200 protein-coding genes, 16 pseudogenes and 2 riboswitches (2 of these 218 running past the window's edge) are annotated in these 227,322 nt (G+C 71.2%); of the genes and pseudogenes, 113 read left to right on the forward strand and 103 right to left on the reverse strand.

Translation table 11 applies throughout. From position 1 onward, the window contains the following. The 8 genes from KHP12_RS41820 to KHP12_RS41855 form a co-directional block, all read left to right on the forward strand. A protein-coding gene (locus tag KHP12_RS41820) for a PIG-L deacetylase family protein (RefSeq protein WP_086880576.1) crosses the window boundary here: on the forward strand, positions 1–450 show its 3' portion. Its footprint begins 198 nt before the window's first position; only the last 450 of its 648 coding nucleotides appear in the window; the start codon falls outside the window, past its left edge; the stop codon is at positions 448–450. 3 nt (positions 451–453) lie between these two features. After that, a complete protein-coding gene (locus KHP12_RS41825; protein ID WP_086880547.1) occupies positions 454–1,479 on the forward strand; it encodes an NAD-dependent epimerase/dehydratase family protein in 1,026 nt (341 codons plus the stop codon). Further along, positions 1,467–2,750: a DUF4910 domain-containing protein gene (locus KHP12_RS41830; protein WP_211834376.1), complete on the forward strand. Its 1,284-nt coding sequence runs from the start codon at positions 1,467–1,469 to the stop codon at positions 2,748–2,750. The genes KHP12_RS41825 and KHP12_RS41830 overlap by 13 nt, the downstream gene beginning before the upstream one ends. Beyond that, positions 2,747–4,054 carry an MATE family efflux transporter gene (locus tag KHP12_RS41835; RefSeq protein WP_211834378.1) on the forward strand — a complete coding sequence of 436 codons (1,308 nt, stop codon included), beginning with the start codon at positions 2,747–2,749 and terminating at the stop codon, positions 4,052–4,054. Before KHP12_RS41830 ends, KHP12_RS41835 begins: the two co-directional genes overlap by 4 nt. Beyond that, positions 4,051–4,998, forward strand: a complete 948-nt coding sequence (locus KHP12_RS41840) for a glycosyltransferase family 2 protein (protein WP_086880550.1) — start codon at positions 4,051–4,053, stop codon at positions 4,996–4,998. Before KHP12_RS41835 ends, KHP12_RS41840 begins: the two co-directional genes overlap by 4 nt. Beyond that, positions 4,995–6,221, forward strand: a complete 1,227-nt coding sequence (locus tag KHP12_RS41845) for a polysaccharide pyruvyl transferase family protein (RefSeq protein WP_086880551.1) — start codon at positions 4,995–4,997, stop codon at positions 6,219–6,221. The genes KHP12_RS41840 and KHP12_RS41845 overlap by 4 nt, the downstream gene beginning before the upstream one ends. After that, positions 6,218–6,769, forward strand: a complete 552-nt coding sequence (locus KHP12_RS41850; RefSeq protein WP_211834380.1) for a dTDP-4-dehydrorhamnose 3,5-epimerase family protein — start codon at positions 6,218–6,220, stop codon at positions 6,767–6,769. Before KHP12_RS41845 ends, KHP12_RS41850 begins: the two co-directional genes overlap by 4 nt. A 91-nt stretch (positions 6,770–6,860) precedes the next feature. Next, positions 6,861–8,165: a glutamate-1-semialdehyde 2,1-aminomutase gene (locus KHP12_RS41855; protein ID WP_086880577.1), complete on the forward strand. Its 1,305-nt coding sequence runs from the start codon at positions 6,861–6,863 to the stop codon at positions 8,163–8,165. A gap of 23 nt (positions 8,166–8,188) precedes the next feature. Here the strand turns inward: KHP12_RS41855 and KHP12_RS41860 are convergent, their stop codons facing one another. Next, the gene (locus KHP12_RS41860; protein ID WP_372455266.1) at positions 8,189–8,896 is read right to left on the reverse strand and encodes a phosphatase PAP2 family protein; all 708 of its coding nucleotides are present in this window, start codon (positions 8,894–8,896) and stop codon (positions 8,189–8,191) included. Positions 8,897–9,047: 151 nt separating this feature from the next. Further along, a complete protein-coding gene (locus KHP12_RS41865) occupies positions 9,048–9,665 on the reverse strand; it encodes a TetR/AcrR family transcriptional regulator (protein WP_211834383.1) in 618 nt (205 codons plus the stop codon). 126 nt (positions 9,666–9,791) lie between these two features. On the opposite strand from KHP12_RS41865, the gene KHP12_RS41870 reads away from it, so the two are divergent. From KHP12_RS41870 to KHP12_RS41890, 5 genes are all read left to right on the forward strand, one after another. Beyond that, positions 9,792–10,787: a 4,5-dihydroxyphthalate decarboxylase gene (locus tag KHP12_RS41870; protein WP_086880554.1), complete on the forward strand. Its 996-nt coding sequence runs from the start codon at positions 9,792–9,794 to the stop codon at positions 10,785–10,787. 157 nt (positions 10,788–10,944) lie between these two features. Beyond that, positions 10,945–11,595, forward strand: a complete 651-nt coding sequence (locus KHP12_RS41875) for a hypothetical protein (RefSeq protein WP_086880555.1) — start codon at positions 10,945–10,947, stop codon at positions 11,593–11,595. 151 nt (positions 11,596–11,746) lie between these two features. Beyond that, positions 11,747–11,932, forward strand: coding sequence for a hypothetical protein (locus tag KHP12_RS41880; RefSeq protein WP_086880556.1), 186 nt, complete (start codon positions 11,747–11,749; stop codon positions 11,930–11,932). 154 nt (positions 11,933–12,086) lie between these two features. Further along, complete coding sequence (locus KHP12_RS41885) at positions 12,087–13,022, forward strand: endo-beta-N-acetylglucosaminidase H (protein WP_086880557.1); 936 nt, start codon at positions 12,087–12,089, stop codon at positions 13,020–13,022. Between the two features lie 78 nt (positions 13,023–13,100). Further along, positions 13,101–13,319: an EF-hand domain-containing protein gene (locus KHP12_RS41890; RefSeq protein ID WP_086880558.1), complete on the forward strand. Its 219-nt coding sequence runs from the start codon at positions 13,101–13,103 to the stop codon at positions 13,317–13,319. 65 nt (positions 13,320–13,384) lie between these two features. Here the strand turns inward: KHP12_RS41890 and KHP12_RS41895 are convergent, their stop codons facing one another. Next, positions 13,385–13,546, reverse strand: coding sequence for a hypothetical protein (locus tag KHP12_RS41895; RefSeq protein ID WP_167442407.1), 162 nt, complete (start codon positions 13,544–13,546; stop codon positions 13,385–13,387). Between the two features lie 14 nt (positions 13,547–13,560). Further along, positions 13,561–14,127 (reverse strand): hypothetical protein, encoded by a 567-nt coding sequence (locus KHP12_RS41900; RefSeq protein ID WP_086880559.1) that lies wholly within the window; start codon positions 14,125–14,127, stop codon positions 13,561–13,563. A gap of 301 nt (positions 14,128–14,428) precedes the next feature. On the opposite strand from KHP12_RS41900, the gene KHP12_RS41905 reads away from it, so the two are divergent. Beyond that, positions 14,429–17,278, forward strand: a complete 2,850-nt coding sequence (locus KHP12_RS41905; protein ID WP_211834385.1) for a tetratricopeptide repeat-containing protein — start codon at positions 14,429–14,431, stop codon at positions 17,276–17,278. On the opposite strand, the gene KHP12_RS41910 is transcribed toward KHP12_RS41905, so the two are convergent. Both KHP12_RS41910 and KHP12_RS41915 read right to left on the reverse strand, forming a co-directional pair. Continuing rightward, positions 17,208–17,945 (reverse strand): response regulator, encoded by a 738-nt coding sequence (locus tag KHP12_RS41910; RefSeq protein ID WP_086880561.1) that lies wholly within the window; start codon positions 17,943–17,945, stop codon positions 17,208–17,210. The two genes, KHP12_RS41905 and KHP12_RS41910, sit on opposite strands and share 71 nt — an antisense overlap. Then, complete coding sequence (locus KHP12_RS41915; protein ID WP_211834386.1) at positions 17,942–19,123, reverse strand: sensor histidine kinase; 1,182 nt, start codon at positions 19,121–19,123, stop codon at positions 17,942–17,944. The genes KHP12_RS41910 and KHP12_RS41915 overlap by 4 nt, the downstream gene beginning before the upstream one ends. A gap of 328 nt (positions 19,124–19,451) precedes the next feature. On the opposite strand from KHP12_RS41915, the gene KHP12_RS41920 reads away from it, so the two are divergent. From KHP12_RS41920 to KHP12_RS41945, 6 genes are all read left to right on the forward strand, one after another. After that, positions 19,452–21,077 carry a hypothetical protein gene (locus tag KHP12_RS41920; RefSeq protein ID WP_211834388.1) on the forward strand — a complete coding sequence of 542 codons (1,626 nt, stop codon included), beginning with the start codon at positions 19,452–19,454 and terminating at the stop codon, positions 21,075–21,077. After that, entirely contained in the window at positions 21,074–21,517 is a 444-nt protein-coding gene (locus tag KHP12_RS41925) for a hypothetical protein (protein ID WP_086880564.1), read from the forward strand. Before KHP12_RS41920 ends, KHP12_RS41925 begins: the two co-directional genes overlap by 4 nt. Before the next feature lie 77 nt (positions 21,518–21,594). Further along, positions 21,595–22,809 carry a hypothetical protein gene (locus tag KHP12_RS41930; protein WP_211834389.1) on the forward strand — a complete coding sequence of 405 codons (1,215 nt, stop codon included), beginning with the start codon at positions 21,595–21,597 and terminating at the stop codon, positions 22,807–22,809. A 57-nt stretch (positions 22,810–22,866) separates the two neighbouring features. After that, the gene (locus tag KHP12_RS41935) at positions 22,867–23,418 is read left to right on the forward strand and encodes a hypothetical protein (protein WP_208652895.1); all 552 of its coding nucleotides are present in this window, start codon (positions 22,867–22,869) and stop codon (positions 23,416–23,418) included. A gap of 584 nt (positions 23,419–24,002) precedes the next feature. After that, a complete protein-coding gene (locus tag KHP12_RS41940; protein ID WP_211834394.1) occupies positions 24,003–24,971 on the forward strand; it encodes a threonine ammonia-lyase in 969 nt (322 codons plus the stop codon). Between the two features lie 41 nt (positions 24,972–25,012). Next, a complete protein-coding gene (locus KHP12_RS41945) occupies positions 25,013–25,102 on the forward strand; it encodes a hypothetical protein (protein ID WP_372455329.1) in 90 nt (29 codons plus the stop codon). A gap of 9 nt (positions 25,103–25,111) precedes the next feature. Here KHP12_RS41945 and KHP12_RS41950 read toward each other — a convergent pair whose 3' ends face one another. Then, positions 25,112–26,278, reverse strand: a complete 1,167-nt coding sequence (locus tag KHP12_RS41950) for an acyl-CoA dehydrogenase family protein (protein ID WP_211834395.1) — start codon at positions 26,276–26,278, stop codon at positions 25,112–25,114. A gap of 103 nt (positions 26,279–26,381) precedes the next feature. Then, positions 26,382–27,221 carry an AraC family transcriptional regulator gene (locus tag KHP12_RS41955; protein ID WP_211834396.1) on the reverse strand — a complete coding sequence of 280 codons (840 nt, stop codon included), beginning with the start codon at positions 27,219–27,221 and terminating at the stop codon, positions 26,382–26,384. Positions 27,222–27,317: 96 nt separating this feature from the next. On the opposite strand from KHP12_RS41955, the gene KHP12_RS41960 reads away from it, so the two are divergent. Further along, entirely contained in the window at positions 27,318–28,118 is an 801-nt protein-coding gene (locus KHP12_RS41960) for a TSUP family transporter (protein ID WP_246643266.1), read from the forward strand. Here the strand turns inward: KHP12_RS41960 and KHP12_RS51815 are convergent. Together KHP12_RS51815 and KHP12_RS41970 are read right to left on the reverse strand one after the other, a co-directional pair. After that, positions 28,110–29,468, reverse strand: coding sequence for a sensor histidine kinase (locus KHP12_RS51815; protein WP_208652897.1), 1,359 nt, complete (start codon positions 29,466–29,468; stop codon positions 28,110–28,112). The two genes, KHP12_RS41960 and KHP12_RS51815, sit on opposite strands and share 9 nt — an antisense overlap. An 89-nt stretch (positions 29,469–29,557) precedes the next feature. Next, positions 29,558–30,241, reverse strand: coding sequence for a response regulator transcription factor (locus KHP12_RS41970; protein WP_086880571.1), 684 nt, complete (start codon positions 30,239–30,241; stop codon positions 29,558–29,560). An 880-nt stretch (positions 30,242–31,121) separates the two neighbouring features. Between KHP12_RS41970 and KHP12_RS41975 the strand changes: the two genes are divergently transcribed. The 3 genes from KHP12_RS41975 (at position 31,122) to KHP12_RS41980 (ending at position 33,053) form a co-directional block, all read left to right on the forward strand. Next, entirely contained in the window at positions 31,122–31,853 is a 732-nt protein-coding gene (locus KHP12_RS41975) for an ATP-binding cassette domain-containing protein (RefSeq protein WP_308036196.1), read from the forward strand. Next, positions 31,810–31,998: a S26 family signal peptidase gene (locus KHP12_RS51820; RefSeq protein WP_246643267.1), complete on the forward strand. Its 189-nt coding sequence runs from the start codon at positions 31,810–31,812 to the stop codon at positions 31,996–31,998. The genes KHP12_RS41975 and KHP12_RS51820 overlap by 44 nt, the downstream gene beginning before the upstream one ends. Positions 31,999–32,108: 110 nt before the next feature. Next, on the forward strand, positions 32,109–33,053 hold the full coding sequence (locus KHP12_RS41980) for a S66 family peptidase (RefSeq protein WP_308036197.1): 945 nt from the start codon (positions 32,109–32,111) through the stop codon (positions 33,051–33,053). A 25-nt stretch (positions 33,054–33,078) separates the two neighbouring features. On the opposite strand, the gene KHP12_RS41985 is transcribed toward KHP12_RS41980, so the two are convergent. Beyond that, positions 33,079–35,835 carry an ABC transporter ATP-binding protein/permease gene (locus KHP12_RS41985; protein WP_211834402.1) on the reverse strand — a complete coding sequence of 919 codons (2,757 nt, stop codon included), beginning with the start codon at positions 35,833–35,835 and terminating at the stop codon, positions 33,079–33,081. Between the two features lie 518 nt (positions 35,836–36,353). Between KHP12_RS41985 and KHP12_RS41990 the strand changes: the two genes are divergently transcribed. Both KHP12_RS41990 and KHP12_RS41995 read left to right on the forward strand, forming a co-directional pair. Then, on the forward strand, positions 36,354–37,295 hold the full coding sequence (locus KHP12_RS41990; protein ID WP_086884576.1) for a quinone oxidoreductase family protein: 942 nt from the start codon (positions 36,354–36,356) through the stop codon (positions 37,293–37,295). Between the two features lie 34 nt (positions 37,296–37,329). Continuing rightward, positions 37,330–37,938: a TetR/AcrR family transcriptional regulator gene (locus tag KHP12_RS41995; protein WP_086884575.1), complete on the forward strand. Its 609-nt coding sequence runs from the start codon at positions 37,330–37,332 to the stop codon at positions 37,936–37,938. Here KHP12_RS41995 and KHP12_RS42000 read toward each other — a convergent pair. Both KHP12_RS42000 and KHP12_RS42005 read right to left on the reverse strand, forming a co-directional pair. Further along, positions 37,920–38,768: a hypothetical protein gene (locus KHP12_RS42000; RefSeq protein WP_211834403.1), complete on the reverse strand. Its 849-nt coding sequence runs from the start codon at positions 38,766–38,768 to the stop codon at positions 37,920–37,922. The two genes, KHP12_RS41995 and KHP12_RS42000, sit on opposite strands and share 19 nt — an antisense overlap. Positions 38,769–38,920: 152 nt before the next feature. After that, positions 38,921–41,479, reverse strand: a complete 2,559-nt coding sequence (locus KHP12_RS42005; protein WP_246648861.1) for a CocE/NonD family hydrolase — start codon at positions 41,477–41,479, stop codon at positions 38,921–38,923. Between KHP12_RS42005 and KHP12_RS42010 the strand changes: the two genes are divergently transcribed. The 3 genes from KHP12_RS42010 to KHP12_RS42020 all read left to right on the forward strand — a co-directional run bounded on the left by KHP12_RS42010 (position 41,379) and on the right by KHP12_RS42020 (position 46,340). Further along, positions 41,379–41,945: a TetR/AcrR family transcriptional regulator gene (locus KHP12_RS42010; RefSeq protein WP_210609055.1), complete on the forward strand. Its 567-nt coding sequence runs from the start codon at positions 41,379–41,381 to the stop codon at positions 41,943–41,945. The genes KHP12_RS42005 and KHP12_RS42010 overlap by 101 nt on opposite strands. A gap of 88 nt (positions 41,946–42,033) precedes the next feature. After that, the gene (locus tag KHP12_RS42015) at positions 42,034–45,165 is read left to right on the forward strand and encodes a discoidin domain-containing protein (protein WP_210609054.1); all 3,132 of its coding nucleotides are present in this window, start codon (positions 42,034–42,036) and stop codon (positions 45,163–45,165) included. A gap of 821 nt (positions 45,166–45,986) precedes the next feature. Beyond that, positions 45,987–46,340, forward strand: coding sequence for a DUF4345 domain-containing protein (locus tag KHP12_RS42020; protein ID WP_086886291.1), 354 nt, complete (start codon positions 45,987–45,989; stop codon positions 46,338–46,340). Positions 46,341–46,364: 24 nt separating this feature from the next. On the opposite strand, the gene KHP12_RS42025 is transcribed toward KHP12_RS42020, so the two are convergent. The 3 genes from KHP12_RS42025 to KHP12_RS42035 form a co-directional block, all read right to left on the reverse strand. After that, the gene (locus KHP12_RS42025; RefSeq protein ID WP_086886290.1) at positions 46,365–47,780 is read right to left on the reverse strand and encodes an amidase; all 1,416 of its coding nucleotides are present in this window, start codon (positions 47,778–47,780) and stop codon (positions 46,365–46,367) included. 160 nt (positions 47,781–47,940) lie between these two features. Next, positions 47,941–48,687 carry a hypothetical protein gene (locus tag KHP12_RS42030; RefSeq protein ID WP_308017003.1) on the reverse strand — a complete coding sequence of 249 codons (747 nt, stop codon included), beginning with the start codon at positions 48,685–48,687 and terminating at the stop codon, positions 47,941–47,943. A gap of 299 nt (positions 48,688–48,986) precedes the next feature. Next, a complete protein-coding gene (locus tag KHP12_RS42035; RefSeq protein ID WP_211834408.1) occupies positions 48,987–50,291 on the reverse strand; it encodes an amidohydrolase family protein in 1,305 nt (434 codons plus the stop codon). A 94-nt stretch (positions 50,292–50,385) separates the two neighbouring features. Here KHP12_RS42035 and KHP12_RS42040 point away from each other — a divergent pair, with 94 nt between their 5' ends. Then, on the forward strand, positions 50,386–50,859 hold the full coding sequence (locus KHP12_RS42040) for a MarR family winged helix-turn-helix transcriptional regulator (RefSeq protein ID WP_086882819.1): 474 nt from the start codon (positions 50,386–50,388) through the stop codon (positions 50,857–50,859). 39 nt (positions 50,860–50,898) lie between these two features. Here KHP12_RS42040 and KHP12_RS42045 read toward each other — a convergent pair whose 3' ends face one another. Beyond that, positions 50,899–51,807: a LysR family transcriptional regulator gene (locus KHP12_RS42045; RefSeq protein ID WP_211834410.1), complete on the reverse strand. Its 909-nt coding sequence runs from the start codon at positions 51,805–51,807 to the stop codon at positions 50,899–50,901. Positions 51,808–51,915: 108 nt separating this feature from the next. Between KHP12_RS42045 and KHP12_RS42050 the strand changes: the two genes are divergently transcribed. After that, entirely contained in the window at positions 51,916–53,022 is a 1,107-nt protein-coding gene (locus tag KHP12_RS42050) for a YeiH family protein (RefSeq protein WP_086882821.1), read from the forward strand. Between the two features lie 44 nt (positions 53,023–53,066). Here the strand turns inward: KHP12_RS42050 and KHP12_RS42055 are convergent, their stop codons facing one another. Continuing rightward, positions 53,067–53,276, reverse strand: coding sequence for an alpha/beta hydrolase (locus KHP12_RS42055; RefSeq protein ID WP_211834412.1), 210 nt, complete (start codon positions 53,274–53,276; stop codon positions 53,067–53,069). A 32-nt stretch (positions 53,277–53,308) separates the two neighbouring features. On the opposite strand from KHP12_RS42055, the pseudogene KHP12_RS42060 reads away from it, so the two are divergent. After that, positions 53,309–54,242 (forward strand): annotated as a pseudogene (locus tag KHP12_RS42060) (AMP-binding protein); the annotation flags it as partial. A 114-nt stretch (positions 54,243–54,356) separates the two neighbouring features. Here KHP12_RS42060 and KHP12_RS42065 read toward each other — a convergent pair. Further along, a complete protein-coding gene (locus tag KHP12_RS42065) occupies positions 54,357–55,241 on the reverse strand; it encodes an NAD-dependent protein deacetylase (protein ID WP_086882822.1) in 885 nt (294 codons plus the stop codon). Positions 55,242–55,307: 66 nt separating this feature from the next. Here KHP12_RS42065 and KHP12_RS51825 point away from each other — a divergent pair, with 66 nt between their 5' ends. Then, on the forward strand, positions 55,308–55,898 hold the full coding sequence (locus tag KHP12_RS51825; RefSeq protein ID WP_246643268.1) for a nitrile hydratase subunit alpha: 591 nt from the start codon (positions 55,308–55,310) through the stop codon (positions 55,896–55,898). Between the two features lie 36 nt (positions 55,899–55,934). On the opposite strand, the gene KHP12_RS42080 is transcribed toward KHP12_RS51825, so the two are convergent. Genes KHP12_RS42080 through KHP12_RS42105 form a run of 6 tightly spaced genes read right to left on the reverse strand, consistent with a single transcriptional unit; the run spans position 55,935 to position 67,459 of the window. Next, positions 55,935–56,228 carry an acyl carrier protein gene (locus KHP12_RS42080; protein ID WP_211834414.1) on the reverse strand — a complete coding sequence of 98 codons (294 nt, stop codon included), beginning with the start codon at positions 56,226–56,228 and terminating at the stop codon, positions 55,935–55,937. Positions 56,229–56,274: 46 nt separating this feature from the next. After that, the gene (locus tag KHP12_RS42085) at positions 56,275–57,384 is read right to left on the reverse strand and encodes a Rieske 2Fe-2S domain-containing protein (protein WP_086882823.1); all 1,110 of its coding nucleotides are present in this window, start codon (positions 57,382–57,384) and stop codon (positions 56,275–56,277) included. A 4-nt stretch (positions 57,385–57,388) separates the two neighbouring features. Continuing rightward, entirely contained in the window at positions 57,389–58,867 is a 1,479-nt protein-coding gene (locus KHP12_RS42090; RefSeq protein ID WP_211834415.1) for a cytochrome P450, read from the reverse strand. Beyond that, the gene (locus KHP12_RS42095; protein WP_211834417.1) at positions 58,864–59,892 is read right to left on the reverse strand and encodes a 3-oxoacyl-[acyl-carrier-protein] synthase III C-terminal domain-containing protein; all 1,029 of its coding nucleotides are present in this window, start codon (positions 59,890–59,892) and stop codon (positions 58,864–58,866) included. Before KHP12_RS42095 ends, KHP12_RS42090 begins: the two co-directional genes overlap by 4 nt. A 35-nt stretch (positions 59,893–59,927) precedes the next feature. Then, positions 59,928–65,987: an SDR family oxidoreductase gene (locus KHP12_RS42100; protein ID WP_211834419.1), complete on the reverse strand. Its 6,060-nt coding sequence runs from the start codon at positions 65,985–65,987 to the stop codon at positions 59,928–59,930. Next, positions 65,984–67,459 (reverse strand): acyltransferase domain-containing protein, encoded by a 1,476-nt coding sequence (locus KHP12_RS42105; RefSeq protein ID WP_211834421.1) that lies wholly within the window; start codon positions 67,457–67,459, stop codon positions 65,984–65,986. The genes KHP12_RS42100 and KHP12_RS42105 overlap by 4 nt, the downstream gene beginning before the upstream one ends. A gap of 679 nt (positions 67,460–68,138) precedes the next feature. On the opposite strand from KHP12_RS42105, the gene KHP12_RS42110 reads away from it, so the two are divergent. From KHP12_RS42110 to KHP12_RS42135, 6 genes are all read left to right on the forward strand, one after another. Then, the gene (locus KHP12_RS42110; protein WP_246649269.1) at positions 68,139–69,305 is read left to right on the forward strand and encodes a M24 family metallopeptidase; all 1,167 of its coding nucleotides are present in this window, start codon (positions 68,139–68,141) and stop codon (positions 69,303–69,305) included. A 258-nt stretch (positions 69,306–69,563) separates the two neighbouring features. Further along, on the forward strand, positions 69,564–72,965 hold the full coding sequence (locus KHP12_RS42115) for a CARDB domain-containing protein (RefSeq protein ID WP_086881148.1): 3,402 nt from the start codon (positions 69,564–69,566) through the stop codon (positions 72,963–72,965). A 240-nt stretch (positions 72,966–73,205) separates the two neighbouring features. Further along, the gene (locus KHP12_RS42120; RefSeq protein WP_086881147.1) at positions 73,206–73,895 is read left to right on the forward strand and encodes a siderophore-interacting protein; all 690 of its coding nucleotides are present in this window, start codon (positions 73,206–73,208) and stop codon (positions 73,893–73,895) included. Between the two features lie 73 nt (positions 73,896–73,968). Then, the gene (locus KHP12_RS42125; protein ID WP_086881146.1) at positions 73,969–74,148 is read left to right on the forward strand and encodes a ribbon-helix-helix protein, CopG family; all 180 of its coding nucleotides are present in this window, start codon (positions 73,969–73,971) and stop codon (positions 74,146–74,148) included. 1 nt (position 74,149) lies between these two features. Continuing rightward, entirely contained in the window at positions 74,150–74,494 is a 345-nt protein-coding gene (locus tag KHP12_RS42130; RefSeq protein ID WP_086881145.1) for a VOC family protein, read from the forward strand. A gap of 34 nt (positions 74,495–74,528) precedes the next feature. Beyond that, on the forward strand, positions 74,529–75,383 hold the full coding sequence (locus KHP12_RS42135) for a class I SAM-dependent methyltransferase (protein WP_211834422.1): 855 nt from the start codon (positions 74,529–74,531) through the stop codon (positions 75,381–75,383). 56 nt (positions 75,384–75,439) lie between these two features. Here the strand turns inward: KHP12_RS42135 and KHP12_RS42140 are convergent, their stop codons facing one another. Beyond that, the gene (locus tag KHP12_RS42140; RefSeq protein ID WP_086881143.1) at positions 75,440–76,042 is read right to left on the reverse strand and encodes a TetR/AcrR family transcriptional regulator; all 603 of its coding nucleotides are present in this window, start codon (positions 76,040–76,042) and stop codon (positions 75,440–75,442) included. Positions 76,043–76,178: 136 nt separating this feature from the next. Between KHP12_RS42140 and KHP12_RS42145 the strand changes: the two genes are divergently transcribed. Next, positions 76,179–76,793 (forward strand): dihydrofolate reductase family protein, encoded by a 615-nt coding sequence (locus KHP12_RS42145; RefSeq protein WP_086881142.1) that lies wholly within the window; start codon positions 76,179–76,181, stop codon positions 76,791–76,793. A gap of 30 nt (positions 76,794–76,823) precedes the next feature. Here KHP12_RS42145 and KHP12_RS42150 read toward each other — a convergent pair. Beyond that, positions 76,824–77,291, reverse strand: a pseudogene (locus KHP12_RS42150) (MarR family transcriptional regulator); the annotation flags it as partial. Between KHP12_RS42150 and KHP12_RS42155 the strand changes: the two are divergent. Together KHP12_RS42155 and KHP12_RS42160 are read left to right on the forward strand one after the other, a co-directional pair. Continuing rightward, positions 77,292–77,591 (forward strand): annotated as a pseudogene (locus KHP12_RS42155) (DUF4097 family beta strand repeat-containing protein); the annotation flags it as partial. An 87-nt stretch (positions 77,592–77,678) separates the two neighbouring features. After that, complete coding sequence (locus KHP12_RS42160) at positions 77,679–78,872, forward strand: alginate lyase family protein (protein ID WP_086881141.1); 1,194 nt, start codon at positions 77,679–77,681, stop codon at positions 78,870–78,872. A gap of 24 nt (positions 78,873–78,896) precedes the next feature. Here the strand turns inward: KHP12_RS42160 and KHP12_RS42165 are convergent. Together KHP12_RS42165 and KHP12_RS52595 are read right to left on the reverse strand one after the other, a co-directional pair. Then, positions 78,897–79,004 (reverse strand): annotated as a pseudogene (locus KHP12_RS42165) (respiratory nitrate reductase subunit gamma); the annotation flags it as partial. A 79-nt stretch (positions 79,005–79,083) separates the two neighbouring features. Next, the gene (locus KHP12_RS52595) at positions 79,084–79,674 is read right to left on the reverse strand and encodes a TetR/AcrR family transcriptional regulator (RefSeq protein WP_086884586.1); all 591 of its coding nucleotides are present in this window, start codon (positions 79,672–79,674) and stop codon (positions 79,084–79,086) included. A gap of 38 nt (positions 79,675–79,712) precedes the next feature. Here KHP12_RS52595 and KHP12_RS42175 point away from each other — a divergent pair. Then, positions 79,713–80,538, forward strand: a pseudogene (locus KHP12_RS42175) (oxidoreductase). A 398-nt stretch (positions 80,539–80,936) separates the two neighbouring features. Continuing rightward, positions 80,937–81,461 carry an AAA family ATPase gene (locus KHP12_RS42180; RefSeq protein ID WP_208653176.1) on the forward strand — a complete coding sequence of 175 codons (525 nt, stop codon included), beginning with the start codon at positions 80,937–80,939 and terminating at the stop codon, positions 81,459–81,461. Between the two features lie 35 nt (positions 81,462–81,496). Here KHP12_RS42180 and KHP12_RS42185 read toward each other — a convergent pair whose 3' ends face one another. Genes KHP12_RS42185 through KHP12_RS42195 form a run of 3 tightly spaced genes read right to left on the reverse strand, consistent with a single transcriptional unit; the run spans position 81,497 to position 86,418 of the window. Continuing rightward, on the reverse strand, positions 81,497–81,943 hold the full coding sequence (locus tag KHP12_RS42185) for an RbsD/FucU family protein (RefSeq protein WP_086884584.1): 447 nt from the start codon (positions 81,941–81,943) through the stop codon (positions 81,497–81,499). A 6-nt stretch (positions 81,944–81,949) separates the two neighbouring features. Next, positions 81,950–84,787, reverse strand: coding sequence for a hypothetical protein (locus KHP12_RS42190; RefSeq protein WP_211834423.1), 2,838 nt, complete (start codon positions 84,785–84,787; stop codon positions 81,950–81,952). Positions 84,788–84,846: 59 nt separating this feature from the next. Next, on the reverse strand, positions 84,847–86,418 hold the full coding sequence (locus KHP12_RS42195) for a purine-cytosine permease family protein (RefSeq protein ID WP_086884582.1): 1,572 nt from the start codon (positions 86,416–86,418) through the stop codon (positions 84,847–84,849). Between the two features lie 399 nt (positions 86,419–86,817). On the opposite strand from KHP12_RS42195, the gene KHP12_RS42200 reads away from it, so the two are divergent. Then, a complete protein-coding gene (locus tag KHP12_RS42200; protein ID WP_086884581.1) occupies positions 86,818–87,789 on the forward strand; it encodes a LacI family DNA-binding transcriptional regulator in 972 nt (323 codons plus the stop codon). A gap of 80 nt (positions 87,790–87,869) precedes the next feature. On the opposite strand, the gene KHP12_RS42205 is transcribed toward KHP12_RS42200, so the two are convergent. Continuing rightward, on the reverse strand, positions 87,870–88,715 hold the full coding sequence (locus tag KHP12_RS42205; protein ID WP_086884589.1) for a geranyl diphosphate 2-C-methyltransferase: 846 nt from the start codon (positions 88,713–88,715) through the stop codon (positions 87,870–87,872). A gap of 68 nt (positions 88,716–88,783) precedes the next feature. Further along, positions 88,784–89,956, reverse strand: a complete 1,173-nt coding sequence (locus KHP12_RS42210; RefSeq protein ID WP_086884580.1) for a family 2 encapsulin nanocompartment cargo protein terpene cyclase — start codon at positions 89,954–89,956, stop codon at positions 88,784–88,786. 363 nt (positions 89,957–90,319) lie between these two features. On the opposite strand from KHP12_RS42210, the gene KHP12_RS42215 reads away from it, so the two are divergent. The 6 genes from KHP12_RS42215 to KHP12_RS42240 all read left to right on the forward strand — a co-directional run bounded on the left by KHP12_RS42215 (position 90,320) and on the right by KHP12_RS42240 (position 96,538). Then, positions 90,320–91,615, forward strand: coding sequence for a flavin-containing monooxygenase (locus KHP12_RS42215; RefSeq protein WP_086884579.1), 1,296 nt, complete (start codon positions 90,320–90,322; stop codon positions 91,613–91,615). Between the two features lie 17 nt (positions 91,616–91,632). After that, positions 91,633–92,115, forward strand: coding sequence for a RidA family protein (locus tag KHP12_RS42220; RefSeq protein WP_244203215.1), 483 nt, complete (start codon positions 91,633–91,635; stop codon positions 92,113–92,115). Continuing rightward, positions 92,112–92,786, forward strand: coding sequence for a DUF1028 domain-containing protein (locus KHP12_RS42225; RefSeq protein WP_086884578.1), 675 nt, complete (start codon positions 92,112–92,114; stop codon positions 92,784–92,786). The genes KHP12_RS42220 and KHP12_RS42225 overlap by 4 nt, the downstream gene beginning before the upstream one ends. A gap of 17 nt (positions 92,787–92,803) precedes the next feature. Continuing rightward, positions 92,804–93,955, forward strand: coding sequence for a M20 family metallopeptidase (locus KHP12_RS42230; RefSeq protein ID WP_086884588.1), 1,152 nt, complete (start codon positions 92,804–92,806; stop codon positions 93,953–93,955). A gap of 58 nt (positions 93,956–94,013) precedes the next feature. Continuing rightward, positions 94,014–95,375 carry an MFS transporter gene (locus KHP12_RS42235; protein WP_208653174.1) on the forward strand — a complete coding sequence of 454 codons (1,362 nt, stop codon included), beginning with the start codon at positions 94,014–94,016 and terminating at the stop codon, positions 95,373–95,375. 239 nt (positions 95,376–95,614) lie between these two features. Beyond that, positions 95,615–96,538 carry a LysR family transcriptional regulator gene (locus KHP12_RS42240; RefSeq protein WP_037946561.1) on the forward strand — a complete coding sequence of 308 codons (924 nt, stop codon included), beginning with the start codon at positions 95,615–95,617 and terminating at the stop codon, positions 96,536–96,538. A 13-nt stretch (positions 96,539–96,551) separates the two neighbouring features. Here the strand turns inward: KHP12_RS42240 and KHP12_RS42245 are convergent, their stop codons facing one another. Beyond that, a complete protein-coding gene (locus KHP12_RS42245) occupies positions 96,552–97,520 on the reverse strand; it encodes a PP2C family protein-serine/threonine phosphatase (protein ID WP_211834424.1) in 969 nt (322 codons plus the stop codon). Between the two features lie 237 nt (positions 97,521–97,757). Between KHP12_RS42245 and KHP12_RS42250 the strand changes: the two genes are divergently transcribed. Beyond that, positions 97,758–98,444, forward strand: coding sequence for a DUF899 domain-containing protein (locus tag KHP12_RS42250; protein WP_086885158.1), 687 nt, complete (start codon positions 97,758–97,760; stop codon positions 98,442–98,444). 12 nt (positions 98,445–98,456) lie between these two features. Here KHP12_RS42250 and KHP12_RS42255 read toward each other — a convergent pair whose 3' ends face one another. Continuing rightward, a complete protein-coding gene (locus tag KHP12_RS42255; protein WP_086885159.1) occupies positions 98,457–98,885 on the reverse strand; it encodes a MarR family winged helix-turn-helix transcriptional regulator in 429 nt (142 codons plus the stop codon). Positions 98,886–98,946: 61 nt separating this feature from the next. Between KHP12_RS42255 and KHP12_RS42260 the strand changes: the two genes are divergently transcribed. Then, entirely contained in the window at positions 98,947–99,753 is an 807-nt protein-coding gene (locus tag KHP12_RS42260; protein ID WP_211834425.1) for an alpha/beta fold hydrolase, read from the forward strand. A gap of 658 nt (positions 99,754–100,411) precedes the next feature. Here the strand turns inward: KHP12_RS42260 and KHP12_RS42270 are convergent. The 5 genes and pseudogenes from KHP12_RS42270 to KHP12_RS42290 all read right to left on the reverse strand — a co-directional run bounded on the left by KHP12_RS42270 (position 100,412) and on the right by KHP12_RS42290 (position 103,475). After that, complete coding sequence (locus tag KHP12_RS42270; protein ID WP_166483172.1) at positions 100,412–100,564, reverse strand: hypothetical protein; 153 nt, start codon at positions 100,562–100,564, stop codon at positions 100,412–100,414. A gap of 336 nt (positions 100,565–100,900) precedes the next feature. Beyond that, positions 100,901–101,335 (reverse strand): DUF6069 family protein, encoded by a 435-nt coding sequence (locus KHP12_RS42275; RefSeq protein ID WP_211834426.1) that lies wholly within the window; start codon positions 101,333–101,335, stop codon positions 100,901–100,903. A gap of 206 nt (positions 101,336–101,541) precedes the next feature. Beyond that, positions 101,542–102,081: pseudogene (locus tag KHP12_RS42280) on the reverse strand (IS30 family transposase); the annotation flags it as partial. Positions 102,082–102,101: 20 nt separating this feature from the next. Then, positions 102,102–102,203: pseudogene (locus KHP12_RS42285) on the reverse strand (transporter substrate-binding domain-containing protein); the annotation flags it as partial. A 33-nt stretch (positions 102,204–102,236) separates the two neighbouring features. Further along, on the reverse strand, positions 102,237–103,475 hold the full coding sequence (locus tag KHP12_RS42290; protein WP_086885162.1) for a PP2C family protein-serine/threonine phosphatase: 1,239 nt from the start codon (positions 103,473–103,475) through the stop codon (positions 102,237–102,239). Positions 103,476–103,822: 347 nt separating this feature from the next. Between KHP12_RS42290 and KHP12_RS42295 the strand changes: the two genes are divergently transcribed. The 9 genes from KHP12_RS42295 to KHP12_RS42335 all read left to right on the forward strand — a co-directional run bounded on the left by KHP12_RS42295 (position 103,823) and on the right by KHP12_RS42335 (position 111,768). After that, the gene (locus KHP12_RS42295; RefSeq protein ID WP_211834985.1) at positions 103,823–104,707 is read left to right on the forward strand and encodes a serine hydrolase; all 885 of its coding nucleotides are present in this window, start codon (positions 103,823–103,825) and stop codon (positions 104,705–104,707) included. Between the two features lie 180 nt (positions 104,708–104,887). Beyond that, the gene (locus KHP12_RS42300) at positions 104,888–105,637 is read left to right on the forward strand and encodes a dienelactone hydrolase family protein (protein WP_086885163.1); all 750 of its coding nucleotides are present in this window, start codon (positions 104,888–104,890) and stop codon (positions 105,635–105,637) included. Between the two features lie 92 nt (positions 105,638–105,729). Continuing rightward, positions 105,730–106,434 (forward strand): GntR family transcriptional regulator, encoded by a 705-nt coding sequence (locus KHP12_RS42305; protein ID WP_020873163.1) that lies wholly within the window; start codon positions 105,730–105,732, stop codon positions 106,432–106,434. Then, positions 106,431–107,234 (forward strand): LamB/YcsF family protein, encoded by an 804-nt coding sequence (locus KHP12_RS42310; protein ID WP_211834427.1) that lies wholly within the window; start codon positions 106,431–106,433, stop codon positions 107,232–107,234. The genes KHP12_RS42305 and KHP12_RS42310 overlap by 4 nt, the downstream gene beginning before the upstream one ends. Next, positions 107,231–107,944 (forward strand): 5-oxoprolinase subunit B family protein, encoded by a 714-nt coding sequence (locus KHP12_RS42315; RefSeq protein ID WP_211834429.1) that lies wholly within the window; start codon positions 107,231–107,233, stop codon positions 107,942–107,944. Before KHP12_RS42310 ends, KHP12_RS42315 begins: the two co-directional genes overlap by 4 nt. After that, complete coding sequence (locus tag KHP12_RS42320; RefSeq protein WP_211834431.1) at positions 107,941–108,879, forward strand: 5-oxoprolinase subunit C family protein; 939 nt, start codon at positions 107,941–107,943, stop codon at positions 108,877–108,879. Before KHP12_RS42315 ends, KHP12_RS42320 begins: the two co-directional genes overlap by 4 nt. Before the next feature lie 60 nt (positions 108,880–108,939). After that, positions 108,940–109,392, forward strand: coding sequence for a VOC family protein (locus tag KHP12_RS42325; protein ID WP_037946525.1), 453 nt, complete (start codon positions 108,940–108,942; stop codon positions 109,390–109,392). A gap of 220 nt (positions 109,393–109,612) precedes the next feature. After that, complete coding sequence (locus KHP12_RS42330) at positions 109,613–110,947, forward strand: MFS transporter (RefSeq protein ID WP_051572605.1); 1,335 nt, start codon at positions 109,613–109,615, stop codon at positions 110,945–110,947. Beyond that, the gene (locus tag KHP12_RS42335) at positions 110,944–111,768 is read left to right on the forward strand and encodes a putative hydro-lyase (RefSeq protein WP_086880314.1); all 825 of its coding nucleotides are present in this window, start codon (positions 110,944–110,946) and stop codon (positions 111,766–111,768) included. The genes KHP12_RS42330 and KHP12_RS42335 overlap by 4 nt, the downstream gene beginning before the upstream one ends. Before the next feature lie 61 nt (positions 111,769–111,829). Here KHP12_RS42335 and KHP12_RS42340 read toward each other — a convergent pair whose 3' ends face one another. Next, positions 111,830–113,242, reverse strand: coding sequence for an alpha/beta hydrolase (locus KHP12_RS42340; protein WP_211834433.1), 1,413 nt, complete (start codon positions 113,240–113,242; stop codon positions 111,830–111,832). Positions 113,243–113,498: 256 nt separating this feature from the next. On the opposite strand from KHP12_RS42340, the gene KHP12_RS42345 reads away from it, so the two are divergent. Both KHP12_RS42345 and KHP12_RS42350 read left to right on the forward strand, forming a co-directional pair. After that, on the forward strand, positions 113,499–114,404 hold the full coding sequence (locus KHP12_RS42345) for an AraC family transcriptional regulator (protein ID WP_086880316.1): 906 nt from the start codon (positions 113,499–113,501) through the stop codon (positions 114,402–114,404). Between the two features lie 155 nt (positions 114,405–114,559). Further along, a complete protein-coding gene (locus KHP12_RS42350; protein WP_086880317.1) occupies positions 114,560–115,309 on the forward strand; it encodes an SDR family oxidoreductase in 750 nt (249 codons plus the stop codon). Positions 115,310–115,445: 136 nt separating this feature from the next. Here the strand turns inward: KHP12_RS42350 and KHP12_RS42355 are convergent, their stop codons facing one another. The 3 genes from KHP12_RS42355 to KHP12_RS42365 form a co-directional block, all read right to left on the reverse strand. After that, positions 115,446–117,083, reverse strand: a complete 1,638-nt coding sequence (locus KHP12_RS42355; protein ID WP_086880318.1) for an alpha/beta hydrolase — start codon at positions 117,081–117,083, stop codon at positions 115,446–115,448. Between the two features lie 157 nt (positions 117,084–117,240). Further along, on the reverse strand, positions 117,241–118,695 hold the full coding sequence (locus tag KHP12_RS42360; RefSeq protein ID WP_211834434.1) for a glycoside hydrolase family 28 protein: 1,455 nt from the start codon (positions 118,693–118,695) through the stop codon (positions 117,241–117,243). Positions 118,696–118,717: 22 nt separating this feature from the next. Then, complete coding sequence (locus tag KHP12_RS42365) at positions 118,718–121,699, reverse strand: alpha-L-fucosidase (protein ID WP_211834436.1); 2,982 nt, start codon at positions 121,697–121,699, stop codon at positions 118,718–118,720. A 230-nt stretch (positions 121,700–121,929) separates the two neighbouring features. Between KHP12_RS42365 and KHP12_RS42370 the strand changes: the two genes are divergently transcribed. From KHP12_RS42370 to KHP12_RS42380, 3 genes are all read left to right on the forward strand, one after another. After that, positions 121,930–122,934: a LacI family DNA-binding transcriptional regulator gene (locus KHP12_RS42370; RefSeq protein WP_211834441.1), complete on the forward strand. Its 1,005-nt coding sequence runs from the start codon at positions 121,930–121,932 to the stop codon at positions 122,932–122,934. 91 nt (positions 122,935–123,025) lie between these two features. After that, positions 123,026–124,468 carry an MFS transporter gene (locus KHP12_RS42375; RefSeq protein ID WP_211834442.1) on the forward strand — a complete coding sequence of 481 codons (1,443 nt, stop codon included), beginning with the start codon at positions 123,026–123,028 and terminating at the stop codon, positions 124,466–124,468. Positions 124,469–124,479: 11 nt separating this feature from the next. Next, positions 124,480–124,929 (forward strand): MarR family winged helix-turn-helix transcriptional regulator, encoded by a 450-nt coding sequence (locus tag KHP12_RS42380; protein WP_244202587.1) that lies wholly within the window; start codon positions 124,480–124,482, stop codon positions 124,927–124,929. Between the two features lie 207 nt (positions 124,930–125,136). Here the strand turns inward: KHP12_RS42380 and KHP12_RS42385 are convergent. Next, a pseudogene (locus tag KHP12_RS42385) lies at positions 125,137–125,337 on the reverse strand (VOC family protein); the annotation flags it as partial. 174 nt (positions 125,338–125,511) lie between these two features. Between KHP12_RS42385 and KHP12_RS42390 the strand changes: the two are divergent. Both KHP12_RS42390 and KHP12_RS42395 read left to right on the forward strand, forming a co-directional pair. Then, positions 125,512–126,726, forward strand: a complete 1,215-nt coding sequence (locus KHP12_RS42390) for a helix-turn-helix domain-containing protein (RefSeq protein WP_086880324.1) — start codon at positions 125,512–125,514, stop codon at positions 126,724–126,726. Between the two features lie 122 nt (positions 126,727–126,848). Beyond that, positions 126,849–127,313, forward strand: coding sequence for an ATP-binding protein (locus tag KHP12_RS42395; RefSeq protein WP_372455267.1), 465 nt, complete (start codon positions 126,849–126,851; stop codon positions 127,311–127,313). Between the two features lie 197 nt (positions 127,314–127,510). On the opposite strand, the gene KHP12_RS42400 is transcribed toward KHP12_RS42395, so the two are convergent. The 3 genes from KHP12_RS42400 to KHP12_RS42410 form a co-directional block, all read right to left on the reverse strand. Further along, positions 127,511–128,188: a response regulator transcription factor gene (locus KHP12_RS42400; protein WP_211834444.1), complete on the reverse strand. Its 678-nt coding sequence runs from the start codon at positions 128,186–128,188 to the stop codon at positions 127,511–127,513. Beyond that, the gene (locus KHP12_RS42405; RefSeq protein WP_210609046.1) at positions 128,185–129,336 is read right to left on the reverse strand and encodes a sensor histidine kinase; all 1,152 of its coding nucleotides are present in this window, start codon (positions 129,334–129,336) and stop codon (positions 128,185–128,187) included. Before KHP12_RS42405 ends, KHP12_RS42400 begins: the two co-directional genes overlap by 4 nt. Before the next feature lie 131 nt (positions 129,337–129,467). After that, positions 129,468–130,121 carry a hypothetical protein gene (locus KHP12_RS42410; protein WP_086880457.1) on the reverse strand — a complete coding sequence of 218 codons (654 nt, stop codon included), beginning with the start codon at positions 130,119–130,121 and terminating at the stop codon, positions 129,468–129,470. A gap of 290 nt (positions 130,122–130,411) precedes the next feature. On the opposite strand from KHP12_RS42410, the gene KHP12_RS42415 reads away from it, so the two are divergent. Both KHP12_RS42415 and KHP12_RS42420 read left to right on the forward strand, forming a co-directional pair. Next, the gene (locus KHP12_RS42415) at positions 130,412–130,924 is read left to right on the forward strand and encodes a hypothetical protein (RefSeq protein WP_143677873.1); all 513 of its coding nucleotides are present in this window, start codon (positions 130,412–130,414) and stop codon (positions 130,922–130,924) included. 130 nt (positions 130,925–131,054) lie between these two features. Continuing rightward, positions 131,055–131,699: an AAA family ATPase gene (locus KHP12_RS42420; protein WP_244202603.1), complete on the forward strand. Its 645-nt coding sequence runs from the start codon at positions 131,055–131,057 to the stop codon at positions 131,697–131,699. A 33-nt stretch (positions 131,700–131,732) separates the two neighbouring features. Here KHP12_RS42420 and KHP12_RS42425 read toward each other — a convergent pair whose 3' ends face one another. From KHP12_RS42425 to KHP12_RS42435, 3 genes are all read right to left on the reverse strand, one after another. Continuing rightward, positions 131,733–132,425: a carbon-nitrogen hydrolase family protein gene (locus KHP12_RS42425; RefSeq protein ID WP_086880458.1), complete on the reverse strand. Its 693-nt coding sequence runs from the start codon at positions 132,423–132,425 to the stop codon at positions 131,733–131,735. A 143-nt stretch (positions 132,426–132,568) separates the two neighbouring features. Next, the gene (locus tag KHP12_RS42430) at positions 132,569–133,867 is read right to left on the reverse strand and encodes an MFS transporter (protein ID WP_086880454.1); all 1,299 of its coding nucleotides are present in this window, start codon (positions 133,865–133,867) and stop codon (positions 132,569–132,571) included. Positions 133,868–133,971: 104 nt separating this feature from the next. Continuing rightward, entirely contained in the window at positions 133,972–134,760 is a 789-nt protein-coding gene (locus KHP12_RS42435; protein ID WP_037946504.1) for a DeoR/GlpR family DNA-binding transcription regulator, read from the reverse strand. Between the two features lie 179 nt (positions 134,761–134,939). On the opposite strand from KHP12_RS42435, the gene KHP12_RS42440 reads away from it, so the two are divergent. Genes KHP12_RS42440 through KHP12_RS42460 form a run of 5 tightly spaced genes read left to right on the forward strand, consistent with a single transcriptional unit; the run spans position 134,940 to position 140,344 of the window. Continuing rightward, positions 134,940–135,608, forward strand: a complete 669-nt coding sequence (locus KHP12_RS42440) for an HAD family hydrolase (RefSeq protein WP_086880453.1) — start codon at positions 134,940–134,942, stop codon at positions 135,606–135,608. Positions 135,609–135,613: 5 nt separating this feature from the next. Continuing rightward, positions 135,614–136,684 carry a 2-hydroxyacid dehydrogenase gene (locus tag KHP12_RS42445; protein WP_037946502.1) on the forward strand — a complete coding sequence of 357 codons (1,071 nt, stop codon included), beginning with the start codon at positions 135,614–135,616 and terminating at the stop codon, positions 136,682–136,684. Next, complete coding sequence (locus tag KHP12_RS42450) at positions 136,681–138,141, forward strand: FGGY family carbohydrate kinase (protein ID WP_086880452.1); 1,461 nt, start codon at positions 136,681–136,683, stop codon at positions 138,139–138,141. Before KHP12_RS42445 ends, KHP12_RS42450 begins: the two co-directional genes overlap by 4 nt. Next, the gene (locus tag KHP12_RS42455; protein WP_210609044.1) at positions 138,138–139,883 is read left to right on the forward strand and encodes a dihydroxyacetone kinase family protein; all 1,746 of its coding nucleotides are present in this window, start codon (positions 138,138–138,140) and stop codon (positions 139,881–139,883) included. Before KHP12_RS42450 ends, KHP12_RS42455 begins: the two co-directional genes overlap by 4 nt. After that, positions 139,880–140,344 carry a ribose-5-phosphate isomerase gene (locus KHP12_RS42460; protein WP_138912138.1) on the forward strand — a complete coding sequence of 155 codons (465 nt, stop codon included), beginning with the start codon at positions 139,880–139,882 and terminating at the stop codon, positions 140,342–140,344. Before KHP12_RS42455 ends, KHP12_RS42460 begins: the two co-directional genes overlap by 4 nt. On the opposite strand, the gene KHP12_RS42465 is transcribed toward KHP12_RS42460, so the two are convergent. Next, complete coding sequence (locus tag KHP12_RS42465; protein WP_308017006.1) at positions 140,332–141,186, reverse strand: class I SAM-dependent methyltransferase; 855 nt, start codon at positions 141,184–141,186, stop codon at positions 140,332–140,334. The two genes, KHP12_RS42460 and KHP12_RS42465, sit on opposite strands and share 13 nt — an antisense overlap. Before the next feature lie 95 nt (positions 141,187–141,281). After that, positions 141,282–142,199 carry an alpha/beta hydrolase gene (locus tag KHP12_RS42470; protein ID WP_086881194.1) on the reverse strand — a complete coding sequence of 306 codons (918 nt, stop codon included), beginning with the start codon at positions 142,197–142,199 and terminating at the stop codon, positions 141,282–141,284. 174 nt (positions 142,200–142,373) lie between these two features. Between KHP12_RS42470 and KHP12_RS42475 the strand changes: the two genes are divergently transcribed. Next, the gene (locus KHP12_RS42475; protein WP_086881195.1) at positions 142,374–143,243 is read left to right on the forward strand and encodes an MmyB family transcriptional regulator; all 870 of its coding nucleotides are present in this window, start codon (positions 142,374–142,376) and stop codon (positions 143,241–143,243) included. Positions 143,244–143,285: 42 nt separating this feature from the next. Here KHP12_RS42475 and KHP12_RS42480 read toward each other — a convergent pair whose 3' ends face one another. The 3 genes from KHP12_RS42480 to KHP12_RS42490 are packed head-to-tail and all read right to left on the reverse strand — an operon-like array spanning position 143,286 to position 146,833. Beyond that, positions 143,286–144,914 (reverse strand): vWA domain-containing protein, encoded by a 1,629-nt coding sequence (locus KHP12_RS42480; RefSeq protein ID WP_211834446.1) that lies wholly within the window; start codon positions 144,912–144,914, stop codon positions 143,286–143,288. Beyond that, positions 144,911–146,197, reverse strand: a complete 1,287-nt coding sequence (locus KHP12_RS42485; protein ID WP_246643272.1) for an AAA family ATPase — start codon at positions 146,195–146,197, stop codon at positions 144,911–144,913. Before KHP12_RS42485 ends, KHP12_RS42480 begins: the two co-directional genes overlap by 4 nt. 9 nt (positions 146,198–146,206) lie before the next feature. Next, a complete protein-coding gene (locus KHP12_RS42490) occupies positions 146,207–146,833 on the reverse strand; it encodes a TetR/AcrR family transcriptional regulator (protein WP_086881197.1) in 627 nt (208 codons plus the stop codon). 70 nt (positions 146,834–146,903) lie between these two features. On the opposite strand from KHP12_RS42490, the gene KHP12_RS42495 reads away from it, so the two are divergent. Continuing rightward, positions 146,904–148,634 (forward strand): FAD-dependent monooxygenase, encoded by a 1,731-nt coding sequence (locus tag KHP12_RS42495; protein ID WP_211834448.1) that lies wholly within the window; start codon positions 146,904–146,906, stop codon positions 148,632–148,634. A gap of 15 nt (positions 148,635–148,649) precedes the next feature. Here the strand turns inward: KHP12_RS42495 and KHP12_RS42500 are convergent, their stop codons facing one another. From KHP12_RS42500 to KHP12_RS42515, 4 genes and pseudogenes are all read right to left on the reverse strand, one after another. Then, positions 148,650–149,645: an aldo/keto reductase gene (locus KHP12_RS42500; RefSeq protein ID WP_086881199.1), complete on the reverse strand. Its 996-nt coding sequence runs from the start codon at positions 149,643–149,645 to the stop codon at positions 148,650–148,652. A gap of 86 nt (positions 149,646–149,731) precedes the next feature. Continuing rightward, positions 149,732–150,754 (reverse strand): annotated as a pseudogene (locus KHP12_RS42505) (chitinase); the annotation flags it as partial. A gap of 255 nt (positions 150,755–151,009) precedes the next feature. Continuing rightward, positions 151,010–152,482, reverse strand: coding sequence for an FUSC family protein (locus KHP12_RS42510; RefSeq protein ID WP_211834450.1), 1,473 nt, complete (start codon positions 152,480–152,482; stop codon positions 151,010–151,012). Between the two features lie 79 nt (positions 152,483–152,561). Continuing rightward, positions 152,562–152,961, reverse strand: a pseudogene (locus KHP12_RS42515) (YbhB/YbcL family Raf kinase inhibitor-like protein). On the opposite strand from KHP12_RS42515, the pseudogene KHP12_RS42520 reads away from it, so the two are divergent. Continuing rightward, positions 152,926–153,323 (forward strand): annotated as a pseudogene (locus tag KHP12_RS42520) (GntR family transcriptional regulator); the annotation flags it as partial. The pseudogenes KHP12_RS42515 and KHP12_RS42520 sit on opposite strands and share 36 nt — an antisense overlap. A 43-nt stretch (positions 153,324–153,366) precedes the next feature. On the opposite strand, the gene KHP12_RS42525 reads toward KHP12_RS42520, so the two are convergent. From KHP12_RS42525 to KHP12_RS42535, 3 genes and pseudogenes are all read right to left on the reverse strand, one after another. After that, a complete protein-coding gene (locus KHP12_RS42525; protein WP_086886247.1) occupies positions 153,367–154,596 on the reverse strand; it encodes a glycoside hydrolase family protein in 1,230 nt (409 codons plus the stop codon). 148 nt (positions 154,597–154,744) lie between these two features. After that, positions 154,745–156,556 (reverse strand): pectate lyase-like domain-containing protein, encoded by a 1,812-nt coding sequence (locus KHP12_RS42530; protein WP_086886248.1) that lies wholly within the window; start codon positions 156,554–156,556, stop codon positions 154,745–154,747. Between the two features lie 14 nt (positions 156,557–156,570). After that, positions 156,571–157,440, reverse strand: a pseudogene (locus KHP12_RS42535) (chitinase); the annotation flags it as partial. A gap of 597 nt (positions 157,441–158,037) precedes the next feature. On the opposite strand from KHP12_RS42535, the gene KHP12_RS42540 reads away from it, so the two are divergent. The 3 genes from KHP12_RS42540 to KHP12_RS42550 all read left to right on the forward strand — a co-directional run bounded on the left by KHP12_RS42540 (position 158,038) and on the right by KHP12_RS42550 (position 161,872). Continuing rightward, positions 158,038–159,318 (forward strand): glycoside hydrolase family 16 protein, encoded by a 1,281-nt coding sequence (locus KHP12_RS42540; RefSeq protein WP_210609038.1) that lies wholly within the window; start codon positions 158,038–158,040, stop codon positions 159,316–159,318. Continuing rightward, complete coding sequence (locus tag KHP12_RS42545; RefSeq protein ID WP_210609036.1) at positions 159,315–160,700, forward strand: chitinase; 1,386 nt, start codon at positions 159,315–159,317, stop codon at positions 160,698–160,700. Before KHP12_RS42540 ends, KHP12_RS42545 begins: the two co-directional genes overlap by 4 nt. Positions 160,701–160,831: 131 nt before the next feature. Beyond that, positions 160,832–161,872 (forward strand): ATP-binding cassette domain-containing protein, encoded by a 1,041-nt coding sequence (locus KHP12_RS42550; protein ID WP_372455268.1) that lies wholly within the window; start codon positions 160,832–160,834, stop codon positions 161,870–161,872. 78 nt (positions 161,873–161,950) lie between these two features. Here KHP12_RS42550 and KHP12_RS42555 read toward each other — a convergent pair whose 3' ends face one another. The 4 genes from KHP12_RS42555 to KHP12_RS42570 form a co-directional block, all read right to left on the reverse strand. Then, entirely contained in the window at positions 161,951–162,670 is a 720-nt protein-coding gene (locus tag KHP12_RS42555; protein ID WP_086886251.1) for a GntR family transcriptional regulator, read from the reverse strand. 178 nt (positions 162,671–162,848) lie between these two features. Continuing rightward, positions 162,849–163,463, reverse strand: a complete 615-nt coding sequence (locus KHP12_RS42560; RefSeq protein ID WP_086886252.1) for a histidine phosphatase family protein — start codon at positions 163,461–163,463, stop codon at positions 162,849–162,851. Further along, positions 163,460–164,947 carry an FGGY-family carbohydrate kinase gene (locus KHP12_RS42565; RefSeq protein WP_086886253.1) on the reverse strand — a complete coding sequence of 496 codons (1,488 nt, stop codon included), beginning with the start codon at positions 164,945–164,947 and terminating at the stop codon, positions 163,460–163,462. Before KHP12_RS42565 ends, KHP12_RS42560 begins: the two co-directional genes overlap by 4 nt. Next, the gene (locus tag KHP12_RS42570) at positions 164,940–166,556 is read right to left on the reverse strand and encodes an FGGY-family carbohydrate kinase (protein WP_210609034.1); all 1,617 of its coding nucleotides are present in this window, start codon (positions 166,554–166,556) and stop codon (positions 164,940–164,942) included. Before KHP12_RS42570 ends, KHP12_RS42565 begins: the two co-directional genes overlap by 8 nt. Before the next feature lie 314 nt (positions 166,557–166,870). Between KHP12_RS42570 and KHP12_RS42575 the strand changes: the two genes are divergently transcribed. The 4 genes from KHP12_RS42575 (at position 166,871) to KHP12_RS42590 (ending at position 170,408) form a co-directional block, all read left to right on the forward strand. Continuing rightward, positions 166,871–167,647 (forward strand): DeoR/GlpR family DNA-binding transcription regulator, encoded by a 777-nt coding sequence (locus KHP12_RS42575; RefSeq protein WP_086880401.1) that lies wholly within the window; start codon positions 166,871–166,873, stop codon positions 167,645–167,647. A gap of 42 nt (positions 167,648–167,689) precedes the next feature. After that, entirely contained in the window at positions 167,690–168,136 is a 447-nt protein-coding gene (locus tag KHP12_RS42580) for a carbohydrate ABC transporter permease (RefSeq protein WP_245010407.1), read from the forward strand. Positions 168,137–168,178: 42 nt separating this feature from the next. Further along, positions 168,179–169,465 carry an alpha-L-fucosidase gene (locus KHP12_RS42585; RefSeq protein WP_086880400.1) on the forward strand — a complete coding sequence of 429 codons (1,287 nt, stop codon included), beginning with the start codon at positions 168,179–168,181 and terminating at the stop codon, positions 169,463–169,465. A 115-nt stretch (positions 169,466–169,580) separates the two neighbouring features. Beyond that, the gene (locus KHP12_RS42590) at positions 169,581–170,408 is read left to right on the forward strand and encodes an alpha/beta fold hydrolase (protein WP_086880399.1); all 828 of its coding nucleotides are present in this window, start codon (positions 169,581–169,583) and stop codon (positions 170,406–170,408) included. A 113-nt stretch (positions 170,409–170,521) separates the two neighbouring features. Here KHP12_RS42590 and KHP12_RS42595 read toward each other — a convergent pair whose 3' ends face one another. The 4 genes and pseudogenes from KHP12_RS42595 to KHP12_RS42605 all read right to left on the reverse strand — a co-directional run bounded on the left by KHP12_RS42595 (position 170,522) and on the right by KHP12_RS42605 (position 173,295). Then, entirely contained in the window at positions 170,522–171,469 is a 948-nt protein-coding gene (locus tag KHP12_RS42595) for a cobalamin-binding protein (protein WP_086880398.1), read from the reverse strand. 70 nt (positions 171,470–171,539) lie between these two features. Continuing rightward, on the reverse strand, positions 171,540–171,914 hold the full coding sequence (locus KHP12_RS53620) for a polysaccharide deacetylase family protein (RefSeq protein ID WP_372455269.1): 375 nt from the start codon (positions 171,912–171,914) through the stop codon (positions 171,540–171,542). Then, positions 171,883–172,577 (reverse strand): annotated as a pseudogene (locus KHP12_RS53625) (polysaccharide deacetylase family protein). The gene KHP12_RS53620 and the pseudogene KHP12_RS53625 overlap by 32 nt, the downstream one beginning before the upstream one ends. Next, positions 172,516–173,295: a polysaccharide deacetylase family protein gene (locus KHP12_RS42605; protein WP_244202595.1), complete on the reverse strand. Its 780-nt coding sequence runs from the start codon at positions 173,293–173,295 to the stop codon at positions 172,516–172,518. The pseudogene KHP12_RS53625 and the gene KHP12_RS42605 overlap by 62 nt, the downstream one beginning before the upstream one ends. Here KHP12_RS42605 and KHP12_RS42610 point away from each other — a divergent pair. The 3 genes from KHP12_RS42610 to KHP12_RS42620 all read left to right on the forward strand — a co-directional run bounded on the left by KHP12_RS42610 (position 173,260) and on the right by KHP12_RS42620 (position 175,158). Beyond that, the gene (locus tag KHP12_RS42610; protein ID WP_308036199.1) at positions 173,260–173,916 is read left to right on the forward strand and encodes a MurR/RpiR family transcriptional regulator; all 657 of its coding nucleotides are present in this window, start codon (positions 173,260–173,262) and stop codon (positions 173,914–173,916) included. The two genes, KHP12_RS42605 and KHP12_RS42610, sit on opposite strands and share 36 nt — an antisense overlap. 70 nt (positions 173,917–173,986) lie before the next feature. Further along, a riboswitch (cobalamin riboswitch) is annotated at positions 173,987–174,113 on the forward strand. 37 nt (positions 174,114–174,150) lie between these two features. After that, a complete protein-coding gene (locus KHP12_RS42615; RefSeq protein ID WP_037946463.1) occupies positions 174,151–174,372 on the forward strand; it encodes a CbtB domain-containing protein in 222 nt (73 codons plus the stop codon). A 24-nt stretch (positions 174,373–174,396) separates the two neighbouring features. Next, on the forward strand, positions 174,397–175,158 hold the full coding sequence (locus KHP12_RS42620) for a CbtA family protein (protein WP_086880394.1): 762 nt from the start codon (positions 174,397–174,399) through the stop codon (positions 175,156–175,158). Positions 175,159–175,272: 114 nt separating this feature from the next. Here the strand turns inward: KHP12_RS42620 and KHP12_RS42625 are convergent, their stop codons facing one another. After that, positions 175,273–175,923 carry a TetR/AcrR family transcriptional regulator gene (locus KHP12_RS42625; protein ID WP_167442391.1) on the reverse strand — a complete coding sequence of 217 codons (651 nt, stop codon included), beginning with the start codon at positions 175,921–175,923 and terminating at the stop codon, positions 175,273–175,275. A gap of 81 nt (positions 175,924–176,004) precedes the next feature. Here KHP12_RS42625 and KHP12_RS42630 point away from each other — a divergent pair, with 81 nt between their 5' ends. Beyond that, positions 176,005–177,528: an FAD-dependent monooxygenase gene (locus tag KHP12_RS42630; protein WP_308017007.1), complete on the forward strand. Its 1,524-nt coding sequence runs from the start codon at positions 176,005–176,007 to the stop codon at positions 177,526–177,528. 15 nt (positions 177,529–177,543) lie between these two features. Here KHP12_RS42630 and KHP12_RS42635 read toward each other — a convergent pair whose 3' ends face one another. The 7 genes and pseudogenes from KHP12_RS42635 to KHP12_RS42660 form a co-directional block, all read right to left on the reverse strand. Continuing rightward, positions 177,544–179,055, reverse strand: a complete 1,512-nt coding sequence (locus KHP12_RS42635; protein WP_211834987.1) for a sensor histidine kinase — start codon at positions 179,053–179,055, stop codon at positions 177,544–177,546. 11 nt (positions 179,056–179,066) lie between these two features. After that, on the reverse strand, positions 179,067–179,771 hold the full coding sequence (locus KHP12_RS42640; protein WP_086880392.1) for a response regulator transcription factor: 705 nt from the start codon (positions 179,769–179,771) through the stop codon (positions 179,067–179,069). A gap of 46 nt (positions 179,772–179,817) precedes the next feature. Continuing rightward, on the reverse strand, positions 179,818–180,075 hold the full coding sequence (locus tag KHP12_RS51840) for a hypothetical protein (protein WP_244202594.1): 258 nt from the start codon (positions 180,073–180,075) through the stop codon (positions 179,818–179,820). A 35-nt stretch (positions 180,076–180,110) separates the two neighbouring features. Then, positions 180,111–180,545, reverse strand: a complete 435-nt coding sequence (locus KHP12_RS51845) for a hypothetical protein (protein WP_244202593.1) — start codon at positions 180,543–180,545, stop codon at positions 180,111–180,113. A 47-nt stretch (positions 180,546–180,592) separates the two neighbouring features. Beyond that, positions 180,593–180,760: pseudogene (locus KHP12_RS42650) on the reverse strand (ATP-binding cassette domain-containing protein); the annotation flags it as partial. Beyond that, a complete protein-coding gene (locus KHP12_RS42655) occupies positions 180,760–182,241 on the reverse strand; it encodes an MFS transporter (protein WP_167442388.1) in 1,482 nt (493 codons plus the stop codon). The pseudogene KHP12_RS42650 and the gene KHP12_RS42655, both read right to left, overlap by 1 nt. Before the next feature lie 218 nt (positions 182,242–182,459). Then, entirely contained in the window at positions 182,460–183,344 is an 885-nt protein-coding gene (locus KHP12_RS42660) for an NAD(P)H-binding protein (protein WP_086880391.1), read from the reverse strand. Between the two features lie 118 nt (positions 183,345–183,462). Here KHP12_RS42660 and KHP12_RS42665 point away from each other — a divergent pair, with 118 nt between their 5' ends. After that, positions 183,463–184,146 carry a helix-turn-helix transcriptional regulator gene (locus KHP12_RS42665; RefSeq protein ID WP_244202597.1) on the forward strand — a complete coding sequence of 228 codons (684 nt, stop codon included), beginning with the start codon at positions 183,463–183,465 and terminating at the stop codon, positions 184,144–184,146. A 68-nt stretch (positions 184,147–184,214) separates the two neighbouring features. Further along, positions 184,215–185,228 carry a threonine ammonia-lyase gene (locus tag KHP12_RS42670; RefSeq protein WP_208652883.1) on the forward strand — a complete coding sequence of 338 codons (1,014 nt, stop codon included), beginning with the start codon at positions 184,215–184,217 and terminating at the stop codon, positions 185,226–185,228. A gap of 198 nt (positions 185,229–185,426) precedes the next feature. Here the strand turns inward: KHP12_RS42670 and KHP12_RS42675 are convergent, their stop codons facing one another. From KHP12_RS42675 to KHP12_RS42695, 5 genes are all read right to left on the reverse strand, one after another. Continuing rightward, the gene (locus KHP12_RS42675; protein ID WP_167442387.1) at positions 185,427–185,627 is read right to left on the reverse strand and encodes a hypothetical protein; all 201 of its coding nucleotides are present in this window, start codon (positions 185,625–185,627) and stop codon (positions 185,427–185,429) included. Between the two features lie 85 nt (positions 185,628–185,712). Then, on the reverse strand, positions 185,713–185,943 hold the full coding sequence (locus KHP12_RS42680; RefSeq protein ID WP_210609032.1) for a DUF5133 domain-containing protein: 231 nt from the start codon (positions 185,941–185,943) through the stop codon (positions 185,713–185,715). Between the two features lie 47 nt (positions 185,944–185,990). Next, the gene (locus tag KHP12_RS42685) at positions 185,991–186,812 is read right to left on the reverse strand and encodes a SigB/SigF/SigG family RNA polymerase sigma factor (RefSeq protein ID WP_210609031.1); all 822 of its coding nucleotides are present in this window, start codon (positions 186,810–186,812) and stop codon (positions 185,991–185,993) included. Positions 186,813–187,083: 271 nt separating this feature from the next. Beyond that, entirely contained in the window at positions 187,084–187,680 is a 597-nt protein-coding gene (locus tag KHP12_RS42690; RefSeq protein ID WP_086879791.1) for a TetR/AcrR family transcriptional regulator, read from the reverse strand. Positions 187,681–187,757: 77 nt separating this feature from the next. Beyond that, positions 187,758–188,609, reverse strand: a complete 852-nt coding sequence (locus tag KHP12_RS42695; RefSeq protein WP_211834458.1) for an oxidoreductase — start codon at positions 188,607–188,609, stop codon at positions 187,758–187,760. Positions 188,610–188,826: 217 nt separating this feature from the next. Between KHP12_RS42695 and KHP12_RS42700 the strand changes: the two genes are divergently transcribed. Next, positions 188,827–189,756: an NADP-dependent oxidoreductase gene (locus tag KHP12_RS42700; RefSeq protein WP_086879789.1), complete on the forward strand. Its 930-nt coding sequence runs from the start codon at positions 188,827–188,829 to the stop codon at positions 189,754–189,756. 199 nt (positions 189,757–189,955) lie between these two features. Here KHP12_RS42700 and KHP12_RS42705 read toward each other — a convergent pair whose 3' ends face one another. The 4 genes and pseudogenes from KHP12_RS42705 to KHP12_RS42720 form a co-directional block, all read right to left on the reverse strand. After that, on the reverse strand, positions 189,956–190,792 hold the full coding sequence (locus KHP12_RS42705) for an SDR family NAD(P)-dependent oxidoreductase (RefSeq protein WP_211834472.1): 837 nt from the start codon (positions 190,790–190,792) through the stop codon (positions 189,956–189,958). 68 nt (positions 190,793–190,860) lie between these two features. After that, positions 190,861–191,382, reverse strand: a complete 522-nt coding sequence (locus KHP12_RS42710; protein WP_086879787.1) for a flavin reductase family protein — start codon at positions 191,380–191,382, stop codon at positions 190,861–190,863. 142 nt (positions 191,383–191,524) lie between these two features. Beyond that, positions 191,525–193,114 (reverse strand): annotated as a pseudogene (locus tag KHP12_RS42715) (LLM class flavin-dependent oxidoreductase). Positions 193,115–193,210: 96 nt separating this feature from the next. Then, complete coding sequence (locus tag KHP12_RS42720; RefSeq protein WP_086879785.1) at positions 193,211–194,005, reverse strand: IclR family transcriptional regulator; 795 nt, start codon at positions 194,003–194,005, stop codon at positions 193,211–193,213. Between the two features lie 242 nt (positions 194,006–194,247). Here KHP12_RS42720 and KHP12_RS42725 point away from each other — a divergent pair, with 242 nt between their 5' ends. The 3 genes from KHP12_RS42725 to KHP12_RS42735 all read left to right on the forward strand — a co-directional run bounded on the left by KHP12_RS42725 (position 194,248) and on the right by KHP12_RS42735 (position 198,115). Next, a complete protein-coding gene (locus KHP12_RS42725) occupies positions 194,248–195,555 on the forward strand; it encodes a flavin monoamine oxidase family protein (protein ID WP_211834478.1) in 1,308 nt (435 codons plus the stop codon). Positions 195,556–195,861: 306 nt separating this feature from the next. Beyond that, positions 195,862–197,025 carry an LLM class flavin-dependent oxidoreductase gene (locus KHP12_RS42730; RefSeq protein ID WP_086879783.1) on the forward strand — a complete coding sequence of 388 codons (1,164 nt, stop codon included), beginning with the start codon at positions 195,862–195,864 and terminating at the stop codon, positions 197,023–197,025. A gap of 67 nt (positions 197,026–197,092) precedes the next feature. After that, positions 197,093–198,115, forward strand: a complete 1,023-nt coding sequence (locus KHP12_RS42735) for an LLM class flavin-dependent oxidoreductase (protein WP_086879782.1) — start codon at positions 197,093–197,095, stop codon at positions 198,113–198,115. A gap of 12 nt (positions 198,116–198,127) precedes the next feature. Here the strand turns inward: KHP12_RS42735 and KHP12_RS42740 are convergent, their stop codons facing one another. The 5 genes from KHP12_RS42740 to KHP12_RS42760 all read right to left on the reverse strand — a co-directional run bounded on the left by KHP12_RS42740 (position 198,128) and on the right by KHP12_RS42760 (position 203,019). Further along, positions 198,128–198,571 (reverse strand): FmdB family zinc ribbon protein, encoded by a 444-nt coding sequence (locus KHP12_RS42740; RefSeq protein WP_211834480.1) that lies wholly within the window; start codon positions 198,569–198,571, stop codon positions 198,128–198,130. A gap of 9 nt (positions 198,572–198,580) precedes the next feature. After that, positions 198,581–199,870 (reverse strand): hydroxyacid-oxoacid transhydrogenase, encoded by a 1,290-nt coding sequence (locus KHP12_RS42745; RefSeq protein ID WP_037946425.1) that lies wholly within the window; start codon positions 199,868–199,870, stop codon positions 198,581–198,583. Between the two features lie 78 nt (positions 199,871–199,948). Further along, positions 199,949–200,767 (reverse strand): N-acyl homoserine lactonase family protein, encoded by an 819-nt coding sequence (locus KHP12_RS42750; protein WP_086879779.1) that lies wholly within the window; start codon positions 200,765–200,767, stop codon positions 199,949–199,951. 57 nt (positions 200,768–200,824) lie between these two features. Next, positions 200,825–202,198 carry an MFS transporter gene (locus KHP12_RS42755; protein WP_211834482.1) on the reverse strand — a complete coding sequence of 458 codons (1,374 nt, stop codon included), beginning with the start codon at positions 202,196–202,198 and terminating at the stop codon, positions 200,825–200,827. A gap of 47 nt (positions 202,199–202,245) precedes the next feature. After that, the gene (locus KHP12_RS42760; protein WP_211834484.1) at positions 202,246–203,019 is read right to left on the reverse strand and encodes an SDR family oxidoreductase; all 774 of its coding nucleotides are present in this window, start codon (positions 203,017–203,019) and stop codon (positions 202,246–202,248) included. Positions 203,020–203,320: 301 nt separating this feature from the next. Here KHP12_RS42760 and KHP12_RS42765 point away from each other — a divergent pair, with 301 nt between their 5' ends. After that, a complete protein-coding gene (locus KHP12_RS42765; RefSeq protein WP_308289530.1) occupies positions 203,321–204,496 on the forward strand; it encodes an alpha-hydroxy acid oxidase in 1,176 nt (391 codons plus the stop codon). Positions 204,497–204,638: 142 nt separating this feature from the next. On the opposite strand, the gene KHP12_RS42770 is transcribed toward KHP12_RS42765, so the two are convergent. Continuing rightward, positions 204,639–206,075 (reverse strand): aldehyde dehydrogenase (NADP(+)), encoded by a 1,437-nt coding sequence (locus KHP12_RS42770; protein ID WP_211834488.1) that lies wholly within the window; start codon positions 206,073–206,075, stop codon positions 204,639–204,641. 178 nt (positions 206,076–206,253) lie between these two features. Between KHP12_RS42770 and KHP12_RS42775 the strand changes: the two genes are divergently transcribed. Next, positions 206,254–207,360 carry a zinc-binding dehydrogenase gene (locus KHP12_RS42775; RefSeq protein WP_211834491.1) on the forward strand — a complete coding sequence of 369 codons (1,107 nt, stop codon included), beginning with the start codon at positions 206,254–206,256 and terminating at the stop codon, positions 207,358–207,360. A gap of 43 nt (positions 207,361–207,403) precedes the next feature. Continuing rightward, entirely contained in the window at positions 207,404–208,252 is an 849-nt protein-coding gene (locus tag KHP12_RS42780) for a 2-keto-4-pentenoate hydratase (protein WP_211834492.1), read from the forward strand. Positions 208,253–208,309: 57 nt separating this feature from the next. Here KHP12_RS42780 and KHP12_RS42785 read toward each other — a convergent pair whose 3' ends face one another. Next, entirely contained in the window at positions 208,310–209,080 is a 771-nt protein-coding gene (locus KHP12_RS42785; RefSeq protein ID WP_211834493.1) for an NADPH-dependent F420 reductase, read from the reverse strand. 143 nt (positions 209,081–209,223) lie between these two features. On the opposite strand from KHP12_RS42785, the gene KHP12_RS42790 reads away from it, so the two are divergent. The 4 genes from KHP12_RS42790 to KHP12_RS51850 all read left to right on the forward strand — a co-directional run bounded on the left by KHP12_RS42790 (position 209,224) and on the right by KHP12_RS51850 (position 212,031). Beyond that, positions 209,224–209,865, forward strand: a complete 642-nt coding sequence (locus KHP12_RS42790) for a TetR/AcrR family transcriptional regulator (protein WP_037946718.1) — start codon at positions 209,224–209,226, stop codon at positions 209,863–209,865. 66 nt (positions 209,866–209,931) lie between these two features. After that, on the forward strand, positions 209,932–210,705 hold the full coding sequence (locus KHP12_RS53060; protein WP_037946714.1) for an IclR family transcriptional regulator: 774 nt from the start codon (positions 209,932–209,934) through the stop codon (positions 210,703–210,705). Between the two features lie 140 nt (positions 210,706–210,845). Continuing rightward, positions 210,846–211,640: an FHA domain-containing protein gene (locus KHP12_RS42800; RefSeq protein ID WP_086879771.1), complete on the forward strand. Its 795-nt coding sequence runs from the start codon at positions 210,846–210,848 to the stop codon at positions 211,638–211,640. A gap of 82 nt (positions 211,641–211,722) precedes the next feature. Continuing rightward, the gene (locus tag KHP12_RS51850) at positions 211,723–212,031 is read left to right on the forward strand and encodes a hypothetical protein (RefSeq protein ID WP_246648878.1); all 309 of its coding nucleotides are present in this window, start codon (positions 211,723–211,725) and stop codon (positions 212,029–212,031) included. A 187-nt stretch (positions 212,032–212,218) separates the two neighbouring features. Here KHP12_RS51850 and KHP12_RS51855 read toward each other — a convergent pair whose 3' ends face one another. The 3 genes and pseudogenes from KHP12_RS51855 to KHP12_RS42815 all read right to left on the reverse strand — a co-directional run bounded on the left by KHP12_RS51855 (position 212,219) and on the right by KHP12_RS42815 (position 213,993). Then, positions 212,219–212,968 (reverse strand): DUF305 domain-containing protein, encoded by a 750-nt coding sequence (locus tag KHP12_RS51855; RefSeq protein ID WP_086879770.1) that lies wholly within the window; start codon positions 212,966–212,968, stop codon positions 212,219–212,221. A 113-nt stretch (positions 212,969–213,081) separates the two neighbouring features. Further along, positions 213,082–213,438, reverse strand: a pseudogene (locus tag KHP12_RS42810) (DUF1996 domain-containing protein); the annotation flags it as partial. 15 nt (positions 213,439–213,453) lie between these two features. Next, the gene (locus tag KHP12_RS42815) at positions 213,454–213,993 is read right to left on the reverse strand and encodes a DUF2165 domain-containing protein (protein WP_244202519.1); all 540 of its coding nucleotides are present in this window, start codon (positions 213,991–213,993) and stop codon (positions 213,454–213,456) included. 189 nt (positions 213,994–214,182) lie between these two features. Here KHP12_RS42815 and KHP12_RS42820 point away from each other — a divergent pair, with 189 nt between their 5' ends. The 7 genes from KHP12_RS42820 (at position 214,183) to KHP12_RS42850 (ending at position 220,214) form a co-directional block, all read left to right on the forward strand. Beyond that, positions 214,183–214,656 (forward strand): carboxymuconolactone decarboxylase family protein, encoded by a 474-nt coding sequence (locus KHP12_RS42820; RefSeq protein WP_037946398.1) that lies wholly within the window; start codon positions 214,183–214,185, stop codon positions 214,654–214,656. A gap of 26 nt (positions 214,657–214,682) precedes the next feature. Further along, positions 214,683–215,606 carry an RNA polymerase sigma-70 factor gene (locus KHP12_RS42825; protein ID WP_086879768.1) on the forward strand — a complete coding sequence of 308 codons (924 nt, stop codon included), beginning with the start codon at positions 214,683–214,685 and terminating at the stop codon, positions 215,604–215,606. Between the two features lie 28 nt (positions 215,607–215,634). Next, positions 215,635–215,848, forward strand: a riboswitch (cobalamin riboswitch). A 60-nt stretch (positions 215,849–215,908) separates the two neighbouring features. After that, positions 215,909–216,949, forward strand: a complete 1,041-nt coding sequence (locus tag KHP12_RS42830; RefSeq protein ID WP_086879767.1) for an ABC transporter substrate-binding protein — start codon at positions 215,909–215,911, stop codon at positions 216,947–216,949. Positions 216,950–216,960: 11 nt separating this feature from the next. Further along, complete coding sequence (locus tag KHP12_RS42835; protein ID WP_086879798.1) at positions 216,961–217,974, forward strand: FecCD family ABC transporter permease; 1,014 nt, start codon at positions 216,961–216,963, stop codon at positions 217,972–217,974. Beyond that, positions 217,971–218,801, forward strand: coding sequence for an ABC transporter ATP-binding protein (locus KHP12_RS42840; protein WP_244202518.1), 831 nt, complete (start codon positions 217,971–217,973; stop codon positions 218,799–218,801). The genes KHP12_RS42835 and KHP12_RS42840 overlap by 4 nt, the downstream gene beginning before the upstream one ends. Beyond that, complete coding sequence (locus KHP12_RS53630; RefSeq protein ID WP_211834494.1) at positions 218,798–218,929, forward strand: CGNR zinc finger domain-containing protein; 132 nt, start codon at positions 218,798–218,800, stop codon at positions 218,927–218,929. Before KHP12_RS42840 ends, KHP12_RS53630 begins: the two co-directional genes overlap by 4 nt. Before the next feature lie 109 nt (positions 218,930–219,038). After that, positions 219,039–220,214 (forward strand): epoxide hydrolase family protein, encoded by a 1,176-nt coding sequence (locus KHP12_RS42850; protein ID WP_086879765.1) that lies wholly within the window; start codon positions 219,039–219,041, stop codon positions 220,212–220,214. A 28-nt stretch (positions 220,215–220,242) separates the two neighbouring features. Here KHP12_RS42850 and KHP12_RS42855 read toward each other — a convergent pair whose 3' ends face one another. The 4 genes from KHP12_RS42855 to KHP12_RS42870 are packed head-to-tail and all read right to left on the reverse strand — an operon-like array spanning position 220,243 to position 225,728. Then, positions 220,243–222,624, reverse strand: coding sequence for a bifunctional salicylyl-CoA 5-hydroxylase/oxidoreductase (locus KHP12_RS42855; protein WP_211834495.1), 2,382 nt, complete (start codon positions 222,622–222,624; stop codon positions 220,243–220,245). Positions 222,625–222,635: 11 nt separating this feature from the next. Next, positions 222,636–224,303: an AMP-binding protein gene (locus tag KHP12_RS42860; RefSeq protein ID WP_210609030.1), complete on the reverse strand. Its 1,668-nt coding sequence runs from the start codon at positions 224,301–224,303 to the stop codon at positions 222,636–222,638. A 40-nt stretch (positions 224,304–224,343) separates the two neighbouring features. After that, positions 224,344–225,246, reverse strand: coding sequence for an acyl-CoA thioesterase (locus KHP12_RS42865; protein WP_210609029.1), 903 nt, complete (start codon positions 225,244–225,246; stop codon positions 224,344–224,346). Further along, positions 225,243–225,728 (reverse strand): cupin domain-containing protein, encoded by a 486-nt coding sequence (locus KHP12_RS42870; protein ID WP_086883904.1) that lies wholly within the window; start codon positions 225,726–225,728, stop codon positions 225,243–225,245. The genes KHP12_RS42865 and KHP12_RS42870 overlap by 4 nt, the downstream gene beginning before the upstream one ends. A 124-nt stretch (positions 225,729–225,852) precedes the next feature. On the opposite strand from KHP12_RS42870, the gene KHP12_RS42875 reads away from it, so the two are divergent. The 3 genes from KHP12_RS42875 to KHP12_RS42885 form a co-directional block, all read left to right on the forward strand. Next, entirely contained in the window at positions 225,853–226,272 is a 420-nt protein-coding gene (locus KHP12_RS42875; RefSeq protein ID WP_086883903.1) for a RidA family protein, read from the forward strand. 62 nt (positions 226,273–226,334) lie between these two features. Continuing rightward, the gene (locus tag KHP12_RS42880; RefSeq protein ID WP_086883902.1) at positions 226,335–227,186 is read left to right on the forward strand and encodes a PaaX family transcriptional regulator; all 852 of its coding nucleotides are present in this window, start codon (positions 226,335–226,337) and stop codon (positions 227,184–227,186) included. Positions 227,187–227,301: 115 nt separating this feature from the next. After that, positions 227,302–227,322 carry the start of a heparin lyase I family protein gene (locus tag KHP12_RS42885; RefSeq protein WP_086883901.1) on the forward strand. Its footprint extends 774 nt past the window's final position, so the window shows 21 of its 795 coding nt (coding positions 1–21); the start codon lies at positions 227,302–227,304; its stop codon lies off the right edge, out of view.

Consider the following 227,322-nt stretch of genomic DNA (forward strand, 5'->3'; position numbering starts at 1 on the left):
CCGGCCGCCGACCTGCGGCTGACCGTGCACAAGCTCCCCGACGGCCGGCTGCCCGCGCACTGGGAGGAGGCCAAGGCCGCGGTCGAGGAACTGCGCGCGCGGACCGAGCCGGATCTGGTGCTGGCGCCGCGCACCGATGACGCGCACCAGGATCACCGCGGCCTGGCGAAGCTGATACCCACCGCCTTCCGCGACCACCTCGTGCTCGGCTACGAGATCGTCAAGTGGGACGGCGACCTCGGCCGCCTCGCGGCGTACCAGCCACTGTCGCCGGAGATCGCCGAACAGAAGGTGCGGCTGTTGCAGGAGCACTACCCCTCGCAGCGGCACCGGCCCTGGTACGACCGGGAGGCATTCCTCGGCCTCGCGCGGATCCGCGGCATCGAATGCCACGAGCGATACGCCGAGGCGTTCGCCGTCACCAAACTCACGCTCAACCTGGGGGGTTGAACCTTGCGCGTACTGCTGACCGGACACCAGGGCTATCTGGGAACCGTCATGGCCCCGGCCCTCGCCGCCGCCGGGCACGAGGTCGTCGGCCTCGACGCCGGCCTGTTCGCCGACTGTGTGCTGGGCCCGACGCCGGCGGATCCGCCGGGGCACCGGGTGGACCTGCGCGACGTCACGGCCGAACACGTGGCCGGGGCCGACGCCGTGATCCACCTGGCCGCGCTCTCCAACGACCCGCTGGGATCGCTGGCGCCGGAGCTCACCCACGACATCAACCACCACGCGTCCGTGCGGCTCGCCCGGCTGGCCCGCGACGCCGGGGTGCGGCGCTTCCTGTACGCGTCGACCTGCTCGGTCTACGGCGCCGCCGGCGGCGACGACCTGGTGGCCGAGGACGCCCCGCTGCGCCCGGTGACGCCGTACGCGGAGTCCAAGGTGCGGGTGGAGGACGACCTGCACGACATGGCCGACAGCGACTTCAGCCCGGTGTTCCTGCGCAACGCCACCGCCTTCGGCTACTCGCCCCGGCTGCGTGCCGACATCGTGCTGAACAACCTGGTGGGCCACGCGCTGCTGTCCGGCGAGGTGCTGGTGCTCTCCGACGGCACCCCCTGGCGCCCGCTGGTGCACGCCGTCGACATCGCACGGGCCTTCACGGCCGCGCTGACCGCGCCGCGGGAAGCGGTGCACGACCGGGCGTTCAACATCGGCAGCGAGATCAACAACGTCACGGTCGCCGAGATCGCCGGGCAGGTCGCCGAGGCGGTGTCCGGCGCGAAGGTGGTCATCACCGGCGAGAACGGTGCCGATCCGCGGTCGTACCGGGTGGACTTCTCCCGGTTCCGCACGGCGATACCCGGCTTCGACTGCGAGTGGACGGTGAAGCAGGGCGCGCTCGAACTCGCCGATGCCTACCGGGAACACGGGCTGACCCGGGAGGACTTCGAGCAGCGCTTCACCCGCCTCGCCGTGCTGCGCGCGGCGTCCGACGCCGGCACCGTCGACGACACGCTGCGGTGGCGCCGGTGACCGCGCACGGCGATGAGATGTACGCCTTGGTGGAGCGGCTGTACCCGCTCTGCCGGAGCATCACGGGCGACGGTGTGCGCGCCACCCTGGAGATCGTCGGCGAGTACATCCCGCTGAAGGTGCACGAGGTGCCGACCGGGACGCAGGTGCTCGACTGGACGGTCCCGCGGGAGTGGAACATCCGGGACGCGTACATCGCCGACGCCACCGGCCGCCGGGTCGTCGACTTCCGGGCGTCCAGCCTGCACGTGCTCGGCTACAGCGTGCCGGTGTCGGCGACCATGCCGCTGGCCGAGCTCCGCGCGCATCTGCACACCCTGCCGGACCACCCGGCCTGGGTGCCCTACCGCACCAGCTACTACCAGCCGGAATGGGGGTTCTGCCTGGCCCAGGAGACCCTGGACGCGCTGCCGGACGGCGAGTACGAGGTGTGCGTCGACTCCACACTCACCGATGGCCACCTCACCTACGCCGAGCACGTGGTCCCCGGGCAGGTCGCCGACGAGGTGATCGTCTCCTGCCACGTCTGCCACCCGTCGCTGGCCAACGACAACCTGGCCGGTATCGCCGTGGCGACGTTCCTGGCGCGGGCGCTGGCGGAGCGGACGCCGTACTACACCTACCGGTTCATCTTCGCGCCCGGCACCATCGGGGCGATCACCTGGCTGGCCCGCAACGCGGAACGGATCGACCGGGTCAAGCACGGGCTGGTGCTGGCCTGCGCCGGTGACCGGGGCCACCTCACGTACAAGCAGAGCAGGCGTGGCGACGCGGAGATCGACCGGGTGATGCGGCATGTGCTGGCCGCCTCCGAACGCCCGCACCGCGTCGCCGAGTTCACCCCGTACGGCTACGACGAGCGGCAGTTCTGCTCGCCCGGGTTCGATCTCGGCGTCGGCTCGCTCACCCGGACCCCGTACGCGGGCTACCCCGAGTACCACACCTCGGCGGACAACCTGGACTTCGTCTCCCCGGAGGCGATGGCGGACACGCTCGCCGTCTGCCGCGAGGCGTTCGCCGTCCTCGACCGCGACCGGCGGTACGTCAACCTCAGCCCCTACGGCGAACCACAGCTGGGCCGACGCGGGTTGTACGACTCGCTCGGCGGCCGCAGCGACGCCAAGCAGGCCCAGATGGCCATGCTCTGGGTGCTCAACTTCTCCGACGGCGAGCACAGTCTGCTGGACGTCGCCGAGCGGTCCGGGCTGCCGTTCGACACCGTCGCCGACGCGGCCGGCGCCCTGCACGGCGCCGGGCTGATCAAGGCATGACGCCGATGCCCACCGAGGGGGAGAAGACGACGACACCGGCGCCACCGGCCGGATCCGCCAAGCGGGCCCTCGTCGGCCGGCTGTCCTGGGGACTGGCCGACCAGGCGGCCTCCAGCATGTCCAACTTCGCGGTGGGCATCTACGTGGCCCGCTCGCTGGGCGTGACCGCGTTCGGCGTGTTCAGCCTGGCCTGGGTGACCTACGGCGTGGTGCTCAACATCTCCCGCGGGCTGGCCACCGATCCGCTCGTGGTGCGCTTCAGCGGCGTGCCGGAAGCGTCCTGGCGCGGGGCGGTGGCCCGGTCCTCGGGTACCGCACTCGGCGTGGGCGCGGCCATCGGCGCGGCGTGTCTGGTGGTCGGGCCGGCCCTCGGCGGCCGTGTGGGGCCCGCGTTCGTCTGCCTCGGCGTCATGCTGCCGGGGCTGCTGCTCCAGGACGCCTGGCGGTTCTCGTTCTTCGCCGCCGGCGCCGGGCGGAAGGCGTTTGTCAACGACGTCGTGTGGGGCGTCGCGCTCGTCCCGGCCATGGTCGTGGCGGCCCGGGTGGGCAGCGTGGCCGCTTTCGTACTCGCCTGGGGCGCGTCCGCCACGGTGGCGGCGGCGTACGGCTACCTCCAGTCCGGCATCCGGCCCCGGGTGACCGAGGCGCGCGGGTGGCTTCGCGAGCAGCGCGATCTCGGCTACCGGTACCTGGTCGAGAACACCTGCCTCAGCGGCGCGAGCCAGCTGCGGGCGTACGGGCTCGGCGCGATCGTCGGGGTCGGCGCGGTGGGCGCGGTGCGGGGCGCCGAGCTCCTGCTCGGCCCGTTCCTCGCCGTGCTGATGGGCCTTTCGCTGGTCACCGTCCCGGAGGCGGCACGGGTCCTGCGGCGGACCCCGCACCGCCTCGGCGCGTTCTGCCTCCTGCTGGGTGGCGGGCAGGCCGTCGGCGCGCTGATCTGGGGCGGGTCGCTGCTGCTGATGCCGGACCGGCTCGGCGAGTTGGTGCTCGGCGGTGTCTGGCACTCCGCCGCACAGCTCATCCTGCCGGTCGCCCTCGGCGTCGCGGGCGCAGGGCTCGGCACCGGCGCGGCGGCCGGCCTGCGCGCGCTCGGCGCCGCCCGGCACAGCCTGCGCTCCCAGCTGTTCGCCTCCGCCGCTTACGTCGGCGGCGGGCTCGGCGGGGCGGCCGTCGCCGGCACGGTCGGCTCGGCCTGGTGCGTCGCCGCCGCGACCGTCAGCGGCTCGGCCGTGTGGTGGCTGCACCTGCGGTCCGCCCTGCGCGAGCGCCACCACCACTCCATCCCCGAAGTGAGGACGCCATGACCGCCCACCCCAGGCTGAGCATCGGCCTGCCCGTGTACAACGGCGAGGAGTACCTGGCCGAGTCGCTCGACGCCCTGCTCGGCCAGACCTACGAGGACTTCGAGCTGGTCATCTCCGACAACGCCTCGACCGACGGGACCGAGGACATCTGCCGCAAGTACGCCGCGCAGGACGCGCGCGTCCGGTACCTCCGGCTGCCCCGGAACGTCGGCGCCACGCCGAACCACAACTACGTGTTCACCCAGTGCCGCGGCGAGCTGTTCAAGTGGGCCTCGCACGACGACCTCTACGCCCGCGATCTGCTGCGGGCCTGCGTCCAGGCGCTGGACGAGCGGCCGGACGTGATCCTCGCCCACGCCGACCAGGCGGTCATCGACGGCGACGGCCAGGTGAAGGTCCCGTACGAGTACACGCTCGCCACCGGCTCACCGAACCCGCCGGAGCGCTTCCGCAGCATGCTGTTCGAGCCCGGCGGTGACGACTTCTACGGGGTGATCCGGGCCGCCGCGCTGCGCCGGGTGAGGCCGATGGACAGCTACCACCACGCGGACCGCACGTTCGTCGCCGAGATCGCCCTGCACGGGCGCTTCCACCAGGTGCCGGAGCTGCTGTACTTCCGCCGCGACCACCCCACCCGCGCCGAGCGGGCGAACCCGAGCAAGCGCTCCCGGTGCGTCAACCTCGACCCGCGCCGGGCGGGCCCGCTGCACCCGACGCCCCGGCTGCTCGCCGAGTACGTCTGGGGCTTCGCCTCGGCGATCCGGCGGGCCCCGCTGTCCGCCCCCGACCGGCGCGCCTGCTACCGCCACCTGGCCGCATGGATGACCAGCCGGGTCCGGCCGGGCGCCGGTGAGCGGGTCGAGGACCGCGCCCCGGTCGACCCGGCCAAGCTGACCGTCTCCGTCGACGACCTCGTCGCCGGACGTGAGGGGCGGCGGCCATGAGGACGGCGACACGTGTGGGGGTGTTCGGCCTGCTCGGCTCCGGCAACCTCGGCAACGACGGGTCACTCGAGGCCGTCCTCGGGTACCTGCGCGCCGAGCACCCCGAGGCCGTCGTGGACGCCCTGTGCGGCGGACCCGAGGCCGTCACGGCCCGGTTCGGGATCCCCGCGACGCGGCTGCACTGGTACCGCGGGGAGTACCGGACCGCGTCCCGTGCGGGCTCGATCGCCGCGAAGGGCCTGGGCAAACTCGTCGATGTCTTCCGCACCGCCGCCTGGGTGCGTCGGCACGACGTGGTGATCGTGCCGGGCATGGGCGTCCTGGAGGCCACGCTGCCGCTGCGGCCGTGGGGCTTCCCGTACTCGCTGTTCCTGCTCTGCGCGAGCGGCCGGCTGCTGCGCACCCGGGTCGCGCTGGTCAGCGTCGGCGCCGCCGAGATCGGCAACCGGCCGACCCGGGCCCTGGTGCGCTGGTCGGCGCGGCTGGCCGCGTACCGGTCGTACCGGGACACCCAGTCCCGCGACGCGATGCGCGCGATGGGCGTGGACACCACGCGCGACGAGGTCTACCCGGACCTCGCGTTCTCCCTGCCGGCACCACAGGCGAGCACACCCACCGGCACGCCGGGTCCCGTCTGCCTCGGCGTCATGGACTTCCACGGCGGCAACGACGACCGCGCCCGGGCCGAGGAGATTTACCGGCGCTACCTCGACGGGACGATCCGGTTCGTCCGCACGCTCGTGGAGGAGGGCAGACCGGTCCGGCTCCTCACCGGCGACCAGTGCGATCTGTCGGTGGTCGCCGCGATCCTCGACGCGGTCGACTCACCGCTGGTCACCGCGGCCGAACCGGCCTCACTGGCCGACCTGATGAACGAGATGGCGGCCGCCGACACCGTGGTGGCCGTCCGCTACCACAACCTGATCTGCGCGCTGAAGACCGGAACGCCCGTGCTCGCCCTCTGCTACGCGGCGAAGAGCGGCGCCCTCATGGACCGGATGGGCCTCGGCGCGTACTGCCACCCGGCCCGTGAGGTCGACGCCGACCGGTTGCTCGAACAGTTCCGGGACCTGGAGAAGCACGCGGCGAAGCTACGGCAGACCCTCACCGAGCGGAACCGGGCAGCCGCACGGCAACTCGCCCATCAGTTCACCGCCTTGACCACGGCCCTGTTCCCGGCGGCCGACCACACCCATGCCCACGCCACGCGGGAGACTCCATGAAGGCGACCGAAGTCCCGGCGATCGCCGGCGCGTACCTGTTCGAGCCCACGCCGTACGCCGACGAGCGCGGCTTCTTCTGTCGCACCTTCGACGCCGACGTGGTCCGCTCGGTGGGCCTCGACCCGGACGCCTTCGTCCAGGACAGCCTGTCCCGCTCGGTCCGGGGCGTGCTGCGCGGGCTGCACCTGCGCTCCGGTTCCGGCGAGGCCAAGCTGGTGCGGTGCTCGTACGGGAGGATCTTCGACGTCGTCGTGGACCTGCGGCCGGACTCGCCGACCTACCTGGGACGGGCCTTCTTCGAACTCTCCGGCGAGACGCAGGCGACCCTGTACATCCCGGCGGGCTGCGCGCACGGCTTCCAGGCGCTGACCGAAACCGCCGACACCTCGTACCGGATCGACCGCCCGCACGATCCGGCCGAGGACGTGACGATCGCCTTCGACGACCCGGAGCTCGCCATTCCGTGGCCGCTGCCGGTCACATCGATGTCCCAGCGGGACCGGGAGGCGCCGAGCCTCGCCGAGGTCCTGAAGCACAAGGAAGGGTGAAACCGGCTTGGCCACCGAACACACCGAACGCACCGAACGCACCGAACGCACCGAACGCACCGAACGCGCCGGAGAGACCGCGGAGTTCCTCCTGCCCCGGTCGCGGCAGGCCAACGAGCGGCTGCATGCCATGATCCCCGGGGGCGCGCACACCTACGCCAAGGGCGACGACCAGTACCCCGAGAACCTGGCCCCGGTCATCAGCCACGGCCGCGGCGCCCACGTGTGGGACATCGACGGCAACCGCTACGTCGAGTACGGGTCCGGCCTGCGGTCGGTCAGCCTCGGCCACGCCCACCCGGGTGTGCTCGAGGCGGTGCGGCGGGAACTCGACCGCGGCAGCAACTTCGTCCGGCCCTCCATCGTGGAGGCCGAAGCCGCGGAACGCTTCCTGGCCACGGTGCCGACCGCCGAGATGGTGAAGTTCGCGAAGAACGGCTCCGACGCCACCACCGCCGCGGTGCGCCTCGCCCGCGCCGCCACCGGGCGTCCGCGGGTGGCCATCTGCGCCGACCACCCGTTCTTCTCCGTCGACGACTGGTTCATCGGCACCACGCCGATGTCCGCCGGTGTTCCGGCGGCGACCAACGAGCTCACCGTGGCCTTCCCTTACGGGGACCTGGCCGCCACGGAGGAGCTGCTCACTCAGTACCAGGACGAGGTCGCCTGCCTGATCCTCGAACCCGCCACCGTTGTCGAGCCGCCGCCCGGCTATCTCGCCGGGCTGCGCGAGCTGGCCGACCGGCACGGCTGCGTACTGATCTTCGACGAGATAATCACCGGCTTCCGCTGGTCCGAGGCGGGCGCCCAGGGTCTGTACGGCGTCGTCCCCGACCTCTCCACGTTCGGCAAGGCGCTGGGCAACGGATTCGCCGTCTCCGCGCTGGCCGGGCGCCGCGATCTGATGGAGCTGGGGGGCTTGCGTCACTCCGGCGACCGGGTGTTCCTGCTGTCCACCACGCACGGTGCGGAAACGCACTCGCTGGCCGCCGCGATGGCCGTGCAGACCACCTACGTCGAGGAGGGCGCCACCGCCCAACTGCACCTCCTCGGCGAGCGGTTGGCCGCCGGTGTTCGCGAGGCGGCGGCCGCCATGGGCGTCGGCGACCACATCGTCGTCCGGGGCCGGGCCAGCAACCTGGTCTTCGGCACCCTCGACGAGAACGGGCGGCCGTCGCAGCGGTACCGCACCCTGTTCCTGCGCCGGCTCCTCACGGGCGGGGTGCTGGCCCCGTCGTTCGTGGTGAGCAGCGCGCTCAGCGACGCCGACATCGATCACACCGTCGACGTGGTGGCCCAGGCATGTGCGGTGTACCGGAAGGCACTGGACGCAGCCGACCCCACCCCCTGGCTGGCCGGACGACCGGTGAAGCCCGTATTCCGCCGCTTGGCGTGACGTGACGACGTGACGACGTGACGTCAGCGACGCTCCCGCCGAGGGGCGTCGTCGGCCATCCGGTCGACCAGCCGGTCGGCCACCCGATCGACCAGCCACGCGGTCGCCGGAACCACCGCCAGCGCGGTGCACCAGCCGCCGAGGACGTCGGTCGGATAGTGCGCGCCCAAGGCTACCTGCCCCCATCCCATCGCGGCGCCGGCCACGAGCGCCGCGCCGAGCACGAGTGAGGTGCCGGCCGCCCTGCCGAGGCCGAACCGGCCGGTCGCGAGCAGCGCCGCGACGAGGGCGAGTCCGGTGAAGAAGGCGGTGTGCCCGCTCGGATAGGACAGGTTGCCGTCCCCGTGGATGGTGCGTCCCACCAGATGCTTGAGCAGCGTCGCCGTCCCCACGGTCATGGCGGCGGCGGCGACCACGAGCACCGCCGCGCGAGGACGCCGAAGCAGCAGGCAGCCCGCTACAGCGGCCACGATCAGCGTCGCCGCTCCGGCGGGTTCCCCCAAGAAGTCCATGGCCAGGGCGACGCGCCTCCAGGGCGGCCGCACACTGTCCGCCGTCGGGTCGACGATCCACCTGTCCACCCCGCCGGGCTCGCCGTGGCCCGCGTACAGGACTCCGAGCAGGCAGACCACCAGCGCGGCGAGGCCCGCGATCGGCCCGAGCCGCGCGCGCAGCGGCAGGGGCAGCACCGTGGGGCCGACTTCCAGGTCCGCTTCGGCCAGGCGATTCAACGCGAGCCCCCCCGTCGTGTCCGATCCACCCTCAAGCGACCGTAACCACCCCGCGGACACCCGCTCCTGGCCTGGCCAAGGGCATCAGGATCATCCTCTGCTCGTCATCCTACCGGGAGTTGGCCCGCGCCGATGGGGCCTACACCGCCCATCACAAGAGCAGCCCGGCACGCAGGTCGTCCGCGAGGCCGGCCGTGTCCGTGAGGCCGAAGGCCACGCGCTGGAGCAGGAATCCGTGCAGCAGCCCCATCACCACGCGGGCCCCGCGGTCCGGGTCCACGGCGGCGGGCACCGCGCCCGCCGCCCGGCCGCGGCGCAGCGCTTCGGCGATGCTGGCCCGGACCCTCTCGAAGCCCTCCGCGGCCGGGCCACGCACCTCGTCATTGCGCAGCACCTCCGACCACACCTGCACGACGCAGCGCAGCAGCTCGTCGACTGCGACCGTGTGCCCCGCCGCGTCCCGCACCGTCTCGCCGCTGATCGTGTCGAGCGCGGCGGCAACCAGTTCCGCGACGCCCGGGGCGTCGGTGCTGTCGGCCAGCCGCTCAACCGGTTCGAAGATCAGCCGGAACGCGTCGCCCGCGATAGCGAGGACGATCTCCTCCTTGCTCGTGAAGTAGCGGTAGGGCGCGCCGGCCGAGACGCCTGCCTCCGCGGCGATGTCCGGCATCGAGCTCTGGTGGAACCCGTCGCGGGAGAAGCAGCGGCGGGCCGCCGCGACGATCTCGGCGCGCTTGGCCTCGCGGCGCTCGGCTGTGATGCGCGGCATGGTGGCCCCTCTCACCGTGAATGAACATTTACCTTGACGGCTCGGCTGCTCCGGGACCACCATAAAAGTGAAAGGTCATTCACGGAAACGGGCCTCCCGGCGAACTCCCGGAGAGGAGATCCACTGATGGGCACGGATTCGCTGAGCATCGGCGTATACGCCTACGAGCACACCGAGGCACTGTTCGACGGCCGGGTCGCGGTCGACGGGGTGGACGCGGTGTTCGAGACGGCACCCCTCGTATCGGACATCTTCCGTCGCGCCGTTGAGGGCCACTACGACCTCGCCGAGTTCGGTCTCACCTACTTCCTGCGCACCTTCGACCTCGACGACGTGCCGTTCCTGGCGCTGCCGATCCTGCCCAACCGCAACTTCCGCCACTCGGCGATCTTCGTGAACACCGCCAGTGGGATCGAGAAGCCGCAGGACCTCGTCGGCAGGACGGTCGGCGAGTTCACGCTCTACGGCCACGACGCCGGGATCTGGCCCAAGGGCATCCTGGCTGACGAGTACGGCGTGACCCCCGACCAGTGCCGCTGGGTCATCGGCGGCACCAACCACCCCGTCCCCGCCTGCGACTGGATCCCGCAGCCCGTCCCGGACGGCGTCGACGTGCGCCACGCGGAGGACGGCCAGACCCTGGGTGCCATGCTCGAATCCGGCGAGATCGACGCACTGATCTCCATCGACGTGCCGCGGGCGGTGCTGGACGGCTCGCCGAAGGTCGCCCGCCTGTTCCCCGACTACGAGGCCGTCGAGCGCGACTACTACCGCCGCACCGGGATCTTCCCCCCGATGCACATCGTCGCGATCCGCAGGGACCTGGCACAGCGGCGGGGCCTCGCACGGGCCGTCTACGACGCCTTCACGGAAGCCAAGGAGCTCGCCGAGCGGAAGTACCTCGTCGGCGCCGCGAAGCAGCACATGGGCGTCATCACGCCCTGGTTCAGTGCGCTGTTCGAGGAGAACCGCCGGCTGCTCGGCGACGACTGGTGGCCCTACGGGATCGGCGCGAACCGCAAGGCCATCGACACGTTCCTGCGCTACCACCATGAGCAGGGCCTGTCCAAGCACCGGCTGACGTGCGAGGACATCTTCGTGCCGGAACTCCTCGACACCTGAGCCGAGCGGCAACGACGCTTCGGGTGTGCCGGTCCCGGAACGGGACGCGGGGCCCATGGAGATCCTCCTGGCCACCGGGCCTGACGGTGGATCAACGGGCCCTCGGTGGCGCATGATGGAGGTGGCCGTCCGGTCAGAAGCGAGGTGCCGCGTCCCGATGAAGCGCAAGACCAGAATCCTCCTGGCGGGCCTGGCATCCGTGGGCGCCGTCGCCGCCGCGGGCATGGCACACAACCGCCGGTCTGATCGCCGGGAACTCCTCCACGCCACGGTCTTCAGCGAGCCCGGCTACCGGGGCCGCAACCAGAGGCTGACCTGGAACGGCGGCAAGCGCGAGGTCGTCCCGCTCACCCGGGTACAGCTGCCGCGCATCGGCTCGATCAGGCTGGACCGGCTCGTGTACCACTTCCAGCCCGATGTGCGGCTACCGAACGTGTACTTCCTGTGGCACGCCCTCACCGAGCGCCCGGACAGCACGGACCCCGAGGGCGGCGTGGCCGGCTTCATCGCCATGCACCAGCTCGCCGGCATGTTCTCGGTGGGCTGGTGGGAGCCGGTCCGCGAGTCCGAGGCGCGGTCGGGGGTGCGGCTCTGGGCCGGACGCCCCCACTATCCGCTGCCCGCGCACGACGAGGGGGACCCGTCCGGCAAGACGGCTCACGGCAAGGCGGCTCTCGGCAAGGCGGCGGCTCCCGGTGCCCAGCCCTGGCACGACGTCCTGGCCAACACGCCCGACCTCGGCTCCTGGAGCACCCGCACCCGCTATCTCGAACTCGGCTACCACACCGGAAGCGGCCCCCGCGGCTGACCGGCCGCCTGTCCTGTGACGCGGTCCACGCAGACTGCGACCGCACCTGGCGCGAGACGGCCGAGGCTCAGAGCTGCGGTTCTCCTGGCCCATGCTGTCCGGGACATGTCCCGGACAGCGAATCCGTAGACGTCGGCACACGCCGGATCCCGTGTGCAACCAGAACTGGTCCACCAAGACGCCCGCGTCGGTGACACACTCACCCTCTCGGGGCAGAGGCGACAAGGCACTCGGCTGGATCGTCATCGAAGTGCCCAAAGCATCGAAGGTCGCCACGCTGCAATTCACCATGAACAGCGGCTTCGCCGACGAGACCGGCCAGTGGAAGATCAGCTGACCGTGCCGACCCTCCGTCACGCCACTGAGTGGGAGTCGTGAAGAGTTCGCGCGCGATCCTCGGCATTCGGGTACGGGAACGGAAAACTTGGAGGGCTCACTCGGCGCTTCGAACACGTCGGGCGCCGACCCATGCGAGGGGAGACCGGTCAACGATGTTCACTCTGGTGCGGAGCAGATTACGGACGGCCGCGTTCGCGCTCTCGGCGGTCGCGGCCCTCGCCTTCGCGGGGACCGCCGGGACCGCCGCGAGCGCCACGACCGGCGCGGCAGCGGCCCCCGCTCCCGCGAAACAGGGGCCGACCTCGGTGGCGTACGTCGAGGTGAACAACAACAGCATGCGGAACGTCGGCAAGTACACCCTCGCCAACGGCGGCGGCAACGTCTTCGACGTCGCCGTGATCTTCGCGGCGAACATCAACTACGACACGGGTACGAAGGCGGCGTATCTGCACTTCAACGAGAACGTGCAGCGCGTCCTCGACAACGCCGCCACGGAGATACGGCCGTTGCAGCAGAAGGGCATCAAGGTCGTCCTCTCGGTGCTCGGCAACCATCAGGGCGCGGGCTTCGCCAACTTCCCCTCCCAGCAGGCGGCTTCGGCGTTCGCGAAAACGTTGTCGGACACCGTGGCCAAGTACGGGCTCGACGGCATCGACTTCGACGACGAGTACGCGGAGTACGGCAACAACGGCACCGGCCAGCCCAACGACAGCTCGTTCGTGCACCTGGTGACGGCGCTGCGCGCGAACATGCCGAACAAGATCATCAGCCTCTACAACATCGGCCCGGCCGCGTCACGCCTCTCCTACGGCGGCGTCGACATCTCGTCCAAGTTCGACTACGCCTGGAACCCGTACTACGGCACCTGGCAGGTCCCCCGCGTGGCACTGCCCAAGTCGAAGCTGTCGCCGGCGGCCGTCGAGATCGGCCGGACCTCACAGAGCACGGCCGCCGGCCTCGCCCGCCGCACCGTCAGCGAGGGGTACGGCGTCTATCTGACGTACAACCTCGACGGCGCCAATCGCAGCGCCGATGTCTCCGCGTTCACCAGGGAACTGTACGGCAGCGACGCCGTCTACACGCCGTAAGGCGACCGCACCCCCGGGGTGCTTCGGGCGGACGGATAACCTGGGCCCGTCAGCGAAGATCGCAGAAGGGCGGAGCACATGGCGGACATCATGGAGACGGCGGCGCGGAAGGTCTTCGAGCGCTACGACCTGGACGGGGACGGCCTGGTCACCGCGGACGAATACCGGAAGGTCGTGGCGGAGCTGGAGGGCTCGGAGATCACCGAGTCGCAGGCCCAGGAGCTCATCGACTCGCTCGACACCAACGGCGATCGCCAGATGTCCTTCGAGGAGTTCTGGGCGGCCATGAATGCCTGACACCGAGGCATGAGACCCCGGGCGTCACGCGCCCGGGGTCTTCTGTCTCCGCGGGGCGACGGCGGTTACTCGTTCCGCGCCCGCCATTGTGCCGCTTTCGCGCTGGCCTCCTTGAACGTCAGCCCGGCGACCTGCGCCAGCGGCACATCCTTCAGTGGGCAGTCGGCGTAGTGGTCGGCCCTCTCGCTCGGAGCGGCGTCGCAGCCGGGGCACTGTCGAGGAGGCATGGTGTTCCCTGTCCCTATGTCGAGTCGTGGTTGTCGGCCTGCCATCTCCGAATCGCGTTGCCTATGTATGGCACCACCCAGACGAGCAGCACAACGACGACCGGGGCGGCCGTAGTGCCTGCGGCGAGCCACCGCCACGCGGGTGCCGCCGCATGAGCCGGCGGGGCCAGGGCAAGACTACTTCCCACCGCCAGGCACAGGAGCCCCGACAAGTAACAGAAGTCCGCTCTTCCGGCCAGCCTGATCCAACTGGCGTAGTGCGTCCGCTGGTCCTGAATCAGCTGCTCGTGCCGGTCGTCGGACATCTCGGAAAGCGGACCCCACCAGGCTTCGACATCGCTGCGCGAGTACAGATACTGGCGGGAGCGAACTCCCCATACCACCGCCATGACCATGAAGAGCGTGGTCAGGGCGAGTGCGAGCAGCGTGGGGTCCGGCCAGCGGAATGTGTCGCGGTCCGTGATGACGAGTCCCAGCAGCGTGATGCTTGCACCACCGAGGAGGGGCGCCGCGGTCGTGTACTGCCCCTCGCGCGCGGCCGACCAGTTCAGAGGCGCGGGCTTGCGCCATGAAGGTTCCACACTCCCCCCTCGAAGGAGGCGGTTCGAAGGAGGCGGTCGGCGGTCACGTATGCCGTCCCCGTCCCGATGAAATACCCGGACAAAGTACAGCGCGGCAGCTTGGGGTGGAATGCCTCGAACAGGCCAGAAGGAAGGTGCCGACACGGTTGCCTCGCGCCATGAGGAACGGCTGTCCAAAGGGGCTCGCGGAGCACGGCGGGAGCGCTCGAGGATTCTTCCAGTATGCGTATGGCCGCCCGGTGTTCACTTTTGGCTCAGGCGTGCCCGCGGGGGGCACGGGCCGAGGGGGGTTACACCGGATATGGCCACGCCCATCGTCACCGCACTGGCGGTCTATGAAGCGGGCAAGAAGGCGTACGAGGCATACCAGGGCATCGTCGCCTTCGTCAGCCACGGCAGCCACAGCCCCACTCCCGAAGAGGAGATCCTGGCCAGGCTGGAGGTGCTGCACCAGGATTTCGTCGCGCTGCAAGGGCGGTTCGATGAGGTGATGGAGGCCGTGAAACAGGCGGTCAGGGTCGAGCAGCAGGCGTATGTCCTGAATCTGCGGCGCGATCTGGAGGGATTGTGCGGGCGAGCCCGCACGGCCACGGACGAGCTCAACTCCTGGGCCGTGGGCGGGCGCAAGGACCCGCTGCTGCGGTCCAACGCGGACAACAACTCCCGGCTGGCGGCGAATACGCTGCTGGAGGGCGACTCCTACTTCTACCGCCCGGATCCGAACTCGCCGGACAGCGTATTCGATCACCGGCTGGCGTATATCGCCTACGTCTATGTACTCACCGTCCGGTTCGGCGTGATCGCCGGGCTCAATCCGCAGTACCGCGAGGACCGGCTGGCCCGCGAGGAACTGAGCCGGCACGCGGCGCGGCTGGACTGGGTGTTCCAGAACGCCGACCGGGCCATCGAACCGGATATCGGTGGCGGTCCTGACAACCGTGGAAGCTACTTCCTGGCCCACCAGTGCGTGGACCACATCAGCGGCTACGACACGGGGCACACCGAGGTCGGGTGGCGTCCGGGAGGCCAGGCCGAGTACGACGACGCCCGGGCCCGCTACTCCGATCAGCTGCGCGCCGATATGCGGGTCAGGACGGGGCTCGCCAAACTCATGGGCTTCCACGACACCGTGGCTTACTGGGCCAAGGACCCGCGCACACCAGGATGGTCCCCCTGGACCCCGGTGGAGGTGCCGGACAGCGTGGTGTCCTTGGCCGCGGCGTCGGACCGGCCGGGGCACACCGTGCTGGTGTGGCGGGACAAGGACAAGGCGCAGCTCCGCACCACCTCCTACGACGCCACCGCGGCCGCGCCGGCCTGGAAACCGTCGGTGGCCATCAGTGCGGAGAACACGGTGCGGGAGGAACCCACGCCGCGCGCCGTGGCCTCGGGGCCGGGACTCATCACCGTGGTGACGTGCGGCAAGGACGGCGGCGTCTACGCCACCCACACCGATCCCACCCGGCCGACCGGATGGCTGGACGCTCCGGTCAGGGTGAGCGGCGACACCACCGATGTCTGGTACGCCGAGGCCGCCGCGACACCGGGCTTCGTCGTCGTGGTGTGGCGGGACAACGGCACCGGCACGCTGATGGCCGCGTTCCAGGACGCCAGGGGAGCGTGGGGGCCACCACAGCCGGCGACCCCGGCGGGTGCCACCTCGCTGGGCTCGAACCTCACGGTGACCTGTCCGTCACCCGGGGCGGTGCTGGCGGTGTGGACCATGAACGACCGCACGCTGCACTGCGTCACCTACGATTCCCACGCGGCCCACCCCGTGTGGAGCGCACCCGCGCAGATCGCCGAATTCCCCGGGAACGACTTCGCGTCGTCCATCCACGCCATGGGCACCGGCGACGGAAAGGCCGATGTGGTCTGGCAGGGCGTGTTCGGGTCCATGTGGAACATCCACTACGACGGCGGCTGGAGCGCCCCGGCCGAGATCACCCCGCAGCGTCTCACCCATTGGGGCGTGCCCTATACGATCGTCCCGGCGGTGACCGGGGATCGGCGGGCCAACTGGTTCTGGCAGGGCCGGGACAACCGCGTTCAGACCATCTACCGGGATCCCCAGCAGCCGCAGTGGTCGGCGCCGCTGCGGCTCGGACAGCCCTGGTGGTCGTATTCCGAGGTCGCCGCGGTGTCGGTGGCGGAGGGAAGCGTATCGCTCTACCGGGTCGACTTCGGCAGCGAGATCGGCGAGGTGCCCGAGCTCCTGACGTGTTTCTACGACCCGGCCACGCCGACCGCGCCGGCCCGGATCGCGGATGCGCGAGCCCTGGTGGCGAGGGCCCAAACCCTGTGGAACTTGCCGGGCCCGGCGCGCGACGAGGCCAACGCCCGGGCGGCCGACGCGATCGCGGTCGCCCGCGAGGTCGTGGCCCTGGACCCCGGCTACCGTGCGATGCTCGCCCAATGGCTGGTGTTCCCGGCGGGTACGTATCTGATGGGCAGTGGCCGCTACGACGAGGCCATTGACCGTATGCGGGAGGCGCTCGGCCTCTATGACGAGCTGATTCATGAACAGCCCGGGTCGGATGAGCTTCTTTGGCGCAAGGCGTGGGCGCTGGTCAATGTGGCGCAGGCCCTGTGGGGCAAGCCCGATCACGCCCAGGGTGCACAGCGCGCCGTGGAGGCCACCGAGCTGCTCCGCCAACTCGCCACCACGAAACCCACCTACCGGACCGGGCTCGCACAGTGGCTGGTGTTTCCGGCGGGTACGTATCTGATGGGCAGTGGCCGCCACGATGAGGCCATCGAGCGCATGCGGGAGGCGCTCGGCCTCTACGACGAGCTGATTCACGAGCAGCCCGGGTCGGATGAGCTTCTCTGGTGGAAGGCGTGGGCGCTGGTCAATGTGGCGCAGGCCCTGTGGGGCAAGCCCGATCACGCCCAGGGTGCACAGCGCGCCGTGGAGGCCACCGACCTGCTCCGCCAACTCGCCACCGAGAACCCCGGGAGGTATCGCGGCGGACTGGGCGACTGGCTGATGTTTCCGACGATCCCCTACCTGCGGCAGTCCGGCCGAAGGGACCAGGCGCTCGCGCGGGCGAGGGAGGCCGTGGACATCTTCACCGCGCTCAACGCCACGGATCCCGCGGCCTATGGGCCGAAGCTGGCGGCGGCGAAGAAGCTCGTCGACGAGTGCTGAGCGGTAGAGGAGGAAGCGGTGCCACGAGTTGGTGGGCGGCCGCGTAAATGACGGCTTGAGTGCGATCGCGCAGACCCAGCTTCGCCAGGATCCGGGAGACGTGTGTCTTGACCGTCTCGTCACCGATGCCCAGGGCTCGTGCGATTTCCGTGTTGCTGTGCGCCTGGGCCACGAGTATCAGGACCTCGTGCTCCCGGGCCGTCAATCGCTCGAGCTCGGTGGAGGACGCGGGCGGCGCGATGCTGCCGGCGAAGCGGGAGATGAGACGGCGCGTGACCGAGGGATCGATGATGGCATCGCCTCTGTCGGCGATGCGGATGGCCGCGATCGTCTCCTCGGGAGGGACGCTCTTCAGGAGGAATCCGCTGACTCCCATGTGGAGGGCGCTGTAGACGTAGCTGTCGTCGTCATAGGTGGTGAGCACGATGACTTTCGTGGTGTTGCCCGGCCTGCCGAGGATGCGTTCCGCCGCGCGCAGTCCGTCCAGTCGCGGCATGCGGATGTCCAGGATGGCGACGTCGGGCGTCAGCCTGATGGTCTCTTCGACGGCTGCCTGGCCGTCGGCCACTTCCGCGACACAGCACAGGTCGTCCTGGGTGCTCAGGACCGCCTTCAGTCCCGAGCGGAACATGGCGTGATCGTCGGCCAGGAGAATACGCAGACTCATGTGCCGTCCATGGAGAAGGTGGCGGATATCTTCCAGTCGGCCTCGCCGGGTACGGGTCCGTACGAGACGAAGCCGTTGAACATCCCGACTCGGCTGCTGATGCCCTCGAGGCCCCGGTGTGGAGAATCCTCCACGAGCCGCTCGGAGGCGGCGATCGGGTTGACCGCGGTGACCGTGATGCGCGAAGTGCCGTAGCACAGGGTGATGTCCACGTGGCCGTCGCCGTGGCGCAGGGCGTTGGTCAGCATCTCCTGCACCACACGGTAGACGGCGATGTCCAAGGACCCCTCCAGTTCCTGTCGGGCGCCCTGGACGCTGACGTTCGTCTCCAGACCGGCGGCGGACACGGCCTGGATGAGCTGGTCGAGGTCGCGCAGCCCCGGTTGCCGTGCGCCTTCGGCGGGGCTGTCGTGCAGGAAGTCCAGCAGCCGGCGCAGGTCGAGGAGGGCCGCTCGGCTGGAGGTCTCCACCGCCGCGAGCGCCGTCGACACCGGTGACGCCTCCTTGGCCGCGAGTCCCAGCCGGGCGGCTCCGGCATGCACACCGATGGCGCTCACATGATGGGCGATGACGTCATGGAGGTCCCGGGCGATGGCACTGCGGTCCTCGGCGATGGCATTCGCGAGGTCTTGCCGGGCCATCTCCCGCTCCCGGACGGCCCGTTGTTCCAGTTCGGCGATGTGAGCGCCCCGGGCGGTGGTGTAGCGGCCGACCAGCCAGGCGAGGAGGGCCTCTTTCACCGCGCCCAGCAGAATGGAGCGCCATTCGGTGAGATCGGTCGTGCCGCCGAGTGTCCTGGCCCCGATGGATCCCGCGGCCAGGTAGAGGAGAGCCAGAACGGCCGGTCGGCCGTTCAGCCAGGCTCCGGCCCGATAGGCCGCGATGAGCATTCCGGCGTCGTTCGCGTCCGGCAGTGGACTGCCGTCGGGCAGTACCAGCGCACCGGCCACGGCCAGTGCCGCCTGGGCGAGGGCGACGACTCCCGAAAGCCGGGCCGAACTCGCGAGTGCCGCGTCCACCAGGGCGATCCCCACCAGCAGACACCAGTAGGACACGGGGGGATACACCTGCGAACCCTCGTAGGAGAAGCTGAGCGTATCCGCGAGCAGGCAGAAGCCCGCCACCATGAGGGATTGCCGGGTCAGGGACCCACTCGGGTCCCACGTCTGAGCGGACAAGGCCCCTCTCTCAGGATGTCGGCACGCCCGCACCGCGGGCATGCCGGAAGGCGGAATGTGCGGTCGGAACGCCACCTTGTACGGGGCCGGTCGCACCAGGCATGCACTTATGGTGCACGAGCGCCACCGAAAAGCCTTCCCGCGCCTGGGGGAGGCATTGTCCCCCGTGCGGGGGACATGATGTGCCCCGGGTGCGTGACGACACCACGTGGGGCCGGTTCTTAGTGTCTGCCGCGTGAACGACAACGCACCCCCCGTATCCGTTCGCGGCAGATGCGCCGGTCGGAATCGCCCTGGCATGTCATGCGCGGCGCGAGTGGTGACACGAGTGGCGGCAGCCGTGCTCTGTGTCCTGGGCCTGTCCGTCACCGTGGGATCCCCCGCACGGGCGGATTCCACGGCCGGCGGCGACCTACAGGTCGCGCAAACGCTCGGCGACCGCGACCTGACCTTCATCCTGCGGCGCGTCACCGGGCTGCCCGGCCCCCTGCATGTGGATGTGCTCACCCATCGGGGCACCGCCGCGGGGACCCTGCGCCTGGGCACCGTTCCCACGGGGGCGTCGGCGGATCGGGCGGAAGGTTCCTCGGCGGGGACCACCACCAGCAGCGCCCCGGTCGAGCTCGGCGGCGCGCCCGGGTCCTACAGCGCCGCCCTGGACATCGATCGAGCCGGGCCCTGGGAGCTCGTCGTCGATGACGGATCCCGCACGGCGCGGATTCCCTTCATGGTGCCGGGCCAGGTCACGTCTCCGCCGGAACTCGCCGTGTTCGGCGGTTTCGTCACCGCCGGTGTGCTCATGCTGGTGACCCTGTTCGTCGCCGTGCGGGCCCGGCGCGGGGGCTGGGTGCTGCTGCCGGCGGGAGGTGTCGTCGCCGCGCTCGCGGTGGCCGTGACCGCCGCGCTGCTGTCCACCTCCCTGCCTCTGCCGCCCGAGCCGGGCGGGCAGGTGGATGCCACGAACGACAACGTCAGCGATCCCTACTCGGTCGTCCGGCCGGTGACGAACGACTACTCCCGGCCGCCCGCCTCACTCGAGTTGGGTTCGTACACGGCCAGGGTGGCGGAACGGGGCACGCTCCGGTTGAGCGTGACCGACGGCTCCACCGGCCTGCCCGCGGACGATCTCGTCGTCCACGACGGTGCCCTGATGCATCTGCTGGTCATCGGGCCGGCCGGTGAGCTCTGGCATCTGCACCCCGTACGCACCGCGCCCGGCAGCTACGAGGTCCAGCTGCGGCTGCCCGCGGCCGGCCACTACGCCGTGTCCGCGGAGTTCGCCCGCCGCGGTGGCGGAGTCCAGCAGGTGCGCTCGGCAACCGGCCTGACCGTCGCCGACGGCCCCGCGCGCGGCGGCGGCGCCCCGGCCCCGCGCCCCGAACTCGCCCCGCGGGGGCCGGGAACGCGGACGATCGACGGTGTATCGGTGCGCCTGACGGTGCCCTCGCCCACGGCGGGAGAAGCGGCCACCCTGACCGCGCGCGTCGGCGACACACCGACGCTTCAGCCCTGGCTCGGCATGGTCGGCCACATGATCGTGGTCGGCCCGCTCGACAGGGCGGACGCGACCAGCCCCACCCGTATGGGACAGGCCGCCCAGGACGCGCCCGTCTGGGCTCACGGGCACTCCATGGGCGGCGACATGAGCGGCCGCTCCGCACCCGGAGGCCACTCCGCACCCGGAGGTGCCCCGGTCCATGACATGGCGGGCATGCGACACGGGACCCACGCCGACGGGGGAGAGGCGGAGGCGAGTTCGATGAGCGGGCTGATGCCCCTCAACGGCGACAGTCCCGCGGACGAGACCGTGGCCGCCTACGGGCCGGACGCCTCCTTCGTGTACACCTTCTCCCGCCCCGGCTACTACCGCGTGTGGATACAGGCCGAGCGCGACAGTGCCATCCTGACCATCCCCTACCTCCTGCACGTGTCCCCGGCGGGAGGAGCGAAGTGAGCGCCCGCACCGCCTCCCGCACCCCCATGGTCCGGTTTCTGTATGGAGTCGCCGCCGCGCTGCTGACGGTGTCCCTCGCCCTGGTGGCCATCGGTTTCCTTCCGTCCTGGACGGACGACGCGGTCTCGCTGACCGCGGGCAGCGCCACCGACGAAGTGACACTGACCGTGGCCCGGCCCCGCACCGGCGCCACGGACGTCGCTATCCGCCTGACCCCCCGCCGAGGAGGGCGAAGCGGACGTCCGCCCGCCATCACCCTTCAGGCCGTCATGCCCACGCACGGACACGCGACGCCCCCGGCACACGCCCGGGTTCACGGCCCGGGCAGCTACTCCACAGCCGTCCACGTGATGATGCCGGGGCGCTGGACCTTCCACGTCAGCGTCGACTACGGCACTCGGAGCGACCAGTTCGACTTTCCGCTGGCGATCTCCGGCTGACCAGCGGTCTCCGGCTGAACCACCGGCCACACAAACGCGAGCAACCGCTCTCGCACGGTCATGAGAAAGGCATTCCCGTGAGCACAGCGCTACCCGTCACCGGCAGTAGGGCGTCTCAGCCCTCCCTCGCCGTCAAAGTCTCCCGCAACGGCAGGACCGGCCCCGTCGCCGCCAACACCGTCCTGGCCGGGACCATGATGTCCCTGTTCGGCATCAGTTGGGACATCCAGTGGCATGTCGACGTCGGCCCGGACACGTTCTTCACGCTCTCCCACCTGATGCTGTACTCCGGCAGCGCCATCGCGGGCCTCGCCAGCCTGGCCATGGTCCTGATCGCGACGGCCGCCCAGCGGGCCGGCCAGTCCGTGGACCGGTTCCCCGGCGGCAAACCCGTGCGCGTCCTCGGCGGGGTCTTCCGGGCCCCGCTGGGCTATCTGATCAGCGGTACCGGGGCCGCCCTGTTCCTTCTCTTCGGGCTTCTGGACCTGTGGTGGCACTCGCTGTACGGCTTCGACGCCGTGCTGGACTCCCCGCCCCACATCGGGCTGCTCGTCTCGATCTCCTTCTCCATGGTGGGGAGCGTCATCGTCTTCGCGGCGGCGCGCGACACCCGGTGGGGCAGGGCGGGTGTGATCCTCAGCATCCCCGTGCTCATCGTCTTCAGCCCCATCACGACGAAGGCGTTCGGCGCACTGCCCCTGCCGGTGGACCCCGAGCTCGTCGGGACCATCCTGTTCTCCACCCTCCTGCTGATCCTGGGGACGCTCACCATCGGCCGGCGGACCACCGCACTGACGATCGCCGCGACCCTCGGCGCCCTGCAACTCGTCCTGTGGTGGTTCTCGCCCTGGGCAGCCCGGGTCTACGCCGACGCGACCGGTCTGCCGCTGCGTGACAACCTCGGCGACGATCCGCCCGAACTGCCCTCCGGGATCCCGGTGTTCATGCTCGTCGCGGCAGCGGCCGGCACAGCGCTGATGTGGCTGAGCAGGAGGCGGGGCTGGTCGGGCCGCATCGCGCCGCAGATCATGGGCGCCGGAGGCGGAGCCGTGATCGGCCTCTCCTTCCCCGTCCAGAGCGCCCTGTTCGGCGATTCCGGCCCGACCTCGGCCGAACTGCTGAAGATGACGGCCGCCGGTCTGGTGACGGGCGTCCTCGCGGGCTACCTCGCCGCCCGACTCGCGGTCCTGCTGCGCGACCACTCCACCGCATCGGTCACGAGCGCATCGGTCACGAACGCATCGGTCACGAACGCATCAGCCACGAACGCATCAGTCACGAAGGGCCGATGACCCATGCACTCCTCACGTTCACCACTCCTCCTCGCGGCGGCCCTCGCATCCGGGCGTGTGCGAGACCGCGTACGCCGACTGGTACTGGCCGCGGCCGCCGCATTCGCGCTGGTGACGGTGTCGACCGCACCGGCCGCGGCGTACGCCCCGGTCGGCGTCGTCCATACCGAGCGGGTACAGGCAGGGCCCTACACGGTCACCGTCGGGTTCTCCGAGTGGCCCCTGCGGGCCATGCAGTCACTCGACTTCACGTTCGCGCCGGCCGACGGCATCGCGGGAAAGTCGGGCAGGCTCACCATCGACGGGCCCGGCCTCGACGCCGAGGACCGGGAGACCCCGCTGAGCAGGCACCCCCGCAAACGGGATGTCTGGGGCCTGGACGTCCGGGCCCTGCCGGAGCCCGGCACCTGGAGCTTCACCTTCGACATCGACGGCCGAGCCGGCCACGGCCGCGGCACCCTGCGGAACGTCACCGTGCTCGACCAGCCGGGCCCGCCCCTGGCCATCAGCTGGACCGTCTGCGCCATCCCGCCCATCGGGATGCTCGCCTACCTCGCCGTGGGCTGGCGGCGCAACAAGCCCTCCGAGCGGGTGGCCGCACTCGTCTGAGCCGCGGTCGCCCGAAAAGCAGTGGAGCCGCACTCCGATGTGCCGTTAGCGTGCTCCCGCCCGCAGTCACCCGGTCAAGGACGTGCCGATGTACACCAAGTGAGACCCCCAAGCGCTGATCCGTCGCACGGCGCGCTGCTGCGCCGTGCTCCCTTTCGCTGCGGTCTTCTCACTGGAACCGGTGTATCTCCATGTCCATGAACTGGGCGTTCGTGCCCACCTGCCTGCCGATCGTTCTCCGCCGTTGCCACAGGTGCGCCTCCGGGCGCTTCCGGGTGAAGGGCGCCTTCCGCGTCGACGCGAGCGAGCGGCCGGCCTGGCAGTCGCCGTACGGTCCGCCGCCGCCCCGCGCCCACCGCGGCCGGTGGGCGCCCGTGCCGGTGCCGGCCAGGTCGCGGTCCGCTCTGCGGCGCGGATACCCGTGCGGCCGGGATCGCTGAGTCCTTCCGGCCCCGGGCCTGCCCGGCCGTATCCGATCCACCGGACAGGCCCTGGCCGGGGGCCTGCGCGAGTCGGCCCGAGCCGTGGGCCGACCTGCCGCGCGACTCAAGGGAACAGCGCCGACCGCGCTACGCTGCTGTGCCGTGCAGGAGACGCGTCTCGACACCACTCGGATCCGGGCAGCTCGCCGGGTAATCGACCCGATTTTCCTCGACACTCCGCTCTACCGCTGCGAGGCACTGGAGCCCCGCCTCGGGTGCGCGGTGAGCATCAAGCTCGAAACGGCCAACCCGGTACGCAGCTTCAAGGCCCGCGGCACCGAGGTCATCGCGAGCCTGCTCGCCGATCATGGCCCGCGGGCCGTGGTGTGCGCCAGTGCGGGCAATCTCGGCCAAGCCCTCGCCTGGTCCGGTCGCGGCCGGGGGCTCGACGTCACCGTCGTGGCGTCCCGCTTCGCGACGGTGGCCAAGCTTGATCGCATCCGCGCACTGGGCGCCAGGCTGGAACTGGTGGACGGCGACCACGAGCCGGCTCGTGAGCGGGCGGCGGCCATCGCCCGGTATGACGGCATCCGGCTTGTCGAAGACAGCCTGGACATCGAGACCTGCGAGGGCGCGGCGACCATCGGCCTGGAACTGGTGGACCCCGTACCGGCCTTCGACACCGTCCTGATCGCTCTCGGCGGCGGGGCACTGGCCACCGGCGTGGGCCATGTGATGAAGGCCTTGGCGCCCGAGGTCGAGGTGATCTGCGTCCAGCCGCTGGGCGCACCGGCGATGACACGCTCATGGCACCAACGGCGCGTCGTCACCACCGATTCGACCAACACCATCGCCGACGGCGTCGCCGGCCGGCGTCCCATCCCGGCCGTCCTGGACGACCTCCTCCTGGTCGCCGACGACGCCGTCCTGGTCCAGGAATCGTCGATCACCGCCGGTATGCGGATACTCCTCCACGACGCCGGCCTCGTCGTCGAACCATCGGCCGCGCTCGGCATCGCGGCGATCCTCGAAGACCGTGCCCGTTTCGCCGGCCGGCACGTGGTCACCATCGTGTGCGGCAGCAATGTCGACGCGGACGCCTATCACCGCTGGGTCGGTGCCGCTCCCTGACGGGGGGCAGTGGCCTGGGTCTGTCCATCGTGCGCACGCTGGTGGAAGCGCACGGCGGGACGGTGACGGTGAGGAGCACGGTGGGCGGGGGCTCGGAGTTCACGATCCGCCTGCCGCGTACCGCACGGTGACAACGATCCTCATGCGTCCAGACCTCCGCGCCTGACCAGCTGGCTCGCGATGACATCGCGCTGGATCTCGTTGGTGCCCTCGCCGACGATCATCAGCGGGGCGTCACGGAAGTAGCGCTCGACGTCGAACTCGGTCGAGTAGCCGTAACCGCCGTGGATGCGAACGGCGTTCAGGGCGATCTGCATCGCGGTCTCGGAGGCGAAGAGTTTCGCCATGCCGGCCTCCATGTCCACCCGGCGTCCGGCGTCCGCCTCCCGGGCCGCGTAGAGGGTCAGCTGGCGCGCCGCGGTCAGTGAGGTCGCCATGTCGGCGAGGTAGTTGCCGATGGACTGGTGCTGCCAGATCGGCTTGCCGAACGACTCGCGCTCCTGTGCGTAGGCGAGCGCGTCCTCGAGCGCCGCCCGGCCCACGCCGAGGGCGCGGGCGGCAACCTGGAGGCGGCCGGTCTCCAGGCCCTTCATCATGTGCGCGAAGCCCTTGCCCGCCACGCCTCCGAGCAGTGCGTCGGCGGGCGCGCGGTAGTCCTCGAAGGACAGCTCGCAGCTCTCCACGCCCTTGTAGCCGAGCTTGGGCAGGTCACGCGAGACGGTCAGCCCGGGGCCGTGCTCGACGAGCAGGATGGAGATGCCGGTGTGCGCGGGGCGCGCGTCCTGGTCGGTCTTGCACAGCAGGGCGATGAGCTGCGAGCGGCGGGAGTTGGTGATCCACGTCTTCGCGCCGTTCACCAGATAGCCGTCCGCGTCCCTCCGGGCGACGGTGCGCATCGCCTGGAGGTCGGAGCCGCCGCCCGGCTCGGTCAGCGCCATCGTCGACCGGATCTCTCCGGTGGCCATCCTCGGCAGATAACGCCGCTTCTGCTCCTCCGTGCCGAAGCGCAGCAGCAGCTTGGCGACGACCGTGTGCCCTCCCATCGCGCCCGCCAGGCTCATCCAGCCACGGGCCAGCTCTTCGGTGATCAGCACATAACAGGGGGTGGAGACCGGGGTACCGCCGTACTCCTCCGGGACGGCGAGTCCGAAGATTCCGAGCTGTTTCATCTGCTCGATAAGGGCTTCGGGGTAGGTGTTGGCGTGCTCCAGCTCCTGGACGACGGGCTTCACTTCCCTGTCGACGAAGTCGTGCACGGTGCTGACGATGAACCGCTCGTCCTCGGACAGGATGTCGAGTGTGCTCATGCTGGACGCTCCTCGTGGGGTGCCATGGATGCCGTTGCCGCCTCAGGCTCCTTCGTCGGCCCTGACGAACCGGGCAACCAGGAGGCCGAGTCCGGGCGCGTCGTCAGGCGCGTCCGGCGCGGCTGGGGCAACTGCCTTGGCTTCCGGCGGTACTGCCTTGGCCACCGGCGGTACTGCCTTGGCCTCCGGCGGTGAAGCGGGACGGCGGCAGGCCGAAGGCGCGGGTGAAGGCGGTGGTGAAGGCGGCGGGGGAGGCGTAGCCGAGGCGGCCGGCGGCCTCGGTGACGGAAGCGGTGCGCAGCAGCGGGACGGCCGCGAGCAGGCGGGCGCGGGCCCGCCAGGCGGCGGGGCTGTCCCCGGTCTCCGCGCGGAAGCGCCGGGTGAAGGCCCGTTCACTCCGGGCCGTCCGGTCGGCCCAGACCGCGTTGGTGATGCCGAGGTCCGGCGCGGCCAGATACTCCCGGCACAGTTCCGCCAGGTCGGTGGAGGGCGGCATCGCGACGTGGAAGGGGAGCGGGGTGCGCTCGGCGATCTCGTGCAGCAGAAGCGCCGCGATGCACCCCTCCCGCCCCGACAGGCTGTAGTCGGCCTCGAACTCGACGGCGCTCACGAGGAGTTCGCGCAGCAGCGGTGGTACGTCCACGACCGTGCAGGTGGCGGGCCACCAGGGAACGGCGTCCGGCTCGATGTACAGGCTCCGGGTGCTCACCCCCAGCATCCGGACCCGATGCTGAGTGGCGGCCGGAATCAGGACGGCACGCTCGGGCGGGACGGTCCACGTCCCGGCGCCGGTGTCGACGACCATGACCCCGGTGGCGCCGTAGAGGAACTGTGCCCGGCGATGCTCGTGCCAGTCCAGTACGTGTCCCGGCGGGTAGTCGGTGCCGATCGGCAGGACGACCCGATTGACGTGGTCGACGGCGTCCAGGGAGGCGTTTCTCACCCTGCCACCGTACTGGCCGAGACGCGAAGGAACTGTGCCGGTCTTCGCATGCGGGAAGGGTGGCGGCCCTGATGGGGTGGTCCCGTGGACGTTGCGATGTTGATCGGGATCGGGCTCCTCACCGGAGTGACGACGGTGCTGTTCGGGTTCGGCGGCGGGTTCGCCGCGGTCCCGGCGGTGGTGTGGGCGGACGCCGCGCTCGGCGCGGACGCGATGCGGGTGGCGACGGGCACCTCGGCCCTGGTGATGGTGGTGAACGCGGCGTTCGCCACGGCCGTCACACCCCGGCGCGTGCTCGGCGCCCTCCGCCGCAGCACGGGGCTGCTCCTCCTGCTGGCGGCCGGTGCTACGGCCGGTGCGCTCGCCACCCGCCTCGCCCCACCGGCGCTGGTCCTCTGGTCGTTCGTCGCGTATGTGGCCATCACCATCGTCGACCTGCTGCTGCGCCCCGGCTTCCTGCGCCCCCGCGCACCCATCGAGGAGCCGGCGGACGGACCGAGGCCGCTGCCGGCCGTACTCGGCGCCCCCATCGGCGCGGTCGCGGCCTTCCTCGGTGTCGGGGGCAGCGTCATGACCGTCCCCGCGATGAGGCGCGCCGGGCACACGATGCACGTGGCGAGCGCGCTGGCCAACCCTCTGACCTTGGCCATCGCGCTCCCGGCCACCGCGGTCTCGCTCGCCGGCACCGCGCTCCCGGCCTCCGCCGGTGCGCACGTCCACCTGGTGGGCCTCGTCGACCCCGGTGCCGCCGCAGCCCTGCTCGCCGGTGCCCTGCCGGTCATCGGAGTGCTGCGGCGACGCCCACCTCGCATCCCCGACCGGATCTACGCCTGGGCGTACGTGGGGCTGCTCACCGTCGTGGTGGCGGCGATGTCGCTGTCGGACGTCTCACGGTGACGGCGGTCCAGGGACCTCGGGTGTCACGGTGTGGGTGGGGAGGCATGCGGTCAGATGTGCGCCGTGGGTGCTCTCCGTGATGTGGAGGGTGCCCTGGTGGAGGGTGGTGATGTGATGGGCGAGGGCCAGGCCGAGACCGGCGCCGCCGCTGTCTTTGGCGCGGGCGTCGTCGAGGCGGGTGAAGCGTTCGAAGACGCGGGCATGGTGCTCCAGCGGGATGCCGGGGCCGTCATCGCAGACCTCGAGTATGGCTTGTTGCCGGTCGGGGTGATGGGTGAGGCGGACGGTGATGGTGCTGGTGGCGTGGCGCTCGGCGTTGTCGAGGAGGTTGCCCAGTACTCGTGCGAGCAGCACCCGGTGACCACGCACAAGGATGGGAGCGTGTGCGGAGGCATTGCTGAGGTGCAGGTTCACAGCAAGATCGGGTGGCGGGTGACGGCGAGCCACCTCTTCGCGGACGAGGCCTGTGAGGTCGACGTATTCGCGGGTGGCGGGGCGCATGTCGTGGGTGTGGGCGTCCAAGCGGGCCAGGAGGAGCAGGTCGGTGGTGAGGCGTTGCAATCGGAGGGTGTCGCCGAGTGCGTCGCGGACCGTGCGCGGCCAGTCGGTGGTGGCCGGTTGGGCGAGGGCGAGTTCGAGCTCGGTGCGGAGTGCGGCCAGAGGAGTGCGCAGTTCATGAGAGGCGTCAGCGACAAAGCGTTTCTGCTGCTCGACCGCCGTATACAGGCGGTCCAAGGTTTTGTTCAGCGTGCGGCCCAGTCGACTGATCTCGTTGTCCGCCCGGGGCAGGGGGACATGCCGGTCGAGGTGGTGCGTGCTGAGTTTGGCGAACTCGGCGCGGATGGCTTCCATCGGCAGCAGCACCCGCCCGGCCGCGTACCAGGCGCTCGCGCTCGCCACAGCGGTGATGAAAACGACCGCTCCTACCAGCGACCACACAACCATTCGCAGCCGCTCCTGCTCCCGCTGTAGTGGATTTTCCGCCAGCAGTACCCAGTTCGGTGCCCGGCCCAAAATCTCGGATTCATCGGCCACCGCGAACCAGTAGGCAGTGGCTCCGTTGAACGGCCACAACGACAGTGCGCCGCCTTTCGGCTCGGTCAGGAGCCCCTTCCAAGCCGGCGGCATCGAGTCCCAGCGGCAGATGTAGGCGCGACCCGGCACACTCGCCTCATCCCGCACCTCAAAAGGCTTGTTGCACGGTCTCAGCACGCGATCGAGATCGTAATTGTGGTGCGCGAGGGCCAGGTTTTCGGCTGAGAACCTGGTCTTCGGGGCAGCTTGGCGCAAGAGGCTTGTCCGTACCGCCACAGCGGCAACGGCCGCGATTCCGGTCAGAGGCACGGCCACCAGGAGAGCGACGAGCAGAGCGGCCCGGACCCGGATGGTAGACGGCCGCAGCGTTCTCCGGATGATACGGCGGGTTCTCCCGCGGGCGGTCATGCGGAAGCGGGACCGGCATCGAGACGGTAGCCGCACCCGCGCACTGTCTGAATGGTGTGCACGCCGAACGGAGTATCGATCTTGCGGCGCAGCGCACTGATGTAAACCTCGACGATGTTGATGTCGCCGTCGAAGTCGTTGTCCCAGACGTGTTCCAGGACCTCGGTCTTGGCGACTACCTCGCCACGGCGGCGGGCGAGGTACTCCAGTACCGAGAACTCCCTGGCCGTCAGTGCCAGCACCGCCTCCCCGCGGCGGCAGCGTCGTGCGGCCGGATCGATATGTAAGTCCCCGACCTCGAAAGCCGCCGGGCGTTCGCGCTGGCCACGACGGATCAGAGCCCTCAGCCGGGCGGTCAGCGCCACGAAGGAAAAGGGCTTGGTGACGTAGTCGTCCGCACCGGTGTCCAGCCCTTCAGCTTCGTCGTACTCACCGTCCTTCGCGGTGAGCATCAGCACCGGCGTCCACACATCCGCCTCGCGCAGCCGAGCGCACAGTCGGAAGCCGTTCAGCCCGGGCAGCATCACATCGACAACGGCGGCGTCATAGGCGTTCTCCATCGCCAGCTCCAGACCGCGAGGCCCCTCATAAGCCAAGTCGACCGCAAAGCCCTCACCGGTCAGCCCCCGTCTGAGTAAGCCGGCCAGACGTCGATCGTCTTCCACCACGAGAATCCGCATCCCCACAGCATCCCGCACTCTCGCTGAATCAGACCAGAAGGAACCTCAGCAACCTTCAGCCTCCCCCCAGGCCCACCATGGCAGCATCCCTTGGCAGCGGCCTGAGGACCGGCTGGTCCCTGAGCCGAATTGCTCGCAGTTCTCTTCGACAAGAACGACATGGCAATCACAAGCTGCGTACCAGGAACCAGCAGGGAGAAAACAGTGTTGAAACGTCTTGGCGCATTTGCCGGCAGCATGACATTGGGCGGGCTTCTGCTGCTGACCGCCGCCCCCAACTCTCAGGCAGCGGTGAGCGGGTGCTGGGCGGATAAGGCCGACAGCGCGACGGGGCAGGGAGGCTGCGACAACGTCACTGGAAGCAGTACCTGGCGGGTCGGTTGGATCTGTAGCGGTAACTACAGGTGGACGGAATGGGATAACTTCCCGGGATTCGTCACAGCCTCGTGCGCCAGCGGAACCTTGACCCACATCTGGGTCGACCGCAGGCAATGATATCTGCCCCGGCTTCAGGCCGTCTGCCCTGGAACACCGCCGCCCAACTGCCGCACAGTGCCTGCGCGAATCGCCAACAATCCTGCGCGGACCGACAATTCTCACCGGAACCGGGAGCGTGACATGCGAAAGCAGCTCGAGAAACTCGGAAGCAAACTCCTCGACCGCCTGGTACCGCAGCTGGAGGCCTCGGCAGCCAGCCAGGCGTGCGAAGACTGCTACCGCTGCGTGCGGGGGACCGGCTGTCCTGACGGCACGTATGGGCAGATCCGGCTCGAGTGCCACGACGGGACCACCGCCTGGCACTACGACAGCTGCGGCGTCCAGTGTCGAAGCGGCCAAGGAGGTGCGCCTTTACGGGATTGGCGCATTTCTGCAGGGAAGAATGCTCGCCGACCGACGCGCCACGAACTCCGCGAGACGGAACCTGGACCGGCGCGAGGCCCTCGTCCAGTCGGGCCTCGCCCTGTTCGCCGCGCTCGTCTCCGGTGGTGGTCTGATCTGGGCGGTCATCTCGGCCCGTTCGGGACACCTCTCGCTCGGTGACATCACGATCTTTATCGCGGCGGTGGCCGGAGTGCAGAGTTCCCTCGTCGCCGTCGCGGGACATCTGTCCAGTTCACACCATGCGCTGATGATGTTCGACCACTACCGTGCGGTGATCACTGCGGGAGCCGATCTGCCGGTGGCCGCCTCACCTCGACCGCTGCCCGCCCTACGGCGAGGAATCGAGTTCCGGGACGTGTGGTTCCGTTACTCCGAGGAACACCCCTGGGTCCTGGCGGGCGTCAACCTCTCGATTCCTCACGGGAAGGCGCTGGCCCTTGTCGGACTGAACGGTTCCGGAAAGTCCACCCTGGTCAAACTGATCTGCAGATTCTACGACCCCACCCGGGGTGCCATCCTCTGGGACGGCGTGGATCTGCGCGCGCGGCGGGCGGCTCGCCGCGGGGCGGGTGGTCGTGGTGGAGCGGATGGTGAAGAGGGAGCGGTGGACCCGGCGCCCTTTCCACCGGGACATCGGGCCGGCGCAAGGGGCGAAGCTGCGTTGGTTCATCAAGCGGATAGCCGCCATGCCCGGCGACCCGGTGCCGCAGGGGGGAGTGGCCCCTCATGAGCGGACGCCTGGAGGCACCGTTCCGTCCGGCAAGCTCGTCCTTCTCGGTGACAACCCCTCGGTGAGCTACGACTCGCGGCAAGCTGGGTACTTCCCGGCGGAGCGTGTGCTGGGCACCGTGCTGTTCAGAAGCCAACAGCCGTAACAAGCGGAATATCGTCGGCACGGTCCTTGTTGCTCGCCAGTATTGATCAACAAGGAGGAGACCCCATGCCTGCGGTCCTTCGGCCCCGCGCGCTACGTTCCGGCGACCTCGTGGTCGTCACCGCGCCCTCGGGCCAGCTCGAGCCGGGTGAGGAACCACTGCTCGCCCGCGGTGTGGCGATACTCGAGCGGATGGGTTTCCGCGTGCGGGTCAGCCCGATGGTCGACCCGGCGCGGAATCGCTGGTGGGCATCGGGCACTCCGGCGGAGCAGGCCGATGAACTCAATGCTTTGCTCCGGGACCCGGAGGTGCGGGCCATCGTCGCGCATACCGGTGGACAGGCGACCATCGGCTATCTCGATTTGATCGATCTGGACGCGATCCGGGCCGACCCGAAACCGATCCTCGGCTACAGCGATATCTCGCTGCTGCACATGGCGTTGTACGCCAAGACCGGCCTCGTCGGCTTCCACGCCGATATCGCCACCCACGGTTTCGGCGGCGATTGGTACACGCTGGGCGACGAGGCCCGTCGCTCCGAGCTCGTCGACCTCTACACCCGTGTGCTGACCAAGGCCGAGGCGCCGGGCGCGCTGCCGGCGAGGGGGGCTTGGGAAACCTGGCGGCCGGGCCGCGCGCAGGGACCACTGTTCGGCGGTTTGCTGAACCGCCTGGTCCTCCTCCAGGCGACACCGTTCGCGCCGGCCCCCGAACGGTTCGAGGGCGCCGTGTTGTTCTGGGAGGAGGTGCAGCGGCCGGTCTCGCGGATCTGGAACGACCTGCATACCCTGCGGCTGTCCGGTGTGCTGGACCGGATCGCGGGCATGGTGGTCGGCATCCCGACCGAGGTCACGCCCCACGAGGGTGGCGGAGCGCACGCAGGTCTACGCGACGTGGTACTCAATGTCCTGGCGCAGCGTGACATCCCGGTCCTCGCCCAGGTCGACTTCGGTCACACCTCGCCCAACCTGCCGCTGCCCATCGGCGTCCGCGCACACGTGGACGCGGACAACCGGAGGCTGTCCCTGCTCGAGTCGGCGGTCGCGGAAGGCTGAGTGAAGGATTTCCGGAGCCGACCACTCAGTCCCGCATGATCTCGGGCTCGTGCCGGCGCAGCAGGCGGGCCACCGCGAAGCCGCAGATCAGTCCGATCGCCAGGAGCACACCCAGGTCGATGCCCCACTGGGCGACGGTGTGGGCCCACAGCGGGTCGAGCTCGTCCGGCTTGTCGAGGTTCCAGGGCGGCATGGTGTGCGCGAGGTCGAGTGTGGTCCCGGCACCGGCGACCGCCCAGCGGGCGGGCATCAGCCAGCCGAGCTGTTCGATGCCCGGCGAGTCGAACAGCTTGAAGAGGACTCCGGTGAAGACGACCTGGACGACGGCGAACATCACGAGCAGCGGCATGGTCTTCTCCGGGGTCCTCACGAGCGCGGAGATGACCAGACCGAACAGCATGGTGGTGAAGCCCAGCGCACTGATGACCACGCAGACCTCGACCGCCGTGGGCATGAGCAGCCCCTGGGCGGGCAGTTGGCGGACGGAGAAGCCGATCGCGCAGATGACGACGCTCTGCATCGTGGTGATCAGACCGAGGACGATCACCTTTGACATCAGATACGCGGAGCGGGACAGACCCGTGGCTCTCTCCCGTTCGTAGATCACCCGTTCCTTGATCAATTCACGTACGGAGTTGGCCGCGCCGGAGAAGCACATGCCGACGACCAGCACCAGCAGAATGGTTCCGGACTCCTGGTTGTAGCGGAAACCGCTGTTGGGCGGTGGCGGGGCGAGGCCGTATTTCGCCGGAATCAGACAGCTCACTCCGCCCAGCACGGCGGGGAGCAGCAGCATCAGCGCCATGAAGCCCTTGTCGGAGGCGATGACCGACACATAGCGGCACATCAGCGTCCACAACTGGCCGATCCAGCCCTGTGGTTTGGACTGTAGAGCCCGTGCGGGCGGCTGTGTCGCGGGGGTGCCCGGCTGCTGCGGCGGTACGGCCGAGTCGATCTCCGCGATGCACCGGTCGTACTGCCGGGAGGCCCGCCAGCGCCCGCCCCAGTCGTCCTCGCGATGGTTCTCGAAGGCGGAGAAGACATCGGCCCAGCTCTCGTGACCGAAGTAGTCCAGGGCCTCGCCCGGGGGGCCGAAGTACGCCACGGAGCCGTCGGGCGCCATGACCAACACCCGGTCACACAAGGACAGTTCGGCGACCGAGTGCGTCACCACCAGCACGGTGCGGCCGTCGTCGGCGAGCTCCCGCAGCAGCTTCATCACATCACGGTCCAGGCCCGGGTCCAGACCGGAGGTGGGCTCGTCGAGGAAGAGCAGGGAGGGCTTGGTCAGCAGTTCCAGGGCCACGGACACCCGCTTGCGCTGACCGCCGGAGAGTGAGGCGACCTTCTTGGCCCGGTGGACGTCGAGTTTGAGCTCCTGTAGCACCTCGTCGATACGGGCCTTGCGCTCGGCCGCCTTGGTGTCACCGGGGAAGCGGAGCGTGGCGGCGTACTTCAGAGCGGTGTCGACGGTCAGTTCCTTGTGCAGGATGTCATCCTGCGGGACCAGGCCGATACGGCGGCGCAACTCGGCGAACTGGGCGTAGAGATCGCGGTGGTCGTAGAGCACCTGACCACGGTCGGCGGGCCGGTAGCCGGTGAGCGCGCGCAGCAGGGTGGACTTCCCGGAGCCCGACGGCCCGATCACCGCGACCAGCGACTTCTCGGGGACACCGAACGAGACGTCGTTCAGGATGGTCTTACCGCGCCCGACGGTCACCGTCAGGTTGCGGGCGGTGAAGGAGACCTCACCGGTGTCGACGAACTCCTCCAGCCGGTCTCCGGCGAGTCGGAAGGTGGAGTGGCCGACGCCGACGATGTCGTACGGGCCGATGACCTGGCGGTGTACGGGCTGCCCGTTGACATAGGTGCCGTTGTGACTGCCGAGGTCGACGATTTCGAAGCGGCCACCGGGCAGGGGCCGGAACTCGGCGTGGTGGCGGGAGACATACGGGCCCTCCACCACGAGTTCGTTCTCCGGCGCGCGACCGATACGCAGCCGTTGGCCCAGGTCGAGTCGGTGGACGCCCGAGGGGTCCCGGTCGATGAAAAGGGACGCGGCGGTCCCACGGGGGTCGGCCGCGGATCCTTCGGGCCGGTCGGTGTCCCGGGCGTCGCCCGTGTCCAGGGGAGTCCGGGGAGCCGCGGCACGGGTGAGGTCGGACGCGGCGGGGTGGGGGAGGGGCCGGAACAGGTCGTCGCCGTGGACTGCCGCCGCCCCCGCGGCGGCTCCCGGGGCCTCCCCCGCCCGGGGGCCGGGCACCACCGGGGGTGTGGCGGCGGCCGCCGCCGAGGTGCCCCGATCCGTGGCACCCCGCGCCTGGGGACGGGACTCGCCCTGGGGCAGCCCCGCGCGTATCCGAGGGTCGGCACGGGCCTGAGCGTCGGCACGGACCTGCGCGTCGGCACGGGCCTGGGCGTCAGCACGGGCCTGGGCGTCGGCACGGACCTGCGCGTCGGCACGCACATGAGCGTCACCCACCGCCGCCGGGGCTCCGGTGAAGTCCAGCCGCATGCCGGTGGAGACGTCTCCCAGCCGGATGATCGAACCGTGGCCGATCTCGATCCGCTGGATACGACGCCCTTCGGCGAACGTGCCGTTCGCGCTGCCGAGGTCCTCGATGACCCACGTCCCGCCGTCACAACGGATGATCAGGTGCCGCCGGGAGACCCGGCGGTCGATGAACGAGATGTCGGCCTGCTGGTCGCGCCCGATGGTGTAGCTCCGGGACGCGTCCAACGTCCAGGTGCGTCCATTGGCATGCAGTACAAGTTCCGGCACGTCTGCCCCAAGTCGGTCGTGTGCACCGAGGCCGTCTGCGTGAGCGCAGACGACGCCTCGGACGGTTCCTGCGGTTCCGGCGTGCGCCCGGACGTCCCGGGCGCGGATGAGCGTCATACGGTCTGCGGCGCGAGGTGATGAACCACCACCTGTCCATACGCCAACCGGCTCAGCGGCGGGCCGTGCGCCGGTTGGCGAGTGCCGGAACATCGACGGTCGGGCATCACAGCGGTGTGTCCTCGTGGAATCGGGGTCGGGGGCGGGGGCGGGGGCGGGGCCGGAAACCGGGTCGGTCAGCCGGTGTGCGGCCCGGACCGGGGCAGGTCGGCGCGTACGGTCATGGCCGGTATGGAAGAGGGCGCGGGACCCGCGGAGGTTGCGCGTCATGGTGCGGAGCTGGGGATTCCGCGGCCGGACGGCCGCCGGTGCTGGTGACGACGGCGTGAACGCCTTGAACGGATGCCCACACCCGCAGTATCGTTCCGATTCGGATCGGAACGTATTGAGAGGTGGCCACTATGCGAGCAGCGGTCGTGCAGCCGTCCGGGGCGCTTGACCTGATCGACGTGGAACAGCCGGCACCCGGGCCCGGCCAGGTACTCGTCGAGGCCGACGTGATCGGCGCGGGCTATGTCGACGTCATGCTCAGCCGAGGCGAGTACCGGGGCATTCCCGGCCCGGGCTCCGTGCCGGGGATGGAAGTCGTCGGCCGAGTACAGGCGGCCGGACCGGGTGCGCCCGGCGATCTGGTCGGTCGGCGGGTACTGGCCATGCCAGCCCTCGGCGGCTACGCCGAGCGAGTCGTCGTCGACGCGGACCGGGTCCTGTCGGTGCCGGAGGAGGCCGACGCCGCCGAGGCGGTCGCGCTGGGCGTGAACGCGCTCGTCGCCGAGATCGCGCTGCGCCGAGCGGGGACGGCGGCGGGCGAACACGTTCTCGTCCGCGGTGCGGGCGGCGGAATCGGTTCGCTGGCAACACAGATCGCATCCGCTCGTGGGGCCGAGGTCACCGCGGTCACCTCCTCGGCGGCCCGTGGCGAGCGTCTGCTGGAGTTGGGCGCCGCGCGGATCGTGGACCGGACCGCCTCCGCCGTCCCCGACCGGACCTACGACGTGATCGTGGACACGGTCGCGGGCCCGGACGCGGGCCGGTACCTGAAACTGCTACGCGACAACGGACGCTATGCGTTGTGCGGCGGTGTCGGTGGCGCTCCGGGCGAAGACCTTCTCTCCACGCTGCTGAGCGATTTCCACAAGTCGCCGACGCTGCTGGCGTTCAGTCTGAACTCGGTGACACCACAGGAGTTGCTCCGATCCTGGCAGGAGATCACGGCGCTGTGGACCGGGGGCCTGCTCTCACCCGTGCTCCACCAGCGTCTTGCGCTCACCGACGCCGAGCACGCCCTGGAGCTGCTGGAACGCGGAACGCCGTTCGGCAAGGTGGTGCTGGATCCTCGGTAAGGTGGGCGGATCACGGCGGCAGCAGGGAGGTGCGATGGCACGCCGACGCGACGAGCGCATCGACCGCTCCGTGCTGGCCGCGGTGTCCGAGCTGGTGCGGGAGGTCGGCTACTCGGCGCTGACCATGGAGGCCATCGCCGCCCGCGCGGGCACCACCAAGCCGGCCATCCGCCGCCGCTGGAAGAGCCGGCAGCACCTGATCGTCGCGGCCATGGCGCACGAACGGGTCGGCGTCGTGGAGATCGACACCGGCTGCCTGCACTGCGACATCGTCGGGCACCTGGAGGCGCTGCGCGTCGGCCTGGCCGATCCCGCCCTCAGCCGCGTGATCCCCGCACTGCTGGCCGACCTCGCCAACGATCCCCAGCTGCACGAGGAATTCCTCACCATCGTCTGGGAACCCCGCAGGAATGCCTGTGCGGTCTCTCTGCGCAGAGCGCGGGAACGCGGCGAGGTGCAGCAGCTCGATGTCGACCTCCTGCTGGACCTGTTCGCCGCACCCGTCGTCTTCCGGGCGTTGTTTCGCCATGCCGAGCTGGGGCCGGACTTCGCCGAACTCGTCACCCGTGCCGTGCTCGTCGGGGTGGGGGACTCCAGGACGTCCTACTGCACACGCCAAGCTGGTCAGGCGAGCTCGCGCTGAGGCCCCTGGAGATCGGTGAGAGTGGCGGTCGGCTCGTCCCGCGGGTGCTGGATGGTGCCACGCGGCAGACGCGGCCGGGCGAGCAGTTGCGGGTGGTCCCGGCCGTGTTCCAGTTCCACCGCCTCGTCGGCGTAGCGGAGTGCGGAGTCGTCGTCGGCGTTCCGGGCCGCCAGTGAGGCGGCCGCCGCCGGGGCGACGGGGCGGTAGTCCGAGTCCGGTGCGGCGCGGTCGCGGGCCTGTGCCACCAGGCCGGCGGTGCCGGTGACCCGCCCGTCGGCCGTCTCGACCGCGGCGAGCGCACTGGCCAGCAGCAGTTGGCGTTCGTCCGTACCGGTGTGGAGACGGTGCAGCGCATGCGTCAGGTGGGTGCGCTCCTTCGCCGGCGGTTCCAGCGTGGCGGAGGGGACCACGGCCTCACCGTGCAGTGGCAGGCACATCGCGGTCAGCCAGCTGACCAGCCGTTCGTACGCTTCGGTTTCCTCGTCCTCGGCGATGAGCCTGTCGTGTCCGAAGCAGCGTATGGACTCCAGGAGCCGGAAGCGGGTGGGGCCGCTGGTGTCGGTGAGCGCAGTGATGACGGATTTGGCTTCCAGGCCGATGAGGAGCCGCGGTATCGCGGTGGCCGGGGCGGGCAGGTCGGAGGCGATCGCCGCGGCGGCGTCCGGGCCGAAGTCGTCGGACAGCACCGACAGCCTGCGCAGCAGCGCCTGTTTTTGCGGGTTCAGCAGGGCGTAGCTCCACTCCAGGGAGGCGCGCAGGCTCTGGTGGCGGTCGTCGGCGAGCCGCCGGCCGTTGGTCAGCAGGGCGAGCCGGTCCTCGAGCCGGGTCACGATCTCCTACATGATGAACAGGATGGCCCCCGGGATCATCGGTTCCGACCGAAGCGGCGCCTACGTCACGGCCATCTACGACGCACTTCGGAACCACGCCTAGGTGTGTTGTCCCGGCACGTTGGTGAGGGGACAACACACCCAGGGCGGTGTCAACCTACGATCGGCAGCTGTACGTAGCCCAGGCGGGACGGTCCTGTGTGCACTCTGTTGACGGCCCCGTCGTGGTAGGCGGGGTCGTAGGCGTGGTGCATGCCGTGCGCGACGCCGTCGTAGGGTTGCACGTCGACGCGGATGCGCTGGCCTTTTCTGAGCAGCCCGGTGCTGGGGACCAACTCGATTTCGACCTCGACCTCCTCGTCCGGGACGAGCTCCGCGTAGTCGGCTTTGCGATGGGTGTGTTTGACGGTGTAGTTCGTGCTGCGTTCTTCGTCGATTTTCCGGTGTGAGGCTTTCAGCCAGCCCTTCATGAGCGGAATGGGACGATCGCCGAAGCCGCTCGTGGCGAACCCGGTGAAGTCGACTTCGTGGCCGCTCTCGTCGATGACCCGTACCGACACGTAGATGTCCATGTCGTGGCTGGTGGACGAGACCGTCAAGCCGACTTTTCCGTATCCGGCGAGGATCGCGTCGGCGGTCAGCGGAGGGCTGAGGAACGAGCTGCCGGTGGCGTGCGGATCGGACTGGGCCGATGCGGGATCGACACGCAAGGCCGCTCCGCGGGCAGGAGGAACCAGCGCGATCTCGGCCGGATATGCCGTCTGCGCCGAGGCGGTCGGTTCGGTCGTCTCCAGCCGGAGGAACTGTCGCTCTCCTGCCGGCTGGGCCGTCTGTGCGCGAGAGGCGTCGAGGTACCAGCGGCGGTACTCGGTGCGCGCGATGGGCCACTCGTTCTCGTGGAGGATGTGCGCGGCACCGTTGCCGGACCGGATCTCCAGGCGCACGGGCGGGACGTCCATGATCCCGTTGTCGACTCCCTTGAGCCAGTGGTCGAAGAAGGCTTTGTACGCGGCGACGGTCTCCTCGGCGTAGGACTTCTGGAACCAGTCGTCCCAGAGGTCGAGCTTCTTGTTCGCGGTCGGCGTGGCCAGATAGGCGTTGCTGCCGCCGAGCTGGTGGAAGTGAGCGGAGTGCGTCGTTGCGGCAACTGCCCAGAGGGGAACGGTGACGTCGGTCAGGTCGGGGCTCATGAAGACGTCGGCCCGTGGTCCGAAGACGGCGTCGGGGTCGGTGTCGCGGAAGGGGCTGTCCTTCAGGGTCTGGATGAAGTCCGCGATGTCGGGCGTTCCCACGACTGCGGGGTCGATCCCGTTCGCCTTCCAGACGGGCCAGAACTGCTCGTTGAAGATTCCGCCGTTGTAGGCGACCTCCTCGTAGAGGTCCACGTCGGTGCCGATGGCGATCATCGCTTTGAGGTGCTTGGGCTGGAGGCCGGCGGCCTGGTGCTGGCTCATCGCGAGGTATGACATGCCCCAGGTGCCGACGTTGCCGTTCGACCATGGTTGAACGCCGGCCCAGTCAATGCAGTCGCGAAGAGCCTCGGCTCCTGCGATCCCCCAGGGGGCGAGCCGTCCGGGGTTGTTGCCGGCGCCGGGCATGTCTGTCCGTACGACCGCGTATCCGTCGGGAACCCAGGACGCGGTGTTGACCGTTTCGTGATTCTCGAATGGCTGCCCGCCGGGATTGCCGCAGAAGTAGCCGTCCTCCATGAGCTCGTGCTCTTCGAGGTCGGCGGCGGTCGCGATGGAGTGGTGGTTGAACGCCTTGCCGTAGGGCCCCGAGCTGATGACGACCGGGTAGGTGCCTGGCCGGGCGGGCCGGAAGACGTCTGCGAGGACGTGCTCGCCGTTGTGCAGCGGGATCTTGACGTCGCGGAACCGCAGGATGCCCATCGCGTTGCGGCGCACCTCATTCCGGGCGTTCGCCGGCGTGCACAGAGTTCGCGGGCCGGTGTCCTCGAAGACTCCGGCTTCGTTCAGATCCCGCAGGATCTCGGCGATGACCGGGTCGTCGGTGAACGCCTGGACCTTGTCCGCGGCAGCGGTGCCCGTGAAGTCGGCGTCGTGCCGGAAATCGATGTGCCGGCGGCCGATGATGTCGTGGACCTCTGGGGCGATCTGTGTCCCGTGGTCCCGGATGTTCTTCCGGCCGAGGGTGAACACGAATCGGGCGATGTTCGTCAGTCCGGGGTCGCGCAGCTTGGCGACATCACCGTCCACACGGGCGACGATCTGCGCCAGGTTCACCCGGGGGCGGGCGGAGACGTTGCCGATGGGTGTCGCCCCGACGAGGAAAGCGACCCGTTCTCCCTCCTCGTACAGGAATTCACCCTCTGCTCCCGTGAGTCCCTGGTGAGTTGGGGTTTCGTAGATGAGACCGGTGATCGGGCCGGCCAGTAAACCTGTCTGCGTCATGGGCTCTTCCTCGGGCGTGCGGAACGGGAGCTGGAGGTAGGAGGCGTGGTCGCCGCCGGTGCACCGCGGCAACATATCAACAGTCGTTGATATCGCGTGCTCAGTGTACACTGCCGGCATGGCTGAGCGACTCGAAACACGGGAGCCGCCTGCGCGGCGCGGCCGAAGGCCCGGGCGGAACACGACCCGCCAGGCGGTGCTCGATGCCGCGCGTCGGCAGTTCGCCGCGGCCGGGTTCAAGGGCGCGACGATCCGCGCGATCGCCGCGGACGCCGGCGTCGACGCCGCACTCGTCATGCAGTTCTTCCGGTCGAAGGACGAGCTCTTCGGGGCGGTGATGTCGATCTCGCCCGAGGCGCTCTCCCGTATCGCGGGCGCGTTCAGCGGTCCTCTGGAATCGGTTGGTGAGCAGGCTGTCCGGGCGTATCTCGCCGTCTGGGAGGGCGATCAGCCCGACGCCGACGCGCTGCGGGCGATGCTGCGTGGCGCGGTCTCCAACGAGCAGGCGGGCGCACAGCTGCGGGAGTTCATCGAATCGCGACTGTCCGAAGGCGTCCGGCACTTCGGGTCGGACCCTCATGATGCCGAGCTCCGCGCTGCTCTCGCGTCCTCCATGCTGATCGGCATCACCGTCGGCCGGCAGATCGTGCGAGTCTCCGTGCTCGCCGAGGAAGACCGCGAGGCGATCGTCCGGCGCGTCGGTCCGGCTCTCCAGGCGCTGCTCGTACCTCCGCGGTCGCCGACGTGCTGTCCGAACGGCTGACGTCACGCCCGTTGACGCGCGTACCGGAGTGGCCGAAGAATGTGCGACACGCTCTGACAACGTTGTCCAGCCCCCGAGGTGTCGTTCCGTGTCGCACCCGTCCCTGCCCCTCGACCGCCGCCGCTTCCTGCATCTCGCCGGTCTCACGGGCGCGCTGGCCGCCCTGCCCCCGCTCACCGGAGCCGCGAGCGCCCACGCGGCGCGGGGCCGCACCGACACGCCGCCCGACGCCGTCGCGGCCACCTATCTGCGGGTGCTCCTGGACCACACCCGGTGGTCCGAGACGCAGTGGGACGAGGCCCAAGGGCACTACACCGCCAAGGACTTCGGGTTCGCCGTGGTGCTCGGCAACGCGGTCCTGCTCACCCACGGCACCTACGACGCGGCGCGCGCGGGCACCGACCGGGAGACCCTCGAGCGGCGCACGCTCGCCACCATCCGTCACTTCGCCGCGTCGAACCGGCTCACCGGCGGCGACGAGTGGGGCCGCACGCTCTTCTTCGACACCACCTTCCAGTCGTACTTCGTCCTCGCCGCCCGGCTGCTGTGGAAGGACCTCGACACCGCGACGCGGCGGAACGTCGAGACCATCGTCCGCGAACAGGCCGTCTACACCGCGTCGTTGGGCAGTGGCGACGACCCCGCCTCGGGCGACTGGACGCCGAACGGCCTGACCGGCGGACACGTCGGCGACACCAAGCTGGAGGAGATGGGCCTGTACGCGCAGACCCTCGCACCGGCGCTCGCGTGGGCCCACGACGACCCCCGCGCCGCCGACTGGGCCAGGTGGTACGGCATCTGGTCGCGCAACGAGGCGGGGCTGCCGCCCGCCGACCTCGCCAACCCCGCCCGCGTGGACGGCGCCGCCGTCTCGGAGAACACCGCCCGCAACCTGTACGACACCTTCATCGTCGAGAACCACGGCTCCTTCGGCCCGCACTACCAGGAGGAGCTGTGGCGCACCTCCGGCCGCAACGCCGCGCACTTCCTGGCCGCCGGACGCCCCCTCCCGCAGGTCCTCGCGCGGCAGCCGAACGCGCAGCCGCTGTGGCGCACGCTGCTGGGCGTCATGAGCGACGCGGGCGAACCGCTGATGCCGATGGTCAACGACCGCGAGCACCTCTACGGCAGGGACGTCATCCCGCTCGCCTTCCTCTCCCAGGTGATGCGCGACCGGGCCGCGGCGCGCGCGGAGCGGGAGCTGGCGTCCCGGCTGGAGGCGTACCAGCAGTACCCGCCCGAGCACCGGATGGCGAAGTTCTCGGGGGAGCCGAAGTACGAGCCGGAGGCGCGCGCCGAGATCGCGATCAGCTATCTGCTGCACGTGTGGGCGGCGGCGTCCGGGCGGCCCGTCGAGGCGCTGTCACGCGAGGAGTTGTTCGCACGGGCCTCCGGTGTCACGGACTTCGGGACCGGCCCCGGACTGGTGTCGCACCAGTCGCGGGCCGCGTGGGCCGGTGCCGTGACGAAGCCCGGGTTCGTGAAGTTCGCCTGGCAGCCGGGGCATGACGACTGGCTGTTCCGGCTCAGCGGTGCGACCCCGATGTTCCTGCCCGCCACCGCCGCGAAGGTCCAAAGCCGTACCGTGCGCGTGTACGAGTCCCCGCGCGACGGCTTCGACGGCAGTGCGACGCTCCTGCGCCTCGACGGCGGCTGGGCCGGGTTCGCGACCCTCCCGACGGGCTCGATCGTCTACGCGAGCGGCGGCACCGCCGACGCGGAGGGCCACCTCGAGGTGCACAACCTGACGATGCCCGGCATGCCGGGGCTCGACGGCGCGCGCACCTACCGCTTCGAGGAGGGCGAGGCGACCGTCCGCGCCCGCGACACCGCCACCGGCACACCCCCCGGACGGGTCGACGACCTCGGCTTCACCCCCACGACGGTGCGCCACGTCCGCATGCTCGGCGTGCGGCCCGACCCGGCCTACGGGTACTCCCTGTACGCCTTCGAGGTGCGCGACGGCGCCCAGGGCGCGGACCTCGCGCGCGGCGGGTCCGCCACCGCCTCGTCGGCCGACACCGGGAAGGGCGCGCCGCTCGCGGTCGACGGCGACGCGGCCACCCGCTGGGCGGTGTCGAGGGCCGACCGTCCGCGCGCCGACAGCTGGCTGGCCGTCGACCTCGGCGCCGAGCGCCGGATCGACCGGGTCACCCTGCGCTGGGAGTCGGCGGCCGGCCGCGCCTACCGCGTCCAGGGTTTCACGGACGGCCGGGACTGGAGGGACCTGGCGACCGGGCCGAGGCCGGCGGTGAACAGCCGTGGCGGCTGGCTCGACGTCGACGGCCGCGCCGGGCTCGTGGTGCGTGACGGCCGGAACCCGATCGGCGTCTACGACGACGAGATCGTCCTCGGCGACGGCCCGGCGGCACCGCTCCTCGTCGAGGGCTTCCCCGGCACGTCGGCCGGGAAGCTGCGCGCGCTCGCCCGGAGGGCCGCGCCCACGGCGGAGGCCACCGAGGTGCGCACGACGCTGACGGACGGGCATCTGACCCTGTTCAACCTCTCCGGCGAGTCCGTCAGGACGCGGATCACGATCCCGCGCACCGGCACGGACACCGTGGCCTTCGAGGGCACGCAGACGCTGACCGCCGACGGCACGTCCTTCGAGGCCACGCTGCCCGTCGCCACGGCGGTCGTGCTGCCCCCGCGCTTCACGCTCACCCCCCTCACGGGCCGGCGCCTGCCGCCGGGCCTGCGGGTCCAGGTCGTCGACGGCGCGACCGTGCGCCTGTCCGGGGCCTCCTGCACCCTGCGCGTCCGGGCCCAGGGGCACAGCGAGGTCGCCGTCGTCAGGGCGGACCGGACGATCACCGTCGTCCTGGCCGGGGCGGCCGCCCATCCGCACGACGACCTGGCCCTCGGCAGGACCGTCTTCCCCACGAGCCCGCTGCCGGAGGGCATGTCCGACCCCGCGGCGGCGGTGGACGGCGACGCCCACACGGCCTGGCAGCCGGGTCCGCGCGGCCGCATGGTCGTGGACCTCGGTGCGGCCCGCCCGGTCCGCCTGGTGGAGACCGAGTGGACGGCGGGGACGGCGCCGGGCGCGAAGGTCGGCTTCAGCACGGACGGCATCACCTACCGGGACGCCGGGACCCTCACCGGCCGGGGCCGCGTACGCCGGTTGACCGCCTCCGGCACGGCCCGCTATGTCAGCCTCGAGGTCGACGCGTCGGCGCGGGCGGCGGCGTCCCGCCTGCGGCGCCTGACGGTGCGCTGACCGCCTGCGCGGTGTCAGGCGGTCTTTCCCCTCCCCGCCCCTTCCCGAAACTGGGGCTCCGCCCCAGACCCCGGACCGGGGCTCTGCCCCTGGACCCTGGGGCCCGGACCGGGGCTCCGCCCCAGACCCCGAAACTGGGGCTCTGCCCCAGACCCCGGACCGGGGATCCGCCCCTGGACCCTGGGGCCTGGGGCGGGGCCCCACGCGGCGGGGCCCCCATACGGCGGGGCCCCACGCGGCGGGGCCCCCATACGGCGGAGCCCCCCACGCGGCGGAGCCGCATATCGTCAGGTGTCGGGAAGGGGAACAGCCCGGTGACGGCGGCAAGATCCGTCGGAGACTCCCTAGGCGGCCGCGCCGGGCTGTTGTGGCGGCCAGTCGGGTGCGGGTCCTCGGCGAACAGCGGGCGGAGGGCGCCGATGGCCGCCCCGATGCAGACGTCGCGCAGTTGGGCGCGGGTACAGGTCTCATGGGTGAGCCAGTCGACGCAGAGGGTCTGGACGAAGACCAGCCAGCTCTTCAGGACGCCGGACACGGCCTCGCGCGTGCTCTCGTCCGCGAGGGGGAGTACGGTCAGCAGCCGCGCGCGGAGCGCGTCCAGTTCGTTCGTCATGATCGTCTGGATCACGGGTCGCCCGCGAACACCCGGTTCGCGGTGAGGACGGCGTTGCGGTTCGCCACGAAGTAGTCGAGATGGACATCCATGCCCTGGTGAGCTGCTCCACCAGGGAGTCGGCGGGGGTCGAATCGCGTCTCGGCGAGCAGCCGGTCCGCCGCCTGCTGGTAGACGGCCGCGAAAAGGGCCTCCTTGCTGGTGAAGGCTGTACCTCGTGGCTCTCGGCAACGCGGCGATCCCCGGCGCCGGTTCCGCCGGCGCGACGGTCGACAGCTGGGGCCGGTTCATGGGGGCCGGCTTCGCCGGCTACGCGCTGGCCTGGATCTGGGCCGCGCGGCAGCGTCCGATCCCGGCCCGGCCGGTGCGGTGGCCGGCCGGGGTCTTCCTGCTGGGCGGTGTGGGCCGGCTGCTCTCGCTCGCCGTGCACGGCTGGCCGCAGTGGTTCCAGATCGCACTGACGGTGATCGAGCTCGGCCTGCCGCCGGTCTTCCTCTGGCTGGCCGACGCGGAGGAGCGGACCCCGCGCGGCGACGCGGCGGCCGTGCCCGCGGGTCGATGAAGGCCCGGATGGATCGGCGGCCGGTCAGCCGAGGTCGGGGTGGCGGTCCCGGACCGGGCTGATGTCCTCCAGGGCCGCGCCGACCCGCAGGAGCGTCGCCTCGTCGTACCAGCGGGAGACGAGCTGGATGCCGATCGGCAGTTTCCCGCCGGTGGCTCCGAAGGGGAGGGAGAGCGCGGGCAGACCGGTGAGATTGAACGGGACCGTCGCGCGCATGATGCCGCGTGCCGAGACGGTGACGTCGCCGACCTCGAATGTCTTCCGGGCGTGCGGCGGCGCGGGGATGGGGCACACGGGGCACAGCAGGACGTCGTAGTGCTCGAAGTACCCGGAGAACATCGAACTGAGCGCCTCGACCCGTTGCTGGGCGGCGACATAGTCGGTCAGCGTCACATCCGGCGTGGTCAGCGCGCGCCGGATGACGCCGTGCAGCTCGGACTCGCGGCCGGCGACGACCTGCCGGAAGTACGGCACGACCTCGGCGGTGAACAGCACCGCGCTCAGCGCGGTCGCGTCGAGGGTCTCCAGCTCGGGGAGTGGCGCCGGTTCGACCACGCAGCCCAGGCCGCGCAGGGCGTCGGACGCCGCGGTGACGGTGGCCGCCACCTCGCGATCCACCGGGCCGAAGGCGGGCTCGGTCGCCCAGCCCACCCGCAGCCCGGCCACGTCCCCCGGTCCTGGTGGGTCGGCGGGGTGCGGGTAGTGCCGCTGTACGTAACCGTCGACACCGTCGGGTCCCGCGAGGACCCTCAGCGCGGTCGTGATATCCCGCACGCTGCGGGCCATGGGGCCGACGTGCCAGTAGCGCCGGGGAACCTCGGGCCAGTGGCCGGTGGCCGGGATGCGGCCCCGGGTGGCTTTCAGCGCGACGATGCCGGTGTCGTGGGCCGGTCCCCGCACCGAGATGGCGACATCGCTGCCCAGCCCGAGCGGGGACATCCCGGCGGCGATCGCGGCTGATTCCCCACCACTTGATCCGCCGGGCGTCCGCTCGTGGTCCCAGGGGTTGAGTGACCTGCCGGTGATGACGTTGTCGGTCTCGGTCCAGTAGGAGAACTCGGGCAGGTTCGTCTTGGCCAGCGGAATTCCGCCCGCGGCCCGGAGTCTGGCCACCGCGGTCGCATCTGTGGCCGGGACATGATCCCGGAACAGGGCCGAGCCGCGTGCGGCGACCATCCCCGCCACGTCCAGCGAGTCCTTGACCGTGAACGGAACGCCGTGCAACGCGCCCAGAGCCGTGCCCGCCCGCACGGCCCGGTCGGCGGCGCGCGCCGCGTCGAGTGCCCGCTCGGCGGTCACCGTCACGGCGTTGATTTTCGGGTCGACCGCCTCGATACGGTCCAGGTGCGCCCGCACCACGTCCATGGCGGACACCTGTCGTCCCGCGATGAGCGCCGCCAGCTCGGTCGCGTCCCGGTAGTACAGCTCACGCTCGCCCAAGGCCGGCCCTTCCGCCGTCAATGAGATGCGGGGCGCATCTACATCCGCAGCGTACGCCGCGGGCCTGCCAGGACGAACCAACTGCCCAGGGCGGCCCGCGAGCGGGCGAAGAAGCGGGTACGACCGCCGCACGCGGCGATACCCGACGAGGAGGGACGGCTCAGCCGCGTATGGTCACGCCGTGGCGGGTGCGCAGCCGGTGCAGCTCCCACAGGGAGAGTCCGGTCACCGACAGCGGGCCGCCGAACAGGGAGCAGAGCTGTGCCCACAGCGGCCCGTTGGGCATGCCGCTCCCGGTCGCGTTGAAGACGGCGATGATCCAGACCATCACCACGGTGAGCACGGCCGGCAGCGCGGCGTGCACATAGGCGGTGTTGAAGGCGGAGCGGGCGACGTAGGCCGAGGCCAGGAAGAAGAACGGCAGGCCCCACAGCACCAGCACCAGCGCGGGGACGGCGGCCACGAAGAGCCATACCCCGTGCAACCCTTCCAGCATCCCGGGGTTGGCCGAGATCACCCACAACGTGGCGGCGAGGACGGCCACGGTCAGGACGTACCAGCCGACGGTCTTGGCCGGGACGCTGAGCCGGGAGCGCAGCAACCGCCGCCGCTGCGCGGGCGCGTAGCGGATGAAGAGGGCGATGACCACCGGTCCGGCGATGAGGAGCAGGACCGGGGTCACGATGAGTTGGGCGGCACTCTCGCCGGCCTGGTCCTCCAGGTCGCCGTCCGATCCGTACATGTAGTAGAGGGCGAGCGTCGCGAGGACGCCGAGCACCGTCCGGGTGATCTGGACGCGGTCGGCCACGGGGTCGTGGACGCGCCCGCCGCCGTCCTGGTCGAACAGTTTCCGCGCGGGCCGGTGCGCCAGGCGGAGCAGGGGGATGAGGAAGGAGAGGAAGGGCACTCGCCGGTACCAGCGCCGACCCGCGGGCGCCGGACGGTAGGGCCCGGGCGGCGGGGTCGGAGGCGGGGGCGGGGGCCCATAGAGGTTCGGTGTCGGCGGCGGCCCGTACGGACCCGGCGCGGGCGGCGGTCCCCAGCGGTTGCCTCCCTGCCCGGGGCCGTTCGGCAGACCCCATCCCCCCGTCGCCATCGCGGCTCCTCCCGCCCATGCGCGTCGACCGCGCGTTTTTCGCCAGTTGGCCGGGGAATTGTAGGTGACGAAGGCGAACACGGGAGCCCCCTCGTAGGACCCGAGGCCGATCAGCGCCTCGGCGCGCCCACGGTCGGCGCCCAGGACCCGTCGAGCGTCACGCCCGCGGCTTCGGCGACCCGGGCGCGGGACTCCAGCAGCCGGGTGCGCAGCGCCGGCAGGTCGACGTCGAGCAGCCGGCCGTTTCGCTTGACCGGCTCTCCGGCGATGAAGACGCTGTCCACCAGCCCGGGGTGACCGGCGGAGACGATCGTGCCGATGGGATCCGTGACCGGGAAGACCGTGAGGTCCTCGGCGTCGAGGAGGATGAAGTCGGCGTCCTTGCCGACACTGAGGCTGCCCGTCCTGGCGTCGAGTCCACAGGTGCGGGCGCCGTCCACCGTGGCGAATTCGACGAAGTCCCGCGCCGTGAGGCCGCCGTTCAGACCGCGCTGGACGGAGAACGCCGTGCGCAGGGTGGCGAACATGTCGCCGCCGGCGGACGGGCAGTCGTCGACGGACAGTGACGGGCGGATTCCGGCGGCCAGCATGCGGCCGGTCTCGGGCCAGCCGAAGCCCATCTTCAGCTCGACGTCCGGGCTGATCGTCACCGAGCAGCCCGCGTCGGCCATCATGGCCACCTGGTCGTCGGAGATGCCGTTGCCGTGTACGAAGGTCGTGCGGTCATCCAGCAGTCCGCGGTCACGCATGCCCGCGACGGGGCGCTCGCCGCTGGGCCAGCCCGTGGCGGCGTGTACGTGGACGCTCACCCGCAGCCCGAGTTCCCGCGCCAGTGCGACGTCGGCGGCGGTGGTGTCCATCGAGGTCAACTGCGGACCGCGCAGCCCCAACGCCATGCCGTCGTCAGGCAGTTGGGATCGCACGCGCTTGACCTCGGTGGCGATCGAGTCGTCGGCGAAGCCCGCGCCGTAGCAGAACACCGAGTGGCCGGGCGCGTCACGCAGCGCCTGGATCGCGGCGTCGGCGTTCTCCGGGCGGTCGGAGCAGTGGAACCAGTCGAGCATGGTCGTGACGCCCGAGCTCAGTGCCTCGATCCGGCCCAGCAGGTTGCCCAGGTACACGTCCTCCGGCCGGTAGTGCGGCCGGAGCGTGCCGTGCATGGCGGCGCCGTACTCGCGGAACGTCCAGTCGGCGCCGATACCGCGGAAGGCGGTCTGCCAGGTGTGCCGGTGGGTGTCGACGAAACCGGGCATCACGATCTTGCCGCGGGCGTCGACGACCTCCGAGTCGGCCGTGTCCACGTGGGCGGCGATCGCCGCTATCCGGCCGTCCTCGATGAGCAGGTCGCCCTGCGGGAGATCGCCGACGGCCGGGTCCATGCTGACCACCATGCCGCCGCGTACCAATGTCCTCATCGGGTGAGCTCCTCTCGCAGAGTTGACGCATCAACTCTAGGATCCGTGGAGTTGATGCGTCAACTGCGCGGTCACGCCGGGTAGGATTTCCGCCATGACGGAGAACCGCGACCTGGACCCCGAGGAGTGGGAGCTCTGGGGCGCTTGGACGCGTGCGCAGCGGCTGCTCGCCCAGGAGCTCGACCGCGCACTCCAACGTGACTTCGGCATCTCGAAGGCCGAGTTCAGCGTGTTGATGAGCTTGTGGCGCGCGGCCGGGCGCGAGCTGCGCGTCGGCGAGCTCTCCGAGTCGCTCGGCTGGGAGAAGAGCCGCGTCTCGCATCAGCTGACCCGCATGGAGAAGCGCGGTTTCGTGGCACGGACCGAAAGTGGCGCCTACGGCCGCCGTACGGGGACCAGGCTGACCGCCGAGGGGCGTAGCGCCGTGCAGAGTGCCATCACCGGGCACGCCGGCAACATCCGCCGCCACTTCTTCGACACGCTCACTCCGCAGCAGGCCGATGCCATCCGGGCATGGAGCGAGCAGACGATCGAGCGCATCGAATCGCACGGCGACGTCTCCGCCTGACAGCAGATGGCGCCGCTGCCGCGTCGGTCCCGCGGCGCCTCATGCCTGCTTTCCGCGGCGTCTCGTCACGGCCAGGAGTTCCGCCGCGGGGCCGACGGGGACGCGTCCCGAGGCCCAGACGGCTCGCAGGGCACGGCGCAGTTCGATCCCCTCGACCTCCACCGACACAAGGCGGCCATCGGCGAGGTCGGCGCCCACCGCGAGCTCACTGATCACTGCCGGGCCGGTTCCGGCGATCACGGCATTGCGTACGGCGGTCGCCGACCCCAGCTCCAGGAGGGGCAGCGGTTCGCCCACGCCGGCCTTGCGCAGAGCCTGGTCCAGGGTCTCGCGGGTGCCCGATCCGCGTTCGCGCAGCACCAGCGGCGCGGCCACGAGCTCGGCGACGCTCAGCGGGCGACGGCGGCGCGTCCAGGGGTGCCCCGGGGCGACCACCACGAGCAGCCGGTCGCGGGCGACCTGCCGGGCGGACAGCCCTGCCGGGGCCCGCGGTGACTCGACGAATCCCAGGTCCACCGCCCCGCTGCGGAGCAGATCGGGAACCTGTTCGCTGTTGGTCACCTGGAGACCGACGTACAACTCCGGCCGAGTGCGGCGCAGCTCGCCGATCCAGCCCGGCACCAGACACTCGGCCACCGTCATGCTGGCCGCCACCCTCAGCTCGGCGTCCCGCTTCGTACGCAGCGCCTCCGTGCCGGTCAGCAGCGCCTCCATCTCCTGGAGGACCCGCTGCGCCCAGCCCGCCACGGCCCGGCCCGCGTCGGTGAGCTGCGATCCCCGCCGCGTCCGGTCCACCAGCACCAGACCCAGCCTGCGCTCCAGCGCGGACAGCCGCTTGCTCGCCGACGGCTGCGTAAGACCGAGCCGCGCCGCCGCACCGCTCAAGCTCCCCACGTCTCCGACCAGGACGAGCAGCCGCAGTGATTCCGGATCCGGCAACTGGCTCATAGCTCCAGGGTATGGGCCGGACCCGGTCGGCGGTCATGCCTCTTGGCTATGACCTCCGCACGATCTCGGGGCTACAACCACGGTCCGGAGCGCAGCAGAGTCGAGGCCATGAGCGAAGATCTGGACCGTACGGTCCCCGCACGACCGGAGGCTGAGGCACGGCCGGAGACTGGGGCCCGGCCGGAGGCCGGACCGGCACGGGCGCCCCGGCCCGCCGTGGCCTCTCTCGTACCCGGTCTGGCCCTCGTCCTGGCTCTCGCGGTGGTGGGCACGGCGGTGGGGAAGGTGTTCCCGCTCGTCGGCGGCCCGGTGGCCGGGATCGTCCTCGGTGTGCTGCTGGCCGCCCTGAGGAGACCAGGAGCACGGTGGCGTCCCGGCATCGGTTTCGCGAGCAACCGGGTCCTACAGGCTTCGGTCGTCGTCCTGGGCTCGCAACTGTCGCCGGCCCAGATGGTCCAGGTGGGCGTCGGCTCGATTCCGGTGCTGATCGGCTCGTTGGTGGTCTGTCTGGCCGCCGCGTACGGCATCGGCCGGTGGCTCGGCATCGCCGGGGACCTGCGCACGCTGATCGGCGTGGGCACGGGTGTCTGCGGCGCGTCGGCGATCGCGGCGACCGCCCCGGTCATCGGCGCGGCCGGGGTGGAGGTGGCCTACGCGGTCTCCACCATCTTCCTGTTCAACATCGCCGCCGTGCTCACCTTCCCGCTGCTCGGCCACCTGCTGGGGATGAGCCAGCACAGCTTCGGCCTCTTCGCGGGGACGGCGGTCAACGACACGTCCTCGGTGGTCGCCGCGGCCACCAGCTACGGCCGGACCGCGGCGGACCACGCGGTCGTCGTCAAGCTCACCCGCAGCCTCATGATCATCCCCATCTGCGTGGGACTGGCCTGGCTGGTGAGACGCCGCGACCGGGCCGCGGCGGAGGCCACGGCCCGGCCCCGGCTCCGGGTGGTCAGGCTGGTGCCCGGGTTCCTGATCGGCTTCCTGCTGATGGCCACGGCGAACGGCCTGGGTTTCATCCCGGCCGCCGCCCACCACGGGCTCGGCGAGCTCTCGGTCTTCCTCATCACCGTCGCGCTCTCCGCGACGGGCCTGTCCACCGACCTCGCCGCACTGCGCCGCACCGGCCCCCGGCCGCTCGTCCTCGGCGCCTGCCTGTGGGTGGTGGTCTCGGCGACCAGCCTCGTTCTCCAATTCCTGACCGGCTCCTTGTGACGGGCGGGAGGGAGCCGGAGGGGAGCTACGTCATGCGCCAGACGTCAGAGGGTCTCATCGGGCGGGACTCGGCTGAGCTCGCGGATGAACTCCTCGGCCCGCGGCCACGCGCCGTAGCCCGCGGCCGGGTTGAGGTGTCCGACGGGGCCGAGGTCCACCAAGTGGCTGCCCCACACTCGTGCGATACCGGCGACGCTCTCGAAAGCGGCCAGGGGATCGTTCGTGCTCGCCGCGACGATGCTGGGGAACGGCAAGGGTGTCCGCGGGGTCGGCGTCCAGCCGTTCGGTGCTCCACATCGGGCCGGACGACGTACTGTTCGGCGGCCTGCCCATGTTCCACGCCTTCGGACAGACCTGCGCTCTCAACACCGCTGTCGCTGCCGGCGCCACGCTGACCCTGCTGCCGCGGTCGAGTCGGCCAAGGCGCTGGAGATCATGGACCGGGACGGGGTCACCGTCTTCCTGGGTGTCCCCACGATGTACACGGCCCTGTTGCACACCGCGATCCCCGACGGCTACGACCTCTCGCGGATACGCCTGGCCGTTTCCGGGGGTGCCTCGTTGCCGGTCGACGTGCTGCACGGCTTCGAACGGGACTTCGGCGCCACCGTGCTGGAGGGCTATGGCCTCTCGGAGACCTCGCCGGTCGCTTCGTTCAACCCTCCGGACCGGCCGCACAAGGCCGGTTCGATCGGTCTCCCCGTCCGCGGGGTCGAGTTCATGCCCGTCGCGGACGATGGCACCACCGCCGGGCGGGGCGAAGTCGGTGAGATCGCGATCCGCGGCGAAAACGTGATGAGGGGGTACTGGAACCGTCCGGACGCGACCGCGGAGGCCATCCGGGACGGGTGGTTCCACAGTGGCGATCTCGCCCGTGTTGACGAGGACGGCTACTACTTCATCGTCGACCGGAAGAAGGACCTCATCATCCGCGGTGGATACAACGTCTATCCACGCGAGATCGAGGAGGTGCTGTACGGGCACCCCGCCATCTCCGAGGCCGCCGCGTCGTCGGCGTGCCGCACGAGATCCACGGGGAGGAGGTGGCCGCCGTGGTAACGCTCCGGCATGGTGCACACACCACAGCTGACCAGATACGCGATTACGTCAAACAGCGGGTTGCCGCCTACAAGTACCCGCGGATCGTCACGGTCACGGACGGGCTCCCCAAGGGAGCAACCGGCAAGATCCTCAAACGGGAAATCGTCGTCAGGGAATAGGCGATAGGCAATAGGCAATAGGTGATAGGGAATCAGGACAGGATCATGCGCTCGTGGAGCCCGGCTTCGGAGACGTGCCGACGGATCCGCTCGTCGGCATCGCGTGCGATGTGGCTATTGACCGGGGGTGCCCAGCCGGTCGGCCAGGGCGGTGAGCGCCGTTCCCAGGGGGAGGGCGACCCGGGTGACGGCGTGCCGGTCGCCGCGGGTCGGGTCGAGGTTGACGATCAGCACCGGCTTTCCGGCCCGGGCCGCCTGGCGGACGAACCGGAGCCCGGACATCACCGTCAGTGAGGAGCCCAGGACCAGCAGCGATGACGCCTCGCGGACCAGCTCGCGGCAGTGTTCGACCCGCTTCGGCGGTACGGCCTCGCCGAAGAACACCACGTCCGGTTTGAGGATGCCGCCGCAGACCGTACAGGGCACCACGTGGAAGTCCCCGACCTGTTCGTCGGTGAGGTCGGCGTCACCGTCCGGGTTGATTCCGGCGGCCACCGGCTCGAAGCCCGCATTGGCCTCCTCCAGCCGCCGGGCGAGTTCGCGGCGTGGGCCGAAGGTGCCGCAGGAGAGGCAGACGACCCGGTCCAGGCTTCCGTGGAGTTCCACGACGCCCTCGCTGCCGGCCGCCTGGTGCAGACCGTCGACGTTCTGGGTGATCACGCCCGAGAGCAGGCCGTGCCGGGCGAACGCGGCCACGGCCCGGTGCCCGTCGTTGGGGCGGGCGCGGCGGAAGGTGCGCCAGCCGAGGTGGCTGCGGGCCCAGTACCGGCGCCGGGCCTGGGCACTGGCGGTGAAGTCCTGGTAGGTCATCGGGGTGTGCCGGCTCAGGCTTCCGTCCGCGCCCCGGTAGTCGGGGATGCCCGACTCCGTGGAGATGCCCGCCCCGCTGAGTACCAGTACACCGCCGGTGCTCAGGGCGTCGGCGACCGGTTCCAGGTCCGTACTGCCCGGCGGCAGGTCCTCGGCAGGGGTCCAGCTCAAAGTGGGGCGCATGCGCATGCCGCCAGAGTACGGAACGCGGCGGGGATGACACCTGGCGTATACGATTCGGGCACGTAGTCCATTATGTTCCCGGTCCCCAAGCCCGCGGTGCCCGACTACGCGCCGACCGCCGAGGGCTCGCTGCGTTCCGTGGCCACCGCCCCCGCGTTCGCCGTCGGCGAGCGGGTACGGGCCAAGGCCCTGTCGGTGTCCGGGCACACCCGGCTGCCGGGCTATGTACGGGGACACACCGGGACCGTCGAGATCGTCCAGCCCGCTTTCGTGCTGCCGGACACCAACGCCCACCAAGGAGCTCGGCTTCTCGGGGGCGCAGGCCACAACGTGGTGGTGTGCACCCTGGGTTCGTGCTACCCGTGGCCGGTGCTCGGCCTGCCGCCGAGCTGGTACAAGGACCCCGCCTACCGCGCACGCGTGGTGAAGGAGCCCCGCGCGGTGCTGTCCGAGATGGGACTCGAACTCGACGACGACGTGCGGATCACCGTCCACGACTCCACCAGTGAGGTGCGCTGGCGCCGTCGCCATGGCCGTCGGCCTGTACGAGACGGGCGCGTTCACCTGGCCGCGGACGAAGTGAGCGCACGCGCCCACGCCCTGGCGCGACGTTCCCCGGGCCACGACCACCGGGACGGCCACTCGAACGTTCACGAAGCGTGAGCCCCGGCGGCCGCCGACGCCGCCGCGGCGACCGGTTCACGCACCGGGGCCGCCGGGGGCGGGCTGCCGGAGGAGCCGTTCGACCAGCGCGGCCATCCGCCGCACGGTGCGGAAGTTCTCCATCCGCAGGTCGGCGCCGCGGATCTCGATGCCGTACGACTTCTCCAGATGCACCACCAGCTCCATGGCGAAGAGCGAGGACAGCCCGCCGGAACCGAAGACGTCCGCGTCGGCCGCCCAGGTCTTCCCCGTACGCTTCGTCAGGTACCCCAGCATTTCCCTCTGGACGGCGCCGGAGTCCGGCACCGGCTGGTCGGATGACGTGGTCATGCCTGTTCTCCCTCGTACTCGTGGACCAGGTCTCGCCGGCCGGTGGTCACTCCTCCGAGCGGCTCGCGCCGGCCCGGGGAGGTCGCGGTGGCACGAGATCGTCCGTGGGTTCGGTGTAGAACTGCTGCGCCCACTGCCGGTACCGGCCGATCGGACCGTCGCCCTTGGCGAGCTTCGGGTGCTCGACATGCTCCTGGTAGTGCCACATCAGCAGGTCCGCGCCGGTGTCGACGCTCGCCACCCGCTGGAGAACGGCGCTGAGCAGCCGGGCGACGGGCATGGCCGCCGCGCGCCCCACCGTCCCGGGCACGCCGGGGATCCCGTTCAGCTCCAGCTTCGTACCGAACCGGAGCTGGATGCGCCCCGGGCCGGTGGGGGTCGCGTGGAGCATCACATGGAGGGTGCCCGCGCCCCGGGGCAGGACCGTGCGCGCCGCGATGGTGGCCAGTCCGATCACCGTGAGCGTGTAGGACTGGCGGAACCCGCGCATCATGGTGCCGCGGGCGGTCGCGGTGACGGTGCTGGTCGGTTCCCCGGCCACCGGAGCGCCCTCGATGTCGAGACCTTTGAGACCGTGCAACGCCGGCAGATGACCCCAGTCGAAGGCGTTCTCGATGACGTCCTGCGGGTGACCGGCGATGTCGAAGGTGTCGTGGCTGTACGGTTGCCGGTCGTCCATGGGGAAGACCGGGACCTCCCACTGCGGGGGCAGGCCGAGCGCGTGCCACCACACATAGATCGAGCCGTTGGCCTCGCACACCGGGTACTGCGCCAGCGACGCCTTCGGCGGTGGTTTGTCGTAACCGGTGCGCACACAGGTGCCGGCCGGGTCGAACGCGAACCGGTGGAAGGGGCAGACGATGTCCTCGCCCTCGACCGAACCGCCGACCCCGAGATGCGCTCCCAGATGCGGGCACCGGGGCCGGACGGCCCGCAGCACGCCCTTGGCCGTGCGGTAGAGGACGACCTCCGTGCCCGCGAGCGGACGGGTGGTGACGGAGCCGGGGCGCACCTCGTCGGAGAAGGCCAGGCAGAACCATCCGTTCGGATAAGGGAGGGAAGGAGTGCGCAGGCTGTCGGCCGGGGCCGCGCTGGGCAGGCTGACCCTTCGGGCGTTGAGAAGCTGCTTCACCAGGGGCTTCAGGTGAGGCTTCACGGCATCACTCCTCGTGCTTCACCGGGCAGCCGCCGGCGCCCGGTGGCGTGGACGGGTGGGCGGGTGTGGAGGGCTGGGCGGGTGCGGACCGCGGCGTGGCCGCGTGCAGCCCGGCGTCGCCGGTGCCGCTCGTCCGCCGCTCACTGATCCGCAGGCGCAGCCCGCGCGAACTCAGGCTGGTCTCCACCTTGGGCTCGAACGGCTGGTCGCCGACGGGGGTCAGCTCCCAGCGGGCGACGATGGCGGTGAGGGCCAGGATGGCCTCGGTGAGGGCGAACTGGTCCCCGATGCACTTGCGCGCCCCGGCGCCGAACGGGATGTAGGCGGCTCGGTCGGGCTGACCGCCGAGCCAGCGGTCCGGGTCGAACCGGTCGGGCTCGGGGTAGAGGTCGGCCCTGCGGTGCAGCAGGTACGGGCTGAGCACGATGGTGCTGCCGCCCTTGAGCCGTACCCCGCCGAGCTCGGTGTCCTGCCGGACCGCGCGGGTCATCATCCAGGCGGGCGGATACAGCCGCAGCGTCTCGGTCACCACCCGGGCGGTCAGGTCGAGCGAGGGCAGGTGCGCGGGGTCGACCTTCCCGCCGGCCAGGACCTGATGGGTCTCGGCCCGGAGCCGGCGCTGGACGTCCGGGTTGGTGGCGAGCAGGTGCAGCGCCCAGGCCAGGGTGATGGCCGTGGTCTCCATCCCGCCGAGGAAGAACGTGAGGGCCTCGTCCGCCAGTTCGGTGTCGCTCAGTTGCTTCTGGCCGTCCTGGCTCTCCTCGTCGACCGCCGCGACCAGCGTGGAGAGCAGGTCGGCATGGTCGGTCGGATCGGCGCGCCGCTCGGCGATGATCTCCGCGATGGTGGCCGACAGCCGGTTACGGGCCTGGTCGTAGCGCCGCTTCCGCGGAGTCGGCACCCGGCGCAGCAGGGCCGGTGTCATCATCCGGCGGAAGAACGCGGTCACGATGGTGGAGGTGTCGGCAAGGGCCCGCCGCATGGTCTCGGCCGGCAGCGAGCCGCTGAACATCGTCTCCATGGTGGCGCGCGTCGTCAGCGTCATCATTTCCTGGGTGATGTCGAGGACGTCGCCGTCGCGCCAGGATCCCGCCTTCACCTCGGCCGCCCGGGCGAACACCGCCCCGTACCCGGCGAGCCGGGTGGGGTGGAACGACGGCTGGCACAGCCGCCGCTGCCGCCGGTGCAGGGGGTACGGGCAGGTGGACAGGCCGTCGCCGATGACCTCGCGGATCCGGTCGTAGATCGGGCCGCCCTTGTCGAAGACACGGTCGTTCAGGAACACCTGCCGGGTCAGGTCCGGATCGCAGATCATCATGGCGGTACTCGGGCCCAGCCGGACGCGGACCATCTCGCGGTAGTCGGACAGGGACATGATGAACGCCAGCGGATCGCGGAGCAGGGGCAGTGCGTGGCCCAGCAGTGGCAGGGCCCGCGGAGCCAGCGGCACCGACGCGGCGGTCGCCGTACTCGTGTCCGTCATGACCAACCTCCTTCTGTGTGGGAGCGACCGGCCGGTGCCATGGCGGCGGGATCGCGGGTGATCTCGAGCAGCGCGGTGGTCCAGCGGAAGCCGACCCCGAAACTCACCACGAGGACGCGGTCCCCGGTCCGCAGCGTGCCGGAGCGGAACGCCCGGTCGAGGGCGAGCAGGACGTCGGACGGGCCGGCGTGGCCGAGGTGGCGGCCGTAGGTCCAGCTGGTGTCGTCGGCGCGGAGGCCGAGTGGTGAGCCGCTGAGCAGCATGTCGAGCACGACCGACCCGATCGCGATGGGCACCACGTGCGCGATGTCCGCCGGTTTCACCGCGGCCTCGTCGAGGACGGCCTCGATGCAGCGGTGGGTGGCCCGCTGAAGGACGTCGATGTGGGGCATGAACCCGGTCTCCTCGACGGGGGACCGCCGGGCGACACCGGTGTGGCCCTCCCTGGTCCGGGTCTGCGCCTCCAGCCGCGACTCCGTGACATGGGCGGTCGCCACCAGGCGGGCGAAGCCCGTCCCCCGGGTGAGGACGGCGGCGGCGCCGGCGTCACCGGCCACGTAACCCAACTCCCGGGAATAGCCCCACCGTTCGTCCGGGAACCGGGCGCCGGTCGTGACCAGCGTGGCCTTCGCGTCCGGCCGGGCGGCGAGGTGGTCGGCCGCGGCGACGAGCGCGGCGGCCCCGCCGTCACTGGCGGCACCGACCTCGATCCCGGCGGTGTCCTTCCCCCCGAGCACCCGCATCAGATAGGCCGAGGGCGTGTAGTGGTCCGCGTCCTGGAAGCCTGCGTGCACGAGCAGACTCAAGTCGGCGCCGGCCACGTCCGCGTGGCGCAGTGCCTTGAGACCGGCCCGGGCCGCCATCTGTGTGGCCGTGTCGTCCTTCGAGACGGCGGCGGAGGTGAATCCGTTGAGCGCCATCATGGAGGGCCGCCCGGTGCCCGGCCCGCCCGTCGGCTCGTGCTCGGGCCTGATGGGGGGTATCCACGCGCCGGTCCCGGCGATCGTGATGTCCTGCCACAACACTGCTGTCTCCTCCGCTGTCACGAAAGGGGCGACTGTCACGAAAGGGGCGACTGGGGAACGCGGGCGCGGGGCCGGACCAGCTCTCCGCTGTGGTCCAAGGCGTGTGCGGTGACCCCGGTGATACGGGCCAGCACCTTGCCGTGACCGGTCACGGCGGTCAGGTCCCCGGTGGCGAAGTCGCAGTGCAGCCGGATGGCCGGGTGCTCCGCGCTGAGCAGGCAATCGTTGCCCGGCCCGCCGAGCTCGACCTCGTCGAGACCGGCCATCGGGCCGACCAGTGGCGGGTGGTCGCCGCGCGGTGGCAGCAGCAACAGGTGCACCATCGCGTCCAGCAGGATCGCCGGTACGGTCATCCCCGCCAGGGCCGGAGCCCAGGCGGCGTGGTCCAGACCGAACCTGGCGCTGTTCCCGTCCGGCCCACGGGCGTAATCGCTGGTCCCGGCGAACGGGCCGGTGAGCGAGATCGGCGGGTCGGGGGAGTAGACCGGCATCGCGAACTCGGGTTCGGGGTCGTGGGACGAGAAGTCGGGTGGTCCGGCGAGCACGGGATAGCGATCCGCCAGCACGACCGTCGTCTCGCACAGCAGGTCGTTGAAGCGCAGGACCTTGCCGTTCTTGCCGATCCGGTGCGCCGTCATCCGGACGGCCACCTCGGCGCCGTCCCGCTTCCGGCTGGTGACCCGGGCCTCCACCGCGACGGTGCGCCGCGGTCCGGCGAGCCTGACCGTGATCGACGTCCGGCAGACGAGACCGCGGAACCCGGTGACCACGAGGTCGGGGCAGAGGGTCGCGGCCGCGGCGGCCGCGGCTTCCAGGGTGAACGTGCCGGCCAGTGTGTACTCACCGTTGACGCGGTGGTGACGCATCCACCGCCCGTCCCGCTCGGCCAGGGTGTGCGGATCCCAGGTCTTGGTGAAGACGGCCCAGCTCTTGCCGCGGTGCAGGACACCGTCGAGCAGCGGACTGGTCAGCGACGGATCCGGCACGGCGGGCGGCGGCGCGTCCGGAGCGGGGATCCGCGGCTCGCCGGAGGAACCGTAGGTGCTGGTCCCGCCCGGGCCGTAGGTGCTGATCCCACGCCGGGCCAGCAGGACGCGTTCGTCGTCCCGGATGAAGAACGCCACCCCGGCGGCCGGTGGCCGGGTCACGGCGGAGAGGAACTGCGCGCATCCCTGCTCGGTGCTGATGTAGGCGTCCATCTGGTTGCGCTTGAGGGTCTCCCGCATGGTGACGCTGCTGGCGACGCCGACCTCCCGCCAGCCGCTCCAGAGGATCGCCAACTCCCGGTGACCGTCCGGTCCGTGCCGCTGGGCCCAGGCGCTCGCGTACGCGAGGTACTCGTTGACGGCGCAGTAGTCGATGTCACCGGGCGCGGGCGCGAGCGTCGCCAGGGTGCTGAAGTTGCACCAGATCCGGGGCGGACGCCCGGCCAGGGCCCGTTTGAGGTTGCGGTAGCCGGTCGCCTTGGTGGCCCGGACCGCCCGGAAATCGGTCAGCGTCTTGGCGTGCAGCGCACGCGACCGCAGGTCGAGGACGGTGTTGATGAGCAGGTCGATCTGTCCGTGCCGGTCGACGACCTCGTCGAGGACGGCGGTGGTGGCCTCGGCGTCGAGGATGTCGCACACGCGGTGGTGGACACGGTCCTGGCCGCACAGTTCGGTCAGCCGCCGCACGGTACGGCGTACCTCCAGGCGCGCCTGGGCCTTCTCGTAGGCGGCGCGCAGCTCGCCCACCGACGCGCCGGGGCGGCTGCGGTGTTCCGCGGCGATGAACTCGGCCTGCGGCGGCAGCGCGTCGTCGCCTTCCGGCAGCGGGGTGCGGCCGATGACGTACACATGCGGCCGGTCGCTGGTGCGGGCGATCGCGTGGAGGAGCTCGGGGGTGATGCCCCGGGCGCCGCCGAAGGCGACCACGACCGCGCCGGGCGGCAGCGAGGCGGCTTCCGCCGGGGGCGGTGGAGCGTGGTCGTCGGCGACGGCCAGGGTGAACCAGTCGCCCCCGCGGCAGGCCAGTGTGTGGGTCGGCACCTGGGCGGCGCCCGCCCGCGCCAGCTGGTCCAGGGCGGTCGCGGCGTCCGGCGCGTCGCTGAGCAGGGTCGCTCCGCCGCACTGCGGGACCTCGGCCCGGACGGAGCGGACGAGGCCGGTGAACAGCCCGCTCAGCGGGGGTGGCAGATCGTCCGGCACCGCGCCGAGCAGGAGCGCGCCGAGCGAACCGCCGGTGCGCAGCGCGGGCAGCGCCGCCTGGAGGGTGGTGAACGTGAGGTCCTGAAGGTCCTCCATCCGGGTGGCCTCGGCGTCGTCGCTCCCGTCGTCCTGGACCGGCAGCCGGGACAGGACCCGGATATGGCGCGGGATGAACGGCAATTCGGCCAGGGCGCCGGGCGCCTCATCGGGCGGGACGTGGGTGGCGGTTCCGAGGCCCGGCCGCGGTGCCCAGACGGCGATGTCCGGGCCGGTGGCGGCCGCGGCGAGATCCGGGGCGTCGGTGATGACGATGGTGCCCGGCGGGATCGACCGCGCGGCCGAGCCGTTCCGCGGCGGGGCCGTCGGGACGAATCGGAGGGTCTGGCGGCGGCCGGTGAAGTCCTCGGCGTGTTCCGGACCGGCCGCGTCGGGCGCGGTAGGTTCCGGCTCGGTGTGTGCGGCAGAGTCCGGCTCGGTGTGTGCGGCAGAGTCCGGCTCGGCGTGTGCGGCAGAGTCCGGTTCGGCGCGCGTGGTCCGGTCCGGTCCGGTGTGTGCGGCACCCCCCGGCCGGGTGAACCGGATCAGTGGTGATCCGGGGGCGGCGGGCGTCACGACGGTGTCCGCACCGGTGGAGACGGCCTTGAGGACCGCCAGCAGGGCGTCCAGCGACAGATAGGTGTGTCCGGCGTCGGCCAGTACGGGAAGGGCGTGCCCGGGCGTGGCCGGGCGTCGCGGATCGGTGGCCTCGACCGCGGTGGAGAGCGAACCCAGGACGGGCAGGTCGTGTTCCAGCGCGGTGGAGAGCCGGGTGACCGCCAGGACGGCGGCACCTTCCGCGATGGACCGGCCCTCCGGCACCAGTTCGTCGAGGTGGCGGTCCCAGCCGCTGATGGGCCGCTGGCACACCGCGCCGACGAGGGCGAGGTCGCAGGCGCGGTGCCGGAGTTGGCGCAGCGCCAGGTCGAGGGCGGTGTGCGCGGAGTCCCGGTGGGCGTAGACGCTGGTGCCCATACCCCGGAAGTCGTAGTAGTTGGCGGCCCGGCCCGACAGGATGCAGGAGACCGCCCCGGTGAAGTCGTCCTCGTTCAGATCGCCGGGGATCACCCCCTTGGCCTCCGCCATCCCCTTCGCGAGGTACTCCTTGAGCGTCTGCGCCCGCACCCGGTCGGGCAGGATGTCGAACGTGGTGGCGCACTCGCCGGCGTGCACCCGCAGCGCGGCCCGGGTGTTGTGCGTGGTCGGCAGCGTCGCTCCCACGACCACCGCCGTGGTGGGCCGAAGGCTGACGCCCGGCTCACCGAGCCGGTCCAGCAGCGGGCCGAGGGCCTGGAGCATCATCAGGTGGGCGGGGTCCATATGCCGCATGGTCAGCGGCGGGATGCGCACCTCACGCGGGGACGGCAGAGGGTACGGCACACCGAAGCCGGCGTCCGGGAGCGGGCCGTCACCACTCAGCCAGGCGGGGACCTGGGCGGTGTCCAGGCCGGGCAGATGGGTGTTCCAGCCCACGACGACCAGTTGCTCCGTGTCCGCGCGAGCCTCACCGCCCCGCCGCCGCGCGGGGGCGGCCGTCGGCACCCGGTCGGACAGGACCACATGCGCGTCCGCCCCTCCGAGGCCGAACGACGACACCCCGACCACACGCGGCCGTGTGTCCTCCACCGGCCAGGGCGCGTCCCTGACCGGTACGGTCAGCCGCGTGCCGTCCTCCAGCAGCGGGTGCGGATCGGTGACCACGGGCTGACCGGGGACCGCCCCGCGTTCGAGCGCGACCAGCGCGTGCGCGACCGAGACCAGGCCCGCCAGCACACCGGTGTGCCCGAAGACCTGCTTGTTCGAGGTCAGCAGGCAGGCCCGCTTCCGCGGCCCCAACCGGGAGAGCAGCGAGCGCAGTTCGATCTCGTCGCCCACCGGTGTGCCGGTGCCGTGTGCCACCACCCAGTCCACGTCGTCGGCCTCGATGCCCGCGTCGGCCCAGGCCCGGGCGATGGCCAGCTCCTGACCGCGCGTGGCCGGAGCGTGAATGCCCTTTCCCCGGCCGTCGGCGGCGAGACCGGTGCCCCGGATGACACCGAGCACCCGGTCGCCGTCCGCCACGGCCCGTGCGTACGACTTCAGGGTGAGCATGATGGAGCCCTCACCGATGAGGGTTCCGTCGGCCGCCTTGTCGAAGGGGCGTATCCTGCCGCTCATCGCGATGCCCTGGGCCCGGCAGAAGAGGGTGAACCCGATCGGCTCGATCACCGAGGTGCCACCGGCCAGCGCCACATCGCAGGAACCCTCGCGCAGCGCCTTGACCGCCGCGTCCAGCGCGAACAGTCCGCTGGCACAGGCCGCGTCGAGGGTCAGGTGCTGCGAGTCGTCGGGGATCAGTCCGCGCAGCGCGTCGCGGGAGACGGACGCGGGCAGGTAGGCCTTCGGGTCCCCGCCGTCGCCACCGTAGTACGCGCTGATCGCGTGGTCGGCCAGCTCGGCCAGCCAGTCACCGTCCTGGTCGGCGGGGATCGCCTCGCGCACCATGCGCCGGTACTCGTCCCCCAGCACGACACCCTGCGGGCCGAGCCCCGTCTGGTCGTGGATACCGGTGGTCGTGGCGAGCCACCGGTCCGTCGGGCGCCGGTGCACCCCGGCCAGGGCCTGTACGGCGCAGTGCCGCAGCCAGCGAGTGGTACGCGGCCATCCGGGGCGGCCGACGTTCCCGTCCGGTTCGGCGATCGATGCGGGGTCGGGGACGAAGCCGTGGACGTACGCGGCCTCGCGAACGTAGAAGGCGTCGGTTTCCTCCCGGGTGGGCGCCCAGAAGTGCTTCAGGTCGAAGGCGGACGGTTCGCTGGAGATCAGGGCGCCCTCCCGTAACCGGTCCCAGAACTCCGCCGTGTTGTTCGCGCCGGGCAGGACCAGACCGAGGCCGACCACGGCGACGGCTTCGGGGTCCGTCTCGGGTGGTTGGTCGGGTGCTGGGGCCGGTGCCGGGTCGGGCGCCGGGTCTGGCGCTTGGTCCTGTGCCGGTGCCGCCACCGGTGCCGGTTCCGGTGCCTGTGCCTGTGCCTGTGCCTGTGCAGGGCGGGCAGCCTCCGGTTGGCGCCTGGCGGGCCTGCTCACCTGGTCCGCCAGCCTGCTGTGCAGCCGCAGGCCCTGCATCCCGCCGATGCTGATGCCGCCGTCGGCGACGATGGTCTGCCCGGTGATGAAGCCGGCGTCCTCGTGCAGGAGGTGGACGATCAACTTGGCCGCCTCCGGTGTCGAGAGGGTACGGCTCATCAGCTCGCTGGCCTCGGCCGGGCCACCTGGCGTCGCCGCCGGGGCGTCCAGGTTGACGACGATTTCGCTCGCGACGGAGCCCAGCAGCACCGTGTTGACCCGGATGCCCTGGCCGACCAGCTCGAGCGCCAGATAGCGGACCAGCGACTCCAGGGCCGCCTTGGTGACACCGCCGGGGCCGTAACCCTGAACCGGCTGGTGCGCCCCGACGCTGGAGAGACAGAGGATGCTCGCGCCGTCCCGTCCCGCCATCAGCTCGGCCGCCCGGCGCGAACAGTGGTAGGCCGCCATCACATTGGTGGACCACGCCCGCTGCCAGTACGTGTCATCGATGTCGAACAGCGGCAGGAAGGCCCCGCCCGCGGCGTTGTTGATCAGAATGTCCAGGCCGCCGTGGCGCTCCTGGACCAGGTCGAACATCCGGTCGATCTCGCTGGTCTTGGCCACTGAGGCACGGATGAACTCGCAGCTGTGACCGGCCTGCTCCAGCTCCGCCCGCAGCCGCTCCGCCTGTTCGACCGAGTGGAAGTAGTTGACGATCACGTGGGCCCCGCTCCCCGCCAAGCGGCGCACGATGTCCGCGCCGAGGCTCTTCGCGGCCCCCGTCACCAGGGCGACCCGACCCCGCAGGTTCTCTGTGGAGGTCATCGTCCGGCAGCCCCCGATCGGGCCTGCACGACGGCCTCCGCGATCCGGCGCAGCGTGCCGACGGTCAGGAGGGAGGAATTCGCCCGCAGAGCGGGCAGCTCGTACCGGTCGGACACCATCCCGAGCAGGGCGACCTGCTTGAGCGACTCCACACCCAGCTCGGCCTCCAGGCCGTCGTCCTCACCGAGCAGATCGGGCGGGTAGCCCAGGAAGTCGCCGTAGAGCGTCCGCAACTCCGCCAGCACCGTTTCGTAGTCCAACCCGGCAGAGGACGGCGAGGCGACGGGGGCGACCGCGACCGGGGCGACCGGGGTAGCCGGAGTCGGAGCCGGAGCCGGAGCCGCGGGGGCCGGGGAGGGGACGGGGGCCACATAGGACACAGGGGCCGCAGGTGATGCGGACACGGCGGACACGGCGGCCCGGACCGGCGGCGGATCGGTGACGGGAAGTGTCGCCACCGGTCCGGCCGGCGTGGGCTCACTCACCCGTACGACGGGACCATGACCGTTGCTCGACGGTGCCGACGAGCGCGAGCGGAACGGGCCACCGCCGGTGGAATCGGCGACCAGCGCCCGGACGGCCCCGACCGGGTCGCGCTCGCTCAGCGGAACGACACACTGCACCCCAGGGATCGACGCCTCGACGAACTTGGTGACGACGGGCCACTCCCCGCACTCGACGAAGGCATCGGCGCCGGCCGCGTGCAGCTCACGGATGGTGTGCAGCATCCGGACCCGGGAGGTGAGCGCACCGGCGACCAGGTCGACCGGGTCGTCGTCGCCGACGTCCCGCCCCAGCCATGGGGAGCACACCCGCCAGTGCCCGGCACCGTACGGAACCCGTGGCGCCGATTCCCGCAGGTCGCGCGCGGCCTGCGCCATGGCCGGAGTGTGGGTCGGATGCGGGACGTCGAGTTGGAGACTTGGCCAGCCGAGCGCGTCGGCCACCCGCTCCACATGCTCGATCAACGCTTCGGGGCCGCTGATGACGCTCTGCCGAGGGGCGTTCTCGCAGGCCAGTACCAGGTGCGGATGGTTGATCAGCTCGGCGAGCGACTCCGCCCGGCGGCCGTCCACTCCGACCGCGAGCATCTTTCCGCCCCAGCTCCGCCGGGTCAGTACCTGGGACCGGGCCACGGCCAGCCGCGCGGCGTCCTCCACGGACAGATGCCCCGCGGCGGCCAGGGCCCACAGCTCCCCGATGCTCTGCCCGACGATCGCGATGGGCTTGGCACCCTCGGCGATCAGCATATGGTGCGTTGCGATGCTGACCGCGAAGATCTCCAGATATTGCACGTCGGGGCCGCGCCGGTCGCTCGTCTCGTTCTGTTCGACAAGCCGGGCACTGATGTTGGGCAGCCCCATTTCCTGGGCGGCCTTGTCGATTCGGGACAGCGCTTCACGTACGGCCTCGTAACGGTTGTGTAAGTCGCACAGAATGCCTCCGCGCGGGGCGGCAACCGTTCCCGGCATGACAAAGACAGAATCCACCACGTGCATCACCCTCATCTCCCGTCCCGACTGCCGGCGATGTTGCATTGGCTTAGCCGGGGCCCTGAAACGCCACGACGGCGCGATGAAATCGACGACATACGTCCGCTTGCTGCGGTATATCGGAGCGGCGAGCCCAGCGAAATTCGACCCTGGCCACCCATCGTTGGTGGCCATTCCCGCAAATGCGTGACCCTGAAGAGGGTTTTCCTTGCTGATCGGGTTCGCTAATTAAGGTAACTGTGCTCCTTTCGGGGGGTCAACGATCTTAGGGTTTCAGTTTCGGCCTAAACTGCCTGTGTTCATGACTAGTGAATTACGTGATGCCAGGGGGCGATTGCGGTCTTGTCGCTCGACAAGGCCTCGTGTTAGCGGCCCCCGGCTGATTATGGCGCTAATGTCCGCAGTGTCCGTTCTGATTTAACATGATGCGGGTGTTTGAACGTGATACGTCCGGGATTTCGGCCATCTTTCGGAGAATCAATGTGGCCGAGACCGAGTGCTTGCGTACACCAATCAGTTTTTTAGCTGTTAGTGCTCCAGCTGGATTTCTTCATTTGTGCTGGTCAACGGCTTGGGTGCGGGAAGCGCGGCCCGTGTGGAGCCCCGGGGCCGGCTGCGGGCGAAAATGATGTCGCCGGAGGGCCTCGGCCGGTCGAGGATGGGCCGGTCTGCTGCCTCAGTCGCCCGACACCAGGATGGAGAACTCCCCGTGATCCTCACCGATCTCTACCCCGCCGACCGTCTGGAGCGTGCCCGGGAGGCCGCTGCCGACGCGGGGCTGGGCGCGCTGCTGATCAGTCCCGGCGCCGATCTGCGCTATCTGACGGGTTATCACGCTCTTCCCCTGGAGCGGCTCACCTGTCTTGTGCTCCCCGTGGCCGGCGAACCCTTCCTCCTGGTGCCCGAGTTGGAGCGGCCCGCCGCGCTCGCGTCCCCGGCCGGGAACCTCGGGATCGAGATCACCGGATGGGCCGAGACCGAGGACCCGTATGCCCTCGTCGCGGCCAGGCTGCCCGCCGGTATGGGGCGGGTCGGGGTGGACAACCATATGTGGGCCGAGAAGGTGGTCGCCTTCCGTGCCGCGCTGCCCGACACCGACCAGGCACTCGCCGGCGAGGTGCTCGGCCGGCTGCGGATCCGCAAGAGCGAGGCCGAGGCCGAGGCGCTGCGCCGGGCGGGGGCGGCCATTGACCGGGTGCACGCCCGCATGGGTGAGTGGCTGCGCGCCGGGCGCACCGAACGCGAGGTCGGCCGGGACATCGCGGAGGCCATCGTGACCGAGGGCCATGTGCGGGTCGACTTCGTCATCGTCGGCTCCGGGCCCCACAGCGCCAGTCCCCACCATGAGCTGTCGGACCGGGTGATCCTGCCCGGTGACCCCGTGGTGGTCGACATCGGGGGGACCACCGAAGACGGCTACTGCTCCGACTCCACCCGCGATTACGTCGTCGGCGAGCCGCCTGCGGAGTACCGACGGCTGTACGAGGTGCTGTTGACCGCCCAGCGTGCCCAGACCGACGCGGTGCGGCCCGGTATCACCGCCGAGCAGCTGGACGCGATCGGCCGGGATGTCATCACCGACGCGGGCTTCGGGCCGCACTTCATCCACCGCACCGGTCACGGCATCGGGCTGGAGACGCATGAGGAGCCCTACATCGTGGCGGGCTCGGCCCTGCCGCTGGAGCCCGGCATGGCCTTCTCCGTCGAGCCGGGCATCTATCTTCCCGACCGGTTCGGAGCCCGCATCGAGGACATCGTCATCTGTACCGATGACGGTGGGGAGCGGCTCAACCGCACCAGCCGTGAACTGGTCGTACTGCCCTGACCGCCCTGACCGCCCTGACCGCCCTGACCGCCCTGACCGCCCTGACCGCCCTGACCTTCCCCGGGCCGGGTCCGCTCCCGCCGCGGCCGATCAAGTACCGCCGGGTGCCGAGTCGTTGACAAAGTCGATGAGCGGTAGAAATCTGTCAAAGCATCGCTGCAAAAGATAGACGAAATCACTCAACTCTTGCACTGCGGCTGGCTCGGCACCAGCGCGGCACCGTCTGGGCCTGCTCAGGGGAAGGATCGAGAAGGCCTCATGAGAAGAAGACATCACGGTCGGCGGTTATCCGCCGGGCTTGTGACGGCAGGTCTGCTCACGGTCGGGCTGCTGCCCGTGACAGCCCAGGCCGCAGCGGGAGCCCAGGCCGCAGAGGGAGCCAATCTGGCGCTGGGCAGGCCGGTGACGGCCAGTGGGGCACACGGCTCCTACCCGGCGAGCAATGTCACCGACGGCAGCCAGGCCTCCTACTGGGAGGGTCCCGCGGGCTCGTTCCCCCAGTGGGTGCAGGTCGACCTCGGGACCAAGGCGGACATCGACGAGGTGGCACTGAAGCTCCCCGCGTCGTGGGAGTCCCGCACCGAGACGGTGAGAGTCCTGGCCGGCCCGGACGGCCAGGACTTCACCACCGTGGTTCCGGACGTGCGCAAGGACTTCTCGCCGTCGTCCGGCAACACGGTGGCGCTCGACGTCGCGGCCGAGGCGCGGTACGTGCGCGTACAGGTGACCGGCAACACGGGCTGGAACGCCGCCCAGCTCTCCGAGGTGGAGGTGCGCGGGGAGGCCGGCGGAAACCCGCCCACGGGCACCAACCTGGCCCTGCGCAAGCCGATCGAGGCGTCGTCGACCACCCAGGACTACGTCGCGAGCCACGCCAACGACGGCAGCACCTCCACATACTGGGAGGCGAGCGGCCAGTCCTCGACGCTGACCGCGAAGCTCGGCGCCGACGCCGATCTGACCGGCGTCGTCGTCAAGCTGAACCCCGATCCCGTCTGGTCCACCCGGTCGCAGAGCATCCAGGTGCTGGGACGGGCGGCCGGAGAGTCCGGTTTCACCTCGCTGAAGGACCGGGCCGACTACACCTTCAGCCCGTCGCAGAACAAGAACACGGTGACCATCCCGGTCACGGGACGGTACGCGGACGTACGGCTGCACTTCTCCGGCAACACCGGCGCCGGCGGAGGACAGGTCGCCGAGTTCGAGGTCGTCGGCACGGCCGCACCCGCGCCCGACCTGACCGTCACCGAACTCGCCTGGTCGCCCGAGTCGCCCTCCGAGGCGGACGCGGTCACCGTCGAGGCGACGGTCCGCAACGCCGGGACGGCCGCCGCGCCCGCGACCACGGTGAACGTCAGCCTCGAGGGCACGGCCGCCGGCAGCGGCGCCGTCGGCGCGCTCGCGCCGGGCGCGTCACAGAAGGTGCCGGTCAAGGTCGGTAAGCGGCCCATGGGCAGCTACACCGTCTCCGCCGTCGTCGACCCGGCCGACACGGTCCCTGAGCTCGACAACACCAACAACAGCCGCAACGCAGCCTCGAAGCTGGTCATCGGCCAGGCCCCCGGACCGGACCTGGAGGTCACCGGCATCACCACCAACCCCGCCGGCCCGGCCGTCGGCGCCAAGGTCACCTTCACCGTCGCGGTGCACAACAGGGGGACGAGCGCGGTGCCCGCCGGATCGGTCACCCGGCTCACCGTCGGCGGGACCACGCTGAACGGCACGGCGGGCACCATCCCGGCCGGTGGCACGGCCACCGTGGCCATCGGCGGCGACTGGACCGCCACCAGCGGGGGAGCGACGCTCACCGCGACGGCCGACGCCACCGACACCGTCGCCGAGACCAACGAGGACAACAACACCTTCACCCGCTCCCTCGTCGTCGGACGCGGCGCCGCCGTGCCGTACACCGAGTACGAGGCGGAGGACGGCCGGTACGACGGCACCCTGCTGACGACGGACGCCAAGCGCACCTTCGGGCACACCAACTTCGCCACCGAGTCCTCGGGGCGCGAATCGGTCCGGCTCGACACCAGCGGTCAGTACGTGGAGTTCACCTCCACCACGCCGTCCAACTCGATCGTCGTCCGCAACTCGATCCCGGACGCGGCGGGCGGTGGCGGCAGGGAGGCGACCATCAGCCTCTACGCGGACGGCACCTTCGTCCGCAAACTCACCCTGTCCTCCAAGCACAGCTGGCTCTACGGCACCACCGACGACCCGGAGGGCCTGACCAACCGGCCCGGCGGCGACGCCCGGCGGCTGTTCGACGAGTCCCACGCCCTGCTCACCGACACCTACCCGCCGGGTACGAAGTTCCGGCTCCAGCGGGATTCCGGTGACGACGCGGCCTTCTACATCATCGACCTGGTCGATCTGGAGCAGGTCGCGGCACCCGCCGCCAAGCCCGCCGAGTGCGTCTCCATCACCGACTACGGGGCCGTGCCCGACGACGGCATCGACGACGCGGACGCCATCCAGCGCGCCGTCACCGCGGACCAGGAGGGCGCGATCCCCTGCGTATGGATCCCCGCGGGCCAGTGGCGCCAGGAGAAGAAGATCCTGACCGACGACCCGCAGAACCAGGGCCAGTACAACCAGATGGGTATCCGGGACGTCACCATCCGCGGTGCCGGGATGTGGCACTCCCAGCTCTACTCGCTCATCCCGCCCCAGGAAGCGGGTGGCATCAACCACCCTCACGAGGGCAACTTCGGCTTCGACATCGACGACAACACCAAGATCTCCGACATCGCCATCTTCGGCTCCGGCACCATCCGCGGCGGCGACGGCGGTGCCGAGGGCGGTGTCGGGCTCAACGGCCGCTTCGGCAAGAACACCAAGATCACCAATGTGTGGATCGAGCACGCCAACGTCGGCGCCTGGGTCGGCCGCGACTACTCCAACATCCCCGCGCTGTGGGGGCCCGGTAACGGCCTCGAGCTCAGCGGCGTACGGATCCGCAACACCTACGCCGACGGCGTCAACTTCACCAACGGCACCCGCAACTCGACCGTGTACAACTCCTCGTTCCGCAACACCGGTGACGACTCACTCGCCGTCTGGGCCAACAAGTATGTGAAGGACACCTCGACGGACATCGGCCACGACAACCACTTCCGCAACAACACCGTCCAACTGCCCTGGCGGGCCAACGGCATCGCGGTCTACGGCGGCTACGGCAACACGATCGAGAACAACCTGATCTCCGACACCATGAACTACCCGGGGATCATGCTGGCCACCGACCACGACCCGCTGCCCTTCTCGGGCGAGACGCTCATCGCCAACAACGGCCTGTACCGCACGGGCGGCGCGTTCTGGGGCGAGGCGCAGGAGTTCGGCGCGATCACCCTGTTCGCCCAGGGGCAGGACATCCCGGGGGTCACGATCCGCGACACCGACATCCACGACTCCACCTACGACGGCATCCAGTTCAAGACGGGCGGCGGCGCGATGCCCGGCGTCCGGATCGGACACGTCACCATCGACAAGTCCAACAACGGGTCCGGGATCCTCGCGATGGGCGGGGCGCGCGGCGACGCCACGCTGACGAACGTGAGGATCACCAACTCGACTCAGGGCGATGTGGTGAAGGAGCCCGGCTCGCAGTTCGTGATCAACGGCTCCGCGAACCGGTCCTCCGCATCGCGCGATTGAGCGCCGCGCCCGGGACGTCCGACCGCTGCCCCGGAAGGCGCGATGCCTTCCGGGGCAGCGGGCGGCTCTACACCGCGCCGTCGATGAAGGCGGCGCGGATGCCGTCGACGTCGGAGCCGAGCAGGCCCAGCGTCGTCGCGCACTATCGCATTTAATCGAGAACGCGTACTATCGCGTTTTGGTCCATCGTGGCCGTCCAACTGCCCCCGCATCCACCCGATTTCTCCGAGGAGCACTCCCGTGCCCACACTGCTGGATCCGGTCCTGGACCTGCTGATGCTCCGCGGCACCGTCACCGAGGCCGAGCCGATCGCCGCCCGTATGCGCCGGCTGCGTATCGAGGGCGACGCCCTCGCCGGGCTCGATGTCCGTCCCGGGCAGCAGGTGCGCGTCCTGGTCGGCTCCGGGCTGACCCGTCGTACGTACTCCGTGTGGCGCTACGACCCCTCCGGCGCCGTCGAGTTGTGCGTGCTGGACCACGCGGGAGCGGGGCCGGGGGCGCGCTGGGGCGGCGGCGTCGAGGTCGGTGAGCGGGTGCGGCTGGGCAAGCCCGAGGGGTCGTTCACGCTGCGGCCCGAGGCCGCCCATCATGTCTTCGTCGGGGAGGAGACGGCGTCCGTCGCCTTCGGCGCGATGCTGGCCGCACTGCCGCCCGGGGCGCGCGTCTCCGGGTGTGTGGAGACGGATACGGCCGCGGACCGGCTGCCGCTGGCCCACTCCGACCGCCTCAACTGGCTTACCAGGGGCGGCACTTCACTCCCGGACGCGGTGCGGCGCCTTGCCCCGGAGCCGGGCGGGATCGCCTACGTCGCCGGGGAGGCCCGGACCGTGCAGCGGGTGCGGCAGGTGCTCGTCCGGGAGGCGGGCTGGGACCGGCGCGCGGTGCTCACCAAGCCGTTCTGGACGCCGGGGAAGCGGGGGCTGGAGTAGGAGTCGGCTCTGGACGGTTCGCCGTGGCCGCGCCCATCGTCTCCTAGCTTGCTAGGATGCTAGCATCGCACTCGTGGGTGACAGGGAAGTCAAGCAGTTCAACGTGTACCTGCCGATCGAGCTGATCAAGCAGGTCAAGTACCACGCCATCGAGTCGGGCATGTCGTTGTCGGCGCTGGTCGCCGACGCACTGCGCGCCTACCTCGACGACGCCCATGGGGACGAACAGCAATCGATCGAGGAGGAGAGCTGACATGGCGACCGAAGGAATCGAGGCCGTGTTCCTGACGACCCACAACTGGGGCACGTCGGCGAGGTTCTTCCAGGCGCTCGGGTACGAGCTGGAGTTCGCGACCGACCACAACTCCGGTCAGCTCCGCAACGGTGACGGGCCGTACGTCTTCATCTCCGAGGTCCCCGAGGACCGGGAGCCCCAGACACGGATCGTGCTGAAGGTGGCGGACGCGGACGGGTTCCGTCCCGACCCCGCCGTCGAGGTGGTCACGCCGTTCGAGGACACCCATTACGGGACCAGGGAGATGACCGTCCGCGACCCCGACGGGCGCCTGTGGAGCCTCCAGGCCCCCGCCAAGAGCTGACCTCGGCGCAACTCGACGAAAGGGGAACACCGTGATGGACGAGCAGACCGGGGCGCCGGACAGCACCGCGGTGCGGACCGCCCTCTGGCGGGCGATGCACGTCCAGGTCGACCCGCCACCGCATGTGTTCGAGGACGAGATCGGCCTGCGGCTGGCGGCCCCCGACGCCGACTGGCGCCGCCGCCCCGACATGGACCCGGACACCACCAGAGGGTTCCGGGCGGCCATGGTGGCCCGCGCCCGTTTCATCGAGGACCTGATCGATGAGCGGGCCGACCACGGCGTCACCCAGTACGTCATCCTGGGAGCCGGTCTGGACACCTTCGCCCAGCGCAGGCCGGAGGCCGGCTCCCGGGTACGGGTCTTCGAGGTCGACCAGCCCGGCCCGCAGGCATGGAAGCGCCATCGCCTGGACGAACTCGGCTATGGCGTCCCCGACTGGCTGCGCCTGGTGCCGGTCGACTTCGAGGCGAGCGAAGACTGGCTGAAGCAGCTGGCCGCGGACGGTTTCGAGACCGGCAGACCCTCGGTCATCGTCTCCACCGGTGTCAGCATGTACCTCACGGAAGACGCCATCGCGGCCACCCTGCGCCAGATCGCCGGGCTCGCACCCGGCTCGACGCTCGCCATGACCTTCCTGCTGCCGGTCGAACTTCTCGACGCCGCCGACCGCCCCGGCTTCCGGGCGAGCATGGAAGGCGCGCGGGCATCCGGAACGCCGTTCATCAGCCTCTACAAACCGCCCGAGATGCTGGAACTGGCCCGCGAAGCCGGTTTCACGGACGTCCGGCATGTGTCGGGAGCCTCGCTCGCCGAGCGCTACTTCGCCGATCGCACCGACGGCCTCCGCCCGTCGAGCGGAGAAGACCTGCTGCTGGCCACCACCTGACGCGCACGGCCGGATCAGCGCCCTCCATGGCGATCCGGGCTTAGGCGATCCGGGCTTTAGGAGACACGCAATGCCCGGCGCCAGTAGTCGGTGACGGTGTGGCGCAGCCGTGCGGTGTCGACGGTGCGGGGGTCGAGGAGGTGTTGCAGGCCGATCCCGCGCAGCTGTCCGAGGACCGCGATGGCGACGTCGTCGGGGTCGATGTCCGTGCGTACGTCGCCGTCGGCGATCCCGGCGGCGACATCGGTGCGCAGATCGGAGCGGAATGCCTCGTCGCGCTCGCGGAAGATCGGGGCCAGTTCGGACGCGGTGGCCGCTTCGGCCCACAGCAGCAGGAAGGCCCGGTTCATCGTTCCGGCGCTTCCGGAGGCGCCGATATAGCCGTCGACGAGCCGCAGGAGCCGGTCCAGCCCGGGTGGGAGGTCAGCGAGCCCGGGGACGAAGCCGGCCTGGGTCGCGCGGGCCAGTCGCTCGATCAGGGCCTGCTTGGACCCGAAGTGATGGGTGACGATCCCGCGGCTGTACCCTGCCTGTTCGCCGACCCGTGCCAGCGTCAGCGACCGCACACCGTGCTCGACGACCAGTTCGGCGGCGGCGTTGAGCAGCGCGGCCTCGGCCTGGGCGCGGCGCTCCTGCTGGGTACGGCGAGGGGTGACCATGCGGATATCCTAACAAGGTAACTTGTGTGTCGGCCGACAAGTATGCGGTGATCACGGCGGTCCTCTGCGATGATCCTGAGCCGTCCATGGGCAGCGGGCGCGATGAGTTCGGGCGGCGGATCGGGTCTGCCCTGACATGACTCGAATCATCGCTGACATCTCGGTCTCCCTCGACGGCTTCGTCACCGGGCCCGACCCCGGCCCGGACAGCGCCCTGGGCGCCGGTGGCGAGGCCCTGCACACCTGGGCGTTCTCCGACGACCCCGACGACCGCCGGGTCCTGCGCGAGGGGACCGTCCGCTCGGGCGCCGTCGTCCTCGGCCGCCGGCTCTTCGACGTGGTCGACGCGCCGGGCGGCTGGGACGACTCGATCGGCTACGGCGCCGGCGAGGTCGGCAAGCCCGCGTTCGTCGTGGTGACGAGCGCGCCGCCGGAGTCGGTGCGCCTCACCGACCTCGACTGGACGTTCGTCACCACCGGTCTGCCCGACGCCGTGGCCGTCGCGCGCGAGCGCGCCGAGGCGGCGTCGTCGGACAGCGGCAAGGACCTCGACGTCGTCCTCATGGGCGGCGGCGCCACGGTCGGCTCGGCGATCGGGGCCGGGCTGGTCGACGTCCTGTCGCTGCACCTCGCGCCCGTCCTGCTGGGCGCCGGAACGCCGCTGTTCACCGGCGGAGCGCCGCGCACACTGGTCCAGCGGAGCGTGACCCCGACAACGACCGCGACCCATCTGACCTACGACCTCCTCTGACGGCGTCCGGCGTCGTCGCGGAGCCACCACTCAGGTTGTTTCGCGTTTGGTGTGGAGGACTTCGCGGGCCTGTTCGGCGGCGCGGGTGATGCTCTCGCTGATGAAGTCGAGGAAGCGGGCGATGTTCTCCAGGCGGGCGGCCGCGGGGGTGTGGGGGCCGAGGGCGGCGATGCCTTGGCGTGCGGTTTCGACGAGCTGGTCGTTGGACCGGGCGCTGGCGATCGTCGCCTGGTGGAAGAGCTCGTCGTCGACGACGTAGCGGTCGCGGCGGCGCTCGTCGCGCTCCCGGCGGACGAGGCTCTGGCTCTCCAGGAAGGCGATCGCCTTGGAGACGGACGCCGGGCTGACCTGGAGGCGCTGCGAGAGCTGGGACGCGGTGAGGCTGCCGGCGTCGGTGGTGAACAGGCAGGTCAGCACCCGGGCCGTCACCTTGGGCAGGCCCGAGGCCATGAGGACGGTGGTGAGCGTCTCCTCGTACTCGGCCACGGCCTCGGCGTCGCCGCGAGCGTCCGCCTCACCGTGCTCGACGGTGACGTCGAGGTCGGCAGGCTGGGCGGCCCCGCGGAGATCAGCGCCGCGCGGGGTGACATCCGGATCGCCGAGGCGGTGCGCGGCAGGGTCGTGCTCCGCACCCAGTCCGGCGACATCTCGGTCGGCGCCGCGGCCGGCGTCTCGGCCACCCTGGACGCCGACACCGGCTACGGCCGCATCAGCAACGCCCTCAAGAACGACGGCACCGCCGAACTCGACATCCGTGCCACCACCTCCCGAGGCGACATCACCGCCCGCAGCCATTGACATGTTCACGGGCCATCCTTAGGGTCCTGGCCATCCTGTCCGTATTTGGGAACTGCGTTCTCATCCATGAACAGAAGAGGTCATCGGATGGCACGAACCAGAACCGCGTTACTCAGTGTTCTCGCCCTGCTGGCCGGTCTGCTGAGCCTTCAGCTCGGCGGACCGGCCCCGCGGGCGACGGCCGCGCCGGCCGCCTTCACCCATCCCGGGGTGCTGGTGAGCCGGGCCCAACTCGACTACGCCCGCTCGAAGGTGCAGGCCGGTCAGCAGCCCTGGAAGGCCGCTTACGACAACATGATGGGCAGCTCCTACGCCTCGCTGTCGCGCACCCCCCAACCGCGCGCCGTCGTGGAGTGCGGCTCGTCGTCCAACCCCAACCACGGGTGCACCGAGGAGCGCCAGGACGCCATCGCGGCCTACACCGACGCGCTCGCCTGGTACTTCACCCGGGACAGCAAGTACGCCAAGAAGTCGATCGAGATCATGGACGCCTGGTCCGCCACGATCACCGATCACACCAACAGCAACGCCCCGCTCCAGTCCGGCTGGTCCGGCGCCACCTGGCCGCGCGCCGCCGAGATCATCAAGTACACCTACGACGGCGGCTGGCCGGGCGCCGGCCGCTTCGCCACCATGCTGCGGAACGTGTACCTCCCCGAGGTGAGCAACGGCTCGGCCACCACCAAGAACGGCAACTGGGAACTGGTGATGACCGAGGCGGCCATCGGCATCGCGGTCTTCCTCGACGACCGCTCCGCCTACGACAAGGCGGTCAGTACCTACCTCGACCGCGTCCCGGCGTACATATACCTGACCAGCGACGGCGATCTGCCCAAGCCGCCCGCGGACAGCAGCATCGACACCAAGGCCGAGATCATCAAGTACTGGCAGGGCCAGAGCACCTTCGCCGACGGTCTCGCCCAGGAGACCTGCCGCGACTTCGGGCACACCGGCTGGGGCATCGCCTCCATCGCCGACATCGCGGAGACCAGCCGCATCCAGGGCCAGGACCTCTACCCGAAGATCCAGGACCGGCTGCGCTACGCACTGGGCTTCCACACCGCCTACGAGAACGGCACCGCCGTGCCGTCCTGGCTGTGCGGCGGATCCGTCAAGAAGGGCCTGGACCAGGTCACCGAGGTCGGCTTCAACGCCCTCCACAACCGCCTCGGCATCAGCATGTCCAACGCCCAGAAGTACACCGAGGCCCACCGCCCGTCCGGCACCGACAACTACTTCAACGCCTGGACGACCCTCACCCACGCGGACAACCCGTCCTGACCGACCGGTGCCCCGGCCCCCCCGCTACCGCCGGGGGGCCGGGGTGCGGGAGCGGTAGACGACGTAGGGCCTGGTGAGGTAGCCGACGGGGGCGGTGAAGGTGTGGACGAGGCGGCTGAAGGGCCGGAGGGCGCCGGATGGCGGTGACCGCGTCCCGCTGGTTGCCGGTGGGTCTGTAGGAGTTTGGGGGCGAAGCAGAGCTGGACGGCGATCAGCCGGGCAGGGGCGGGGGTGACCCCTCCTCGGACCCGATCAGTGAGCGGGCCACCGCGAGCGCCGCCCTGTGGCGTTCCGCCTGTCGGCCGCCCAGTTCGCGTCCGCGTGCCACGGCCATGATCACGGCGGACAGGGCCAGCCGTGCGCGCATCGTGCCCTCGGGCCCTTCGCCGGTGGCCAGTGCGCGGGTCAGGTCGTCCAGCCGCTGCTGGAGTGTGCGGGCGGCGGCCAGGCCGCGCAGGGCGTGCTCGTTGAGCTGGGCGCAGACCAGCGAGGCGCCGTGCTCGCCGCGGACCAGGGCGTCGAACCGCTCGATGGCTCGCATGCGGGTCGCGGCGGAAGGCGGGTGGGCGCGTGCGGACTCGATGATGACGTCGAGCGCCGGGAGCAGTTCTTCGTAGGAGCTGGTGAGCAGTTCCTCCTTGTTGGCGAAGTGGTGCAGGACGGCCTGCCTGGTGACCCCCGCCTCCTTGGCGACCTGGGTCAACGAGGTCAGCTCATAGCCCTGTTCGGTGAACAGTTCCAGCGCGATGGCCCGTACGCGTCGACGCGTGTCGGTGCGCCTCCGGTCGGCTTGCTCTCCCATGAAAACTGCCTTACTGGTAAGTCAGGTATTCTGCCCGCATGAACGGCACAGAGAGCAACGTACCCGCCGGTGGCAGCGGAGTGCCCCCGGCGATTCCCGACGAAGGGCTTGCGGGTCGGCGCGCGCTGGTCACCGGCGGAAGCCGCGGGCTCGGCGCGGCGATCGTGCGGCGACTCGCCGCGGCGGGCGCGACCGTGTTCGCGGCGGCCAGAACGGCACCGCCCGAGGGTTCACTGCCGGCGCGGTTCTTCACCGCGGACCTCGCGGACCCCGACGGAGCACGACAGCTGGCGGAGCGGGTGCGCGACGCCGCGGGCGGGGTGGACATCCTCATCGACAACGCGGGAGCCGGCAGCGCCCCGGCGGACACGCTGACCCGGTCGCAGGAAACCTGGCGGTCGGAACCTCGAGGTCAATTTGCTGTCCGCGGTCCGGCTGGACCAGGAACTGGTCCCGGGCATGGTGGAGCGCGGCTCGGGGGTCGTGGTGCATGTCTCGTCCATCGCGAGCCACCTGCCACAGCCGGGCCAGGCCGCCTACGCGGCGGCCAAGGCCGCCATGAACAGCTACAGCCGCTCGCTCGCGGCCGAGGTCGGCCCGGCCGGGGTGCGGGTGGTGTGCGTCCTGCCGGGCTTCATCGCCACCCCGGGGGCGATCGCGCACCATCAGAAGATCGCCGACAGCCAGGGGGTTCCGCTGGAGGAGGCGCAGCGCGATCTCGCGGCGCGGCTGAACGTGCCGATGAACCGCCCCGGAACCCCCGAGGACGCCGCCGAGTTGGTCGCGTTCCTGGCGTCGGAGCGGGCGCGCTGGCTCACCGGATCCCAGTTCCGCGTCGACGGAGGCATCCTCGCTCAGGTGTGACGCCCGGCCCCGTCACGCGGGCGGACGCGTGGGGCCGTCCTCGACCGGAGTGCGCACGACGTTCGAGTGTTCGTCTGGACGAGGCTCGAGCGGAGGGTGCGCCAACGGGCCCTGGCGACCTACCCCGGTCGTATCCACACCACGCGAGGCACTCATGGTTCGTACAAGCCGTCTGGTCACCGCTGCCGTCGTCGCCGCGGCGGCGCTCCTGCCGCTGGGGGTGTCAGCCGCTCCTGCCCATGCCGACGACGAGGCGTGCGCCGAATACCTCGAAGGGCAGGGGCGGGACGATGACGCCCTTCAGGAAGCATGCGAGGCCGGTGCCGCGGGGAACGGCCCGGAGTGCGTGAGGATTCTCGTCGGACAGGGCCGACCGGAATACAGGGACCGGCAGACTGGTGCTGCTCGGCGGGCCTCCGGCATCCGGAAAGTCAACCGTCGCGGAAATCATTTCCTCGACTGCCGCACGGCCCGCCGTCCACCTGCATACGGACTCCTTTTACGTATGGATACGGTCGGGTTTCGTTCCGCCGTATCTTCCGGACGCCCGACGCCAGAACGAGGTTGTGCAAAACGTCATGACCGACGCGGCGTGCGCATACGCCGCGGGCGGCTACGACGTCATTTTGGACGGCATTCTTGGGCCGTGGCTCCTGGAATCGTTCCGTGCCGTATGCCGGGAGCGCGATCTCGGTCTCTCCTACATCGTCCTGCGGCCGGGCCTGGACGTGGTGCTCTCACGAGCGAGCGGGCGCGAGGAGCGGCAACTCAAGGAAGTCGAACCGATCGTCGGCTTGTACGGAGCGTTCGAGAACCTCGGAGCGCTCGAGAGCCATGTGATCGACTCAAGCACCCAGCGTGTCGAGCAGACCGCCGAGGAAATCGCGGTCGGGCTGCGGGCAGGCCATTTCACGCTGCGGTAATCGCTGCCGTGCCGCCAACGGTCCGGCGGCAGGAATCAACGCTCCGGAGAGAACTCCGGCAGCACGCCCTTGGTGAGCAGGAAGCATCCGTACGGCCTGTCCTCGCCCGTGATGACCACCGCGAACGCGGACCGGGCGCGTGCGTAGAACGCGTGGCGCTCGACCGTCTCCACCGCCACGGGGCGGCCCGATGCCTCCTCCGCGGCGGCGATGAAGTCCGTCTGCACGGGCGGCTCGGCGGTGGCGTCGCCGACGACCCCCATCCTCGCGACGGGCTCGGGGACGAACGTGTCGAGCGGCAGCAGCCCGAGCACCGCCCGGCCCGCCGAGACGACGTCGGTGCCGTCCAGCCGGATCACACGGTCGTTCACGGAGTGCGCGGGGAAGTTCCTGTCGACGATGGCGATGGTGTCTCCGTGTCCCATCCGCGCGAGCGTGTACAGCAGGTCCGGGGTCAGGAGCGGGTCGAGTCCCTTGAGCACGTCGGATCACCTTTCCGTGATCGAGGATGAGCGGGGGCCGGAGCCGAAACCGTCCGGGGAGGCGCCGGGGTTCGGGATCCTGAGCGCGTGGCGCAGCAGTGGCGGCGCGAGCAGCCCGCACGGCTCGGGCTCGGCGCGGAGCCCGGTGCCGGCGTAGTACCGGTTGGCCGCCGACGGCGCGACCCGGATGCGGAGTTCGTTCCCCCCGGGCCGCAGGGCGTCGGCGGGGATCGTGACGCGGTACGGCGCCCAGGCGCGCTCCGCCACCCGCATGCCGTTCACGGACACGGCCACGGCTCCGGCGACGGCCGGGAGCGTCAGCTCCAGGGGGACCGGCGTGTCGAGCTCGATCCGCCGCACATAGTCGGCGGTGCCCGCGAACGCCGGAAGGCCCTGCCGCTCCCAGCCGCATGTCACCGCGATGTCGCGGCGGGTGCCCGCCTCCTCGTACGCGTCCTCGGCGACCTCGAGCAGCCAGCCGGATTCGAGCGGCTCCGGCGCCGACCATTCCGGTGTGCCGGGACCGGCCGCGGCCTCGGAATCCCCCGGGGCGCCCGCCCGGCCGGAAGCGGGCTCCGCGTCCCCGTGCACACGCAACAGGCGCAGCGCGTTCCGCTCCAGCCGCAGCACGACCGGGCTCTCGGCTGCTTCGAGGGTGCGCACGGCGCCGTCGGCGGCGTCCCACTCCTCGATGTGCCAGGGCCCGTCGGGCAGCAGGAGTTCCACCGTGCCCTCGGTCTCGGTGAAGCACGCGAAGCGGAAGCCGTCGGCCGCGTCCGAGCCGCCGCGCCAGCGCACCGCCGAGCCCGCGGGCACGCGCAGCGTTGGCTCGGTCCGCGCACGCTGTGCGGCGAGCCCGCGCAGGACCGCCTCCTCGGGGACCGCGTGGAACATCTCCACGGCGGGGGCGAGGTCCGCCCAGTCCTCGGCGGCGGTCTGTGGGCCTTCCTGGTAGACGGCGGGGGTCGCGCCGCTTCCGAGTACCCGTACGCCCGATTCGGTCAGGCGGCGAAGCCGGCGCATCGAGGCCGCCGAGCGCAGCGTTGTCACGGCGGGGAGCACGAGCGCCCGGTACCGGCGGTCCCCGATCCACATCGAGCCTTCCTCCACGGCGGCGGCCTCGAGATCGCGTTCGTCCACGAGGTGGAAGCCCACCCGGGACTCGGTGAGCGCGCGGGCCCACTCGCCCAGCGCCGACGCCTGATCGCCGAGCTGACCGGCGGTCCACACCGTACGCAACGGGTACAGGACCGCCACGTCGCTCTGGGGTGACACCGGTTCGAGGAATTCGCTCAGCCGCGCGCTCTCGAGCGCGAACCGCGGGTGATGATCGGCGAACCACGGCTCGAAGTTGATGCCCGGGGGGAAGTCGAAGCGCGGATTCCGCAGCGACTCGTGATCGTCTCCATGGCCGTGGGTCTGGTAGAAGCCGTGGAAGATCATCTGTCGCATGCCCTGGAGATGGTGGTTGATCGCCGTGGTGCGCAACTCCTGCAAGGTGAGCCCCCAATGGCCGGACCACGGGGTGCCGCCGTCGGGCGGGGTGACGAAGTACTGCTCGACCATCGTCCCGCCGCGGCCGTGGTGGCGGGCGACCGAGTCGCCGAACACGGGGCTGAGCTGCACCAGGGCGTCCTGTGCGTCCACCGCGGTGAGATCGCGGTAGCCGTCGACGCCGAAGTGGTCGAGCCCGAAGTTCACCCGCAGGTCCCAGTTCGCGAACGCGGTGTCGAGCGCCCAGCCGCCGACGTGCCCGAGGACTTCATGGCCGGACTGGCGCAGGCCGTGGGCGTGGCTCCAGCTGCGCAGCCTGCCGAGGAACGTCTCCATCGCGCAGCCGCTGAAGTGCTCGTAGAACTGGGCGCGGAGGCTCAGCCGCTCCGGGTCGTCCCCGTCGAGCACGGCGGCGAGCACCTGGGGGGTCCGCCCGCCCCAGCGCTCCCGGATCGAGACGGCCAGGCTCTCGTGGAACGGCATCGCCGAACGCAGGTCTCCGGTGCGCTCCGCCCAGTCGTAGAACACGGCGTGCGGCTGGTCGAAGAACATATAGGCGACGGTGGAGCCGAAGAAGTCGCCCAGGGCGTCGGCGAAGGGCTGGTAACCGGCCTCGATGAAGCGATCGACCGCGACCGGGTCGACGGGGTTGACCAGCCGGGAGGTCGCGCAGCGGGCGGAGACGAACACGATCGCCTCCGCGCCGTCGGGCACGGGCTCGACGAGGCGGACATGGCATCCGTCGGAGGCGCCGTCCACGCGGTCGACGAGCTCGGGCCGCTCGGCGGCCGCGCCCTGCTCCCCTTCCGCGGCTTCCACGGTTCCTATGGCTTCCGCGGCTTCCGCGGTTTCCACGACGAGCGCGTACTCGACCCGCCAGTCGGCCCAGGCGACGACGCCGCCCTCGTAGTGCCAGTCCATCGCGGCCGGGCCGAGGTTCTCCGTCGCCGAGCGGATCCCGCTGAGCGATCCCTCGCTCCCGCCCGCGGGGATCCGCACCCAGAACAGATGCCGTTCGCGCAGCTCGTCGTGCCCGGTCACGGCCCGGCCCGCGGCGTGGCCGGTCTGCCAGTTGTAGTCGTCGTAGATTCCGACGATCATGCCGAGTCCGGCGGCTGTTTCGACGGCCGTACGGCACGCGGCGAGGTAGTCGTCGTCCAGGTAGCCCTCGATCGGGTACGACAACCGCGCCTGCACCTGGAAGCTCCGGATCCCGGCGTCGTGCATCTGCCGCACCTGGGCGCGGATCGTGTCCTCGTCGGGCAGCCGGTGCCAGAACCAGTAGGCGGCGGGCGCGTGCCAGGGGTCCGGGTTCCGGAAGCGGCGCAGCGCGGTCTCATGTGCGGACACGGGTGTCAGCTCCTCGAGCGGCGGCGAGGTCTGTATGGGCCTCGCCGCCACCAGGTCGGTCAGCGTTCGGTGCGGTCGGCCACGTGCCTGACGGCCGGGTCGGGACTCGGGAGCCCGGTGGTGTTCTCCTCGGGCTGGGCGTCCCCCGCGGTCACGAGCGAGTAGTCGGGCTTCGGGTCCAGCCGGAGCCCGAACGTGAGGATCGCGTAGAGCGCGGCGCCGAGCACCAGGGCGATGACGATGCCGAGCCCGCTCGATCCGAACACGCCGGTGCGGCCCTTCTCGGTGAGGAGGAAGCCCGTGATCTTCGCGAAGTTCGGGTCGGAGCTGGTCACGAGGCCGAGACCGACGACGGTTCCGGTGACCAGGCTGAGAATCGCGGTCCAGCGCCCGTCGCGGCCGCCGTAGCCGCGCGGGTTCGCCATGTCGGTGTTCCAGCCCATGCGGCGCTGCCGGATGAAGTCGATGAGCTGGATGCCGCCCATGGTGCCCATCATCACGGCGATGAGCGACAGGAAGGACTGGAACGTCGCGAGGAACGAGGTGGAGATGAACAGCAGGTAGAAGGCGCCCGCCGCGATGATGATCGCGTTGATCGCGGTCGTCACGGAGCGGCGCAGCGGTACGCCGACGGCCATGAGCGCGAGGCCGGAGCTGTACATGCCGGTGATGGCGGCCGAAACGAGCGAGATGACGATCACGACGGAGAAGGGAACGAAGAACCACATCGGCAGGAGCGCGGTGAGCGCCCCGATCGGGTCGGACGCGGTGGCGGCACCGAGCTTGGAATCCCCGCCGACGAGCAGCGCGCCCACGGCGAGGAGGATGACGACCGGCAGGCTGAGCCCGGTGACCGTCCAGCCGATCACGCCGCGCGCCGGGGTGTCGCGCGGGAGGTAACGGGCGAAGTCCCCGCCGTAGTTGAGGAAGCCGAGGCCGACGAGGGTCATCGCCATGATGATGCCGCCGATGAACACCAGCGGTCCGCCCGCGGGGGTGTCACCGAGGTGCGCCCATTCGATCTCGGGCACCATGAATCCGAGGAACGCGACCGTCATGATGCCGGTCACCCAGGAGATCCAGACCTCGACCTTCATGATGAGCTCGTGGCCGAGGACGGAGACCGTCATCGTCAGGGCGAGCACGAGCACGAACCACAGCACGATCGTGGAGGTGGCGCTCGACCCGTCCGCGTCGGCGAACGCCGACGACCACAGCTTCGCGAACAGGTTCGCACCGGTGGTCGAGGCAAGGGTGATGATCGTCACCTTCCAGCCCATATTGGACAGGTAGGCGAAGAACGCGGGGATCCTGTTGCCCTTCATGCCGAACGCGAAGCGCGTCTGGGCGAGGGTCGGCAGTCCCGTGCGGGGTCCGCCGACCGCGAGGATGCCGACGAGGGTGGCCGATATGAGGTAGCCGGCGGTCCCGGCGACGATCGTCTGCCAGACGTTCAGCCCGAGGCCGAAGACGAAGATGCCGTAGCTGATGCCGAGGATCGAGATGTTCCAGGCGAACCACACGGCGAACAGGCCCCGCGGCTTTCCGCGCCGTTCGGCATCGGGAACGGGATTGACGCCGTTCGATTCGACGGTCGTGCCTCTACGACCTTGCTGAGCCTCACTGCTCATGGAAGGGCGCCTTTCGACGTATGGAGATGTGGGGAGGAGCGGATGGCCTAGCTTCGGGCTTCGAGCTCGGGGACGTCGGGGGTGCGTGCTCGGGGGGTGCGCGTTCGGGGGCGTGTCGACCGCGTCCGGGGGCGACGCGGCTCCGGGTGAGACGTGCGCCGTGCGCGCTGACCGCCGTCGCGCCCGCGGTGGGAGGCGTGTACGGCGATGAGGCGGAGCGCTAAGCGGCGGGGTGGGCCGCTAAACCGTCGGCCCTCGGGGCCCGCGGTGGGCGGTCGTAGCGTACGCTCATCGCCGGGAAAACCATTTCCGAACCCAAGCACGGCAGCCCCTGCCACGTCAATGGGTCGTCGAGACCGTCCTGATAGCATCGGCCGGCCGGAATCAGGGGAGTTCAGGATGGGCGCGCGCATAGGCTTGAAGGACGTGGCACTGCGCGCGGGGGTGTCAGTGCCGACGGCGAGCCGGGTGCTGTCCGGCGTTCAGCGCAATGTCGATCCGGAGCTGGCGCTGCGGGTGCGGAACGCCTGCGAGGAACTGGGCTACCGGGTGAACGCGGCGGCGCGGGCGCTGCGGATTCAGTCGACGGATTCCCTGGCCCTTGTCGTTCCGGCGATCGCGAACGCGTACTTCGCGGAGCTGGTGTCGGCGTATTCGCGCCGCCTGGACCTCGAGGGCAAGCGGCTGGTGACCATCGACACGGGCGAGAGCCCGGAGACCGAGCAGCGCCAGCTCGGCGCCATGGACCGGGTGCTGGTGGACGCGGTGCTCGTGGTGCCCGCGGCGTTCGAGCGCAGTGGCGCGGCGATCACGGAACTCGCGCGGTCCAACCGGGTCGTGCAGGTCGACCGCCGCGCACGAGGCGTCGAAGCGCCGTCGGTACGGCTCGACAACGCGGCGGGGGTCCGCCTGCTCGTGGAACACCTGCGGGCGCGGGGCCGCCGCAGCATCCTGATGGTCGACGCCCAGGAGGACTCCTCGTCGAGCATCGAGCGCACCGCCGCGTTCCGCGCGCTCGCCGGGCCGGACGACCGGGTGCTGGAAATGCCGAACTTCACGGTGGCGAGCGGCACCGACGCGGCGAAGCTCCTGCTCGCGAACCCCGGCGACACAGACGCGATCATCTGCACCGCCGACACGGTCGCGCTCGGGCTGCTGACGGCGCTTCAGCACGCCGGTAAGCGCGTGCCCGCCGAGTACGCGATCACGAGCTTCGACGGTACGTACCTCTCCGACACCGCCGCGCCGGGGCTCACCACCCTGGGCTCGACCGCCGAGCGCATGGTCGAGGCGTCCCTCGCCCTACTCGACGGCGGCAGCGATGACGTCGTCCTGAAACCCGAGCTCGTGGTCCGTGGTTCCAGCGGCTGACCGCGGACGGGGCGGGGGCATGGGCGCCCTCCGGACCCATGCCCCCGCCCGCGGGAAGGCCGCGGGACGGCGGCCGACGGTCAGACGCGGTCGGCCGCGATGAGCAGGTACTGGAAGGAACCGTCCTTGTAGGAGTTGATGAACGCCTTCTCAATGCCCGTGACCAGTGAGGACGTGGCCCGCAACTCCCAGTACGGCAGGGTCGCGGGGGTGAGGTCGATGACGGCCTGCGGTACGAGGCGGTTGTCGGCCATGGCGCGCAGGTATTCCCGGCGGGAGTGGATGTTGCACTCGAAGTGCGCGTTGATCAGGGAGACATACTTCGAGGGCTGGCCGTAACGCGGGTTCCAGCAGCCGGTGATGGTCACGTAGCGCCCGCCGGTCGCGAGGATGCGGGAGTGCTCGGCGAAGAGGTCTCCCAGGTCGACGTACATGCTCGACTCGTTGTTCCACGAGGCCGCGGCCCGCCCGGTCTCGAAGGGCGTACCGAGCATGTCGCAGACGCGGGCGTGGACATGGTCCTCGATGCCGAGTTCGCGGGCGCGCTGGTTGGCGAAGTCGGCCTGCTTGGCCGACAGTGTGACGCCCTCGACCCGGCACCCGAAGCGCTGGTGTGCCATGACCATCGAGCCGCCGCGGCCGCAGCCGGCGTCAACGAGCGTGTCGTCACGTTCAATCGGGCCGAGGTGGTCCAGGAGGAGTTCGGCCTGTGCCGACTCCAGGCGGTGGAGCTCGGCGATCAACTTCTTCTCGTAAGCGCCGTCGCCGGTGTCGCCGAGGGCGCCGCGGTCGACGTCTCCAATGCCGTAGTGGTGGTGGTATAGGCCGTCGACATCGCCGAGACGCAGGTTCACGGGCCTGGCCTCGCGGTCCCAGTAACGGGCGATGTCCCCCTGGTAGGGGGTCGCCGGGGCGGGGATGAACATGGCGGCGCCGGAGGAGGTGGCGACGTCGGCGCTGAAGTCGGTGCTGGTCACAGATGGTTCCGTTCTTCTTACCAGAAATCGGGCAGGCTGTAGCGGAAGGTATTGGTCTGGTGCCAGTAGTGGTTGCCGTCGACCCACGCGGCCACGCCCCGGAGAAAGCGCTGCGCGGTCGGGACGGGAAAGGCGACGGCCACGGCCGCGGCTTCGGCCTCGAAGTCGTGCATGAGGTCGTTGTGGACTTCGACCGCCTTCAGATAGGCGTCGCGGTCGGAGAGGCCCTCGCGTTCGGCGATCACCACGGGCAGGTTCAGATGCCGGCCTGGGCCGGCGAGTTCCTTGGTGTACGAGTACAGGTCGTTCACGATGGTGGTGGCGTTCCCGGCGAGCGCGATGACCCGCTGCATGGCGGGCTGGGCGTGCAGATCGGCCGGTAGTTCGTAGCCGCCGACGCTGTCGGTGATGGTGGGGCACGGGCGGAAGTTGTTGAACTGGCGCATGGCCAGGTACTCCCACACCTCGGGGACGTGGTCCGTCTGCGCCCAGGCGGCCTCGGCGAGGTACCCCATGTGCAGACGGGCCATGTCGTGCCGGAACCGGTCGGCCTGGGACGGGCTGGACGCCTGGACGAAGTACTCCATGGCGGAGCGGTAGGCGCGCCGGGGCGCGTCCGAGTGGAGCGACTCCGCCCACCGCGGCTGGTACTCCCGCGTCGTGTGCAGGGCGTCCAGGGCGGTGTGCGCCAGCAGAAGGCGTCCGCCGAGGCCGATGGGCGAGCCGCCGTGGTCCTCGCAGTAGCAGTCGTCCACCGCGTTCTCCGCCACCATCAGGCGTGTGGCGAGCATCAGATGGTCGACGGTGGGGGCGTCCGGATGGCAGGCGACCATGTAGCGCCCCACGGAGAAGCCGTCGAACTGCTCCTCCCACTCCTCGGGGTACAGGTCGACCTCGTCCAGCGCCCAAGCCTTGATCCTGCGGCTGACCTCCTCCACCCGCCCGGGGTCGGGCTCCGGCACCGGGTGGTGATAGAGCCCCGGGATCGGGTTGCCTTCCGCCGGAACCGCCGCCGACGGCGTCGGTGGCGCCGGTGGCGTCGGCGGCTCCTCGCGCCGGGCCAGGCGCAGACCTGCCGTGCCGAGGCCGCTCGGACCACGCAGGATCCGTGCGACGTCGGCGTTCGCCCCGGAGCGGGAAGCGGCCGCAGGCAGGCGCGATTGCGGAGGGGAAGGCTCAGGGGCGGGCATGCATGGCTCCTCGGTGGGGTGGGGTGGCTGGTTGCGTGCGTGTCACCGGGAAAGGGGAAGGGGGCAAACGTCCAGGAATCCGGCCAGATCCGCAGGAACACTAGCGGCTGGTGCGCCCAGTTGGCCCTGAGAAGCCATTGACATTAACTCGATAAGATGATCTAGACCCGCGCGATGTTTGCCCGGGTGGCCGACGGCCCGAGGGGCTCAGTCGCTCAGTCGCGATTTCTGCATCTATAAATCAGATCGCCTTCCACGGAAACATCTGTTGGACAGAACTACGGCCATGTCCAAGGATCCCTCGTGCGGTGGCCCGGTCAACGCGACACCGGGATGGACCACCGCCTGAGTGGAGGCTGAACGTTGAGTGAAGAGACCGAAGTAGTCGTCGTCGGGGCGGGCCAGGCGGGCGTGGCGATGAGCGAGCACCTGGGGGCCCACGGTGTGCCGCACATCGTCCTGGAGCGGCACCGTATCGCCGAGCGGTGGCGGTCGGAGCGGTGGGATTCCCTGGTGGCGAACGGGCCCGCGTGGCACGACCGGTTCCCGGGGCTGGAGTTCTCCGACGTCGACCCCGCCGTCCACCCCGACGCCTTCGCCTCCAAGGACCAGATCGCGGACTACTTCGTCACGTACGCCGAGAAGATCGGTGCCCCGATCCGGTGCGGTGTCGAGGTGACCTCGGTGCGCAGGCCCCCCGGTCGGCCCGGCTTCCGGGTCGAGACGTCGGAGGGCCCCATCGACGCGCGCTTCGTCGTGGCCGCGACCGGACCGTTCCAGCGGCCCGTGATCCCGCCCATCGTCCCGGACGGCGCCGTTCCCGCGCAGATCCACTCCAGCGCGTACCGCAACCCGGGGCAGCTCCCCGAGGGCGCGGTGCTCGTGGTCGGGGCCGGGTCCTCGGGGGTGCAGATCGCCGATGAGCTGCGCCGGTCCGGCCGCCGGGTCCTCCTCTCCGTCGGTCCGCACGACCGTCCCGCCCGCGAGTACCGCGGACGCGACTTCTGCTGGTGGCTCGGTGTGCTCGGGCGCTGGGACGCGGAGACGCCTCCGCAGGGGGCCGAACACGTCACCATCGCGGTGAGCGGCGCGCGCGGCGGCCACACCGTGGACTTCCGCGCCCTGGCCGCCGACGGCATCGAGCTCGTGGGCCTGACCGCGTCCTACGACGACGGTGTGCTGCGCTTCGCGCCGGATCTCGCCACCAACATCGCGCTCGGCGACGCCAAGTACCTCGAACTCCTCCGGGCGGCCGACGAGTACGTCGAGCGCAATGGGCTCGACCTCCCCGAGGAGCCGGCGGCCCACGTCCTCGGGCCGGACCCGGCAGGCGTGGCCGACCCCCGGCTGGAGCTCGACCTGGCCGGGGCCGGGGTCACCTCGATCGTCTGGGCGACAGGCTTCGCCACCGACTACAGCTGGCTCGAGGTCGACGCGTTCGACGAGCACGGGCGGCCGGACCAGCGGCGCGGTGTGTCGTCCGAGCCCGGCGTCTACTTCCTGGGCCTGCCCTGGCTGTCCCGCCGCGGATCGAGCTTCATCTGGGGCGTCTGGCACGACGCCCGCTACGTGGCCGACCACATCACGACCCAGCGGGGCTACCTCGCGTACGGCGCCGGCGACCGGCCCGGCGCCACGCCGACCGCCTGGAAGAACTGAGCAGCAACGAGGAGCAGATGATGACCTCCACGAGCGAGGGCCGCCGGGCGAAGGCCGCCAAGGCCCCGATCGTCGCCGGCGGGCACACCCGGATCCGCCCGTTCAACACCCGCGACACCTATCCCGAGCAGAACCTCGACAACGACCTCTGTCAGGCCGTCGTCGCGGGAAACACCGTGTACGTCCGGGGCCAGATCGGCCAGAACCTCGACACCAGCGAGTCGGTGGGCATCGGCGACGCCGGGGCGCAGGCCGAACAGGCCATGGCGAACATCGCGATGCTGCTCGAAGAGGCGGGCAGCCGGATGGAGCACCTGGTCAAGCTGACCATCTATCTGGTCGACCCGCGCTACCGCGAGGCGGTGTACCGCACCGTGGGCCGCTGGACCAAGGGCGTCCACCCGATCTCCACCGGGCTGGTGGTGTCGGCCCTGGCGCGTCCGGAGTGGCTGTGCGAGATCGACGCCGTCGCCGTGCTCCCCGAGGAGGTGCGGGCATGACGTTCTCCCTGGTGGTCCGTGACGGCGAACGGTTCGGCATCGTGGCCAGCTCGTCCAGTCCCGCGGTCGCCGCCCGGGTCGCCCATCTGCGGCCCGGGGTCGGCGCGGCGGCTTCGCAGAACATCACCGACCCCACGCTCGGCACCAGCCTGCTGGAGGAGCTGGCGGACCACGGCGACGCGGAACGCGCCCTGGCCGGTGTCACCGGCGCGGCGCGCAACGCGACGTCCATCGCCTACCGTCAGCTGACCGTGGTGGGCCGCTCCGGGCCCGGAGTCGCCCACAGCGGGTCGCACACCCTGGGCAGGTACGCCTCGGCCACCGCCGAGGGCGCGGTGGCGGCCGGCAACATGCTGTGCGGTGAGCACATCCCCGGCGTCCTCCTCGACGCGTACTCCGCCGCCACCGGGGAGCTGGAGGAGCGGCTGGTCATCGCCCTGAAGGCGGCCGTCGCGGCCGGTGGCGAGGAGGGGCCGGTGCACTCCGCGGGCCTCGCGGTCGTCGCGGACGTGGACTGGCGGGTGACCGATCTGCGGGTGGACTGGGCCGACGACCCCGTCGACCGGCTCGCCGAACTCCTCGCCGTCTGGCTGCCGCAGCGGGACGACTACGTACGCCGTGGACTCGATCCCGCCTCCGCCCCCTCGTACGGCGTGCCGGGCGATCGGTGAGGGAGGCGATGGAGGCGATGGGGACGTCGGGGCCGCTGAAAGAGGCCGCCCGGCGTGCGGTCGACCGGCACGCCGAGGAGCTGATCCGGCTCTCCGAGCGGCTGCACGCCGACCCGGAGACCGCCTGGGAGGAACACCGGGCGGCGGCCGCCGTACCCGAGCCGCTGGACCGCGCCGGATTCGACGTCACCGCGTCCTATCTGGGCCTGGACACCGCCTTCCACGCCCGGTTCGGCAGCGGGCCGGTCCGGATCGCGCTGTGCGCCGAGTACGACGCGCTGCCCGGCCTCGGCCACGCGTGCGGGCACAATCTCATCGCGGCGAGCTCGGTCGGCGCCGCGCTGGGCCTGGCCGCCGTCGCCGACGACGCGGGCCTCACCGTCGAGGTCTACGGCACCCCGGCGGAGGAGGGCGGCGGCGGCAAGATCGAGATGCTCGACCGGGGCGCCTTCGCCGGGGTGGACCTCGCGATGATGGCGCACCCGGCGCCGGTCGACGTCGCCGAGGCCCGTCCGTTCGCGGTCAGCCACTCCAAGATCTCCTACACCGGCAGGTCCGCGCACGCCGCGGCCTACCCCGAGGCCGGGGTCAACGCGGCCGACGCCTTCACCGTGGCCCAGGTCGCCATCGGGCTGCTCCGCCAGCAACTGCCGTCCTCCGCCCGGGTGCACGGCGTGGTGACCCACGCCGGGGACGCCCCGAACGCCATCCCGGAGCGGACCACCGGCCGCTGGTACGTCAGGGCGGAGACCCTCGCCGAACTGGCCGGGCTCGAACCACGGGTCGTGCGGGCCTTCGAGGCGGGCGCCCTCGCCACCGGGTGCGAGCTGGAGATCGAGCCGGAGAGCAAGCCGTACGCGGAGTTCCGTAACGATGAGACCGCCCTCGGCCACTACCGCGCGAACGCCCTCGCCCTGGGGCGGGAGTTCGCGCCGCCCGGGCAGGCCGCCCGGATGAACCGCGCCTCCACCGACATGGGCAACGTCTCGCAGGTGGTGCCCGCCATCCACCCCTACATCGGCATCGGCTCGCTGCCCGCCACCAACCACCAGCACGAGTTCGCCGCGTTCTGCGTGGGCGGGACGGCCCAGCGGGCGCTGCTCGACGGGGCGACGGCGCTGGCCTGGACCGGTGTGGACCGGAGCCCGGCCCGAGACGCCGGCCACTGACCGAGGCGGCACCCGCACAGCTCCGGCTTCTTCCACCCCATCCCCAAGGAGGCGCGCAATGCCCACCACTCACACCGACGTCACCACGACCGAGGTCGAGGTGGCCACCGACGCCGTCGCCCTGCGCAGAAGCGTTGCCGCGGGAGCCGTCGGCGTGTTCGTGCACTGGTTCGACTGGGCCGCCTACGCCTATCTCGCCGGTACGGTCGCGACCGTGTTCTTCCCGGACGAGAACAGCACCACAGGACTGCTCGCCGTGTTCGGCGTGTTCGCCGTGTCCTTCGGCATCCGGCCCATCGGTGCCATGGTGTTCGGGCCGCTCGGCGACCGGATCGGCCGCAAGCGCACACTGTCGCTGGTCATCTTCATGATGTCCGGCGCGACCCTGACCATCGGTCTGCTGCCCGGCTACGCCGCGATCGGGGTCGGCGCCCCGGTGCTCCTGGTGATCCTGCGTCTGATCCAGGGATTCGCGGCGGGCGGTGAGTTCGGCAGCGCGGCGAGCTTCCTCGCCGAGAGCTCCCCCCGGCGCCATCGCGGATTCGGGGTGAGCTGGCTTGAGGTCGGCTCCCTGCTGGGCTTCCTCGCCGGTTCGTGTCTCTACCTGCTGCTGTCGACGGGGCTCGACGAGGCCCAGCTGACCTCCTGGGGCTGGCGCGTCCCCTTCCTCATCTCCGCACCGCTCGGCGTCATCGGTTTCATCATCCGCAACAAGATCGAGGACACCCCCGAGTACCGGACGCTCGAGGCCAACGACGCCGTGCCGCGCACCCCCGTACGGGAGCTGCTCCGCCACCACAAGCGGCAGCTGCTCCAGGCGGCGGGCCTGATGGCGGCCATGCACGTGCCCTTCTACGCGGTGCTGACGTACCTGGTCACCTACGAGACCGACCACCTGGGGCACTCGGCCGGCAGCGCCGCCCTGCTGTCCACGGCGATCTCGCTGCTGGGGCTGGTGCTGGTCCCGGTGTTCGGGCTGCTGTCCGACCGCGTGGGACGCAAACCGGTCTTCGTCGGCGCCACCGCGGCCCTCCTGGTCGCCGCCACCCCCGCGTTCCTCCTCATGCGGACCGGGCTCGCCGGAACCTGGACCGCCGGACTGCTGCTCGGCGTGATCCTCGCCGCGATCCTCGGCACCTACGCCGTGTGGTCGGCGGAGATCTTCCCCACCCGCACCCGCCAGAGCGGCCTGTCCATCGCCTACAACCTCACTGCCGCCCTGTTCGCCGGCACGGTGCCGTACCTGATGACCGTGCTCATCTCCGCGACCGGCTCCACCCTGCTGCCCGGCCCCTATCTGATGGTGTTCGCCGCCGGCGGCCTCGTCGCCGCCCTGTCCCTGAAGGAGACCAAAGGGTCCGCCCTGCTGCGCCCCGAGGACGTCGCCGACGCGCCCTCTGCACCCCCTGAGCGCCACTAGGGGGATGTCCGGCGGATCTTGGCGCCTGCGGCGGGCTGCTCCCCTCCCCGCCCCTTCCCGAAACTGGGGCTCCGCCCCAGACCCCGGGGTCCAGGGGCGGAGTCCCTGGTAACGGGAAGGGGCGGGGAGGGGAAAGATCCGCCGGACACCCTGTAGGCGCCGCCGCATAGGGTCGATACCCGCCGCCGCATAAGGTCGGCACCGGCATGGACACCGATCACCAGGCGCGAGGGCCACGCATGACGTCACCGGTGGGTTTCACCCTCCTGCAACTCCGCTACTTCCTCGTCGCCGCCGAACGCGGTTCGATGACGGAGGCGTCGGGGGCGCTCCACATCGCCCAGTCCGCCGTGTCCGCGGCCATCCACAACCTGGAGCGCGATCTGCGGGTGCAGCTGTTCATCCGCCGCAGGGGCCGGGGACTGACCCTGACGCCCGCGGGGGAGCGGCTTCAGAGCCACGCGCGGGAGCTGCTGGCCCGCGCGCGTGAGGTCGAGCGGGAGGCTCGGGGAGACGGTGAGACGATCTCCGGGCCGGTGGCCGTCGGCTGCTTCGTGACGCTGGCCCCGTACTATCTGCCGCCCCTGTTCAGCGAATGCACCCGCCGCTACCCGGGCATCGAGATCGACGTGGTGGAGGCGGAGACGGATCAGCTCGTCGAGGCCCTGGGCGCGGGGCGCATCGACTTCGCCCTCACCTACGGCCTCGGTCTGTCGGCCGAGCCGGACCTGTGCGGCGAGACGATCGCGCGGGCCCCGGCCTACGTCATCGTCCCCGCCGATCACCCCCTGGCCCGGCAGGGCACCGTGGAGCTGGCCGAACTGTCCGCGGAACCCCTCGTCCTGCTCGACCTGCCGCACAGCCGCGACTACTTCCGCTCGCTGGTGGCCGCCACCGGCACCGCGCCCGATGTCCGCTACCGCACCCGGAGCTATGAAACGGTGCGTTCCCTGGTGGCCCGGGGGCTCGGATACTCCGTGCTGAACCAGCGGCCGGCGACCAGCCAGACCTACGGCGGCGGCGAGATCGCGGAACTGGAGCTGCGGGACGGAAGCCCCCCGCTCGAAGTCAAGATCGCCTCGGTGAAGGGCATGACCCAGACCGCCCGCGCCCAGGCCGTGATGGGGCTGCTGCGGGAGGTGGCCGCCGCCACGATCCCGTGACGGGCGGTGTGCGTCAGGCGGTCGGTCCGCGGCGCTCCCCGTGGGTGGCTGCCCGGCCGCCGTCGTCGGCGTGTGTCCGGGCCACGAGGAGAGCGATGTCGTCCTCCGGGGGAGCGTCCGTGGTCATCCTCGCGATGACGCGGGCGCACAGGTCCTCGCGGCTCGCCGAGGGGCGTTGCAGCGCGGCGAGCAGCCGGTCGAGACCTGCGTCGATGTCGCCGTGCCGGGTCTCCACCAGCCCGTCGGTGAAGGAGGCGAGCAGACTCCCCTCGGGGAGCTCCAGGTCGACGGATTCGTACGCTCCGGTGCCGATGCCGAGCGGCGGGCCCACCGGTGTGTCGGCGATCCTGGCGTGGCCGTCGGGGGCCACCAGCATCGGTGGCGGATGCCCGGCGCGCGCCAGGGTGCAGACGCGGGTGGCCGGGTCGTAGACGGCGTAGAGGCAGGTCCCGCCGGTGATCGACGAGTACTCCGGGGACCAGGTGCCCGCCTCGGCGAGCCGGGCGGTGACCTTGTCCAGGTGGTCGAGCAGTTCCGCGGGGTGCTGGTCGAGGGCGGCGAGGGTGTGGACCGCGGTGCGCATCCTGCCCATGGCGGCGGCGGCGTTGATGCCATGGCCGATGATATCGCCGATGACCAGGGCGATCCGGTCGCCCGGCAGCTCGATGGCGTCCATCCAGTCCCCGCCCACCCCTTCGTGCCGGTCGGAGGGCAGATAGCGGCCGGCCAGGTCCACCGCGGCGCCGCCCGACAGCTCCTGCGGCAGGAGGCTGCGCTGGAGGGCGAGGGCGGCGGCCCGCTCCCGTGCGTAGCGGCGGGCGTTGTCCAGGCTCAGCGCCGCCTGGACGCAGAGTTCCTCGGCCAGCAGCAGATCGTCCTGGGTGAAGGGCACGGCGTTGTCGGTCCGCGTGAACACGGCGATGCCGAGGATGGTGCCGTCGGAGCTCAGGAGGGCGAGGGCCGGAGCGGGTGCCTCGGGCACGTCCGCGAAGCCGGGCCGGTATCCGCTTCGCCTCGGGATCGGCCCCGGCTCTACGCGCCATCCCGATACCCTCCGTAGCGCCGATATCGGTCGATACTCTGCGAAAAGGGTAACGCGCCCGGGCGGTGGCCGGGGCTTCGCCGATCGGAGTGGCCGGCCACCGATGAGTTCGGCGACCGGGCGGGGTCTGCACCTGTAGAACGCCCGCCACACACCTGATCAGGAAGGGATCACGGCATGACCGCCAACGCACTGCCGCCCGTCGTGGACGCAGACACCTGGCAGCGTGAGCTCGAAGCGCTGCGGGTCCGGGAGAAGGCCGCGACCCGGGAACTCGACGCGATCGCCGCCCAGCGACGCCGCCTGCCGATGGTCGAGATGCCCGACTACACCCTCGAGGGCGAGGACGGACCGGTTCGGCTGGTGGACCTCTTCGACGGCAGGAAGCAGCTGATCGTCTACCACCACATGTGGTTCCCGGGCGAGAAGTGGCAGTGCCCGGGCTGCACGGGGTTCACCTCGCAGTTCACCAGGCTGGAGTTCCTGGGCAACTACGACGCCCGGTTCGTCATCGTCACCCAGGGCCCGATCGACGAGGCACTCGCCTACAGGCGGCGGGTCGGGAACACGATGGCCTGGTACTCCACGGCGAACAGCCCGTTCGGCACCGACGTCGGCGCCCCGCCCGGCGGCGGATTCGCCGTCAATGTCTTCCTGCGCGACGGCGACACCGTCTACCGCACCTGGCACACCAACGGCCGTGGCACCGAGCAGCTCAGCCACTCCTTCGCGCTGATCGACCTGTTGCCGTACGGGCGGCAGGAGGAATGGCAGGACTCGCCCGACGGGTGGCCACAGCAGCCCACTTACAGCCGGTGGGCCGGCTCCGAGGACATCGCCGCGCTCTACGGCCAGGGCACATGAGGGTGGCCGACGTCAGGCAGGTGAGGGCGGGGCCTCCTCGTTGAGCTGTCGCAGCAGGCCGAGCAGGGTGGCCCGGTCCGCGGACGGGAGGGGTGAGAAGCACTCCTCCAGGACCTTCTGGCTGACCTGGTGGCCGGCGGCCAGGGTCTGTTCGCCGGTGGGGGTGAGGCGGTGTTCCATGCGGCGTCCGTGGCCCGGCCTGCGCTCCACCAGTCCCTGGGCGGCCAGGCGGCCCACGAGCGCTCCGAACGCCTGCTCGCTCTGGAACGTCACCGCGGCCAGTTCGCGTGCCGAGGCTCCGGGCCGGCCGCTGATGGCGCGCAGCGCGTCCCACTGCGCCAGCGTCGTACCGACCTCGCCCAGCGCACTGTCCAGCGCTCGGTGCTGTCGGTACTGCGCCTGCTTGACCGCGCGCCCCAGAACCTGCACATCAGCATCCATGCCGTAAGTCTACCCGCAATGAAACTAGCTTAATTAAAGAAGCTTAGTTACAGTCTGATCCATGGCAACGGACATGAACTCCCTTGCGGCCGCGGCCGCGTGCGACGACCTGGACCTCACCCTCTCCGAGTCGGGCACCGGCCGCCCGGTGCTCGTCCTGCACGGAGGCGGCGGGCCCGCCACGGTCGCCGGTATCGCCGCACACCTCTCGCGCACCGCGCACACGCTCGCGCCCGTGCACCCCGGCTGGGAGGGGACGCCCCGCCCCGACTGGCTGACCGGCGTGGACGATCTGGCCCTGGCCTATCTGCACCTCCTGCACGACCGCGGCCTGCGCGACGCCCTGGTCATCGGGTCCTCGCTCGGCGGCTGGATCGCGGCCGAGATGGCGGTACGGGACACCGCGGGTGTCATCGGCGGCCTCGTCCTGATCGACGCGGTCGGGGTGGATATCCCCGGCGAGCCGATCACGGACTTCTTCGCCCTGGATCCCCGCGGTGTGGCGGAGCACTCCTGGCACGACCCGGACCGCTACTACGTGGACCCCGCCGACATACCGGCTGATCAAACTGCCATCCGGCAGGCCAACATGGCCACCATGCGCGTGCTCGCGGGCGAGCCGTATATGCACGACGCGAAACTGCTGCGCCGTCTGCACCGTGTGGACACACCGGCACTCCTGCTGTGGGGGGAGAGCGACCGCGTGGTCACACCGGCCTACGGCGCCGCCTACGCCGCGGCCTTCGGCAACGCCCGCTTCGAGGTCATCCCCCGAGCCGGCCATCTGCCCCAGATCGAACAGCCCGAGGCCACGCTCGCCCTGATCGACGCCCACGCCCGGCGCACGGCCGACTCCACCGCCGCCTGAGGTCCGGGTGGACGAGCCCTGGTGGACGAGCCCTGGTGGACACGTTCTGGTGGACGAGCTCCAGCCGAGTGCGACCAGTGCGGCGCGGAGTTCGTCGAGGGTGTGGCGGGTGAGTTCGGTGAGCGTCTGCTTGCCCGCCGGATCGGCCCACTGGTCGAAGGCGTCGCAGAAGGCGCGGATGCCGAGTTCGGCGGCGAGGCTCGCGGTCGGTTCTGATACGCCGCGCTTGTGGAGCGCGTCCGTCACGGCCTCGGCGAGTTTGGCGCGCTTCAGGGCGGAGCGCTCCTGTAGTTCGGTGTTACCGGCGATGACCGGGCGGAGCCTGGCGCCGACGTCGCGGCGGTCGTCGGTGAAGGTGGCGGTCAGGGCGTCGAGGGCCGCGCGGAACGCTTCGAGCGGTGTGGCCGGGCCGGGCGCCGCGTCGATCACGTCGGCGAGGAGCCGGGTGTGCGTGTCCTGGCCGGCGAAGAGCACTTCCCGCTTGTCGCGGAAGTGCCGGAAGAAGGTGGTCTTGGTCAGACCGGCTCGATCGGCGACTTCACCACCGGCTGACGCCGACGGGCGTGGCCGACGCGAGCCGTGGCAGCCAAGCGCCGGAACCGCTTCCACACCCGCGCCCAGGCCGGCCGGTGGCCGGCACGGCCTGGGCGCGGGCGCGTCAGTTGAAGAGCACCATGTAGGACGAGGTGAGGCCCGAGGCCAGCCAGAACGATCCGCCGGCGATACCGACGAGGATCAGTACTGCCAGCGCGCTGTCTATCTTTTCCACCAGCGGGGACGGAGGCCGAGGCTCCAGGTCATGTTCACTCATCCGCCCAACATATGCCAAGAAGTAGGTGTGTGCGGCGGCCTGTTGAGGTTTCCGTGACCGCAGGTTGTCCCGAAAGTCACCGGGCGTCCGCCGAAACGGGATCATCGCCGCGAGCGAAGAGGCTGGCGGGTTCACGACGTCACCGCCCGCCTCGGGCCGCGGCGGCCGGGTCAAGGCGGGTCAAGCGGTGGCACGGCCCGTTTCCGTGCGACGCCCCTCTGCCGCCGGCCGTTCCCCCCGCGGGCTTGAACCACGTGCCCCGACCCTGAACTCGTGCGCGCGGCGACGCGGCACGCATGAGCCCAGAGTCGCGGGGCACTCACGGGCGCGACGCGGTCAGGCGTCCGTCGGCGTGGTGGTGGTCGTGCCGATGCGCGGCAGGACGACGATGAGCACGGCTGCCGCGGCGAGCAGGTGCAGCACTTCGAGAGCCACGACGGTCAGGGCCTGGTCGGCGCCCACCAGCGGCCCGACGAGTAACACCACCACGGCGACGGTCACGATCACGGCGAAGGTACGCGTCGGCTGGGCCGTGCGGCGCGCGATGAGCAGCGCGACGGTGCCGCCGACCAGGCTCACCAGGAAGGCCGCGAGGCACGCCTGGACCGCGGTGACGGTGCTCTCGGTGCCGGACATGGTGACGTCGAAGTCGGCTCCGGCGGCGTCGAAGATCAGGTAGCCGACGAGGACGGCGACCGCCGCGGCCAGGGCCGCGGGTATGACGAGGCGGGCGATGGCGGCGGTGGGGCGGGTGGATGTGGTGTCGGTCATGGAACTTCTTCCGTGGATGGGGAAAGTGGGTGGTGGGCAGCCCCGCGGGTCGGGTGGAGCAGGAGTGCGGGGCAGTTTTGGGCCACGTCATTCTGCTTGTTGATCGTTTCGGAGGGCGCGCTTCCGGCCACGGGCCGACCACCGGCGGACATGGCGAAGCCCCCGAGGCCTTGGGGCGAATTCCAGGGGTCGTTGCAACACAGTGATCAACTGGCTGTTGCCAGGAGCTTAGCGAGACGCTCGGCTGGGGTTTCCCAGCCGAGCGTTTTGCGTGGGCGGCTATTCAGTTCGGCGGCCACTGTGTCCAGTTCCTCGCGGGTGTAGCGGGCCAGGTCGGTGCTCTTGGGGAAGTACTGCCGCAGCAGGCCGTTCGTGTTCTCGCTCGAGCCGCGCTGCCAGGGGCTGCCGGGGTCGCAGAAGGAGACCGGCATGTCGGTGGCGGTGCTGAACTGTTTGTGCAGGGCCATCTCGGAGCCCTGGTCCCAGGTGAGGGAGCGTCTGAGCTGGGCCGGGAGGGTCGAGACGGCCTGGACGAGGGCGTCGCGGACCTGGGCGGGCTGGCGGCCGTCGGGCAGGTGGACCAGGACGACGAATCTGGTGGTGCGTTCGACGAGGGTGCCGATCGCTGACTTGTGGGCCTTGCCGATGATGAGGTCGCCCTCCCAGTGTCCGGGGATCGCGCGGTCTGTGGCTTCGGAGGGCCGTTCGCTGATCATCACCATGTCCTGGGCCATGCGGGGCTGGCGCCGGTAGGCGTACACCCCCTCGTGCCCCGGGCGAGGACGGGGGTGCCGAGGTTGATGGAGGCGCGGAGCACTCCGGTGGGGGCGAGGTCGCGGGCGAGCGCGGTGCTGTCGGTGATCTCCATGGGCCGGGTCTGGAAACGGCCGGTGTCACCGACTCACAGCCGGACGACGATCAGGGCGATGTCGTCGCGTCCGCCGTCTGCCACGCCGAGGCGGGAGAGCAGGGTGTCGGCCAGCTGGTCGGGGCTGAGAGAGGTGTGGCGGCCGAGGGTGTCGGTGAGGCGGCGCAGCCCGACGTCGATGTCCTCGTCACGGCGTTCGATGAGTCCGTCGGTGTAGAGCACGAGGGTGTCGCCCGGGGTGTAGGACACGGTGGCCTGAGGGCGGGGGAGGTGGTCGGTGACAAGGCCCAGCGGAGGGTTGGTGGCCTGGTCGAGCAGGTCGGCGGTGCCGTCCGGCCGGGCCAGGACCGGTGGCGGGTGGCCGGCGCTGGTGTAGGTGATGCGCTGCCGGCGGGTGTCGACGACGGCCTTGGCCGCGGTCGTGGCCAGCGCGCCCTCGAAGGTGCGGGCGTAGAGGCTCAGGACGTCCATCGCTCTGCCGGGCTCGCTGATGGCGCGGACGGCGGCGGACAGGGCGCTGCGGAGCATACCCATGACGGCGGCGGCCTCCAGGCCGTGGCCGACCACATCGCCGACCGCGACGGTGAAGGTGTCCGGGGACAGGTCCACCACGTCGTACCAGTCGCCGCACACATTGAGCGACCGGGCGGCGGGCATGTAGCGCACGGCGATTTCGCGGTGTCCGGCCAGGTCCGGGGAGTGCAGCATGGCCTCCTGGAGGGTGAGGGCGGTGCGGCGCTCCCGGTCGTGGGCCTCGCGGAGTTCCTCGTTGAGGTGCTGGAGTTCCCGCGCCCGCGTGTACAGCTCGGCCTCCATCGCCTCGCGTTCCCCGCCCGCCTCCGGCTTCGGGCGCGGCGGGCGGGTCAGCACGAACTCGGTCATGTCCTCCACCCGGTGGATGATCCACCGCACCTCTCCGTCGGGTCCGAGGACGGGTGTGTTCATGGGCGACCACCACTTGGCCCGGAACACTCCCGGCCGCCCGGAGATGGGGATGTCGTACTTCTGCACCGCCATCGTGTCCGCCTGCTTCGTGCGCAGGACCCGCTGGAGAGAGGCGTCCAGATTGCGCACCCCGTCGGCGTCCGGGTCCGCCGGATTGTCGGGGTGGACCTCGAAGAGGTAGTGGCCGATCAGCTCCTCCCTGGTCCGGCCCGTGGCCCGCAGATAGGCCTCGTTGACCTCGACGACCACCAGGTCGGGGGTCAGCACCAGATAAGGACTGGGTGTGACGGCGAACACCGCCTGGTAGTCGATCCGCGGTGCGCTCACAGCCTTCTCCCGTCCGGCCCGACTCCTGTCTCAATTCCGATTCTCGACTATTCCGATTCTCGACGATGCGGCCCGCCCTGAGCGACGGACCGTCGGCTCGCCGATCACCGAGGACGCCAACCGGACGGCTCGCGTACCCGGCCATCTGACGCCGACCGGCCCTGTCGCGCCCCGTCGGCTGCCGGGGCGCTGTGCCGGTTGTGGAGCGATCTTGTGAGATTCGGACACATTTTTGAACCTCGTCCACCGGTTGTTCGTCCTCCAGTGCTGGACTACCGGGATGTCTTCGCGACGGAGCGAAGCCCCCGCGTCATGAACCGCACCACGAGCGAATGGACAGGCACACCATGGGGCGACACCGACGAATATCCCGGCTTCCCCGGACCACGCTGGCGTCACGAGCGGCGCTGGCCGCGGGGGCACTCGTGCCGACGATCGCCTCGGTGGGGTCGGCTCACGCGGCCACCCCGCAGGCGGCGATCTGCACCTCGGACCAGCCGGGGCTCGCCGACAAGCTCTCCGAGGACATCAACGCGGCACTGGACGGCTCCACCGCCACGACGGCGATCAGCCTCCACGACCGCACCACGAACACCACCTGCACGCTTGACGCGGACCGGACGTTCGACTCCGCGAGCACGGTCAAGGTGACCGTGCTCGGCACGCTGCTGTGGGACGCGCAGAAGGACGGCCGCGCCCTGACGCAGGAGGAGAAGGACCGTGTCACCGCCATGATCACGAAGTCCGACAACGATGCCACCACGGCGCTGTGGAAGCAGCTCGGGGCGGACAAGATCAACGGATTCCTCCAGGCCGCGGGGATGACCGACACCGTCCTCGACGGCGAGGGGCACTGGGGGCTCACCCAGATCACGGCCAACGACGAGGAGAAGCTCCTCAACCTGGTGACCCACGCGAACCCGGTGCTCAGCGAGGACTCCCGCGGCTACATCCTGAAGCTGACGAGCGAGGTCATCCCCTCGCAGCGCTGGGGGACCCCGGCCGGCGCGCCGGGCGACGCACAGGTGCATGTGAAGAACGGCTGGCTGGAGCGGGCCACGAACGGCTGGCGGGTGCACAGCCTCGGCGCCTTCACCGGCGGCGACCATGACTACACGATCACGGTGCTCTCGCAGGACAACGCCACGATGGACGACGGCATCGCCAACATCGAGGGCGTCGCCCGCGCGGTCCACCGGGACCTCAACGCGCCCGCGCCCAGCGCGCGCTAGCCGGGGTCAGGAGGCCCGGGTGTGGTGGTCCGCTTGCGGGCGTCGGCCCGGGCCGGGCCCTCGTTGATCAGCCGGTCCGACCGCGTGGTCGCGTTGGTCCGACTGACGATGTACGTTCGCTCACGCCGACAACGTCAGTGCGACAGACGTTTGTTGAGCGGACTCCATGAAAGGAACACCTTGCCCACCACCACACTGCGGATTCCCACCCCGGACGGTCAGGCCGACGCTTTCGCCGCCTTCCCCGAGGGTGGCGAGCGGCACCCCGGGGTGCTGCTGTACCCGGACGCCTTCGGCATCCGGCCCGTGCTGCGGGAGATGGCCCGCGAACTGGCCGGGCACGGGTACTACGTGCTCGTCCCCAACTTCCTCTACCGGCACGGACCGGCACCGGTGATCGAACTTCCCGAGCACATCGGGGAGGAGATCCGGCCCGCGGTCATCGGCCAACTGATGCCCCTGATCGAGGCGCACACCACCGAACGGATCCTGCGCGACGCCGATGCCTACCTGAGGTTCCTCACCACCCGGCCCGAGGTCGGCGCCGGACCGGTCGGTGTGATCGGCTACTGCATAGGCGCCGCCCTGGCGATGCGCACCGCGACGGCCCACCCCGGCCAGGTGGCCGCCGTCGCCGGATTCCACCCCGGCTTCCTGGTGACCGACGCGCCCGACAGCCCGCACCGCCTCGTCCCCGGCCTCACCGCCCACGCCCACATCGGCCTCGCCGAAGGCGATATGTCGCCCGAGGCCATCGGCGAACTCAACCAGGCACTGGACGCCGCGGGTGTCGGCTACACCACCGAGATCTACCCCGGCACCGTCCACGGCTTCACCATGGCCGACACCGACGCCTTCAGCCCCTCGGCGCTGCGACGCCACTGGGACCGGCTGCTCCCGCTCCTGGACCGCGCCCTGGCAGGCGGCTGAGGGGGCTCCGGCCCGGAGAGCGAACCTGAGGGGCGGATTTTCCGTGGTCCACCCCCTTCACGCATCCGGTGCATGCACTGTATACACAGTATATGAGCCGAGAAGACAGAGGCCGCCGCGGTGATGCCCAAGGCGCCGACGCCCTCACCGACGAGCTGCGCCGGCTGATCGTCGAGGGCGTCTACCCGCCGGGCCACCGACTGGTCCAGGACGAACTCGCCGACCGGTTCGGGGTGAGCCGCATCCCGCTGCGGGAGGCCATGCGCACCCTCGCGAGCGAGGGTCTGCTGCGCTCGACGCCGGGCCGCGGCACGTTCGTCACGGTGCTGGACCTCGAGGAGATCGACGAGATCTACAACCTGCGGCGGCTCATCGAGCCGAGTTTCGCCGAGCATGTCACCGAGCGGGTCTCCCGGCGCGACATCAGCCGGTTCGAGGAGATGGCGACCGCGATGGAGCGGGCCGCGGGGTCCGGCGCCGATATCTGGTCGCGGACGAACCTCGCGTTCCACCTGGACATGTACCGGCTGTCCCGGCTGCCCATGCGCTACGAGATCATCTCGCAGATGTACCACCGGCTGGAGCCGTACTCCCGGTTCTACGTCCATGGCACCTCGGCGTACGGCCGGGTCCACCATGAGCACGCCGCGATGGTCCAGGCGCTGGCCGACGGGGACGCGGAGGAGCTGGCCCGGCAGATCACGGCGCATATCGACGGCGGCCAGGAAGGGCTCCACACGGCCTGGGAGAACAGCAGCGGTGCCCTCCAGGCGTACTGGGCGGAGTCGGCCCGGTGACCGCCCTCGCGCTCAACACCGATGTGGGCGAGGGGTTCGGGGTCTGGGGACCGGCCGACGAGGGCGAGCTGCTGGACCAGGTCACCGCGGCCAACGTGGCCTGCGGATTCCACGCCGGGGACCCCGACATCCTGCGCCGCACCTGCGAGGCGGGCACCGCCCGGGGCGTGGCCATCGGGGCCCAGGTCTCCTACCGCGACCTGGCCGGTTTCGGCCGCCGCTTCATCGAGGTGCCGCCGGCCACGCTGGTCAACGAACTCCTGTACCAGATGGGCGCGTTGGAGGTGTTCGCCCGGCTCGCGGGCGGTCGCGTCGGCTATGTGAAGGCCCATGGCGCGCTCTACAACGCGGCGGCCCGGCACACCGGGCACGCGGCCGCGATCGTCGAGGCCGTCGCCCTCTACGACCGCACGCTGCCGCTGCTGTGCCAGCCGCGCACCGCGGTCTGGGAGCGGGCGCTGGAGGCCGGGGTACGTCCGCTGGCCGAGGGGTTCATCGACCGCGGCTACACCGACGAGGGGCTGCTGGTGCCCAGGTCCGCGCCCGGTGCCCTGATCACCGACCCGGCCGAGGCGGCCGAACGCGCCCTGCGGATGGCGGAGTCGGGGACGGTGGTCTCGGTGAGCGGCAGCGTCGTACGGATCGCCCCGGACGGCGGCGAGCTGGCCGCGCTGTGCGTGCACAGCGACACCCCGGGCGCGGTGGGGCTGGCCGCCGCCGTACGGGAGGCGCTGGCGTCCGGGGGTGTCGCGGTGGGCCCGCCCGGTGCCGCCGCGGACCGGGTCGGGGCGCGGTCGTGACCGCGGCGGACGCGATGTCCGTGAACGTCACGGCTGTGGACGTCGCGTCTGTGGACGTCGCGTCTGTGAACGTCACGTCGAGCGAAACGATTCTGCGGAGGGCCGGCGACCGGGGCTGGCTGATCGAGTGCGCGGACCGGCACCCCGCCGAGGTCGCCACCTCGATCCGCGCCCAGCCCTGGGCGTCGGGGCTGCGGGAGGTCGTGCCCGCCGCCAGGACCGTGCTGGTGGTGGCGGAGACCGCGGCCGGGATGGGCAAGCTCGCCGCCGGACTGCGCACCGTGCTCGACGGGCCCGGCGCCCGCCCCACCGGACCACCGCCCGGCAGGCGGATCGTGATCCCGGTCCGCTACGACGGACCCGACCTGCCCGGGGTCGCCGAACGCCTCGGCCTGGCCCCGGACGAGGTGGCCCGCAGGCACAGCGCGGGCGAGCACCGGGTCGGCTTCTTCGGCTTCGCGCCCGGCTTCGCGTATCTGGACGGCGTACCGGAGAGCCTCCGGCTGCCCCGGCTGTCCAGCCCGCGCCCGAGAGTGGCCGCCGGGGTGGTGGCCATCGCCGGGAACCAGACGGTGGTCTACCCCGGCGGAACCCCCGGCGGCTGGCACCAGATCGGCGTCACCACCGCCCGGCTGTGGGACGTGACGGCCGAACCGCCCAACCGGCTCGCGGTCGGCGACCGGATCGTCTTCGAGGTGGTGGCGCCATGACGGTCACCTCCGCCGCGCCGGGCCGCTGGGTCCGCACCCGGCACCGGTCGCCGGACCCCGGCACCGGCCCCGAGCCCGCCGTCCTGAGGGTCGTCGCGGCGGGGCCGGCGGCCAGCGTGCAGGACCTGGGCCGTCCGGGGCTGGCGCATCTGGGCGTGCCCGCCTCCGGTCCTGCCGACCGGCGCAGCTTCCGGCTCGCCAACAGGCTGGTCGGGAACCCGGAGGACACCCCGGCCCTGGAGGTCACCCTCGGCGGCCTCGCGATCACCCTCTCCACCACCCGCCATGTGGCGGTCACCGGGGCCCCGGCGCCGCTGACGGTCGACGGGGTGCCGGTCGAGGGCGCGCCGCGGCTGCGGCTCCGTGCCGGATCGGTGCTCGCCGTCGGCCGCCCCTGGGCGGGCTGCCGCACCTACCTCGCCGTCTCCGGCGGGATCGAGGCGGAGCGGGTGCTGGGGTCGGCCTCGCGCGACTCCCTCACCGGGCTCGGCCCCGACCCGGTGCGCGCCGGGGCGGAGTACGGCCTCGGCCCGGTGCGCCCGGTTCCGGCGGTCCCGCTGGAGCTGGCGTTCAGCGTCGTCCCGTGCGGCGGCCCGGCCACCGTCCGGTTCCGCTGGGGCCCGCGGCACGAGCTGTTCGACGCCGCGGACCGGCACCGGCTCACCACCACGCCCTGGCGGGTCTCCGCCGAGTGCGACCGGGTGGGCGCGCGGCTGACCGGGCCGCCGCTGGCCATCGGCTCGGTCGACCTGCCCAGCGAGGGGACGGTGCGCGGCGCCATCCAGGTGCCGCCGTCGGGCGAGCCGATCGTCTTCCTCGCCGACCATCCGGTCACCGGCGGCTACCCCGTCATCGGGGTGGTCACCGACGCCGACATCGATCTCGTCGGGCAGACCCTCCCCGGGGACGAGCTCCGGCTCGTCCCCGTCCACTGAACCCCCGTCCACTGCCCCCGCCCCCTGACACACCCTGAGAAACCTCGAGGAGACACTCACATGACCGCTCAGCCCGACTCCCTCGTCCCCTTCCACCTGGCCATCCCGGTGGACGACATCGACGCCGCCCGGGAGTTCTACGGCAAGGTGCTCGGCTTCGCCGAGGGCCGCTCGGACACCAAGTGGATCGACTGGAACTTCGGTGGCCACCAGGTCGTCACCCACCAGGTCGGCGACGGCCCGTCCGGGACGCCGCGCGACGGCGTCGCCGGGACCAACCCGGTCGACGGCCACCAGGTGCCGGTGCCGCACTTCGGCCTGGTGCTGCCGGTGCCGGAGTTCCAGAAGCTGGCCGAGCGGCTCACCGCGGCGGGCACGGAGTTCGTGATCGAGCCGTACGTCCGCTTCCAGGGCGAGCCCGGTGAGCAGTGGACGATGTTCTTCCTCGACCCGGCGGGCAACGCGCTGGAGTTCAAGGCGTTCGCCGACCTCGGACAGCTCTTCGCCGTCTGATCCGCCATCCGTCCGGCGGTCCTCATCCGCCCGGCGACCTCACCGACCCACCACCGACGCACCGCCGACCCACCGGCGCGGCGGCGCCCGGCCCGGCAGGACGACGGTCATCAGCAGGAGGACTGGTCCCGCGGATGACCGTCGTACGGGCCCCCGGCGCCGTACCGGCGGCACTGACAGCACATCCCGGCCAAAGGACATGTCAGACCCGGAGGAACCCATGACGAGCGTATCAACGGCCTCAACGGCACCCGGAGACACCGGGGACGCGGCCGCCGTGGCCACCGCGGCGCGCGGCGGCCCGCGCCGGGCGGCGGTGGCGGCGGCCGCCGGCACGGCCATCGAGTACTACGAGTTCGGCGTCTACAGCTATCTGGCCGTGGTCATCGGCCCGCACTTCTTTCCCGGGGACGACCCCACCGCCGCCCTGCTGGCCACGCTCGCGGTGTTCGGCAGCGCGTTCCTGATGCGGCCGCTGGGCGGCATCGTGCTCGGCCGGCTCGGGGACCGGGTGGGCCGCAAGCCCGTACTGATCCTCACCGTGACCGGGATGGGCGGCGCCACCGCGGCCGTCGGGCTGCTGCCCACGGCCGAGGCCGTCGGCGTGGCCGCGCCCGTCGCCCTGCTGGTGGTGCGGCTCGCGCAGGGGTTCTTCGCGGGCGGTGAGGTGACCGGTTCGGCCACCTATCTCGCCGAGTCGGCCCCGGCGGGGCGGCGCGGCTTCTTCGGGGCCTTCACCCCGGTCGGGGTGGCCCTTGGCGGCGGGGCCGCGGCGCTGGTCGCGGGCGTCACCACGACCGCGCTGAGCGAGCGCCAGCTCGAAGCCTGGGGGTGGCGGATACCGTTCCTGCTCTCGTTGCCCCTGATCGCCGTCGCCCTGATCGCCCGCAATCGGCTCGCGGACTCCGAGAGCTTCCTCGCGGCGAAGTCGGAGCGGGCGACGGCCAAGGCGCCGCTGACCGAGGTGTTCACCCGCCACCGCGGCCCGGTGCTGAAGGTGACCCTGCTGGCCATCGGCTCCAACTGCGGCTACTGGGTCGGCCTGATCTTCATGAACATCTACCTGACCACCGACCTCGGCTACCCCAAGGGCTCCACCTTCTGGATCATGGGCGGGATCAGCCTGTTCGTGGCCGTCCTGATGCCGGTGTGCGGGGCGCTGTCGGACCGGTGGGGCCGCAAGCGGCTCATCACGGTCGGCTTCGCCGGGTACGCGGTCCTGGTCGTCCCCGCCATGCTGGTCATGGGTCTTGGCAGCTTCCCGCTCGCCGTCGCGGCCATGGTGGTGCTGGCCCTGCCGATGCCGATCGTCCAGTCCGTCACGTACCCGACCTACGCCGAGCTGTTCCCGACCCGGGTGCGGTACACCGGGCTCTCGTTCAGCTTCAACATCGGCACCATCGTCGGCGGCGGGCTCAGCCCCTATCTGTCCACCTGGCTGATCTCGGCCACCGGCAGTCTGCTCGCCCCGGGCTTCCTGCTGATGGCGGCCGTGGTGGTCGCCCTGCTGACGCTGCGCACCGTCACCGAGTCCAGCCACGGGGAACTGGCGTGACGGCCCCCGCCCCTTCGGGAGACGGCCTTCCCGGCGACGTCCCCGCCACCCCGGCGGCGCTGCGGCGCCTGGTGGCGGACGGGCGGTGGACCGGGCCCACGGCCGGTCTGCTGGACGGGTACCAGCAGGCCAACCTCGTGATCGTCCCGCGCGACCTGGCCTTCGACTTCCTGCTGTACTGCACCCGCAACCCGGCGCCCTGCCCCGTTCTCGCCGTCACCGAGCCGGGCGACCCGGTGGTGCGGCTCGGCACGACCGTCGCCGACCTGCGGACGGACCTGCCGCGCTACCGGGTCTGGCACGACGGCGAACTGGCCGCCGAGCCACCCGACATCACCGCCCACTGGCGCCCGGACGCGGTCGGCTTCCTCCTCGGTTGCAGCCACACCTTCGAGGGCCCGCTGCGGGCGGCGGGCGTCCCGGTCCGGTACGCCCCGGAGTCCGCGGCGCCGCCCGTCTACGTCACCGACGTGGCCACCCGCCCCGCCGGACGGCTGTCCGGACCGCTGGTGGTCAGCATGCGCGCGATACCGGCCCGGCTGGTGGCGCGCGCCGTGGAGATCACCGCCCGCTATCCGGCCGGGCACGGGGCGCCGGTGCACATCGGCGACCCGGCCGCGCTCGGCATCGCCGACCTGGCCCGGCCGGACTTCGGCCCCTCCCCGGTCGTCGAGGACGGTGACGTCCCGGTGTTCTGGGCCTGCGGGGTGACACCCCAACTGGCGCTCCCCGCCACCCGGGCCCCGTACGCCATCACCCACTACCCGGGCCATATGTTCGTCTTCGACCACACCGTCGACGCGGGCCCGGCACCGGGGTGAACGGGCCATCCGCGTCCGGCACCGGGGTGAGCGGGCCCTCCGCGGTCCGGCGGCGGGTGTTTCAGGGAGCGATGCCCACGCCGTCGATCCGGCTCCAGGACCGCTCCTGGGCGGACGTCATGGCCGGCCAGGTCAGTCCGCCCGGCCGGGGCCGGACATGGGAGGCGTAGGGCCTGGGGTGGAAGGCGGGGTCGTAGAAGCACCCGGTGCCGTAGACGCGGTCGAACGTGGCGCACGCGGACGCGATGGACCGCGGTGTGGGCTTGTTTCCGGTGCGCGCCCAGGAGTCGAGCGCGGCGATGGAATCTGCGTACTCGGCATTGCTCAGCTCGCTGTGTTCGCTCTCCCTGGTGAAGGTCTGTACGACGTTCTTCCCGCGGCGCGCGCCATCGACGGTCGCCCGGTACGCCGACTCGTGCTCGACGAACGCCGTGGGGTCGTCGATGGCGTGCATCGTCAGCACCGGGATGGACACGCGCCCGGTGAGATCGCTGTCGTAGGAGAGGTCACGCCGGGCGTCGGGGGCGGCGGAGAAGCGCTCCACACCCGCGTTCAGCGCCGTGTCGTCGTGTGAACCGGAGTACCACACGCCCTGGTTGCCGAACGGATTGCGGTCGCCGAGCCGGCTGTGCACGATGTCGCGGAAGGTGAACACCGAGAACCGCAGGTGGGACTCCAGCGTCCGCTCCGGAAGGCGTGTGACGGCGAGGATGTCGTCGAGGTTGCGCTGCTGCGACGCGGTGCGTTCCCCGGGGGCGGAGGCGTAGCCGGTGCACTCCTGAAGGCGGGCGCGCAGCCCGGCCGTCGTCAGGGCCGACCCGGGGCGCAGCCCCTGCCACAGCGGGTACTGGGGCTCGTCGGGGCGGGGCAGGTTGCGGCAGTAGTACTGGTAGACCACGCGCAGATCGACGCGGTAGTCGTAGCCGCGGGAGCCGCCGCCCAGGACACCGCTGGTGAGGAGGGCGCCGTCGTAGGGGCCGTTCTTCCTGCCGTACGTCTCCACGACCTTGGCGGCGACGTTTCCGCCCCAGGACTGGCCGTGTACATAGGTCCGTTCGGGCTTGCCGAAGTCCGCCACGAACAGGCGGCGCAGATTCTCCGTGTCGGCGGCCGCCATGCGCGTGCCGTAGCCACCTCGCCGATACGACGAGCCCGCCCAGGCGTAGCCCTCGGACACCATCACCGACCAGCGGTCCAGGTCGCCGACGCTCCGCTCGGGATCGGAGCCGTCGCCCAGGTCGGGACCGCCGTGGGAGTGGACGATCAGCGACCCGTTCCACTTCTTCGGAATGGCGATCGCGTAGTACGCCCCGTTGCCGTCCTTGCCCGTGTAACACGTGGCCTTGTCGCCCACGCTCGCCGGGCACGCGACCGGCGCGGGGCGCGGCTGGGCCGCCTGCACCGGACCGGCACTGCCCAGCGTCCCCGCGACGACGCCCGCGATGCCGACGGTCGACGCCACGGTGCGCCGCATACGCGTCAGGCTTCGCAGAAGGGAGGAGGGCACGTTCCGACTCGAGCTGTGCACAGCAACGCTCCTGACCTCGGTGGCGCTCCCTCGCGCCAGGCGTTGTGATGTTAAGGACACCTGTTCTGCCGACACCATTGAGCAGGGAGTTCTGTTCTTAACGTGCACGGCCCTCAATGCGCACGGCTCTCACATGGCCGGCTCTCACGTGCCCGGCTCTCATGTGCACGGCCGACGGAGGCCGTGGTGCTGCAATGGACACATGTCCCTCGACGAGCTCCGCACCCTGCTGGCCCGGCATGCCCGGCCCGACTGGACCACCGCCATCGACGGCGTCCTCGTCTCGAAGGTCGACCGGCCGGATCCGCCGGCGCCCGCCATGTCCGGCATGGTGCTCGCGGTCATCGCCCAGGGCAGCAAACGCCTCGCGCTGGGCGACCGGGTCTACGCCTACGGACCCGGGCAGTATCTGGTGGCATCCGTCGACCTGCCCGTCACGGGGCAGTTCACCCAGGCCGACCCCGAGCAGCCGGCCCTCGGCTTCGGCCTCACGCTGGAGCCGTCCGCCGTCGCCGAGCTGCTGTTGCAAGCCGGGCCCGGAGACACGCCCCGCGCGGGTGGAGGTGTTCCGTCGGGGATCGCCGTCAGCGAGGCCTCGGCAGCGCTGCTCGACGCGGTGGTCCGGCTGCTGCGCCTGCTCGACGAGCCCCGCGACCGGGCGGTACTGGCGCCGCTGGTCAAGCGCGAGATCCTGTGGCGCGTGATCACCGGTGAGCAGGGGGCGACGGTTCGGCAGCTCGGCTTGGCCGACAGCGGCCTCAGCCATATCTCCCGGGCCGTGCGCTGGATCCGCGAGCACTACGCGGAGCCGTTCCGGGTCGAGGACGTGGCGCGCCGGTCCGGTATGAGTGTCTCCGCCTTCTACCGCAACTTCCAGGCGGTGACCGCGATGAGCCCCATCCAGTTCCAGAAGCAGATCCGGCTCCAGGAGGCCCGGCTGCTGCTCGCCACCCACCCGAACGACGTCACCGGGGTCGGTCAGCGGGTCGGCTATGACAATCCGTCGCAGTTCAGCCGGGAGTACCGCCGCCAGTTCGGCGCACCCCCGAGCCGGGACGCGGCCCGCCTGCGGAGCACCGTGGGCACTCCCGCGGGCGTCCTGCCCTGAGCGGGGCCGGGCCACCGGGAGGATCGTGCATGCGCGGGCGAGGATAGTTCTATCGTTTCCGCAGGTCGGAGCGGTGCAATGGGAGTGCAAGCCATCCCGCGGAGCAGGAGTCGCCTGTTCCTCCGCGGATCCCACCACATCGCAGGGGCCACACCATGAACACCGTTCTGATCACTGGTACGTCGTCCGGGTACGGCCGGGAGACCGCCCGCCACTTCCACGAGCGGGGGTGGAACGTCATCGCCACCATGCGGACGCCACGGCCGGGCGTCTTCCCCGAGTCGGACCGGCTCCGCGTCGTCGAGCTCGACGTGACCAGGCCCGAGAGCATCGCCGCCGCGTTGGAGGCGGCGGGGCCCATCGACGCCCTGGTCAACAACGCGGGCATCCCGTCGATGGGCGTGTTCGAGGGCATCTCGATGGCCCATGTGCGGGAGGTGTTCGAGACCAACACCTTCGGTGTGATGGCGACGACCCGGGCCGTGCTGCCCCAGTTCCGCGAGCGCGGCTCCGGCGTGGTGGTCAACGTGACCTCCAGCGTGGTGCTGGGACACATGCCGCTCACGGCCGTCTACAAGGCGAGCAAGACGGCCGTCGAGGGTTTCACCTCGTCCCTCGCGCTCGAACTCGCGCCCTTCGGTGTGCGGGCGAAGACGGTCGAGCCGGGCGCCTGCCTGACGACGAACTTCGGAGCCAGGTTGACGAACGATGTCCCGCTGGAGGAGCAGGTCCCGGCGCCCTACGCGGCGTTCGCGAAGAAGGCCATGGACGACTTCGCGGGCCAGGACGTGTTCACCAAGGAGAGCGACGTCGCGGAGACGGTGTGGCGAGCCGTGCACGACACCACCGGCCAACTGCGCTTCCCGGCCGGTCCCGACGCGGTCCGGCTCGACCAGGCGAAGTGACCCGCCGGCGGGCGCGGCGAGCGGCGGGACGGTGATCCGGCGCGGACGGCGATCCTGCCTGGACGGTGATCCGGCGCGAACGGGGCGGAACCCGCCGGAGGTCCCGCCCCGTCCCCTGTGCGTCAGGTGCCGGCCGTCAGAAGCGGTCCGGGGAGCGCTGCGGAAGCGGGGCCCCGGGACGGACGTCCCGCTTCCGGTCCCCCTGGGAGCCGCCGTTCGAGTCGCCCGTCGCCTCGCAGGTCACGTCCTTCGTCGGCAGCTTGCCGGTGGTCAGGTAGTCCGCCACCGTGCCGTCCGTGCACGCGTTGCCGCTCGGGTAGACGCCGTGGCCCTCGCCGCCGAGGACCGTCAGCATCCTCGAGCCCTTCAGATCGGCGTGCAGGGCCTGACCGCTCGGCAGCGGGGTCTGGGAGTCCCACTCGTTCTGCACGACCAGCGAGCCGACCTTGTTGTTCACGACGGTGGCCCGCTCGACCGACCTGTCCCAGAACGCACAGGGCTTGATGCTGGACGCGAAGTCGCCGTAGAGCGGATAGCGACCCTTGTCCTCGATGGCGTCCCGCCGGTAGCTCTCGGGGTCGCGGGACCAGGCGGCCGAGTTGTCGTTGCACACCACGGCCCAGAAGCTCGCGGTCATGTTGTCGGCCGGTACATCGGCGGCGCGGGCGGCCAGGCCCGGCGTTCCGGCCGGATCCGGGAGCTTCTCCGCGGAGGCGGGCCGGCCGGCCGCGGCCTTCTTCAGCTCCACGACCAGGTCGGTGCCCTCCCGCACACTGAAGACCGCGCGGCGCATCATGCTCCGGACGTCGTCGCCGGTGTACTTCTCCCCGTCCATCTCGATGGGCTTCTCGTTCGCCCGCTGGACCAGGTCCCAGAACGTCCGGTCGACCTTCTTCGGAGTGTCGCCGAGGCCGTACTTCGCGGAACGCGCGGCGGCCCATTCGGTCCACCGGTCGAACGCGGGCTCGGCACCCTCCGCCCACCACTGGATCATCTTCCGCCAGGCGCGCGCCGGATCGACCGCGCTGTCCACCACGACCCGGTCGGCCCGGCTCGGGAACAGCTGGGTGTAGACGGCGCCGAGGTACGTCCCGTACGAGTAGCCGAAGTACGAGAGCTTCTTCTCGCCGAGGACCGCCCGGAGCAGATCCATGTCCCGCGCCGTGTTGCGCGTGGTGATGTGCTTGAGCATGGCGCCCGACTTCGTACGGCACTTGCGCGCGACATCCCGCGCCCAGGCGACGTCCTTGTCGAATGCCGCCTCCTTGTACGGCCGCAGCCAGTTCTCCTCCTCCGTCGTCAGGCCGCAGGTGACGGGCGTGCTCCGGCCCACCCCGCGCGGGTCGAAGCCGATGAGGTCGTAACGCTGCCGCACGGACTCGGGCAGCACGTCCTTCATCTGTAACGGCATGTCGAGCCCCGGTCCGCCGGGGCCACCGGGGTTGGCGAGCAGCACGCCGTGCCGCTTGTCCGGTGTGGTGGTCTTGATCCGGGATATGGCCATGTCGATCCGCTTGCCGCCGGGAGCCCGGTAGTCCAGCGGGACCTTGATCGTCGCGCACTGGTACGCCGCCGGTTTGTCGGCCTCGCACCGCTGCCACTTCGGCTTCTGCTTGATGTACGGGTCCAGGGCGCTCGCGGTGGCGGACGCCGGGGCGGTACCGGTCTGAGCGGTGCCGACCTGGGCGGCGCCGGCCGTGGAGGTGGCGAGCGCGGGAGCCAACGTTGCCGTGACACCGACGGCCAACAGCGGCGCGAGACCTCGTCTACGCACGAAATCGTTCCTTCCGGTCGCGTATCGGGACAGGAACGATCATTCAGGTGGTGTGCGCCGGGGAACATCGGCCGTGCGTCCCCAACTCCCCTCCCTCTTGGGAGGGATGTGACGGCCGTGTGTGGTCCCATGGTTGTACGGCCCGCCCGGGCTGCCCTCAGGGTTGGGGCACCTCCTTGCCATTGACGAACACCCGCCGGAAGGTCAGGTCGTCCGTGTGGGTGACGCTGTCGGGGTCGCGGATGCCGGTGAACGCGGAGCGGGAGACGTGCACACCGCGCAGATGGTCCGTCTCCAGGCCCACCAGCCGCAGCACGGTCTGGGCGCCGTCGATCTCCATGCGGTCCAGGTGGATGTTCCGCACGGACACCGGCAGCGTCCCGCCCTCGCCCCCGTTGTAGTCCATGGTCACGAAGGCGATGTCCCGTTCCACGCCCTGCCCGGTGAAGTTCCGGACGTGCACACCGTCGATGGAGCCGCCGCGCTTCTTGTTCGCCTTGACGTACAGCGCGTACTTGACGGGATAACGGCCGGGGAAGTCCGGTGGGTTGATCTCGCAGTCCTCGGCGAAGACGTCACGCACCCCGCCGGACATCTCGCTGCCCACCGTCATCCCGCCCCAGCGGCCGGAGAACCGGCAGTCGCGCACGACGATGTTCCTGCTCGGCACGCCGACCCGGTGGCCGTCCTCGTCCCGGCCGGACTTGACGGCCACGCAGTCGTCGTTGGTGTTGAACCGGCAGCCGGTGATGAGCACATCGGAGCAGCACTCGGGGTCGCAGCCGTCGGTGTTGTAGAGCGTGCTGTCCACGGTGATGTCGCGCACGGTGACGTTGCTGGAGAGCACCGGATGTACGGTCCACATCGGCGGATCGACGATGGTCAGGCCGCTGACCAGGACATTGCGGCAGCGGTAGAACTGCACCATCTTCGGCCGCAGATGGTGGCCGTCGCCGAAGACGCGCCGCGCCACCGGCACCCCCGTGGAGCCCATCTCGCGCAGCAGCTTCTGGTCGTCCCCCTGCGGTCCGCTGTCGCGGTACCAGCTCTCCCACGGCCCGAGCCGCGCCTGCCCGTCGAGGGTGCCGCGGCCGGTGACCGCCACGTCCCGCTCGCCGTACGCGTAGATGAAGGGCGAGTAGTTGTAGGCCTCGGTGCCCTCCCAGCGGGTGAGCACCACCGGCAGGAAGTCGCGCGGATCGGGGCTGAAGGCGATGGTGGCGCCCTCGGTGACATGCAGGTCCACCCGGCTGCGCAGATGGATCGCGCCGGTGAGGAAGCGGCCCTCGGGGACGACGACATGGCCGCCGCCCGCGCGGTGGCAGGCGGCGATGGCGGCCCGGAACGCCGCGGTGTTCATCGTCCGCCCGTCGCCGACCGCGCCGTAGTCGGTGACCCTGAACGTACGCCGGGGGAAGGCGGGCGGCCTGATCCGGGCCAGGATCCCCGGCACCGCGCGCCACGCCCCGGTGTAGGCGGCGGCCGCGCCGGTGTGCGGGGTGGCCGTGCCCGTGTGCGGGGTGGCCGCGTACGCCTGCTCCGGGAGCAGCGCGCCCGCCGCCAGCAGACCGCCGGTGCGCAGCGCCGCGCGGCGGGAAGGTCTCGGATGCATGGCCTGCCTCCTTGGCAACGCTCTAGCTGACGGAGATCCGGTCCAGGTCGGGCGCGGACTCGGTGTCGTTGGCGATCCTGATGGTGTTGGCGCCGGGCTTCAGGGTGACGGGGAGGGTGGTCGTGCGTGGCGTGGTGTTCCCGGTGTCGGTCACCGTGACCGTGGCCGCCGGGCCGCCGTTGACGCTCACCAGGAACGAGCGGGTGCCGTTGACCGTGTAGTCGAGGTGCAGGGTGTGCTCGCCGCCTTCGGGGACGACCACATCGGGGAACACCATGGCCGCCTGCTCGCTGCCGCCGATGTTGCGCACCTTCTCACCCCCGGAGCAGGGCCCGCAGCTGGTGATGCCCGTGCTGCCGAACTGGTTGGCCGAGTCCTCCGCCTCCCGGGCCCACGTCCGGCCGGCGGGCAGGGGCCGCACCCGGACCTGGTCCGAGACCGACTTCTGCCGGCCGAGCAGCGCGTAGTCCGCCGTGACGGGGATGTCGGCCGACCCCGCGTCCTGGCCGGGCGGGGAGGTGACGGTCCAGGTGCCCCGCACCGTCTGGCCGAGCCGCAGCGACCGGGCCGTCACCGGCCCGCCGTCCGCGGTCCAGCCGGCCGGCAGCCGGGGGGCGAGGCTGACGTTGTCGAGCTGCTCGTCGTCGTCCAGCCGGAGCGTGGCCGTGACGGTGAGGGACCGTCGCCCGGGGCCGACCCATTGCAGACCGTGGGGCCGTACGGTGAGCGTGGTCTTGGGGGTGTACGAGGCCGGGGGCAGCGGGGCCACCGCGATCCGGTCAAGACCGGGGCCGCGGCGGGCGGTGCTGAACACCTTCACCGTATTGGCACCGGCCTTGAGCGGCACGGAGACCGCCGTGCTCTCCGGCGCGTCGGGGCTGTCCGCGGCCACGGGCACCTCGATCGGTGCCGCGCCGTTGACACTCACCGACAGGGAGGCGTCGGCCGGGGTGGTGTCATCCAACTGGAGCCGGTAGTCGCCCTGTTCGGGCGCGCGGACGTCGCGGTACGTCACGGAGTTGCGCGGTCCGCCGCCGAGGCCGTCGACGCGCCGGCCACCCGAGCAGGCGCCGCACGCCACGGAGTGGGCCGCGCCCGACGGCCGGTTCTGCCGTGCCTCCGCCTCCAGCGGCAGCGCGGTGCGGGTGGTCTTCGAGCGGCCGTACGCCACCTGGATCTCGTCGATGCGCAGCTGGTCGTAGAACTCCGGCGCCTGCGGACCGCCCCACAGACTGCGCACCTCCAGCTTCAGATAGCGGGCGGTCCGGTCGCCGATGTCGATGGTGCGCACCCCGCGCGCACTGGGCAGTGTGCCCGAGCGCACCTGGGTCCAGCGCTTGCCGTCGCCGCTGGCGTAGACGCGGTAGTCCTTGATGCGCGCGGAGTCCTCGGGGCGGCCGAAGGACGACCGGGCGTGCGTCGGGGACCACTCGCGCTGGTTCACCGCCAGCGCCGTGGCGTGCTTGCGCGCGCCGAGGTCGAGGGTGACGGAGACGGGCAGCTTGCCGTCGCTGTCCCAGTAGGTCTCGTAGTCGCCGTCGGCGAGGTCGGCCGCCGGGTGGCCGGTGCGCGCGGACGTGGCGGTGGCGCCGACACCCGACTGCGGATAGAGGGGCCGTCGGCCGTCCGTCTCGACCTTGAAGACGGTGTCGTACGGATCCCAGTCCTGGATGCCGAGGATCGACAGATGGCCGCCTGACTGGCTGAAGCGCATCGGCTCGCCGGTGCGCAGATCGGTGACCCGGCGCACGGTGTAGCCGTTGTCGCCCAGCCGCACCATGTCGGTCCGGGGCCGGGTGACCACGTGCACATACTGGGTACGGTCGCCGTTCTCGCCCCGGCCCACGGTGACCACGCCGTGGGCGCCGTCGTTCCAGAAGCCGGGCTGCATACCGCCGTACATGTAGCCGCCGCCCTCGACGCCGTACACCGACTCCCGGATGGGCTCGACCCACTTGCCCATGAAATCGTTGAACTCCTCCTGCTGGGGCGGGAGTTTGCCGTTCACCATGGGCGTCTCGGCCATGAGCGACTTGATGGAGGAGCCCGCGTTGGTGATGTAACGGCCGGTGCTGAGGCGGGCGTCGACCTCGTGGTCGCCGCCGTCGTACCACCAGTCGCCGGTGGTCGGCAGCTTGTAGTCGGCCTCGGTCAGCCGGGGCATGGGGACGGTCACCGCGGCGGGGTAGTCGTACGTCGGGGTCATGCCGGTCTTCTGCTCATTGCTGACCGTGTCCATGATCGGCGTGTCTTCGTTGTTGTTGCTCAGCAGCCAGTCCGGACGGCGCTCGCGGATCTTCTCGTAGAGACCGTTCTCCTCCCAGTACTCGTTGTCGTTGTCGATCCAGAACCCCGACAGGTCCGGGTACTTGTCCATGACCTCGAGGAACAGGTCGTAGCTGTACATGCCGAAGCCACGGCGCGTGGTCAGGTCCACCTGCCGGCCCTTGTACTTCGAGTAGGCGGCCGAATCCAGCGTCTCGGTGCCCGACTCGTTGTGCCACTGCGGGTCGTCGGTCATGTAGAGGATGATGTGCACGCCCTTGGCCTTGGCCGCGGCCACGAGCTCGCCGAGCAGATCGCGCTCGGTGGCACAGCTGCCGGGGACCTTCGAGGGCCAGGGGCGGACGTAGCCCAGCCTGCTGTGGAAGGTCGCGAGCACGATGTACGAGGCGCCGAGCTTGCGCGCCTCGTCCACCCAGTAGTCGGCGTTCCAGCCGCCCTCGGTGACATCGCGCTCCCAGGTGGCGCAGTCGCGGTGCTGGGGGTTGGTGAACATGCCCCAGTGCAGGAAGAGCCCGGCGGTGGACTGGCGCAGCCACTCCTGCCGGGGGTGCTGGACCTCGGCCTGGGCGGGGGCGGCCAGGAGGCCGATGGCCAGGGCGAGTACGACCGCCGCGCACAGCGCGCGCCACCGGGAGCGGGTGGCGCGGGCGGCGCGTGCGGCACGCGTCGCAGGGGCGTGGATGGGGCTGGGGCGGAGCGGGATCCTCGGCGTGGGCATGTCCTGTCCTCCGTGAACGTTCCCGTGAGCGTTCACGGAGCACTGTCCGGCCCACCCGGCCGCCGTGTCAATATGTGTGCGAGGTTGGGGTGTTCGGCTGTGGGGTTCCGTTGACGCCCGTCGTCGCCGCGGTGATTATCGAGGAGGCGCGCTTCGGGGATCACCCCCGTGAGCGGTCCCGAGCGCCACGTCGTGACCTACGTCCGAGGGTCGGGAGAGAGGTGGGGCCCGTGCCCACGAGCGCCAGGCCGCGCCGCATCACCATCGAGGATGTGGCGCGCTCGGCCGGGGTGTCCCGGCAGACGGTCTCCCGCGCGGTGAACGACAAACCGGAGATCGACCCCGCCACGCGGCAGCGGGTGCTGCGGGTGGCCCAGTCGATGGGGTACCGGCCCAGCCGGTTCGCCCGTGGCATGGTCGGCCCGCGCCTCACCACGCTGGGCCTGGTCATCGCGGATGTGCTCAACCCCTTCTTCCCCGAGGTGGTTTCCGGTGTGCTGGCGGCGGCCGACGAGCGCGGCTGGCAGGTCGCCGTCTACAGCACCGGGTCCGCCCTGGAACGCGAGACCGCGGTGGCGCGGACCGTGGTGGACCACGTGGACGCGTGTGTCGCCTTCCTGCTCGACCCCGGCGCCATCGAACTCATCCACCGCTCCGGCATGCCCTTCGTCCTGCTCGACAACGAGCACCGGCCGCCGGGTGTGAGCGGCGGGCGGATCGACTTCGCCACCGGGATGCGGCATGCGGTCGGCCACCTCGTCGAGCGCGGCCACCGGCGGATCGCGATGCTCGACGACCGCGGCCGCCCGGACGCCGGCGGCCACGGCACCCGCCACTCGCTGTTCCTCGGCGCCGCCGCCGAACACGGGCTGCCCGCCGACGAGGGGTGGGTGTTCCCGGCGGCCAACTCCCTCGAGGGCGGGGCGGCGGCCATGGACGACGTGCTGGCCGACGGCTTCGGGGCGACGGCGGTGCTCGCCTACAACGACCTGATCGCCATCGGCGCCATGCGCCGCGCCCGCGACCACGGAGTGCGGGTGCCGGAGGACTGCGCGTTCGTCGGGTGCGACGGGCTGACGCTGAGCCGGCTCGTGGACCCGCCGCTGACCACCCTGACGGTCGACAAGGAACTCCTCGGCCGCGCCGCGGTGCGGCAGGTCGCCGCGCAGATGACCGGCGCCGCAACGGGGGAGACGGTGATCGTGCCACGCCTGGTGGTACGCGCGTCCTCCTGACGCGGTGGGTGCTCGGGCTCCGTACCGACGACGATCCGTTTAGTTGTGTTTGTATAATGATTATGGCAACACAATTAAACGGAGGCCCTTCATGCCGGAACTCGCTCCTCGGCAACGATGGCTCGTGCTGGCCATCTGCTGCATGAGCCTGCTGATCGTCAGTCTCGACAACACGATCCTGAACGTCGCCCTGCCCTCCATCCAACGCGACCTGCACACATCGGTGTCCGGGCTGCAATGGACGGTCGACGCGTACACGCTGGTGCTGGCGAGCCTGCTGATGCTCTCCGGTTCGACCGCCGACCGGGTGGGGCGGCGCCGCACGTTTCAGGCCGGGCTGGTGATCTTCACCGCGGCCTCGCTGCTGTGCAGCCTGGCTCCCGGGCTCGGCTGGCTGGTCGTCGCGCGGATGCTTCAGGCGGTCGGGGGTTCGATGCTGAACCCCGTCGCCATGTCGATCATCAGCAACACCTTCACGGACCCCCGGGAGCGCGCCCGCGCCATCGGTATGTGGAGCGGTGTCGTGGGCATCAGCATGGCCGCCGGGCCGATCATCGGGGGTGTGCTGGTGGAGTCGGCCGGGTGGCGGTCGATCTTCTGGCTCAACGCGCCCATCGGACTTGCCGCGCTCTTCCTGACCCGCAGGTATGTGCCGGAGTCGCGGGCGCCGCGGGCTCGCCGGGTGGACCCGGTCGGGCAGGCGCTCGTCATCGGGCTGCTCGTCGCGCTGACGTACGCGATCATCGAGTCGCCGAACCTGGGCTGGACCTCTCCCGTGGTCGCCGGGTGCGCGGCCGCGGCGCTGTGCGCGCTGCTGGGGTTGCTGTGGTACGAACCGAGGCGCGCCGACCCGCTTATCGACCTGCGGTTCTTCCGTTCCGCGCCGTTCTCGGGCGCCACCGTGATCGCGGTGGCCGCGTTCGCCGGTCTGGGTGGTTTCCTGTTCGTGAGCTCTCTGTACCTCCAGGATGTGCGGCGGCTCGATCCGCTGCACGCCGGGTTGTTCATGCTGCCCATGGCGGTCATGGCGCTGCTGACCGCACCCGTGTCCGGCCGCATGGTGGCCTCGCGGGGGCCGCGTACTCCGCTGCTGCTCGCCGGGGCGGCGCTGTGCGCGAGCGCCGTGCTCCAGGCGCTCACCTACTCCGAGCACCTTCCGGTGGCTCTGCTGGTCGTCGCGTATCTGCTCTTCGGCACCGGCTTCGGGCTGGTCAACGCGCCCATCACCAACACCGCCGTCTCGGGGATGCCCCGTGCGCAGGCAGGTGTCGCGGCCGCGGTGGCCTCCACCAGCCGGCAGACCGGGCAGTCCCTCGGCGTGGCCGTCATCGGTGCTCTGATGGCCGGGGGAGTGCACGCGGACGCGGCGGCGTTCACGGACGCGGCACGGACGGCATGGTGGATCATCGCCGGCTGCGGCGCCGCGGTGCTGGTCATGGGTACGCTCACTTCCGGCCGCTGGGCCCGGGCAACGGCTCAGCGCACGGCGAAGCGGCTCGCCGCCGAGGAGACCAAGGAGACAGTGAACGTCTGATGGAGCGCCCAATGGACAACGAGCCGCACGAGGGGGACGAGCGGGACGACGAGACCACCAGGACGGCGGCCCGGGCCTGGCTGGGGCTGAACACGCTCCTGATGGAGCGCTACAACCGCCGCAAGGCGGTCGCGGAGAGCCTCGGCATGAGCTTCAGCCGCGTCAGGGCGCTGCGCCGGCTCGCCGCCGGTCCGATCACCCTGCGCGAACTGGCCGAGTGGCTGGGCGCCGACCCGCCCTACACCTCCGTCATCGTCGACGATCTCGTACGGCGCGGCCTCGCCGAACGCATCACCAACCCGGCCGACCGCCGGTCCAAGCTGGTCCATCTCACCGAGGACGGCCGGGCGCTGGCCGCCCGCGCCATCGCGATCCTCACCACCCCGCCCGACGCCCTGCTCGCCCTGCCGCTCGAGGACATCCAGGCGCTCGATCGGGTGGTGGCCAAGCTCCTCGACTGAACGAGGAGCGTGGTCCGCGTGGCCGAACTCGTCTGGCGGGCGGGAAGGATTTGGTACTCGAGGGCCAGGCAGCGATGGGGCCGCCCGAGGTGGGGGCGCAGGTGCCGCCGGCGGAGGGCCGGGTCGTACCTTGGTGGCGCTGGAGCGCCCGGCGACCGCCGGAAGCTCGGCGCTCGCGGTGGTCGTGGCCAGAACGGCGCGTGAGCGTCAGGAATTCATGGCGGCTCGGTCGGACTCACTGCGCAGAAGGCAGAATTCGTTGCCTTCGGGATCAGCGAGGATTGCCCAGCCTGAACCATCGGGATTCCGGTGATCAGTGACAAAGGTGGCACCGAGGCCCAGCAGCCGGTCCACCTCCTGATCGCGCGAGGTCTCAGGGCGCAGACACAGATGGATCCGGCTCGTCAATCGCCACGTTCTGCAATACCGAGACCATGCACGCGAGCCTTCCTGATCTCCATGCCAATCGCCACCGAGTTGCGCTCATCCTTCGCGCAGACAGCTTAGGCGCCTGGAAGCCGGGCCTGTTACGGCTCTGTACTGCTGAAGAAGCACGGCGGCATTGCGGCGTACGGTGGCAGCGTGGCAAACGAACACCTGGGGCGGACACTGCGCCGCTTGCGCCGCCTGGCCGCCCTGACGCAAGAAGAACTGGCTGAGCGTTCCGTCGTGTCCGTCGATGTGATCCGTCAGCTCGAACAGGGGCGGAAGCACTCAGCACGCCTCCCCACACTGCACGCGCTGGCGAACGGCCTCGGCGTGGAGCTGACCACGCTCCTGGGTGACCCTCCTGCGGTCTCCTCGACAGGCGAGAACGATGGGCCGCGCTTCGTGGCCGTGCGCCGCGCCATCATGCCCGCGCTCTGGGGACCGGAGCCGGAGCCGCCCAGGCCCGATTTCTCGTTGGACCGGCTGCGCGAGCAGATCGCGGACGGTTGGACGCAGTATCACGCCGCAGAGTTCGACACGGTGATGAAGGCATTGCCGGAATTGATCTCGGATGCGCGCACCGCCACGGCCTCGGGCGACGACGCCGACCGCGGGGCGGGTTTCGCGGCTCTGGGCAAGACGCTTCAGCTCGCGGGGCATGTCGCCGTGCGGATGGGCAAGACGGACCTTGCCCTGACGAGCCTGGAGCGCGCGGTAGACGCAGCGGGACAGTCCTCCGATCCGTTGCTTCTGCCAATGATCGTCAACTCCATGGCATGGACCTACCAGCGGCAGGGACGACTGGAAGATGCGTTGGGCATTGCGCTCCGAGCCGCCGACGACATGACGAACGCTGCCCACACCGGGACGGCTGACGGCCTGAAGGTGTGGGGAGCGTTGACCATGAGTGCCGCCACGTCGGCCGCGAGGAGTGGCGACTATGAGCGCGCGGCGGTGATGATGGAGACGGCAGAGAAGGAAGCCGCCCGGGTCTCGAAGCTGTCCGACAGCGGTGACAACCGCATGGTCAGCGTCTTCAGCCCATCGTCGGTCCGGATCGAACGTGTCCGCCTTGCTGTCCAGTATGGGCACCCCGAAGACGCCTTGAAGCTGGCCAAGGGCATGCGGTTGTCGAAGGACACCCCGCCGTCCTGGCGGACGTGGCTGCTGCTGGACGTAGCCCGAGCCCACACGGACGTAGGAGACGCGGCCGGAGCCGTGAATACCCTGGAGTCCCTGCGCCGGGTGGCGCCGACGTGGATGCAGCACCACACGTTGGCCGTGGCCATCGTGCGTGACCTGTGGGCGTTGCCCAACCACCCGCCGGGGCTGCGCCCACTGGCGGAGTTTCTGGGGGTTGGCGAATAGCGTCCTGAAACTAGGACGTTGCGCCCCTGTCACCCTTCTTTGCGCGTCGCTTACATAAGTGGTCACTGCCCCGCAGCCTTGTGAACAGACGGGGCTGCGGTCGACCCGAAAGAGCAATTGACGTGCCAAAATTCACGGACGCGCGGTCACGAAAGCAGCCTCGACAATGTCTGCCGCTCACCATAGCCCGCCCTACTGGGCACCCCGGCTACAGCGAGACCCTGCCGCGTGAACCAGAGAGCGCGGTCACAGCCCGGCGTCTGGTACGCGTCGCCTTCGCAGCATGGCGCCTGGAAGAACTGGCCGAGGTCGCGGCTTTAATCGCCTCCGAGCTGGTGACCAACGCCGTGAAGCACGCCCAGAGTAATTACATCCGGGTCACGGTCACCCGGCCGGAGGCAACGCGGGTGCGCATCGGGGTGGTGGACAAATCGAAGAGACACCCGGTGCCTCGGGAGTCGAGCGCGGAGGACGAAAGCGGGCGCGGCCTCGGGCTCGTGGCCGCGCTGGCCGAGGACTGGGGCACCGATCCGCTGCCGTGGGGCAAGCGGGTGTGGGCAGAGCTGCACGGGAAGGAAAACGGATGACCGGCGAACGGAAGTGTCGGATGGACAACTTGAGTGGCCGCATATCGGGCCAGGGCAGTGGACCTCCTGGCAGCCCGAGCGTCTGACGGTGCTGGAGCCGTGCGAGCAGATGCGGGAACGGCTGTAGACACGCGGGAAGCCCCGGCTCGGTGGTGTTCACCGGCCGGGGCTTCGCCGTCGGTACAGCCTGGATCCGGTCAGTCCAGGCCGTGGCCGCGGGCGTAGCGGATGGCCGCGACGCGGTCGCGGGAGCCGGTCTTGGTGAAGACCCGGTTGATGTGGGTCTTCACGGTGTTGCCGCTGAGGAAGAGGGTGGCGGCGATCTCCGCGTTGGTCATACCGCGTGCCATCAGCGTGAGGATCTCCGCTTCACGACGGGTGAGGCCGTCCGGGAGCGGCCGGCCGGCGGTGTCGGGCTCCGGGGGAGGGGCGGTGGGAGCGCTCGCCGCGGCGAGCAGGGTGGCCTGGACCCTGGGGTCGAGGACGGAGAGCCCCGCGACGGCGCTGTGCAGGGTACGGGCGATGTGCAGGCGGTCCGCGTCCTTGGTGAGGTAGGCGCGCGCCCCGGCCCGGAGCGTCTCCAGGACGGAGGTGTCGTCGGCGTAGGTGGTCAGGACGACGACGGCGACCTCGGGGTGTTCGGCGGTGAGTCGGCGGGTGACCTCGGTGCCGTCGAGCACCGGCATGTGCAGGTCGAGCAGGATCGCGTCCGGGTGGTGCTCGGCGACCTGGTCGAGCGCCTGTTGTCCGTTGGCCGCGGAACCCACGACGTCGATGTCCGGCAGCAGGTCGAGCATGAGGACCAGCCCCTCCCGGACGCTGGCCTGGTCGTCGGCGACCACGATCCGCAGCGGCCGGGTGTCCTGGGCGCTCATCGCGGCACCTCGGCCCGGACGCGCCACTGTCCGTCCCGTACGCCCGCGTCGAGCGTCCCGCCCAGCAGCAGGAGGCGCTCGCGCATCCCGGTGAGGCCGTAGCCGCCGTCGACGGTGGCGAACGCGGGTGCTCGCCGAGGGGACGGTGGCGCGCCGAGCGGGTTGTCGACGGTGAGCGTCACGTGTTCGTCCTCATAGGTCAGGGCGACCTCCACCGGCTGGGCGGGGGCGTGTTTGGCGGCGTTGGTCAGGGCTTCCTGCGCGGTACGGAAGAGGGGGAGCGCCTGGTCGGCCGGGAGCGGGGAGGGCTCGCCCTCGACCCTGAGCCGTACCGGAACGCCGTGCCGCTGCCGGTGGGTGTCCGCCATCGTGGCCAGTTCCTCGTCGAGTGGCGCGAGGTCGGAGCGCAGGGCGTGCACCGCGCGGCGCGTTTCGGCGAGCCCGTCGGCGGTCAGCCGCCTCGCTCCGTCGAGTACGGTGACCGCCCGGTCGACGTCCCGGTGATCGGTCAACAGGGCACTGGCGGCCTGGATCTGGATGCTCAGGGCGCCCAGCGAATGGGCCAGTACGTCATGGATCTCGCGGGCGATCCGGGCGCGTTCGTCCAGTACGGCCACCCGGCGCTGCTCCGCGCGGAGCAGCTCGCTCTGGGCGAGCATGGCGGCCGATTGCTCGGCGCGTATCCGGTAGGCACGCCGGTTGTGGCCTGCGACCAGGACCAGGGCCACCAGCATCGGATAGCCCACCGCGAACCCGCGGCTCGCCCCGGCGACCAGGACCCCGGTCTCCAGGGCCACCACCGTGCAGCCCGCCACGGCCCAGCCCAGCGGGAGGCTCAGCTCGGTGCCCAGGTGCATGACGGCGATCAGCGAGAGGCCGATGAGCGCTCCGGCGTGCGGGAAGGCGCTGGCGTAGCCGGAGAGGGCGGCGGCGGCCCCGAGCAGGATCCGCATCCGCGGCGCGCGCCTCGCGGCCTCGTCTCCGAGGGCGTGGGTGAGCTCCCACCACAGCAGCGCCAGGCCGCCCAGCGCGTACGTGACGATGGCCAGGGTCACCGCCCCGGCCCCGGCCGGAGGGTCCGTGAAGGTGTGCAGGCCGATGAAGACGTACGCGCCGGCCCTCATCAGCCATGACACCGTACGCAGCACGGATGCAGGATAGCGACCCGCGGACCGCTCGGCCGCGGCGCCGGGGTGTACCGCGTCATGGGCCGGGGGCGCCGCTCCTTCGCCGGTCCGTGTGGGCGCCGTGTGCGCGCTGCCCGCCGGGTGCCGTCCGGTCATCGCCGTCCCCGGCGTCCCCGGCGGCCCTGGTCGCGTAGCGGGTCACGCGTCGGCCGGTGGTACGACGCCGTGGGGCGGGGGTGGCGCGTGGGCGGCTCCGCGCCGGGCGCCGACGGGTCGCCCGCCCCGCCCAGCAGTCCCGCCAGTGCGCCCCGCACATCGAAGGGGCGGCCGTCCTTCTCCGGGGCGAACGGCACACCGCTGGCGAGGGCGCGCGGTGTGACGACGGCGGCCTGGCCGAGCCGGTTGAGGCCGAGCAGCATCAGGATGGGCGCCGAGGAGCCCGCCACGGGAGCGTGCAGCGCCACGGCGACGACCGTCATCACGCCCCGCGAGACCACCAGCGCGAGCCACAGCCAGAGTCCGTACACCGGCATCCGCGCCCACAGCACCCCGTCGCGCGGCTCCAACCGCAGCAGCGCGCCCTGGGCGGTGCCGATTCCGGTCGCGATCACCGCGCTGATCAGGAGGCATGCGAGATCGGTCGTGGTGAGGTGGCGGCCGTCCTTGCCGAGGCCGGCGAAACCGACGACGGCGAGGATCGCGGGAAGCAGGATCAGCCGCTTGCCGCGCAGCGGCTCGCCGCGTAGCTGACGTGCGATGACGAAGATCACGACGGCGATCGCGGCCAGCACTTGCAGCACGTTCACTGGAGGACTCCCGTCGGCGCCGCTTCGGTCGCGTGCGCCCGTTGACTCGCCCCGAGGCTAGGAAGGCGAGCGGGGCACCGCGTCACCCCGAGCGGTGACCTCCGGGGTGATCCGCGGGGTGACAACGGTGCTGAGGGCCGGTACCACCGGGCGGCCGGAGCGATCACCCCGGAGGTCACCCCCTGCTACGGCGCGCGGGAACGCGTACCGGCACGACCCTGAGCGAGCCGAATCCCCGGCACACCGTCCACCGAGAGGCTCGCCAACCCATGTCCACCATCGGTCAAGCCATGATCATCAACGGTGCGGTCCTGATCGCCGTCCTGGAGGCGGACCTCGGGCCCCACCGCAAGATCGGGAAGCTGCGCATCCTGCGGCCGCTGCTGATGACCGCCGCGATCGTCCCCCTCTTCATCAAGAGCCCGGCCACCCATGGCTCGGGCCTGGCGCTCGAACTCGCCGCCGTCGTCGCGGGGTTGGCCGTCGGCCTGCTGGCGACGACCCTCACCACGGTCTACACCAGCCCCACGACCGGCAAGCCGGTCAGCCGCGCGGGCTTCGCCTATGCGGCGCTGTGGATCGTCGTGATCGGCGCACGGGCCGCGTTCTCGTACGGATCGGAGCACTGGTTCGCCCAGCGGCTGGGCCGTTGGATGGCCGACCACCAGGTGACGCCCGCGGCCCTCACCGACGCGCTGCTGCTGATGGCCGTGGCGATGACGCTCACCCGCACCATCGGCCTCGCCACCCGAGCGGCCACCGCGGGCCGCCGGGTGCCTGCCGCCGGACCCGCGGCCGAGTAGCGGTGGCGTGCGGCGTCCGACCCTCCGGACGGCATCCCGGCCGAAGCCGGGAAAAACGAGACCACAATGAGGTTCGCCTTGTTCCGTCTCGTCGAATCGGAGAGAAATGCGGCCCGGACAGTACGAAGAAGTGACAGACGCCGCGGAGCTCGCGGCGCGGCTGCGGCATGTCTTCTGGATCGGTGGCGGAAGTGGCGCGGGCAAGTCGACCGTCGCCCGCCGGCTCGCCGACCGCCACGGGTGGCGGCTCTACGCGACCGACGATGTGATGCGGGACCACGCCGACCGGGCCACCCCCGAAGAGGCCCCGTTTCTGCATGAGTTCATCGCCATGGACATGGACGAGCGATGGGTGAACCGGTCTCCGGAGGTCATGCTCGAGACGTTCCACTGGTTTCGGGGCGAGGGCTTCGGCCTGATCGTCGAAGACCTCCTCCGTCTGCCGCCGGAGCATGGCGTCATCGTCGAGGGCTTCCGGCTGCTCCCGCACCTCGTGAAGCCGCTGCTCGACGCCCCTCGGCGCGCGGTCTGGCTTCTTCCCACACCCGATTTCCGCCAGGCCGCCATCCGGAGTCGGTCGGTGCCGGGGGAGGGGTTCGTGTGGAGGACCAGCGATCCGGTGAGGGCCGGCCGCAACCTCGCCGAACGGGATCGCATGTTCACCACGCGCCTCGGGGAGGAGGCCGAGCGCCTTCGACTGCACACCATCGAAGTCGACACCACGATGACGGAAGACGCTCTCACCGAGCGGGTGGCCAGGGCGTTCCGGCTCTGACGCGACGACTCCCGTAGCCGCCCCGCCCCGGGCTCACTTGACGAAGACCGCCCGCGCGATCTCATCGGGCGCGGCGCTCGTCCCGGCGAGCAGCTCCCCGTCCGCGGACCAGATGCCCGAACGGCCGGACGTGCGGTCGAAGCCGCCACCGGTCGGACCCGCGAAGGCCGCCGTGGCGACCCACACACCGTGGTCGGCGGCGACCCGGCGGGCGCGTTCGCCGTGCAGCCCGGCCTCGTGGTCGGCGTGGACAACGCCGGCCACATAGCCGTCGATCCCCAGCGCCGCCGTCTTCGCGGCGTGCTCGGGGAGACCGGTGTCGCGGCAGACGGCGAGCCCCAGCCGCCACTCGTCCACATCGATCACGGCGGGCTCCCCGGGCACGAAGTGGATGGCCTCACTGCGGTGCAGGTGGACCTTGCCGTAGACCACCCGTGCGCCCTCTGCGTCCAACGCCAGGATGCCGATGCGCGGACCCGCCACCGGCGCGCCGACCAGGGCGAGTGTCCCGGTCTCGGCGCACGCGGCGACGATCGGGGCCAGCCGGTCGTCGTCCGGGGCGACCGGCGTCGCGTCCAGTTCGTATCCCGTCAGCGACATCTCGGGGAAGACCACCACCCGCGCGGCCGCCGCCCGAACGGCCTCCGCGTGGGCCACCGCGTTCGCCGCCACGTCATGAGCGGCGCTCCTCGGCTGCGCCACCGCGATGCTCAACGGCTGTGCCACCACCCTGAACTCCCCTCGCCGAGTCGTGCGAGCAGCCTATCCAAGCCTGCACCGCGGACATCGCCGGAGCTTGGCGGAGGCCCCGCGTCGGCAGGCCGATCTCATGGTTCGGCCTGCCGGCGCGGGGCCCCGCACCCCGAAGCTCAGGCGGACGTGGCGGGCGAGGAGGCGGTCGGGGCCGTGTCGGTTCGGGGCTGTCGGCCGTCCTCCGCCGCGCTCGGGGCAGACGGCCCGCCGTCGCGTTCCTCCGGCAGTTTCAGCATCAGGGTCAGGACGAGTGCGACCAGGTAGAGGGCGAGGAAGATCAGCGTGACTCCGCCGGCGCCGACGACGGGGAGGAAGAGGCTGGCGATGGCCGGGCCGACGAAGGCCGCGCCGCCCGCGCCCAGGTTGAGCAGGGCCATGGAGCCGCCCTTGTTCTCGGGCGCCATCGACGGGATGAGGGCCGAGATGGGCACGAATCCCGCGAGGGTCGCGCCGTAGAACATGCCCGCGAGCACCGCGACCCAGTAGTAGTCCGGGCCGAGCCAGGTCGGTACGAAGTACAGCGTCGTGACGCTGATCGCGCAGCCCAGCGCGCCGAAACCGGCGATGGTCGTGCGCCAGCCGATGCGGTCGGAGAGGACGCCGAAGATCAGGTTGAAGAAGATGTTCGTGCCGTAGATGATCGCCAGCAGCTGGAGCCATTTGTCCTCGCCGAAGCCGACGTCGTCGGAGAAGATCCGCGGCAGGTACACCAGCATCCCGAACTCCGGGGCCGTGTTGATGATCCGGACCAGGCAGCCCACCAGCACGCGCGGATGGGTCCAGATGATGGAGACGGAGTTGAGCAGGCTCTCGCCGGTGGTGACCTCCGGCGGTGCCATCCGGTCGCCACCGGGCCTCCTGCGGGCGCCGACCAGGGCGATGGCGCCGCCGATGAGGATCAGGACGAGTGCCGACCACAGTGTGCCGAGGCGGCCGAACGAGGGGATCGTCAGGCTGGACCACAGCGAGCCGAGGGTGGGCAGACCGCCCGTGAAGGCGAAGTAGAACCAGCCCACCGCGGTGCCCAGCCGGGCCTTCGGCGCCGTGTTGGTGATCCATACGAGGAAGCCGAACGCGAAGAGCGGATAGCCGAAGCCCCGGATGCCGTAGAAGATCAGCATCATCGGGTAGTTCTCGGTGCCCAGCGCGAAGAGCAGGTACGCGGCGTCGAAGACGGCCCAGATCGCCAGGCCCGTCCACATCACCCGGCGCGGCCCCCACACCTGGCAGAGCGCGCCGGAGAACCACGACGCCAGCATGACGGCGATGCCGTAGACCGTGATGACGTACCCGGCCCGTACGTCCGTCGCCGCGCCGTGATCGGCCATGTACGGAGCGATGAAGCCGGATTCGACGCCGTCGCCGATCATGAACAGCAGTACGCCCAGATAGCCCAGGATCAAGGGTTTAGGCATCGCTTCCTCCACTCTGCGGGGATGACGGAGTACGACCGCAGATACTCAAGCGAGCCGAGAGAAATATCAAGGGGTCTGGTAAGAATAACGAGATTCGATGGTAACTACTCGGTCTCGACGACTCTCACATCCGTCAGCTCCCGCATCTCCCGGAGCAGCTCCTCGTCCACCGGGCCGGTCAGCAGGACGTGGTCGAAGGAGTCCACGCTCTCCAGCCGGTGCAGGGCGCGACGGCCCACCTTGCTGTGGTCCATGAGCAGCACGCTCGTGGCGCCCGCCTGCCGGGTCGCCCGCTTGATGCCGACGATCTCCTGCTCCTGGTGGAAGGTCATGCCCGCGGTGATCCCGGAGGTGGAGAGCACGCTCAGATCGACGGAGATGCCGCTGATCATGTCCATCGCCGGCAGGCCGATCCATGAGTCATGGGTGCGCGAGTACTCGCCGCCCACGCAGATCAGCCGGATGCCCTCGGCGCTTCTCAGCTCCTCCGTGATCAGGCGGTAGTTGGTCACCACGGTCAGCGGTCCCACCTCGGGCAACAGCCGCGCCAGGGCCAGCGCCGAGGTCGAGTCGTCCAGCATCACCGACATCCCCGGGGTCACGAACCGCAGGGCGGCGCGGGCCAGCGCCCGCTTCTCGTCGGTGTGCGAGTGCAGCCGGAAGTCCGAACTGGACTCGAAGACCATCGAGGGCTGTGCGGAGACGCCACCGTGGTACTTGCGCAGGATGCCGCGGTCCGCCAGCTCGGCGATGTCCCGGTGGACCGTCATCAGGCTGACGCCGGTCAGCTCGACCAGTTCGGACACCGTGGCGTCCCCCTGGGCCAGAACGTGGTCGACGATCAGCTGCTGCCGCTGTTGCCGCGCACCGCGCGACGCCGGGGGAGTAGTCATGCCCTCCATCCTGCCGGGTTTATTTCTCACATAGAACCAGTGACAACTCACGCTGTGGCTGTTAATTTCGCTGTGACGAACCCCGCCGGGTGCCACCACCCGGGGGACGCCGCCGGGCGCACGGACATCCCCGTGCCCCGCCAGTCAGACATTCATCAGCCGGGAGATCAGGGGTACGCATGGCCGACGCAGTGGTCTTCGACATGGACGGCGTGCTCGTCGAGAGCGAGCACCTGTGGGAGGAGCTGTGGGCCGCCTACGCCGCCGAACGCGGCCGCACCTGGGGCCCGGAGCAGACGCGCGACGTCCAGGGGATGAGCGCCCCCGAGTGGGCCGCCTACCTCACCCGGTTCTGCGGGGCGGGTGACGCCGCCACCACCACCGAGCAGGCCGTCGTCGACGGCATGGTCCAGGCCCTGGCCGACGGCCGCATCGGCCTGCTGCCCGGGGCCCGCGAGATGATCACCGCCACCGCCGAGCTCGCCCCCGTGGCGCTTGCCTCCTCCGCGCCGCGCCGGGTGATCGACGCCGTTCTCGTCCACCACGGCGTCGACCACCACTTCAAGGCGACCGTCTCCAGCGCCGAGGTGGACCGCGGCAAGCCGAGCCCGGACGTCTATCTGGCCGCCGCGCGCGCCCTCGGCGTGGCCCCGGAGCGCTGTCTGGCGGTGGAGGACTCCAGCAACGGGCTGCGCGCCGCCGCGGCCGCCGGGATGACCGTCGTGGCCATCCCGAATCCGCAGTACCCACCCGCCGAGGACGCCCTGGCCGGCGCCGCTTACCGTTCTTCGGACCACCATGCCGTACGTGACTTCCTGCTCAGCAGGCTCGACCCCCGAGGGGAGTGACCGACATGACCACGGTCCTGGTATCCGGCGACGACTTCATCGCCCCCGAGCTGTTCTCCGCCGCCCTGAGCGAGAGCCTGCCCTCCGCCGGGCTGACCTTCCGCACGCTGCGCACCCGCTGGCCGAACGAACCCTTCGGGCCGGTCGGGGCCGACGGGCAGGGGAACGGCGGGGTCAAGGAGGCCAGCGGCACCGAGGAGCAGGTGCTGGAGGCGCTCGGCGACGCGAGTGTCGCCCTCACCCAGATGGCGCCCTTCACCGCCCGTGTCATCCGCGAGGCACCCGCGCTGAAGTTCATCGGCGTGGCCCGCGGCGGCCCGGTCAACGTGGACCTGGCCGCCGCCACCGCCGCCGGGATCCCCGTCACCCTCACACCGGGCCGCAACGCCGCCGCGGCCGCCGAGTTCGCCGTCGGCCTGATCCTCGCCGCCATGCGCCGCATCACCCAGGCCGACGCGGCCCTCAAGGAGGGCATCTGGCGCGGTGACTACTACGCCTACGAGAACGCGGGTCTCGAGCTCGACGGCGCCACCGTCGGCCTCGTCGGGTACGGGGCCATCGGCTCGATCGTGGCCCGGGTGCTGCGTGCCTTCGGCGCACACGTCCTCGTCTCCGATCCGTACGCGGACCAGGCGCGGGCACACGCCGACGGTGTCGAGCTCACCGCCCTGGAGGACCTGCTGCGGCGCAGCTCCGTGGTGAGCCTGCACGCCCGGGTCACCCCCGAGACCCGGCATCTGCTCAACGCCGACAACCTCGCGCTGCTGCCCGAGGGCGCCGTCCTCGTCAACTCGGCCCGCGGTGAACTGCTCGACTACGCCCCGCTGCCCGGCCTGCTGGAGTCCGGCCGGCTCGGCGCGCTCGCCCTCGACGTCTACGACATCGAGCCGCCCCCGGCCGACTGGCCGCTGCACAAGGCCCCCAACGTCATCACCACCCCCCACCTGGCGGGCGCCACCCGGCAGACCGCCGACCGGGCCGCCCTGATCACCGCAGGCGAAGCCGCCCGCTTCCTGCGCGGCGAACCGCTGCGGCACGTGGCCAATCCGGAGGTGCTGACCGGGAGCCGGCCATGATCGTCGGAGTCGACATCGGCACCTCGGTCACCAAGGCCCAGCTGATCTCCCGCGACGGCCGTAACACCCCCGCGCACGAGGCCCGCAGCACCGTCTACACCCTGCCCGGACACCGCGTCGAGCAGGACCTGGACGACGTCGTGGGCACCGTGGAGACCGTCGTACGGGCGGCGCTCGCCGACGCCGCGCAGCTGGGCGACGAACCGGCCGAGGCCCTGGCCCTCACCGGTCAGGGCGACGGCCTGTGGCTGCGCGACGCCTCGGGCGCCTCCGTCGGCCGCGCGCTGTCCTGGATGGACGGCCGGGCCGCGGACCGGCTCGACCGGTGGACCGCCGACGGCACCCTGCACGCCCTGCACCGGCGCACCGGCGTCGGGCTCTTCCCCGGCTCCGCGGCGCCCCTGCTGGCGCATCTGGCCGCGCACGAGCCGGAGCGGCTGGCGGCCGCCGAGGTCGCCGGGTACTGCGTGGACGCCGTCGTACAACGGCTGACCGGCGCGGTGACCGTCGACGTCTCCGACGCCTCGCAGCCGTTCCTCGACGTGGCCACCCGTACGTACGACGAGACCGCGCTCGAGCTGTGCGGGCTCTCCGCACACCGCCGGCTGCTGCCGGACCCGGCGCCGCCCGGCACCCTGCACCGGCTGCTGCCCGACGCCGCCCGGCGGCTGGGCCTGCCCGCGGGGCTGCCGGTCTCCGCCGGCCCGTTCGACATCCCCGCCTGCGCCTTCGGCTCGGGGGTCGCCGAACCGGGCGAGGGCAACCTCATCATCGGCACCACCCTCGCCGCCCAGGTCCTGGACACCGAGCCGCGCCCGGCGCTCGCCGAGGACCCGGCCGGGATGGTGCTGGCCACCCCGTACGAGGGCCGGTTCCTGCGGGTCATGCCCGCCATGATCGGCACCGCGGGCCTGGACTGGCTGCTGAAGCTGCTCGATGTGAAGATCGAGGCGCTGGACGCGCTGCTCGTCCAGTCCCCGCCCGGCGCCGCGGGCGTCACCGCGCTGCCGTTCCTGTCCACCAGCGGCGAGCGCGCGCCCTTCGTCGACCCGCGGGCCCGCGGCCGGTTCGACGGCCTCTCCCCGCTGGCCGGCCGCGCCGACCTGATACGGGCGCTGTGCGAGGCCGTCGCCTACTCGGCCCGGCACTGCATGGAAACCCTCGGCGTCACCCGCACCGTCACCGCCTGCGGCGGTGGCGCGCGCTCCGGGGAGTGGGCGCGCATCTTCGCCGGTGTCCTCGGCGGCGACCTGGAGGTCTGCGACGACGCCGTGGGCATCCGCGGCGCGGCCCATGTCGCCTGGCGCTCCCTGGGCACCCCGGTCGACCCCGGCGCCTGGCGCGCCCGCCTCCGTACCGTCACCGCCGAGCGCGGGCTGATCGACCACTACGCCGAGGGCTACGCCGCCTACCGCCAGACCCTCGACACCGCACGCGAAGGCTGGAGCACACGATGACCAGGCTCTTCAACGACCCCGCCCGGTTCACCGACGACATGATCACGGGCTTCGCCGCCGCCCATCCCGGGCATGTACGGGCCGTGCCCGGCGGTGTGGTGCGCACCCGCCCCGCCCGCGCGGGCAAGGTGGCCGTGCTCACCGGTGGCGGCTCCGGCCACTACCCCGCCTTCTGCGGTGTCGTCGGCCCCGGATTCGCCGACGGCTCGGTCATCGGCGATGTCTTCACCTCTCCGTCGGCCGCCCGCGCCCGCTCGGTCGCCGAGGCGGCGGAGGCGGGCGGCGGTGTCCTCTTCCTCTTCGGCAACTACGCGGGGGACGTGATGAACTTCCGGCTGGCGGCACGGCAGTTGGAGGGCGACGGGATTCCCGCCCGCTGCTTCGCCGTCACCGATGACATCGCCTCCGCCCCCGCCGACCAGACGGCGCGACGGCGTGGCATCGCGGGTGGCTTCGTCGTCTTCAAGACCGCGTCCGCGGCGGCCGAGGAAGGCGCCTCGCTGGAGGAGGTCGTCCGCGTCGCCGAGCACACCAACGCCCGTACCCGCACGCTCGGCGTGGCCTTCGACGGCTGCACCCTGCCGGGTGCCGAAGCGCCCCTGTTCACCGTTCCCGAGGGCCGGTTGGGCCTCGGCCTCGGCATCCACGGCGAACCGGGGGTCAGCGAGGACACCCTGGGCACCGCGGAGGACCTGGCCCGCGCCCTGGTGACGGGGCTGCTCGCGGACCGGCCCGCCGGGGTGGGCGACGGCGGGCGGGTCGCGGTCGTCCTGAACGGGCTCGGCGCCACGAAGTACGAGGAGCTGTACGTGCTGTGGGGCGCGGTGGCCCGCCAACTGGACGAGGCGGGGCTCACGCCCGTACGCCCCGAGGTCGGCGAACTCGTCACCAGTCTCGACATGGCCGGCTGCTCGCTGACCCTGAGCTGGCTGGACGAGGAGCTGGAGCGGCTGTGGCTCGCCCCGGCCGACACCCCGGCCTTCTGCCGTACGGCACCGCCGGAACCCCCGCTGGACGACGCCGCCGTGCGGCCCGCCGCGGCCCCGCGCCGCCCGGAGCGGTCCGCCGCCACGGCGTCCGGCGCGGCGGTCGAGGTCGCCGAACTGGCCGTCCACGCACTGCGCGCCGCCCGCGACGTACTGCACCGGGACGCGGAGGACCTGGGCCGGCTGGACGCGGTGGCGGGCGACGGCGACCACGGCCGTGGCATGTCCAAGGGCGTCGACGCGGCCCTGGCGGCCGCCGAGAAGGCGCACACCGACCGGCTCGCCCCGGCGGCGGTGCTGGCCGCCGCGGGGGACGCCTGGGCGGCGGAGGCCGGGGGCACCTCGGGGGCGCTGTGGGGCGTGGGCCTGCGCGCCATCGGCGCGGCGCTGCCCGCCGACCGGGCGCCGGAGCGCGAGGAGCTGGCATCCGCCGCCGCGGACGCGCTCACTGCGGTCACCTCGCTCGGCGGGGCCGAAGTGGGCGACAAGACCCTGGTCGACGCCCTCGCGCCGTTCGCCACCGCCTTCGCGACGGGGCTGCGGACCGGAGCCCCGGTCTCCGAGGCGTACGCGTCCGCCGTGGCCGAAGCCCGTACGGCCGCCGAGAACACCGCCGGGCTGCGCCCCCGCCTGGGCCGCGCCCGCCCCCTCGCCGACCGCAGCGTCGGCACCCCCGACCCCGGAGCCACCTCACTCGCCGCGGTGCTGACCGCGGTGACCACACTCCGCGCGACGACAGGAAGCGAATCCGTATGACCACCGCGCATGCCTTCCGGATCGTCGTCGGCTGCGACGACGCCGGTTACGACTACAAGGAAGCCCTCAAGCGGGATCTACAGGCCGACCCCCGGGTCGCCGAGGTCATCGACGTCGGCGTGGGCAGCGACGAGCACACCGCCTATCCGCACGTCGCGGTGGAAGCGGCCCGCCGCGTGGCCGAAGGCGCCGCCGACCGCGCCCTGTTGGTGTGCGGCACCGGCCTCGGCGTGGCCATCAGCGCCAACAAGGTCCCCGGCATCCGCGCGGTCACCGCCCACGACACCTACTCCGTGCGCCGCTCGGTCCTCAGCAACAACGCCCAGGTGCTCTGCTTCGGCCAGCGCGTCATCGGCCTGGAGCTCGCCCGCGCGCTCACCGACGACTGGCTCGCGCAGAGCTTCGACGAGACCTCCCCGTCGGCGGAGAAGGTCGCCGCCATCCGGAGCTACGAGGGTTGATCGAGCGCGGGCCGGGCGGCGGTGCGCTGTCCGATCCGGAGCACGCTCAGACAGCGGCGTGGCGCCCGGTCGCCCATGCGGGTGAGGATGCGCTCGGCGATGGCGTCGAGCAGGGGCTCGCGGACGTCGCGGTCGAGTCTCCGGTAGAGCGACGTCGAGCGGAGGTGATCGGCGAAGCCTTCCCCGGTGAACCACTGAACGGTCGGGTACCAGCGCACGGTCGTCGGGCCGAACAGGTCGCCGGGGTCGTCGACCGGCCCCCAGCCCTCGTCGGTGCCGCGTACGTCGTCCTCGAGCGGCGGATGGCCCCAGTCGGGGTTCCCGGGGCAGAACCGCTCGTGGAGATCGGCGGTCTCGGCGTACACCTCAGGCTCTCCAGGCCGGCGGACGACGACGTGGCCGAGCAGCGCCAGCCGGCCGCCGGGGCGGAGTACGTCGTGCGCTCGGCGCCAGCCGATCGACGGGTCGACCCAGTGCCAGGAGGACGCGGCCACGAGGGTGTCGAAGCGGGCGCCGCGGTCGTCCCACTCCTCGAATGTCGATGTCTCGACTTCGACGCCGGGGAAGGCGGCGAGCCGCCGGCGCGCGAGCGCGGCCATGTCCCGGCCCGGCTCGATGGCGGTCACCGAGCATCCGAGCGCCGCCAGCGAGCGCGTCGCCTGCCCGGTACCGCAGCCCACCTCCAGTACCGACGACCTCTCGTCCATGCCGGTGATGTCGACGAGGTCCGCGAACAGCTGGTCGGGGTACCCCGGCCGGACCCGGTCGTAGACCTCGGCCACCTCGTTGAACACCCGCCCGAGGTCGCGTCGGTTCGTGCGCTTCTCCGGATCACCAGTCACGAGCGCACAAGCTATGGGGCTCATCCACGGGGACGCCACCGGTTAAATCGGCGGTGCCCGCCGGTCGGGTGGCCGGCGGGCACCTGGTGGGGTGGTCAGCCGGCCAGGTGCGTGCCGAAGAACGCGGTGAGTTCGGCCACGGCGGGGGTGACGTATTCGTCCCTGTCGTACAGGTCGATGTGGCTGGCGCCGTCGATGATGACCAGTCGTTTGGGCTCGGCCGCCCTCTCGATCGCTTCCCTGCTGAAGTAGGCGGTCTCCGCCTCCGAACCGGCGATCATCAGCAGGGGGCGGGGCGAGATGAGCCGGATCATCGCGTACGAGTCGTACTGGGCGATCAGGTCGATGGAGCGCAGCACCCATCCCTGGTTCGCGCGCGGGTGGTGGCCGCGCGGGGTGCGGTAGAACTCGTACGTCTCCCGGAACTGCCGGGTGGCGGTCTCCAGCAGCTCCTCGGCGTTGTCGGGGATCCATGCCTCCAGCCGAGGGGCCGCGCCGTGTGCCTCCGCGGTGCGCAGTGCGCCGGCCTGGTCGAGCAGGGCCTGGAGGACCGCCGGGTCCTGGGCGCGGCCCAGCCCCTCGCGGAACACCGACCCGAGGTCCACGGCGCTGACCGTGGCGACGCTCTTGATGCGGTGGTCGGTCTGCGCGGCGTAGGGGACGTAACCGCCGGACGCGCAGATGCCCAGAGCGCCGATACGGTCCGGGTCGATGTCGGCACGGGTGGTCAGATAGGTCACGGCGGACTTGATGTCCTCGGCCCGCTGGAAGGGGTTCTCCAGACCTCGCGGCTCGCCCTCGCTCTCGCCCTGGTAGGCGGCGTCGAAGACGAGCGCGGCGAACCCGGCGTCGGCCAGGCGTCCGGCGTAGACGCTCGGGCTCTGTTCCTTCACACCGCCTCCCGGGTGGGAGATGACAACGGCCGGCAACCGGCCGCCGGTGTGGTCGTCGGGGGTGAAGAGAATCCCGGCGATGGCGAGCTGGCTGCTGGGGAAGGTGACGTTGGCCTTCATGGTTCCGTGGCTCCTTGGGCGGGGTGAGTGGGGCGGGCCGTCCGACGGCCACCTCGCCGACGCTCGCACGCGGTACGGAGGTGGGTAAGGGGCGTCTTCTGTCCCCGGACAGCGCTGTCCTGGGACACGCCAGGCCCCCTGTCACGGGCCTCGTTGTTTGTCAGACTTGTGGCTATGAGCAGCAGCGACCCGCACCACAGCGAACTGGGCGCCTTCCTCAAGGCGCGGCGCAGGGAGCTGAGCCCGGCCCAGGTCGGGCTGCCCGATTCGGCGGGCAGGCGCAGGGTCAGGGGTCTGCGCCGGGAGGAGGTGGCCTTGCTGGCGTCGATCAGCCCCGACTACTACACGCGTCTGGAGCAGGGCCGCCGCCAGGCTTCCGAACCGGTGCTGGACACCCTTGCGCGCGTTCTCCGGCTCGACGACGGTGAGCGTGCCTACCTGTTCGAACTGTCCGGCCGGGACGCCGCCCGGCCCCGTCGGCGCACCGCACAGAAGGTTCACCCGCAGCTTCGGCGGCTGCTGGACGACCTCGCCACCACGCCGGCCGTCGTCCTGGGCCGGCGCACGGACATCCTCGCCTGGAACCCCATGGCCGCCGCGCTGTTCACCGACTTCGCGCGCATCCCGGTGGAACAACGCAACTTCGTACGGCTGGTCTTCCGCGAACCGGCCATCAGGGCGCTGTACCCGGACTGGGACTGGGTGGCCCAGACCAGCCTGGCGCAGCTGCGCATGGCGGCCGCCCGGGACCCGAACGATCCACGGCTGGCCAAACTGGTGGGCGAGCTGTCGCTTCAGGACCCCGACTTCCGGCGGTGGTGGGGCGCCCATCGCGTCGCCGTCCAGGGCACCGGCACGAAGGTCCTCCACCATCCGGTCGTCGGTGAACTCACCCTCGACTGGTCCTTCCTCACCTGCGCCGACGACCCCGACCAGCAGCTGATCACCCTGACCGCCGAGCCCGGCACCCCCAGCCACGACCGGCTGCGCATCCTCGCTTCATGGGCGGCGCGATCGGCCGGCCACCCGGTGGCGGACGGCTGACGCACGGTTCTCAGCGGATGGGTTCCGCCGGTGGTGGTGCGGTCAGATCACGCGGAAGAGGTCGGCGGCCGCGTGGACGTCGGTGAGGTCCTCGATGGAGCGGAGGTTGTCGCACAGGGCCTCCAGGACCGAGCCGGTCTCGGTGGCGCGCGGGGCGCCGATGACCACGCCGAAGACCCGGAACCCCAACCGGTGTTTGGCGTCCTTCCAGCCGCGCATCCACTCCTCGGTGACACCGCATTCGTCGTCGGTGATCATCACGATGTCGCCACGTGTGCGGGCGGCGGCGTCGAACTCCTCCGCCAGCAGTCCGGCGGCCGCCGTCAGCGGCGCCTGGTAGCTGGTGCCGCCGCCGAGGAAGGTCTCCGCGAAGTCGAGGATCGGGTCGATACCGGCGGGCCGCGGCGCGTCGGCGGGGAAGCGGAAGACCCGGAGCTTGTCGGCGGCGGAGAACAGGATGCCGACGAAGTCGCGCCCCGCGTGGCGGGCCTGGTCCAGCAGGGCCAGGGCGCATGCCTTGGACCACGCCTCCCGGGTGACGCCGCCGGGCCCCGCCGCGTACATGGAGTGCGAGGTGTCGACGCACGCGACGATGGCGCCCTGGCCGGTGGTCTGCTCGCCCTGGGCGTCGTAGAGCATCAGCTCCCCGGCGGCGTAGCGCGCGGCGAACACCGCGCGCAGCTCGGGCAGGCCGAGGCCCGCCAGCTCGGAGGGGATGACACGGGACAGGTCGTCCCCGAGCGTGACGCCGACCAGCTCACCCGTGGCGTTCTCCACCTTGCGGGCGCGCTCGCCGGCGGCCATCTGCCGGAAGCGGCCGATCAGCTTGGCCCACCGGGCGAGGCGGCCGGTGCGCAGCCGCTCGGCGAGCCGGGCGCGCTCGTCGAACGGCATCCGCTCGAGCTCGCCGGGGGCCACGCCCCATGCCCGCATCAGCGCGGCCTCCTCCCGTACGGCCTCGGCGGCCTCGCTCGCCGCGTTCCGCGCGGCGGCGCGGATGCCGGGGGCCGCCGCCGCGAGGGCCCGCGTGGCGTGTTGGGCGGCTCGCCGCGCGGCGGCTTCGGCGGCCTCGGCGGCGTCGATCGCCTGGCGTACGGCGTCGGTGGCCGGGGCCGGCACGGTGCCGTCTCCGTCGGTCTCGTCCGCCGCCCGCTGGAGCGCCTCGTCCGCGGCGGCCGCCGCGCCGTCGGCGTCCTGCTGGGCCCTGCTCGCCCGCTCGGCCCGCTCCTGGGCCGCCCGGGAGCGCTCCAGCATCCCGCGCACCGCGGCGGCCTGGGCGAGCACGGCCATGGCGGCGGCGTACGGGTCGCCGGCCGTCTCCCGGCGCAGCTCGGCGAACTCCGGTGACTCCACCAGTGCCGAGACGACCTGGTGGTTCACCAGCCGGGAGGGGGCCATCTCGGCGCGCTCGCGCAACCGCGGCCCGACCTTGTAGGCGGCCAGGAACACATCGGTGAGGAGGTCGGTGGCGTGGTCGTGGCGCCCGTTGAGCTCCTCGGCCACCTCGCGCAGCCCGGCCGACTGCTCATAGGTGTCGCGCCAGGTGATGCGGTCGAACCGGTCCGCGACCACGGCCGCGGTGTGCCGTACGGGAGCGGTGGCGGACCGGCCCGGCCACGTTCCGGCCCGGCTCGCCGGATCGTCGGGCGCGGGCGCGTCGCGCCTGCTCACAGCTGGGCCTGCACCATGCTCGCGTCCACGCCGAGGGCCTCGGTGAGCACACGGGCGCGTACGGCGCGCTGGCGGCCGGTGACCCGGTCGATGGCGGCGGTGGAGCGACCGGCGCGCGCCGCGTCCTGGCGCAGCCTCTCCAGCCGCTTCCCCGCCATGGCGAGCTTGTTGTGGGCCTGTCTGATGACCCACTCGCTCAGCGCCTCGCGGGACTGCCCGGCCATGGCGTCGAGTTGGGCCTCCAGCTCATCGAGGGCGTCGGCCAGGTCGAGCGCCTCCTTGGCGTCGGGGTTGACCAGGTGCAGCACCTCGCGCTCGACGGTCGGGCGTTCTGCGGGGGAGTCCCACAGCACATGCGTCAGCACCGACAGGTCGGTCTCGGCGACCGCCGGGCGGCCGTCGAGGTACGCGGACGCCTGGAGCAGGCCCACCGCCTGCCGCCAGCGGCGGTCGGAGGCGATGAGCTCCTTGCGGCGCAGGGCGGCCCGCAGCGTGCACACCGCGTCCACGATCGCGTCGGGGACGTCCACGGCCGGGACGGCCCCGGCCACGGCGTGCCGCAACGCGGTCAGCTCGACCGTGGTCCGTGGCGGTGCCGCCGGGCGGCTGACGGCGGAGCGGACCAGCGCGGCGAAGTTCGAGGGGTCTTCCAGATAGCCGACCTCGATCCGCACCAGCAGCCGGTCGTAGATCGCGGCCGAGTCCTCTCCGCCGGGCAGTTCGTTGCTCGCCGTGATGGCCCCGATCAGCGGGCAGCGGATCGGGGGGCCGCCGTTCTCGGGGTGGTAGATCCGCTCGTTGAGGTAGCCCAGCGTCTCGTTGAGCGCCGCCGTGGAGCACTTGAAGATCTCGTCGATGAAGGCGATGTGCGCGGTCGTGGCGCGGCCGTCGTAGACCTGGCGGTACTCGCCCCGGGCCAGCGCGGCCACGTCGATGGGGCCGAACATCCGCGTGGGCGCGGTGAACTTCGACAGCAGGATCTCCCAGTAGGCCGCGCCCTCGACCCTGCCCGTGAGCTCCCGGGCCAGCTCGGACTTCGCCGTCCCGGGCGGCCCGAGTACCAAGGAGTGCTGCCCGGCCAGCAGCGTCACCACCAGCGTCCGCACCACGTCGGCGCGCTCGTAGAAGCGGTCCGACAGCTCGTCGATGATGGCCCGCAGCCTCTTGGCGGTGTCCTGCGCGTCCGGCGTGTCGGGTGCGTCCGCGCCCTGTGTGTCCTCGGCGTCCGGCGTGTCCTCTGCGCCCGGCGTGTCGTGTGCGTCCTGTGTGCCCTCAGCATCCATGTCCGACATTCAACTCCCAGCCTGCGACGCCCTGTTCAATCCGCCCGCCAGCGCGTCGAAGGCGAGCGTCAGACGACGTCGATGCGCGGCACCGACCTCGTCGAGGTTCTCTCCGGCGAGTCGTCGCTTCACCGTCTCGACGGCGACCGTGCGGTACGCGGCGACGAGCAGGGCCGCGGTCAGCGTGCTGTCGCCGGAGAAACGAGTGTCGGCGTCGAGTTCCGCCGCGAGTGTCTCCTCCATCTCGGACGCGAAGAGGCGAAGCCGTGCGATCAGCGCGGGGGACGCCATCACGGTGCGCAGGAACGGCTCGACACCCTCCCCGAGCCCGGACAGCACATGGCGTTCCGTGGCCAGTGCGAGGGCGGCTCGGCGCATGGCTTCGACGGGGTCCAGGTCATCCGCGCGTTCGCGGAGCACGGTCCGCACGGTGTCGAGGGCCTCCGGGAAGCGGTCGAACAGGAGGTCCTCCTTGCGGTCGAAGTGTGCGAAGACCGTCACCTTCGACACTCCGGCGGCCGCGGCGACCTCGTTGATGGTCACATCGTCGAACCCGCGCTCCAGAAACAGCTGGGTTGCGACGGAGGCGATGCGAGCCCGGGTCTGCGCTCCGCCACGGTCCCCTCGATTCGGCATGTGACAACGCTAGCCCTTCCCGTTATCTTTACCGAGTAAGCTTACCGAGTAAAGATAGAAGGAGCGTGTCATGCGGCGCAGCGATGTGATCGTCGTCGGAGCCGGGCCCACGGGTCTCTTCCTCGCCGGTGAACTGGCACTCCAGGGCGTACGGGTGATGGTCCTGGAGCGGCTCCGGGAGCCCGATCCGACGATCAAGGCCGGGTCGATCAATGTCGCCAGTGCGGAAATCCTCGACCGGCGCGGGCTGTTGCCGGCCGCGGAGGACGTACAGCGGCGGCTGCTGGCGGCCGTCGGTGCCTTCGCCGGCCACGGCCGGAGGAACGCCCTCGTCGACCAGCTGGACCGGGATGCGCGGGGCGCGCGCCGCTTCCCGGTCGCCGGGCATTTCGCGGGCATGCTGTTCCGCGCTGAGCTGGTCGATCAGGGCGATCCGGCGCTGGCCGCACACACCGCGGTCTCGGGCGGCGTCCTTGTGCCCCAGTACGATCTCGAGTTGCTGCTCGGGGAGCACTGCGCCCGGCTCGGTGTGGAGGTGCGCCGAGGTGTCGAGGTGCACGGTGTGCGTGGTGCGGGTGTGCGTGGTCCGGGTGTGCCTGAGGTGCGTGGCACGCGACACGCGGAAGCGGACCTCGCCGACGACGCCGATGTCGTGGTGGAGACCAGCGCGGGCGAGCTGACGGCCGGGTGGGTCGTCGCGGCCGACGGCGGCCGCAGCGCGATCCGCGGGCAGCTGGGCATCGGCTTCACCGGAACCGATCCGCAGCTGGTGGGGTACCAGGCGGTGGCCGACTTCGACGACCCCGGCGAGCTGAGCCGCGGCTGGACCTGGACGCCCCGCGGCATCTACGCCTACGGCCCGATCCCCGGGCGCATTCTCGTCGCTCGCTTCGGCCCGCGGCCGCAGGACCGCGACGCCCCCGTCACGCTCGACGAACTCCAGGCGGTCATACGCGATGTCACCGGCGTCGATGTGACGCTCAAGGGCCTGCGCGGCCGTGCGACCAGCTGGTCCGACAACGCCCGGCAGGCCCGGTCCTACCGGCGCGGCCGGGTGCTGCTCGCGGGCGATGCCGCGCATGTGCACGCGCCGTTCAGCGGCCAGGGGCTGAACCTCGGCCTCGGCGACGCGGTCAACCTCGGTTGGAAGCTCGCCGCGACCGTGCGGGGGCACGCTCCGGCCGGACTGCTCGACAGCTACGAGAGCGAACGCCATCCGATCGCGGCGTGGGTGCTCGACTGGACGCGGGCGCAGGTCGCCCTGATGCGCGGCGACGAACACACCGCGCGGCTGCGCGAGGTCGTCGGCGGCGAACTGTTCACCGCGCCGGGCGTGATGAACCGCGTGGTCGCGCTGACGTCGGGGATCACACAGCGCTATGACGTGGCCGCGGGGGCGGCGGAGCCGGTCGGCTCGATCGCCGGGGATGTCGCACTGGCCTCCGGCGACCGGCTCGCCGACCACGCCCACGACGGCCGTTTCGTCCTCGTCGACCGTTCGCCCGACGGGCGCTTCGCCGAGGCCGTACGCCCGATGGAGCACCGGATCGCGTACGTGGCGGACCCCGCCTCCGCCACGTCGCCACCCAGCCTGCTCGTACGACCCGACGGCGTCATCGTCTGGGCCGACTCGCGCGACACCGCCACGTCCGACATCGCCACGTCCGGCACCGCCACGTCCGACATCGCCACGTCCGGCACCGCCACCTCCGACATCGCCACGTCCGGCACCGCCACCTCCGACGACGGCGCTCTCAAGGAGCTCGACGCCGCGATTCAGCGCTGGGTCGGCACACGCTGAGCGTGCCGCCTTCGTTCACCGCCCCAGGATACGGTCGATATCGGCCATCTGCCCGGCCGTGAGCGGCCCCTTCGCGATCGCGCCCGCGTTCTCCTCGGCCTGGGCGACCGTACGGAAGCCGGGGATCGGGATCGTCCGCGGGCTGCGGGCCCAGATCCAGGCGAGGGCGCCTTGCACGAGGGTACGGCCGTCGCTGGTGAGGAGGGACCGCAGGGCATCGACCCGGCGGAGCCAGACCGGGTCCGCGCCCGCGTTCGCGATGAACCCCGGCAGCCAGGCGGGCGGCGCGTTGCGGATGTCCCCGTCGTCCAGGGCGCGCCCGGCGGTGTGCTTACCGGCGAGCAGCCCCATGGCGAGGGGGCTGCGGTTGATGCTGGCGAGGTCCGACTCCGCGCAGAGCGCGAGGAGTTCGGGCGCGTCCTGGAGGATGTTCAGCCGGTGCTGGACGGCCGCGCAGTGCGGCCCCTCGGCGAAGACGGCGGCCCGGTCGGGGTCGTCGGTGCTCCACGCGTAGGCGCGGATGAGCCCCTCGCGTACCAACTCCTCGCAGACATCGCGGAGTTGCACGGCCCGCTCGGGGTCGGCGTCGGAGATGTGGAGCTGGTACAGGTCGATATGGTCCGTGTTCAGGCGTTGCAGCGAGGCGGTCAGGGCGCGGCGTACATGCTCCGGGGAGTCGTCCTGGCCCTCGCGGATCCGGGTCCGCTCGTCGAAGACATTGCCCCATTTCGTGGCGACGACGACATCGCCGCGGTGCTTGCCGAGGGCACGGCCGAGCACGCGTTCGCTGTGGCCGGTGCCGTACGCGTCGGCGGTGTCGAAGAAGGTGACGCCGAGGTCGAGTGCGCGCCGGATCGCGTGCACCGACTCGTCGTCGTCGACCTTGCCCCAGCCCAGGGGCTGCCCGTCGGTGGACTGCCACTCACCGCCGATGGCCCAGCAGCCGAAGCCGAGGGGACTCACGTCGATGCCGCTGCGGCCCAGCGTTCTGTTGTGCGCCATGGTCTCCATGCCGGTGAACGGTAGGAGTTGAAGCGCACACCAAGGCAAGCCCCGGGTCATGGGCGCCACCGGCGCCCATGACCCGGGGCGATCGCTCAACGGCCGTAGTAGCTTTCGAAGTTCTTCGAGAACTCGCCGCCGTTGAAGCCGTCCCAGTTGATCGACCAGGCCATCAGCCCGCGGAGGGCGGGCCGGCTGCCGTGGGGCTCATAGCCACCGCAGTCGCTCTTCTTCGTCAGGCAGTTGAGGGCCTTGGTCACATCACCGGGCGTGGTGTGGCCGTTGCCCGCGTTGGGGCTCGCGGGCAGGCCGATCGCCACCTGGGAGGGGTCCAGCGGGGGGAAGACGTTGTCGGTGTCGCCCGCGACGGGGAAGCCGGTGAGCAGCATGTCGGTCATCGCGATGTGGAAGTCGGCGTTGCCCATGTTGTGGAACTGGTTGTCCAGCCCCATGATCGGTCCGGAGTTGTAGTCCTGGACGTGCAGCAGGGTGAGATCGTCCCGCAGCGCGTGGATGACCGGCAGATACGCCCCGGCGCGGGGGTCCTGACCGCCGGAGGGGCCCGAGCCGTAGAACTGGTAGCCCAGCTGGACGAAGAAGGTTTCCGGAGCCATGGTGAGGACGAAGTCGGATCCGTACTTCGCCTTGAGCGACTTCACGGCCGCGATGAGATTGACGATCGAGGGGGTCTTCGGGTTCTTGAAGTCGGTGTCGCCGTCGTCCAGCGACAGCGAGTGGCCCTCGAAGTCGATGTCGAGGCCGTCCAGTCCGTACTTGTCGATGATCGCCCCGACCGACTCGACGAACTTGTCACGGGCGGCGGTGGTGGTGAGCTGCACCTGGCCGTTCTGCCCGCCGATGGATATGAGCACCTTCTTGCCCGCGGCCTGTTTGGCCTTGATGGCGGCCTTGAACTCGTCCTCCGACTCGACGTTCGGGCATTCGCTCTGGGGGCAGAGGCTGAAGCGGATGTCGCCGGAGGTGGTGGAGGTGGGCTCGCCGAAGGCCAGGTCGATGATGTCCCAGCTGTCGGGGACATCGGCCATCCGGGTGTATCCGGAGCCGTTGGCGAAGCTCGAGTGCAGATAGCCCACGAGCGCGTGCTCGGGGAGTGCCGCCTTCGTGGTGGCGGAAGTGGCACCCGCGTCGGAGGTGGTACCCGCGTCGGCGGTCGTCGTCGAGACCGTGGCGAGCAGCCCGGCCGCGGCGACGGAGGCGCACACGCCGGTCAGGACCCTCTTGCTCAAGGGGAAACGGAGGCTCATGGGGGCCGCTCCTTGGTGTGTGGGGGGGAAGGCGGAGCTGAGATTGACCTGAGGGGGATGGGGGGACGGGAGGCATGGGGGAGGTCGCGCGCCCATGAGACAACAGGACTAGACCACTAGTGTCAATGGTCCGGACCACATCGGACGGCGGATCTTTACGTTCAGTGTTGCGTTGCCGTGGCGTTCGCTCCACGGCTGGTCGGCCGTATGCGTCATGGGCGGGCGGTGGCCGCGGCCGGATGCGACGCGGGTGGGATGGGCGGTCGGCCGAACACCGCGGTGAGCACGTCGAGTTGGGCGTCGATCGCGGCAAGAGCCTCCCAGGCCGCGGTCGCCTGAGGTCCGGTGGGGCGGGTCTTCGCCGGTTGGAGCCGCGGCTGGGGCGCCGGGCGGTGCCGGGCGGCGGCCGATGGCGCGGCGTACGGCGAGTGTGTGCGCCGCCACCTCGCCGCGCCGCCCGCGCAGGCCCGGGTCGTCGGCGAGCACGTCCGGCGCGGAGGTGGCGGACGTGGCGGACGCGGAGGTGGCGGACGCGGAGGTGGCGGATGTGGCGGACGCGGAGGTGGCGGACGTGGCGGACGCGGAGGTGGCGGAGGTGGCGGAGGTGGCGGCGGTGGCGAGGTCGTCGGCCGGTTCGACGCAGCGCCGCAAGGCCGCCTCGGCACGCAGCGCGTCGACGCTCCGCCGGCGCCGCACGGACAGCGCGCGGGGGAGGGGCGGCGCGGCCAGGATCCGCAGCGGTGCGGTGGTCGCGCCCAGTTGCCCGACGCGGTGGCTGAAGCGGGCCCGGGCCAGGTGTACGGCCCGGCCATCGCGCCAGTCGGCTTCCAGCAGTTCGGTCAGGGCGGCCAGCGCGGCCGCGGTGCGGGCCCGCACCGCCGCGGAGGTGCGGATCGGCAGCACCAGCCACAACGCCGCGATACCGATGACCGCGCCGACCGCGATCCCCGCCAGCCGGGTGTGCAGCAAGCCTCCCGGGCTCTGCCCGAACCAGTCGTAGAGCAGCGACAGGACGGCCGTGACACAGCCCGCCCAGTACGCGTGGCTCAGCTCCCGCAGCCAGGTGGCCACCGCCAGCACCGCGAAGATCAGCACCACCACGGCGTCCGAGCGGGGTCCGAACGATCCGGCGAGGGCGCCCGCCACCACCGTGCCGACCGCGGCGCCGACCGTCCGCCACACCCCCTTCACCAGCACATCCGCCCGGCTTCGCGCACCGCTGCCGACCAGGAACGCGGTGAGGACCACCCAGGCCCAGTGGTCCGGCCACACCATCCGCCCCACGGCGAACGCCGCGGCCAGCGCGGCCGCCATCTGCCACGCCATCCGGGTGCTTGCCGGTATCCCGCCACGCCGTGGCCCGGCCGCTGCCGCGGTCACTTCGACCGCCGGTGGCCTGCGGATGAGCCGGGCGCGCCGCGCCGCCCATGTCAGCAGCGACCCCCAGACGACCGCGACCAGCGCCATCACCGCCGCCCACCCGGTGCGCTCGTGCCCGCCCGCGGGCCCGGTGCCACCGGGCAGGACCAGGACGGCGACCAGCGGCAGGACGAGGAGAGTGCCCGCCCGCGTGGCGCGCACTCCGAACCGCCGCGCATCACCGCCGGGGCCGATCTGAGGATGGGCGCTGGCGTAAGCCTGCCACCCTGGCCGCCATCCGTCAGGCGGGGGTTTCGGCGGTGGCGGTCAGGACGGCGCGGCCGAGGATGTGGCCGCTCATGGTGAAGCCGAGGACGGCCGGGGTGGCGTCGGCCGGGACGCCGATGGACTCGACGTCGAGGGCGTGCACCACCACGAAGTAGCGGTGTGGGCCGTGCCCGGCCGGCGGGGCGGCGCCGATGTAGCGGGCCGCGCGGGCGTTGTTGGGCAGCTGGAAGGCGCCCTCGGGCAGGCCCGAGCCGGTGTAGCGAGTCGTCCTTCCCGCCGGGGACGCCGGATATGCCGGAGGGCTGCTCGGGCGACCAGGCGGCGCCGTCGGTGACGGTGGTGCTGGTGACGGTGAAGGATGCCGCCTCGGGGAGGCGGGGGACTACGCCCCCGGTGACGCCCTCAAACCGCAGGACCTCGCCAAGGAGCAGGGCGTGAGCCTGGCCGTTGAGCGCGAGGCGCTCGTACGGGTGGTCGGCGAGGGCCTCGCCGACCGGCTGCCCAACCGCGGCTTCGCCGTCCCGGCCTTCTCCGACCGCCGCTGGCAGGAGATCGCCGAGGCCCGCCGGACCGTGGGACCGCGAGCGAACTGGCCCGCCGCTGGTCGGCGCATCGCAACCCGGACCGGGACGGCATCGACGAACACCGCCGCCTGGAGGAGGCGGCGGTGGCCCGCGACGCCGACACCGCGGCCGAGGTACTGGTCCGGCACCTCACCCGGAGCGCGGACGTCCCGACCGGCGCTCCCTCCGACGGACCCGCGGGGGAAGGCTGATACGCCGCGCCGCCCGGCCGGGCGGCGCGGCGCGAGGTGGGCGTCAGACCGTGGACAGGTCGATGGCCCGGTCGACGTCGTCGGGGCGCAGGACCCGCAGGATGCCTTCGAGCAGGTAGTAGTCGGCGTACGGGAGCGAGATCTCGACGCCGTCCTCGCTCGGGCGGTTGCGGGTGCAGCGCGCCACGATCGCCTCGGCCCGCGTCGACTTCGTGGTCAGGCAGGTCTGCGCGAGCGCGGTGAGCAGCCGCAGCGCCGCCTCGCGGTAACGCGGTTCGCCGGTGGCCTTGGACAGGTCGAGCAGACCGCATGCCATGACCGCGCCCGCGGAGGCGTCCTTGATGTCGTGGGGTGCTTGTGGCGCGAGGTAGTCCCACACGGGGACGTTGTCCGGGGTGAGCGCGCCGAGGGCGAAGTCGGCGAGTTTCCGCGCGGTGGTGAGGAATTCCCGGTGGCCGGTCCGGCGGTGGATGGTGGTGAAGCCGTAGATCCCCCAGGCCTGTCCGCGTGACCAGCAGGAGGCCGGGCTGTACCCCTGCACGGTGGCCGGGCCGAGCGGAGCGCCGGAGGACGGGTCGAAGTCGTAGACGTGCGGGGTGGATCCGTCCGGGCGCGGGAAGTGCCGCTGGGTGGTTCTCGCGTGCTCCACGGCGATGTCGAGGTACTTGCCGTCCCCGCTCTGGCTGCTCGCGAACGCCAGCAGATCGAGGTTCATCATGGTGTCCATGATGACCCGGCCCGCGTTCGCCTGCTCGTCCAGTGCTCCCCAGGCCCGGATGAAACGGCCGCGCGGGTTGTAGCGCCGGATCAGCGAGGAGGCCGCCCGCAGCGCGCCCGCCCGCCAGGTGTCCTGGCCGGTGAGCCGCCACGCGGTGACCCACGAGGGATAGAAGAGGAATCCGAGGTCGTGGGTGCCGGTGTCGTTCTGGCGGGGGGCGAGCTTCTCCGCGGAGGCGAGGGCCAGGGTGCGGAACCGTTCCTCGCCGCTGTGCAGCCAGGCCATCCACAGCGTCCCCGGCCAGAACCCGCCCACCCAGTCGCCGTTCTGGGAGTACGTCCACTTCTCGAACTTCGTACCGACCGGAAAGCCGCTCACCCCCGGTGCGACCGCGCGGAGCTTCGCCACCGCGTAGTCCGCCGTCTCGCGGAGGGTGCGGAGCGTGGCGGCATGGCCGGGAACCTCCTCCGCCGCCTGGGCCGGGGGAGCGATCGAAGTGGCCGCCACCGCGGTACCGGCCGCGGTGGTCAGCAGGGCTCGCCGGGAAACGCTCATCAGTGTCCGCCCTTCACGAGGGTGAATCCGACAACGACATGACGACATGCGGTCCGTGCGCTCGGCCGCCCGTGGGGCGCGGGCGACATACCCGCGCCCCACGGGCGAACTGGTGAACCTGGTCGAGCTGGTGGAGCGTGGTACGGGATCAGGGGTACTCGGTCACGTTCGCCACGTTGCTGTTGGCGTCCGAGGGACCTCCCGTGCCATTGATGACATGGTTGATGGTGCCGGTGCCGCCGAGCGAGACGGTGACCATGTCATGGAACTTCACATCGGGGCGCTGGGGAACCTCGAAGGCGTGCTCGGCGGCCACGGACTTGTTGGTGTTGAAGAAGCAGTAGCTGCCCAGGCCCCACGCCTCATGGCGGTTGACCGAGTCGGCCACCTTGTAGGCGGCGTATCCCTTGGTGGAGCCGTTCATCCAGGCGCCCTGGTCCGGCGGGTCGTAGGGCATCTCGTTCTGGTAGAAGTACGTGCGGCCGCCCTCGCCGTTCCAGGTCGTCTGGTGCTTCTGGTAGTGCTCGACGAACAGGCCGTACATGGTCACGTCGTCGCCGTTGACGACGAGCCCCTGGTCGGCCGTGTTGGAGTCCCAGCCCACGCCGTCGCCGTGGTCGGCGCGCCAGATCCACGTATGGTCGCCGATCACGTTCGAGCTGTTGACCACCAGGCTGGTGGACGCCTTGCCCACGCCCGCGCCGCCGACCCGGAAGAACACATCGTGCAGCGAGGTGGGGTTGTCGGCGTGGTTCGCGGACGAGTCCTCGGGGCCGACCTCCATCAGCGTGTCGGAGTTCTCGGTGCCGGCGTCGATGAGCAGTCCCGCGAGCTTGACGCCGTCCACGTCGGCCACCTTCATCGCCGAGACCCCGTTGTCGGGAACCAGCGTGGCCAGCCCCAGGCCCAGTACGACGGTGTCGGGCTTGGTCACCTTCAGTGGCGCGTCGAGGTGGTAGACGCCCGGGGTGATGAGCAGGTGCTTGCCCGCGTCGAGCGCCGCGTTCATCTCCTCGGCCGTGGCATCCGGCTTGGCGATGAAGAAGTCGCTCAGCGGGAGCGACGTGCCCTTGGGCGTCCCCGAGGACCACGACGTGCCCGTCGAGTCCTTGCGCACCTCCGGCACGAACACCTTGTACGCGCCGTCGTCGTCCACGTACAGGAACGGCTTCTCGCGGGTGACGGGTGACTTGTCGACGCGGGTGTACGGCGGGTTGGGGAAGTCCCCGGCCGGGGCGTTCTCCGCGCCGACGAACACCATGTTCCAGTTGGAGCCGGTCCAGCCGCCCCATTCGGTGTTGCGGGAGAGCCACTGCTGCTGCGATCCGGACTTCACCTGCCCGTCGACCTTGGTGTCCGCCAGCAGACCGCCGCTGGACCAGCCGCCGTCGTCCAGCTGGAGATCGCCCTTCAGATGCATCCGGCGGTACGGGGCGGCCTGTGAGACGGCCCAGCGGTCCGCGCCGCCGTCCGGGTTGACGGCGAGGTTCTCGGCGTCGCGCCAGAAGTTCTGCGTGGCGTTGCCGTCGAACCAGTCGGCCTCGGCGTGCACCTGGCCGTTGATGGTGGTGTCGTCGGGCGACAGGCCGAGGCCCGCCACCTGGGTGTAGAAGCCGACATTGGCCTTGACGTCGTACGAGCCGGGCTTGAACAGCAGGGCGTGCCGGGCCTGGCCGAACTGGTTCTTCTCCTGCTCGCCGAAGACGGAGTCGAGCTTGCCCTGGATCTCCTGCGCGGACATCGACGGGTCGAAGATCTGCACATGGGGGCCCAGGTCCGGCTCGGCGTCCGCGCCGTGCGCCGCCGGTACGGTCAGCGCCGCGGCGACGGCGCCGGCCAGCACGGCGAACGCGGCGGTGGCGCGGGCGGCGCGACGGCGTCGGCGGTGCCCGGGCTGGGTGGTGTCCCCGGTGGTGTCCGACACGGTGGTGTGGCTCGTCCCAGCGGTGTCGTTCGTCATGGTGATGTGCCCCCTCAGCCCTTGTACCGGGCGAATATCCCGGTGAACTGCCAGGGCTCCTGGGCGACTCCGGAGCAGGTGTCGTCGTTCGGGTAGTCGCCGGGGCAGGGGCGGTCGCGGTTGACGGACCAGAAGGAGAGCCGCGACAGGTGGTGCTCGGAGGCGTAGCCCAGGATCGACTCGAAGTCGTCCGTGGTGACGGTCTCCTTGACGTCGGTGATGCCGTTCATCGAGGACAGGCCGCTGTGCCGGTAGGCGTCCTCGTCGCTGTAGCCGTAGGCGCCCTTGACGGCGTTCTTCAGCCCGTCGGTGGCCTGCTTGGTCAGCTCGGCCATGTTCTGGCCCTCGCCGCCGAAGTCGAAGGGCATGATGGTCCAGCTGTCGGCCTCGAAGCCGGATGCGGCGGCCCGGCGGATCATGCCGTCGTCGGGGCCGTTCTGATCGCTGGGGAAGGTGACGTAGGTGAGCAGCCCCGGGTTGTCGGCCTTCACCTGCTTCAGGGCGTCGATCGTCTTCTGCTGGACGGCCGGGTCGTTGTATGCGTCGCCCTCGATGTCGATGTCGATGGCCTTGAGACCGTAGGCGTCGACGACCTTCTGGTAGGCCCCGGCGAGGGCCTTCGCGTCGGCGCAGGACTGCTCCAGCTTGTTGCCGCTCGCGCCACCGAAGGACGGCACGACATCGCCGCCCTTGGCCCGTATGGCCTGCACGGTCTGCTCGTCGGCGTTGCCTGCCAGCGGGCGGCTGCCGTCCCACCGCGGGTCGCAGTTGCCCGCGTCGAGGACGAAGGCGAGGGTGAACCAGCCGACGCCGGTGGCGTCCATCACCTCGCCCGGGTCCGGGGGATTGCCCCATCCGTTGTAGAGGTAGGGGGCCACGGCGGCGGGCGCGGCGGATGCCGAGGCGCGGTCCTGGCCGGTGGTGTCGGCCCAGGCGGCCGCGGTCGTGCTCGCGGCGGTGGCCGCGAGGGCCGCCGCCACGGCCAGGACGGTCCGCCGGCGGCGGCGCCGCGGGCGGTCCCGGGCGGAGAGGTCTTCGCTGTGATTCATGTGGGGGGATGCCTTCCTGACACGCGGACGGGCCCCGGCAGTGGGCATGTCCGTCGGACAGGCGCCGCCGCAGCCCGCGACATGCGGTGTCCGGCCGGAAGGTCACGGCCGGACTCTCGGGCCCATATATTTCGGGAGTTGAACGTGTCTCGTCAATAGGTCCGCACCAATGAATGACATGCCTTCAAAGGCCGAACTCGCCAGCCGTGTCGACGAGGTCGTCGGCCGCGAACGGCCTTCCGCGCGGTGACTTGTTGGCACATCTGGTCCATACCAAACCCTTGACAGGCTTTTCCTTCACTTCTTAACTCACGTAATGAACTAAGTACCGCTCAGATCGCTCACGCACCTGGTCGGCGCCGTAACCACCTGGTTCGCATGCGCCTCATGCCTCTCCGCACCTGTCATCACCTGTTCCTGGAAGGGAGAGTCATGGACTCCCCGCGCTTACCCCGGCGACTGCTGGTGTCCCTGGTCTCGGTCCTCGCCCTCGTGTCGCTGTCCACCGGACTGGCACAGGGCACCTCGGCCTCCGCCGCCGGCCCCGCCGAGAAGTCCACCGCGAGACCCGCCTCGGCGGCCGCCGTCACGTTCTCCGACGAGTTCGACGGGCCCGCCGGCTCCGCCGTCAACGGCGGCAAGTGGCAGATCGAGACGGGGGACAACGTCAACAACCACGAGCGGCAGTACTACACGGCGGGCAACAGCAACGCCGCCCTCGACGGCCAGGGTCACCTGGTCATCACCGCCCGCCGCGAGAACCCGGGCAACTACCAGTGCTGGTACGGACGGTGTGAGTACACCTCCGCCCGGCTGAACACCTCCGGCAAGTTCACCACCACCTACGGCCGGGTCGAGGCCCGGATGAAGATCCCGCGCGGGCAGGGCATGTGGCCCGCGTTCTGGATGCTGGGCAATGACATCGGACAGGTCGGCTGGCCCAACTCCGGTGAGATCGACATCATGGAGAACGTGGGCTTCGAGCCCTCCACGGTCCACGGCACCCTCCACGGTCCCGGGTACTCGGGCTCCGGTGGCATCGGCGCCGGATACTCCCTGCCCGGTGGCCAGGCGTTCGCCGACGCGTATCACACCTTCGCCATCGACTGGAGCCCGAACGCGATCAGCTGGTCCGTCGACGGCACCGTGTACCAGCGGCGCACCCCCGCCGACCTCGGTGGCCGGCAGTGGGTGTTCAACAAGCCCTTCTTCGTGATCCTCAACCTCGCGGTCGGCGGCTACTGGCCCGGGGACCCCGACGGCAGCACCTCCTTCCCCCAGCAGCTCCTCGTCGACTACGTCCGGGTCAGCACCGACAGCGGACAGCCGAGCGGCGGGGCCATCACCGGTGTCGGTGGCAAGTGTGTGGACGTGGCGGGTGCCAACAATGCCAATGGCACGGCGGTGCAGCTCTATGACTGCAATGGGACTGCGGCGCAGCAGTGGACGGTTGGTTCCGATGGCACGGTTCGTGCGTTGGGGAAGTGTCTGGATGTGGCGTCGGGTGGTACGGCCGATGGCACTGTGGTTCAGCTGTGGGATTGCAATGGGAGTGCGGCTCAGCAGTGGGCGGTTCCGGCGGCGCGTGACATTGTGAATCCGCAGGCCGACAAGTGTCTGGATGCCACGGGCGGGAGTTCGGCGAACGGCACGCGGTTGCAGATATGGACCTGCACCGGCGCCGCCAACCAGAAGTGGACGGTGACCAGATGATCGGCGGACTCCTGCGCGGACCCGGGATACGCCGTCTGCTCGGCGCCGCGGCCGCCGCTGCCCTCCTCACCGGCCTGACCAGCCTCCCCGCGAGTGGCGCCGTGGCGGCCACCGGGCAGATCACCGGTGTCGGTGGCAAGTGTGTGGACGTGGCGGGTGCCAACAATGCCAATGGCACGGCGGTGCAGCTCTATGACTGCAATGGGACTGCGGCGCAGCAGTGGACGGTTGGTTCCGATGGCACGGTTCGTGCGTTGGGGAAGTGTCTGGATGTGGCGTCGGGTGGTACGGCCGATGGCACTGTGGTTCAGCTGTGGGATTGCAATGGGAGTGCGGCTCAGCAGTGGGCGGTTCCGGCGGCGCGTGACATTGTGAATCCGCAGGCCGACAAGTGTCTGGATGCCACGGGCGGGAGTTCGGCGAACGGCACGCGGTTGCAGATATGGACCTGCACCGGCGCCGCCAATCAGAAGTGGACGGCGCCGAGCGGTGACACCACACCGCCCGGACCGGGTGCCATGGCCGTGGCCCCGTACCTCTACAACGGCTGGGGCAGCCCGCCGAGCCCCACCACCGTGATGAACGCGACCGGCGTCAAGTGGTTCACCCTCGCCTTCGTCCTCAGCAACGGCTACTGCAACCCGCAGTGGGACGGTGGCCGTCCGCTCACCGGAGGGGTCGACCAGCAGACCGTCAACACCGTGCGGTCGGCCGGTGGCGATGTCATCCCGTCCTTCGGCGGCTGGAGCGGCAACAAGCTGGAGAGCTCCTGCGGCAGCGCGGGCGAGCTGGCCGCCGCGTACCAGAAGGTGATCAACGCCTATGGGCTCAAGGCGATCGACATCGACATCGAGGCCGCGGCGTACGACAGTCCGACCGTCCAGCAGCGCACGGTCGACGCGCTGAAGACGGTCAAGGCCAACAACCCCGGCATCAAGGTGTACGTGACCTTCGGCACCGGCCAGAACGGCCCCGACAACAGCCTGATCAGCAAGGCCGCCGCCGCCGGGCTGACCGTGGACAGCTGGACCATCATGCCGTTCAACTTCGGGGGAGCGGGCCAGAACATGGGCCAGCTCACCATCCGCGCCGCCGAGGGGCTCAAGAACACGGTCAAGAGCGCCTACGGGTACTCGGACGACCAGGCGTACCGGCACTCCGGCATCTCGTCGATGAACGGCATCACCGACAACGGCGAGACGGTGACCGTGGCCGACTTCCGCACCATCCTCGGCTACGCCCAGCAGAAGCACCTCGCGCGGCTGACCTTCTGGTCGGTCAACCGTGACCGGCCCTGCACCGGTGGCGGAGCCGACACCTGCTCGGGCGTCTCCCAGCAGCCGTGGGACTTCACCCGCGTCTTCGCCCAGTACGGCGGCTGACCCACGGCCCGACGCATCCATTTCCTATAGGAACCTGAGAGACGAGATCCGGCACCTGACCCACAGGGGTGCCGGATCTTACGGAACATGGTCAAGAACCGGAGTCTGGCCCGCGCCATCAGCGATGCCGCGTGGTCGGACACACTCCCGACAGCGGCCGTCTCGTCTGGTGCGGACGCGAGGTGCGTCCGCGCTCGCCACTGGAGGCCACCCGCACCGGCATCGGCGTGGTGCACCAGGAGCGCAATCTGATCCCGGGCTTCTCGGTGGCCGAGAACATCACACTACAGAGCCCTCCCTCACACCGCGGTCTCATCGACCGCGCGGCGATGACCGACCCCGCCCTGCGGTGCCTCGGCGAGCTGGGACTGGACCTCGACCCGGACCGGCCGATCCGTGAACTGTCCGTGGCACGGCAGCAGTTGGTGGAGATCGCCAAGGCCCTGTACGCCGAGAGCCGGGTGCTGCTCCTCGAGATCGTCGGGCTGTACGGGCTGGTCGGCGCGGGGCGCAGCGAACTGGTCAAGGCGGTGCTCGGCCTCGACCGCGTCACCGGCGGCGAGATCCGGGTGCACGGCGAGCCGGTGCGCATCGCCTCTCCCCGGCAGGCGCTGCACCGCTTCGGCATCGGCTATCTCACTGAGAACCGCAAGGAGGAAGGGCTCTTCCTGGACCAGCCCATCGCCCGGAACATCACGGTGACGGTGTGGAAGAGGCCGGCGAAGGCGCTCGGTTTCATCTCCGCGCGCGAGGAGCGGGACGTGGCGTACGACCTCGTCGAACGTCTGGGCATCCGTATCGCCGGGCTCGACCGACACGCCGGTGAGCTGTCCGGCGGCAACCAGCAGAAGATGAGCCTGGCGAAGTGGCTGGCGGCCGACACCCGGCTGCTCATCGTGGACGAGCCGACCGTGGGTGTCGATGTGCGCACCAAGCACGCCTTCCACGAACTCATCTGGGAGCTGGCCCGCGATGGCCTGCCCATTCTGCTGATCAGCAGCGACCTCGCGGAGATGATCACGCTCGCGGACCGGGTGGTGGTGATGGCCGACCACCGGATCCGTGGCGAGCTCGACAACGACCGCGACTACGAGCGGATGAGCGGCCGGATCATCCGCATCATCCACGACCGCGCGACGTCGGCGGTGCGCCCGCGGGCGGTGGAGGCGTAACACACATGGCGCGGGGCATGACGCACGTGGCGCGGGCCGTGGCGCACGTGGCGCGGGTCCTTACCCACGTGGCGCGGGTCAGGACTCCTCGTCCCGGCTGAGCTGGCGCCGGAGGCTGCGGGTGAGGTGCTCCGCCATCGCCTCGGCCGCGCGGTCGGCGTGTCGGCGCAGTATCGCGTGCACCACGCGCTGGTGCTCCGCGAGGGTCGGGTCGTCCGCGCCGAGCTGGCTGCTCAGCCGGAAGATGTGCAGATGGGAGTGGAGCCGCTCCACCGCGCCCGCGAGCAGCGGCCGCCCGGACGCCTGGGCGATCGCGTCGTGGAGGCGCTGGTCGAGGGCGGCGAAGCCACGGTAGGCCGCGTAGCGCCCGGCGGCCGTCCCCGGGTCGGTGTGCATCTCCTCCGCGATCCGCTCGATGGCGTCGAGCTGGTCCTCACGGGCGTTGACCGCGGCGAGCGCGGCCGCCCTCGGCTCCAGCAGCTGCCGCATCTCGAAGAGATCCTCGAGCCCCTGCCGGGTCAGCAGCTCGGTGGTGCGGTATCCCGACAGCGGCCGCTTCACGACCAGGCCGTCCGCCTCCAGCCTGGCCAGCGCCTCCCGGATGGGGGTCGGGGAGACGCCGAGGGTGCGGGACAGGGCCTCGATGCTGACACGCGCGCCGGGGGTGATCTCATGGTCCATGACCATGGCCTTGATGTTCTCGTAGACACTGTCCGAGAGCGCCTGACGGGCGGGCGGCACCTCCCGCCCCCGCCGTTCCCGCGGTGCCCCGGTCGCGGAGGTGTTCTGCGGCGGCATCCGGCCTCCTGCTGCTGATCGGGGCGTATCGGGGCAGCAACAGTTTACCCAGGTGAGGGACGCCGTTCAGGGCGAGCCGAGCCGGGCCGGGCCCGGCCATCGCGGGCCCCGGCCGGCGAGTGAAGGCCCGCAGGACCCGTTCGGTGAGCGGGGCCGTCCGTGTCACACCGGAAGGGGGTCAGTCGGTGGTCAGGGCCGGGGCGTTGAGCCGCAGAAGCGATGCCCGGCCGTCCCACAGGCGCAGTTCGGTCAGGGCGCCGTTCTCCAGCCGGGGAAACACCTGGCGGTAGCGGGCGAGCGGAATGCCGAGCAACTGGCACAGGACGAGACGGACGAGGGTGGAGTGGGCGACGACCAGGACGCGTCCCTCGGGCACCTCCCGGGCGATGTCCGTCAGACAGCCGATCGCGCGACCGGCCGCCGCCGCCGGGTCCTCACCGCCAGGCAGGTGGTGGGCGACCGGATCGGCCAGGAACGCGGCCAGCTCCGCAGGGAACCGCTCCCGCATCTCCGCCCGGGTCAGCCCCTCGCCGCGCCCGAAGTCCACCTCGTACAGCCGCTCGTCGACGCGCGGGGTGAGGCCGAGCGCGGCCGCGGCGGGCCCGGCGGTGAGCCGGGCGCGGGACAGCGGTGAGCTGAGCACCGCGTCCAGCCGCTGCCCCGCGGCCCAGGCGCCGAGCTCGGCGGCCTGCTTGTGCCCGTGTTCGGTCAGCGGCACATCGGTGCGGCCGGCGTAGCGGTTCTCCGCGTGCCACACGGTCTCCCCGTGCCGTACGAGGACGAAGTCGGTCACTGATCGGCCTTTCTGTGGGCGTGGGCGGCCACCTCCGGCTCCAGCCAGCCCCGGCGGACCAGTTCGTCCACGAAGCCGAGGTAGACGGGGAGCAGCCGTGCGGTGCGGGCGGGATCGGGGCGCAGCTCGACTCCGCCGCGCACCATGGCGGTGGCGGCACGCTCCAGCGTGACGCCCGAGGCGGTGGCGGCGAGCACCGCCATGCCGACCGCGCTCTCGGCCTGCTCGGGGAGGGTCACGCTCCGGCCGAGGAGGTCGGCGCGCAGCCGCGACCAGTAGCGGTTGCGTGCGCCGCCGCCGGTCAGGCTCAGCGGACCGGCCACGGGAGCCCCGATGTGATCCAGGTGGTCGAGGCAGAGCCGCTCCACACAGGCCACGCCCAGCAGACAGGCATGGAACTCCTCGGCCGCGCCGGAGGGTTCGCCCAGGACGAAGGGGTGCGCGTCGGGCGCGCGGAACGGGAAGCGTTCGCCGCGCTCGCCGACGAGCGGGTAGACGACCGCGGTGGAGCCGGTGGCGGCGGCCGCTTCGGTGAGGGCGTCGAGGTCGGCGCCGGGGAAGCGGCGGGTCAGCACGCCCGCGCCACTGCTGGAGGCGCCGCCGGGCAGCCAGCTGCCGCCGGGACCGCGGTGGCAGTAGACCACCCCGGCGGGGTCGTGCACCGGACGGGGACTGGCGCCCTTGAGGACGAGGGTGGTGCCCAGCACCGAGTTCCAGGCGCCCGGGCCGAGCGCGCCCGCCCCGATCTGGGCCGCGCAGCCGTCGGTCATCCCCGCGACCATGGGGGTGCCGACGGGGATCCCGGTGACGGCGGCGGCCCGCGCGCAGACCGTGCCGATCACCGTGCCGGGCCGTACGACCTCCGGCAGCAGGCCGTCGGGGACGCCCAGGGCGGCCAGCTCCTCGGCGGGCCAGCGGTCGGCGAGCAGGTCGTAGCCGGTCTTCAGGGCGTGGCTGGCGTCGGCGGGGGGCTGTTGACCGGCCAGCCGCCAGGTGATCAGGTCGGCCTGGTGCAGCAGCCGGGCCCCCGGCGGGACATCGGTGTGCTGGAGCAGCCACAGGAGTTTGGGCAGCGCCCAGGACGGCTGCATGGTGCGGTAGCCGAGCCTCTCCCAGACCGCCGCGCCGACGGTGTTGACGCGGTCGGCGTGGCCCGCGGCGCGCCCGTCGTCGTACATCAGGGCCGGGGTGAGCGGGGTTCCGGACGGGTCGGCGAGGAGGATGGTCCCGGAGGTGGCGTCCACCGCCACACCCCGCACCCGCCCGCCGTCGATGCCGCCCAGGGCCTCGCGGCAGGCGGCACCGGCGGCGGACCACCACTGCTCGGGGTCCTGTTCGTGCCGTACGCCGTCACGGTGGCCGGTCAGGGGGCGGGAGGCCGCGGCGAGCGGCTTCCCGGTGCCGTCCACGGCGACCGCGCGCACGCTCTGCGTACCGAGGTCCAGGCCGAGATGGACGGCGTCGGGGGAGAGAGCGTCAGACATGCGAGGTTTCCGGATGGGGGGCGTGGGGGTCGTGGGGGCGCTGGGCGGCGGGGGTGCGGGTGGGTGGCCCGCCCGATGCCCGGGTCGGCGACGAGCCCGGTTCCCGGGATGGCGACGAGTCCGGCCCCTGGGACGGCGACCAGCCCAGGGACCGGGCCGCGTCCCGCCAGGCCAGGTGTGCCGCGGCCAGCTCGTCGTAGAGCGCGGCCCGGCCCGGGTTCGGTGCCCAACTGGCGCCCATATGGACGTACTTGGCGGCGGCCTCCTCCATGCTCCGCTCGGCGCCGGTGAGCGCCAGACCGGTGAGGAAGGCGCCCTTCGCGCCCAGCTCGGTGTCGGTGCCGCGCGCCGTCGGAACGCCGGTGGCGTCGGCGATGAGCTGACACCAGCGGTCGCTGCCCGCGCCTCCGCCGCACAGCCGCAGCTCGCGCACCTCGGTTCCGGAGGCTCGCAGGCAGTCGCGTACGACGAGGGACAGCCCCTCGAAGACCGCACGGGCCAGATCGGCGCGGGTGTGGTCCAGCGACAGCCCCCAGAAGGTGCCGCGGGCCCGCCCGTCGAGGAACGGCGCGCGCTCCCCGGCGGGGGAGAGGTGGGGGAGGAAGCCCAGCCCGGCGGCGCCGGGCGCGGACGCGGCGGCGAGGTCACCGAGGGCGGCGGGGCTCTCGACGGCCAGCGTCCGGCACGCCCAGTCCAGCACCTCGGTGCCCGAGAGGGTGGGAAGGGCGCGCAGCAGGCGGTCGTGGCGGCCGAAGGCGATGGTGATGCCGCACGGCTCGCCCGAGGTGTCCACGCTCCGGCGCACCACCTCGGTGCACAGGGTGGTGCCGAGGATGGCGCACGCCTGCCCGGGGTCGACGACCCCGGCGCCGCGGGCGGTGGCGGCGATGTCGTAGGGCGCCATCACGACGGGAAGACCGGGGGCAAGGCCCAGTTCGGCTGCCGCGTGGTGGGTGAGCTCGGCGACGCACTCGTCGTGTCCGAGGACGCGCGGCAGCAGCCGACGGGCCCACGCCAGGCCGAACAGGTCCACGATCGCGGGGTCGTACGCGCCCGTGGCGTGGTCGAGGAAGGGGGCCGACGCGTCGGAGGCGTCGATCGCCGTGACGCCGGTGAGCCTCAGGAACAGCCAGCCCGCCGCGGTCAGCGCGGTGTGCGAGCGCTCCAGGCGCGCCGGGTCGTGCTCGGCGAGCCAGGTGAGCACCGCGTTGGGCATGCCCGCGCAGGTCAGGGAGCCGTTGCGGCGGTACGCCTCCGCCAGGACGCCCTCGGCCTGCCAGCGCGCGAGCAGATCACCGGCGCGCCCGTCGGACCACAGGATCGCCGGACCGGTGGGGCGGCCGTCGCCGTCGACCAGCCAGCAGCCGTCCCCCTGGGCCGTGAACGCGATCAGCCGCACCGCGTCATGCCCCGGCCCCAGCTGGGCCAGGGCGCCGCGCACGGTGGAGACGACCCCGCGCCACACCGCGTCCATGTCCTGCTCGGCCCACCCGGGGTGGGGCCGCAGCACCTCCGTACCGGTGCGGGAGACCGCCACTTCCCTTCCCTCGGCGTCGAACACGACGGACTTGATGACCGACGTGCCGACGTCGACAGTGAGAACCGTCATGACCGAAATACCTGCCCCTTCACCACGGCTGGAGCAGCGGCGTACCAGTGCATCGCCGCCGCTCCGAGGAACCGACGCCGTCGGCGGAATTCCGCGCCGGCAAGCCCACCGAATCGCCGCCGGGAAGCCACGTCAATCGGGGCGCGGGATTATCCCGCGACCGGCCCACGGCACCGTGCGATGTCCTGGGCCACCGGCCCTGCACACGGGGGAGGCGACGTCCCGCCCGCGTGTTACCTTCGCGTGAGTTTCACATCAGGTCGTCTCACGCCGGTCCGCCCGGGTGGTGCGGAAGGGACAAGGAGCCGCAGGCCATGACCCGTACGGATGGGCAGGAGGAGCGGCGGCGCCGGCTGCGTGAACTGGTCACGACCAAGGGCTTCGTCCGCACCTCGGACCTCGCGGCCGAGTTCGCCGTCAGTGTGATGACCATCCACCGCGACCTGGACGCCCTCCAGGCGCAGGGCTGGCTGCGCAAGGTGCGCGGCGGTGCGAGCTGTCTGCCGTCCACGCAGTTCCACGGCAGTGTCGGCGAGCGCATGGCGACGATGACGCAGACCAAGCAGCGGCTGGCGCGGGCGGCCGCCGAGGAGCTGGCCCCCGGCCGGATCGTGGTGATCGACGACTCCACCACCTGTCTGGGCCTGACCCAGCACCTGCCCCAGCACACACCGATCACGGTGATCACCAACTCGCTGCCCGCCATCACGGCTCTGGCCAAGGAGCCAGGGGCGGCGCTGGTGGCGCTCGGCGGCACCTACTTCCCGGCGTACGACGCGTTCATGGGACCGCACACCGCGCAGAGCATGTCCGCCTTCCGCGCCGATGTGCTGTTCATGTCCACCACCGCCGTCACCACGGGCCGCTGCTACCACATGTCACCCGAGACGGTGCAGGTCAAGCAGGCGATGATGGCCGCCGCGGCACGCCGCGTACTCCTCGTCGACCATACGAAGTTCGCCAACCAGGGCCTGTACGCGCTGGCTCCGCTCACCGACTTCGACCTGGTCGTGGTGGATGACGCGGCACCGGCCGGGGAGGTGCGCGGGCTGCGCGAACGCGGCGTCGATGTGCGCATCGTCCCTCGGTGATGTCACGTGAACATCACGTCGACTTCACCCGCGAGCGGTATGATGCGGAACTTCGGATGGGTGGACACCGTCCAAGCGCTCATCATCCCGTGGGCGTTCACCGCGCTCGGCGCGTTCCTGCTGCGCCAGTTCTTCCTGACCGTCCCCCAGGAGCTGGACGACGCGGCCCGGGTCGACGGCGCCGGGACCGTGCGCACCTTCCTCAGCGTGATGGTGCCCCTGGCCCGGCCCACCCTCGCCGTGCTCGCCGTCTTCTCCTTCATCAGCTACTGGAACTCCTTCCTGTGGCCCCTCGTGATCGTCAACGATGTCAACGCGCGCGCCACTATCCCACTCGGCCTCCAGGCGTTCTTCGGACAGCAGGGCAATGAGTGGAGCCTCGTCATGGCGGCCTCGGTGATCTCGATGCTGCCGACCGTGATCATCCTCGTCCTCCTCCAGAAGCACCTCGTGCGCGGCATCGTCACCAGCGGCCTGGGCGGCCGCTGACCCCCTGCGCGCCTCCTCTTCTCCGGGAAAGGAATCCCCTCGATGGCCATCCCCGCCTGGTTCACCGAAGACCGCTTCGGCATGTTCATCCACTGGGGCCTGTACGCCCTGCCCGCCCGCCACGAGTGGGTGAAGAACCGCGAACGCATCACGGACGAGGACTACGACCGCTACTTCCGCCACTTCGAACCAGACCTCTTCGACCCCCGCGAGTGGGCGCGGTCCGCCAAGCGCGCCGGAATGAAGTACATGGTGCTCACGACCAAGCACCACGACGGCTTCTGCCTGTGGGACTCCAAGCTCACCGACTACACCTCGATGAACACCCCGATCGGCAAGGACCTCGTCGCCGAGTTCGTCGAGGCCGTGCGCGCCGAGGGGCTGCGCGTGGGCTTCTACCACTCGCTCATCGACTGGCACCACCCGGACTTCGTCATCGACGGCCTCCACCCGCGCCGTGACGACCCGCCGGAGGAGATCAAGCGCCTCAACGAGGGCCGCGACATGGCCCGTTACCGCGCCTATCTGCACGGTCAGGTGGAGGAGCTGCTGACCGGCTACGGCACCATCGACTACCTCTTCTACGACTTCTCGTACAAGGACGACGACCACCACGACGTGTGGAACGGCAAGGGCAAGGAGGAGTGGGGCTCGGAGGAACTCCTCGCGCTCACCCGCAGGCTGCAACCCGAGATCATCGTCAACGACCGGCTCGCCATCCCCGGCGACCTCGTCACACCCGAGCAGTACCAGCCCGACAGGGCCATGGAGGTCGACGGGCGGCCGGTGGTGTGGGAGGCGTGCCAGACCCTCAACGGCAGCTGGGGCTACGACCGCGACAACCTCAATGTGAAACCGGTCGACCTGCTGGTCCGGATGCTCGTCGACGGCGTCTCGAAGAACGGCAACATGCTGCTGAACGTCGGCCCGACCGGACGCGGTGACTTCGACGCCACCGCCCTCGCCACGCTGGAGGGGATCGGGGCGTGGATGTCCCGCCACCAGCGCTCCATCCACGACGCCGGCCCCTCCGCCTACCGCGCCCCGGTCGACACCCGCTACACCCAGCGCGGCAACCGCCTCTATCTGCACCTCTTCACCTGGCCCTTCGGCCATGTCCACCTGCCGGACCTGGCGGGCAAGGTCGCGTACGCGCAGCTCCTGCACGACGCGTCCGAGATCAAGTACCGCGAGATCGACCCGTCGACCAAGGCGCAGAACACCGGTCTCGGCGGCCAGCCACCCGGCACCCTGACCCTGACCCTGCCGGTCGTCCGCCCCGATGTGGCGGTGCCGGTCGTGGAACTGTTCCTGCGCCAGGACACCTGACACCCGATCGGGGCGCGCACCCCTTTACCTCCGGCGTAATCGACGCACGGGACCTGACCGGACGAGAGTTGCCACAACGCAATGACACCTCATCGCCCGGGAAGGGTCCGCCACCATGCCGTACTTCGAGGGTTCCGACGGAACGCGCCTGTTCTACACCGACTGGGGGCAGGGCAAGCCGGTGGTGTTCGTCTCCGGCGCCTGGCTCAGCAGCAGTGCATGGGAGTTCCAGATGCTCCCGCTGTCCGAGGCGGGCCTGCGCTGCGTCGCCTTCGACAAGCGGGGGCACGGCCGCTCGGACTGGGTCGGCCATGGCTACGACTACGACACCCTCGCCGATGACCTCGCGGCGCTGCTCGACCACCTCGACCTCCGCGAGGTCACCCTGGTGGCCCACTCGATGGGCGGCGGGGAGGTGCTCCGCCATCTGTCCCGGCACGGCCACGGCCGGGTGAGCCGGGTGGTGCTGATGGCCGTCACCGCGCCCCTGATGGCCTGGGCGCCGGACCACCAGGACGGGATCCAGCGGCACCTCTTCGACGCCGTCGAGGCGGAGCGGACCAAGGACCGCCCGAGATGGATGGCGCAGAACGCCCAGGCGTTCTTCGCCACCCATCTGGGCAACAAGATCTCCACCGAGCTCATCGAGTGGACGGTGCGACGATGCCTCGACTGCTCGGCCAAGGCGGCCGTGGAGGTGGTCAGAACCGGATTCCACACCGATCTGCGCGCGGAGGCCGCCGCCCTCCCGCTGCCCACCTTGATCATCCACGGCGACGCCGACGCCTCCGCCCCCATCGACCTCTGCGGCCGCCGTCTGGCGAAGCTGGTCCCGGACAACGTCTACAAGGAGTACCCCCGAGCCGGACACGGCCTCTTCATCACCCACGCCGATGACATCAACCGCGACCTGCTCGACTTCATCGGCGCCACGTCACGCTGAGCCCTTGGGCCCCGGTACAGGTCCAGTTCTCCGTCCAGCTCGACGGCGACTGTCGAGGACGTCGACCCGCCGCACCGGGGTGCGCAGGGCGCGCACGCCGCCGCCGCACACGTTCATGACGTGGTGTCCGGATCATCGGCCGGGGCGGCCGGGAGCGGGAGCGCCTCGGCCGCCGTCACCTCGTCCCCGGCCCGTACGCCGTGCAGGACGTGGGCCAGCACCTCGGCTCCGCGCACCACGCGCGGGCCGGGGCGGTTGAAGTAGGCCGGGCCGTCCAGCACCCAGACCCTCCCGGCCCGTACGGCGGGCAGGTCCGCCCAGCCCGGCAGGCGGGTGAGCAGGTGCGTCTCCCGCAGGGTGCGCTCGGGCGGAAAGCCGCACGGCAGGACCAGGACCACCTCCGGCCGGGCGGCGCGCACCGCCTCCCAGGTCATCGGGCTGGTGTGCGCCCCGGAGACGGCGAGCAGCGGTTCGCCTCCGGCGGTGGCGATCTGGTCGGGGACCCAGTGTCCGGCGGGCCACAGCGGGTCGAGCCATTCGATCGCCACGACCCGGGGCCGGGCCCGGCCCGCCACCGCCTGGCGGATGCCCTCGAGGCGGTCGCACAGGTCGGCCCGGCGCCGCTCGGCGCGCTCGCGCACGCCGAGCAGCTCACCCACCGTCACCAGACAGTCCAGCACCTCGTCGAGCGTGTGTGGCTCCAGGCTGAGGACGCGGGTGCCCGCGTCCAGCAGCCGGACGGCCCGGCTCACCTTCCGGTACGACACGGCGCACACCTCGCACAGGTCCTGGGTGAGCACCACATCGGGGCGCAGGGCCGCCAGCGCCTCGGTGTCGAGGGTGTAGAGCGACGACCCGGAGTGTGTCGCGCCGCCGACCGCGTCGGAGATCTCCCGGCTGGTGAGGGCGTCCTGGTCGAGCCCGGTGGCGGTCACCACGGGGAGGTCCGCCACCGCTTCCGGCGGCCAGTCGCATGCGTGGGTCCGGCCGGCCAGATGCTCGGCGAGCCCGAGTTCGGCGACGATGTCGGTCGCGGCGGGCAGCAGGGAGACGATGCGCATACCGCGACTGTAGGTGGGATGTCCGGGGCATCGGCGACAGGCGACGCGCGGAGCCGGTGGTGTGGCGCGCTCAGCCGGCCACAGCGCGTTGCGGGTCGGTGCGGTGGCGTACCTCCTCCGAGGAACCGGGGTCGTTCGGCCGGTCCAGGGAGCTCCACCACCGCGCCACCTCGGCGCCGGTGGCGAACCACGCGTCCCGGCGCCGCCGCATATACGCCAGGAACTCCTCCAGCACCCCGACCCGGCCCGGCTTGCCGATGCAGGACGGCTCCAGGGTGATCACACAGCACAGCCCGAAGCCGTGGTACGCGTCGAACTCGGCGCACCAGTCGTCCAGGGTCTGCCGGTATCCGGCGATCCGCACCTGACCGGCGGGGTAGGCCGGTCCGTAGGTGAACATGAAGCGGGGGACGTCATTGAGCTCCCAGTGGGCCGGAACGTCCACCAGCGGGGTGGCGCCGGGGCCGGTGGCCGGGTGCAGCAGGGTCGGCCGGTCGTCGACGGTCGTCGCCCCGGGCCAGGGAGGTCCAGGTGAACCCCAGTTCGCCCAGCACACCGGCGGTGTCGTCGCCGATCTCCGCGGAGGGCGGCCGGAAGCCGGTGGGCCGCCGTCCGGAGATGTCCTCCAGCACCCGCGCGGAACGCTCGGTGGCGCGCCGCTGCCCCTCGGCGGCGAGGTCGCGTAGTCCTCCAGGCCGTCGCCGCGGGAGCCGATCTCGTGGCCGCGGGCGGCCACGTCCCGCACCGTCTCCGGGTAGCGCTCGGCCACCGTCGCCGGGATCATCCAGCTGGCGCGGACACCGGCCGCATCGAGGGCGTCGAGCATCCGGGGCGCGCCGCGCTTCGGACCGTACTCGCCCATGGACAGGGTCTTGGGCCGCTCATGGCAGGACTCGTCCAGCCGCAGCCAGAACGGCTCCGCGTCGAGGTTCACCGTCACCACGACCGCGCACCGGGCGCCGTCCGGCCAGGGCGGGTTCCCCTCCAGCCGGGGCCGCGCGTGCTCGCTCTTCACCGGGCTCTCCTTCCGCCCCGTCCCTGGCGTCTCAGTGGTACGTCCGCCACCACTGGGCGATCTGGTTCCCGGTGGCGAACCACACATCGTCATGGGAGCGGATGTGCTCGATGAGCCGGCGCAGCAGCGGCACCCGGCTCGGCTTGCCCATGACTTCCGGGTGCATCATCACGACGTAGCAGAGCCCGTAGCGGTAGTAGCCGTCGAACTCCCGCCGCCAGTTGTCGAGGGTGAGCTCGGTGCCGGCCATCCGGTCCTGGCTGCGCGGCTCCGCCGGGATGTCGTTGTAGGCGAACTGGGGGAAGTCGTCCAGCTCCCCCTGCGCGGGGATCTCGATGAGGTCGGTGTCGCGTCCGTCGATCCGCCAGCGGTACGGGCGGTCGTCGCCGCGCATGGAGCTGGAGTAGGAGAAGCCGAGATCGCACAGCAGCTGGGGGCTGTCGGCGCCGAAGTCACCGGAGGGCGTGCGGAATCCCATGGCCGTGGTGCCGGCCACCCGTTGGAAGATCTCCTGGCTGCGCTCGATCAGCGCGCGCTGCTCGGCGATGGTCCTGGAGTAGTACAGCTCGTGCAGATAGCCGTGGTGGCCCAGCTCATGGCCGCGGTCCGCGATGGTCCGCAGCAGGTCGGGCCAGCTCTCGGCGGTCCAGCCGGGGACGAAGAAGGTGGCGGGGATCCGGAAGTCCGCCAGCAGGTCCAGGATCCGGGGGGTGCCCCGGTGCGGGCCGTACGCGCCGAGCGAGAACAGCCGCGGGGAGCGCCAGATGTCGGGGGCGTGGCCGAGGTTGGCCAGCAGCGCCGGGCCGTCCACGTCGAAGCTCAGCAGCACGGCGCAGCGGGCGCCGCCCGGCCACCGGGGTCGCTCGACCGCCCCGGCCGGGGCCGCATCCACGAGACCCGGCGCAGCCTGCGCGCCGACGCCTTCGCCGCGGCCGTGGAGCGGCTGCTGCCCGCCGAGGAGGTCATGATCTTCGGCGCCGGCCCGTCCGGCATCATCGCCGAGTACCTCGCGCTGAGGCTCAACCGGCTGGGGCTCAAGGCCCGTCACACGGCGGACATGGGTTTCAGACTGCCGGACGCGCTGGTGCCGCTCTCGGCGGACGACGTCGTGGTGATCTTCGCCCCGGCCCGGCTCTTCAAGGAGATCGAGGTCATCATCGACCACGCCGAGGAGGTGGGCGCCCCCGTCGTCCTGATCACTGACGCCCTCGGCCCGGCGCTCGGCGACCGCGTGGCCGTCACCCTCCTGGCCACCCTCTCCGCCTCCGGCGCCACCCGCGAGACCCTCGGCTCACTGGCCGTCGTCGACGCCCTGGCCCTGGCCGTGGCCTCCCAGTTGGGCGAGCGCGCGCTGGAGACCTCCGAACTGCTGGCCCGTCTGCGCGGTCACTTCCTGCCGCCCAACAGCCCCCATTACGGCCGCGACGAGTGAGGTTGTGCGCGTCCCGTCGGCGTCTCACCAGGTGGCCGGTCTTGGCCAGGCATCCGACACGCGGTACCGTCGGTGCGATATCGACGATGGTCTGACGGAAGCCGGTGGAAATCCGGCACGGTCGCGCCACTGTGAACGGGACGTATCCGAAGGGGACGTCCGTGAGTCAGACCCGCAGCCATCGTCCTGTGCACCACCGAGATGGGACGCGAACTCCCGTAGGAGGCCACTGCCATGGCGCAGCATGTCGCGCAGCCGACAGCCACCACCCCCGAACTGCCCGCCACGCTGCCGCTGAAGGCGATAGCTCCCTGGGCCGTCTTCTTCGGCATCCTGATGCTGATCCTGCTGTACTTCGTCGGCGCCGAGCAGGGCGCGACCGCGGTCGTCTCCGGCTCGGGTGTCCATGAGTGGGTGCATGACGCCCGCCATCTGCTCGGCTTCCCCTGCCACTGAGGAGGCGAGGGACGCCGCACCCCCATGAACTCCGCAACAGTGAGAAACCTGTTGGTGCGGGGCATGCTCGCCGGTCTTGGTGCCGGTGTGCTCGCCCTGATCGCCGCCTATTTCCTCGGTGAGCCGAACGTCGACCGCGCGATCGGCTTCGAGGAGGCCCACGCCCCCGCGCATGAGCACGAGGTCGAGATCGTCTCCCGCAGTCTTCAGTCCACCGCCGGTCTGGCCACCGGTGTGCTGATCTACGGGATCGCGTTCGGCGGTATCGCCGCCCTCGCCTACTGCGTCGCCCTCGGCCGCGTCGGCCGCTTCGGCCCGCGGGCCACCGCGCTGCTGCTGTCCGGCTGCGCGCTGCTCGCGGTCTACGTCGTGCCGTTCCTGAAGTACCCGGCCAACCCGCCCGCCGTCGGCAACGGCGACACCATCGGCAAGCGGACGACGCTGTACTTCCTGATGATGGTGCTCAGCGTGCTCCTCGCGATCGCGGCCACCATCCTGGGCAAGCGGCTCGCCCCGAGGCTGGGCACCTGGTACGCCACCGTCGCCGCGGTGGCCGCCTTCGCCGTCGTCATCGGGCCGGCGTTCGCCTTCCTGCCCGTCGTCAACGAGGTCCCGGCGGACTTCCCGGCCACCGTCCTGTGGCGGTTCCGGCTGTCCGCCCTCGCCATGCAGGTGATCCTGTGGGGTGGCTTCGGCCTCCTCTTCGGCGAACTCGCCGAGCGGCTGCTGAACCCCAAGCCCGCGAAGGCCGAGGAGAGCCGGGCGATGGCGGCCGCCCCGAACTGACCACACCGAGACGCACGAGGGCCCGCGGAGCGGTTTCCGGGGGCCCTCTCGCGTTGGGCGGGCACGTCCGGTCCAGACGTCGCGCTCTGGCCGGTCACCCTGCCGCGCCTGGAGTCACTTCCGCGGGGGCAGGTGCCGCAGTCCGTTCTCCAGCAGCGCGAACGCGTGCTCCGCGTCGGCCACCGCACCCGTGTAGCGCTCGTCGGCCGGTTCCCCGTACGTCACGCGTCGGGTGTTGTCCTGTGCCAGTGACCACTGGACGGCGACGATTTGGACGGCGGCCAGCCGCGCGGTGAGCTCCGGGGTCTCCGCCGTCTCCCGCAGCGCCCGCGCGAGCTCGCGTTCGGCACCGGCCTTGAACCGCTCCATCCGGGCCACCAGCGAGGGTGTGTCGAGGATCATCCGGGTGAGCTTGAGGATCTGGGGATGGTCGTTGAGCCCGGTGATCGGGTCCCGTTCGCGCAGGCCCTTGAGGAAGTGCTCGCGCAGTGCGGTCAGCGGGGCGGTGCGGGGTGGGCGGGCCCGTACGACGCGGGCGCTTTCGGCCTCGTGGTCGGCGAGGCGGTGCACCACGAGGTCTTCCTTCGCCGGGAAGTAGGCGAAGAGCGTGCGCTTGGACACCTCGGCCGCCTCGGCCACCTGGGCCACCGAGACCTGGTTGAAGCCGTGTTCGAGGAAGAGCGTGATCGCCGCCTCGGAGATCGCCGCGTGGGTCCGCTGCTTCTTCCGCTCCCGTAGCCCTGGCTTGCCGTCCACGACGACCACCGTAGCAGAGCACTTGCCCTCAGGAGATTTCTGCACCTGGTATACATATAGCCCGAGGCGAGAAATCGAGGAGGAGTGACCGTGTCCACGGAGAAGACGGCGAAGACGGAGAAGACGGCGAGCGCGGCCGACGTCGTCATCGCGGGCGCCGGCCCGACCGGGCTGATGCTGGCGTACGAGCTGGCGCTGGCCGGGGTCGAGACCCTGGTGCTGGAGAAGCTGGACCAGCGCATCGAGCAGGTGAAGGGCGGCGCGATCCAGCCCCGTACGGCCGAACTGCTGGAGTCGCGCGGGCTGTTGGAGCCCATGCTGCGGCGGGCCATCCAGCGTGCCCCGGTGGGCGGGAACTTCGCGCTGCTGCCCGTGCCCTTGGACTGCACCCCGTGGCGGACCAGGCACAACAGCGTGATCGGCATCCCTCAGTGGAAGATCGAGGAGGTGCTCGAGGAGCGGGTGACCGCCGCGGGCGCCCGGGTTCTGCGGGGCGCCGCCGTCACGAAGGTCGAGTCGGACGAGGACGGCGTGGTCGTGACGGCGGACGGCCTGGAGGTGCGGGCGCGCTATCTGGTGGCGTGCGACGGCGGCCACAGCACGGTGCGGAAACTGCTGGAGCTGCCGTTTCCCGGGCGGGCGGGGACCCATCAGGCGGTGCTGACCGACATCCGGCTGACCGCGGTGTCCTCACTGGTGCCGAAGCGGATGGGGCACATCAGCACCATGACCCGTCGTGTGGGCGACTACTGGGCCATGCTGATCCCGGTCGAGGGTGACCTCTACCGCTTCACCTTCGGGCGCGCGGACCAGGTGGACACCGTCCGCGACGCCCCGGTCACCCATGACGAGATCGCCACCGCGCTGCGGGAGGTGTACGGCGAGGAGACCACCCTGGGGGCCGTGGAAAACTCCTCGCGCTTCAGCGATGCCACGCGACAGTTGGAGCAGTACCGCGTGGGCCGCGTGCTGTTCGCGGGCGACGCCGCCCACATCCATCCGCCGCTGGGCGGCCAGGGGCTCAACCTCGGCATGCAGGATGGGATCAACCTCGGCTGGAAACTGGCCGCGGTCATCCAGGACCGGGCGCCGAGCGGCCTCCTGGACAGCTATCACGCCGAACGACACCCGGTCGGAGCTCAGGTCCTGCACCACACGTCGGCCCAGCGGGTCCTGGCGGACACGAACCCGAGCGAGGACGTGGCCGCCCTGCGTGACATCTTCATCGAGCTGCTGCGGCTGCCCGACGCCAACCGCCACCTCGCGGGACTGATATCCGGGCTCTCACTGCGCTACGAACTGCCCGGCGACCATCCCCTCACCGGGCAGCGCGTGCCGGATGCCGACCTGGTCACCGAGGCCGGTGCCACCCGGCTGTCGGCGCTGTTCGGCTCGGGCCACGCCGTTCTGCTCGATCTGGGCGGAGCCGTCCCGGACGGCCTCCGGCTCCCGCCACGCGTCGACCTCGTCCGGGCCACCTGCGCGGACGACCTGGGCGCCGCCGCCCTGCTCATCCGCCCCGACGGCTATGTGTGCTGGGCTGCGGACACTCCGGCCGCATGCGACGAGACCCTGCTCGCCACGATCGAAGGCGGGCTGACGAAGGTGCACTGAGCCGGGGCCGCCGGATCACTCGTCCAGGGGCAGCAGGATGCGGAAGGTGGCGCCCTCGGCCGGGGCCGTACGCACCTCGACCCGGCCGTGGTGCGCCGTCACCAGGGAGTGGACGATGGCGAGGCCGAGCCCCGCGCCTCCGCTGTCGATGCGGCCGCGGGCGTCATCCGCGCGGTAGAAGCGGTCGAAGGCGCGGGCGGCCTGCTCCTCGGACATCCCCGGCCCCTCGTCGTGCAGCTCCAGCACCGCCAGACCGTCCCGCGTGCCGACGCCGATCCGGACCGGAGTGCCCGGCGGGGTGTGCGCCACCGCGTTGCCGACGAGGTTGGAGGCCACCTGGCGCAGTCTCGCCTCGTCGCCGAGCACCGGTGCGCCACCCGGCGGCCCGCCGCCGGGGCCGGTGAGGGTGACCGGGCGCCGTGGATCGAGCGCGCGCAGGTCGTGCAGGGCATCGGCGGCCAGGGTGCGCAGATCCATCGGGGTGGGATGGAGCGGGAGGTCCGCGGCGGCGGCGTACTCGTCGAGGCGGGCGAGCAGCAGCAGGTCCTCGACCAGCCGGACCAGCCGCGCCGCCTCCCGTTCGATCCGGCCCATCGCGGCGTCGACATCGGCGCGCTCGGGCATGCCGCCCATCCGGTACAGCTCGGTGAACCCCTTGATGCCGAAGAGCGGGGTGCGCAGCTCGTGGCTGGCGTCCGCGATGAAGCGGCGCATCCGCTCGGCGGCGGTCGCCCGCGCGGCGTCGCTCTCCTCGACCCGGTCCAGCATGCCGTTGAGCGCCCTGGCCAGACGGCCGAGTTCGGTGCGGGATGCGGCCAGCTCCGGGACGCGGCTGGACAGGTCGCCGTCGGCGATGGCCGCCGCGGTGGTCTCGATCCGGCGCAGCGGGCGCAGCCCGGCGCGTACGGCGAACCACCCGGCCCCGGCGAGCAGCGCCAGCACCAGGGAGTCGATGAGCAGCATCCGGGTGCCGAGCTGCCTGATCGTCGCGTTGACCTGGGCGAGGGAGGCCGCGACGACCACGCTGTGGGTGCCCTCGGCCTGCTTCCGCTGTTCTCCCGGCGCGTTGAGCGGTACGGCGATCACCCGCCATGCCGCGCCGCCGTCGGCGGCCGGGGCCTCGAAGGGCCGACGGCCGCGCTCGCCGACCGCCGCCGCGCCGAGCGGGGGCAGGGTGGGAGCGCTGTGTGCCGCGGGCCGGATGACTTGCCGGCCGCGGCCGTTCGGGCCGAGGGAGGCCAGATAGACATCGCCGGTCAGCTGCTGCTCCACGGTGTCGCGCACCCGGGAGGTCCGATCGCCCGCCATGTCGGACGGGTCGGTGAGGCGCGCGGCGGCCGTGGCGGCGGTGCGGAGCCGGTTGTCCAGCTGATGCACCAGGTCGCGCTTGAGCAGGACGACGGCCAGGGCGTTGCTGCCGAGCAGGGCGGCCACGAGCAGCATCAGGGCGATGGCCAGCAGCCGACCGCGCAGCGAGAGTCGGCCACGCAGCCCGCGCAGCGAGAGTCGGCCACGCAGCCCGCGCATGGGACGGGCGCTCACCGCGGCGGCCTCCGCAGCACATACCCGGTGCCGCGCACCGTATGGATCAGCTTCGGCTCGCCCGGATCCACCTTGCGCCGCAGATAGCTGATGTAGGAGGCGACGATGCTGTCGTCGCCCCCGAAGTCGTACTGCCAGACCAGCTCCAGGAGCTGGGACTTCGACAGCACCTGCCCGGCGTTCTCCATCAACACGCGCAGCAGGCTGAACTCGGTCGGGGACAGCCGCACCGGCTGCCCGCCCCGGGCCACCTGATGGCTGTCGGGGTCCAGCTCCAGATCGTCGACGACCAGCCGGCCGTCGGACTGACGGCCGCTGACGCGGCGCAGAATGGCCCGGATGCGCAGGACCAGCTCCTCCAGGTTGAACGGCTTGGTGACGTAGTCGTCACCGCCCGCCCTGAGCCCGCTGATCCGGTCCTCGGGCGCATCGCGGGCGGTGAGGAACAGCACCGGGGGATGGCCCGCCGCGGCGAGCGGATGCTGCCCGCGCAGCCGGTGGACGACCTCGAAGCCGTCGATGTCGGGCAGCATCACATCCAGCACGATCAGGCCGGGACGCCGCTCCCGCACCGCGGCCAGCGCCTGTTCCCCGGTCGCGACCGCGACCACCGCGAAGCCCGCCAGCCGCAGACTCGCGGAGAGCAACTCGCGCAGCGTCGGCTCGTCCTCCACCACCAGCAGCCGTTCCGATGCCGTCATCCGTCCCGCCCTCGCCCGATCGTCCGCACTCCAGCCTCCCGGCCCGTTACGCGTCGCGTCGGCGGAAGACGATGAACGCCACGGTCAGCAGGGCCCCGACACACCCTGCCATGACGGCGAGCCCCGACCAGGGGGCCGGCAGCGCCGGATCGCGGTGGCCGGTGATGATCTGTCCGCCCGCGATCGGCGGCCAGTACTTCGCCACCCGGTCGCCGAACGCCCCGGGCAACGCGGGTGCGAACGCCTGCACGATCAGCATCGCGCCGAACAGGGTCGTCACCGTCGCCGTCGTGCTGCGGATCACCGCGCCGATCGCGAGGCCGAACAGCGCGGCGAGCGTCAGATGGAGCCCGCCGCCCAGAACGCCGCGCAGCGCCTGAGGATCGGAGAGGACGAGGTGCGGGCGTCCGCACCCGCCAGCGCCGCCTGCCCCACGAGAAAGCCGCAGAGGGACACCACCAGCCCGACCGGCAGCGCCACCGCGATCAGCACCGCGGCTTTGGCGGTCAGCACCGGGATCCGGTGCGGTACGGCGGTCAGCGTGCTGACGATCGTGCGGGCGCCGTACTCGGAGGTGATCACCAGGCCGCCCAGCAGGCCGAGGGCGATCTGCGCCGGCAGGTAGCCGCGCAGACTGGTGGCGAGCGGGTCGAAGGCGGCCCGGTCGGCGGCCGTCATGGTCGCGTAGTCGCCTCCGGCGGATCGGCCGTTGAGCGAGGCGAGACCCGTACAGAACGCCAGGGTGCCGAGGATGACGTAGCCGGTGGACCGCATGGTGCGGATCTTGATCCACTCGGCGTGCAGAGAGTGGCGGAACGTCGCCCGGCCCGCCGGTGCTGGGGGCCCAGGATCATCCGGAGCGTGGTCGACTTGCCCGCGCCGTGGGGACCGAGGAAGCCGGTCACTTCCCCCGGGCGGACGGCGGACGTGAGGTCGTCGACGGCCACCACCTTGCCGTAGCGCTTGGTCAGTCCGCGTACTTCGATCATCATGACTCCAGAACCGAGGTACGTGCGCGACGCCGCTGCGTGCGCAGGAGGATGACGACGACCACGGCGGCGGCGATGAACGCGCCGGTGGCCATGGCGATGTAACCGTGCACGCCCAGCGCCGAGTTCAGCGTCTCTCCGTCCACAACCGTGTGGGTGGACTTGAGTACGGCCGAACCCACGAACTTCAGGATCACCGCCCCGGTCGCCACCATCACCATGACCATGCTGGACACGACGCCCTGCCGTTCCGGCGGCGCGAGTGTCGCCGCCATGTTGAAGCCGGATGTCACGAGCGTTCCCGCGGTGAGGCTCAGCAGGAAGGAGCAGACGACCGCGAGAGGGAGCACGGAGTCCCCGACGAACATCCCGACGGTTCCCACCGTTCCGATCGCCACTCCGCCCGCGAGTGCCACGGCCGGTCCGACCCGGGTGCTGAGCACGCCCGCCAGGGTGCCGCCGAGCACGATGCCGATCGCCGGTATGCCGTACAGCATGCCCAGCGCTCCCGGGGCGGCGAGTCCGTACCCGAGGCCCTGATCCGCCGAGACCTTGGCGATCAGGCCGAAGAGCGTGAGCATGCTCTGGTACGCGCCGGTTCCGAAGACGACCACGAGCAGCGTGAGCACCAGTGGCCTGCCGAGGTTTCTGATGTCGATCACGGGCTCGGGAATCCGGCTCGCCACCAGGAACCACCGGGTCAGTGCCGCGGCGCCACCGATGAGAAGGGCGAGCGGTCCCACGGTGAACCAGCCGAACTCCGACCCGAGGCTCACATAGCTGAGCACCGCCGCCAGCCCGCCACCGAGGAGGACGGCCCCGGCGATGTCGACCTTGCCCGGTGTCCTGACCGTGGACTGGGGAACGAGGCGGTGCACCAGGAACGCCGCGATGGCCGCGAAGATCGCCGACGCCACGAACACGCTCCGCCAGCCGAACTCCGCGGCCGTCAACTCGAAGAGGGCGGGCATGACGATGCTGAGGAGCGCGGAGCCGGAGGTCACCACGCCCGTGACGACCATCGCCATGTCCGGTGCGCACATGTCACGGATGAGGGCGACCGTGAGGAACACGGCTCCCACGGCCGCTCCCTGGAGCAGGCGGCCGAAGATGAACACCCAGAGACTGGGAGCGACGAGACACACCAGGGCACCCGCCAATGCGGTGACCAACGTCCCCACCAGCACCCTGCGCTTGCCGTGGATATCGGCGCTCTTCCCGAGCAGTGGTGCCCACATCGCTCCCGCCAGCAGCGAGCTGGCGTCGATCCACGCCGACTGGTCGGTGCCGAAGTGGTCGAGCATCTCGGGGAGGACGAGGAGCGGTGCGGTGACGACGGTGTCCACCATGGTGTTCACCAGAATCAGGATGGCCACCTGGCCGATGAGCCGTCTGTTCCACCTCGTGTGCTGTTCGCCGCTGAGCGGTCCGGTGCTGATGCTCGTGTCGGTGTTGGCGCTGCCGATGCTGCCGTTGGGCATGAAGCGCTCTTCCTTCTGTCCCTGTGGACCTGGTCGCGGTCGCCCGACGTCGTCGTGGCGCGTGGCATCACAGTGATCCGCTGTTCTGGGACAGCTCTGCACGAGTCTGGGTGTCGCGTGAGAACCGGAAGTCGAGTACGGGGGAAACCGGCAGGTCGCGGCGGCCGACCGGCCGGTGATTCACAGAAACTCACAGAAAGCGGCTGCCCGCGGCCCGCTTACGAGACGTCGTCGGCGATCCGGTGTCGTAGCTGGTCGTAGGCCCAGGCGGCGAGGGTGGTCGGGGTGGTGGTCCGGAGGGTGCGGGGCTGTTCGGGCACGAAGTCCTCGCGGAGGCCCGTCGACATGCCGAGCACGGCCTCGACCAGGCTCTCGACCATTCCCGCCTGGCGGAGTTGCGCGCGCATGGCGTCGTCGGTGATGCGCTCCACGGCGATCGGCCGGCCGGTGGCGGCGGTGAGGATGTCGCCGACCTCCCGCCAGGTGAGGTCGGCGGGCCCGTGCACGGCCTGTACGCACCGGCCGGACCAGTCGGGGGACAGCAGACGGGTGGCGGCGACCTCGGCGATGTCGCGCGGCGCCACCCACGCCATGGGCTGGTCGAGCGGCAGGATCACCTGGAGGGTGCCGGCGCGCAGGGCCGCGAGCTCGAATTCGAGATTGGTGAAGAAGTAGCCGCAGCGCAGATGGGTGACGTCGACGCCCGTGCCGTCCAGAGCGATCTCGGTCTCTGCCAGGCCGTCGATCTCACCGGCGCCGTGGCGCTTCTCGGCGCCGACGCTGCTTTGGAACACCACGCGGCCGATCCGGTTCTCGGTGACGGCGCGCACCACGCTGTCGGTGGCGCGGGCGTATTCGGCGAGGGGATCCCCGTGGCCGCTGGTCGGGTTCACCCAGAACAGCGCGTCCACATCGCGCGTGGCGGCCACCACCGCGTCGGCGTCGTACTGGTCGACCGGCACCGCGTCCACCTCGTCCCGGACGTCGGGCGCCAGCCGCCCGGGGTCGCGCAGCAGGACACGTGGCCGGACCCCGGCGCGGACCAGTGTGGCGACGACGTGGCGGCCGACGTTTCCGGTCGGGGTGGTGACGGCGATCCGCATGTTGCTTCCTCTCATCGATGGCTCGACCGCACCCTAGGAACCAAGGCGGCCTGAAACTGTCCTCCTCTCCTGGAAGCCTGAGGGAATGGAGCTCGATCCGACGATCAGGACCTTGACCATGCTGACGCTGTTGCAGTCAGGGGGCGAGTGGACGGCCGCCGAGCTGGCCGGACGGCTCGGCACGAGCGTCCGCACCGTGCGACGCGACGCCCAGCGGCTGCGCCGTCTCGGATACACCGTCGAGGCCCGCCCGGGACCGGGCAGCGCCTATCGGCTGAGCCCCGGGACCAGGATTCCGCCCCTGCTGTTCACCGCCGACGAGATCACCGCGCTGGTGGCCGGGCTGCATCTGATCCGCGCCTTCCTCCCCGAGGAGGCGGTCGCGTCGAGCGCGCTGCTCAAGCTGGACCAAGTGCTGCCCCGCCCACTGCGACGCCGCGCCGCCGCCACCGACCTGGCCACCGAGGTGCTCCAGCAGCCCGGCGCCGTGGTCTCGGCGGCGACCGTCGGTGTGATCGCCGACGCGGTGGCCGAGGACGGCAGGGTCCGCTTCCACTACACCGACCAGCACGGCCGCGCCTCCACCCGGCTGGTCGAGCCGTACCGCCACTTCCTGCGCGCCGGACACTGGTACCTCGTGGCATTCGACGTCGACCGGGACGACTGGCGCACCTTCCGCCTCGACCGGATCACCGACATCTCCCGCGTGGCGGGCACCTACCGGCCGCACACATTCCCCGATGAGTCCATCGAGCACTGGCTGACCACCGACTTCGGCCGCGCCCCTCACGGCGTTGCGTGACGTTCCGGGACCGCCGAGCCCCGCCGGATTCGAAGACGGGGAATCGTCCATGGGCTACATTCGCGCTTGTGCCCGCATCACAGATCCACGCCGCCGCGCACGCCGCCGTGCCCGGCTTCGGCATCGACGCCATCCACGAGGCCGCACGGCGCCTGACCGGCCGTGTGGTCCGCACGCCGCTGCTCAACTCCCCGATGCTGGACGACCTCGTGGGCGCCCGCGTCCTGGTCAAGGCCGAATGTCTCCAGCTGACCGGCTCGTTCAAGGTGCGCGGGGCGCTCAACGCGCTGCTCGCCCTGGACGAGGACGCGCGCCGCGCCGGGATCGTGGCCTACTCCGCGGGCAACCACGGGCAGGGCGTGGCCGCCGCGGCGCGGCTCGCCGGGTGCCCCGCGGTCATCGTCATGCCGAGCACCGCCCCCCGTATCAAGGTCGACAACTGCCGCTGGTGGGGCGCCGAGACGGTCCTGTACGACGCGCGGACCGAGGACCGGGAGGAGATCGCCCGGAAGATCATCGAGGAGCGCGGGATGACACTGATCCCGCCCTTCGACGACCCCCGCGTCATGGCCGGGCAGGGCACCGTCGGCCTGGAGCTCGCCGAGCAGGCGCGCGAGCTGGGCCTGACCCCGGACACGGTCCTGGTGAACTGTAGTGGCGGCGGGCTGGCCGCCGGTGTGATCACCGCGCTCGACGACGCGTTCCCCGGCCTCGCGAACCACATCGTCGAACCGGCGGGCTTCGACAAGATGGCCCGGTCCCTCGCCACCGGCCGCGTATGCGCCAACCCCCACCCGCCGGGCGGCCTCATGGACGCCATCTCCGGCCCGGCAGCCGGTGCCCGCCCGCTGGCCGTACTCCGCCACCACGACGTCACCGGCCTGACCGCCACCGACGAGGAGGCCCTGGCCGCCATGGCCACGGCCCACCGCCTCCTCAAGATCGTGATCGAGCCGGGCGGTGCCGCGTCCCTGGCGGCCCTGCTGTCCGGGAAGGTGGACGCCCGGGGCAAGGTCGTGGCGCTCGTCGCGTCGGGCGGCAACGTCGATCCGGCGGTCTACCGCAGGGCCCTGGCGGACTGAGACCGCTCCACCGAGGAGCGCTTACGCCGACATCGCCTCCGCCGGGAAGACCGGTGGGCGATGTGACGCCCAGAGGCGTTCCGCTTCCAGCTGCGCCGCCACGCACACCAGCAGGTCCTCCCGTCCGTACGCCGCGGCCAGTTGGACACCTATGCCGGCGCCTCGACGCCTGCCGTTCTGATGGCCGCAGTCCGCGGTCTACGTCGCGTCCGTACCGGCCCGGTACCTGGAGGAGACGAGCCGTGTGCTGTCCGGCTTCCGCGAGGTCCGCGCGTGCGCGATCACGGCGGGCCCGCACAACACATGGGCCGGCTGCTGGACGAGGACGGCCGCTCCGTGGGTGTCGTCCCGCTGCTGCACCCGCACGGCCCGTGCCCGCCCGCGGGCCCCGAACAGCACATCCAGGCCAGGGACGGTCGATGGGCGTGCCGCGGGCCCCGGACACCGATGGCCGACGGTGTCCGGGGCGCGCGGGTGTCCCGCCTCAGGCGCTGGGGACGAGGGAGTCGTCCTCGGGGTGGGCGCCGGGGAGCTGGTGGCGGGCGGCGATCAGGGCGGTGTCGATGTCCCGGGTGCCGGTGACGACGCACAGCGTGTACGAGATGTCGGCGAGCCGCTGCTGCGCCTCGGGGCTGCCGTTCTCGGCGTGCAGCGTGTGGAGGGTCTCGTACTGCTGGATGAGGTCGGTCAGCACGGCGGGGTGGGCCATGAGCATGGCAGGCTCCTTCTTCTCCCGGACGGGGGTGGGGGCGGGGTGGGGGGCTATGTGTGGACCGGGATCCGGTCGGCCGGGGGATCGGTCTCGACCTGGTTGCGGATCCGGGCGCAGCTGCGGGAGATGAGGCGGGAGACGTGCATCTGGGAGATGCCCAGCTCCTCGGCGATGCCGGCCTGGGTCATGTCATGGAAGAACCGCAGATACAGGATGTGCTGTTCCCGCTCGGGGAGTCGGTTCAGGCACGGCTTGACCGACTCCCGGGCGATGACGGTGTCGTAGCGGGTCTCGGACCGGCCGAGGGTGTCGGCCAGGGAGTAGCCGTCGTCCGCGCCGGCGAGTTCGGCGTCCAGGGACAGGGACCGGAAGCTGTCGATGGCCTCCATCCCGGTGAGGACGTCCTCCTCGCTCATATCGGCGGCCTGGGCGACCTGGGCCACGGTGGGGGAGCCGTCGGTGCCCTCGGCCGCGGCGAGGTCCTGAATGGTGGCGCGGACCCTGTTGCGCAGCTCCTGCACCCGCCGGGGGACGTGGAGGTCCCAGGCGCAGTCGCGGAAGTACCGCTTGAGTTCCCCGACGATCGTGGGGATGGCGTAGGCCTGGAAGGCGCCTCCACGCTGGGGGTCGTAACGGTCGACGGCCTTGACCAGGCCCAGGGCGGCGACCTGTTCCAGGTCCTCCAGATTCTCCCCGCGGTTGCGATAGCGGCGGGCGAGGCGGTGGGCCATCGGCAGCCATGCCTCGACCAGCTTCTCGGCCAGGGCCTCCCGCTCCGGGCCCTTGGGCGTCGTGGCCAGCCGCTCGAAGTCGGCCGCGGTGTCAGGAGTGTCGTCGTGGTGGCGGCGGGCGCCCGCACCGGTGGCGCTCATCAAGGTCCTCTTCTCTCCCTGCTCAGTTCGCTGTCCAGCAGAGCGGGAGGCCGACACGGCACAGCTGGGGCTCAGAGCGCGCAGTGCGCGCCTCCCGCCAGGTGTGCCTGCCTTCCGAAGCACCTTGGTCACTCACTCTTCTAGCCGGGGCCACGAACCTCAAACCAATGAATTCATGAATTCTGGTTCGTGTTCGGTTCTTCCGGTGCTGTCGCTGGTCACGGCGGCCCGGGCGCGGGGTGACGTCGGCCACGCCGGGCTTACGGCCGCGTCAGCTGCCCATGACGCGACGCCAGATGGCGACGGTGGTCGCGGTCGCGGCGGGGTAGTCCCTCCCGGGGGAGCAGGCGGCGCGGTAGAAGGTCCGTTCCGTCAGCCAGCACAGTGCGTTGGCCAGCGCGGCGGCTCCCTCGGGGCCGCGCTCGTCGGGGATCCCCGCCCGCGTCAGCACCTGGGTCATGGTGCGGGCGAAGGCCTCGACCGTGTCGTTCCAGGCGGTTCCGATCACCGGGTGCAGCGCGGAGTAGTCCACGGCCGCCCGCATGACGGTGCCGTGCTCGCGCCAGACCCGCTCCACGCCCTTGACGGCCCGTTCCATCACCTCGCCGGGCGGGGACGTCGCGTCCTGCGCGGTGCTGTCGGCCTCGGCGCGGATGGTGCGCAGGGTGCGCTCGACGAGGGCGGCGAGGACCTCGTGCTTGTTGCCGAAGTAGAAGTAGAGGGACCCGCGTGAGATCCCGGCGCCTTTGGCGATCGCCTCGACCGTGAGCTCCTCGAGGCCGGTGTGCTCGAGCAGCGCCTCGGCGGCGTCCAGGAGGGCCTGCTCGCGCAGGTCTCCCTTTCTCGGGGCGGCACTGCGCCTTCCCACGGTGATCTCCCCTGATCGGCTTCTGCGAGTACTGTACTTCCGCCGGACAGGGACTCAGGACGTGTCCGGCAGTGGGTTCACGCGCCGGCGATCTGCGCCCCGTCGGGGAAGTCCGTCGTCCGCGACAGCTGCTCCCAGCCGCGGATGTCGTCGTCCACCGCCTGCCGGGCCGCCGCGACCAGGCGCAGCGCGTCAGAGCCCAGCAGCAGGTGGGCGGGGGGCTCGGGGACGTCGAGGATGTGCAGCAGCGCGTCGGCGGCCTTCCGCGGGTCGCCGAGCTGGTTGCCGCTGGCCGCTGTCCGGGCGTCGCGGATCGGCGTGAACAGCGCGTCGTAGTCGGCGATGGTGCGTTCCGCGCGGGTCATCGACCGGCCGGCCCAGTCCGTACGGAACGAGCCGGGCTCGACGGCCGTGACATGGATGCCGAACGCGGTGACCTCCTTACGGATGCTCTCGAGCATGCCCTCCAGGGCGAACTTGCTGCCGCAGTAGGCCGACATTCCGGGCACGGCCATCAGGCCGCCCATGGAGGTCACGGCCATCAGATGGCCCGCGCGGCGCTTGCGCATATGGGGGAGGACGGCCTGAAGCGTCGCCGCGGCCCCGAACACATTGGTCTCGAACTGTGCCCTGACCGCCGACAGTGGTGTCTCCTCGAAGATCCCCTCCAGTCCGTACCCGGCGTTGGCGATGGCCACATCGAGCGGACCGACGCTCGCCTCCACCTCGTCGACCACGGCCCGTACGGCCACGTCGTCGGTGACATCCAGCCGACGGGCGTGGGCCCGTCCCGGCGCCAGGGCCTCGAACGGCCCCCGGTCGGCCTCCCGGCGCACGGTGCCGACCACCGTGTGCCCCGCGTCGAGCGCTCCCTCGGCGAACGCCCGGCCGAGCCCACTGCTCACACCGGTGATCAGAAAGGTCTTCATATCCGTTCACATCCCTTGGTCGCGGCAGCCGCGCCGCGCATAGGTTTCGGCCTCTCTGCTCATAAATCTACACCACGTCGATTTTTTTCGTCGTGACGTAGCCTGGGGTTGACAGCCCCTGGCTACGGCTGTCCGAGGCGCGAAGACTGAAAGCCGGAGGGGGCCTGCCCGGCCCTCATCGCTTCCTTTCGGACCCTCTCCCCCCCAGGAGACAGCCATGCGCGCTATCACTCAGCACACCGTCGGCGGCCCATCCGTCCTCGAACTCGTCGAGGCCGACTGCCCGGAGCCGACCTATGGGCAGGTGCTGATCAGGACCGGCGCGATCGGTGTGAACCCGGTCGACGGGCAGGTGCGTTCCGGGGAGTTGGCGATGCTCGGTGAGCCGCCGTTCACCGTCGGCTGGGACATCGCCGGGACCGTCGAGGCCGCCGGGCCCGGCGTGTCCGCCTTCGCGCCCGGCGACGAGGTGCTGGGCATGCCGGCCCTTCCCGGGGCGGGCAACACCTACGCCGAGTACGTTCTGGCCTCGGTCAACGAGATCGTCCACAAGCCCGCCGGACTCACCATGGAGCAGGCGGCCGGTCTGCCGATGGCCGGCCTCACCGCCTGGCAGAGCCTGGTCGGCCTGGCCCGGATCCAGCCGGGGCAGCGGGTGCTGGTGCACCGGGCCGCGGGCGGGGTGGGCCATCTGGCCGTACAGATCGCCAAGGCCCGCGGCGCCCATGTGATCGGTACGGCGAGCGCGGCCAAGCACGATCTGCTGCGCGGCCTGGGCGTGGACCAGCCGATCGACTACCGCACCCGGGACTTCGCCGAGGCCGGCCGGGTGGATGTGGTGTTCGACCTGCTCGGAGGCGCGTACGGCGAACGCTCCGCCGAGCTCGTCACCCCCGGCGGAGTGCTGGTCAGCGCGTGTCCCCAGGACACCGGTGTCACCCCGGAGCTGATCGCCCGGCTCGGCGTCCGGCACGCCCTCACCATCGTCAGCCCCTCCGCGCCCGACCTGGCCCAGCTGTCGGCTCTCGTGGCGACCGGACGGCTCACCGTCCATGTCGACCAGGTGCTGCCGCTGGCCGAGGCCGCCAAGGCACACGAGATCGTCGCCACGGGCGGGGTCACCGGCAAGCTCGTCCTGGTGCCCTGACGCGATCGGTCGCGCGGAGGTGTCCCGAGGTCTGACCCCCATCCGCGCGCATGCGCCTCAAGACGGACGCCGTCGCGCGCCGTCCGCGCTCTGGCGGTTCGCCGTGGTGCTCGGCGTCCCGCTGGGGCTCGCCGAGTCCGAGTACGACGCGATGCTCATCCCCGGCTGGGGGTATCTGGTCGTGGACGACGCTGCACTCTCACCGCTCTCCTTCACCGCGTGGCTGGACGCGGAAGTCGAAGGCGAGGGTGCCGGGGTCCAGCGCCGTCGCGCCACCGTCGACGGTGAGCGTCGCGCCGTTGACATAGGACGCGGCGGGGGAGAGCAACCAGCTGATCGCTTCCGCGACCTCGCGCGGGTCGCCCGGGCGGCCCATGGGCAGGAGTCGGGTCGCCTCCTCGTAGGCGGCCTGCACGCCGCCGCCCTCCACACCGCCGCCCTCCAGCCCCGCTTCCGTGGCGAAACGCGCCATGCGGCGGTCGGCCATCTCGGTGTGCACCCAGCTCGGGCACACGATGTTGGCCCGCAGCCCCTGGCGCCCGTAGTCCACGGCCAGGGAGCGGCAGAGTTGCAGCAACGCCGCCTTGGACGTCGCGTAGACGGCGTTGCCGGTGCCATTGCGCAGGGCGGACACCGAGGCGACCGCGACCACGGCGCCGCGCGTCCGGAGCAGCTGGGGGATGGCCGCGCGCAGGAGCAGCAAGGGGCCGGTGACGTTGGTGCGCATCACCTCGTCCCAGTCCTCGAGCGACAGGTCCCCCACGGCTCCGCTGCGCCCGATGCCCGCGTTGAGCACGAGCCCGTCGAGTCGGCCGTAGGATTCCAGCGCCGCCTGGACGAGACCGGTGGCGGCCTCGGGGTCGCCGACGTCGGACGGATGGGCCAGCGCCCCGGTCTCCTCCGCGATACGCCGCAGTGGTTCGGGCCGCCGCCCGGATATGACCACGTGGTGGCCCGCCTCGCGTAAGAGACGGGCGCTGGCCGCCCCGATGCCCGTGCCCCCGCCCGTCACGATGACAACTCGCCGCTCTGCCATGCCCGTTCAAGCCTCCTGTCGCGACATCACCCGGAGTGCTCGATCGTACGCGCCGCACACCCGGCGCCTCAGGCGGCGTCCGTGTCCCGGTAGCCGCCGAGCCTGCCCTTGTGGAAGACCAGGGGCTCGCCGGGGCCGGTGGACATGCGCACGACGCGGGCGATGACGATGAGGTGGTCGCCGCCGTCGAGCTCCTGCTCCGGTTCGCAGTCGATCCAGGCGACGGCGCCGTTGACGCGCGGGGCGCCGTCGGGGGAGGGGTGCCAGGGCACATCGGCGAACTTGTCGCCGTTCTTACGGGACAGCGAGCGACACACCGTGTCCTGTCCCTCGGCGAGGACGCTGGCGCTGAACCGGCCGCCGCGGCGGACCTTGGGCCAGCTGCTGGAGGTGCGGGCGATGCTGAAGGCGACCAGCGGAGGCTCGAGGGAAAGCGATGCGAAGGAGCCGACGATCAGGCCGGCGGGCTGCGCCGAGGTGGGTTCCACGCCGGTCACCGCCACCACACCGGTGGGCAGGTGGGACATGACGTGCCGGAAGTCCAGCTGGTCGATCCGGAGGCCGGGGGTGGCGGGCGTTGCGGTGGTCATGGTGATGCTCCTTTCGATGCGGTGGAACGGATGAGAACGGCTGCCGTACGCCGACGGACCGGGCCGACGCGCCGCCGGATCAGGCCAATGCGCCGCCGGACCGGGCCGATGCGCCGACGGACCGGGCCGATGCGTCCAAGGCTCAGGCCAATGCGCCTACGGCGCCCGGCAGCCGGGTGCCCTCGTGCCGCGCGGCGCGGAGCCTGGAAGCGGGGTGGTCGGGCAGGGTGCGGCGCCGGCCCGCGCCGTAGAAGCTCTCGCGGAGGGTGGTGGCCCGCTCGTCGTAGGCGTCGCGGGCCAGGCCCTGCCGCCGCAGCTCCGGGAGCGCCAGCTCGATGAAGTCCTCCCAGCCGCCGGGCTTGGTCGCGTAGCTGAGGTTGAATCCGTCGAGGTCCGCCTCGTCCCGCCAGGTGCGCAGTTCGGCCGCGACCGTCCGCGGGGAGCCGACGATGACCGCGCCGGTGCCGCCGATGCCGATGAACTCGGCGATCTGCCGGGAGGTCCAGGTCCGGGTGGGGTCCGCCTTGGAGAACATCTCCACGATCGAGCGCGAGCCGTCCACGTCCGCGTACTGGAGCGGCATGTCCGGGTCGAGCGTGCTCAGGTCGATCCCGGTCCAGCCCGCGTACCGGGCCAGCGCGCCCTCGTAGCTCACGTTCGCGAGGTGGCGCTCGTACTTCTCCCGCGCCTGTGCGTCGGTGGGCGCGACGATCACGGTGATCAGCGCGAGGATCTTCACGCTCCTGGGATCGCGGCCGGCCTGCGCGACCGCGGCCCGGATCCGGTCGACGCTGTGCCGGGTGAGCCCGGGCGTCATCGTGTTCACGAAGACCGCCTCGGCGTTCCGCGCGGCGAAGAGCAGGCCGCGCGAGGAGGCACCGGCCTGGAAGAGCATGGGCGTCCGCTGCGGTGACGGCTGGCACAGGTGGACGCCGGGGACCTCGAAGTAGGTGCCCTTGTGGCCGATGGGGTGGATACGCCGCGGATCGAGATAGGCACCGGCCTCCGCGTCGCGGATGACCGCGTCGTCCTGCCAGGAGCTCTCCCACAGCTTGTAGCAGACCTCCAGGTACTCGTCCGCCATGTCATACCGCTTGTCGTGCGGGATCTACGTACCGAGCCCGAGGTTGCGCGCGGCCGATTCGCTGTAGGAGGTGACGATGTTCCAGCCGACCCGGCCGGCCGTCAGATGGTCCAGCGTGCTGAACTTGCGGGCCAGCGCGTACGGCTGCTCGTACGTCAGGGACGCGGTGACGCCGAAGCCCAGGTGGCGGGTGACCGCGGCCATCGCCGGGACGATCAGGGCCGGGTCGTTGATCGGGAACTGGGCGGCGTCGCGCATCGCGGCGTCGGGGGACCCGCCGTGGACATCGTGATATCCGACGGTGTCGGCGAAGAAGATGCCGTCGAAGCAGGCGTCCTCCAGCATCCGAGCCGTATCGGTCCAGTAGTCCACGTCGGTGTAGCGCCGGCCCTCGTCCTCCGGGTCGCGCCAGGAACCCGCGGTCAGATGGGCGGGAGCGGCGACGTCGAAGGCGAAGAACTTCAGCGGCTGATTGCTCATGCTGCGCTCCAGGGCGAGAGGCGGGGCCTTCCTGCGGTGAGGGTTCCGCAGAGCACCTGAGATGAGGAGAGTGGAGCGATCGACGTTCAGTATCTGAACGCGGCGTCCATATTCAGCATGCTGGAGTCTCGCGAGGGCCGGTGTCAACAGGCGGGCCTGACGCGGCATGTGCCCACGGCGGGGCGGAGTCGATAAATCGCCTACGGGAGCCTGGGAGGCGCCGCATTCGGCCGACAGCGCACCGCGCCACTCCCGGCGGAGCGCTCAGGCGGGCGGCGAATCCTGCCAGAACGCCTCGGTCAGGCGGTCGACGATGGACCGCATCTCCTGGAGGGCCTCGGGGATCCGGTCCCGGCCGAACCGGTACCGGGGCCCGTCGAGGGCCAGGATCGCCACCAGGGTCCCGGACGAGTCACGGATCGGGCGCGCCAGGGACAGCAGCTCTTCCTCGAGTTCGTTGTCGATGACGCCGTAGCCCTGCTCGCGGACCTGCTCCAGATCCTTGAGCAGGATCGCGCGATCGGTGATGGTGCGCGAGGCGTAGGGCTCCAGCCGCTCCGGCAGGAGCGCGAGCACCTGCTCCACGGGCATGTCCGCGAGCAGGACCTTGCCGGTGGAGCTGGCGTGCAGGGGGTAGTGCTCGCCGACCATGTTCCGCGGCACGATGCTGACCACGTGGGAGCCCGCGGCCTCGGCGATCAGCTCGACCCCGCCCCTGGGGTCCGGCACCGACAGGGTCACCGACTCGTTGAACCGGTCCGCCAGCTCCTGCAACAGGGGCTGGGCGCGGGCGGCTAGGCCCGCGTGGGGGTCCGCGTAGCGGCCGAGCCGGGCCAGCTCCCAGCCCAGGATGTAGTTGTTGTCGACGCGGTCGACGAGCCCGCTCTGTTCGAGGCTGTACAGCAGGCGGAAGGCGGTGGGCCGGGAGATCCCCGCCGCCTTGGCGAGGGTGGTGACGGTGGCTCCGGACCGGGGCTGGGCCGCCAGCTCGCGGAGCAGCCGGACGCCTTTGGTCAGGGACTTGTTGGTCATGTCCGCCGGTCCGGACGCGTCGCTCATGGGGCCCTTTCGTCGTGCCGATCGCCGTGCGGAGTCGCTCCGCGCGCGACCTTTTCCTCCACCGTACCGTCGGCCTGTTCAGGGAGTGAACGCCGTCACGGCGAGGAGCCGGGGGTCATGGCCGAGCGAGCTCTTGACAGCGGGGCGGCGGATGCGGCCCACTAGCCGTACGCGTTGATATGAACGTCACGTTCACTCTGTGGACGCGCCTCGGAGTCGGAGCTCTACGAAGGAGGATCCACGTGCCCGGGCAGGCAGACGTCGTCGTCATCGGAGCCGGAGTCGCCGGCCTGATCACCGCTCGCGAACTCGGCCGGAAGGGAGCGGAGGTCGTCGTTCTCGAGGCCCGCGACCGGATCGGCGGCCGGACCTGGACCGATCACCGGCTGGGGCGGGACCTGGAGATGGGCGGCACCTGGGTGCACTGGGTCCAGCCGCACGTCTGGGCGGAGATCACCCGCTATGGCCTGGAGATCACCCGCGGCCCCCGCTCGGAGGAGACCTACTGGCTCGCCGGGGACCAGGTGCGCCACGGGACCCTGGACGACTTCATGCGGCTCATCGACCCGGGCATGACCCGACTGCTGGAAGACACCATGAAGTGGATCCCCCGCCCGAACGCGCCGCTGACCGTCCCCCGGCTGGCCGACGTCGACCAGTTCAACCTCCAGGAGATGCTCGACGACCTCGAGCTGTCCATCGACGAGAGGAACGCCAACGAGGCCGCGTGGGTCGGGCACTTCAACGCCCCGCTCGACCAGTGCGCCTACACCAGCGCCCTGCGCTGGACCGCCGCCACCGCCGGGTCCTGGCACCTCATGCACGAGGCATCAGCGATCTTCCGGCTCACCGGCGGCACCCGGAGCCTGACGGAGGCCATCGCCGCCGACGCGGAAGCCGACATCCGCCTGTCCGCACCGGTCCGTTCCCTCACCCACGACGCCCACGGCGCCGAGATCACCTACGGCGACGGACACACCGTCACCGCCCGGCGTGTGGTGATCACCGTGCCGCAGAACGTCCTGCACCAGCTCGACATCACTCCCGCGCTGCCGGACGGCAAGCTCCGCCCCAGCCTGGAGAAGACCGCCTCCCGTGGCGCCAAGGCGTGGATCCGGGTCCGCGGCCCCATCAAGCCCTTCTTCGCCTACTCCTCCCAGGCCCACCCCCTCGCCGTCGTACGCACCGAGTTCATCGGGGAGGACGACGCCGTGATGGTCGCCTTCGGCCCGGACTCGACCCGGATCGACGTCGACGACCCGCGGGCCATCGACGCGGCGCTGAAGGTCTGGCGCGACGATCTCGAGGTGCTCGAGGTCGGCGGCCACGACTGGATGGCCGACCCCTACTCCCAGGAGACCTGGCTGATCCAGCAACCCCACCAACTCACCCGCTACCACCGCGCGCAGCAGGAGAACACCGGAGTCCTGCACTTCGCCAGCAGCGACTACGCGAACATCTGGCCCGGTTTCATCGACGGCGCCATCGAAAGCGGCACCCGAGTGGCCCGCGAGGTCTATGGGGACCTCCAGGGGGCCTCCACCGGCTGACCTCGCGGGGTGGCGAGTTTCCGCGGCATGAGACACCAAAAGGTGTCCATTGACGGCGGGTCCTGTGGTCACGACCATTGGGGTATGCATTCGACGCACCCGGGCGTGCTCTGCCGCTACGTGGACTATCTGCGCACCTCCAGCGCCCTCTGTCGCTGACCGGGCGGTCGCACCGCCCCCGGAGGCCCGGCACCCGTGGCTGACCACCTCCTGCCACCGGACCGGCCCGGAATTCCTCTCTCCCTCGGCACCGTGCGTTCCGTTCCCTTCGCGTGCAACTCGCCTGCCCCGAAAGGCAATTGACCCATGCCCGCTTCCGCCTCAACACCCGCGTCGTCGGTCGAGTTCATCGGCATGATCGAGACCCAGGAGGCCTCCGAGACCCGGCCCGCCACCGGTCCGGTGATCGACCCGGAGTACACCACCCGCTTCGCCCGCGCCCACGAGGACGCGGGCTTCGACCGGATCCTCATCGGCTACAGCTCCCGTCGGCCCGACGGAACCCAGGTGGCCGCGCATGTGGCGGCCCGTACCGAGCGGATCGGTCTGCTCATCGCCCACCGCCCCGGTTTCGTCGCCCCCACCCTCGCCGCGCGGAGCTTCGCCACCCTCGACCAGTTCACCGGCGGGCGCGTGGCCGTGCACACCATCACCGGTGGCAACGGCGCGGAGCAGCGCAAGGACGGCGACTTCCTGGACAAGGAGGAGCGTTACGAGCGCACCGACGAGTATCTGGGCATCCTGCGGCGTGCCTGGTCCTCCGACGAGCCGTTCAGCCACGAGGGCCGCCACTACCGGTTCGAGGACTACTCCTCCCAGGTCCTGCCGTACCGGGCCACCGGTATCCCGCTGTACTTCGGCGGGTCCTCCGAGGCCGCCTACCGGGTGGGCGGCAAGCACGCCGACACCTTCGCGCTGTGGGGCGAACCGCTCGCGGAGACCGCCGAGCAGATCGCCTCCGTACGCGCCGCCGCGACGGCCGCCGGACGTGCCGAGGCGCCCGGGATCAGCGTGTCCTTCCGTCCGATCCTGGCGGCCACCGAGGAACTGGCCTGGGAACGGGCCCACCGCGTCCTGGACACCATCAGGGCCGGGGGCGGACGCCCGTTCTTCCACCAGCAGAACGGCGAGCGCGCACCCCAGAACGCCGGGTCCCAGCGGCTCCTCGCCGCCGCCGCCAAGGCCGACCGCCACGACCGGGCGCTGTGGACCCCCACCGCCACCGCGACCGGCGCGGGCGGCAACACCACCGCCCTCGTCGGCACCCCCGAGACGGTCGCCCAGGCGCTGCTGGACTATGTGGACATCGGCGCCACCACCCTCCTCATCCGTGGTTACGACCCGCTCGACGACGCCATCGACTACGGCCGCCATCTGATCCCCCTCGTACGCCAGGAACTCGCCCACCGCGCCGCCACCGCGCCGTCCGCCCAGGCCGCGCCGGTCGCCCAGGCGGCCCCGGCCAGGTGAATCGCTCCGCGACAATGGAACGGCAATGGTGTGCGGCGGAGTACGCCGCGGACGCTGGAGGAATCCTGTGCCGCTGACCTCGAAACCCCTGCGCAAGCTGGGCTTCTTGACCATTGGGCTGTTCGACGCGGCCGACCCCCGCCGGGGCCATGAGTCGACACTCGAGATCATCGAACTGGGTGAGCGGCTGGGTTTCGACAGCGCCTGGGTGCGCCACCGCCATCTGCAATACGGCATCTCCTCTCCCGTGGCCGTTCTGGCGGCGGTCTCGCAGCGCACCAGCCGCATCGAACTGGGCACGGCCGTCATCCCCATGGGATGGGAGAATCCCCTGCGGCTGGCCGAGGACCTGGCGACGGTCGACATCCTGTCCGGGGGCCGTCTCAACCCCGGGGTCAGTGCCGGTCCGCCGCACCACTACGACCAGGTCAAGGGCGCGCTCCACCCCGACACCGCCGACGCCGAGGACTTCAGCCACGAGCGGGTGCGACGGCTGCTGGACTGCGTACGCGGCGAACCGGTCACCGACTTCAGCGGTGTCGAGGGCTTCGAGGTGTTCTCCGACCGCGTCCAGCCGCACGCCCCGGGGCTCGGCCGCCGCATGTGGTACGGCGGGGGCAGCCTGCGGTCGGCCCAGTGGGCCGGTGAGCACGGAATGAACCTGCTCACCAGCAGTGTGGTGAAGGCGGAGGAGTCCGAGGACTTCGCCGGGATCCAGCTCTCGCACATCCGGACCTTCCGCGCCCACCACCCCGACGGCGACCGCGCCCGGGTGTCCCAGGGGCTCGTCGTCATCCCCACCGACACCGCCTCACCCGAGCAGCGCGCGAAGTACGAGCGGTACGCCCAGCAGCGGCTGCCGCGTACCGCCGCTCCCCAGGGACCGGCGCGCATGATGTTCGCGCCCGATCTCGTCGGCCCCTCCGAGGACATCGCCGAACGCCTCATCTCGCACGCCGCGTTCCGGGAGGTCGAGGAGGTGGCGTTCGCGCTGCCCTTCATCTTCGACCACGAGGACTACGTCCAGATCCTCACCGACATCGCCACCAGGCTCGCCCCGGCACTGGGCTGGCAACCGGCCGCCCCGTAGCCCTTATGTGTGTCAGTGGCCCTGCTGGTGTGAGTGCCCGTGCCCGTGCCCGTGTGCGTGGCCGTGTCCGTGTGCGTGCCCATGTCCTGCTCCCTCGGACGGCGCGGGCAGCGCGTCCCCGGCGCGCAGCGGGGCCGCCTCGTATCTGCCCTCGTGGGCGACGATCGGCCGCCGGTCGCCCGCGAGTTCGGGGTACCTCTCCTCCAGCTTCTGCCGGGACTCGGCGGTGCGCCGCATGGCGGTGACGTAGTCGCGGTCGCCCCGGTAGGTCCCCTTCCAGGTCTGTGGCATCCGCTCCGGCGGCGGTGGCACTGTGGCGGTGCCGCCGAGGGCGAAGCTGCTGGGAATCTTGCGGGTCGCGGTCCCGCACTCCGGGCAGCTCGGCAGCGGGGCCGTGAACGACTGGATCACCTCGAAGCGGTGCCCGGTCTCGCAGGCGAGTTCATAGATGGCCATCGGTCCTCCTCACCAGAGCGACAGCGAGCGGTCGAAGATCCCGGCGAGGTCGTCCTCGGTGACCTCGCGCGGGGCGGTGGCCAGCAGCCGCTGCTGCTTCATGGCGCCGTCCACCAGCGCGGGGATGTCGCCCTTGTCGTAGCCGACACCGCCGATGCCGTCGGGCATCCCGATGTCGCGCATCAACCGCTGGATCGCGGTGGGCAGATACTCGGCCGCGTCGGCGGGGCGTTCCATCCCGGGGGCGAGGAGCTCCGCCGCCCGCAGATGGCGTTCGGGCTGGGCGCTGAAGGTGAAGCGGAACGCCTCCGGCGCGGTGAGCGAGACGGCCATCCCGTGCGGCACCATCGGCTCGTGTGCGGGATAGCCGACGGGGTGGAAGTCCTTCACCCGCCCGGCGATCGGGTAGGCGTTGGCGTGCGGGATGTGCACGCCCGCGTTGCCGAACCCGAGGCCGGCGAAGGTGGCCGCCAGGGCCATGTCGGAGCGCGCCTCGGGATCGTCCCCGTCGCGGACCGCGGTACGGAAGGACCGCGCGAGCAGGTGCAGCGCCCGTTCCGACCACGCGTCGGAGATGGGATTGGCGCCGCAGTACGGCACCCGCTGCTCGGGGTGTTTGCGCGGGTAGGTGTCGTACGGTCGGGCCGTGTAGCTCTCCAGCGCGTGGCACAGGATGTCCATGCCGCTGGCGGCGGTCACCCCGGCGGGCAGGGTGAAGGTCAGGTCCGGGTCGATGACCGCGAGCGTGGGCCGCAGCCGGGCGTGGCTGATGCCGGTCTTCACCTTCAGCTCCAGCACGTCGAGCACGCAGATGGTGGTGGACTCCGAGCCGGTTCCGGTGGTGGTGGGGACCGCGACCAGCGGTTTGAGCGGGTTCTCGGGCGCCAGCGCCCGGCCCACGGGCGCGTTGATGTAGTCCATCAGCGTGCCGGGGTTGGTGCTGAGCAGGTTGACGGCCTTGGCGGTGTCGATGCTGGAGCCGCCGCCCACCGCGACGAAGGCGTCCCACGGGCCCGACGCCCGCGCGTGGTCGACCGCTTCCCGCAGGCTGACGTCGGTGGGCTCCACATGCGCGCCGTCGAAGACATGGGCCTCGATGCCGAACGCGGTCATCCGTTCGGCGATGCGGTGTGGCGCGCCGGTGGCGGCCACCCCGGCGTCGGTGATCACGAGGACCCGGCGGGCCCCGTGCTGGGAGAGGTCGAAGCCGATCTCGTCGGATGCTCCCGGCCCGAACTTCAGCGCCGGGGCGCCGTAGGTGAACACGGACTCGGGTCGGGCCGGAACGGTGCTGCTCATACGCGTCCCTCCTGGGGATCGGGGTAGGTCCCGGCGGCGCGGCGAGCCGGGCTCGGAGCGCCGCCCGGGTCCGGACGATCAAGCGTAGAAGCCATCGGGGGCGAGCCGCATCGAGCGCAGCTGCTCGGCGTCGTGGCCGAAGACGACGGTGGCGTCCGACCGCTCGGCGATGCCGCGGATCTTCTCCACCGAGGCGTACCAGGCGGTCAGGTCGTTGACGATGGCGGCGGGGGTGGCCGGCGGGCCGTAGGAGTCCCCCATGTAGACGGCGTCCGAGGTGAACAGCATCGTCCCGGTCTCCGGCAGCTCCACCTTCATCGACATGGTGCCGGGGGTGTGCCCGGGGGCCTCGATGAGGGTGACACCGGGCAGGATCTCGGTGTCGCCGCTGACGGTGTCGAAGTCGGCCGCCGCGTAGTCCGTCTTGAGGTGGGCACCGTTGAAGGCGCCCTCGAAGCCGAAGGCGAACTCCTTCTCCTTCTCGTGGCACACCAGCCGTGCGCCGGTGCCGGTGAACATGCCGATGTTCCCGGCGTGGTCGAAGTGCAGATGGGACAGGACCAGATAGTCGATGTCCCGCGGTTGGACACCGAGCTGGCCGAGCCGCGCGTCGAGGTACTCCTCGTCGCTCACCTGGTCGTAGGGGAAGTACTCCTGGAGGCCGGTCGGGGCCCAGCGGGTCTCCCAGTCGCGGGGGCAGCTGGTGTCCCACAGCAGCGTCCCCTCGGGGGTCTCCACCAGGACGCAGTGGGTGGTGCAGGAGTACCACTCCGGGGGCCGCTGGTGCTCGGTGCGCGTGCGCATCGTACGGCCCGCCTTGAGCAGCAGCCACGTCAGATCGCAGCTCATCGCTCCGCAGCTCAGGACGTGGACCTTGTTCGCGGTCTTCGCGGTCATGGAGCTTCACCTCCGGTCGGGACGGCCGCCGCCCGAGGGCCGGGCGGCGGTCATGGATCAAGGGGTCGGGAAGGGCTCGGTGTGATCGGGGGCGTGATCGGGCGTCAGGTCACACCCCCGGGACTCGTGGACGACGAGCGCGCACACCAGCCCGACGAGTGCCGCGCCCGCCCAGATGGCGGCGATCGGCCAGGAGGCGCCGTCGGCCGCGCTGACCAGGGCGCCCGCCACGAGCGGCACGAACCCCGCCACCACACCGCCGAGTTGGTAGCCGATCGAGGTACCGGTGTAGCGGACGTCCGCGGGGAACAGCTCGGCGTACATCGCCGCCGTGGGCGCGTACATCCCCGCGTGTGCCACGGCGAGCGCGAGCAGCATGGCCAGCCAGGTGAGCCCGGTCTGCCCGGTGGCCAGCAACCAGAAGAACGGGAAGGCGAGCACGGCCGCGAATCCGGCGGCGCCCACGAACACGGGGCGCCGGCCCCAGCGGTCCGACAGCGTGCCGAAACAGGGCACCGCCAGCCCCTCGGCCACCGCCGCGATGAGCATCCCGGTCAGCAGCACACCCCGCGACAGATCGAGATGGGAGGAGCCGTAGGACAGCACGAAGACCGAGACGATGTAGAAGGGGACACCGGCCGAGATGTACATGCCGACCGTGAGGGCGATCGCCTTCCAGTGGCGGCGAAACGCCTCCATCGCCGGCATCTTGCGCGCCTGCCCCGCCGCCTTCACCTGGGCGAACGTCTGGGTCTCGGTGATGCGCGAGCGGAGGAAGAGACCGACCGCGATCAGCACGACGCTGAGCAGGAACGGGATGCGCCAGCCCCAGGCGAGGAGGTCGTCATCGGGCAGCGTGGAGACCGCCGCGAACACGGTCGACGACAGCACCAGCCCCAGCGGCACCCCCATCTGCGGCAGGCTCCCGTAGAACCCACGCCGGTCGCGCGGCGAGGACTCCACGACCATCGTCACCGCGCCGCCCCACTCGCCGCCGACGGCGAAACCCTGGAGGAAGCGCAGCGTGACCAGCAGGACGGGCGCCCAGAGGCCGATGGTCCGGTAGCCCGGCAGCAGGCCGACGACGACGGTCGCCGCGCCCATCAGGAACAGCGTGAGCATGAGGACGTTTTTGCGCCCCACGCGGTCCCCGAAGTGACCGAAGATCACTCCGCCGAGCGGTCGGGCGACGAAGCCGACCGCGAAGGTGCCGAACGCGGCCAGGGTGCCGGCCGTCGGTGAGAAGTCGGGGAAGAACTCCGTGCCGAAGACCAGCGCCGCGGCGAGGCCGTAGATGTAGAAGTCGTACCACTCGATCGTGGTGCCGATCATTCCGGCCAGTGCCGTTCTGCGGATGGCCGCCTGGGATGCCTGGTGATGTCCTTCGGCTCTGGCGTCGGGCGCCGCGTCGGCGACGGGGATATGGCTCATGCGGGTGCGCTGCTCTCTTGGGGAGTCGGGTGAACCCATCGACGGGGTCAGAGGGTTGGCACCAGGCCGCCGTCACACCGGAGGGCGGTGCCCGTGATGTACGCGGCCTGGGTGCTGCACAGAAACGCGGCGGCGGCGCCGAACTCATCGGGTTCGCCGTAGCGCCCGGCCGGGATCGTGGCCTTGGACGCGGCCTCGATCTCGTCCAGCGGCCGGCCGGTGCGCTGGGCGGCGGCCTCGTCGATCTGCCGGGCGCGCGGGGTGGCGATGCGCCCGGGCAGCAGGGAGTTGACCGTCACGCCCTGTGCGGCCACCTCGGCGGCGAGGGTTTTGAGGTATCCGGCGAGCGCCGCGCGGCCGAGGTTGGACAGCGAGAGGTTCGGCAGGGGCGCCTGCACACTCGTCGAGCTGATGCTCAGGATGCGGCCCCAGCCCTTCTCGACCATGGCCGGCAGGGTGCCCCGCACCAGGATCTCCTGGGGGGTGACCAGCGTGGCGATCGCCTGCGCGACCCCGGCGGTGTCGGTGGCGCGGGCCGGTCCGGGCGCGGGGCCCGGCCCGTTCAGTACGAGGATGTCGAGATCGCCGACGGCCTCGCGGGCGGCCGCGAGGAGCCGCTCGGCGCCGCCGTCCGCGACCAGGTCACAGCCCACGCCGACCGCGCCCGGGAGCTCGCCCGCCACCTCCTTGGCGCGCTCGGCCGACCGGCTGGTGACCACGACGTTGACCCCTTCCTCCGCCAGGGCCCGGGCGGTCGCCCGGCCGAGACCGGACGTGGATGCGCAGATGAGAGCGGTTTTGCCTGCCAGACCGAATTGCATGGCACCTTTCCTTTTCGGCTTGCGCCGTCTGAAATCTAAGACGCTGTCTTATATGCAAACCAGATGGTGCCCACGGGGGAGTGATGCGTCAAGGCTTGACGCACGTCGAAGTCGAGAGTCAGACTCCGATTTCTCGGACAGTGTCCAATATCTCGTCACTGGTCGAACGGCCATTGACACCCGTACATCGAGAGGCAAGACCGTGACCGTCTCCCAGCCCCCAGTGCCGTCCGCAGCCCCGAAGCGGCCTCGCGTGGCGCGGCAGCGACCCCGGTGGTCCGAGCTCCGCGAGGTTCTGCACGTGCGCCGGCCGACCCTCAACCCGGTCGAGCGGCGGCTCGGGGCCGCGCTGAGCATCCGCGATCTCCGTAAGGTGGCGGTGCGTACGACACCGCGCGCGGTGTTCGACTACGTGGACGGCGCGGCCGACGCGGAGCTGACCGCGCAGCGGAACAGGGCGGCCTTCGCGGCGGTCGAGCTCGTGCCGGAGTATCTGTCGCCGGTCGACCATCCGGACCTGTCCACGCGGGTGTTCGACCGGGAGATCGCGATGCCGCTGATCTTCGCGCCGACCGGATACACCCGGATGATGCACCACGAGGGCGAGGCGGCGGTCGCGCGCGTGGCCGCCCGCCACGGCCTGCCGTACACGCTGTCCACCGTGGGCACCTCGACCGTCGAGGACGTGGCCGCGGCGGCTCCCGGCGGCGAACACTGGTTCCAGCTCTATCTGACCCGTAACGAGCGCCTCAACGCGGAACTCCTCGACCGCGCGCTCGCGGCCGGATTCACCACCGTGGTCCTCACCGTGGACACACCCGTGGCGGGCCGCCACCCCAAGGACATGCGCAACGGCCTCACGATCCCGCCGTCGCTCACCCTGCGCACGCTGTTCGACATGGCCCGCTACCCGTCCTGGGTGCTCAACAAGCTGACCACGGCCCCGATCGCGTTCGCGTCACTGCGCAGCATGACCGGCGAGACGGATGTGATCGACGCCGTAAAGGTGGCCGACGTGGTCTTCGAACCGACGCTGAACTATGACCATCTGGCCTGGCTGCGCGCCAACTGGCCGCACCGGCTGCTGGTCAAGGGGGTCCTCAGCCCGCGCGACGCGCGCCGCGCCGTCGAGACGGGCGCGGACGGAGTGGTCGTGTCCAACCACGGCGGACGGCAGCTCGACCGCACCCCGGCCACCCTCACGGTGCTGCCCGGGATACGCGAGGAGCTCGGCCCCGACGCCACGGTGATCCTCGACAGCGGCGTCACCCACGGCCAGGACATCCTCGCCGCGCGGGCGCTCGGGGCGGACGCGGTCATGATCGGCCGTGCGTATCTGTACGGCCTGATGGCCGGTGGTGAACGGGGCGTGGAGCGCGCCGTCACCATCCTGCGCGAGGAGTACTCGCGCAGTCTGCAACTGCTGGGGCTGAAGGCGAGCGACGCCATCGCACGGCATCACGTGCGGATGCCGTGAGCGGCTGTATGAGGTGAGCGCCCGTACGCCACGAGCGGCCACGCCATGAGCGCCCGTACGCCGTGAGCGTTCCGGGGACGGGCGTGAGGGGTTCCGGGAACGGGAGAGGGCGGGGAGGCGGGCCCTCTGGACGGTTCCAGGCTCAGGAGACCCGCTGGGGAATGCTCAGCGGGTTCGTGTCGCGCAGTGCGGGCGGCAGCAGGTGCTGCAGCACGCCCTGATACGCGACCGGCCGCAGGAAACGGTGGATGGCCTCGGTCCCCACCGAGGTCGTGGCCGGTGCCGTGGTGGCCGGGTAGGGGCCGCCGTGCTGCTGGGCGTAGGTGACCGACACACCCGTGGGCCACTGGTTCCACAGCACACGCCCGGCCTTGGCGGCCAGCAGCCTGATCAGCTCCGCGGCGACGGTGTCGTCGTCCTCGCCCTGGATGGACGCGGTGAGCTGGCCGTCGACGGCCTTCGCCACCTCGAGCAGCTCGCTCTCCTCCGTGTACTCGACGACCAGCGCGGTCGGCCCGAACACCTCCCGGATGAGCGCCTCCGGGTCGCGGAGCAGCTCGGCCGAGGTCGTGCCCAGCACCGTCGGCGACGGATCGGCGCCGTCGTGGTCGCCACGCACCAGGACACGCACCCCGGCCGTGTCGCGCAACGTCCGCAGCGTACTGGCGTAGGAGGTCCGGATGCGCTCGTTGAGCAACGTCAGCGGCGTGTCCGGGACCGCGCCGGGCAACTCGTCCACCAGCTTGGCCGAGGCCGGGACCAGCAGGATGCCGGGCTTGGTGCAGAACTGCCCGGCGCCGAGGGTGAACGACCCGACGAACTCCGAGACGATCGCGGAACCGCGCCGCTCGGCGGCGGCCTCCGTCACGAACACAGGGTTGACGCTGCCGAGTTCACCGAAGAACGGGATGGGCTCCGGACGGCCGCTCGCGAGGTCGAAGAGCGCCCGGCCCGCCTCGGTCGATCCGGTGAACGCGCCCGCCTTCACCCGCGGATCCACGATCGCGGCCCGGCCCGCCTCCGTCCCGAAGACCACGTCGAAGAGCCCCTCGGGCGCGCCGGTGGACCGTAGCGCCTGGTGCACCACCTCCGCCGTGGCGGCCGAGAGCCTGGGGTGGCCGGAGTGGGCCTTGACCACGACCGGGCAGCCCGCCGCGAGCGCCGACGCGGTGTCCCCGCCCGCCACGCTGAACGCGAACGGGAAGTTGCTCGCGGAGAAGACGAGGACCGGGCCGAGCGGTTCGAGCACCCGGCGCAGATCGGGCCGCGGGCCCATCGGCCACGCGGGGTCGGCACGGTCGATCGTCGCCCCGAGGTACTCGCCCCGCGTCACCGTCTCGGCGAAGAGCCGCAGCTGGAACACCGTACGGACCATCTCGTTGCGCAGCCGGGTCTCCCCGAGGGACGTCTCCTCGTCCGCGATGGCCACGAGCTTCGGCGCGGCCTCCTCGAGCGCGGACGCGATGGCCTCGAGAAACGGGGCGCGGTCGGCCGGCTGGAGGCGGCTCCACTGCTCGAACGCGCCCGTGGCGGCATCGAGTTTCCGCGCCAGCACCTGCGCGTTTGTCGCATCGGTCATCAGACGTGCTCTCTTATGGTGTCGTAAATATGAGACGCAATCTCACTCTCAAGACACGGTCGCATGTGTCGACGCCTCCGTCAACGCGCTTGACGGCCGCCGAGACGGGCTCACATACTCAACCCGTAAGACAACGTCTGAAGTTTCGTACACGGTGGACAGAGTGAGGCGTGGCTCCATGAAGGCAGCAGTACTGCACCGGCCCGGTGCGCCGTTGACCGTCGAGGACGTCGAACTCGACGCCCCCGGACCGGGCGAGGTCACCCTCCGTGTGCTCGCCGCCGGGGTGTGCCACAGCGATCTGCACTACATGAACGGCGACCTCAACGTCCGCCTGCCCGCGGTGCTCGGGCACGAGGGGACGGGCGTCGTGGAGCGGGTGGGGGAGGGGGTGACCCGGGTCCGCCCCGGCGACACCGTCATCACGTTGTGGCGCCCGCGGTGCGGCGGCTGCGAGTTCTGCACCACCGGCCGCCCCGCCCTGTGCTCGCTCGGCCGGGTGCAGGCGGCCTCCGGCGGTCTGCTCGACGGGACGTCACGGCTGCATCTGAACGGCGAGAAGCTGCACCACCTCATGGGGGTCTCCTGCTTCGCCGAGCAGTGCGTCGTCTCCGAGTGGTCGGTCCTCGCGATCGATCCGGACGTTCCGCCGGAGATCGCGGCGATCACCGGGTGTGCCGTGGTGACCGGGGCCGGCGCGGCGCTGAACGTCATGAAGGACGCCACCGGAGAGGGCGTCGTGGTCATCGGTGCCGGTGGCGTCGGGCTGAGCGCGGTGATGGGGCTGCGCCTCGTCGGCGCCGATCCGATCGTTGCCGTCGACACGGTGGACGCCAAGCTGGAGAAGGCACTCGAGCTGGGCGCCACCCATGCGGTCAACGTCCGCACGCACAGCCTCGTCGAAGAGCTCACCAGGATCTCACCGCGTCCGATGGCCTGGTCGCTGGACGCGGTCGGCGCGCCCCAGACCCTCACCCAGGCGGTCGAGGTCGTGGGCACCGGCGGGACCGCCGTCGCCGTCGGCCTCGGCAAGGTGGGCGCCACCGCGGCTGTGCCCGTCAACCCTCTGGTGCAGCAGGAGAAGCGGCTGATCGGCAGCCTGTACGGCTCGGCCAACACACCGGTCGACATCCCCAAGCTGGTCGAGCTCTTCAAGAGCGGCCGACTGCCGCTCGACAAGCTGCTCGGTGAACGGTACGAGCTGTCGGCGGTCAACGAGGCGTACGCGGCGCTGGCGCAGGGGGCCACCGGCCGTGCGGTGATCGTTCCCGGTCCTAAGCTGTGACCGCGGATCGGCTCATGAACGGACCGGGTGGCAGGGGAGATCGATGAACAGGGAACTGGTCGCGGAACTGGGCCGACGGCTGTGGCAGGCGGGCTACGGAGCCGCTGCCGTTGGCTACGCCGCGGCGGACTCGGCTGCGGTTGATCCGGCTGCGGTTGATTCGGCCGCGGTGGACTCCCCCGCGGTGGACTCGGCCGTGGCCGATCAGCTCGATGGCCTCGAGATGGCCTATGCCGTCCAGAGGGCCACCCATGACCTGGCGATCGCGGCCGGTGAGCGCGCGATCGGCTACAAGGTCGGCCTCACGGCACAGCCCGCGCGGGAGACCTTCGGCGCCGATGAGCCCGCCGCCGGTTACCTGCTCGCGAGCAGGCTGCTCGAGGACGGCGAGCCCCTCGCCACGGCCGGGCTGTTCGCCCCGCTGGCGGAAGTGGAGGTCGCGTTCACCCTCGGCGAGGCGCTGCCCGGTCCGCGGGTGACCGCGCGGGACGTCCGCGACGCCACCGCCGCCGTGGCCCCGGCCTTCGAGATCGTCGACAGCCGGTGGCGTGGCGGTGCGCGCACGCTCCCCATGCTCGTCGCCGACAACACCAACGCCGCTCGCGCGATGGTGGGGTCCTCGGTCGCGCCCGCGTCCGTGGAGCTGTCTAAGATCGCCGCCACGCTGACGATCGGCTCCCGTACGGTGCCGGGGAGCGCGGCCGCCGTCATGGGTGACCCCGCCGAGGCGGTGGCATGGCTCGCCCGGCATCTGCTGCGCGGCGGCAGGCGACTGGAAGCCGGGGACATCGTCCTGAGCGGCACCCTGTGCGCCCCGACCGCGATCAGCGCCGGCGACCACCTGGTGGCCGACCTCGGTGAGCTGGGCCGGATCGCACTCGACGTCAACTGACCACCATGGGCCGGGGCCAGGACGTATGTGGCCCCGGCCCCGATGTGCGCGGGGGCGTCAGCGCAGCACGCGGTCCGCGGTGAGGACGCGGGGCGTCTCGGCCAGCAGGGCGCGCAGCCGGTCCGCGGACAGCGGGGCGCCCGGGTCCGCGGGGGGCCGGGTCCGGAACCCACCGCCGGACCTGATCTCCTCGACCATCTTGGCCTTGGCGGCGTTCAGCGCGTCGACGTCGGCGAAGTAGGGCGTCACATAGGCGGCGGTGTCCGGTTCGAAGCGCCAGCTCTCGGCCAGGGGGCCCGCGTCGACGGTGTCGAAGCCCAGCCGGTCGATCAGGGCGGCGGCGCTCGCCCTCGCCTCCGGGTCGTCACCGGCGATCGGCAGGGCGGTGCGGTCGGCGGCCCCCGTGGGGCGGGCGAGCGCCGGGATGTGGCCGTCGTTGATGTTGTTGAACGCCTTCACGAGCTTCGCGCCGGTCAGATGCCGCTGGACGAGCTCGCTCGTCGTGGTCCTGCCCGAGTCGAGCTCCTCGAACTCCCCGTCGCGGAACGGGTAGTAGTTGATCGTGTCGAGCACGACCTTGCCCGCCAGCGCGGCGGCCGGGAGTTTGCGGTAGGCGATCAGCGGGATGCTCACCACCACCCAGTCGCCCGCCCGGGCCGCCTCCTCGGACGTCGCGGCCCGGGCCCGCTCCCCGAGCTCGGCGACCGTGTCGGCCAGGGTCTCCGGCCCGCGGGAATTGGACAGGACGACGTCGATGCCCGCCGCGATCGCGAGCCGGGCCAGTTTGGTACCGATGTGGCCGCTGCCGATGAAGCCGAGTGTTGCCATGAAAGAGGTCTCCTCATCTGGCGGACTCGTGGTCCGCGGGCGCTTCTGTCCCAGCCGGCACCGCCGAACCGGAGCGGGTGCTCCTGATGAAGGTAACACAACCGGAGCGAGTGCTCCGCAAAGCCGCCTGTACGCTGAATGCCGTGACCAGCGCCGACCAGTCCACGTCCCCGCAGCCCCCCGCCAGGCGCGCCCGCCGTGCGGACGCCGAGCGCAACCGCGCCGCGATCATCGAGGCCGCCGGTGTGGTCTTCGCCGAGCAGGGGTGCGCCGTCGACGTCCGCGAGATCGCCCGGCGCAGCGGCGTCGGCATGGGCACGCTCTACCGCCACTTCCCGACCAAGGACGACCTGCTCGCCACCGTCATGGAGCGGGAATTCACCTCCTGGCTCACCGCCGCCCATGAGGCGGCGGCCGCGACCGAGGACCCCTGGGAGGCCCTGACCGGCTTCTTCGAGCAGACCCTCGCCAACCAGGCGCACAACCGCGCACTCGTCGAGACCTACACCGCCACCGGCACCCCCGCGCGCGAGTGCGCCCGGCACCGCGACGCCTTCATCGATGAACTGCGCATCCGCTGTGTGGACGCCGGACTTCTGCGCGATGGCGTCACCACTGCCGACCTCGTGCTGCTCAGCACCTCCCTGAGCCAGGCCGTCCAGGCCGCCGACGACAGCCGGCCCGGCCAGTGGCGCCGCCTCCTGCGCATCTCCCTCGACGGTCTCAGCAGTCGCAACACCGAACCACTGCCCGAGTCGGCTCCCCACGCGGGCGCCGCGACATAGGCGTCTGATATTTTGGACACTGTCCGCGGAAACGTGTTCCGCTGAAACGTGTGCTGGGAGGCCATCGTGGCGCGTCTCACCGCTCCGGCCCTTCGCCGGGGCCTGGACATCCTGGAACTGCTCGTCGACCAGGACGAGGGGCTACGGGTTCCGGAGATCACCCAACACCTCGGCCTGCCCCGTGCCACCACGCACGAACTCGTCAACACACTGGCCGACCGCGGCTATGTGACGATCTCCAAGGAGACCGGACGCGTCGCGATAGGGCTCAGCGCCCTGCGTCTCGGCGCCGGCTACGAGCGCGGGCTCGACCTCGCCACCGTGGGCCGGGAGTGCGCCGGCGAGGTGGCGCGGGCATGCGGCGAAACGGTCCAGGTCGTCGTGCGCGACGGGGGATTCGCGGTGTTCATCGTGCGGATCGACAGCAAGTACTCGGTCCGGCTGGTGTCCCAGGTGGGAAGCCGCCTGCCCGCCTCCTGCACCGCGGGCGGAAAGGCCCTGCTGAGCGCCCTCTCGGCCCGGGAGCTCGATGAGCTGTTCCCCAACGACAAGTCGCTGAAGCAGATGACCTCCAACAGCATCTCCACCCGCAAGCGGCTGCTGTCCGAAGTCGAGACGGCCCGCGAGCGAGGCTGGACCGAGGAGTTCTGCGAGTCCAACGACCACGCGGCCTGCGTCGCCGCCCCCGTGTACGACCGCCTCGGGAACTGCGTGGCGGCCATGAGCATCTCGGTGCCCACCCCGCGCTGGGGCGACACGGAGAAGGAACACTACGTCGAGCTGGTCCTGGGCGGCGCAAAGGCCATGGCGCGACGACTGGGGGCGAGCGTGCCGTCGTAGGCCGGTGAGCCCCGGTGCGACGGGACAACCTCCTGTCGCACGGGCCCGCCCCGGGACGGGTCACGGAGGAGGGCGCGGACCCTGGTGGGTGTGCGTGTCCGCGCGCGTGCCGAGAATCGCCCGAACCGAGGAGACCGCCGATGCCCCTCTCCGCCGGCCTCGCGCGCGGAGTCGCGCCCGGCACGCCCGGCATGCTGCACGCCCGCACGGTGACCGGCGACCTCAGCGCTCCGCCCCGGCCGCGGCTGACGGTCCGCTTCGGCCGGGGCGAGAAGCCGGACGTGGATCTGGGCGTCGGCGTGGACGACCTCCGGGTGAGCCGGCGCCACGGCGAGCTGACGTACCGCCAGGGGCAGTGGTGGCTGCGGAACACCGGGCGGCGGCTCGTCCGGCTGCCGCGCGGCACGATGATGCACCTCAGCACCGAGCCGATCCCGCTCGACACCGGTGACACCCCGCTGTTCGTCAAGGGCTCCGGCTACCGTGAGCACCTGGTCGAGCTCTATGCGGCGGGCCACGACGACCAGGGGCCGGTGTCGCGGCGGCGCGCCGAGACGCTTCGGCCGGAGATCTGGCCGCTCGACGACGACGAACGGCTGCTGCTCGTCGTCCTCGGCCAGCGGTATCTGCTGTACGAGGAGGATCCGCGCCCCCTGACGTACGCCACGGCGGCCAAACAGCTCGGCTACCTCCGCCCGGACGCGGGCTGGAACGAGCGAAAGATCGAGTACCGGGTCGAGGCCGTACGCCGCCGACTGCACGGCACCGGCTTCAGATACCCGGTGATGCACGACACGTCGCAGGGCCGCCCCGCCGACAACGGGCTGCTGCACAACCTGCTCAAGGGGCTGGTGGAGTCCACGACGCTGGTACCGCCCGATCTGGACCTCATCGAGGACGACGCCCTCTGGCCCGATCCCGCGCCGGAGGCGTAGCCCGAGCCGCTCCGCGGTGACCGCCCGTTTCCGGGACCCGTCCCATGATTCCTGTCGCCAAGCGAACAGGAAGGAACAGTACATGCGCATCGTCGTCCTCGCGGGCGTCACCGTGGCCGCCACGAGGGCCGCCCTCGCGCTCCCGGCGCGCGGCGAGGCCCCGACGGCGACGGGAGGGCTGCCGCGCCGCACCGCGACGCTGGTCCGGCGCCGCCCCTTAGTCCTGGCCGGCGCCGCCGCCGTCACGGCACCGGCCATCGCCGTTCCGTTCGTCGTGATGAGCCTGGGGGGGGCGAAGACGGGGACAAGGCCACCCCGGCACCGGGCAGAACGGCAACCGCCGCGGGCTTCATCGGCGACCCCCGCACGGCCGACCCGTGCGCCCTGCTGAACGCCACCGTGTTCCATCGGTACGACGAGGCCCGACTCGACCGTGACTACCGCAACTTCAACCGGGGCGACGTTCTCCTGAAGGAGCGGAGCGAGGAGGTCGTGGACGTCAGGGTGGAGCTCGACGCGGATTCGCTGCCGGAGGACGAGGGCCCGGGGAGCTGCCGCGTCGAGGTGGTCCACCGTGACTACACCGGGCTGGACCGGGTGAAGGGCACCGAGCGGGTGGCGCCCGTCCTCAAGGGGGCGGGCCGCAAGGGCCGTCCCTGCGAACTGGCCACCGACCTCGCCGGGTCGGCCGCCGCCGCTTTGCCCCCCGCCTGAGAGCCGAAGGGGCGGGGGAGGCGGGCGCGCCGGGTGTGCGATGTCCGTTCCACGCTCGCGGCCAGCTTCTTGGTGGCCGGGTCGGCGCCGGCCGAGCGCTCGGAGTGGGCGATCTTCGCCGCCTGATCGAGGTGTTCGCGCATGGCCGCGAGGAATTGCGCGTCGAAGGTGGCGTCCTTCGCTCGCTCGATGGCGCGCAGTTCGTCCTCCGTCACCATGCCGGGCATGTCGTGCCCCTCATGCGGATTGGTGTCGGGCACGCCCGCCCGGGCGAGCAGCCCGCGCAGCCGGACGAGTTCGCCACGGTACGCGGTGGCCACCGGTTCCGCCCACTTCTCCACCGCCGCGTCGGAGGAGCGGCCCGGGACCAGGTCCAGCAGGAGCGCCGCCTGGTCGTCCATCGCGATCATCAGCTGGATCCAGCCGATGTCGCTGGAGTTGAAGGTTCCCGACATCGCTTGTCCGCTCGGGGCCCGTGTGGCGGGGTGCCGCGCCGCCGACGTCGACGGCGTCTCGTCCGACGGCTTTCCGCCACCCTCGCCGCATCCCGCGGCGAGCAGCGACACCAGCACCGCTACGGATGCCGCGCGCCGCGCGGCGGTGGCCGCTGCCATGTCGACTCCCCTCGTCACACGTGTGCGTGGGTGTGGGCGGAGCCCCCCGTCACGGGGCTCCGCCCACCGGCAGGGCGGGGCCGCCCTGCCGGGCTGTGCGTTCTCCCGCTCGGTCAGGGACGGCCGTCGGGGCCACACTTGACGATCACATTGATGCAGTCACGCACCCGCCGGGCCATCTCGTCCTCGGGCCAGGCGTTGAAGAAGTCACCATGCATGGTGTGTCCGGCGCCCGACGCCAGCTTGAGCCGCGCGGGGTCGCCGTTGACCGGGTAGCGGAGCACCTGGCGCAGCTTCGGCACGGCCACCGGGTGGGTCGCCGGGCACTGGCCACCGACCGGGTACGCCATATGGCTCTTGTGGTCGGGGGAGTCCAGGTCCTTCCCGTTCCAGCACTGGGGGAAGTCCAGGTAGGACTCCAGCATCGAGTCGGACGGGCAGTTCACGAAGTCCTTGGAGGGGTTGACCTCCCGGTGGAGCCCCGATCAGTCCGTGGCGTCGGGCTCGGTCCGCTCGGCCGCGAGCAGGTGAATGAGCAGCAGCACGATCCCGGAGATCAGGAAGACGCGCGTGGCGGCTTCCAGGCCGTTCCACGTCTTGGACTGCCACATGGCGAACCACTCGCCACCGATGGCGATGAACCCGGCGCCGAACAGCAGCATGAGCATCACCAGCCCCACGGTGCTGGCCTGGCGGGCGCGGCGGACGCTGCCTCCGCGCAGTCCCGCGCCCCACATGGCCGTCGCGGCGATGAGGACGAGGGCGGCGACGCTCTCCCAGACGATGATGGCTACGTAGGCGGTGTCCTGGAGCGCGGTGGACTTGATGGCCCGCCACATCAGGTCGTCGTCCTTGAACGTGGTGTCCATCGCCAGGACATGGCGGACGAATTGCTGATTGGTGTCGAAGTCGGTGATGTTACCGAAGGCGACAAGCGCGATGTACAGCGCGATCGTCCCGGTGAGCAGCCCCGAGACGGCGGAGTAGGTGCGAGGGGAACGTATTCTGCCGGTTCGCTCGCTCACGATGACTCTGTCTCCCCGTTGTATTCCGTTGATCGGACATTCCATTGATCGGACCGAGCGGTAGCGTACAACTGTTTGGCTCAGTGGGCCCGGTGGTGGGGAGACGCAGGTCACATGCGTCCATGTCACAGGGGGTGGGGCCATCTCGTCTCAGGGGTGTAGCCACTGACAACCACGGAGGAGCACACCATGGACGCGCGACTGAACTACTCCGCCAGCCCGACCGCGGGCAAGGTCCTCAAGCCCGTCATGGCGGCGGGCAAGGCGGTCAAGGACTCGCCGCTGCCGCCCGCCACCCAGGAGCTGGTGGCGCTGCGCGTGAGCCAGATCAACGGCTGCGCCGTCTGCCTCGACATGCACACCAAGGAAGCCGCCGCGGCCGGTGAGACCGCGGTGCGGCTGCACCTGGTGGCGGCATGGCGGGAGGCCACGGTCTTCACCGACGCCGAGCGCGCCGCGCTGGAGCTGGCGGAGGCGGGGACCCGGATCGCGGACGCGGCCGGTGGCGTCAGTGACGAGGTATGGGCGAACGCCGCCAAGCACTACGACGAGGAGCAGCTCACCGCCCTGGTGATCCTGGTCTCGTTCATGAACATGGCGAATCGGCTGAACGCCATCACCCAGCAGCCGGCGGGCAACTACCAGGTCGGGCAGTTCCACTGACCGGTATCGGCAACGGAGGAATCGGCGTGAGCGAGGTCGAGGAGTTCGAGGAGCTGCGGCCACTGCTGTTCTCGATCGCCTACCGGATCCTGGGCAGTGTGAGCGAGGCCGAGGACGCGGTGCAGGAAACGTGGCTGCGCTTCGACGGCTCGGCCACCCGGCCCACGTCGACCAAGGCGTATCTGTCGGCCACGGTGACACGCGTCTCGATCGATGTGCTGCGCTCCGCGCGGGTGCGACGGGAGGAGTACGTGGGCCCGTGGTTCCCCGAGCCGCTGCTCAGCGATCCGTATCAGGATCCGGCCCGGGCGGTGGAGCTGGCCGACTCGGTCTCGATGGCGGCGCTGCTGCTCCTGGAGCGGCTCAGCCCGCTGGAGCGGGCGGTGTTCGTGCTGCGGGAGGTGTTCGCCTTCGGGTTCGACGAGATCGCCACGGCGGTGGAGCGGTCGGAGGCCGCATGCCGGCAGCTGCTGGTACGGGCGCGGCGCCACATGCGGGACGGACGGCCGCGGTTCGCGGCGGACCGGCGGGAGCGGCAGGAGCTGGCCACGCGGTTCTTCGACGCGCTGAAGGACGGCGATGTGGGCGGGCTGCGGAAGCTGCTGGCCGCCGATGTGCGGCTGGTCGGGGACGGCGGCGGCAAGGCCCCGCAGCTGGCCAGGGCCGTCACGGGCGCGGAGAACGTGGCGCGGCTGCTGGGCGGTGTCTTCCCCTGGCTGCTGCGGATCGATGTGTCGTTGGAGCCGCGCGAGGTCAACGGCCAGCCCGGCGCGATCCTCCGCGACCGGGACGGCAAGGTGCTCCACACCCTGGTCCTCGATGTGCTCGACGGGCAGATCCAGACCATTCGCACGGTGGTCAACCCCGACAAGCTCGGCCACCTCGGGCCGGTCGGGGACGCCTGGGCCGTGGACCGCGAGGTGAAGCAGGCACGTCGGCGGCCGAACTGACCGTGGGACGTGGCCGTTCCGCGCTCTTGGTAGTCTCGTCGGAGCCAGTCGTGCCACATCCGAGGCCAGGGAATCCGGTGTGAATCCGGAGCTGACGCGCAGCGGTGAGGGGGACGGGCGGGGCAGGTGACACCACTGGGAGGAGTCCGTGACGGCCGCGGGGCCGTCGCGAACGAGCACCGGGAAGGGGCCCCGTCCGGACGAGCCCGAGTCCGAAGACCTGCTGGCACCTCCGCGCCCGGTGCGCGGAGGACGACCAAAGGCCAGGCTCCGCGTACGAGCCCCGACCACCGAGGCTGCCCGTGCTCCGCTCCGCCCGCCGTACCGCGGCGTTCCTGCTCGCCCCCGCCCTGCTGCTCACCGCGTGCGGTGGCTCGGGCCATGACGGCGCGGACTCCGGGAAGCGCGCCGGTTCGGGCTATCCGCGCACGATCGACAACTGTGGCCACAAGGTCACGTTGAAATCCGCCCCGAAGCGGGCCCTGTCGCTCAACCAGGGCAGCACGGAGATCCTGCTCTCGCTCGGCCTCGCCGACCGCGTGGCGGCCACCGCCACCTGGACCGACCCGGTGATGAAGGGCCTGGAGAAGGCCAACGCCACGGTGGAGCGCCTGGCGGACAACGCGCCGTCCTTCGAGAAGTCCCTGGACGCCGAACCCGACTTCGTCACCGCCTCGTTCGTCTCCACCCTCGGCAAGGGCGGCGTGGCCACCCGCGAGCAGTTCGAGAAGCTGGGCGTGCCCACATATGTCTCGCCCTCCGACTGCGCGGCGGGCAGGGACACCGACAGCGGTGGTGACGGCTCCCGCGGCAAGCCCCTCACCCTTGATGTCGTCTACGGCGAGATACGCGATCTGGCCCACGCGTTCGGTGTCGACGAGCGCGGAGAGAGGCTCGTCGCGCGGCTGAAGGAGCGCGTGCACAAGGCCACGGAGGGACTGGACGCCTCCGGTGTCTCCCTCATGTACTGGTTCGCCAACTCCCAGTCGCCCTACCTCGCCGGCTGCTGTGGCGCGCCGGGTGCCATCACCCGGGCCGTCGGGGCGGAGAACGCCTTCTCCGACACCCACGACGAGTGGCCGCAGATCAACTGGGAGACCGTGGCCGACCGCGACCCGGACGTCATCGTCCTCGGCGATCTCACACGCAGGCAGCAGACCGCGGAGACCGCCGGGGCCAAGATGCGTTTCCTCGAGACCAACGCCGCCACCCGCAACCTCACCGCGGTGAAGAGGAAGCGGTACATCCTGTTGAGCGGGCAGGCCATGAACCCGTCCATCCGTACGGTCGAAGGGGTGGAACAGGTCGCCGCCGGGCTGCGCGACTTCGGGCTCGCCAAGTGAGTGCCGGCCACCTGAGCACTCGCCTCCTGCCGCTGCTCGCGGGAGGGCTGGCCGCGCTGCTCGCGTCGGTCGCCTTCGCCGTGACCATCGGCCCGGCCGACATCTCCACGGCCGACGTATGGGCGGCGGTCACCGCCCATCTCGGCCTGGGGGAGAGCACCTTGCCGCCGCTCCGGGACGGCATCGTGTGGAACCTGCGCATGCCGCGCACGCTGCTGGCCGCGGTGTGCGGGGCGGGTCTTGCCCTCTGCGGGGCCGTGATGCAGTCCCTGCTGCGCAATCCGCTGGCCGATCCCTTCGTGCTCGGGGTGTCCTCGGGCGCCTCCACGGGCGCCGTCGCCGTGGTCGTGCTCGGCGTGGGTGGCGGGGCCGTGTCCCTGTCGGCGGGCGCGTTCACCGGTGCGCTGCTGTCGTTCGGCCTGGTCCTGGTGCTCAGCCACAGCCTTGGTGGCAGCACCGACCGCGTGGTGCTGTCCGGAGTGGCCGCCATGCAGCTGTTCTCCGCGCTGACCTCGTTCATCGTCCTCACCTCGGCGGACGCCGACACCACCCGGGCCGTGCTGTTCTGGCTCCTCGGCTCGCTCACCGGCGCCGGATGGGGCGATGTGCTGCTGTGCACCGCCGTCCTGGCCGCCGTGCTCGTGGTGTGTCTCGGCCACGCACGCACCCTGGACGCGTTCGCCTTCGGGGAGGAGGCCGCTGCGGCGCTCGGTGTCCGGGTGGCCCGCACCCGTCTCGTCCTGCTGTGCGCGACCGCGCTGCTCACCGCGACCCTGGTCAGCTCCGCCGGCGCCATCGGCTTCGTCGGCCTGGTCCTCCCGCACGCCACCCGCGCCCTCACCGGCTCCGGCCACGCCCGTCTGCTGCCGGTGACCGCACTGGCCGGGGCCATCTTCCTGGTGTGGGTGGACACCGCCGCCCGTACCGTCATCGACCCCCAGGAGGTCCCGGTGGGCGTGGTGACGTCCCTCATCGGCGTACCGGCCTTCGTCGCCGTGCTCTACCGCGGCCGGAGGACGACATGACCGACTCCACCGCGGAAACGCCCGGCCTGGGGTCCCTCGCCACCGGGGAAGCGGTGTCCGGGCTCCGCGCGGACCGCGTCAGCCGCCGCACCGGCGGCCGGCTGATCGTCGACGGCATCTCCCTCACCCTGCGGCCCGGCGAGACGGTGGGTCTGCTCGGCCCCAACGGCTCGGGGAAGTCCACCCTGTTGCGGCTGCTCGCCGGGATCCTCGCCCCCTCCGCCGGAGTGGTCACCCTGGACGGCCGTGCCCTGCCACAGGTCGGCCGCCGCGCCACGGCCCGCCGCATCGCCACCGTAGAACAGCACGCCCACACCCAGACCGAGCTGACCGTCCGCGAGGTGGTGGCCCTCGGCCGTATCCCGCACCGGCGCGCCTGGGCGCCGGCCGACGCGGCGGACACCCGGGCCGTCGACGCGGCCCTGGAGCGCGGCGGACTGACCGGCCGGGCCGGTCAGTCGTGGCACACCCTCTCCGGTGGCGAACGCCAGCGCACCCAGATCGCCCGGGCCCTCGCCCAGGAACCGCGCGAGCTCCTGCTGGACGAGCCGACCAATCACCTCGACATCCAGCACCAGCTCGATCTGCTCGACCTCGTCGTCAGCCTGCCGATCGCGACCGTGATCGCCCTCCACGACCTCAACCTCGCCGCGATGTACTGCGACCGGCTGCTCGTCCTCCGCGAGGGACGCGTCGTGGCCGAAGGCACGCCCGGCGAGGTGCTGACCCCGTCCTTGATCAAGCGGGTCTACGGCGTCCAGGCCGATGTCACCCACGACCCGGGCCACCCGGTCATCCGCTTCCTGCGCCGGACACCGGAGCCGTGAGACGGTGGGCGGACTGCCAGTGGGTCTTCTACAACAACTCCGGCCCGGGCCGGGCCCAATGGTGCTCACCCCAGCTGTGCGGCAACCGCGCGAAGACGCAGGCGTATCGCCGCCGCCGATCGACCTGAATCGTGCCCCACGACCGGAGCATCGGCGACGGGGGACATCTCCCGTGCCCGCCCTCGGCACCCCCGGCATCCCCGACGGCTGACATGGGCGGCTTGTAGGGTGAGTGGCATGCCGGAAACCTCGCCCCGACCCGAGCCGTTCACCCCGCGGGCCGACCCCGCCGCCCTCGAGGACCTCCGCGCGCGGCTGCGCGCGACGCGCTGGCCGGACGCGCCCGAGGACGCCGGGTGGGCGCTCGGGACCGACCTCGACTACCTCCGTGAGCTCGTCGCCTACTGGGCGGACGGGTTCGACTGGGCGGCGCAGGAGGCGGCGCTCGCCCGGTTGCCCCGGTTCCGGGTCCGGCTCGGCGGCCTCGGGATCCACTTCGCACACGTCAAGGCCGCCGCCCCGGCCGGGCCCGCCCTGCCGCTGGTGCTCAGCCACGGCTGGCCGGACTCGTTCTGGCGCTATACGAAGGTCATCCCGCACCTCACCGACCCCGGTGCGCACGGCGCCGACCCCGCCGACGCGTTCGACGTGGTCGTGCCCGACGTGCCGGGCTTCGGGTACTCCGACCGGCCCACCGGCCCGCCGCTCGACTCCATCGCCGTCGCCGGGCTGTGGGCCGAGCTGATGGACGTCCTCGGCTATGAGCGGTTCGGCGCGGCGGGCGGGGACATCGGCAGCCATGTGAGCCGCTACCTCGCGCTCGACCACCCCGACCGGGTGGTGGCCGTGCACCGCATGGACGGGGGCCTCCCCCGCTTCAGCGGCGACCCGGCGGACCTCACGCCCGAGGAGCGCGCCTGGTTCGAGAGCGTCGCGGCCTGGAGCGCGGCCGAGGGCGCCTACGCCGCCATGCACAGTACGAAGCCCCAGACCGCCGCCTTCGGGCTCACCGACTCACCGGCCGGGCTCGCCGCGTGGATCGTCGAGAAGCTGCGGGCGTGGAGCGACTGCGACGGTGACATCGAGCGGAGCTACACCAAGGACGAGATCCTCACCAACGTCACGCTCTACTGGCTCACGGGCACGATCGGCTCCTCGATGCGCATGTACCGCGCCAACGCCGCCATCCCGCTCGCGCAGCACGCCCGCCGGGTCGAGGTGCCCTCCGGCTTCTCGCTCTTCCGCGGCGACATCGTCCGCCCGCCGCGGGCGTGGCTGGAGCGCACCACGAACTTCGTGCGGGTGACCGAGCCCGAGCGCGGCGGACACTTCGCGCCGTTCGAGGAGCCCGAGCTCTACGCGGAGGAGCTGCGCGCCTTCTTCCGCCCCTACCGGGCGGCGGCGACGGGCTGACACCCGGTTCCGGCACCGCTCCCACCCCTCAGGGCACGGGAGCCGGAGCACGCGTCGGCGTCCAGCGCAGATGAACGGCCTGGTCGGCGGGGTCGGGCCGGAGCAGTGACAGTCGGGGCCGTACGGCGTCGGTGCGGGCGGCCGGGGGCTTGCGGCCGCCCGCGCCGAACTGCACCGGCCATGTGGCGCCCGGGCCCCGGTACTCCTGCTCGGCCGCCGCGTGCAGGGTCCAGTGCGGGTCGTACAGATGGGTGCGGCCCACGGCGCACAGATCGGCGCGGCCCGCCAGCAGGAGGGAGTTGACGTCGTCGTACGAGGCGATCGCGCCCACCGCGATGACCGCGGCGCCGGTGGCGGCGGCCACCTCGTGGCGGATGCGGTCGGCGAACGGGGTCTGGTAGGAGCGGCCGAAGGCGGGCCGTTCGTCCTTGGTGACCTGGCCGGAGGAGACATCGATGGCGTCCGCGCCGTGGGCGATGAACGCGCGGGCGATCTCCACGGCGTCGTGTTCGGTGTTGCCGTCCGGCACCCAGTCGGTGGCGGAGATGCGCACGATCACCGGCCGTTCCGCGGGCCAGACGTCCCGCACGGCGTCGAAGACCTCCAGCGGGAAACGCAGCCGGTTCTCCAGCGGGCCGCCGTACGCGTCGGTGCGGCGGTTGGCGATCGGGGAGAGAAAGGAGGAGAGCAAGTAGCCGTGCGCACAGTGCAGTTCGAGGAGATCGAACCCGGCCTCGGCACCCCGGCGGGCGGCGGCCACGAAGTCCTCGGCGATCCGGTCCATATCGGCGCGGGTGAGCTCGCGCGGCACGGCGGAGCCGGGGCCGTACGGCAGCGGGGACGGTCCGACGACCTCCCAGTTGTCCCGCGGCAGCGGGTCGTCCATGCCCTCCCACATCAGCCGGGTGGAGCCCTTGCGGCCCGAGTGGCCGAGCTGGAGGCCGATACGGGCGGTGCTCCGTTCATGGACGAAGGAGACGATCCGCCGCCAGGAATCGCGCTGCTCGTCGTTCCACAGACCGGTGCAGCCGGGGGTGATGCGGCCCTCGGGCGAGACGCACACCATCTCGGTCATCACCAGTCCTGCGCCGCCCATGGCCTTGGAGCCGAGGTGGACGAGGTGGAAGTCGCCGGGCACGCCGTCGACGGCGGAGTACATGTCCATCGGCGACACGATCACCCGGTTCCTCAGCTCCAGCTCGCCCAGCCGGTACGGCTGGAACATCGCCGGTGCCACACCGTCGAGGCCCTGCGCGGCGGCGAAGGCCACATCGACCCGGTCGGCGAACTCCGGGTCCCGGGTGCGCAGGTTGTCGTAGGTGATGCGGCGCGAGCGGGTCAGCAGATTGAAGCAGAACTGGGTCGGCTCCTGGTGGACGTACATCCCAATGTTCTCGAACCACTCCAGTGAGGCCTGCGCCGCCCGCTGGGTGGACTCCACGACCGGGCGCCGCTCGGTCTCGTACGCGGTCAACGCGTCCTCGGTGTCGGGGTGTTCGTGCAGACAGGCGGCGAGGGCGAGCGCGTCCTCCATCGCCAGCTTGGTGCCCGAGCCGATGGAGAAGTGCGCGGTGTGGGCGGCGTCGCCGATGAGCACGAGGTTGCCGTGGTGCCAGCGCTCGTTGCGTACGGTCGTGAAGTTCAGCCATTTGGAGTTGCTGGCGAACACCTGGTGGCCGTCGAGTTCCTCGGCGAAGAGCTCGCGGACGCGCGCCACCGCGTGCTCGTCGGAGGCGCCCGGGGCGAGGTCGGCTCCCTCGGTGGCGTCGAAGCCGGCCCGCCGCCAGACGTCCTCGTGCATCTCGACGATGAAGGTGGAGCCGGTGGCGGAGTAGGGGTAGCCGTGCACCTGCACGACGCCCCATTCCGTCTGTTTGACGAAGAACTGGAACGCCTCGAAGACCCGGTCCGTGCCGAGCCACATGTACGTGCTGTGCCGACGGTCCAGGGAGGGGCGGAAGACCTCCGCGTGGGCGGCCCGTACCAAGGAGTTGACGCCATCGGCCCCCACCACCAGGTCGTACGACGCGCGCAGCCGCCCGGTGTCCGGGGCGGGGGTGGAGAAGTGCAGGGTGACGCCGAGTTCGTGGCAGCGCTCCTGGAGCAGGTGGAGCAGCTCCTTGCGGCTCATGGCGGCGAAGCCCTGGCCGCCGACGGTGTGGCTCTCGCCCCGGTAGTGGATGTCGATGTCGGTCCAGCGGGCGAAGCGCCGGGCCATGCCCCGGGCGATGGTGGTGTCCGCGTTCTCGATGCCACCGAGGGTCTCGTCGGAGAAGACGACGCCGAAGCCGAAGGTGTCGTCGGGGGCGTTGCGTTCCCAGACGGTGATGTCGTGGGCGGGGTCCAGCTGTTTCATCAGGGCCGCGAAGTACAGCCCGCCGGGACCGCCGCCGATGATCGCGATCTTCAAGGGGATTCCTCTCAACTCTCGGCGACGGCCTCGGCGGCCGGCTCGTCCTCGACGACCGTGCGCAGCAGCTTGAAGCGCTGTAGTTTGCCGCTGGTGTTGCGCGGCAGGGCGTCCTGGAACCGCACCTCGCGCGGGTACTTGTAGGGCGCCAGGACCTGTTTGACGTGGTCCTGGATCTCCTTCGCCTTGGCCGCGCCGCCGGGCACGCCGTCCCGCAGCACCACGAAGGCGCACACGATCGAGCCGCGCTCGGGGTCGGGGCGGGCCACGACGGCGGATTCGGCGACGTCCGGGTGGGTGTCGATGGCGGCCTCGACCTCGGGGCCGCCGATGTTGTACCCGGAGGAGACGATCATGCTGTCGCCGCGGGCGTGGTAGTGGAAGTAGCCGTCCTCGTCCCGGTGGAAGATGTCACCGGTGATGTTCCAGCCCTCCAGGACGTAGTCCCGCTGGCGTTCGCCGCCCAGATAGCGGCAGCCGACCGGGCCGATGACACCGAGTCTGCCCGGCTCCCCGGGGCCGAGTTCCGCGCCGTCGGGGCCGAGTACGGTGGCGCGGTAGCCGGGGACCGCCTTGCCCGTGGCGCCGGGCCGGATGTCGTCTCCGGCCGCGGAGATGAAGATATGCAGCAGCTCGGTGGCGCCGATGCCGTCGACGATCCTCAGACCTATGCGTGTCCGCAGCTCCTGCCAGGTGGCGCGGGGTATGTGCTCGCCCGCGGACACGCCGATGCGCAGCCCGTCCAGCCGCCGCTCGGCGCCCTCGCGCAGGATCGCCCGGTAGGCGGTGGGCGCGGTGGCCAGGGCGGTGACGCCGTGCCGCTCCACCAGCTCCGCGAGGTGCGGGGGAGTGGCGGACTCGGTCAGCAGGGCACAGGCTCCGGCGCGCAGCGGGAAGACGACCAGCATGCCGAGGCCGAAGGTGAAGGCCAGGGGCGCGGTGCAGGCCACCAGGTCGTCGGGGACCAGGCCCAGGGTGTGGCGGCCGAAGGTGTTGTCGATGGACAGGATGTCCCGGTGGAAATGCATGGTGATCTTGGGCGCGCCGGTGGATCCGGAGGTGGGGCCGAGCAGCGCCACATCGTCGGCGGCGGTGTCCACGCCGGTGAACTCACCGGACTTGGCCGCGGCCCTGGCCACCAGGTCCGCCGGGCCGCTGCCGCCGTACTCCACCACCGTGAGACCGGGCAACGCGGTGTCCCGGACCGTGCGGACGTCATCGGCGAACCGGTGGTCCACCAGGGCGATCGACGGCAGGGTGCGCTCGGCCACGGGGACGAGCTCCCGGGTGCGCAGGGCGGCCATCGTGGCCACCACCACACCACCCGCCTTGAGGATGCCGAGCCAGGCGGCCACCGTCCAGGGGTTGTTGGGCGAGCGCAGCAGGACCCGCTGCCCCGGCACCAGGCCCAGGTCCTCGGTGAGCACCTGGGCCACCTGATGGGCGCGGACGCGCAGTTCGCCGTACGTCCACACCTCGCCGGACGGGGTGCGCAGGGCGGGGCGGTCGGGGCCGAACAGCGCGGTGGGGGTGTCGATGAGCTCGGTGGCCGCGTTGAGCCGGTCCGGGTAGCGCAGTTCCGGCGTGGTGAACTCGATGACCGGCCACAGGTGTGCGGGGGGCAGCTGGTCGCGGGTGAAGGTGTCGAGGTGCGCCGAGGGGGAGAGGGGAAGAGTCACGGAAGTGTCCTTCCGGGAGCCCGCCGGGGAGAGCGGCGGATCAGGTGGGGCGGATCAGGCCCTCCTGGACCACGGTGGCCAGGTGGCGGTGATCGCGCGTGAAGAAGCGCCCCGTGCCCAGGCCCCGGCCCGCGTCGGCGGCGACGGCCTCCTGGACGTAGAGCAGCCAGCCGTCCACCGGCCCCGGGCGGTGGAACCACATCGCGTGGTCGAGGCTCGCGGTGACCAGCCCGGGCCTGGCCCAGGGCAGGTCGAGCACCCGCAGCACGGGTTCGAGGATCGTGTAGTCGCACACATACGCCAGGGCGGCCAGATCCCGCTGGGCGTCGGTCAGCCCGTCGACCGGGCGGAGGGTGTCGAAGGGCCTGAGCCAGACCGCCTGGTGCGGAAGGCGCTCTCCTTCGACGGTGAGATAGACCGGGCCGGGGACGTGCCGCATGTCGAAGCCGCGGCCGCCGGACCAGTACGCCTTGGACTCCTCGGTCATGGTGCCGCCACCGCGCTCGGCGAGGTACTCCGCCGAACTGGGCAGGCCCTCCGGGTCGGGCACGTCCTCGGCGAAGTCGGTGTGGAAGGCCGCACCGGCCTCGCCCGCGGCGAATCCGGCCAGGCAGACGTACAGCGGCTTGCCGTTCTGGTAGCCGCGCACCTGCCGGGTGCTGTAGCCGCGGCCGTCGCGCACCACCTCCACCTCGTAGCGCACCTCGGCGCCGATGTCGGCGGGGCGCAGGAAGTAGCTGTGCATCGAGTGCGGCGACTTGCCGTCGGTCACCGACCGCATGGCCGCCGCGGCGGCCTGGGCCACCAGATCGCCGCCGTACGCCTTGGGCCAGGGGCAGGGCTGGGTGGTGGCGGTGAAGGCGAGGTCGAAGTGTTCGGGCTGGGTGGGCTTCAGGGTGACGGCGGCGGTGAAGACGGCCGAGGTGGGGGACGTCGCGGTCATCGGCGGTCCAGCCAGTCGCGCAGCTCGGTGTCGGCGATATCGGGCAGGTTGACCACGATGTTCTCCGGTGTCCGGGTGGTCATCCAGGTCAGCGGCTTGGTACGGGAGAGGTTGCACTCCACGTGCGGCATGTACGGCGGCACGAAGACCCAGTCGCCCTCCTCCATGTCCACGTAGTCCCGGAGCTCCTCGCCGAAGTAGATGCGGGCCCGGCCGGACAGGACATAGCCACCGGTCTCGGCCTCGCCGTGGTGATGGGTCACCGAGCGATAGCCCGGTTCGTTGCTGACCTTGCCGAACCACAGGCGGGTGGCCGGGGTGTGCTGGATGCTCACCCCCGAGACCCGGACGGCGCCGCCCGAGTCGGCGGTGTTCGCGCTCTCGAGGCCGCCACGCGTCACCACGGGGGCGACGATGCCGCTCGGCAGCCGGTACATCGAATTGTCGCCCTCGAGGCGGTACTTGCTCAGATCGGGCTCCATGGGGTCGGCTCCGTTCAGTCGGGGACCAGGATCCGATGTCTCGTGTTTCTCACGGTCGTCATCTAAAGTCAATACACCTGCCCGGCCGTGGGGCAGGACGGAACACAACCGAGCCGGAGGCGCCATGACCCCCGTCCCCGTGAACCCGCCCGATCTGCCGAAGCCCAGCGGCTACTCACACGGAACACTCGCCGGAAACACCCTCCACCTGGGAGGACAGACCGCCCTCGATGCCAATATGAAGATCGTTCCGGGGGGTATCGTCGAGCAGTTCCGGCAGGCGTTCGGCAATGTGCTCACCACGCTGCGCGAGGCCGGCGGGCGGCCCGAGGACCTGGTGAGCGTGACCATCTACCTCACCGACATCCCCGACTACCAGGCGCACGGCAAGGAGATCGGCAAGGTCTGGCGCGAGCTCGCCGGGCCGGTCTACCCGGCCATGGCGGGCATCGGCTGCACGGCGCTGTGGCAGCCCGAAGCCATGATCGAGATCCTGGGTGTGGCCGTGATACCGGAGGAGCGACTCGTGGCGCCGCGCCCGTAGGGGGCCGCACCCGGGCGAGAGCGGTGATCACCATCGCCGCGCCAGACGTTAGGGTGCCGGGAATGACCGCGCAGACGACACCGGCCACCACCGTGGCGGGCGAACGGGAGTCCCGCCACGCCCCGCTCATCCTCACGCTCTACGGCCTCTACGCCCGGGGCGAGCACAACTGGCTCTCGGTCGCCTCGCTGATCGGCCTCATGGCGGACCTCGGCGTGGAGAGCCGGGCCGTGCGGTCCTCGGTCTCCCGGATGAAACGCCGCGAGGTGCTGCGCGGCGAGCGCCGTGAGGGCGTCGCCGGGTACTCGCTCGCCGCCTCCACCCTGCACACGCTCGCCGAGGGCGACGTACGCATCTTCCGGCAGGCCAGGGCGTCCCGCGAGGACGGCTGGGTGCTCGTGGTGTTCTCCGTCCCCGAGTCCGAGCGCGAGAAGCGGCACGCCCTGCGGACGGCCCTGACCCGGCTGGGCTTCGGCACCGCCGCGTCAGGCGTCTGGATCGCCCCCGGACACCTGGCGGACGAGGCGCGACGGACCCTGGAACGCCGGGAGCTGTCCTCGTACGTCGACATCTTCACCGGCGACCACGTGGCCTTCGGGGACCCGCGGCAGAAGGTCCGCTCCTGGTGGGACCTCGATGAACTCACCGCCATGTACGCGGACTTCCTGCACCGGTACGGCCCCGTGCTGGACGCGGTGACGCACCGCGAGCCACAGCCGCTGGAGGCGTTCCGGACGTACGTACCGATGCTGACCCAGTGGCGGCGCATGCCCTACCGCGACCCGGGGCTCCCCCTGGAGCTGCTGCCGCCGGAGTGGAACGGCGTGGCCGCGGGCGAACTCTTCGACCGGCTCCACACCCTGCTGAGCGCCCCCGCGGCGGCACATGCCGCGGGAGTCTTCCCCGCGCGCTAGGGCAGAGGCATCATCGGATCTATCTTCGCTTACGATGTGGACGCATCATGCTCTGAGCGCTAGCTTCTGGGAAAAGTCCAGACCTGCATCATATCTCCCCGAGAGGATTGATCGGATGTTAGCGAAACGGGTCGGC

It is taken from the genome of Streptomyces asiaticus (assembly GCF_018138715.1).
Classification (GTDB): domain Bacteria; phylum Actinomycetota; class Actinomycetes; order Streptomycetales; family Streptomycetaceae; genus Streptomyces; species Streptomyces asiaticus.

What these genes read in the sequence shown, in the direction of transcription:
- KHP12_RS41835 (WP_211834378.1), top strand. Translation starts at nt 2,747, where the DNA reads ATGACGCCGATGCCCACCGAGGGGGAGAAGACGACGACACCGGCGCCA.
- KHP12_RS41840 (WP_086880550.1), top strand. Translation starts at nt 4,051, where the DNA reads ATGACCGCCCACCCCAGGCTGAGCATCGGCCTGCCCGTGTACAACGGC.
- KHP12_RS41845 (WP_086880551.1), top strand. Translation starts at nt 4,995, where the DNA reads ATGAGGACGGCGACACGTGTGGGGGTGTTCGGCCTGCTCGGCTCCGGC.
- KHP12_RS41850 (WP_211834380.1), top strand. Translation starts at nt 6,218, where the DNA reads ATGAAGGCGACCGAAGTCCCGGCGATCGCCGGCGCGTACCTGTTCGAG.
- KHP12_RS41865 (WP_211834383.1), bottom strand. Translation starts at nt 9,665, where the DNA reads ATGCCGCGCATCACAGCCGAGCGCCGCGAGGCCAAGCGCGCCGAGATC.
- KHP12_RS41870 (WP_086880554.1), top strand. Translation starts at nt 9,792, where the DNA reads ATGGGCACGGATTCGCTGAGCATCGGCGTATACGCCTACGAGCACACC.
- KHP12_RS41875 (WP_086880555.1), top strand. Translation starts at nt 10,945, where the DNA reads ATGAAGCGCAAGACCAGAATCCTCCTGGCGGGCCTGGCATCCGTGGGC.
- KHP12_RS41885 (WP_086880557.1), top strand. Translation starts at nt 12,087, where the DNA reads ATGTTCACTCTGGTGCGGAGCAGATTACGGACGGCCGCGTTCGCGCTC.
- KHP12_RS41890 (WP_086880558.1), top strand. Translation starts at nt 13,101, where the DNA reads ATGGCGGACATCATGGAGACGGCGGCGCGGAAGGTCTTCGAGCGCTAC.
- KHP12_RS41895 (WP_167442407.1), bottom strand. Translation starts at nt 13,546, where the DNA reads ATGCCTCCTCGACAGTGCCCCGGCTGCGACGCCGCTCCGAGCGAGAGG.
- KHP12_RS41905 (WP_211834385.1), top strand. Translation starts at nt 14,429, where the DNA reads ATGGCCACGCCCATCGTCACCGCACTGGCGGTCTATGAAGCGGGCAAG.
- KHP12_RS41910 (WP_086880561.1), bottom strand. Translation starts at nt 17,945, where the DNA reads ATGAGTCTGCGTATTCTCCTGGCCGACGATCACGCCATGTTCCGCTCG.
- KHP12_RS41950 (WP_211834395.1), bottom strand. Translation starts at nt 26,278, where the DNA reads ATGAGCACACTCGACATCCTGTCCGAGGACGAGCGGTTCATCGTCAGC.
- KHP12_RS41960 (WP_246643266.1), top strand. Translation starts at nt 27,318, where the DNA reads ATGTTGATCGGGATCGGGCTCCTCACCGGAGTGACGACGGTGCTGTTC.
- KHP12_RS41970 (WP_086880571.1), bottom strand. Translation starts at nt 30,241, where the DNA reads ATGCGGATTCTCGTGGTGGAAGACGATCGACGTCTGGCCGGCTTACTC.
- KHP12_RS41975 (WP_308036196.1), top strand. Translation starts at nt 31,122, where the DNA reads ATGCTCGCCGACCGACGCGCCACGAACTCCGCGAGACGGAACCTGGAC.
- KHP12_RS51820 (WP_246643267.1), top strand. Translation starts at nt 31,810, where the DNA reads ATGCCCGGCGACCCGGTGCCGCAGGGGGGAGTGGCCCCTCATGAGCGG.
- KHP12_RS41990 (WP_086884576.1), top strand. Translation starts at nt 36,354, where the DNA reads ATGCGAGCAGCGGTCGTGCAGCCGTCCGGGGCGCTTGACCTGATCGAC.
- KHP12_RS41995 (WP_086884575.1), top strand. Translation starts at nt 37,330, where the DNA reads ATGGCACGCCGACGCGACGAGCGCATCGACCGCTCCGTGCTGGCCGCG.
- KHP12_RS42005 (WP_246648861.1), bottom strand. Translation starts at nt 41,479, where the DNA reads ATGACGAGTGCGGCGTCGACGCCGGCGTCCGCGGCGATCGCGCGGATC.
- KHP12_RS42035 (WP_211834408.1), bottom strand. Translation starts at nt 50,291, where the DNA reads ATGAGGACATTGGTACGCGGCGGCATGGTGGTCAGCATGGACCCGGCC.
- KHP12_RS42040 (WP_086882819.1), top strand. Translation starts at nt 50,386, where the DNA reads ATGACGGAGAACCGCGACCTGGACCCCGAGGAGTGGGAGCTCTGGGGC.
- KHP12_RS42045 (WP_211834410.1), bottom strand. Translation starts at nt 51,807, where the DNA reads ATGAGCCAGTTGCCGGATCCGGAATCACTGCGGCTGCTCGTCCTGGTC.
- KHP12_RS42050 (WP_086882821.1), top strand. Translation starts at nt 51,916, where the DNA reads ATGAGCGAAGATCTGGACCGTACGGTCCCCGCACGACCGGAGGCTGAG.
- KHP12_RS42065 (WP_086882822.1), bottom strand. Translation starts at nt 55,241, where the DNA reads ATGCGCATGCGCCCCACTTTGAGCTGGACCCCTGCCGAGGACCTGCCG.
- KHP12_RS51825 (WP_246643268.1), top strand. Translation starts at nt 55,308, where the DNA reads ATGTTCCCGGTCCCCAAGCCCGCGGTGCCCGACTACGCGCCGACCGCC.
- KHP12_RS42080 (WP_211834414.1), bottom strand. Translation starts at nt 56,228, where the DNA reads ATGACCACGTCATCCGACCAGCCGGTGCCGGACTCCGGCGCCGTCCAG.
- KHP12_RS42090 (WP_211834415.1), bottom strand. Translation starts at nt 58,867, where the DNA reads ATGACGGACACGAGTACGGCGACCGCCGCGTCGGTGCCGCTGGCTCCG.
- KHP12_RS42100 (WP_211834419.1), bottom strand. Translation starts at nt 65,987, where the DNA reads ATGACCTCCACAGAGAACCTGCGGGGTCGGGTCGCCCTGGTGACGGGG.
- KHP12_RS42105 (WP_211834421.1), bottom strand. Translation starts at nt 67,459, where the DNA reads ATGCCGGGAACGGTTGCCGCCCCGCGCGGAGGCATTCTGTGCGACTTA.
- KHP12_RS42110 (WP_246649269.1), top strand. Translation starts at nt 68,139, where the DNA reads ATGGGCCGGTCTGCTGCCTCAGTCGCCCGACACCAGGATGGAGAACTC.
- KHP12_RS42115 (WP_086881148.1), top strand. Translation starts at nt 69,564, where the DNA reads ATGAGAAGAAGACATCACGGTCGGCGGTTATCCGCCGGGCTTGTGACG.
- KHP12_RS42130 (WP_086881145.1), top strand. Translation starts at nt 74,150, where the DNA reads ATGGCGACCGAAGGAATCGAGGCCGTGTTCCTGACGACCCACAACTGG.
- KHP12_RS42135 (WP_211834422.1), top strand. Translation starts at nt 74,529, where the DNA reads ATGGACGAGCAGACCGGGGCGCCGGACAGCACCGCGGTGCGGACCGCC.
- KHP12_RS42140 (WP_086881143.1), bottom strand. Translation starts at nt 76,042, where the DNA reads ATGGTCACCCCTCGCCGTACCCAGCAGGAGCGCCGCGCCCAGGCCGAG.
- KHP12_RS42145 (WP_086881142.1), top strand. Translation starts at nt 76,179, where the DNA reads ATGACTCGAATCATCGCTGACATCTCGGTCTCCCTCGACGGCTTCGTC.
- KHP12_RS42160 (WP_086881141.1), top strand. Translation starts at nt 77,679, where the DNA reads ATGGCACGAACCAGAACCGCGTTACTCAGTGTTCTCGCCCTGCTGGCC.
- KHP12_RS52595 (WP_086884586.1), bottom strand. Translation starts at nt 79,674, where the DNA reads ATGGGAGAGCAAGCCGACCGGAGGCGCACCGACACGCGTCGACGCGTA.
- KHP12_RS42195 (WP_086884582.1), bottom strand. Translation starts at nt 86,418, where the DNA reads ATGAGCAGTGAGGCTCAGCAAGGTCGTAGAGGCACGACCGTCGAATCG.
- KHP12_RS42200 (WP_086884581.1), top strand. Translation starts at nt 86,818, where the DNA reads ATGGGCGCGCGCATAGGCTTGAAGGACGTGGCACTGCGCGCGGGGGTG.
- KHP12_RS42205 (WP_086884589.1), bottom strand. Translation starts at nt 88,715, where the DNA reads ATGTTCATCCCCGCCCCGGCGACCCCCTACCAGGGGGACATCGCCCGT.
- KHP12_RS42210 (WP_086884580.1), bottom strand. Translation starts at nt 89,956, where the DNA reads ATGCCCGCCCCTGAGCCTTCCCCTCCGCAATCGCGCCTGCCTGCGGCC.
- KHP12_RS42220 (WP_244203215.1), top strand. Translation starts at nt 91,633, where the DNA reads ATGATGACCTCCACGAGCGAGGGCCGCCGGGCGAAGGCCGCCAAGGCC.
- KHP12_RS42225 (WP_086884578.1), top strand. Translation starts at nt 92,112, where the DNA reads ATGACGTTCTCCCTGGTGGTCCGTGACGGCGAACGGTTCGGCATCGTG.
- KHP12_RS42230 (WP_086884588.1), top strand. Translation starts at nt 92,804, where the DNA reads ATGGGGACGTCGGGGCCGCTGAAAGAGGCCGCCCGGCGTGCGGTCGAC.
- KHP12_RS42235 (WP_208653174.1), top strand. Translation starts at nt 94,014, where the DNA reads ATGCCCACCACTCACACCGACGTCACCACGACCGAGGTCGAGGTGGCC.
- KHP12_RS42240 (WP_037946561.1), top strand. Translation starts at nt 95,615, where the DNA reads ATGACGTCACCGGTGGGTTTCACCCTCCTGCAACTCCGCTACTTCCTC.
- KHP12_RS42250 (WP_086885158.1), top strand. Translation starts at nt 97,758, where the DNA reads ATGACCGCCAACGCACTGCCGCCCGTCGTGGACGCAGACACCTGGCAG.
- KHP12_RS42255 (WP_086885159.1), bottom strand. Translation starts at nt 98,885, where the DNA reads ATGGATGCTGATGTGCAGGTTCTGGGGCGCGCGGTCAAGCAGGCGCAG.
- KHP12_RS42260 (WP_211834425.1), top strand. Translation starts at nt 98,947, where the DNA reads ATGGCAACGGACATGAACTCCCTTGCGGCCGCGGCCGCGTGCGACGAC.
- KHP12_RS42270 (WP_166483172.1), bottom strand. Translation starts at nt 100,564, where the DNA reads ATGAGTGAACATGACCTGGAGCCTCGGCCTCCGTCCCCGCTGGTGGAA.
- KHP12_RS42275 (WP_211834426.1), bottom strand. Translation starts at nt 101,335, where the DNA reads ATGACCGACACCACATCCACCCGCCCCACCGCCGCCATCGCCCGCCTC.
- KHP12_RS42295 (WP_211834985.1), top strand. Translation starts at nt 103,823, where the DNA reads ATGGGGCGACACCGACGAATATCCCGGCTTCCCCGGACCACGCTGGCG.
- KHP12_RS42305 (WP_020873163.1), top strand. Translation starts at nt 105,730, where the DNA reads ATGAGCCGAGAAGACAGAGGCCGCCGCGGTGATGCCCAAGGCGCCGAC.
- KHP12_RS42320 (WP_211834431.1), top strand. Translation starts at nt 107,941, where the DNA reads ATGACGGTCACCTCCGCCGCGCCGGGCCGCTGGGTCCGCACCCGGCAC.
- KHP12_RS42325 (WP_037946525.1), top strand. Translation starts at nt 108,940, where the DNA reads ATGACCGCTCAGCCCGACTCCCTCGTCCCCTTCCACCTGGCCATCCCG.
- KHP12_RS42330 (WP_051572605.1), top strand. Translation starts at nt 109,613, where the DNA reads ATGACGAGCGTATCAACGGCCTCAACGGCACCCGGAGACACCGGGGAC.
- KHP12_RS42340 (WP_211834433.1), bottom strand. Translation starts at nt 113,242, where the DNA reads ATGCGGCGCACCGTGGCGTCGACCGTCGGCATCGCGGGCGTCGTCGCG.
- KHP12_RS42345 (WP_086880316.1), top strand. Translation starts at nt 113,499, where the DNA reads ATGTCCCTCGACGAGCTCCGCACCCTGCTGGCCCGGCATGCCCGGCCC.
- KHP12_RS42350 (WP_086880317.1), top strand. Translation starts at nt 114,560, where the DNA reads ATGAACACCGTTCTGATCACTGGTACGTCGTCCGGGTACGGCCGGGAG.
- KHP12_RS42360 (WP_211834434.1), bottom strand. Translation starts at nt 118,695, where the DNA reads ATGCATCCGAGACCTTCCCGCCGCGCGGCGCTGCGCACCGGCGGTCTG.
- KHP12_RS42365 (WP_211834436.1), bottom strand. Translation starts at nt 121,699, where the DNA reads ATGCCCACGCCGAGGATCCCGCTCCGCCCCAGCCCCATCCACGCCCCT.
- KHP12_RS42375 (WP_211834442.1), top strand. Translation starts at nt 123,026, where the DNA reads ATGCCGGAACTCGCTCCTCGGCAACGATGGCTCGTGCTGGCCATCTGC.
- KHP12_RS42380 (WP_244202587.1), top strand. Translation starts at nt 124,480, where the DNA reads ATGGACAACGAGCCGCACGAGGGGGACGAGCGGGACGACGAGACCACC.
- KHP12_RS42400 (WP_211834444.1), bottom strand. Translation starts at nt 128,188, where the DNA reads ATGAGCGCCCAGGACACCCGGCCGCTGCGGATCGTGGTCGCCGACGAC.
- KHP12_RS42415 (WP_143677873.1), top strand. Translation starts at nt 130,412, where the DNA reads ATGATCATCAACGGTGCGGTCCTGATCGCCGTCCTGGAGGCGGACCTC.
- KHP12_RS42430 (WP_086880454.1), bottom strand. Translation starts at nt 133,867, where the DNA reads ATGCCTAAACCCTTGATCCTGGGCTATCTGGGCGTACTGCTGTTCATG.
- KHP12_RS42435 (WP_037946504.1), bottom strand. Translation starts at nt 134,760, where the DNA reads ATGACTACTCCCCCGGCGTCGCGCGGTGCGCGGCAACAGCGGCAGCAG.
- KHP12_RS42440 (WP_086880453.1), top strand. Translation starts at nt 134,940, where the DNA reads ATGGCCGACGCAGTGGTCTTCGACATGGACGGCGTGCTCGTCGAGAGC.
- KHP12_RS42445 (WP_037946502.1), top strand. Translation starts at nt 135,614, where the DNA reads ATGACCACGGTCCTGGTATCCGGCGACGACTTCATCGCCCCCGAGCTG.
- KHP12_RS42450 (WP_086880452.1), top strand. Translation starts at nt 136,681, where the DNA reads ATGATCGTCGGAGTCGACATCGGCACCTCGGTCACCAAGGCCCAGCTG.
- KHP12_RS42455 (WP_210609044.1), top strand. Translation starts at nt 138,138, where the DNA reads ATGACCAGGCTCTTCAACGACCCCGCCCGGTTCACCGACGACATGATC.
- KHP12_RS42460 (WP_138912138.1), top strand. Translation starts at nt 139,880, where the DNA reads ATGACCACCGCGCATGCCTTCCGGATCGTCGTCGGCTGCGACGACGCC.
- KHP12_RS42470 (WP_086881194.1), bottom strand. Translation starts at nt 142,199, where the DNA reads ATGAAGGCCAACGTCACCTTCCCCAGCAGCCAGCTCGCCATCGCCGGG.
- KHP12_RS42475 (WP_086881195.1), top strand. Translation starts at nt 142,374, where the DNA reads ATGAGCAGCAGCGACCCGCACCACAGCGAACTGGGCGCCTTCCTCAAG.
- KHP12_RS42485 (WP_246643272.1), bottom strand. Translation starts at nt 146,197, where the DNA reads ATGGATGCTGAGGGCACACAGGACGCACACGACACGCCGGGCGCAGAG.
- KHP12_RS42490 (WP_086881197.1), bottom strand. Translation starts at nt 146,833, where the DNA reads ATGCCGAATCGAGGGGACCGTGGCGGAGCGCAGACCCGGGCTCGCATC.
- KHP12_RS42495 (WP_211834448.1), top strand. Translation starts at nt 146,904, where the DNA reads ATGCGGCGCAGCGATGTGATCGTCGTCGGAGCCGGGCCCACGGGTCTC.
- KHP12_RS42500 (WP_086881199.1), bottom strand. Translation starts at nt 149,645, where the DNA reads ATGGAGACCATGGCGCACAACAGAACGCTGGGCCGCAGCGGCATCGAC.
- KHP12_RS42525 (WP_086886247.1), bottom strand. Translation starts at nt 154,596, where the DNA reads ATGAGCGTTTCCCGGCGAGCCCTGCTGACCACCGCGGCCGGTACCGCG.
- KHP12_RS42530 (WP_086886248.1), bottom strand. Translation starts at nt 156,556, where the DNA reads ATGACGAACGACACCGCTGGGACGAGCCACACCACCGTGTCGGACACC.
- KHP12_RS42540 (WP_210609038.1), top strand. Translation starts at nt 158,038, where the DNA reads ATGGACTCCCCGCGCTTACCCCGGCGACTGCTGGTGTCCCTGGTCTCG.
- KHP12_RS42545 (WP_210609036.1), top strand. Translation starts at nt 159,315, where the DNA reads ATGATCGGCGGACTCCTGCGCGGACCCGGGATACGCCGTCTGCTCGGC.
- KHP12_RS42555 (WP_086886251.1), bottom strand. Translation starts at nt 162,670, where the DNA reads ATGCCGCCGCAGAACACCTCCGCGACCGGGGCACCGCGGGAACGGCGG.
- KHP12_RS42565 (WP_086886253.1), bottom strand. Translation starts at nt 164,947, where the DNA reads ATGTCTGACGCTCTCTCCCCCGACGCCGTCCATCTCGGCCTGGACCTC.
- KHP12_RS42570 (WP_210609034.1), bottom strand. Translation starts at nt 166,556, where the DNA reads ATGACGGTTCTCACTGTCGACGTCGGCACGTCGGTCATCAAGTCCGTC.
- KHP12_RS42575 (WP_086880401.1), top strand. Translation starts at nt 166,871, where the DNA reads ATGACCCGTACGGATGGGCAGGAGGAGCGGCGGCGCCGGCTGCGTGAA.
- KHP12_RS42580 (WP_245010407.1), top strand. Translation starts at nt 167,690, where the DNA reads ATGCGGAACTTCGGATGGGTGGACACCGTCCAAGCGCTCATCATCCCG.
- KHP12_RS42585 (WP_086880400.1), top strand. Translation starts at nt 168,179, where the DNA reads ATGGCCATCCCCGCCTGGTTCACCGAAGACCGCTTCGGCATGTTCATC.
- KHP12_RS42590 (WP_086880399.1), top strand. Translation starts at nt 169,581, where the DNA reads ATGCCGTACTTCGAGGGTTCCGACGGAACGCGCCTGTTCTACACCGAC.
- KHP12_RS42595 (WP_086880398.1), bottom strand. Translation starts at nt 171,469, where the DNA reads ATGCGCATCGTCTCCCTGCTGCCCGCCGCGACCGACATCGTCGCCGAA.
- KHP12_RS42615 (WP_037946463.1), top strand. Translation starts at nt 174,151, where the DNA reads ATGGCGCAGCATGTCGCGCAGCCGACAGCCACCACCCCCGAACTGCCC.
- KHP12_RS42620 (WP_086880394.1), top strand. Translation starts at nt 174,397, where the DNA reads ATGAACTCCGCAACAGTGAGAAACCTGTTGGTGCGGGGCATGCTCGCC.
- KHP12_RS42635 (WP_211834987.1), bottom strand. Translation starts at nt 179,055, where the DNA reads ATGCGCGGGCTGCGTGGCCGACTCTCGCTGCGCGGGCTGCGTGGCCGA.
- KHP12_RS42640 (WP_086880392.1), bottom strand. Translation starts at nt 179,771, where the DNA reads ATGACGGCATCGGAACGGCTGCTGGTGGTGGAGGACGAGCCGACGCTG.
- KHP12_RS51845 (WP_244202593.1), bottom strand. Translation starts at nt 180,545, where the DNA reads ATGCGGTCCACCGGCTACGTCATCCTCGGCACCCTGGCGTTCTGTACG.
- KHP12_RS42655 (WP_167442388.1), bottom strand. Translation starts at nt 182,241, where the DNA reads ATGCCCAACGGCAGCATCGGCAGCGCCAACACCGACACGAGCATCAGC.
- KHP12_RS42660 (WP_086880391.1), bottom strand. Translation starts at nt 183,344, where the DNA reads ATGCGGATCGCCGTCACCACCCCGACCGGAAACGTCGGCCGCCACGTC.
- KHP12_RS42665 (WP_244202597.1), top strand. Translation starts at nt 183,463, where the DNA reads ATGCTGACGCTGTTGCAGTCAGGGGGCGAGTGGACGGCCGCCGAGCTG.
- KHP12_RS42680 (WP_210609032.1), bottom strand. Translation starts at nt 185,943, where the DNA reads ATGCTCATGGCCCACCCCGCCGTGCTGACCGACCTCATCCAGCAGTAC.
- KHP12_RS42685 (WP_210609031.1), bottom strand. Translation starts at nt 186,812, where the DNA reads ATGAGCGCCACCGGTGCGGGCGCCCGCCGCCACCACGACGACACTCCT.
- KHP12_RS42695 (WP_211834458.1), bottom strand. Translation starts at nt 188,609, where the DNA reads ATGAAGACCTTTCTGATCACCGGTGTGAGCAGTGGGCTCGGCCGGGCG.
- KHP12_RS42700 (WP_086879789.1), top strand. Translation starts at nt 188,827, where the DNA reads ATGCGCGCTATCACTCAGCACACCGTCGGCGGCCCATCCGTCCTCGAA.
- KHP12_RS42705 (WP_211834472.1), bottom strand. Translation starts at nt 190,792, where the DNA reads ATGGCAGAGCGGCGAGTTGTCATCGTGACGGGCGGGGGCACGGGCATC.
- KHP12_RS42710 (WP_086879787.1), bottom strand. Translation starts at nt 191,382, where the DNA reads ATGACCACCGCAACGCCCGCCACCCCCGGCCTCCGGATCGACCAGCTG.
- KHP12_RS42720 (WP_086879785.1), bottom strand. Translation starts at nt 194,005, where the DNA reads ATGAGCGACGCGTCCGGACCGGCGGACATGACCAACAAGTCCCTGACC.
- KHP12_RS42730 (WP_086879783.1), top strand. Translation starts at nt 195,862, where the DNA reads ATGCCCGCTTCCGCCTCAACACCCGCGTCGTCGGTCGAGTTCATCGGC.
- KHP12_RS42740 (WP_211834480.1), bottom strand. Translation starts at nt 198,571, where the DNA reads ATGGCCATCTATGAACTCGCCTGCGAGACCGGGCACCGCTTCGAGGTG.
- KHP12_RS42745 (WP_037946425.1), bottom strand. Translation starts at nt 199,870, where the DNA reads ATGAGCAGCACCGTTCCGGCCCGACCCGAGTCCGTGTTCACCTACGGC.
- KHP12_RS42750 (WP_086879779.1), bottom strand. Translation starts at nt 200,767, where the DNA reads ATGACCGCGAAGACCGCGAACAAGGTCCACGTCCTGAGCTGCGGAGCG.
- KHP12_RS42755 (WP_211834482.1), bottom strand. Translation starts at nt 202,198, where the DNA reads ATGAGCCATATCCCCGTCGCCGACGCGGCGCCCGACGCCAGAGCCGAA.
- KHP12_RS42760 (WP_211834484.1), bottom strand. Translation starts at nt 203,019, where the DNA reads ATGCAATTCGGTCTGGCAGGCAAAACCGCTCTCATCTGCGCATCCACG.
- KHP12_RS42770 (WP_211834488.1), bottom strand. Translation starts at nt 206,075, where the DNA reads ATGACCGATGCGACAAACGCGCAGGTGCTGGCGCGGAAACTCGATGCC.
- KHP12_RS42775 (WP_211834491.1), top strand. Translation starts at nt 206,254, where the DNA reads ATGAAGGCAGCAGTACTGCACCGGCCCGGTGCGCCGTTGACCGTCGAG.
- KHP12_RS42780 (WP_211834492.1), top strand. Translation starts at nt 207,404, where the DNA reads ATGAACAGGGAACTGGTCGCGGAACTGGGCCGACGGCTGTGGCAGGCG.
- KHP12_RS42785 (WP_211834493.1), bottom strand. Translation starts at nt 209,080, where the DNA reads ATGGCAACACTCGGCTTCATCGGCAGCGGCCACATCGGTACCAAACTG.
- KHP12_RS42800 (WP_086879771.1), top strand. Translation starts at nt 210,846, where the DNA reads ATGCCCCTCTCCGCCGGCCTCGCGCGCGGAGTCGCGCCCGGCACGCCC.
- KHP12_RS51850 (WP_246648878.1), top strand. Translation starts at nt 211,723, where the DNA reads ATGCGCATCGTCGTCCTCGCGGGCGTCACCGTGGCCGCCACGAGGGCC.
- KHP12_RS51855 (WP_086879770.1), bottom strand. Translation starts at nt 212,968, where the DNA reads ATGGCAGCGGCCACCGCCGCGCGGCGCGCGGCATCCGTAGCGGTGCTG.
- KHP12_RS42820 (WP_037946398.1), top strand. Translation starts at nt 214,183, where the DNA reads ATGGACGCGCGACTGAACTACTCCGCCAGCCCGACCGCGGGCAAGGTC.
- KHP12_RS42840 (WP_244202518.1), top strand. Translation starts at nt 217,971, where the DNA reads ATGACCGACTCCACCGCGGAAACGCCCGGCCTGGGGTCCCTCGCCACC.
- KHP12_RS42850 (WP_086879765.1), top strand. Translation starts at nt 219,039, where the DNA reads ATGCCGGAAACCTCGCCCCGACCCGAGCCGTTCACCCCGCGGGCCGAC.
- KHP12_RS42865 (WP_210609029.1), bottom strand. Translation starts at nt 225,246, where the DNA reads ATGACCGCGACGTCCCCCACCTCGGCCGTCTTCACCGCCGCCGTCACC.
- KHP12_RS42870 (WP_086883904.1), bottom strand. Translation starts at nt 225,728, where the DNA reads ATGGAGCCCGATCTGAGCAAGTACCGCCTCGAGGGCGACAATTCGATG.
- KHP12_RS42875 (WP_086883903.1), top strand. Translation starts at nt 225,853, where the DNA reads ATGACCCCCGTCCCCGTGAACCCGCCCGATCTGCCGAAGCCCAGCGGC.
- KHP12_RS42880 (WP_086883902.1), top strand. Translation starts at nt 226,335, where the DNA reads ATGACCGCGCAGACGACACCGGCCACCACCGTGGCGGGCGAACGGGAG.